Annotated in this window: 205 protein-coding genes, 1 tRNA gene and 1 pseudogene (2 of these 207 cut by a window edge); 125 read left to right on the top strand and 82 right to left on the bottom strand. The window is 69.3% G+C overall.

The genetic code is table 11. The annotated features are described in order from the left end of the window. From AC4D2O_RS13135 to AC4D2O_RS13125, 3 genes are all read left to right on the top strand, one after another. Window positions 1-286, top strand: partial view of an FBP domain-containing protein gene (locus AC4D2O_RS13135; protein ID WP_490907793.1) — the 3' portion only. The gene continues 209 nt to the left of window position 1, outside the view; 286 of the gene's 495 nt are visible here — the last part of the coding sequence; its start codon lies beyond the left edge, outside the window; the stop codon is at window positions 284-286. 60 nt (window positions 287-346) lie between these two features. After that, a complete protein-coding gene (locus tag AC4D2O_RS13130) occupies window positions 347-1486 on the top strand; it encodes a GuaB3 family IMP dehydrogenase-related protein (protein ID WP_490907792.1) in 1140 nt (379 codons plus the stop codon). Window positions 1487-1570: 84 nt separating this feature from the next. Next, window positions 1571-2062 (top strand): PTS sugar transporter subunit IIA, encoded by a 492-nt coding sequence (locus AC4D2O_RS13125; protein ID WP_490907791.1) that lies wholly within the window; start codon window positions 1571-1573, stop codon window positions 2060-2062. A gap of 17 nt (window positions 2063-2079) precedes the next feature. On the opposite strand, the gene AC4D2O_RS13120 is transcribed toward AC4D2O_RS13125, so the two are convergent. Next, window positions 2080-3825 carry an ABC transporter ATP-binding protein gene (locus AC4D2O_RS13120; RefSeq protein ID WP_490907790.1) on the bottom strand — a complete coding sequence of 582 codons (1746 nt, stop codon included), beginning with the start codon at window positions 3823-3825 and terminating at the stop codon, window positions 2080-2082. Next, window positions 3818-5539: an ABC transporter transmembrane domain-containing protein gene (locus tag AC4D2O_RS13115; RefSeq protein ID WP_490907789.1), complete on the bottom strand. Its 1722-nt coding sequence runs from the start codon at window positions 5537-5539 to the stop codon at window positions 3818-3820. The genes AC4D2O_RS13120 and AC4D2O_RS13115 overlap by 8 nt, the downstream gene beginning before the upstream one ends. Before the next feature lie 131 nt (window positions 5540-5670). Here AC4D2O_RS13115 and AC4D2O_RS13110 point away from each other — a divergent pair, with 131 nt between their 5' ends. The 4 genes from AC4D2O_RS13110 to AC4D2O_RS13095 all read left to right on the top strand — a co-directional run bounded on the left by AC4D2O_RS13110 (window position 5671) and on the right by AC4D2O_RS13095 (window position 12886). Further along, the gene (locus AC4D2O_RS13110; protein WP_490907788.1) at window positions 5671-6576 is read left to right on the top strand and encodes an SURF1 family protein; all 906 of its coding nucleotides are present in this window, start codon (window positions 5671-5673) and stop codon (window positions 6574-6576) included. After that, entirely contained in the window at window positions 6569-7054 is a 486-nt protein-coding gene (locus AC4D2O_RS13105; RefSeq protein ID WP_490907787.1) for a DUF3817 domain-containing protein, read from the top strand. The genes AC4D2O_RS13110 and AC4D2O_RS13105 overlap by 8 nt, the downstream gene beginning before the upstream one ends. 63 nt (window positions 7055-7117) lie before the next feature. Beyond that, window positions 7118-8704 carry a glutamine-hydrolyzing GMP synthase gene (gene guaA, locus AC4D2O_RS13100; protein WP_490907786.1) on the top strand — a complete coding sequence of 529 codons (1587 nt, stop codon included), beginning with the start codon at window positions 7118-7120 and terminating at the stop codon, window positions 8702-8704. Window positions 8705-8797: 93 nt separating this feature from the next. Further along, window positions 8798-12886 (top strand): DUF4011 domain-containing protein, encoded by a 4089-nt coding sequence (locus AC4D2O_RS13095; protein ID WP_490907785.1) that lies wholly within the window; start codon window positions 8798-8800, stop codon window positions 12884-12886. Window positions 12887-13010: 124 nt separating this feature from the next. On the opposite strand, the gene cpaB is transcribed toward AC4D2O_RS13095, so the two are convergent. From cpaB to AC4D2O_RS13080, 3 genes are all read right to left on the bottom strand, one after another. After that, a complete protein-coding gene (gene cpaB, locus AC4D2O_RS13090) occupies window positions 13011-13688 on the bottom strand; it encodes a Flp pilus assembly protein CpaB (RefSeq protein ID WP_490907784.1) in 678 nt (225 codons plus the stop codon). 182 nt (window positions 13689-13870) lie between these two features. Then, window positions 13871-14191 carry an FmdB family zinc ribbon protein gene (locus AC4D2O_RS13085; protein WP_490907783.1) on the bottom strand — a complete coding sequence of 107 codons (321 nt, stop codon included), beginning with the start codon at window positions 14189-14191 and terminating at the stop codon, window positions 13871-13873. An 84-nt stretch (window positions 14192-14275) separates the two neighbouring features. Then, window positions 14276-14923 carry a 5-formyltetrahydrofolate cyclo-ligase gene (locus tag AC4D2O_RS13080; RefSeq protein WP_490907782.1) on the bottom strand — a complete coding sequence of 216 codons (648 nt, stop codon included), beginning with the start codon at window positions 14921-14923 and terminating at the stop codon, window positions 14276-14278. A 56-nt stretch (window positions 14924-14979) separates the two neighbouring features. Between AC4D2O_RS13080 and galU the strand changes: the two genes are divergently transcribed. The 4 genes from galU to AC4D2O_RS13060 all read left to right on the top strand — a co-directional run bounded on the left by galU (window position 14980) and on the right by AC4D2O_RS13060 (window position 18940). Continuing rightward, window positions 14980-15882 carry a UTP--glucose-1-phosphate uridylyltransferase GalU gene (gene galU, locus AC4D2O_RS13075; RefSeq protein WP_490907781.1) on the top strand — a complete coding sequence of 301 codons (903 nt, stop codon included), beginning with the start codon at window positions 14980-14982 and terminating at the stop codon, window positions 15880-15882. Window positions 15883-15897: 15 nt separating this feature from the next. Then, complete coding sequence (locus tag AC4D2O_RS13070) at window positions 15898-16527, top strand: GNAT family N-acetyltransferase (RefSeq protein WP_490907780.1); 630 nt, start codon at window positions 15898-15900, stop codon at window positions 16525-16527. Window positions 16528-16785: 258 nt separating this feature from the next. Further along, entirely contained in the window at window positions 16786-17601 is an 816-nt protein-coding gene (locus AC4D2O_RS13065) for a hypothetical protein (RefSeq protein WP_490907779.1), read from the top strand. Between the two features lie 61 nt (window positions 17602-17662). Then, the gene (locus AC4D2O_RS13060) at window positions 17663-18940 is read left to right on the top strand and encodes a phosphotransferase (RefSeq protein WP_490907778.1); all 1278 of its coding nucleotides are present in this window, start codon (window positions 17663-17665) and stop codon (window positions 18938-18940) included. Here the strand turns inward: AC4D2O_RS13060 and AC4D2O_RS13055 are convergent. Together AC4D2O_RS13055 and AC4D2O_RS13050 are read right to left on the bottom strand one after the other, a co-directional pair. Further along, window positions 18937-19827, bottom strand: a complete 891-nt coding sequence (locus tag AC4D2O_RS13055; protein WP_490907777.1) for an alanyl-tRNA editing protein — start codon at window positions 19825-19827, stop codon at window positions 18937-18939. The two genes, AC4D2O_RS13060 and AC4D2O_RS13055, sit on opposite strands and share 4 nt — an antisense overlap. A gap of 78 nt (window positions 19828-19905) precedes the next feature. After that, window positions 19906-20388 (bottom strand): Lrp/AsnC family transcriptional regulator, encoded by a 483-nt coding sequence (locus AC4D2O_RS13050; protein ID WP_490907776.1) that lies wholly within the window; start codon window positions 20386-20388, stop codon window positions 19906-19908. 165 nt (window positions 20389-20553) lie between these two features. Between AC4D2O_RS13050 and AC4D2O_RS13045 the strand changes: the two genes are divergently transcribed. The 9 genes from AC4D2O_RS13045 (at window position 20554) to AC4D2O_RS13005 (ending at window position 29588) form a co-directional block, all read left to right on the top strand. Then, a complete protein-coding gene (locus AC4D2O_RS13045) occupies window positions 20554-21795 on the top strand; it encodes an MFS transporter (protein WP_490907775.1) in 1242 nt (413 codons plus the stop codon). 177 nt (window positions 21796-21972) lie between these two features. Next, window positions 21973-23016, top strand: a complete 1044-nt coding sequence (locus tag AC4D2O_RS13040) for an N-acetylglucosamine kinase (protein ID WP_490907774.1) — start codon at window positions 21973-21975, stop codon at window positions 23014-23016. Between the two features lie 285 nt (window positions 23017-23301). Next, entirely contained in the window at window positions 23302-24420 is a 1119-nt protein-coding gene (locus AC4D2O_RS13035) for an ABC transporter ATP-binding protein (RefSeq protein WP_490907847.1), read from the top strand. Between the two features lie 2 nt (window positions 24421-24422). Next, the gene (locus tag AC4D2O_RS13030) at window positions 24423-25130 is read left to right on the top strand and encodes an ABC transporter permease (protein ID WP_490907846.1); all 708 of its coding nucleotides are present in this window, start codon (window positions 24423-24425) and stop codon (window positions 25128-25130) included. Next, window positions 25130-25876 (top strand): ABC transporter permease, encoded by a 747-nt coding sequence (locus AC4D2O_RS13025; RefSeq protein WP_490907773.1) that lies wholly within the window; start codon window positions 25130-25132, stop codon window positions 25874-25876. The genes AC4D2O_RS13030 and AC4D2O_RS13025 overlap by 1 nt, the downstream gene beginning before the upstream one ends. Continuing rightward, window positions 25873-26841 (top strand): ABC transporter substrate-binding protein, encoded by a 969-nt coding sequence (locus tag AC4D2O_RS13020; protein WP_490907772.1) that lies wholly within the window; start codon window positions 25873-25875, stop codon window positions 26839-26841. Before AC4D2O_RS13025 ends, AC4D2O_RS13020 begins: the two co-directional genes overlap by 4 nt. Before the next feature lie 152 nt (window positions 26842-26993). After that, the gene (locus AC4D2O_RS13015; protein WP_490907771.1) at window positions 26994-28211 is read left to right on the top strand and encodes a pyridoxal phosphate-dependent aminotransferase; all 1218 of its coding nucleotides are present in this window, start codon (window positions 26994-26996) and stop codon (window positions 28209-28211) included. Window positions 28212-28309: 98 nt separating this feature from the next. Then, window positions 28310-29134 carry a PPK2 family polyphosphate kinase gene (locus AC4D2O_RS13010; protein ID WP_490907845.1) on the top strand — a complete coding sequence of 275 codons (825 nt, stop codon included), beginning with the start codon at window positions 28310-28312 and terminating at the stop codon, window positions 29132-29134. An 82-nt stretch (window positions 29135-29216) separates the two neighbouring features. Next, the gene (locus AC4D2O_RS13005; RefSeq protein ID WP_490907770.1) at window positions 29217-29588 is read left to right on the top strand and encodes a glyoxalase superfamily protein; all 372 of its coding nucleotides are present in this window, start codon (window positions 29217-29219) and stop codon (window positions 29586-29588) included. Between the two features lie 82 nt (window positions 29589-29670). Here AC4D2O_RS13005 and AC4D2O_RS13000 read toward each other — a convergent pair whose 3' ends face one another. Together AC4D2O_RS13000 and xseA are read right to left on the bottom strand one after the other, a co-directional pair. Further along, entirely contained in the window at window positions 29671-29907 is a 237-nt protein-coding gene (locus tag AC4D2O_RS13000) for an exodeoxyribonuclease VII small subunit (RefSeq protein WP_490907769.1), read from the bottom strand. Further along, window positions 29904-31226 (bottom strand): exodeoxyribonuclease VII large subunit, encoded by a 1323-nt coding sequence (gene xseA / locus AC4D2O_RS12995; protein WP_490907768.1) that lies wholly within the window; start codon window positions 31224-31226, stop codon window positions 29904-29906. The genes AC4D2O_RS13000 and xseA overlap by 4 nt, the downstream gene beginning before the upstream one ends. Window positions 31227-31424: 198 nt before the next feature. Here xseA and AC4D2O_RS12990 point away from each other — a divergent pair, with 198 nt between their 5' ends. Further along, entirely contained in the window at window positions 31425-32267 is an 843-nt protein-coding gene (locus tag AC4D2O_RS12990; RefSeq protein ID WP_490907767.1) for a hypothetical protein, read from the top strand. 61 nt (window positions 32268-32328) lie between these two features. Next, window positions 32329-33426, top strand: coding sequence for a 4-hydroxy-3-methylbut-2-enyl diphosphate reductase (locus tag AC4D2O_RS12985; protein ID WP_490907766.1), 1098 nt, complete (start codon window positions 32329-32331; stop codon window positions 33424-33426). Window positions 33427-33595: 169 nt separating this feature from the next. Here the strand turns inward: AC4D2O_RS12985 and AC4D2O_RS12980 are convergent, their stop codons facing one another. Then, window positions 33596-34927 (bottom strand): DNA recombination protein RmuC, encoded by a 1332-nt coding sequence (locus tag AC4D2O_RS12980; RefSeq protein ID WP_490907765.1) that lies wholly within the window; start codon window positions 34925-34927, stop codon window positions 33596-33598. A gap of 84 nt (window positions 34928-35011) precedes the next feature. Between AC4D2O_RS12980 and ychF the strand changes: the two genes are divergently transcribed. The 3 genes from ychF to AC4D2O_RS12965 all read left to right on the top strand — a co-directional run bounded on the left by ychF (window position 35012) and on the right by AC4D2O_RS12965 (window position 37288). Next, window positions 35012-36097, top strand: a complete 1086-nt coding sequence (gene ychF, locus AC4D2O_RS12975) for a redox-regulated ATPase YchF (protein ID WP_490907764.1) — start codon at window positions 35012-35014, stop codon at window positions 36095-36097. Window positions 36098-36299: 202 nt separating this feature from the next. Further along, window positions 36300-36728, top strand: coding sequence for an antitoxin YezG family protein (locus tag AC4D2O_RS12970; protein WP_490907763.1), 429 nt, complete (start codon window positions 36300-36302; stop codon window positions 36726-36728). Then, complete coding sequence (locus AC4D2O_RS12965; RefSeq protein ID WP_490907762.1) at window positions 36725-37288, top strand: Imm61 family immunity protein; 564 nt, start codon at window positions 36725-36727, stop codon at window positions 37286-37288. The genes AC4D2O_RS12970 and AC4D2O_RS12965 overlap by 4 nt, the downstream gene beginning before the upstream one ends. A 43-nt stretch (window positions 37289-37331) precedes the next feature. Here AC4D2O_RS12965 and AC4D2O_RS12960 read toward each other — a convergent pair whose 3' ends face one another. Further along, window positions 37332-38633 carry a Y-family DNA polymerase gene (locus AC4D2O_RS12960; RefSeq protein ID WP_490907761.1) on the bottom strand — a complete coding sequence of 434 codons (1302 nt, stop codon included), beginning with the start codon at window positions 38631-38633 and terminating at the stop codon, window positions 37332-37334. Between the two features lie 31 nt (window positions 38634-38664). After that, entirely contained in the window at window positions 38665-39057 is a 393-nt protein-coding gene (locus AC4D2O_RS12955; RefSeq protein ID WP_490907760.1) for a LexA family protein, read from the bottom strand. A gap of 294 nt (window positions 39058-39351) precedes the next feature. Here AC4D2O_RS12955 and AC4D2O_RS12950 point away from each other — a divergent pair, with 294 nt between their 5' ends. Continuing rightward, window positions 39352-40005 (top strand): hypothetical protein, encoded by a 654-nt coding sequence (locus AC4D2O_RS12950; RefSeq protein ID WP_490907759.1) that lies wholly within the window; start codon window positions 39352-39354, stop codon window positions 40003-40005. Here the strand turns inward: AC4D2O_RS12950 and AC4D2O_RS12945 are convergent. Then, window positions 39972-40154, bottom strand: a complete 183-nt coding sequence (locus tag AC4D2O_RS12945) for a hypothetical protein (protein ID WP_490907758.1) — start codon at window positions 40152-40154, stop codon at window positions 39972-39974. The genes AC4D2O_RS12950 and AC4D2O_RS12945 overlap by 34 nt on opposite strands. Here AC4D2O_RS12945 and AC4D2O_RS12940 point away from each other — a divergent pair. The 3 genes from AC4D2O_RS12940 (at window position 40153) to AC4D2O_RS12930 (ending at window position 42197) form a co-directional block, all read left to right on the top strand. Beyond that, window positions 40153-40674 carry a hypothetical protein gene (locus AC4D2O_RS12940; RefSeq protein ID WP_490907757.1) on the top strand — a complete coding sequence of 174 codons (522 nt, stop codon included), beginning with the start codon at window positions 40153-40155 and terminating at the stop codon, window positions 40672-40674. The two genes, AC4D2O_RS12945 and AC4D2O_RS12940, sit on opposite strands and share 2 nt — an antisense overlap. Before the next feature lie 66 nt (window positions 40675-40740). Continuing rightward, entirely contained in the window at window positions 40741-41271 is a 531-nt protein-coding gene (locus AC4D2O_RS12935) for a hypothetical protein (RefSeq protein ID WP_490907756.1), read from the top strand. Between the two features lie 479 nt (window positions 41272-41750). Then, window positions 41751-42197: a hypothetical protein gene (locus tag AC4D2O_RS12930; protein WP_490907755.1), complete on the top strand. Its 447-nt coding sequence runs from the start codon at window positions 41751-41753 to the stop codon at window positions 42195-42197. A gap of 147 nt (window positions 42198-42344) precedes the next feature. Here AC4D2O_RS12930 and AC4D2O_RS12925 read toward each other — a convergent pair whose 3' ends face one another. Beyond that, window positions 42345-42497, bottom strand: coding sequence for a hypothetical protein (locus AC4D2O_RS12925; protein ID WP_490907754.1), 153 nt, complete (start codon window positions 42495-42497; stop codon window positions 42345-42347). A gap of 808 nt (window positions 42498-43305) precedes the next feature. Between AC4D2O_RS12925 and AC4D2O_RS12920 the strand changes: the two genes are divergently transcribed. The 5 genes and pseudogenes from AC4D2O_RS12920 (at window position 43306) to AC4D2O_RS12900 (ending at window position 47545) form a co-directional block, all read left to right on the top strand. Beyond that, complete coding sequence (locus AC4D2O_RS12920; RefSeq protein ID WP_490907753.1) at window positions 43306-43662, top strand: hypothetical protein; 357 nt, start codon at window positions 43306-43308, stop codon at window positions 43660-43662. A 439-nt stretch (window positions 43663-44101) separates the two neighbouring features. Further along, the gene (locus AC4D2O_RS12915) at window positions 44102-44383 is read left to right on the top strand and encodes a pyrophosphorylase (protein WP_490907752.1); all 282 of its coding nucleotides are present in this window, start codon (window positions 44102-44104) and stop codon (window positions 44381-44383) included. A gap of 416 nt (window positions 44384-44799) precedes the next feature. Beyond that, window positions 44800-44982, top strand: a pseudogene (locus AC4D2O_RS12910) (transposase); the annotation flags it as partial. An 80-nt stretch (window positions 44983-45062) separates the two neighbouring features. Further along, on the top strand, window positions 45063-46985 hold the full coding sequence (locus AC4D2O_RS12905) for a hypothetical protein (RefSeq protein ID WP_490907751.1): 1923 nt from the start codon (window positions 45063-45065) through the stop codon (window positions 46983-46985). A 128-nt stretch (window positions 46986-47113) separates the two neighbouring features. Beyond that, complete coding sequence (locus AC4D2O_RS12900; protein ID WP_490907750.1) at window positions 47114-47545, top strand: hypothetical protein; 432 nt, start codon at window positions 47114-47116, stop codon at window positions 47543-47545. Between the two features lie 1123 nt (window positions 47546-48668). On the opposite strand, the gene AC4D2O_RS12895 is transcribed toward AC4D2O_RS12900, so the two are convergent. From AC4D2O_RS12895 to AC4D2O_RS12870, 6 genes are all read right to left on the bottom strand, one after another. Next, entirely contained in the window at window positions 48669-49292 is a 624-nt protein-coding gene (locus tag AC4D2O_RS12895; protein WP_490907749.1) for a phosphatase PAP2 family protein, read from the bottom strand. 27 nt (window positions 49293-49319) lie between these two features. Continuing rightward, on the bottom strand, window positions 49320-49496 hold the full coding sequence (locus AC4D2O_RS12890; RefSeq protein ID WP_490907748.1) for a hypothetical protein: 177 nt from the start codon (window positions 49494-49496) through the stop codon (window positions 49320-49322). A 37-nt stretch (window positions 49497-49533) separates the two neighbouring features. Then, window positions 49534-49731, bottom strand: a complete 198-nt coding sequence (locus tag AC4D2O_RS12885) for a hypothetical protein (RefSeq protein ID WP_490907747.1) — start codon at window positions 49729-49731, stop codon at window positions 49534-49536. A gap of 419 nt (window positions 49732-50150) precedes the next feature. Continuing rightward, window positions 50151-50735: a glycosyl-4,4'-diaponeurosporenoate acyltransferase CrtO family protein gene (locus AC4D2O_RS12880; protein ID WP_490907746.1), complete on the bottom strand. Its 585-nt coding sequence runs from the start codon at window positions 50733-50735 to the stop codon at window positions 50151-50153. A gap of 14 nt (window positions 50736-50749) precedes the next feature. Continuing rightward, window positions 50750-51163, bottom strand: coding sequence for a hypothetical protein (locus AC4D2O_RS12875; protein WP_490907745.1), 414 nt, complete (start codon window positions 51161-51163; stop codon window positions 50750-50752). Window positions 51164-51192: 29 nt separating this feature from the next. Beyond that, entirely contained in the window at window positions 51193-51474 is a 282-nt protein-coding gene (locus AC4D2O_RS12870; protein ID WP_490907744.1) for a hypothetical protein, read from the bottom strand. 1727 nt (window positions 51475-53201) lie between these two features. Here AC4D2O_RS12870 and AC4D2O_RS12865 point away from each other — a divergent pair. Both AC4D2O_RS12865 and AC4D2O_RS12860 read left to right on the top strand, forming a co-directional pair. Further along, a complete protein-coding gene (locus tag AC4D2O_RS12865) occupies window positions 53202-53399 on the top strand; it encodes a hypothetical protein (protein WP_490907743.1) in 198 nt (65 codons plus the stop codon). 132 nt (window positions 53400-53531) lie between these two features. Then, window positions 53532-54413 (top strand): DUF427 domain-containing protein, encoded by an 882-nt coding sequence (locus AC4D2O_RS12860; protein WP_490907742.1) that lies wholly within the window; start codon window positions 53532-53534, stop codon window positions 54411-54413. 164 nt (window positions 54414-54577) lie between these two features. On the opposite strand, the gene AC4D2O_RS12855 is transcribed toward AC4D2O_RS12860, so the two are convergent. From AC4D2O_RS12855 to AC4D2O_RS12845, 3 genes are all read right to left on the bottom strand, one after another. After that, complete coding sequence (locus tag AC4D2O_RS12855; protein ID WP_490907741.1) at window positions 54578-54949, bottom strand: hypothetical protein; 372 nt, start codon at window positions 54947-54949, stop codon at window positions 54578-54580. Window positions 54950-55082: 133 nt separating this feature from the next. Continuing rightward, on the bottom strand, window positions 55083-55436 hold the full coding sequence (locus AC4D2O_RS12850) for a hypothetical protein (protein WP_490907740.1): 354 nt from the start codon (window positions 55434-55436) through the stop codon (window positions 55083-55085). Between the two features lie 122 nt (window positions 55437-55558). Then, window positions 55559-55888, bottom strand: coding sequence for a DUF6578 domain-containing protein (locus tag AC4D2O_RS12845; protein ID WP_490907844.1), 330 nt, complete (start codon window positions 55886-55888; stop codon window positions 55559-55561). Between AC4D2O_RS12845 and AC4D2O_RS12840 the strand changes: the two genes are divergently transcribed. Together AC4D2O_RS12840 and AC4D2O_RS12835 are read left to right on the top strand one after the other, a co-directional pair. Next, window positions 55796-55996 (top strand): hypothetical protein, encoded by a 201-nt coding sequence (locus tag AC4D2O_RS12840; protein ID WP_490907853.1) that lies wholly within the window; start codon window positions 55796-55798, stop codon window positions 55994-55996. The genes AC4D2O_RS12845 and AC4D2O_RS12840 overlap by 93 nt on opposite strands. Window positions 55997-56284: 288 nt before the next feature. Next, window positions 56285-57450 (top strand): IS3 family transposase gene (locus AC4D2O_RS12835; RefSeq protein WP_490907739.1). Its coding sequence is split into 2 segments (ribosomal slippage): window positions 56285-56552 and window positions 56552-57450, totalling 1167 coding nucleotides; the frame shifts between segments, so codons are not numbered across the junction. A 22-nt stretch (window positions 57451-57472) separates the two neighbouring features. Here the strand turns inward: AC4D2O_RS12835 and AC4D2O_RS12830 are convergent. Next, window positions 57473-58369, bottom strand: a complete 897-nt coding sequence (locus AC4D2O_RS12830) for a LysR family transcriptional regulator (RefSeq protein ID WP_490907738.1) — start codon at window positions 58367-58369, stop codon at window positions 57473-57475. A gap of 48 nt (window positions 58370-58417) precedes the next feature. On the opposite strand from AC4D2O_RS12830, the gene AC4D2O_RS12825 reads away from it, so the two are divergent. Beyond that, entirely contained in the window at window positions 58418-59428 is a 1011-nt protein-coding gene (locus AC4D2O_RS12825) for a DMT family transporter (RefSeq protein WP_490907737.1), read from the top strand. 195 nt (window positions 59429-59623) lie between these two features. On the opposite strand, the gene AC4D2O_RS12820 is transcribed toward AC4D2O_RS12825, so the two are convergent. The 4 genes from AC4D2O_RS12820 to AC4D2O_RS12805 all read right to left on the bottom strand — a co-directional run bounded on the left by AC4D2O_RS12820 (window position 59624) and on the right by AC4D2O_RS12805 (window position 61958). Continuing rightward, window positions 59624-60031, bottom strand: a complete 408-nt coding sequence (locus tag AC4D2O_RS12820) for a RidA family protein (RefSeq protein ID WP_490907736.1) — start codon at window positions 60029-60031, stop codon at window positions 59624-59626. Window positions 60032-60185: 154 nt separating this feature from the next. Then, entirely contained in the window at window positions 60186-60791 is a 606-nt protein-coding gene (locus AC4D2O_RS12815) for a methyltransferase domain-containing protein (protein ID WP_490907735.1), read from the bottom strand. 79 nt (window positions 60792-60870) lie between these two features. Next, the gene (locus tag AC4D2O_RS12810) at window positions 60871-61167 is read right to left on the bottom strand and encodes a hypothetical protein (protein ID WP_490907734.1); all 297 of its coding nucleotides are present in this window, start codon (window positions 61165-61167) and stop codon (window positions 60871-60873) included. A 365-nt stretch (window positions 61168-61532) separates the two neighbouring features. Beyond that, a complete protein-coding gene (locus AC4D2O_RS12805; protein ID WP_490907733.1) occupies window positions 61533-61958 on the bottom strand; it encodes a VOC family protein in 426 nt (141 codons plus the stop codon). Window positions 61959-62982: 1024 nt separating this feature from the next. Between AC4D2O_RS12805 and AC4D2O_RS12800 the strand changes: the two genes are divergently transcribed. Together AC4D2O_RS12800 and AC4D2O_RS12795 are read left to right on the top strand one after the other, a co-directional pair. Next, window positions 62983-63549: a hypothetical protein gene (locus AC4D2O_RS12800; RefSeq protein WP_490907732.1), complete on the top strand. Its 567-nt coding sequence runs from the start codon at window positions 62983-62985 to the stop codon at window positions 63547-63549. 659 nt (window positions 63550-64208) lie between these two features. Further along, the gene (locus AC4D2O_RS12795; protein WP_490907731.1) at window positions 64209-64637 is read left to right on the top strand and encodes a hypothetical protein; all 429 of its coding nucleotides are present in this window, start codon (window positions 64209-64211) and stop codon (window positions 64635-64637) included. Here AC4D2O_RS12795 and AC4D2O_RS12790 read toward each other — a convergent pair. Continuing rightward, window positions 64579-65250 (bottom strand): hypothetical protein, encoded by a 672-nt coding sequence (locus tag AC4D2O_RS12790; RefSeq protein ID WP_490907730.1) that lies wholly within the window; start codon window positions 65248-65250, stop codon window positions 64579-64581. The two genes, AC4D2O_RS12795 and AC4D2O_RS12790, sit on opposite strands and share 59 nt — an antisense overlap. A gap of 627 nt (window positions 65251-65877) precedes the next feature. Here AC4D2O_RS12790 and AC4D2O_RS12785 point away from each other — a divergent pair. The 3 genes from AC4D2O_RS12785 to AC4D2O_RS12775 all read left to right on the top strand — a co-directional run bounded on the left by AC4D2O_RS12785 (window position 65878) and on the right by AC4D2O_RS12775 (window position 69989). Then, on the top strand, window positions 65878-66645 hold the full coding sequence (locus AC4D2O_RS12785) for a response regulator transcription factor (protein ID WP_490907729.1): 768 nt from the start codon (window positions 65878-65880) through the stop codon (window positions 66643-66645). 166 nt (window positions 66646-66811) lie between these two features. After that, the gene (locus tag AC4D2O_RS12780; RefSeq protein ID WP_490907728.1) at window positions 66812-68311 is read left to right on the top strand and encodes a sensor histidine kinase; all 1500 of its coding nucleotides are present in this window, start codon (window positions 66812-66814) and stop codon (window positions 68309-68311) included. A 340-nt stretch (window positions 68312-68651) separates the two neighbouring features. Further along, window positions 68652-69989, top strand: coding sequence for a heparan-alpha-glucosaminide N-acetyltransferase domain-containing protein (locus tag AC4D2O_RS12775; RefSeq protein WP_490907727.1), 1338 nt, complete (start codon window positions 68652-68654; stop codon window positions 69987-69989). A gap of 249 nt (window positions 69990-70238) precedes the next feature. Here AC4D2O_RS12775 and AC4D2O_RS12770 read toward each other — a convergent pair whose 3' ends face one another. The 3 genes from AC4D2O_RS12770 to AC4D2O_RS12760 all read right to left on the bottom strand — a co-directional run bounded on the left by AC4D2O_RS12770 (window position 70239) and on the right by AC4D2O_RS12760 (window position 71787). Then, window positions 70239-70475, bottom strand: coding sequence for an integrase core domain-containing protein (locus AC4D2O_RS12770; protein ID WP_490907843.1), 237 nt, complete (start codon window positions 70473-70475; stop codon window positions 70239-70241). 702 nt (window positions 70476-71177) lie between these two features. After that, window positions 71178-71354 (bottom strand): hypothetical protein, encoded by a 177-nt coding sequence (locus tag AC4D2O_RS12765; RefSeq protein ID WP_490907726.1) that lies wholly within the window; start codon window positions 71352-71354, stop codon window positions 71178-71180. 118 nt (window positions 71355-71472) lie between these two features. After that, complete coding sequence (locus tag AC4D2O_RS12760; RefSeq protein ID WP_104049504.1) at window positions 71473-71787, bottom strand: hypothetical protein; 315 nt, start codon at window positions 71785-71787, stop codon at window positions 71473-71475. Between the two features lie 371 nt (window positions 71788-72158). Here AC4D2O_RS12760 and AC4D2O_RS12755 point away from each other — a divergent pair, with 371 nt between their 5' ends. The 3 genes from AC4D2O_RS12755 (at window position 72159) to AC4D2O_RS12745 (ending at window position 76599) form a co-directional block, all read left to right on the top strand. Continuing rightward, window positions 72159-73922 carry an ABC transporter family substrate-binding protein gene (locus tag AC4D2O_RS12755; protein WP_490907725.1) on the top strand — a complete coding sequence of 588 codons (1764 nt, stop codon included), beginning with the start codon at window positions 72159-72161 and terminating at the stop codon, window positions 73920-73922. A 110-nt stretch (window positions 73923-74032) separates the two neighbouring features. Continuing rightward, a complete protein-coding gene (locus tag AC4D2O_RS12750) occupies window positions 74033-75574 on the top strand; it encodes an ABC transporter permease (protein ID WP_490907724.1) in 1542 nt (513 codons plus the stop codon). Next, window positions 75571-76599, top strand: a complete 1029-nt coding sequence (locus AC4D2O_RS12745; protein ID WP_490907723.1) for an ABC transporter permease — start codon at window positions 75571-75573, stop codon at window positions 76597-76599. The genes AC4D2O_RS12750 and AC4D2O_RS12745 overlap by 4 nt, the downstream gene beginning before the upstream one ends. An 8-nt stretch (window positions 76600-76607) precedes the next feature. Here the strand turns inward: AC4D2O_RS12745 and AC4D2O_RS12740 are convergent, their stop codons facing one another. Beyond that, the gene (locus AC4D2O_RS12740; protein WP_490907722.1) at window positions 76608-77228 is read right to left on the bottom strand and encodes a PH domain-containing protein; all 621 of its coding nucleotides are present in this window, start codon (window positions 77226-77228) and stop codon (window positions 76608-76610) included. Window positions 77229-77317: 89 nt separating this feature from the next. Here AC4D2O_RS12740 and AC4D2O_RS12735 point away from each other — a divergent pair, with 89 nt between their 5' ends. The 7 genes from AC4D2O_RS12735 to AC4D2O_RS12705 all read left to right on the top strand — a co-directional run bounded on the left by AC4D2O_RS12735 (window position 77318) and on the right by AC4D2O_RS12705 (window position 87760). Beyond that, entirely contained in the window at window positions 77318-79180 is a 1863-nt protein-coding gene (locus AC4D2O_RS12735) for an ABC transporter ATP-binding protein (RefSeq protein WP_490907721.1), read from the top strand. A gap of 287 nt (window positions 79181-79467) precedes the next feature. Then, window positions 79468-81114 (top strand): peptide ABC transporter substrate-binding protein, encoded by a 1647-nt coding sequence (locus AC4D2O_RS12730; RefSeq protein WP_490907720.1) that lies wholly within the window; start codon window positions 79468-79470, stop codon window positions 81112-81114. Window positions 81115-81249: 135 nt separating this feature from the next. Continuing rightward, the gene (locus AC4D2O_RS12725; protein WP_104049511.1) at window positions 81250-82176 is read left to right on the top strand and encodes an ABC transporter permease; all 927 of its coding nucleotides are present in this window, start codon (window positions 81250-81252) and stop codon (window positions 82174-82176) included. Then, the gene (locus tag AC4D2O_RS12720) at window positions 82169-83185 is read left to right on the top strand and encodes an ABC transporter permease (RefSeq protein WP_334210557.1); all 1017 of its coding nucleotides are present in this window, start codon (window positions 82169-82171) and stop codon (window positions 83183-83185) included. The genes AC4D2O_RS12725 and AC4D2O_RS12720 overlap by 8 nt, the downstream gene beginning before the upstream one ends. Next, window positions 83182-84936 carry an ABC transporter ATP-binding protein gene (locus AC4D2O_RS12715; protein ID WP_490907719.1) on the top strand — a complete coding sequence of 585 codons (1755 nt, stop codon included), beginning with the start codon at window positions 83182-83184 and terminating at the stop codon, window positions 84934-84936. The genes AC4D2O_RS12720 and AC4D2O_RS12715 overlap by 4 nt, the downstream gene beginning before the upstream one ends. Window positions 84937-85201: 265 nt before the next feature. Further along, entirely contained in the window at window positions 85202-87118 is a 1917-nt protein-coding gene (gene typA, locus AC4D2O_RS12710; protein WP_490907718.1) for a translational GTPase TypA, read from the top strand. An 18-nt stretch (window positions 87119-87136) separates the two neighbouring features. Then, a complete protein-coding gene (locus tag AC4D2O_RS12705) occupies window positions 87137-87760 on the top strand; it encodes a hypothetical protein (RefSeq protein ID WP_490907717.1) in 624 nt (207 codons plus the stop codon). A gap of 64 nt (window positions 87761-87824) precedes the next feature. On the opposite strand, the gene AC4D2O_RS12700 is transcribed toward AC4D2O_RS12705, so the two are convergent. Both AC4D2O_RS12700 and AC4D2O_RS12695 read right to left on the bottom strand, forming a co-directional pair. Next, the gene (locus AC4D2O_RS12700; RefSeq protein ID WP_490907716.1) at window positions 87825-88319 is read right to left on the bottom strand and encodes an ArsR/SmtB family transcription factor; all 495 of its coding nucleotides are present in this window, start codon (window positions 88317-88319) and stop codon (window positions 87825-87827) included. Between the two features lie 53 nt (window positions 88320-88372). After that, window positions 88373-88612 (bottom strand): putative acetyltransferase, encoded by a 240-nt coding sequence (locus AC4D2O_RS12695; RefSeq protein ID WP_490907715.1) that lies wholly within the window; start codon window positions 88610-88612, stop codon window positions 88373-88375. A 144-nt stretch (window positions 88613-88756) separates the two neighbouring features. Between AC4D2O_RS12695 and fdxA the strand changes: the two genes are divergently transcribed. The 3 genes from fdxA (at window position 88757) to AC4D2O_RS12680 (ending at window position 91690) form a co-directional block, all read left to right on the top strand. Beyond that, window positions 88757-89083, top strand: a complete 327-nt coding sequence (gene fdxA / locus AC4D2O_RS12690) for a ferredoxin (RefSeq protein ID WP_049829022.1) — start codon at window positions 88757-88759, stop codon at window positions 89081-89083. Next, on the top strand, window positions 89084-90283 hold the full coding sequence (dapC, locus tag AC4D2O_RS12685; RefSeq protein ID WP_490907714.1) for a succinyldiaminopimelate transaminase: 1200 nt from the start codon (window positions 89084-89086) through the stop codon (window positions 90281-90283). It abuts the gene before it with no gap. Window positions 90284-90406: 123 nt separating this feature from the next. After that, the gene (locus AC4D2O_RS12680) at window positions 90407-91690 is read left to right on the top strand and encodes a citrate synthase (RefSeq protein WP_490907713.1); all 1284 of its coding nucleotides are present in this window, start codon (window positions 90407-90409) and stop codon (window positions 91688-91690) included. Between the two features lie 74 nt (window positions 91691-91764). Here AC4D2O_RS12680 and galE read toward each other — a convergent pair whose 3' ends face one another. Then, window positions 91765-92784, bottom strand: coding sequence for a UDP-glucose 4-epimerase GalE (gene galE, locus AC4D2O_RS12675; RefSeq protein ID WP_490907712.1), 1020 nt, complete (start codon window positions 92782-92784; stop codon window positions 91765-91767). A gap of 135 nt (window positions 92785-92919) precedes the next feature. Here galE and AC4D2O_RS12670 point away from each other — a divergent pair, with 135 nt between their 5' ends. Continuing rightward, entirely contained in the window at window positions 92920-93531 is a 612-nt protein-coding gene (locus tag AC4D2O_RS12670) for a hypothetical protein (protein WP_490907711.1), read from the top strand. A gap of 51 nt (window positions 93532-93582) precedes the next feature. Here the strand turns inward: AC4D2O_RS12670 and AC4D2O_RS12665 are convergent, their stop codons facing one another. After that, window positions 93583-94398, bottom strand: coding sequence for a hypothetical protein (locus AC4D2O_RS12665; RefSeq protein WP_490907710.1), 816 nt, complete (start codon window positions 94396-94398; stop codon window positions 93583-93585). 66 nt (window positions 94399-94464) lie between these two features. Beyond that, window positions 94465-95436: a 2,3,4,5-tetrahydropyridine-2,6-dicarboxylate N-succinyltransferase gene (gene dapD, locus AC4D2O_RS12660; protein WP_490907709.1), complete on the bottom strand. Its 972-nt coding sequence runs from the start codon at window positions 95434-95436 to the stop codon at window positions 94465-94467. Window positions 95437-95469: 33 nt separating this feature from the next. On the opposite strand from dapD, the gene dapE reads away from it, so the two are divergent. Beyond that, window positions 95470-96561, top strand: coding sequence for a succinyl-diaminopimelate desuccinylase (gene dapE, locus AC4D2O_RS12655; protein WP_490907708.1), 1092 nt, complete (start codon window positions 95470-95472; stop codon window positions 96559-96561). Between the two features lie 75 nt (window positions 96562-96636). Here dapE and AC4D2O_RS12650 read toward each other — a convergent pair whose 3' ends face one another. The 4 genes from AC4D2O_RS12650 to AC4D2O_RS12635 all read right to left on the bottom strand — a co-directional run bounded on the left by AC4D2O_RS12650 (window position 96637) and on the right by AC4D2O_RS12635 (window position 99942). Further along, complete coding sequence (locus AC4D2O_RS12650; protein WP_490907707.1) at window positions 96637-97506, bottom strand: amino acid ABC transporter permease; 870 nt, start codon at window positions 97504-97506, stop codon at window positions 96637-96639. After that, window positions 97503-98180 (bottom strand): amino acid ABC transporter permease, encoded by a 678-nt coding sequence (locus AC4D2O_RS12645; RefSeq protein ID WP_490907706.1) that lies wholly within the window; start codon window positions 98178-98180, stop codon window positions 97503-97505. Before AC4D2O_RS12645 ends, AC4D2O_RS12650 begins: the two co-directional genes overlap by 4 nt. Before the next feature lie 77 nt (window positions 98181-98257). Then, window positions 98258-99103, bottom strand: coding sequence for a glutamate ABC transporter substrate-binding protein (locus tag AC4D2O_RS12640; protein WP_490907705.1), 846 nt, complete (start codon window positions 99101-99103; stop codon window positions 98258-98260). Window positions 99104-99165: 62 nt separating this feature from the next. Further along, window positions 99166-99942 carry an amino acid ABC transporter ATP-binding protein gene (locus tag AC4D2O_RS12635; RefSeq protein ID WP_490907704.1) on the bottom strand — a complete coding sequence of 259 codons (777 nt, stop codon included), beginning with the start codon at window positions 99940-99942 and terminating at the stop codon, window positions 99166-99168. A 116-nt stretch (window positions 99943-100058) separates the two neighbouring features. Between AC4D2O_RS12635 and AC4D2O_RS12630 the strand changes: the two genes are divergently transcribed. The 5 genes from AC4D2O_RS12630 (at window position 100059) to AC4D2O_RS12610 (ending at window position 103647) form a co-directional block, all read left to right on the top strand. Further along, complete coding sequence (locus tag AC4D2O_RS12630; protein WP_490907703.1) at window positions 100059-100937, top strand: LOG family protein; 879 nt, start codon at window positions 100059-100061, stop codon at window positions 100935-100937. A 77-nt stretch (window positions 100938-101014) separates the two neighbouring features. Next, window positions 101015-101467, top strand: a complete 453-nt coding sequence (locus AC4D2O_RS12625; protein ID WP_490907702.1) for a DivIVA domain-containing protein — start codon at window positions 101015-101017, stop codon at window positions 101465-101467. Next, window positions 101461-102081 (top strand): DNA-3-methyladenine glycosylase I, encoded by a 621-nt coding sequence (locus AC4D2O_RS12620; protein ID WP_490907701.1) that lies wholly within the window; start codon window positions 101461-101463, stop codon window positions 102079-102081. Before AC4D2O_RS12625 ends, AC4D2O_RS12620 begins: the two co-directional genes overlap by 7 nt. Next, window positions 102078-103316 (top strand): hypothetical protein, encoded by a 1239-nt coding sequence (locus AC4D2O_RS12615; protein WP_490907700.1) that lies wholly within the window; start codon window positions 102078-102080, stop codon window positions 103314-103316. Before AC4D2O_RS12620 ends, AC4D2O_RS12615 begins: the two co-directional genes overlap by 4 nt. A 163-nt stretch (window positions 103317-103479) precedes the next feature. Next, window positions 103480-103647 (top strand): DUF3117 domain-containing protein, encoded by a 168-nt coding sequence (locus AC4D2O_RS12610; protein WP_104049533.1) that lies wholly within the window; start codon window positions 103480-103482, stop codon window positions 103645-103647. 9 nt (window positions 103648-103656) lie between these two features. Here the strand turns inward: AC4D2O_RS12610 and AC4D2O_RS12605 are convergent, their stop codons facing one another. Then, window positions 103657-104295 (bottom strand): O-methyltransferase, encoded by a 639-nt coding sequence (locus AC4D2O_RS12605; protein ID WP_490907699.1) that lies wholly within the window; start codon window positions 104293-104295, stop codon window positions 103657-103659. Between the two features lie 321 nt (window positions 104296-104616). Between AC4D2O_RS12605 and sigE the strand changes: the two genes are divergently transcribed. From sigE to AC4D2O_RS12590, 3 genes are all read left to right on the top strand, one after another. Continuing rightward, window positions 104617-105267, top strand: coding sequence for an RNA polymerase sigma factor SigE (sigE, locus tag AC4D2O_RS12600; protein WP_490907698.1), 651 nt, complete (start codon window positions 104617-104619; stop codon window positions 105265-105267). A 5-nt stretch (window positions 105268-105272) separates the two neighbouring features. Further along, window positions 105273-106256 carry an anti-sigma factor family protein gene (locus AC4D2O_RS12595; RefSeq protein WP_490907697.1) on the top strand — a complete coding sequence of 328 codons (984 nt, stop codon included), beginning with the start codon at window positions 105273-105275 and terminating at the stop codon, window positions 106254-106256. 109 nt (window positions 106257-106365) lie between these two features. After that, entirely contained in the window at window positions 106366-106779 is a 414-nt protein-coding gene (locus AC4D2O_RS12590) for a twin-arginine translocase TatA/TatE family subunit (protein ID WP_490907696.1), read from the top strand. Between the two features lie 30 nt (window positions 106780-106809). Here the strand turns inward: AC4D2O_RS12590 and AC4D2O_RS12585 are convergent, their stop codons facing one another. Genes AC4D2O_RS12585 through AC4D2O_RS12575 form a run of 3 tightly spaced genes read right to left on the bottom strand, consistent with a single transcriptional unit; the run spans window position 106810 to window position 109812 of the window. Continuing rightward, window positions 106810-107940 carry an Mrp/NBP35 family ATP-binding protein gene (locus AC4D2O_RS12585; RefSeq protein ID WP_490907695.1) on the bottom strand — a complete coding sequence of 377 codons (1131 nt, stop codon included), beginning with the start codon at window positions 107938-107940 and terminating at the stop codon, window positions 106810-106812. Then, window positions 107937-108536, bottom strand: a complete 600-nt coding sequence (locus tag AC4D2O_RS12580) for a DUF1003 domain-containing protein (RefSeq protein ID WP_490907694.1) — start codon at window positions 108534-108536, stop codon at window positions 107937-107939. The genes AC4D2O_RS12585 and AC4D2O_RS12580 overlap by 4 nt, the downstream gene beginning before the upstream one ends. Beyond that, the gene (locus tag AC4D2O_RS12575) at window positions 108529-109812 is read right to left on the bottom strand and encodes a magnesium transporter MgtE N-terminal domain-containing protein (protein ID WP_490907693.1); all 1284 of its coding nucleotides are present in this window, start codon (window positions 109810-109812) and stop codon (window positions 108529-108531) included. Before AC4D2O_RS12575 ends, AC4D2O_RS12580 begins: the two co-directional genes overlap by 8 nt. A gap of 134 nt (window positions 109813-109946) precedes the next feature. Here AC4D2O_RS12575 and AC4D2O_RS12570 point away from each other — a divergent pair, with 134 nt between their 5' ends. Next, window positions 109947-110897, top strand: coding sequence for a YflT domain-containing protein (locus AC4D2O_RS12570; protein ID WP_490907692.1), 951 nt, complete (start codon window positions 109947-109949; stop codon window positions 110895-110897). Between the two features lie 92 nt (window positions 110898-110989). Here the strand turns inward: AC4D2O_RS12570 and AC4D2O_RS12565 are convergent, their stop codons facing one another. Continuing rightward, complete coding sequence (locus AC4D2O_RS12565) at window positions 110990-112570, bottom strand: aminopeptidase P family protein (RefSeq protein WP_490907691.1); 1581 nt, start codon at window positions 112568-112570, stop codon at window positions 110990-110992. 104 nt (window positions 112571-112674) lie between these two features. Between AC4D2O_RS12565 and AC4D2O_RS12560 the strand changes: the two genes are divergently transcribed. The 4 genes from AC4D2O_RS12560 to AC4D2O_RS12545 are packed head-to-tail and all read left to right on the top strand — an operon-like array spanning window position 112675 to window position 114799. Then, window positions 112675-113310 (top strand): NAD(P)-dependent oxidoreductase, encoded by a 636-nt coding sequence (locus AC4D2O_RS12560; protein WP_490907690.1) that lies wholly within the window; start codon window positions 112675-112677, stop codon window positions 113308-113310. After that, the gene (locus AC4D2O_RS12555) at window positions 113310-113759 is read left to right on the top strand and encodes a MarR family winged helix-turn-helix transcriptional regulator (RefSeq protein ID WP_490907689.1); all 450 of its coding nucleotides are present in this window, start codon (window positions 113310-113312) and stop codon (window positions 113757-113759) included. The genes AC4D2O_RS12560 and AC4D2O_RS12555 overlap by 1 nt, the downstream gene beginning before the upstream one ends. Continuing rightward, a complete protein-coding gene (locus AC4D2O_RS12550) occupies window positions 113756-113896 on the top strand; it encodes a zinc-binding dehydrogenase (protein ID WP_490907688.1) in 141 nt (46 codons plus the stop codon). Before AC4D2O_RS12555 ends, AC4D2O_RS12550 begins: the two co-directional genes overlap by 4 nt. 60 nt (window positions 113897-113956) lie before the next feature. Then, window positions 113957-114799 carry a PHP domain-containing protein gene (locus AC4D2O_RS12545; protein WP_490907687.1) on the top strand — a complete coding sequence of 281 codons (843 nt, stop codon included), beginning with the start codon at window positions 113957-113959 and terminating at the stop codon, window positions 114797-114799. 67 nt (window positions 114800-114866) lie between these two features. On the opposite strand, the gene AC4D2O_RS12540 is transcribed toward AC4D2O_RS12545, so the two are convergent. The 4 genes from AC4D2O_RS12540 to AC4D2O_RS12525 all read right to left on the bottom strand — a co-directional run bounded on the left by AC4D2O_RS12540 (window position 114867) and on the right by AC4D2O_RS12525 (window position 119854). Then, window positions 114867-115736, bottom strand: coding sequence for a DNA-methyltransferase (locus AC4D2O_RS12540; RefSeq protein ID WP_490907686.1), 870 nt, complete (start codon window positions 115734-115736; stop codon window positions 114867-114869). A gap of 6 nt (window positions 115737-115742) precedes the next feature. Beyond that, window positions 115743-117446, bottom strand: coding sequence for a DEAD/DEAH box helicase (locus tag AC4D2O_RS12535; protein WP_490907842.1), 1704 nt, complete (start codon window positions 117444-117446; stop codon window positions 115743-115745). 392 nt (window positions 117447-117838) lie between these two features. Next, window positions 117839-119344 (bottom strand): RNB domain-containing ribonuclease, encoded by a 1506-nt coding sequence (locus tag AC4D2O_RS12530; RefSeq protein ID WP_490907685.1) that lies wholly within the window; start codon window positions 119342-119344, stop codon window positions 117839-117841. A 63-nt stretch (window positions 119345-119407) separates the two neighbouring features. Beyond that, window positions 119408-119854 (bottom strand): YdeI/OmpD-associated family protein, encoded by a 447-nt coding sequence (locus tag AC4D2O_RS12525; protein WP_490907684.1) that lies wholly within the window; start codon window positions 119852-119854, stop codon window positions 119408-119410. Between the two features lie 169 nt (window positions 119855-120023). On the opposite strand from AC4D2O_RS12525, the gene AC4D2O_RS12520 reads away from it, so the two are divergent. Beyond that, window positions 120024-120758 (top strand): ferritin-like fold-containing protein, encoded by a 735-nt coding sequence (locus AC4D2O_RS12520; RefSeq protein ID WP_490907683.1) that lies wholly within the window; start codon window positions 120024-120026, stop codon window positions 120756-120758. A gap of 110 nt (window positions 120759-120868) precedes the next feature. Here the strand turns inward: AC4D2O_RS12520 and AC4D2O_RS12515 are convergent, their stop codons facing one another. Then, window positions 120869-121093 (bottom strand): DUF3107 domain-containing protein, encoded by a 225-nt coding sequence (locus AC4D2O_RS12515; protein ID WP_490907682.1) that lies wholly within the window; start codon window positions 121091-121093, stop codon window positions 120869-120871. A gap of 48 nt (window positions 121094-121141) precedes the next feature. After that, complete coding sequence (locus AC4D2O_RS12510; protein ID WP_334210519.1) at window positions 121142-121762, bottom strand: TetR/AcrR family transcriptional regulator; 621 nt, start codon at window positions 121760-121762, stop codon at window positions 121142-121144. 162 nt (window positions 121763-121924) lie between these two features. Here AC4D2O_RS12510 and moeB point away from each other — a divergent pair, with 162 nt between their 5' ends. Then, window positions 121925-123214: a molybdopterin-synthase adenylyltransferase MoeB gene (gene moeB / locus AC4D2O_RS12505; protein WP_490907681.1), complete on the top strand. Its 1290-nt coding sequence runs from the start codon at window positions 121925-121927 to the stop codon at window positions 123212-123214. Between the two features lie 19 nt (window positions 123215-123233). Here the strand turns inward: moeB and AC4D2O_RS12500 are convergent, their stop codons facing one another. Continuing rightward, window positions 123234-124622 carry a glutamyl-tRNA reductase gene (locus AC4D2O_RS12500; RefSeq protein WP_490907680.1) on the bottom strand — a complete coding sequence of 463 codons (1389 nt, stop codon included), beginning with the start codon at window positions 124620-124622 and terminating at the stop codon, window positions 123234-123236. Between the two features lie 183 nt (window positions 124623-124805). Between AC4D2O_RS12500 and hemE the strand changes: the two genes are divergently transcribed. The 8 genes from hemE (at window position 124806) to hemL (ending at window position 133629) form a co-directional block, all read left to right on the top strand. Then, window positions 124806-125867, top strand: a complete 1062-nt coding sequence (gene hemE, locus AC4D2O_RS12495; protein ID WP_490907679.1) for a uroporphyrinogen decarboxylase — start codon at window positions 124806-124808, stop codon at window positions 125865-125867. Window positions 125868-125869: 2 nt separating this feature from the next. Next, window positions 125870-127468 (top strand): protoporphyrinogen oxidase, encoded by a 1599-nt coding sequence (hemG, locus tag AC4D2O_RS12490; protein ID WP_490907678.1) that lies wholly within the window; start codon window positions 125870-125872, stop codon window positions 127466-127468. 72 nt (window positions 127469-127540) lie between these two features. Continuing rightward, window positions 127541-128257 carry a hydrogen peroxide-dependent heme synthase gene (gene hemQ, locus AC4D2O_RS12485; RefSeq protein ID WP_490907677.1) on the top strand — a complete coding sequence of 239 codons (717 nt, stop codon included), beginning with the start codon at window positions 127541-127543 and terminating at the stop codon, window positions 128255-128257. Between the two features lie 47 nt (window positions 128258-128304). Continuing rightward, the gene (locus AC4D2O_RS12480; protein ID WP_490907841.1) at window positions 128305-129459 is read left to right on the top strand and encodes a ferrochelatase; all 1155 of its coding nucleotides are present in this window, start codon (window positions 128305-128307) and stop codon (window positions 129457-129459) included. Beyond that, window positions 129459-130406 carry a hydroxymethylbilane synthase gene (gene hemC / locus AC4D2O_RS12475; RefSeq protein WP_490907676.1) on the top strand — a complete coding sequence of 316 codons (948 nt, stop codon included), beginning with the start codon at window positions 129459-129461 and terminating at the stop codon, window positions 130404-130406. Before AC4D2O_RS12480 ends, hemC begins: the two co-directional genes overlap by 1 nt. Window positions 130407-130413: 7 nt before the next feature. Beyond that, window positions 130414-131292, top strand: coding sequence for a uroporphyrinogen-III synthase (locus AC4D2O_RS12470; RefSeq protein ID WP_490907675.1), 879 nt, complete (start codon window positions 130414-130416; stop codon window positions 131290-131292). Beyond that, window positions 131289-132272, top strand: coding sequence for a porphobilinogen synthase (hemB, locus tag AC4D2O_RS12465; RefSeq protein ID WP_490907674.1), 984 nt, complete (start codon window positions 131289-131291; stop codon window positions 132270-132272). The genes AC4D2O_RS12470 and hemB overlap by 4 nt, the downstream gene beginning before the upstream one ends. Window positions 132273-132282: 10 nt before the next feature. After that, on the top strand, window positions 132283-133629 hold the full coding sequence (gene hemL, locus AC4D2O_RS12460) for a glutamate-1-semialdehyde 2,1-aminomutase (protein ID WP_490907673.1): 1347 nt from the start codon (window positions 132283-132285) through the stop codon (window positions 133627-133629). Between the two features lie 40 nt (window positions 133630-133669). Here the strand turns inward: hemL and AC4D2O_RS12455 are convergent, their stop codons facing one another. Further along, entirely contained in the window at window positions 133670-134422 is a 753-nt protein-coding gene (locus AC4D2O_RS12455; protein WP_490907672.1) for a 3'-5' exonuclease, read from the bottom strand. 82 nt (window positions 134423-134504) lie between these two features. Between AC4D2O_RS12455 and AC4D2O_RS12450 the strand changes: the two genes are divergently transcribed. The 3 genes from AC4D2O_RS12450 to AC4D2O_RS12440 all read left to right on the top strand — a co-directional run bounded on the left by AC4D2O_RS12450 (window position 134505) and on the right by AC4D2O_RS12440 (window position 141801). Beyond that, a complete protein-coding gene (locus AC4D2O_RS12450) occupies window positions 134505-134969 on the top strand; it encodes an MGMT family protein (RefSeq protein WP_490907671.1) in 465 nt (154 codons plus the stop codon). Between the two features lie 65 nt (window positions 134970-135034). Next, entirely contained in the window at window positions 135035-138358 is a 3324-nt protein-coding gene (locus AC4D2O_RS12445) for an ATP-dependent helicase (RefSeq protein ID WP_490907670.1), read from the top strand. Next, the gene (locus AC4D2O_RS12440) at window positions 138355-141801 is read left to right on the top strand and encodes an ATP-dependent helicase (RefSeq protein ID WP_490907669.1); all 3447 of its coding nucleotides are present in this window, start codon (window positions 138355-138357) and stop codon (window positions 141799-141801) included. Before AC4D2O_RS12445 ends, AC4D2O_RS12440 begins: the two co-directional genes overlap by 4 nt. Before the next feature lie 52 nt (window positions 141802-141853). On the opposite strand, the gene AC4D2O_RS12435 is transcribed toward AC4D2O_RS12440, so the two are convergent. Further along, window positions 141854-143308, bottom strand: a complete 1455-nt coding sequence (locus AC4D2O_RS12435) for a macrolide 2'-phosphotransferase (RefSeq protein WP_490907668.1) — start codon at window positions 143306-143308, stop codon at window positions 141854-141856. Between the two features lie 163 nt (window positions 143309-143471). On the opposite strand from AC4D2O_RS12435, the gene nudC reads away from it, so the two are divergent. Genes nudC through AC4D2O_RS12420 form a run of 3 tightly spaced genes read left to right on the top strand, consistent with a single transcriptional unit; the run spans window position 143472 to window position 147095 of the window. Then, the gene (gene nudC / locus AC4D2O_RS12430) at window positions 143472-144428 is read left to right on the top strand and encodes an NAD(+) diphosphatase (RefSeq protein WP_490907667.1); all 957 of its coding nucleotides are present in this window, start codon (window positions 143472-143474) and stop codon (window positions 144426-144428) included. Further along, window positions 144428-146536, top strand: coding sequence for an ATP-dependent DNA helicase UvrD2 (locus AC4D2O_RS12425; RefSeq protein WP_490907666.1), 2109 nt, complete (start codon window positions 144428-144430; stop codon window positions 146534-146536). Before nudC ends, AC4D2O_RS12425 begins: the two co-directional genes overlap by 1 nt. Then, window positions 146529-147095, top strand: coding sequence for a M48 metallopeptidase family protein (locus tag AC4D2O_RS12420; RefSeq protein ID WP_490907665.1), 567 nt, complete (start codon window positions 146529-146531; stop codon window positions 147093-147095). The genes AC4D2O_RS12425 and AC4D2O_RS12420 overlap by 8 nt, the downstream gene beginning before the upstream one ends. A gap of 57 nt (window positions 147096-147152) precedes the next feature. On the opposite strand, the gene AC4D2O_RS12415 is transcribed toward AC4D2O_RS12420, so the two are convergent. Further along, the gene (locus AC4D2O_RS12415) at window positions 147153-148595 is read right to left on the bottom strand and encodes a zinc-dependent metalloprotease (protein ID WP_490907840.1); all 1443 of its coding nucleotides are present in this window, start codon (window positions 148593-148595) and stop codon (window positions 147153-147155) included. Window positions 148596-148937: 342 nt separating this feature from the next. On the opposite strand from AC4D2O_RS12415, the gene AC4D2O_RS12410 reads away from it, so the two are divergent. The 3 genes from AC4D2O_RS12410 (at window position 148938) to AC4D2O_RS12400 (ending at window position 153491) form a co-directional block, all read left to right on the top strand. Next, on the top strand, window positions 148938-150032 hold the full coding sequence (locus AC4D2O_RS12410; RefSeq protein WP_490907664.1) for a YlbL family protein: 1095 nt from the start codon (window positions 148938-148940) through the stop codon (window positions 150030-150032). 351 nt (window positions 150033-150383) lie between these two features. After that, the gene (locus AC4D2O_RS12405) at window positions 150384-153350 is read left to right on the top strand and encodes a UPF0182 family membrane protein (protein WP_490907839.1); all 2967 of its coding nucleotides are present in this window, start codon (window positions 150384-150386) and stop codon (window positions 153348-153350) included. Between the two features lie 67 nt (window positions 153351-153417). Further along, window positions 153418-153491: transfer RNA gene (locus AC4D2O_RS12400), tRNA-Met, on the top strand. A 193-nt stretch (window positions 153492-153684) separates the two neighbouring features. On the opposite strand, the gene AC4D2O_RS12395 is transcribed toward AC4D2O_RS12400, so the two are convergent. From AC4D2O_RS12395 to AC4D2O_RS12385, 3 genes are all read right to left on the bottom strand, one after another. Then, window positions 153685-155076, bottom strand: coding sequence for a cryptochrome/photolyase family protein (locus tag AC4D2O_RS12395; protein WP_490907663.1), 1392 nt, complete (start codon window positions 155074-155076; stop codon window positions 153685-153687). Between the two features lie 139 nt (window positions 155077-155215). Next, window positions 155216-156010 carry a PspA/IM30 family protein gene (locus tag AC4D2O_RS12390; RefSeq protein ID WP_490907662.1) on the bottom strand — a complete coding sequence of 265 codons (795 nt, stop codon included), beginning with the start codon at window positions 156008-156010 and terminating at the stop codon, window positions 155216-155218. Window positions 156011-156070: 60 nt separating this feature from the next. Then, complete coding sequence (locus AC4D2O_RS12385) at window positions 156071-158209, bottom strand: TPM domain-containing protein (protein ID WP_490907661.1); 2139 nt, start codon at window positions 158207-158209, stop codon at window positions 156071-156073. A gap of 470 nt (window positions 158210-158679) precedes the next feature. On the opposite strand from AC4D2O_RS12385, the gene AC4D2O_RS12380 reads away from it, so the two are divergent. The 4 genes from AC4D2O_RS12380 to AC4D2O_RS12365 all read left to right on the top strand — a co-directional run bounded on the left by AC4D2O_RS12380 (window position 158680) and on the right by AC4D2O_RS12365 (window position 162993). Further along, complete coding sequence (locus tag AC4D2O_RS12380; protein WP_490907660.1) at window positions 158680-160260, top strand: S1C family serine protease; 1581 nt, start codon at window positions 158680-158682, stop codon at window positions 160258-160260. Between the two features lie 165 nt (window positions 160261-160425). Further along, on the top strand, window positions 160426-161250 hold the full coding sequence (locus tag AC4D2O_RS12375; RefSeq protein ID WP_490907659.1) for an electron transfer flavoprotein subunit beta/FixA family protein: 825 nt from the start codon (window positions 160426-160428) through the stop codon (window positions 161248-161250). Window positions 161251-161289: 39 nt separating this feature from the next. Next, window positions 161290-162237, top strand: a complete 948-nt coding sequence (locus AC4D2O_RS12370) for an electron transfer flavoprotein subunit alpha/FixB family protein (RefSeq protein ID WP_490907658.1) — start codon at window positions 161290-161292, stop codon at window positions 162235-162237. A 3-nt stretch (window positions 162238-162240) separates the two neighbouring features. Continuing rightward, window positions 162241-162993, top strand: coding sequence for a PIG-L deacetylase family protein (locus tag AC4D2O_RS12365; RefSeq protein ID WP_490907657.1), 753 nt, complete (start codon window positions 162241-162243; stop codon window positions 162991-162993). A gap of 112 nt (window positions 162994-163105) precedes the next feature. On the opposite strand, the gene AC4D2O_RS12360 is transcribed toward AC4D2O_RS12365, so the two are convergent. From AC4D2O_RS12360 to folP, 7 genes are all read right to left on the bottom strand, one after another. Continuing rightward, the gene (locus tag AC4D2O_RS12360; RefSeq protein WP_490907656.1) at window positions 163106-163981 is read right to left on the bottom strand and encodes an anti-sigma factor; all 876 of its coding nucleotides are present in this window, start codon (window positions 163979-163981) and stop codon (window positions 163106-163108) included. Window positions 163982-163997: 16 nt separating this feature from the next. Then, a complete protein-coding gene (sigK, locus tag AC4D2O_RS12355) occupies window positions 163998-164615 on the bottom strand; it encodes an ECF RNA polymerase sigma factor SigK (protein ID WP_490907655.1) in 618 nt (205 codons plus the stop codon). 175 nt (window positions 164616-164790) lie between these two features. Continuing rightward, complete coding sequence (locus tag AC4D2O_RS12350; protein ID WP_490907654.1) at window positions 164791-165660, bottom strand: class I SAM-dependent methyltransferase; 870 nt, start codon at window positions 165658-165660, stop codon at window positions 164791-164793. 19 nt (window positions 165661-165679) lie between these two features. Beyond that, the gene (locus AC4D2O_RS12345; RefSeq protein ID WP_104049575.1) at window positions 165680-166147 is read right to left on the bottom strand and encodes a tRNA (cytidine(34)-2'-O)-methyltransferase; all 468 of its coding nucleotides are present in this window, start codon (window positions 166145-166147) and stop codon (window positions 165680-165682) included. Between the two features lie 9 nt (window positions 166148-166156). Further along, entirely contained in the window at window positions 166157-167116 is a 960-nt protein-coding gene (locus AC4D2O_RS12340; protein ID WP_490907653.1) for a J domain-containing protein, read from the bottom strand. Between the two features lie 352 nt (window positions 167117-167468). Beyond that, the gene (locus AC4D2O_RS12335) at window positions 167469-168212 is read right to left on the bottom strand and encodes a pyrimidine reductase family protein (protein WP_490907652.1); all 744 of its coding nucleotides are present in this window, start codon (window positions 168210-168212) and stop codon (window positions 167469-167471) included. Then, window positions 168209-169153 carry a dihydropteroate synthase gene (folP, locus tag AC4D2O_RS12330; protein WP_490907651.1) on the bottom strand — a complete coding sequence of 315 codons (945 nt, stop codon included), beginning with the start codon at window positions 169151-169153 and terminating at the stop codon, window positions 168209-168211. Before folP ends, AC4D2O_RS12335 begins: the two co-directional genes overlap by 4 nt. A gap of 102 nt (window positions 169154-169255) precedes the next feature. Between folP and AC4D2O_RS12325 the strand changes: the two genes are divergently transcribed. From AC4D2O_RS12325 to AC4D2O_RS12310, 4 genes are read left to right on the top strand one after another with little or no spacing between them, the layout of a single operon-like run. Further along, window positions 169256-170479 (top strand): cysteine desulfurase family protein, encoded by a 1224-nt coding sequence (locus AC4D2O_RS12325; RefSeq protein WP_490907650.1) that lies wholly within the window; start codon window positions 169256-169258, stop codon window positions 170477-170479. After that, window positions 170476-171612 (top strand): tRNA 2-thiouridine(34) synthase MnmA, encoded by a 1137-nt coding sequence (gene mnmA, locus AC4D2O_RS12320; protein ID WP_490907649.1) that lies wholly within the window; start codon window positions 170476-170478, stop codon window positions 171610-171612. Before AC4D2O_RS12325 ends, mnmA begins: the two co-directional genes overlap by 4 nt. 43 nt (window positions 171613-171655) lie before the next feature. Next, entirely contained in the window at window positions 171656-172066 is a 411-nt protein-coding gene (locus AC4D2O_RS12315) for a chorismate mutase (RefSeq protein WP_490907648.1), read from the top strand. Next, the gene (locus AC4D2O_RS12310) at window positions 172059-173084 is read left to right on the top strand and encodes a uroporphyrinogen decarboxylase/cobalamine-independent methonine synthase family protein (RefSeq protein ID WP_490907647.1); all 1026 of its coding nucleotides are present in this window, start codon (window positions 172059-172061) and stop codon (window positions 173082-173084) included. The genes AC4D2O_RS12315 and AC4D2O_RS12310 overlap by 8 nt, the downstream gene beginning before the upstream one ends. Window positions 173085-173153: 69 nt before the next feature. Here the strand turns inward: AC4D2O_RS12310 and AC4D2O_RS12305 are convergent, their stop codons facing one another. The 7 genes from AC4D2O_RS12305 to AC4D2O_RS12275 form a co-directional block, all read right to left on the bottom strand. Beyond that, window positions 173154-173822 (bottom strand): DUF4166 domain-containing protein, encoded by a 669-nt coding sequence (locus tag AC4D2O_RS12305; RefSeq protein WP_490907646.1) that lies wholly within the window; start codon window positions 173820-173822, stop codon window positions 173154-173156. After that, window positions 173819-174730: a phosphotransferase family protein gene (locus tag AC4D2O_RS12300; RefSeq protein ID WP_490907645.1), complete on the bottom strand. Its 912-nt coding sequence runs from the start codon at window positions 174728-174730 to the stop codon at window positions 173819-173821. Before AC4D2O_RS12300 ends, AC4D2O_RS12305 begins: the two co-directional genes overlap by 4 nt. Window positions 174731-174794: 64 nt before the next feature. Further along, window positions 174795-176087 (bottom strand): DUF58 domain-containing protein, encoded by a 1293-nt coding sequence (locus tag AC4D2O_RS12295; RefSeq protein ID WP_490907644.1) that lies wholly within the window; start codon window positions 176085-176087, stop codon window positions 174795-174797. Window positions 176088-176143: 56 nt separating this feature from the next. Continuing rightward, a complete protein-coding gene (locus AC4D2O_RS12290; protein ID WP_490907643.1) occupies window positions 176144-177253 on the bottom strand; it encodes an AAA family ATPase in 1110 nt (369 codons plus the stop codon). Next, the gene (locus AC4D2O_RS12285) at window positions 177250-178515 is read right to left on the bottom strand and encodes a DUF4350 domain-containing protein (RefSeq protein WP_490907642.1); all 1266 of its coding nucleotides are present in this window, start codon (window positions 178513-178515) and stop codon (window positions 177250-177252) included. Before AC4D2O_RS12285 ends, AC4D2O_RS12290 begins: the two co-directional genes overlap by 4 nt. Continuing rightward, a complete protein-coding gene (locus tag AC4D2O_RS12280) occupies window positions 178512-179168 on the bottom strand; it encodes a DUF4129 domain-containing protein (protein ID WP_490907641.1) in 657 nt (218 codons plus the stop codon). Before AC4D2O_RS12280 ends, AC4D2O_RS12285 begins: the two co-directional genes overlap by 4 nt. Window positions 179169-179202: 34 nt before the next feature. Beyond that, entirely contained in the window at window positions 179203-180681 is a 1479-nt protein-coding gene (locus AC4D2O_RS12275; RefSeq protein WP_490907640.1) for a DUF7847 domain-containing protein, read from the bottom strand. Window positions 180682-180862: 181 nt separating this feature from the next. Between AC4D2O_RS12275 and mtrA the strand changes: the two genes are divergently transcribed. From mtrA to secA, 7 genes are all read left to right on the top strand, one after another. Next, entirely contained in the window at window positions 180863-181540 is a 678-nt protein-coding gene (mtrA, locus tag AC4D2O_RS12270; RefSeq protein WP_490907639.1) for an MtrAB system response regulator MtrA, read from the top strand. Further along, the gene (mtrB, locus tag AC4D2O_RS12265) at window positions 181512-183428 is read left to right on the top strand and encodes an MtrAB system histidine kinase MtrB (RefSeq protein ID WP_490907638.1); all 1917 of its coding nucleotides are present in this window, start codon (window positions 181512-181514) and stop codon (window positions 183426-183428) included. The genes mtrA and mtrB overlap by 29 nt, the downstream gene beginning before the upstream one ends. Beyond that, window positions 183415-185166: an LpqB family beta-propeller domain-containing protein gene (locus AC4D2O_RS12260; protein ID WP_490907637.1), complete on the top strand. Its 1752-nt coding sequence runs from the start codon at window positions 183415-183417 to the stop codon at window positions 185164-185166. Before mtrB ends, AC4D2O_RS12260 begins: the two co-directional genes overlap by 14 nt. 61 nt (window positions 185167-185227) lie before the next feature. Then, window positions 185228-186292, top strand: a complete 1065-nt coding sequence (locus AC4D2O_RS12255; RefSeq protein ID WP_490907636.1) for a ComF family protein — start codon at window positions 185228-185230, stop codon at window positions 186290-186292. Between the two features lie 126 nt (window positions 186293-186418). Further along, entirely contained in the window at window positions 186419-187153 is a 735-nt protein-coding gene (gene hpf / locus AC4D2O_RS12250) for a ribosome hibernation-promoting factor, HPF/YfiA family (RefSeq protein ID WP_490907635.1), read from the top strand. Window positions 187154-187244: 91 nt separating this feature from the next. Next, window positions 187245-188456, top strand: coding sequence for a winged helix-turn-helix domain-containing protein (locus tag AC4D2O_RS12245; RefSeq protein ID WP_490907634.1), 1212 nt, complete (start codon window positions 187245-187247; stop codon window positions 188454-188456). Window positions 188457-188575: 119 nt separating this feature from the next. Next, complete coding sequence (gene secA / locus AC4D2O_RS12240) at window positions 188576-191284, top strand: preprotein translocase subunit SecA (RefSeq protein ID WP_490907633.1); 2709 nt, start codon at window positions 188576-188578, stop codon at window positions 191282-191284. Between the two features lies 1 nt (window position 191285). Here secA and AC4D2O_RS12235 read toward each other — a convergent pair whose 3' ends face one another. After that, the gene (locus AC4D2O_RS12235) at window positions 191286-191906 is read right to left on the bottom strand and encodes an Rv3235 family protein (RefSeq protein WP_490907632.1); all 621 of its coding nucleotides are present in this window, start codon (window positions 191904-191906) and stop codon (window positions 191286-191288) included. 202 nt (window positions 191907-192108) lie between these two features. Continuing rightward, window positions 192109-193056, bottom strand: coding sequence for a LysM peptidoglycan-binding domain-containing protein (locus tag AC4D2O_RS12230; RefSeq protein ID WP_490907631.1), 948 nt, complete (start codon window positions 193054-193056; stop codon window positions 192109-192111). Between the two features lie 116 nt (window positions 193057-193172). Here AC4D2O_RS12230 and AC4D2O_RS12225 point away from each other — a divergent pair, with 116 nt between their 5' ends. Beyond that, a complete protein-coding gene (locus tag AC4D2O_RS12225) occupies window positions 193173-193739 on the top strand; it encodes a hypothetical protein (protein ID WP_490907630.1) in 567 nt (188 codons plus the stop codon). Between the two features lie 70 nt (window positions 193740-193809). Here the strand turns inward: AC4D2O_RS12225 and AC4D2O_RS12220 are convergent, their stop codons facing one another. Further along, window positions 193810-194037 carry a helix-turn-helix domain-containing protein gene (locus AC4D2O_RS12220; RefSeq protein WP_334210467.1) on the bottom strand — a complete coding sequence of 76 codons (228 nt, stop codon included), beginning with the start codon at window positions 194035-194037 and terminating at the stop codon, window positions 193810-193812. 195 nt (window positions 194038-194232) lie between these two features. On the opposite strand from AC4D2O_RS12220, the gene AC4D2O_RS12215 reads away from it, so the two are divergent. From AC4D2O_RS12215 to AC4D2O_RS12200, 4 genes are all read left to right on the top strand, one after another. Continuing rightward, entirely contained in the window at window positions 194233-194874 is a 642-nt protein-coding gene (locus AC4D2O_RS12215; protein ID WP_490907629.1) for a CpaB family protein, read from the top strand. Further along, a complete protein-coding gene (locus AC4D2O_RS12210; protein WP_490907628.1) occupies window positions 194871-196214 on the top strand; it encodes a CpaE/TadZ family protein in 1344 nt (447 codons plus the stop codon). Before AC4D2O_RS12215 ends, AC4D2O_RS12210 begins: the two co-directional genes overlap by 4 nt. A 47-nt stretch (window positions 196215-196261) precedes the next feature. Continuing rightward, on the top strand, window positions 196262-201109 hold the full coding sequence (locus AC4D2O_RS12205) for an NAD-glutamate dehydrogenase (protein WP_490907627.1): 4848 nt from the start codon (window positions 196262-196264) through the stop codon (window positions 201107-201109). Window positions 201110-201243: 134 nt separating this feature from the next. After that, window positions 201244-202722 carry a sensor histidine kinase gene (locus AC4D2O_RS12200; RefSeq protein WP_490907626.1) on the top strand — a complete coding sequence of 493 codons (1479 nt, stop codon included), beginning with the start codon at window positions 201244-201246 and terminating at the stop codon, window positions 202720-202722. 141 nt (window positions 202723-202863) lie between these two features. Here the strand turns inward: AC4D2O_RS12200 and AC4D2O_RS12195 are convergent, their stop codons facing one another. Further along, window positions 202864-203112 carry a WhiB family transcriptional regulator gene (locus tag AC4D2O_RS12195; RefSeq protein ID WP_055769355.1) on the bottom strand — a complete coding sequence of 83 codons (249 nt, stop codon included), beginning with the start codon at window positions 203110-203112 and terminating at the stop codon, window positions 202864-202866. Window positions 203113-203645: 533 nt separating this feature from the next. Continuing rightward, window positions 203646-207917, bottom strand: coding sequence for an FtsK/SpoIIIE domain-containing protein (locus tag AC4D2O_RS12190; RefSeq protein ID WP_490907625.1), 4272 nt, complete (start codon window positions 207915-207917; stop codon window positions 203646-203648). Window positions 207918-208127: 210 nt separating this feature from the next. Between AC4D2O_RS12190 and glf the strand changes: the two genes are divergently transcribed. From glf to AC4D2O_RS12140, 10 genes are all read left to right on the top strand, one after another. After that, window positions 208128-209315: a UDP-galactopyranose mutase gene (glf, locus tag AC4D2O_RS12185; protein WP_490907624.1), complete on the top strand. Its 1188-nt coding sequence runs from the start codon at window positions 208128-208130 to the stop codon at window positions 209313-209315. 11 nt (window positions 209316-209326) lie between these two features. Continuing rightward, the gene (locus tag AC4D2O_RS12180; RefSeq protein WP_490907838.1) at window positions 209327-211327 is read left to right on the top strand and encodes a glycosyltransferase; all 2001 of its coding nucleotides are present in this window, start codon (window positions 209327-209329) and stop codon (window positions 211325-211327) included. Window position 211328: 1 nt separating this feature from the next. Further along, entirely contained in the window at window positions 211329-212222 is an 894-nt protein-coding gene (locus AC4D2O_RS12175; protein WP_490907623.1) for an ABC transporter permease, read from the top strand. 2 nt (window positions 212223-212224) lie between these two features. Beyond that, window positions 212225-212956, top strand: coding sequence for an ABC transporter ATP-binding protein (locus AC4D2O_RS12170; RefSeq protein ID WP_490907622.1), 732 nt, complete (start codon window positions 212225-212227; stop codon window positions 212954-212956). A gap of 60 nt (window positions 212957-213016) precedes the next feature. Continuing rightward, the gene (locus AC4D2O_RS12165; protein ID WP_490907621.1) at window positions 213017-215026 is read left to right on the top strand and encodes a DUF6541 family protein; all 2010 of its coding nucleotides are present in this window, start codon (window positions 213017-213019) and stop codon (window positions 215024-215026) included. A 163-nt stretch (window positions 215027-215189) separates the two neighbouring features. Further along, window positions 215190-216479 (top strand): nucleotide sugar dehydrogenase, encoded by a 1290-nt coding sequence (locus AC4D2O_RS12160; protein ID WP_490907620.1) that lies wholly within the window; start codon window positions 215190-215192, stop codon window positions 216477-216479. A gap of 77 nt (window positions 216480-216556) precedes the next feature. Further along, the gene (locus AC4D2O_RS12155) at window positions 216557-217153 is read left to right on the top strand and encodes an acyltransferase (RefSeq protein WP_490907619.1); all 597 of its coding nucleotides are present in this window, start codon (window positions 216557-216559) and stop codon (window positions 217151-217153) included. Next, the gene (locus tag AC4D2O_RS12150; RefSeq protein ID WP_490907618.1) at window positions 217150-218241 is read left to right on the top strand and encodes a DegT/DnrJ/EryC1/StrS family aminotransferase; all 1092 of its coding nucleotides are present in this window, start codon (window positions 217150-217152) and stop codon (window positions 218239-218241) included. Before AC4D2O_RS12155 ends, AC4D2O_RS12150 begins: the two co-directional genes overlap by 4 nt. A gap of 3 nt (window positions 218242-218244) precedes the next feature. Next, on the top strand, window positions 218245-219243 hold the full coding sequence (locus tag AC4D2O_RS12145; protein ID WP_490907617.1) for a Gfo/Idh/MocA family oxidoreductase: 999 nt from the start codon (window positions 218245-218247) through the stop codon (window positions 219241-219243). Continuing rightward, entirely contained in the window at window positions 219234-220379 is a 1146-nt protein-coding gene (locus tag AC4D2O_RS12140) for a glycosyltransferase family 4 protein (RefSeq protein ID WP_490907616.1), read from the top strand. Before AC4D2O_RS12145 ends, AC4D2O_RS12140 begins: the two co-directional genes overlap by 10 nt. Here the strand turns inward: AC4D2O_RS12140 and wecB are convergent. After that, window positions 220354-221412 (bottom strand): non-hydrolyzing UDP-N-acetylglucosamine 2-epimerase, encoded by a 1059-nt coding sequence (gene wecB, locus AC4D2O_RS12135; protein WP_490907615.1) that lies wholly within the window; start codon window positions 221410-221412, stop codon window positions 220354-220356. The genes AC4D2O_RS12140 and wecB overlap by 26 nt on opposite strands. 222 nt (window positions 221413-221634) lie before the next feature. Between wecB and AC4D2O_RS12130 the strand changes: the two genes are divergently transcribed. Together AC4D2O_RS12130 and AC4D2O_RS12125 are read left to right on the top strand one after the other, a co-directional pair. Next, window positions 221635-222756, top strand: a complete 1122-nt coding sequence (locus AC4D2O_RS12130; protein WP_490907614.1) for a glycosyltransferase family 4 protein — start codon at window positions 221635-221637, stop codon at window positions 222754-222756. A 5-nt stretch (window positions 222757-222761) separates the two neighbouring features. Then, window positions 222762-223874, top strand: a complete 1113-nt coding sequence (locus tag AC4D2O_RS12125) for a glycosyltransferase (RefSeq protein WP_490907613.1) — start codon at window positions 222762-222764, stop codon at window positions 223872-223874. A gap of 42 nt (window positions 223875-223916) precedes the next feature. Here AC4D2O_RS12125 and AC4D2O_RS12120 read toward each other — a convergent pair whose 3' ends face one another. Beyond that, window positions 223917-225095: a glycosyltransferase family A protein gene (locus tag AC4D2O_RS12120; protein ID WP_490907612.1), complete on the bottom strand. Its 1179-nt coding sequence runs from the start codon at window positions 225093-225095 to the stop codon at window positions 223917-223919. 153 nt (window positions 225096-225248) lie between these two features. Between AC4D2O_RS12120 and AC4D2O_RS12115 the strand changes: the two genes are divergently transcribed. Next, window positions 225249-226382 (top strand): glycosyltransferase family protein, encoded by a 1134-nt coding sequence (locus AC4D2O_RS12115; protein WP_490907611.1) that lies wholly within the window; start codon window positions 225249-225251, stop codon window positions 226380-226382. Then, on the top strand, window positions 226379-227392 hold the full coding sequence (locus tag AC4D2O_RS12110) for a glycosyltransferase family protein (protein WP_490907610.1): 1014 nt from the start codon (window positions 226379-226381) through the stop codon (window positions 227390-227392). The genes AC4D2O_RS12115 and AC4D2O_RS12110 overlap by 4 nt, the downstream gene beginning before the upstream one ends. 24 nt (window positions 227393-227416) lie before the next feature. Here AC4D2O_RS12110 and AC4D2O_RS12105 read toward each other — a convergent pair whose 3' ends face one another. Continuing rightward, window positions 227417-228665, bottom strand: the 3' portion of a protein-coding gene (locus AC4D2O_RS12105) for an ABC transporter ATP-binding protein (protein WP_490907609.1). The gene runs 557 nt beyond the window's last position; the window shows 1249 of its 1806 coding nt (coding positions 558-1806); its start codon lies off the right edge, out of view — the gene reads right to left on this strand; its stop codon occupies window positions 227417-227419.

Genomic DNA, 228665 nt, shown 5'->3' with positions numbered 1-228665 from the left:
CGAGGGAGGAGCGCGCAAGAACCGGGCGGTCCTCTGCGAACTCTGCCGGGACGTGTACTCCAAGGAGGACGTCCTCCTATGGGTGGCCCGCCGCTCCGGCCAGTCCGGACGCGACGGCAACAGCGTCGGGACGCTGATCTGCGCCGACTTCGTCTGCTCGGCCAACGTGCGCCGGGAACCGCCCGCCAGTGAGATCCGCCCGGACCCGGCCGTCGTCGTGCGGCGCCAGGCAAGCGAGCTGCGCGAACGCACCGGGAAGTTCCTCGACCGCGTGGACCAGCGGTAGCCATCGCGGGCGTGCGCCGGAACGCAGGGACCGGGAGCGCCGCTGGGCTAACCTAGAGCAGTGACTTACGAGATCGAGATCGGCCGGGCCAAGCGCGGACGCAGGGCATATTCGCTGGACGACGTTGCGGTGGTGCCCTCCCGGCGCACCCGGGACCCGCTCGACGTCTCGGTGAACTGGCAGATCGACGCCTACCAGTTCGAGATGCCCGTCGTCGCCGCCCCCATGGATTCGGCCATGTCGCCCGTCACCGCCATCGCCATGGGCCGGCTCGGCGGCCTCGGCGTGCTCAACCTCGAGGGGCTGTGGACCCGTTACGAGGACCCGCAGCCGGTCCTGGACGAGATCGCCGGTCTCAGCACCGAGGCCTTCAGCCCGGCGGCCACGCGTCGGATGCAGGAGCTGTACAGTGCGCCCATCCGCGCCGAGCTCATCACGAGCCGCCTCGCCGAGATCCGCGAGGCCGGCGTGACCGTCGCGGGTTCCCTCACGCCGCAGCGCACGCAGCAGTTCTACAGGACCGTCCTCGCCGCCGGCGTCGACATCTTCGTGATCCGCGGCACCACGGTGTCCGCGGAGCACGTGTCGAAGAACGAGCAGCCCCTGGACCTGAAGAAGTTCATCTACGAGCTCGACGTCCCGGTGATCGTGGGTGGCGCCGCAGGCTACACGCCGGCCCTCCACCTCATGCGGACGGGCGCGGCCGGTGTGCTGGTCGGCTTCGGCGGCGGCGCGACGACGACGACGCGACGCGCGCTCGGCATCCACTCGCCGCTCGCCTCGGCCATCGCCGACGTGGCCGGAGCCCGCCGCGACTACATGGACGAATCCGGCGGCCGCTACGTCCACGTCATCGCCGACGGCGGCATGGGCGCCAGCGGCGACATCGTCAAGGCCATCGCGATGGGCGCCGACGCCGTCATGCTCGGCTCCGCGCTCGCCCGCGCCGAGGAGGCCCCCGGCAAGGGCTGGCACTGGGGCCAGGAGGCGCACCACCACGAACTGCCGCGCGGGGACAGGGTCAACATCGGCACCGTCGGCCCCCTGCAGGAGGTGCTCTGGGGCCCCTCCCACCACACCGACGGCACGTCCAACCTGATCGGCGCGCTCCGCCGGGCCATGGCCACCACCGGGTACTCGGACCTCAAGGAGTTCCAGCGGGTGGAAGTGGTCCTCTCTCCCTACGTCTCCACCGACTGACCGAGGACACGCGCACGCCGGCGCCCGGTGCGGCCGGGGCTAAGCTGGAAGGCCATGGCCGGCGGGAACTTCGAAAGGCACATTGTGAGCGACTTGTCCCTCGAGCTGCACGACGCCGAACTCACCACGCCCGACCTCGTGATCCTCGAGATGGAAGCGGTGTCCAAGGAGGACGCCGCAGCCCAGCTGGCCGAGCGCCTGTATGCCGCGGGGCGCATCTCGGACCTGCAGGCCTTCCTCGACCAGGTCAATTCGCGCGAACACCAGATGGCCACCGGACTGCCCGGCGGCGTCGGCCTGCCGCACGCCCGCAGTGAGTACGTGAACCAGACCTCGATCGCCGTCGGCGTCACGCGCTTCGGGCACAGCCTCGACTTCGGCGCCGTTGATGGTCCGGCCACGCTCGTCCTCCTCATGGCCACGCCCGCGCAGTCCTTCTCGGAACACCTCGAGGTCCTCGCCACGATCGCCCGCAGCCTGTTCAAGGAGAACTTCCGCGAGTCCCTGCGCAGGGCGCACGACGCCGAGGTGATCGCCGAGCTGATCAACTCCTCGCTGGTGTTCTTCGACCACTAGCGCCCTGCCTCCGGGCCCTACTCGCTCCGCCAGGAGTTCCACAGCGACGCGTACGCACCGTCCAGGGCCAGGAGCTCGTCGTGCGAGCCGAGCTCCGCGATCCGCCCCTCCTCCACCACGGCCACGCGGTCGGCGTCGTGAGCCGTGTGCAGCCGGTGGGCGATGGCGATGACGGTGCGCCCCTCGAGGACGGCGTTGAGAGACCGCTCGAGGTCCCGTGCCGCCTGCGGGTCGATCAGCGACGTCGCCTCGTCCAGGACCAGGGTGTGCGGATCGGCGAGGATCAGCCGGGCCAGCGCCAGCTCCTGCGCCTGGGCGGGCGTCAGCTCGTGCGCGCCGGAGCCCACCTCCGTGTCCATGCCCTCCGGGAGCTGCTTCACCCAGTCGAGGGCGCCGACGCTGCGCAGCGCGTCCTCGATCTCGACGTCACCCGCGTCCGCGCGACCGAGCCGCACGTTGTCCGAGACCGACCCCACGAAGACGTGGTGCTCCTGCGTCACGAGGGCCACCTCGCGGCGCAGGTCGTCCAGCGGCCGGTCGACCAGGGGTACGCCGCCCACCGTGACCGACCCCGAGGTGGGCGGGTGGATCCCCGCGATCAGCCGGCCCAGGGTGGACTTGCCGGCACCGGACGGGCCGACGACGGCGAGCCGTTCGCCGCGCACGAGCGTGAGGTCCACCCCGTGCAGCACGTTGTGGCCGGGCCGGTACGCGTAGGTCGCCGCGGACACCACGATGTCCTCGTTGGCGGGTTCCGCCGCCGTCGCCTCGCGGTCGGGCTCGACGTCCTTGATGCCGATGATGCGCGCGAGCGACGCCGCCCCGACCTGGATCTCGTCGGTCCACATGATGAGCAGGTCCACGGGGTCGATCAGCCGGACGGCGAACAGCGCCACCGCGGCCACGGCGCCGGGCGTGACGACGCCCTGGCCCACGAGCCAGCCTCCCCACAGCAGCACCGCGGCGGCGGGCAGCCAGAAGGCGATGTCCGCGGCCGGGAACAGGACCGAGCGCAGCCACAGCGTGTACCGCTCCGCCCGGAAGCTAGTGCCGAGGGCGGCGTCGAGGTCCTGGCGGCGCAGCGCGCCGAGACCGAGGGCGTCGACGGTCCGTGCGCCTTCGATCGACTCCGTGAGCGTCCCGTTCACCACGGCGTAGGTCTCGCGCTCGCGCATGTAGCCGGCCGCGCTGCGCCGCAGGTACCAGCGCGTCACGGGCCACAGCAGCGGCAGGCCCACGAGGAGGGCGAGGGACAGCACGGGCGAGGTGACGACCGCGGCGCCGAGCGTCAGGAGGATGGTCACCACGGAGACGACGACCTGCGGCACGCCGAAGCGCACAGTGTGGGACACCGCGTCGATGTCGTTCGTGGTCCGGGCGACGAGGTCACCGGTGCCCGCCTTCTCCACCGTGGACAGCGGCAGCGCCGTGACGTCCTCCATGAAGTCCTCGCGCAGCTCGGCGAACACGCGCTCGCCGAAGACCATGCCGGAGCGCACGGCGTACCGGCGCAGCACCGACTGCACCACGAGGAACCCGAGCATCCAGAGGGACACGGTCGCCACGAACGACGCCGTCGTGCCCGCGGACACGGCGTCCACGAGGATGCCGAGCAGGATCGGCCCGGCGAGGCCCGCGATGGCGGACCCCACGTAGAGGGCGATCACCGCGCCGAGGGCACGCCGGTGGTGGCGGATGAGGCGCGAGGCCTCGTCGCGGACGGATGCCGCTCCGGCGACGGGGAGTTTGGCCGTGCTACTCACTGCGGATCACCACGTTCCGATAGGTGCTGCTGCTGGTCATGAGGTCCTTGTGGCTGCCCTGCGCGCTGACCCGGCCGTCCTCGAGGAAGACCACGCGGTCCACGACCCTCAGCAGCAGCGGGCTCGCCGTGACGATGACGGTCGTCCGGCCGTCCCGCCGTCGGGCGCCGCCGAGGCGGGCCGCGATGCGCTGCTCGGTGTGGGCGTCCACGGCGCTCGTCGGCTCCACCAGGACCAGGTTCTCGGCCTCGGTCAGGTAGGCGCGCGCCAGGACCAGGCGCTGGCGCTGCCCGCCGGAGAAGCTCCGGCCGCGCTCGGTGACCTCGTGGTCGAGACCACCCTCGAGCCCGTCGAGGATGTCGAGGGCGCTCACTGCCTCGAGCGCCGCGAGGACGGCCTCGTCGTCGTGCCGGCCCTGCGGGTCGAGCTGCGCGCGGAGGGACCCGCTGAAGAGCTGCGGGGCGGCCTCGCTCACCACGATCCGCGCACGGATGTCCGCGAGCGGCACGTGCCGGAGGTCCGCGGCACCCCAGCGGACCGTGGCCTCCTCGAGCACGGCGTCCTCGAACCGGCCGAGGCGCGTCACGGCGTCCGTGGACTCGGCGGGTTCCCGCGAGACGACGGCCGTGATCAGCCCGGGCTCGACGACGACGCCCGACCGCTCGTCGACGAGGACCGCACCGGGCGGCGGGGCGTGCACCGGCGTCGTACTCTCCGCGACGGCGGCGTCGACCGACAGCACCGCGATGATCTTCCGCGCACCGACGTGGGCGCGGATGAAGCGGGCCACCGAGTCGGCGGCCGCGCGGATGGGCGTCATGAGGAAGATCGAAAAGCCGTAGAGGGCCACGAGCTCCCCGGGTGTGATCTCGCCCGCGAGGACCAGCGACGCGCCCACCCACGTGAAGACCACGCTGAAGGACCCGGCGATGAACACCTGGGACGCCTCGAGGTCCGCGAGGGAGCGGGCCACCCGGATGCCCGAATCCCGCGTCACGGCCGACTTGTCCCGGTACCGGCCCACGAAGATGTGCTCGCCGCCGATGCCGCGCAGCACCCGCAGTCCCGCGACGGTGTCCGCGCCCACGGCGGTCATCCGGCCTGACGCCTCGCGCTGCTCGCGCTGCCGCGCCTGCATGGGCCGCACCACGAAGAGCAGGAGCCCGCAGCACACGGGGACGCCGACGAGCACGACGACGCCGAGCACAGGGGAGGTCTGCCAGATGAGCACAGTGACCACGAGCCAGGCCGCCGCCGCTCCGGCGAGGCGGGTGAGCACCTCGTACACCTCGCCCAGCCGGAAGGCATCGGAGGCCGCGGTGGACACGACCTCGCCCGTGGACAGCGCGGCGGGGAGGGCGTCGCCCGTGCGGCTGATCTTGTGCCCCACCAGGCGTACGGAACGGAACGCCGCCTGCATCCAGCTGCTCACCCCGGCCCGGTGCGTCGCGGTGTCGGAGACGGCCTGGACCACCATGAGGCCGAGCAGCGCACCGGCCCAGCCGAGCAGGGCACGCGTGTCGCCGCCGATGATGCCGTCGTCGAGGGCGCGCCCGAGCACGAAGGGCATGACCGCCTGCGACGCCATCCACACGGTGCCGAGGAGCACGCCCGCCGCGAGTGTCGCCTTCTGCTGCCCGCCGAGCCACAGCAGATAGCGCGCGGGGGAGCGCAGGTCCGGCGAGCCGGTCAGGGGGTAGGGAAAGGAACGCACGAGGGTCCATCCTAGACGGCATCCGGGCATAGTGATAGGGATCTGCCAATCACTCTGTCGGTCGAGAGGGCGGCGCCGACCGGTCCCTCCGGTATTCGTTGTTCTACACGGTCACGAAGTACCGTTGAAGGGTGTTGAAAACCGCGCTCAAGCCTCGATGGATCCTCACGCTGATCCTCGCGATGGCGGCCGCCGCGGTCTTCGTCCTCCTCAGCCAGTGGCAGTTCAGTTCCTCGCGGGAGACACCGCCGCCCGCGCCCAGCACCACGGAGAACGTCCGTCCGCTCACCGACGTGCTGGAACCCCTCACGCCGCTGTACGCGTCGGGGGCCGACCAGATGGTGTCGGTCGAGGGCGCGTTCGAGCCCGGCACCCGGATGCTGGTGGAGAACCGCCTGCACGACGGCGAGGAGGGCCTCTGGGTCGTGCAGGCGTTCACCGTCGCCGCGTCCCCGGAGCCGGCCGCACCCGCCGAGGAGGCCGTCATCCCCGTCGTCCTCGGCTGGGTGGCGACCGCGGAGGACGCGGCAGCGGTCCCGGAGCAGGAAGGAGGAGCCGTCGTCGTCGGCCGCCTCCTGCCGCCCGAGGCCCCCGAGGTGCAGCGGAACGTCGACGGGCAGGTCCCCTCGCTGTCCACGGCCGAGCTCTCCAACATCTGGGACGCGACCACCTACGCCGCGTTCGTCGTGGCCTCCGATGTGACGGTCGACGGCGCGGCCGTACCTTTCACCGCCGGTCTGGAACCCGTGGTGGTGGGCCCGCAGCCGCAGGACACCCCGATCAACTGGCTGAACATCTTCTACGCCGTCGAGTGGGTCGTCTTCGCCGGCTTCGCGTTCTTCCTCTGGTGGCGCCTCGTCGCCGACGACCACCGCCGCACCCTCGAGGACGAGGCCGAGGCCGAGGAGGCCCTGCGGGAGGCCTCCGACCCCTCGCCGGGCGCGTCCCCTCCCGCAGATGCTCCTCCCGCAGATGCTCCGACTACCCCGACGCCCACCCAGACTTCCACCCAGGAAAGCGGTGCCCACCGTGACTGAGCCAGTACTCGACCCCGCCGCCGGAGCCGCACGACCGAAGGGCGGGAAGCCGAAGCGGCGGTTCGGCGGGACGCACGCGCAGATCCGGTCCGCGCTCACGTTCTACAAGGTGCTCTCCTACGCGACCGGCGTCATGCTGCTACTCGTCGTCGTGGAGATGGTGGCGAAGTACGGGTTCGACTCCGAGATCGTGGCCGGCGGGGGAGCCTTCCTCCAGGTCCTCCCCGAGGTGGTCGCCGAGACCGCCGGAGGCGTGAACCTCTCGAGGGCGGTGCTGATCGTCCACGGCTGGCTGTACGTCGTGTACCTCATCGCCGACTTCCGGCTGTGGCAGCTCATGCGCTGGCCCTTCGGCCGCTTCGTCCTGATCGCGCTCGGCGGCGTGGTGCCGCTGCTGTCCTTCTTCGTGGAGAAGCGGATCCACCGCCAGGCCGAGGAGGACCTCGCAGCTCACCCCGAGGCCGCTCCGCGGTACTGAACCGGGCGTCACGCCCCCTCGGGTGATGTGCGACGGCGGGTGCCCGCGGACTATTGTTGGTGGGTGACTACCCCCGAGAACGGCTCCGAACAACGTCCTGTCCTCGTCGTGGACTACGGCGCGCAGTACGCGCAGCTGATCGCGCGCCGCGTCCGTGAGGCGGATGTGTACTCCGAGATCGTGCCGCACACGCTCAGCACGCAGGAGATCCTCGCGAAGAACCCCTCGGCCATCATCCTCTCGGGCGGCCCCTCCAGCGTCTACGCGGAGGGCGCGCCCCGCATCGAGCGGGACCTGTTCAACGCCGGAGTGCCCATGCTGGGCATCTGCTACGGCTTCCAGGCCATGGCCAGCGCGCTCGGCGGCACGGTCGCGAAGACCGGCCTGAGGGAATACGGCTCGACCGACATCACCTCGGACGGCGCGTCCCGCTCCATCCTCGAGGGGACCCCCGAGCATCAGAACGCGTGGATGAGCCACGGTGACAGCGTGCAGGCCGCTCCGGACGGCTTCGAGGTCCTCGCCAGCACGGCCGGCGCCCCGGTCGCGGCCTTCGCCAACGAGGACAAGGCGCTCTACGGCGTGCAGTGGCACCCGGAGGTCAAGCACTCGCAGCACGGGCAGGCCGTCATCGAGAACTTCCTGTTCCGCGGCGCGCGCCTGGATCCGAACTGGACCACGCGCAACATCCTCGAGGAGCAGGTGGAGCGCATCCGCGAGCAGATCGGTGACGCGCGCGTCATCTGCGGACTTTCCGGAGGAGTCGATTCCGCCGTCGCCGCCGCGCTCGTGCAGCGTGCCGTCGGCGACCAGCTCACCTGCGTCTTCGTGGACCATGGACTGCTGCGCGAGGGCGAGGCCGAGCAGGTGGAGCGCGACTTCGTAGCCGCTACCGGCGTGAAGCTCTACGTCGCCAACGAGCAGAAGCGCTTCCTCGAGGCCCTGGCCGGAGTGTCGGACCCCGAGACGAAGCGCAAGATCATCGGCCGTGAGTTCATCCGTGCCTTCGAGGAGGCCGAGCGCGCCATCATGCGCGAGGCAGAGGCGGAGGGCGAGCCCATCCGATTCCTCGTGCAGGGCACGCTGTACCCCGACGTCGTCGAATCCGGCGGTGGCGAGGGTGCGGCCAACATCAAGAGCCACCACAATGTGGGCGGGCTGCCGGAGGACCTGCAGTTCGAGCTCGTCGAGCCGCTGCGCACGCTCTTCAAGGACGAGGTGCGCGCCGTCGGCGCGCAGCTCGGACTGCCCGCGGAGATCGTCGGACGCCAGCCGTTCCCCGGTCCCGGACTCGGGATCAGGATCGTCGGGGACGTCACGGAGGAGCGTCTCGCGCTCCTGCGCAAGGCCGATGCGATTGCCCGCGCCGAACTCACGGCCGCCGGACTCGACAGCGAGGTCTGGCAGATGCCCGTGGTGCTGCTCGCCGATGTCCGCAGTGTGGGCGTCCAGGGCGACGGCCGCACGTACGGGCACCCCATCGTGCTGCGTCCCGTGTCCAGCGAGGACGCGATGACCGCTGACTGGTCGCGCCTGCCGTACGACCTCCTCGCACGGATCTCCAACCGGATCACCAATGAGGTGGACGGCGTCAACCGCGTGGTGCTCGACGTGACGAGCAAACCGCCGGGAACCATCGAGTGGGAGTAGGCGGAACCGGGAGGGACGTCGAACCCCCTCCCATCCGCCCGGGCCGCGTTGCTATCCGCGGGGTCCGACCGCTTTTCGGATAGCTTGGAAGACATGCCAATCTGGTCGAGATCAGCACGTGACAATGCAGGGAAGAAGGCGGCCGTGCCGGAGCAGGACCAGCGGGATACGGCGGGATCCCCCGCGGAGGAGCCGCAGGGCGCGGGGTCGGGGCGGCAGCGCTCCGACGCGTCCGGCGATGCGTCGTCCGCCCAGGAGTTCCTCGTGCCCTGGCTCGAGGGCCTCGGTCCCCAGGCCACCGGGGACACGCTCCTGCACTTCCGGCCCTCGGCCGGCACGAGCATCGACCTGACCCACGCGCATCCCTCGGGGCTCGCCCAGCTCCAGGCGGGCCGACGGACGCGCCTGTCCACGCTGCTGCGCGACCCCGTCCAGTACAGCGCCGCCAAGGCCGCGGCGCGCGCCCTCCGCGCGAAGATCTTCGAGCTCGGCACCGAGCGGGGCATCGACGTCGGCTACCTCGCCGCCGGGACGGCCTCGTGGCGGTCGGTGGACGACTCGGGACGCTCCGAGACGCTGAACGCCCCCGTGCTCCTCACTGCTGTCTCCCTGACGGTGCATCCCTCGCAGGACGACTACGAGCTGCAGATCACGGAGCAGGCCCGTATGAACCCGGCACTCGTCCGGCACCTGCGGAACGAGCAGGGCCTGCGCGTCGACCCCGTCGGTATCGCGCGCCTCGCCTACGGCACGGCGCGCTTCGATCCTCATCCCGTCCTCGAGCGCATGCGGGCGCTGAGCGAGGGCGTCCGCGGCATGTCCGTCGAACACCGGATCCTGGTGTCCACCTTCGCCGACCTCGCCGGAGTCAAGGGTGATCCCGCCCTGAACCCCGACCATCCCGTCCTCGCCGCCCTGGTGGGCGCGGCAAGGGGAGACGCCGACGCGGCGTCGGCCCTCGCCGGTGCGGCCGACGGTCTGCAGTTCCCGCCCGCCGACGAGCGGGACCCCGCCGAGGAGATCCTGGTCCTCGACGCTGACAGGGCCCAGCAGGACGTCCTCGATCTCGCCTCCGCGGGCGTAAGCCTCGTGGTGGCGACACCCCCCGGGACGGGCCAGACCCAGACCGCGCTGAACGTCGCCGCCCGGGCCGCGGCCGCCGGCCGGCGGGTGGTGGTCGCGGCGGAGCGCCGCGGCACCCTCAACGAGTTCGTGCAGGACCTCGACGGGCTGAACCTGGGCTCGCTCGTGCTCCAGGTCGGCAGCCAGACCGGGCCGGCGCAGCTGCGCGAAGCCGTCATCCGTGCCCTTGTCCGCAACGAGAAGGCTGTCGAGCCGCAACTCGGGACGCTCCACTCCACGCTGACCGGGCACCGCCACCAGCTCACGGAGCACGTACGGAGCCTCCACGACATCCGCAGCCGCTGGGGATGCTCGCCCTACCAGGCCATGCAGTCGCTCGCCGGACTCACCGCCCTCGATCCGGCGCCGTCCACCACCGTGCGCCTGAAGCGGAGCGTCCTCGACTCCATCACGGACCGCGCGGAGCTCACCGAGCGCCTGCGGCGCGCCGCCGAGCTGGGCAGCTTCAGCAAGGCGTCGACGCAGAGCCCCTGGTACGGGGCCCAGCTGCTCAACCGCAAGGAGACCGAGCACGCGCACGGCCTCGCCGAGCAGCTCGCCACCGAGATCCCCGGACTCCGGAACGAGGTGCAGCGCGTCGCCGAGCACTCCCACATCACGCTGGGCGGGACCTTCCGGGAGTGGGGCGAGCAGCTCGAACTCCTCGTCGCGGTCCGCGCCAGCCTCGACAAGTTCACGCCGGACATCTTCGACCGGCCCGTCACCGACCTGATCTCCGCCACCGCGCCGTCCTCGTGGCGGAAGGAACGCGACATCGAGATGAGCTCCATGACGCGGTCCCGACTGCGGCGGGTCGCCAAGGAGTACATCCGGCCCGGAGTCCATATCTCCGACCTGCACACGTCCCTGCGCGAGGTTCAGCAGCAGCGCACGCTCTGGACGCGCTACGCCCTGACCGAACGCCACCCCTCCGTCCCCACGGGTCTCGCCGAGATCCACGCGTCGTACCGGGCCGTGGAGGCACGGCTCGAGGAACTGACCACGATCCTCCGCCCCACTTCCGGCCACCCGGACCTCGCGGCGCTGGACCTGGACGGTCTGGAGACCCTCCTCCGCGACCTCGCCCTCGACAAGGAGACCCTCGCCACGCTGCCCGAGCGCACGCTGCTGCTCGACGAGATGCGCGAGCAGGGCCTGGGTGAACTGCTCACGGACCTCGCCGACCGGGAAGTGCCTGCCGACCGCGTGAGGGACGAGCTCGAACTCGCATGGTGGCAGTCAGCCCTCGAGGCGATGATCAGCGGGGACGACTACCTCGCCATGTCCGACGGCGACAGCCTGCGCAAGCTCGAGGCGGAGTACCGCCTGGCGGACAACGCGCACATCGCGTCCGGCCCGGCCCGCATCCGGTGGACGCTCGGCGAGCGGTGGCGCGCCGCCGTCGAGAGCCACCCCGGGGACGCCGCCCGGCTGCGGCAGGAGCTCAAGGACGGGACCCTGACCCTCGAGGTCTTCGCGGGCCTCCACCCCGAGATCGTGGCCGCGCTCGTGCCCATCTGGGCCGTGAGCCCGCTGACCGTCCGGGGCGCCGTCCCCGAGGGGTACGCGTTCGACACCGCCGTGATCCTCGACGGCGAATCGATGTCGCTGCAGAGCGCGGTGCCCTGCATCGCGCGCGCCTCGCAGGTGGCCGTCTTCGGTGACGACCGCCTGGCCGGACCCACCCGCTTCAGCATCGAGGTGCAGTCCGCCGACCGGGCCTTCACCCTCGAACCCCTGCCCAGTGCCTTCGACGCGCTCCGCGAGGTGCTGCCCGTGCGTGGACTCACCGAGGTGTACCGCGGCGTCGACCGCGGCCTCGACACCTACCTGAGCGAGTCCTTCTACGACGGGAAGCTCTCCCGCCTCCCGCAGGCCTCCGAGGTCACCGGCAGCGGACGTGGCCTCGTGGTCGAGTACCTGCCGAACGGCACCGGCATGCCGAGCTCCGAGCACGACGGCGTCGAGAGCGTCGCCGTCGAGGTGAACCGCGTGGTCGAGCTGGTCTTCGAGCACATCCGCCGCCGCCCGCACGTCTCGCTCGCCGTCGTCACCGCCAGCGCCCGGCATGCAGCCCGCGTGGGCGAGGCGATCCGGCTGCAGATGACCGAGTTCCCCTGGGCCGCCGACTTCTTCACGCCCGGCAGGGAGGCCTTCCGTGTGGTGCCCGTGGAACGGGCGGGCGGTTTGGTCCGGGACGACATCATCTTCTCGCTCGGCTACGGCCGCACCCCCCACGGCCGGGCGCTTCACTCCTTCGGCCCGCTCTCGGGCCCGAACGGTCGCCGGAACTTCGTCATTGCCATGACACGTGCCCGACGGCTCCAGCACGTGCTGACCTGTTTCCAGCCCACGGACCTCGATCCGGACCGGCTCACCACCGGGGCCCTCGACTTCTTCGAACTGCTGCAGCGGGAGATGGGCAGTGGAACCGGGAACCCGCGGGCCCTGTCCGGCAGCAACGAGGACCCCTTGGTCGCGGACCTCGTGGACCGCCTGCGCCACCGGGGCGCCGAGGTGTGGGACCACTACGCCGGCGTCCTCGACATCGTCGCGGTGCGCCCGGCGGACCTTCGTCCGGACGGCAGCGCAGCCGCGGTCCAGGACGAGCGACCCGCGCCGCTGGCGATCGAGTCGGACGGGACCACCCGCTACGGGTCGATGTCCGTCCGGGAACGCAGCAGGCTCCGTCCGCAGGTCCTCGAACGCATGGGCTGGCGGTACATGCCGCTGTGGACCATCGAGGTCTTCACCGATCCGGACGGCTGCGCGGAACGTGCCTCCGCCGTCCTCGGACTGCCGCCGAGGGAGACCTCCCAACCCGCACGGACCCGGAAGGACGATGCACCGAAGGACGATGCACTGATGGCCAGCGACGAGCAGAAGACCGGAAGCGCGAGCGACGGAGACGCGAGCGACGATGGTCGTGAGGCCGCCGGAACCGATCAGGCCCCGGTCCTCCCGGCCACCGCCGCCGAGGACGACCCCCGGTCCTGGGGGGACACGGAGGAGAACCACGACGAGTGGCTTAAGGAGCAGCGGCCCCCGCACTGGGGCTGACCGCTCCGACGGCTCTGTCCGCTCCGACGGCTCTGTCCGCTCCGACGGCTCTGACCGGTCCGGCGGCTCTGCCCGGTTCGGCGGGTCCGGCTGGGTGACCATGCCCTGGTCGTGCCCTGACCGTTCACGGCTTGGTCGTCAGAACCAGGTGGACGTCCCCGGAGCTGGAGGCCCCCGCGAGGGCGGCAGCTTCGTCGGCACCCGCCGCGACGACGACGAGCCCCTCATCGCCGCCGGCCCCGGGCCAGGTGCCGGCGGTTCCTCCCGCGCCGGAGTCCGTCCACAGGACGGCGACCGAGCGGGCGAGAACAATCGATTCGGCCGGGGCTTCGTAGCCGTTGCCGGTGGTCAGGACCACGTCGACGAGCTGGCCGGGCACGAGGAGCTGGACGATCCCCGGGTCGGCCGGTCGGAGCGGGACGGCGACGGTGCCGGGAGGAGTGCCCGTCAGCATGCCGTCGCCCACGAGAGCGGTGGTCGGGATGGGCGACCCCTGGTCCAGGGGAGCAGCCAGCTGCTGGCCCACCAGGAGGTCCGGCTGCTCGAAAGCTCGGCCTGTAACCGCCGCCTCGGGCAGTCGGACGAGAGCGACGTCGGACTCCGCGAGCACCGTGCCGACAGGGAGATCGCGGGCAGCGGTGACCACCGTCGTCGTGGTGTAGTCGTCACCCACCAGCCCTTCCACCGCCACGCCCGCCGCGATGCTGAGGAGCAGGCACGCGAGGAGCCGCTTGCGGCGGTGCAGCAGCCTGCGGAGACGGTAGCGGACGGGGGCCTCCCGGGAGAAGCTGGTCGTGGTCATGCGCCGACCGTAGACCGGGTGCCCCCGGCCACCGCGGGGAGCCGCAGCTATGTGGACACCGGCCCGACGGCCGCACCACCCGTCCGATGAGAAGGTCCCGGTCCGCGGGAGGAAGCCGCCGGCCCGTTGGAGGGAGCCATGGTCCGCTGGGGGAGCAGGACGCAGTCTTCAGGTCGGCCCGGTCAGGACGCCGCGGCGCTGCCCGTCGAGGTCGAAGAGGCGGAGGACGTGGAGGATGCGGCCTTGGACCCGCCCGAGGAGTCGGATGCGGCCGTGGACGGCGCGGAGGAGGTCGACGGCGCGCCGGCGTCCGTGCTCGTCGTCGTCGACCGGGAGTCGTTCCGGTAGAACCCCGAGCCCTTGAACACCACGCCCACGCTGTTGAATTTCTTGCGCAGGGTGCCGCCGCACGCCGGGCACACGGTCAGGGAGTCCTCCGAGAACGACTGCTGCATGTCGAAGGCATGGCCGCAGTCCTTGCAGGCATAGGCGTACATGGGCATGGAAATCCTCCTGGACGAACTTCGTGGCCCCCGGACGGCTCTTCCGGCCGCTGCTCTTGGCACTCTCCGGGGTCGAGTGCCAGTCTACACCGACCCGCCGACCGCCTCGAAGCACTGGAGCCCCTCAGCGGTGAATACACCGCCCAGTGGCTGGTCGAAGGGTTCGGCCGGGACGGCGCCGGCCGGCAGGAGTTCCGACCGGTACACCACGCCCAGCCGGAGCGGCGTTCCGCGGGAGTCTGCGGGATGCTGCGCGAGGAAGCGGTCGTAGTAGCCGCCGCCCTGGCCGAGGCGCTGCCCCGACCGGTCGACGGCGAGGGCCGGCACGAGGATCAGGCCCACGGAGGGCACCTCCTCGAAGGGGCGCCGCGGGCCGACGGGCTCGTCGACCGGCGCGCGGACGGACCTCCGGAGCGCGGCGCCCGGGGCCCACATCACCCATGACAGCTGGTACGCCGGCTCGCATACGGGTACGACGACACCGAACCCGCGCGTGTGCAACTCATGCAGCAGGTGCTCGGTGCGCGGCTCGGGATCACGGCCCAGATAGGCGGCGATCGTCGGGTGATCCCCCGAACCGGTCGGGGCGAGGACGTCCATGGCATACTCCAGGACGGCGTCGGCGATCGACTGCGACTGGGCCTGCCGCTCGGCCGGGTCCAGCGCGGAGCGCGCGGCGCGCAGCGATGCGCGTAGAGAATGCTTTCCCGTATCACGTCCGGCGAGGCTCATCCCACCATTGTGATGGCAGCCCGGGGATCGGGCGCCCATTATGTAGTGTTGTGCCCATGACTCTGCGATCACGTGTGACGAAGGCCGTTATCCCCGCGGCCGGCCTGGGAACCCGGTTCCTGCCCGCCACGAAGGCCATGCCCAAGGAAATGCTCCCCGTGGTGGACAAGCCCGCCATCCAGTACGTCGTGCAGGAGGCCGTGGACGCCGGCCTGTCCGACGTCCTGATGATCACCGGTCGGAACAAGCGCGCCCTGGAGGACCACTTCGACCGCGTGCCCTTCATCGAGCAGACGCTCGAGGCCAAGGGCGACCACGACAAGCTGGCCGCGGTGCGCCGCCCCTCCGAGCTCGGCGACATCCACTACCTCCGCCAGGGCGACCCCAAGGGTCTCGGGCACGCCGTCCTCCGCGCCAAGCTGCACGTCAACAACGAGCCCTTCGCCGTACTCCTCGGCGACGACCTCATCGACGACCGCGACCCGCTGCTCGAGACCATGATCGCGGTCCAGGCCAAGACCGGCGGCTCCGTGATCGCGCTCATCGAGGTCGATCCCCAGCAGATCAGCGCCTACGGCTGCGCCGACATCACCGAGATCGACGGCGAGGACCACGTCCGCGTGAACCAGCTCGTCGAGAAGCCCTCCGTCGAGGAGGCGCCCTCCAACCTCGCCGTGATCGGCCGCTACGTCCTCCACCCCCGCGTGTTCGACGTCCTCGAGACCACCGAACCCGGCCGCGGCGGCGAGATCCAGCTGACCGACGCCCTGCAGACCCTCGCGGCCGCAGACGGCGAAGGCTCCGGTGTGTACGGCGTGGTGTTCCGCGGCCGCCGCTACGACACGGGCGACAAGCTGAGCTACCTCAAGGCCGTGGTGACGCTGGCCTCGGAGCGGGAGGACCTCGGGCCGGACCTCCGCGCCTGGATCAGGGACTTCAGCAAGAACCTCACGGACTAGCACGGAGCGTACGCCATGTGGTCGGCGACCAGCTGGCCCGTGAGCCTCAGGACGGGTTCCCTCGTCCTGAGGCCCATCCGCCACAGGGACAAGGCAGCGTGGACGGCGCTGAGGCACCGCAACGCCCGGTGGCTCGCGCCGTGGGAAGCCTCGAATCCCGACCCGGAAGGCTTCCTGCCCACCTACCACCAGATGGTGCGGTCCCTCACCTCGCAGGCCAGGGCAGGCACGGCACTGCCGTTCCTCATCACGGAGCAGCCCCCGGGCTCCCGTGACGCGCGGCTCGTGGGGCAGCTGACCGTCTCGGGGATCACCTGGGGATCCGCCCTCACGGCAACCCTCGGGTACTGGGTGGACGTCGAGCGGGCCGGCCGGGGCATCGCCCCGACGGCGGTGGCCCTGGCCACCGACTACTGCTTCGGGGACCTGGGCCTGCACCGGATGGAGATCAACATCAGGCCCGAGAACCGTGCCAGCCTCCGGGTCGTCGAGAAGCTGCAGTTCCGCGACGAGGGACTGCGGCCCCGGTACCTGCACATCGCCGGCCAGTGGGCGGACCATCGGAGTTTCGCGCTGACCGCGGAGGAGGTGCCGCGCGGCCTGCTGGCGCCCTGGCTCGAGAGCGGGCGATCCCACCATGGCTGAGCGGTCGGTCGAATGCCGCGGCAAGCATATTAGGCCCCGACACACCGAGCCCAATGCGGGGACGGGGCACGAAGTGCTCCTACGGTTCTAAGTGTGGTCCTCTCCCTGGATAGCTCGCTGGTGCTCGCCGCAATCGTCGGATTGTGGCTGGTCCGGGTGGCCCCTTCCGTGCTCAGGAGGACCCTACCGGCGACTGCCGAGAGCACATACCGATCGCCACGACGCGGGACCCGCCGTCCCGCAGGGAGCATGATGACCATGACCGCGCCACAGGACGATGCACGCACCACGGGATCCACGCCGGTCCCGCCCTCCCCACCGGATGAGCCCGCGGGCCTGCCCGCCGTGGCGCCCACCGGAACCCCGTCCTTCAGCCCGAGATGGGGGCGCATCGGAGTCGCGCTCGTAGGCCTGGTGGCCCTCCTGACCGCGCTGGTGACGCTCGTGCCGGCAGCGTTCGGCGTCGTCTCCCTCCTGCTCCCCGCGGTGTCCCTCGCTGTCGCCGTGGCCGCCGTGGCCGTCCTCAGGATGCTCACCGTCCGCGCCCGGCGTGCGCGCGTGGACCAGGCGTTCCTCCACGCGATGGCGCCCGACCGTGAGGCCGAGCCTGCCGGGCTCCCCGCCGCCCTTCCCGTAGCACCCGCAGCACCCCGACGGCCCACCAGCCTGTTCGACGCCGAAGAGACCGCCACGCGCCGCCTCACGCCGATGGAAATGCGCACCGCCGCCCTGGCTGTGGCGCACGGCTCGACCGTCGTGGACGTCCGGAGCGCCTCCGCGCAGGATACCGGCGCAGCAGCCACGGCCGGCACCGGCGACGCGGTCGAGCGGACCGCGCCGGAGTGGGCTCCCGTCGACGTCCCCCGACCCACCTACGTCGACGCTGCGAAGGCCGAACGCCAGGCTCCCGCACCACTGGATCTGCCCGAAGCCCCGAAGCCGATCTCCAGGACGCCCATCAAGGCGTCCGAGGCCGCTGCCCGCATCGCCGCGACGGACGACACCGCGCACGACGCCGCCCCCGCCACGGGACGGATCAACCTCGACGACGTGCTGCAGCGTCGGCGCGCCTGACAGGGCACCACATCGCAGGGGAGCCGGGTACCGGCCCCCGTAGGCATCTCCTGGGGGCCGCATGAGGGCGAGGCAGGCACGGATCGTCCGTGAGCAGGAGACCATGGCGCTCCTCGAGTCCGATGCGCCCGCGGACCTCCTGCGGAAGGCGCTCGCGGGGGCCGGCTGGGACCTCGGATCCTGGCAGCTCGCCTCCCTGCACCACCGGCCCGGAGCAGGCGTGACAGGTATCTTCTCCGTCCAGGTCCGCCCTGCCCGGCGCTCGCCCGGCCGCCGGTCCCGAGCGTCCCCGGCGCCGGCGTATGCCTGCATCACGTCCTGCGCCGTCCCGCATCCGACGGCCGGCGTCGTGGTCTTCCACCGTCGCGGGACGGACGCGCTCGCGGTGTGGGTGCATCCTGCCGATCCGCTCCTGCCGGGGCTCCCGCTCGCCCTCGATCAGGAGCGCGTGACGGCGCTCGCCTTCGGATCCGGCCACGAGCCGCGGGCGACGGTCCTCGGCCTGCGCAGCTACCGGCCCCTGCGCCGCGCCGTGGTGCTCGCCGACAACGGGGAGGAGCGCCGCTACCTGAAGGTCCTGCGACGCAACGGTGCCGGTCCACTCGCGGACAGGCACCGGATGCTGCGCGCGGCCGGTGTGCCGGCCCCCGTCGTCGCGGGGGAGCCGGTGCAGGACGTCGTCGCCATGCATCCCGCCCCGGGCACGCCGTTCGCCGACCTCCTCATGCGCGACGGCGCGGCCGACGTCGATCCGCACGCCCTCGTCGAGGTACTGGGGTCGTTGCCTCGCGCCGTCCTCTCCCTCCCCGTCCGCCCGCCGTGGGCTGCGCGCGTGCGTGACTACGGTGAAGGTGCGGTGGCCGCGCTGCCGGCGCAGGCGGCCCGGATCCGGCACCTCGCGGCAGGTATCGACGAGATGGTCCGCTCGAGCGACGGGGGTCCTCTCGTCCCCACCCACGGAGACTTCTACGAGGGCAACCTCCTGATCACGGGCGGCGCGGTGTCGGGGCTGCTGGACGTCGACGCGCTCGGCCCCGGACGCCTCGTGGACGACCTCGCCTGCTTCCTCGGGCACATCGCCGTCCTGCCGGGCCTGCACGCCGGCTACACGCACGTCCCGCAGGCACTGCTGCGGTTCCTACGGGCCTTCGACCGGAACGTCGACCCGGTGGCGCTCAGGAGCAGGGCCGCGGCCGTGAGCCTCACGCTCATCGCCGGGGCGCGGCGGAGCGGAACGGACGGCCGCGACGCCTCGGAGGCGGTGTCCCGCCTGGAGGTCGCCGAGCAGTTCCTCGAGGAGGCGCGATCGCTCGGCGCGGGCCGTGGCGGGGGAGCCTAAGCAGTCGTGGGCGCAGTCGTCGGCGCGGCCGGTACGGCGCGCGTCCGCATGAGCAGCACCGGCGTGCCGTCCGTGTCCGTCAGTTCCAGGTCAACGGTCACGTCGAGTCCCGCCAGCGAGGACAGGTGCGTGCCGCCGCACGGGATCTCCGCGCGCTCGCCCGGCAGGTCGCACACCCACCGGCGCCGGTCCGTGAGGCCCGGTCCGTCCGCCGCGATGGCGATCGTCGCGCCGGTGGCCGTCCAGGTCGCGAGCGTCGCGTTCACGGTCCGGGCCGTCGCGCCGGCGTCGAGGTCCTCGACGCTGAAACCCTTCCGGCGCAGGGACTTGCCCATCCGGTAGGTGTCGACCGATCCGAACTCGCCGATGACGGTCGTGTCGATCGCCAGGGCATCGAAGTTCGGCGCCCCGAGGGCGTCCGCGGCGACCTCCTTCCTCCAGCGGTCCTCCAGGGCCCGGTTGAGCGCCAGCGAGGCCAGATGGCACCCGGTGTGCCCGGCCGACACCGCCGCCCGGTACGCGGCGTCCACCCGTACGACGACGTCGTCGCCCTCCGCCGGCGCATCCCCGTCGGTCAGGTGCACGACGACGAACGCCCAGCCCTCGGCGCCCTTGCGGACGGGCGACTCCGTTCCGAGGTAGAGGGTGGTGCCGTCCGTCGCGCCGACCACGCAGTCGGTCACGGGCCAGCTGCCTCCCGCGGCCTCGAGTCCGCCGCGGTCGGCGCCCTGGTCGGGCCACGCGGAGTCCACGGGGTGGAACGCCGTGGTGTCCAGCAGCACGGCGTGCCGGCCGTCGTCACGGGCCTCGACGTGCAGCACGCGGGACACGGACTCGACGGCTCCCTGGGGGTAGGTCACGCGGGTATCGGTGGTGGGCAGGGCCATGTGGGTCTCCTGGACGGGTCGGGGGCAAGTCGGGCAGGTCGGGCAGGGCGGGCGGAAACCGTCACGGATCGGGTTCGCTCAGGCGTCGGCGGGGTGTTGCACGAGGCGCTCGAGCAGGGGCTCGGTGCGGTACGGGATGTGCTCGTGCAACGCGAGGACGGTCTCGGTGCGGATGACACCCTTGATCTTCAGGACCGACCGCAGGGCGGCCTGGAGGTGGTGGGTGTCCGTCGCGGCCACACGGCACCAGACGTCGCCGCGGCCGGAGATCTCGTGCACCTCGAGGACCTGGTTGAGCGTACGGAGTCCGGCGATCACGCCGTCGAGCTCGCGGTGAGCCACCTCGATGGTGATGAAGGCGACGACGTCGAAGCCGAGCGCCTCGAGATCGAGCTCGCGCCCGCCCACGCGGAGGACCCCCGCGCGGAGCAGCCGGCGGATCCGGGTCTGCGCCGTGTTGCGGGCCACCCCGAGCAGCTCACCGAGCTCACTCACCTGCGCCCGCGGATCCCGCACCAGCTCGAGGAGCAGGCGCAGGTCGAGTCTGTCCAGCTTGCTCATGAAGCTCACTTCCTGTCAGTCCACTGCACCTGAGTTGCGCACGACGCTCAAAATGTGAGCCTATGATGCGACAGGGAGTGCAATACGTTCCATCCTATAGAAGCCCGGATCCGATCCGCCCGGGGTAACGCCTACTGTTGGCGCGTGCGAGCAAGGAGAAGCGGGATGAGCGTCATCAACGAGCTGCGGATGCGGCCGACGGCGGCCGAGCGCCGCAGCTGGGACGCCTCCCTTGCCGTCCGTCTCGCGCTCGCAGTGACGGTGATCTCCACCCTGCTCGTCGGCGCGAATCTCGCCACGCCCCTCTATCCCCTCATCCAGGCTGATCTCGGGCTGACGCCCTTCGCCGTCACCGTCGCCTTCGCCTCCTACGTCGTCGCACTGATCGGCGGGCTCGTCCTTGCCGGCCACTGGTCCGACCACATCGGCCGGCGCGCCGCACTCGTCCTCGCCGTCGTCCTCGGACTGTTCGGAGCCGCCCTGTTCGCCGTCGCTACCTCGCTGCCCATGCTGGCGGCGGGGCGTGCGCTGCAGGGCGGCGCGGTCGCCCTGGCAACCGGTGCGAGCGCGGCCGCACTCCGTGATCTGCTGCCCACGCGCCCCGACTGGGCGTCCCGCTTCACCCTGATGGCCTCGGCCGGAGGCGTGGCCGCAGGTCCTGTGATCGGCGGGCTCCTCTCGCTGCTGCCGGTGCCCACCAGGACCCCCTTCCTCGTCTACCTCGTGGTTCTCGCGAGCCTGCTGGTGCCGCTGCTGCTGCTGCGCGCACGGCCCGCGATCAAGTCCGCGGAAGGGCAGAGCCCGCTCACCGCCCTGCGTCCGCGCCGGCCGGCCGTGTCGCGGGAGGCACGGCGGTCGTTCTGGACGGCGTCGTCCGTGGGGTTCCTGAGCTTCGCCGTGTTCGGCTTCACGCTGAGCCTCGCGCCCACCTGGTTCGCGGGGATCGCGGGTACGTCCTCGCGGCCGCTGATCGGCCTCCTCGCTGCCCTCGTGCTCGGGTCCTCGGCGGTCAGCCAGATCCTGTCGCCGCGCGGACGGTTCGTGGTGCCGCTGGGACTCGCCGGCATGGCACTCGGGGTCGGACTGCTGCCCGTCGCCGAGTCCACCGGCAGCCTGCCCCTGCTCGTCGGGGCGTGCCTCGCGGCCGGCTTCGGGCAGGGCATGGCCTTCCGGGTGGTGTTCAACGAGGTCTCCGTCAGGGTCGCGCCCGCGCTGCACGCCCAGACGGTCAGCGCCGTGTACGTCATCACCTATCTCGGCAGCGCCGTGCCCGTGCTGGGCCTCGGTGCCGCAGCGGGGATCTGGGGCCTGAACGCGTCGGTCACGGTGTTCGCGCTCGCCGTCGCCGGAGTCTGCGCCGCCCTCGCCACCGGATCCTTCGTCGTCCGGCTCCGCGGTGCCCGGTAGTACGCGCCCGGTAGCACGTCCGGCCCGCGCCGCCCGGTAGCAGGGCCCGGTAGCAAGGCCCGGTAGCAGGGCCCGGTAGCACCCGACGGGCCGGCCCCGACACCCGGCCGCCTTACGTCGCCCTGTCGGGCGGTCCGCGCTCTTCGGCCGGCGGACCGCTGTTTGTACCCTGTAGGCATGTCGAACCGCCCGTCAAACAACCCGTCGAACAGCCCGTCGAACAGCCCGTCGTCCAGTCCGGCCGCGTCCGCAGCCCCCGATGTGCCCGGGACGTCCGCGACACGGGACGACGCCCGCGGGACCGAGAGACCGGCCGCAGGGCCGGCCGCAGGACTCGTCGTCGGCCTCGACATCGGCGGTTCGAAGACGCATGGCGCGCTCTGGCGGGACGGCACGCTCGTCGCGGAGGCCCGGGCCGGAAGCGCCAACGTCCAGAACGTCACGCCGGATGCGGCGGCACGCAATCTCCGCGAGCTCTTCGGCGAGCTCCTGGCCACCGCGCCCGCCGGGCCTGCCGGAGCCGTCAGGTGCGTCGTCGCGGGATCCGGCGGGGTCGACACCGGGGCGGATGCCGACCGGCTCCGCGCCCTGATCGCACCCCACGCGCCCGGAGCCGCGATCGACGTCGTCCACGACACACGCCTCATCCTCGCTGCCGGGGAAGCGCGCGCGGGCATCGCCGTCATCGTCGGGACCGGCTCGGTGGCCTGGGGTGTCACGGAGGACGGCCGCCAGGCGCGTTCGGGGGGCTGGGGCTACCTCCTCGGGGACGAGGGCAGCGGCTACTGGGTGGCCCGCGAGGCGGTCCGACGGGCCCTGCACCGGAACGACGTCGGGCTCCCGGCCGATACCCTCGACGCCGCCGTACTGGCGCTCAACGATGTCGCCACCCCCACGGAACTGATCGGGCTGTTCCACTCCGCGGCCGGTCGGACCTATTGGGCGGCGCAGTCCCGCGCCGTGTTCGACGCGGCACGGGGCGGCCACGCCGACGCCGCCGACATCCTCGACCGCGCCGCCGTGGCCCTGGCCCGCCTCGTGCTCGACGTCGCTTCCGTGATCGGCGTGCCCGGCCCCGTGGTCCTCGGTGGCGGGCTGGCGATGCACCAGCCCGACCTGCAGGTACGCCTCCGGACGCTGCTCGCGGCCGCGGGCATCACCCGTGTGGTGTTCCTCGAGGAGGACCCGGTCATGGGGGTCCGCTTCCTGCTGGGGCAGTAGGGCCGGGCCCGCCGGGCGCATCGGCCGCGCCGGCAGGCATCATCCGGTCCGTGGAGGGAACCGGCAACGACCCCGGACCCATATGCGGTCTTGCCTGCTCCAAACTGATGGTTAGACTCAGAACCTCCGACAGCTTGAACTGACCGCTGCGCCTCCGCCCAGCGACCCACAGACGGCAAGCCGGACCCGCATCCGTGCGGCCCGCGGGCGCAGCCCGGCCGAGAAGCTCCTGCCAGGAAAGGCACAGCTGCCATGACACCCCCCGAGCAGGCCTCCAGCCGCCCCATGATCGAGTTCCGCAACGTCACCAAGACCTACGACGGCGGACGCCCCGCCGTCGAGGACCTCTCGATGGAGATCGACCGCGGGCGGATCACCGTCTTCGTGGGCCCCTCAGGCTGCGGCAAGACCACCTCCCTGCGCATGATCAACCGCATGGTGGAACCGACCTCCGGGCAGATCCTCCTCGACGGACAGGACATCGGCCGGCAGAGGGCCGCGGAGCTGCGCCGCTCCATGGGGTACGTCATGCAGTCCTCAGGGCTCCTCCCGCACCGGACCGTCCTCGACAACATCGCGACCGTCCCCCGCCTCAACGGCGTCGGGAAGGCGGAGGCACGCCGGCGTGCGCGTGAACTGCTCGACGTCGTCGGGCTCGCCCCCGACCTCGGCCGCCGGTACCCCGCGCAGCTCTCGGGCGGCCAGCAGCAGCGCGTCGGCGTGGCGCGGGCCCTCGCGGCGGACCCGCCCGTGCTCCTCATGGACGAGCCGTTCAGTGCCGTGGACCCCGTGGTCCGCGCCGAACTGCAGGAGGAACTGCTGCGCCTGCAGCGCGATCTCGCGAAGACCATCGTCTTCGTCACGCACGACATCGACGAGGCGACCATCCTCGGGGACAAGGTGGCGGTGTTCGCCGTCGGGGGGCGCCTCGCGCAGTTCGCCGCGCCCGAGGAGATCCTCCGGGCACCCGTTGACGACTTCGTCGCCGGCTTCGTCGGACGTGACCGCGGTTTCCGGCACCTCTCCTTCCAGGAGGGCGACGGCGTCACCATCCACCCCGTCGAGACCATCGACGCGGAGCACCTCGCCGATCCGACCGTCCCCGTGCACTCGCCCTGGACCCTCCTCGTCGACGCCGACGGGCGCCCGCACGGCTGGATCCCGCAGGCCACGCGCGCGAGCATCACGCGGCAGGCGGATGCCGTACCCGGCGGGTCGCTGTACACGCGGGGCGACTCGCTGCGCCGCGCGCTCGACGCCGCACTGTCCTCGCCCTCGGGCCTCGGCGTGACGATCGACGACGACGGACGCGCCGTGGGTGTCGTCCGGGCCACCGAGGTCTTCGAGCTCATCGAAGCCGCGCGGCTCGACCGGGGCCGCGCCCAGCACGATACGGCGGTGTGACCGTGGACTGGTTCCTCTCCAACCTCGACTTCATCTGGCTGCACACGCGCCTCCACCTGTTCCAGGCGATCGTGCCGCTGGTCATCGGCGTCCTCGCCGCCGTCCCGATGGCCCAGCTCGCCCGGCTTAACCCGGTGGTCGGGTCGGTGCTGCTGACCGGCTCCTCGATCCTCTACACCATCCCGTCGCTGGCCATGTTCGTGTTCCTCCCCGTGATCCTCGGGACCAAGGTGATCGATCCCGTCAACGTGATCGTCGCGCTGTCCGTCTACGCGTTCTCCCTGCTCGTCCGGTCCACGCTCGACGCCCTCGACTCGATCGACGACGGCGTCCGCCAGGCGGCGATCGCCATGGGGTACATGCCCGTGCGCCGGTTCCTGACGGTGGACCTCCCGCTGGCGCTGCCCGTGCTGTTCGCGGGCCTGCGCGTCGTCTCGGTCACCAACATCTCGCTCGTCAGCGTCGGCGCCCTCATCGGGGTACCGAGCCTCGGGACCCTGTTCACCGACGGCCTGTTCCGCTCCTTCCCGACGGAGATCGCCGTCGGGATCGCCATCATCCTCCTGCTGGCCCTCGTCCTCGACCTGGTCCTCGTGCTCACAGAGCGGCTGCTCACCCCGTGGGCGCGGAGCGCACGCGCCGGCAGGTCCCGCGGGTCGGGGGCGGCCGCAGAGGCGGTCGCGCCCGAGGCGAAGGTGGCGGGTGCCTGATGGACTACTCGAGCACCAATCTCTTCGTGCAGATGTGGGAGTGGCTCACCGCGCCCGCGAACTGGGAGGGCGACCGCGGGATCCCCACGCGCATCGTCGAGCACCTCGGCTTCACCGGGCTGACCCTGCTGATAGCTCTCGCCATCGCCGTGCCGGTCGGCCTGTACGTCGGCCATACGGGCCGCGGCCGCGTCGTCATCGTCTCCGGCGTCGGCATCCTCCGCGCCCTGCCGACACTCGGCATGGTGTTCCTGTTCACGCTGCTCGCCGGGCTCGGGCTGATGCCCCCCATCTGGGCGCTCGTGCTGCTGGCCGTCCCACCCCTGCTGAGCGGGATCTACGCGGGCATCGCGTCGGTGGACCGCACCGTGGTGGACGCCGCGCGGAGCATGGGCATGGGCGAACTGCAGATCCTTCTCCGGGTCGAGGTGCCCAACGGCCTGCAGGTGATCCTCGGAGGGGTCCGGGCCGCGGTCCTGCAGGTCATCGCGACCGCGGCCGTCGTGGCCTTCATCAACCTCGGTGGGCTCGGGGTGTACCTCGTCGAGGGCACCCAGCTCGCCGACTACGGGCGCCTCTTCGGCGGCGCCGTCGTCATCACCGTCCTCGCGATCGCCGTCGATCTGCTCCTGGGCATGGTGCAGCGACTCGCCGTTCCACCGGGCCTCCGGGCAACCGGCTCACAGAAAACCAGAGATTCCGGCCGGCAGAAGGCCGTCGCCGGAGCACAAGGAGGAACACCATGAAGAACCTGTCAGCCCGAAGCGCCACCCGGCGCGCCTTGATGGGACTGGCCGGCGGCCTGACGGCCACGCTGGCGTTGACCGCATGCGGTGCCGACAGCGACCCCCAGGGCGCCACGGAGAGCACCGCGAGCGCCGCCGGCGGGTCCGTCGTCGTCGGTTCTGCTGACTTCCCCGAGAGCCAGATCATCGCCGAGATCTACGCCGGAGCGCTCACCGCGGCCGGCGTCGAGGCGACGACGAAGCCCAACATCGGGTCGCGCGAGATCTACTACTCCGCCCTCGAGGACGGATCGATCGACATCCTGCCCGAGTACGGCGGGAACCTGCTGCTGTTCGCCGATCCCGAGGCGACGGCGGCGTCCGCCCAGGACATCCTGGCGGCCCTGCCGGACGCGCTCGCCGCGAAGTCGCCCGACGTGAAGCTCGGCGTACTCGAGCCCTCCAAGGCCGAGGACAAGGACGCACTGGTCGTCACGGCGGCGACGGCCGAGAAGTACGACCTCGAGTCCCTCGCCGACCTCGCGAAGGTCTGCGGTGAGATCACCATCGGCGCCCCGAGCACCTTCCAGGAGCGCGCATACGGCCTGCCCGGCCTGAAGGACAAGTACGGCTGCGAGCCCGGCGGCTTCGAGGCGATCAACGACGGCGGCGGGGACATCACCCTGCAGGCGCTGCTGAACGACGACGTGCAGGCGGCCGACATCTACACGACCACGCCGTCGATCGAGGACAACGACCTCGTGGTCCTCGAGGACCCGGAGGACAACTTCATCGCCCAGCAGGTGCTCCCGCTCATCAACACGGACACCGTCAGCGCGGAGGCGCAGGAGGTCCTGAACGAGGTCTCGGGACAGCTGACCACCGAGGACCTGCTCTCGCTGAACCGCGAGGTCAGCGGTTCCGAGAAGCGCAACCCGGCGGATGCGGCGGCCGACTGGCTCGCGGCGAAGGGCCTCGCGGGCTGATCCCGGTTCCCGGGTCCACCCCTCAGGGGCCCGGCACGCGGCGTCATCCCGCCGCGTGCCGGGNCCCCCCCCCCCCCCTCCCCCCCCCCCCCCCCCCCCCCCCCCCCCCCCCGGGCCCCTGCTGCGGCACCCCGATATGGCATTCTGATCCAATGGCCACCTACGCGCAGTCGGATAAGCTCCGGAACGTCCTCTACGACATCAGGGGGCCTCTGCTCGAGCACGCCATGACCATGGAGGCCCAGGGCCACCGGATCCTCAAGCTCAACATCGGCAATCCCGCACCCTTCGGCTTCGAGGCACCCGACGCGATCCTCGTGGACATGATCCGCAACCTGCCCAGGTCGCAGGGCTACAGCGACTCGCGGGGCATCTTCTCGGCGCGCACCGCCGTCGTGCAGTACTACCAGAGCCGCGGCATCACCTCGATCGACGTCGACGACGTCTACCTCGGCAACGGCGTGAGCGAGCTCATCACGCTCTCGATGCAGGCCCTGCTCAACAACGGCGACGAGATCCTCATCCCCACGCCCGACTACCCGCTCTGGACCGCGTCCGTGGCGCTCGCCGGCGGTACCCCCGTGCACTATCTGTGCGACGAGGACGACCACTGGTGGCCGGACCTCGAGGACATGGCCTCGAAGATCACCCCGAACACCCGGGGGATCGTCCTCATCAACCCGAACAACCCCACGGGATCGGTGTACCCGCGCCCCGTCCTCGAGGCGATCGTGCGGCTGGCCCGCGAGCACGGGCTCATCATCTTCGCGGACGAGATCTACGAGAAGATCCTGTACGACGACGCCGTGCACATCAATGCGGCCTCGGTCACGGGCGAGGACGTCCTCTGCCTCACCTTCAGCGGGTTGTCGAAGGCGTACCGCATCGCAGGTTTCCGCAGCGGCTGGATGGCCATCTCCGGGCCGAAGCGCGACGCCGCGAACTACATCGAGGGCATCAACCTCCTGGCGAACATGCGCCTGTGCGCCAACGTCCCCGCGCAGCACGCCATCCAGACGGCCCTCGGCGGTTACCAGAGCATCAACGACCTGATCCTGCCCGGCGGGCGCCTGCGCCAGCAGCGGGACAAGGCCGCCCAGATGCTCAACGCCATCGAGGGCGTGAGCTGCGAGGTCGCGCAGGGCGCCCTGTACCTCTTCCCGAAGCTCGACCCGGACGTCTACCCCATCAAGGACGACGAGAAGTTCGCCCTGGACCTCCTGAAGCAGCAGAAGATCCTGATCTCCCACGGCAGCGCCTTCAACTGGGTGCACACTGACCACTTCCGGATGGTCACCCTGCCGAGCGTGGAGGTCATCGAGGACGCCGTCGGGCGGCTCGCCGACTTCCTGTCCACCTACAAGCCCTGAGCAGTCCCGCCGCCCCACCCGCAGGAGCACCCATGGCACCGACCACCGGCAGCATCTCCGGCAGCATCTCCGGCAGCATCACCGGCAGCAGCACCGGCATGCGTCGTCTGCTCCTGGCGGGGCCGGACTTCTCCCTCGCGTCCGTGGACCCGCAGTCCACCCCCGGGTTCGACGGCGGCAAGGTGCAGGGCAAGGCGGCGCTCGCCGCCGGTGCGGAGGCGCTGTCCTCCCTGCAGGAGAAGCTGTTCGCCGAGAGCCGCGCGGGGAGCGAGATCGCCGTGCTGCTCGTCCTGCAGGGGATGGACACCTCGGGCAAGGGCGGGATCGTCCGCCACGTCATGGGGCTGGTGGATCCCCAGGGCGTGCAGCACCACGCGTTCAAGGCGCCCACCGACGAGGAGCGTCAGCACGACTTCCTCTGGCGCATCCGCCGTCAGCTGCCCGGGGCCGGGCTCATCGGGGTGTTCGACCGGTCCCACTACGAGGACGTCCTGATCCACCGCGTGCGCGGCCTGTCACCCGCCGCCGACGTCGAGCAGCGGTACGGGACCATCCAGCGGTTCGAGGACGAGGTCGTCGCTTCCGGGACCCGCGTGCTCAAGGTCATGCTCCACATCGGCAAGGACGAGCAGAAGATCCGGCTCACCGAACGCCTCGACCGCAAGGACAAGCACTGGAAGTACGACCCCGGCGACGTCGACGAGCGGGCCTACTGGAACCAGTACCAGGAGGCCCACCAGGCGGCCGTCGAACGGACGAGCACGCCGGACGCCCCCTGGTACGTGGTGCCCGCGAACCGCAAGTGGTACGCGAGGCTCGCCGTCCAGCACCTGCTCACGGCCACGCTGGAGGACATGCAGTTGAGCTGGCCGCGGGCCACGTTCGACGTCGAGGCAGAGAAGCGGCGGCTCGCCGCCACCTGACGCGCTGCCGCCACCGATGCGGACAGGATCCGACCGCGTGGCTTCCTAGTCTTGAGGTCCAACCACCACAACGGAGGCCCTCATGGACTGGAAGATCGAACTCATCGGCGTACCCGTCAGCGACGTGGACCGTTCCATCGCGTTCTACCGCGACCAGGCGGGGTTCGTGCTCGACCACGACCACCGCGTGAGCGAGGGCGTCCGGTTCGTGCAGTTCACGCCGCCCGGATCCGCCTGCTCCATCGCGTTCGGCGAGGGCATCAGCGACATGGCACCGGGCTCGCTGCGCGGCATCCAGGTGGTCGTGGCGGACGCGGCGCAGGCGCGGGCCGAACTCGTCGGACGCGGGATGGAGGCCACGGAGGTCGACGAACAGCCGTGGGGAAAATTCGTCTACTTCGCGGACCCGGACGGCAACGCGTGGGCGCTGCAGGAGCTGCCCCACTGGAGGTGACCTCGTGCGGGGCTACGGCTCGCCCGGTCCCTCCGGGCAGGCCGGGCGGGGCGGGGGCTGGAGAACGCCCCGCTCCGGTTCGCTACTGGCCCTCGGCCTTGTCCCGCGCCGCCGCAAGCCTGGCTTTCGCGCCCTCGAGCCACGCCTCGCAGCGGTCCGCCAGTGCCTCGCCGCGCTCCCAGAGTGCGAGCGATTCCTCGAGGCTCACACCTCCGGCCTCGAGCCGTGACACGACGGCGACGAGTTCCTCCCGGGCCCGCTCGTAGGACAGCGCCTCGATATCGGAGTGCTGTGCTGCCTCGGTGGTCTTGTCCGTCATTCCGGCTTCTTCCTGTTCTCGCGGCCCGCGGCCGTGCCTGGTTCTGTCTGGACGATGGCCGCGAACTGCCCTCCGGCGACCCGGATCCTCAGGGCGTCCCCGGAGCCGACGTCGTCGGGCTCCCGGACCACGTGCCCGTCGGGTCGCTGGACGACGGCGTAGCCACGGTCGAGGGTCTTCTGCGGGGAAAGCGACCGCACGCGCTCCCGCAGGTGGTGGACCGCGTCGGCGTCGCGCTCCACCAGGGCGGAGGTCGAACGCAGTGCACGGGAGCGGAGGCGTTCGACGTCCGCCTCGCGCACATCGATCATCCCCTCCGGCTTCGCGAGGGACGGACGGGAACGCAGGTTGGCGAGGCTCTCGCTCTCGCGGTGCACGAGGACCCGGATGGACCGCTCGAGCGCGGCGCGCGCCTGCCGGATCCGCCCGAGCTCCTCCGTGACGTCCGGCACGACGCGCTTCGCCGCGTCCGTGGGCGTCGACGCCCGGAGATCCGCCACCTCGTCGAGCAGGGGACGGTCCGCCTCGTGCCCGATGGCGCTGACCACGGGCGTGGTGGCTCTTCCGACGGCCCGTACGAGCGACTCGTCGCTGAACGGCAGGAGGTCCTCCAGGGCGCCGCCTCCGCGCGCGATGATGATGACGTCGACCTGTGGGTGGGCGTCGAGTTCGGCGAGGGCCGCGGAGACCTGGGCGACGCTGCTCACGCCCTGGACGGCCACCTCGCGCACCTCGAACTCGACGGCGGGCCAGCGCAGCGCCGCGTTCCGCATCACGTCCTTCATGGCGTCGGAGTCCCGGCCGGTGATGAGCCCGATCCGGTGGGGGAGGAGCGGCAGCGGCTTCTTGCGTGACGCCGCGAAGAGTCCCTCGGCTGCCAGCGCCTGCCGTAGGCGTTCGATCCGCGCGAGGAGGTCCCCGATGCCCACGGGCCGGATGTCGATGGTCTGCATCGACAGTCGTCCCGTCTTGACCCAGAAATCCGGCTTGAGGCGGGCGACGACGCGCGACCCGCGGTCCAGGGGGCCGGACACCCGCTCCATCACCGAGCCGTAGACCGACAGGGAGAGCGAGACCTCCGAGTCGACGTCACGCAGGGTGATGTAGCACATGCTCGCGCGCCGGTTCAGCTCGATGACCTGCCCCTCGACCCACGCGGCGGGGGCACGCTCGATGTGCGCCTTGAGCTTCTCGGACAGCAGGTGCAGCGGCCACGGCGCATCGGGGGAGGTCTCCGCCGCGGTCGCGGGGATGGTCGTTGCACTCCGGGCGGGGCCGGTGGCTCCCGCGGCCTGCGTCCGCGTTCCCTCGCTCGTCATGGGTGTCCTGTCCTCGGGGAGCTCCGTGCTCCCGTTCCTGCTCCTCGAAAGTGCACTGTCCATCTCTACCATCCCCGACCCACACCGCGTCCCGATGGGCCGCTATGTGCGGCGGGGAAGGGCCCTGGCTGCGGGGCACTGTGTCCGAGAACGACCGAACCGGCATAATCGTGCACTCGACCACCACCTAAGGATTCCATGCGGACCCTCGTCTCTGCCGTCCTGGCCCTACTCGCGCTCGTCGTCGCCGCCGGAGGCCTGGCGTCCGCCTGGATCGACGAGAACCTCGTCGAGGAATCCGGCTTCGTGGCACTCGCCGCCCCCCTGGGGAGCGACCCCGACTTCCAGGCGGCGCTCGCGGAGTCGCTCGCCCAGGAGGTCACGGCGACCAGCAGGCTGCCCGAGCAGCTGCAGTCCTTCGTCGAACCGGTCGTCCTCGACGCCGCGGGTGCCGTCACCGGATCGGCGGGCTATCCGGCGGCCTGGACGGAGACACTGCGCCTGTCCCACGCCTTCACCTTCACCGAGGCGCCCGGTCCAGGGGAGACTGCGCCGGCGGTGCTGACCCTCGACCTCCGGCCGGTGGCGGAGCTCCTTGCCGAGGACGTCGGAGGTCGGCTGGGCCTGGATGTGCCTGTGCCGGACGACACGACGATCGACGTCGGGTCCCTCGAGCGCGGCGGGATGCTGAGCGCAGTCGCCGACGCCGTCCAGGGATGGCGGCTGTACCTCGCGGGTGCGGCGGTCCTGGGGCTGCTGGCCGTCGTCGTCGCACGACGGCGCGGCACCACCCTCGCGCTCCTCGGGATCGGCCTCGTCGGGATCGGCGCGCTCGGGTTGCTGGCGGGGGACTGGGTACCAGGAGTGGCGGCCAGGGTGCCCGGGACCACCGCGATAGCGGACGTCTTCATCGGGGGCCTTGCCGGGCGGGCCGGAGCGGACATCGCGGGGTCGAGCATGCCCGTGATCGTCGCGGGCGTGATCGCACTCGTCCTCGGCATCGTCGGCCAACTCCTCCTCGGGCGGCGCCGTAGGGCTTAGCTCACAGCGGAGCGGCACCCGAACAGCCGGAGGCGCGAGGGCGAGCCGGTAGAATCGGATCATGACCAGTACCACCGTTCAGGTCCCCATGCCCACCATCCCGCGCAGGCGTCGCTCGCCCGAGGACGTGCTCGCCGCCGCGCCGGTGGCCGGGGCGAGGAAGGTACTGCTCGCGGCCCCGCGCGGCTACTGCGCCGGCGTGGACCGTGCGGTCATCGCCGTCGAGAAGGCGCTCGAGCACTACGGCCCGCCCGTGTACGTGCGCAAGCAGATCGTGCACAACCTGCACGTCGTGTCGACGCTCGAGGCGAAGGGCGCCGTCTTCGTCGACGAGACCGACGAGGTGCCCGAGGGGGCGCTCGTCGTCTTCTCCGCCCACGGTGTGTCGCCCGCCGTCGTGCAGTCCGCCGAGGACCGGGGCCTGCGCACCATCGACGCCACCTGCCCCCTCGTCACGAAGGTGCACAAGGAGGCCCAGCGCTTCGCCCGGGACGACTTCGACATCCTCCTGATCGGCCACGAGGGCCACGAGGAGGTGGAGGGCACCGCCGGGGAGGCTCCCGACCACATCCAGATCGTCAACGGTCCCGAGGACGTCGACAAGGTGCAGGTGCGTGACCCCGAGAGGCTCATCTGGCTCTCCCAGACCACCCTCAGCGTCGACGAGACGATGCTGACCGTGAACCTGCTCAAGGAACGCTTCCCCACGCTGCAGGACCCACCCAGCGACGACATCTGCTATGCCACGTCCAACCGGCAGGCGGCGATCAAGAAGATCGCACCCGGGTCCGACCTCGTCATCGTGGTGGGCTCCGCCAACTCCTCGAACTCGGTCCGCCTGGTGGAGGTCGCGCTCGAGTACGGCGCGAAGGCCGCGCACCGCGTGGACTTCGCCAACGAGGTGGACGAGTCCTGGTTCGAGGGCGTCGCCACTGTCGGCATCTCCTCCGGTGCCTCCGTCCCGGAGAACCTCGTCCAGGACGTGCTCCGGCTCCTCGCCGACTACGGGTACGGCCAGGTGGAGGAAGTGGTGACGGCGCAGGAGGACATCATCTTCTCCCTGCCCAAGGAGATCCGTGCCGCTCTGAAGGCCATGGGCGACTCCACCCCCTCTGTCGGCGGTCGGGGCCAGCGGCAGGACCGCTCGAATCTCAACTGACCGTTCGGATTGATGCGACGCGGTTCGACGCGGCGGCAGCGCGCTCACAGACCCCGCAACGACGGCGGCCCCTCCCTCAGAGGGGCCGCCGTCGTCGTCCCGGGCAGCGATTCCTGACCATAGGACGGGCCGCCGACCTCTCCAGTCGTCAGCGGGCCGAGTCCTCCAGTCAGCCGGCCGACTCCTCGAGGAGTTCATGGGCGGTCAGGGAACGGGGCGTGGCGTCGATGGTCGCCGCCGCCCGGTCGGACGATCCGGCGCTGCCTGCGCGCTGCGCGCGGGCCGTGCCGAGAAGGCTCACGTCGGCGCCTCCTGCGGCCTCGGAACTCCCGGCAGCGCCGTCCACGGCGGCCTCGACGGCGTCGAGGGACGCCGAGTCGAACGCGCCGATGCGGCGGGCCGTGGGGAGCACCCTCGTTTCGAGGGCTCCGACGAACGAGTTGTAGCGCTCCACAGACGTCTTCAGGGACGTCCCGAGGCGGGTCACATGGCCGCCCATGGTGCCGAGGCGCTCGTACAGCTGCTTGGACAGGTCGAACAGCTCGCGGGCGTTGTCGGTGAGGACGGCCTGCCGCCAGCTGAACGCGGCGCCCTTGAGGATGCCGAGGAGCGACACCGGGGAGGCGAGGGCGACATTGCGCGAGAAGGCGTAGTCGAGCAGTTCGGGGTCGGCCCGCAACGCCTCGGAGAGCACGGATTCGACCGGGATGAAGCAGATGACGAGTTCGGGGGAGTTGGTGGCGCCCTCCCAGTACTTCTTCCGGGCGAGGGCGTCCACGTGCGCCCGGAGCGCCTTCGAGTGCTGCTTCAGCAGGTCGCCGCGGCGCGCGCCGGCATCGGCGTCACCGCGCTCGTCCGATGCACCTCCCAGTTCCTGCGCCGCGAGGAAGGCGCTCAGCGGCACCTTGGCGTCGATCACGAGCTGCTTGTCCCCGGGAAGCTGAACCACCATGTCGGGCCGCGCCCGCTCCCCGTCGCCCCCCGTGAAGGACACCTGCTCGAGGAAGTCGACGCGCGACAGCATGCCTGCCGCCTCCACCACGCGCCGCAGCTGCACCTCACCCCACTGGCCGCGCGCACTGTTGCTGCGGAGGGCTCCGGCCAGGGAGGAGGTGGTCGACAGCAGCAGGGCATCCGCCTCGCGCGACTCCTCGAGCTGCCGCGCGAGCTGCCCGTACTGCTCCACCCGGTCGCGCTCGAGCAGGCCCACCTGCCGCTGGACCTGCGTCAGCTTCTCCGCCACCGGCGCCAGCGCCCGCAGGACGTCGTTGTCCGTGGACGTCTTGCCGGTCAGCTCGCGGTTGTGCTGCTGCAGGAGATCGCGCTGCGCAGCGGCGGCCGCGAGCTCCGTCGTCGTGCTCCCGAGGCGGGCCGTGGCGTCGTCGAGCTCGCTGCGCAGCTCGTCGTCGCGCAGCCGCACGGCGCGGTACACCAGGAACGCACCGAGGGCGCAGCCGATGAGGAAGGCGAGGAGGACGAGGAGGGCTGCGGTTGTACTCATGCCCACACTGTCGCAGGAACCTCCGACAATCAGGCGCGCCGACACCGCCGGGCCGTGTGCCGACGCCCGGTAGACTTGTCTCCCGTGGCTCTTACTATCGGCATCGTCGGACTGCCCAACGTCGGCAAATCAACACTCTTCAACGCGCTGACGCGCAACAACGTCCTGGCGGCGAACTACCCGTTCGCGACCATCGAGCCGAACGTCGGAGTGGTCAGCCTGCCCGACCCCCGCCTCGCGAGCCTCGCCGAGGTCTTCGGGTCGAAGCAGGTCCTGCCGGCGACCGTCTCCTTCGTGGACATCGCAGGCATCGTCAAGGGCGCGTCGGAGGGGGAGGGCCTCGGCAACCAGTTCCTCGCCAACATCCGCGAGGCCGAGGCGATCGCCCAGGTCATCCGTGTGTTCGACGACCCCGACGTCATCCACGTCGACGGCAAGGTGGACCCGCGCTCCGACATGGAGACCATCAACACCGAACTGATCCTCGCCGACCTGCAGACGCTCGAGAAGGCCATCCCGCGCGTCGAGAAGGAAGTGAAGATCAAGAAGCGCGAGGCCGCGCAGCTCACCGCCATGCAGGCCGCGCAGTCCGTCCTCGAACGCGGCGACACCATCTTCTCGTCGGTCGCCAGCGACAAGCTCGAGATGGATCACCTCCGCGAGCTCAGCCTGCTCACCGCCAAGCCGTTCATCTACGTGTTCAACGTCGACGACGCCGTCCTCGGCAGTCCCGAGCGCCAGGAGGAGCTGCGCCAGCTCGTGGCCCCGGCAGACGCCATCTTCCTCGACGCCAAGCTCGAAGCCGACCTCGTGGAGCTCGACGAGGCCGAGGCCCGCGAGATGCTCGAGATGAACGGCCAGGAGGAGTCCGGCCTCGACCAGCTGGCGCGCGTCGGCTTCCACACCCTCGGCCTGCAGACCTACCTCACGGCAGGTCCCAAGGAGACCCGTGCCTGGACGATCAAGAAGGGTGCGACGGCGCCCGAGGCCGCCGGCGTCATCCACTCGGACTTCCAGCGCGGCTTCATCAAGGCCGAGGTGGTCTCGTTCGACGACCTCATCGACGCAGGTTCGATGAGCGAGGCGAAGTCCCGCGGCAAGGTCCGCATCGAGGGCAAGGAATATGTCATGTCCGACGGCGACGTGGTCGAATTTCGATTTAATGTTTAATTCAGGCTGATACTCTCCGTTTTTAGAGGACCCCGCGAAGTAGTAATTCATATGCTCTCAAGAATTGTGCTGGTTGCCTGAGTTGCAGAGTAAGTGACCTGAAGCTCAAGAGTGCTCCGCCTGGGGAAAAGTGACGCAGCCTTGGGAGAGATTCAGAAATAGAGTGGTTGCATGATCTCGACCATGTCATTCCGAGGGATGGGTGCAGTCTGTGCAGGGTAAGCAACGCGAACTCGAAGTGGCATTGGCCCGGGCGGTCGACAGTGACATTCCGGGTGGCTGGGACCAGGTGCGCTTTGAGGCGACGCTCCTGGGCAATGTCACCTCATGCCTGAGTTACGTCTCCCGGTCCGAGAACGAAGAGCGTTCCAGCCCACCTTTCACGGTGGCTGATATCCTCGATGACCTGAAGGACGCCCTCGCCCGGCCGGGGCAGGGCACCTGGATCTCGTTGACACTGGTTTTCAATCCCGAGGGCGGGCTGGCCATCCGCTATAACTATGACCAGGAAGTGAAGTTCGGCCTCGGAGTGACGATGAACGACTTCGTTCTCGAACTCGAACTGTTTCCTCGGGACGATGCATCGGTACCGGCGTGGTGGCAAGAAGGAATTGCGCGGGGTGACGAGTGATCTCCCTTGAGGAATCACTGGATCCCGAGCTGCTGGCGGTTGTGGTCATGTGGTTCGGGGGCGTCCATCCCCTGTGGCGGGATGGCGAGTGGCTCTGCTACGACGCCGAGACGGACGGCATCGTGATCAGTGGTGAGCCGGGCGCGGTGGAAGTGTTCTTCAATATTTATCAGGACAACCGTGATGGTGGTCCCGATGTGATCTGTACGGATCTGGAAGATGCCCTGCGGTACGCGCTGTTTCACTCGGGAGTAAAGCTACGTGAGCGGTACCGGTACGGGCGATTGCTGGTTCCCTTTTCGCCGTCGCTGGCGCGTTCGGGGTTCGTAATCACCCCTGGTGAGGGGCTTGGTGCGACCCTCACGGTGGAGGACGCTGAGGGTCTCCCGACGGATCGGCGACTGGAGTTCAGTTCCGCCGGGCAGGCGACGGAGGCGACGTTCTACCTCAACGCGAGCTTCCTGGATCTTCAATACTCGATCCGTGCACCCAGTGGGGAGCCTCTGTTCGAGGATGTCCGGCAGGTCCAGGCGACCAGCGTCGAGCGTGTCCGGCCCTGATCCGGTTCTTGTCTTCAGTCCGTGGTGCTGAGGACTGGCCTTTTCACGCTTTGACGATCGGAAGATCTGCCCATTTGGTCGTGTAGTGGGGCGAGAGCATGTCGCGTTTCATCGTCCAGTCCGAGCCTGCCTTGAGACCCGCATGGCCCAGACCGATAGAGGAGCGCCCAAATTTTTGGCTGATCTCGTGGAGGAGCGGGCCAGTGTCCTTGGTGCTGATTCTCTCGCCCTCTGGGTCTGTGTCACTGCCAAGATTCAGCTCGAAGTTCAGGGGCGTGTCCTGGGTCCCAATGGGCTGGAGGTCGGTGATGATGACACCGGCGCGGATGTAGGAGACTCCTTCTTCGATCAGTGGCAGGAGTCGGTGCGCGGCCCGGGTGAGTTCGAGCGGGTTCGAGGTGTGCGCCGGGAGCGGGATACAGATGCTGGGCGAGCTCCTGGTGCCGGTGCTGAAGGGTGAGGTGCCGGCAAACGCGGTGAGTACCCGTCCCTGCAGATCTTTGCGCGCCAGGCGCGACGCAGCGCCCTGGGCGTAGACGCTCAACGCCTGCTGCATGGCATCCAAAGTGCTGACCGGATTCGCGAAGGACCGGGAGAACATGACCTGCTCGTTGCCGGTGGACTCGCTGGAAGTAATGCACGGCGTGCCCTGCAGCTCCAGAACCGTGCGCATGAGAACGACTGAGAATTTCTTCCGGATCAGTACTGGATTGGCCTCAGTCAGGTCCCACGCCGAGTCGATGCCCAGGGCATTGAGGCGAGCAGCGTTCCTGGCGCCGATGCCCCACACATCGGTGACTTTCAACCTGCGCAGGAGGGCGTGCCGCTGGCCCTCGGGGACGAGGTCCCAGTGGCAGACGCCGTCGAAGGCGGCATTGCCTTTCGCCCACCGGTTGGCGAGTTTCGCCAGGGTCTTCGTCGGTGCGATGCCCACGCACACGGGGAGTCCGGTATTGCGCCGCACGGTGGTCCTGATGGCCGTGCCCGTGGCGTGCTGTTCCGGGTGCGTTCCACCGAGGGTGAGGAACGCTTCGTCGATGCTGTAGATCTCGAGGTCGGTGGTGTGCCGGCCGAGGACCTCCATCACGCGGGCACTCATGTCCCCGTACAGCTCGTAGTTACTGGACCTGACCTGCAATCCCCATCTTTTGCCCTGCTCGGCGATCTGGAACCACGGCGCACCCATCGGGATGCCCAGACCCTTCGCCTCGGCGCTGCGGGTGATCACGCACCCGTCGTTGTTGGACAACACGACCAGCGGTTTTCCCTCGAGCGACGGGTCGAAGGCTCGCTCGGAGGAGACGTAGAAGTTATTGACGTCGACCAGGGCGGCACTCGAGCTCATGGGCGCGGAAGCCCGGATTTGTGACTCCGGCTCAGACATGGTGCAGGCACCTGGTCGCTACGCCCCAGATGACCAGGCTTTCAGGATCCGGTACCGGGATGACCGGGTAGGCGTCACTGGCCGCGATGAGCGTGACTGTGCTCGAGGCACTTGAGCCAGGGCTGCCTTCACGGCCTGTGCTGGTGACTCGTAACCGCCGGATGATGAGTTCGCCGTCGAGGACAGCAATGACCACGGATCCGTCCTTGGGCTGTAGGGCTCGGTCGACGATCAGCTCGTCGCCATCGGAGATGCCTGCACGATCCATCGCGTGCCCGGACACCCGCACGATGTAGGTGCTGGTGATGTCCTTGATGAGATGCCTGTTCAGGTCGATCCGGTCCTCGAACCAGTCCTGGGCGGGAGAAGCGAAACCCGACGGCATCAACTCTGTACGAGCAGCAGCCGGAGCCGGCCGGCCTAGTGCTGTGCCTGAGGCACCGAACTCGTCCATGTGTCCGCGCCCCTTCCTGCTCTGCCCGGGCTTACCAAGGCGTCTGGTGTTCTCTGGAGGCCGATCCCAGCCCAATCACCTGATCGTAGACGGCAGCGCTGACACGCCGAGGAGAAGGCGTGCCCGTACCTAGCGAGCGGTCATGATGGGGATCGGTATCGTGAACGGACGACGACATGGTCGAATTCCGACGCTGAAGTCAACCGAACCCGGTCAGGAGCAGCCGTGTACCCGAAGAGCTTCCCCCGGACGCTGGGGAAGGGCACCACGTTGGTGGTTGTCCTTCTGCTTGCGCTCACGGGATGTGGGGAGAGCTCTCAGGAGCGTGAGGAACGGCAGCGCGATGAAGCCGCTTTCGCTGTGGCTCAACAAGAATTTGAGGGTGTCCTTCCGCTGCTGCAGGACCCTGACCAGCAGCCGGGTCAGGCTCTCGACCAGAGCGTCGATCAGGACGCCACGTCATCTGATGCTCTGACGATGGAGTTCGGCGCCTTTCGTGAGCACACCTGTATCGGAACGAAGACGGACACCCCTCTCGAGACGGAAACGTTCTGGGGCGCCAAAATGTATGGGGACCCTTCCACCGATGCCGAAGCTCTCGCCATGGTCGCGCAGAAGGTGGACATTCTTGAGGCGGCGGGGTGGACCATCGACGAGGATGCGACCGAGCCACCACCTGTCGATGACGAGCCCTTCCGCCCTCGACGCTATGTTCACGCATCGAAGAGCGGTCTCGGGATCACCATCGAATACATCGGGTTGTCGGAGGATTCAGTGACCGTGTGGGCAAGATCGGCCTGCGTCGAGCATGGAGAGGACCACGAAATGCTCAGGTCCAGCTTCGACTACGACTTCGAGAAGCTCGGACCGATCCAGTAGCGATCAGCCTGGGCTTGCTCGAGGGTCAGATACCACCGGGTCTCGTGCGGTGGCAGCAGCCCGTACTGCTCCCTCAGGAACGCCTGCATCCTCTTGGCATCGACGCTGAACTCCCGTGACAGATCCGCCGGCGTTGTTGTGTCGTTCATGGAGCGCAGCGTAGCCCAGGCAGGCTCACCCTCAGGCCCGGTGCGCGTGGTCGGGGCAGTAGAAACGCCCCACGTCGACGGTGATGGTTCGGTACAGCGAGCCGTCCGGCAAGGGCAGCAGGTAGCGGCACGGGAAAAGGCGCGGGCGAAAGCTCAGGATCTGACCGAGCTGCACGAGCGGTTGATCGACCTGGCAGCGGAGTTCTTCGAGCAGGAGCAGCAGGCAGAGCAGATCCGCGCCGAGGCGCGGGAGCGGGCCGATGCGATCCTGGCGAAAGCCGAGCAGGACGCCGAGGCGGCCGCGAAGGAAGCCGGCGCGAAGGTGCAGCAAATGCTCGACATTGGAGAGAGCCGCGCCGCGGTCGCCGCCCGGCTCGGGCTCAGTACCGCCGAGATGAAGCGGGCCCTAGACGGTGCCAGCGCCAGCTCGCCGGCCGAAGAATCGCGGACCGAGCCGGCGCTGGCGTCGACAGCGGACGACGTCGCGGAGCAGCTTGCCGCCGAGACGAAGGCGGCATAGCCCGCGGGTGGTCAGCGTCGTGGATGCTGGCCATGGGTTGCACCTGCTTGCTCGTAGGGTGAGGGTATGATCCTGTACCCCCACATCCCGCGTTACCGCACTCCCTTCATGCCACCGATGCATGCTGACGGTACCCGCGCATCGGGTCAGTACGTGGTTTTCGAGGGCAGCCTGTTCACCGTGCAGCCTTTGAGCACCGATGGTGTCGCGTGGCTGGAGGTGTTCGCGCAGCAACACCCTGGACAGGGATGGATAGCCCGCACACAAGGAGAGGAACCCGCGGGTTGGGGTTACTACCTCAAGGGTGTCCCGTCTGAGGACCTAATCCAAGGATCGGTAAACATCAGCACCTACGGGATGTGGAACGGGTTGCGCATGTACATCTCCGGGTTCGACGCCGACGGGAACGTCAGACTCCTTGGCCCGGAACCTGGAACCCTCTATGACCGGGACCTCAACGGCGAGGAGCCTGGGGTGATCAGCGTAGGGGCGAATGGCTACTGGGACCTCGACGTGACCGTTACACGGGAAGTTGTCACCGACATCGCCTACACCTACAGCGACCTCGATCGTCTACGCCGATGGGGCCGATGGTGATGGCGTGAGCCCTTACTGCCGTCACCGCTAGGCACCCTCGACCGACCGACCGGCCGGCCCTCGTCGAGGAGCTTCGTGGTGGTGCGGCAGATGCAGCACTGTGCCAGGGCCGGAGGCGTCATCTGTAATCCTTCACATCTCAGCCTGTTTAAGCAGCGCTCCCGCAGCTACAACTGTCGCTGAAGGCCTTGGTCGGCCTGCGTGAGAGCATTCGAAACGTGTGCCTGTTCATCACCGGACGCGGCGACGAGATCCAGGCGCCACCAGACCGACCCAGGCCACCGACGGATTGAGGACTGACCATGTTTGAAACAGCAGCATCACGGGTCTTCGTAGGAGGCCGAGTTCCTGCGGTGATCCTCGCAACGGCCGTCACCATCTTACTCGCAGGATGCGCACTGGGTCCCGGGTCTACGGCTTCACCGACAGGGTTTAGCGAAACAACCACGGCTGAGACACCGACGACCGAAGGAACGACCATGCCCAGTACGGAACCAGGGGAAGCTTCCGAGAGAACATCGGACGAGATCGTCACCGAGTCGCTTGCCATCGTCCGAGACCTGATGACGCACAGCGGCGGGGAGTACACCTATTTCGACATGTCACCCTTCGATCCGGCAGACACCGCCGGCTATAACTTCGAACCATGCGACGGAGACGGGAACTTCCTGGCCCTGGATGTCGCCGGCCCCGCTTCCGACGATGTCGACGCTACTCAAGAGCAGGTAGTGGACGCATACCGGGCACGCGGGTGGGAGGTCACACTCAGAATCGACAACAAAGCTGCCGAAGGGCGTGACCTGGCTCTGACAATGGTCGACTCGACGGGAAAGCAGTTTGGCTACAACCAGAGTTTGAAGGCAACCACAATTCTTCTGCAGTCGGAGTGTTCGACGCATCCCTCGCTCAACGAGCCGAGCACCTGACCTGCAGGCACGTGCATCCATCGGGGGAGGATGGAACGATGACCAACGCACCCGACGAGGACCAGCCAGATGTGGCCGGAACCAAGCCTCTGCGGATCCCCGCCGTCGCTCAGGTACGACGCCTAGCCCAGCGCCGGCTGGTTGAGCTCAGGCCCGGCGCGCGTCCTCCGGGCAGTAGAAACGGCCGACGTCGACGGTGATCGTCCTGTACAGCCAGCCCTCGGGCAAAGGCCGGCCCTCGTCGAGAAGCTTCGTCGTTGTCCTGCAGATGCAGCATTGCGCCAGGGCAAGACCCGTCATGGTGTAGCTCCTCGTCCTTTTGCCTGTCTGGGAAGCGCTCCCACAGGGTACAACTGTGGTTGAGAGTCCTGGCCGCCTGCGTGTTTCCCCCATTCACGCAGCCCGCCGGGGCTCTCTTCTATCGTTCCCCGAAAGCTTCCGGTGGCGGAAGTGTCCTTTTGTCGCCGTAGAGCTCCTCGAGCTCGCGCTGTTTGTAGGTCCGGATGAGGTCCTGCCCTGAGTACGACCACGAAGCCTAGACCGATGCCCTCGGTCGACCCGCACTAGTCCTTCACGCAGGACGGAAGCCCCAAGCACTAGCTGCCTATTACAGAGATCTCCTCATTGATGCCAGACAGCTCATCAAATCCAACAACGCCCCTGACCTGCCAGCGTTCGAGAATAGTGAGTCTGTCGCTCTCCCGACTTATCTCCCGCGCAATCTCGAGAGGCACTTCACCCCAGATGAATACATCACCAGCGTGATCGAATCCCATGACGCTGACGAGGCTCCCTCGCTACAGCGCTGTAGTTGAGATCCTCACGTAGCGGTCGATGTCTGATGCCGCCACATCACGGCGGAAGGTCATCGCTGTGGAATACCGTCTCCGCTGCGGTTCGATCGGTTCCCAACCGGGCGACGGCGGCTGCTGAGTTGATGCCCACAGTGTGAAACCGAACACGGACCTTGTCGCCGGATATAGCTTGCCGTTCCATTCCGCCCAATGGTCTGTACCGCGAAGACCCGTCGGATGATCGAGAAATCGGGTCGCAGAAGACACAGCCGGCTCGCCCTTCAGTTCTTCAGAGTTTCTTCGAGTACTCATGCATGAAGCTTAGACACGCTAACGGGCTACTGGGGCTTGTGCAGCGGACACAGCGTGATCTGCTCGTCGCTGATGTAGCCCCAGCCCTTCGCCTTCGCGGGTATCAGGGTTCAGGGACGGACGAGGACTGCAATCCCGCTGCCGAGGAGACTGAAGGCGCGCCCACCTCGGTCGAAGTGGAGGATCAACGCAGCGACTACAACCACGCGCAGGCTTCGCGAGATGGCGGACCTTCTCGACAACATCGCGTCAACTCCATATCCGGAGACGTCGCCTTCGACTTCGACCTCGGACTGAGCGGCGCCCTACGTCGTTTCAAACTAGGTATCGCCAAATTCGTGCAGCAGACGCTGGTCTGACTGCAGCCGCCCATTGACGAGTCGATAAGATCGGCTAGCGCGAGGGGGGCCGCTCACGCCACCTCGTCCATAGGTTATTCGGCTACGGAACGTGGTCGAATTTAGATTTAATGTGTAAATTCCGTGGTTGATCTGCAGGTTCGATTTATCGGTCGGAGGGCCTGTTGATCCTCATCCATAGAATTAAGTGAGGCTTTTCTTTCCTCCCGGATGCGCGTCGTTCCGCTACTCTGCGTACGGGGTGTTTCTGCTGAGTTGAGAGCGTTCGGTTCTACACGTGGCAATCTGTCAGGAGGACGAGGATTCGTGGACCTGCCGCGTGGTCGTTCTTGCCGGTCTAGATTCACCGGGTTGGTGTTGGTAGGGTCATCAGCGTCCGCTCGCCGGTGTTTCTCTCATCCGGCATTGAAGCGGTGGTCTTTTGGGGAGGATGTTTTTCATGTCGCGTGTGCTGTCGACCGAGCAGGCGAAGGCTGCTATCGGTCAGGTCCAGTCGATCATCAATGGTGGGTTCACGGATCAGATCTCGGCGCTGGATGCGCAGGGCAAGATCCTGTCGGACCCGAATGTCTGGGACGGACCGCTGGCCACGCAGTTCCGCGGGTCCACCTGGCCGGACACGAAGGCCGCTTTGGACAAGGCCCGCCAGGAGCTCGAGGAGCTGCGCACGCAGCTGCAGAAGATCTCCCAGGACATCTTCTCCGCCGGCGGCGGCGCCTGAGCAGGAGCCTTTCGCGGTGACGTCCCGCTGACCGCGCCACGTGGTGGAGTGGCGCGGTCAGCGGGATCGTCACGGAAACAGAGGTTCCCCCGGTACTGGCTTTCCCGGACCGGGTCTTCGCTCAGCGGGTCTTTTTGCGTTGTTCTGCCGTGGGCGGGGGTGTCCTCCGCCGGTCGTGGTTCGTGCAGGTCTCTTTTCTTATAGGTTTCTTCCTGTTGTAGGTCTCTTTTCTTCGTGCTTTTCCCGAACGGGTCTTTGCCCGGCGGGTTCGATTTTTTCCTGCTGTTTTCTTGCTGTTGTGCTTTGCCTGGGGGCGTTCGTTGTGACCGAGTTCGTTGAGATGCCGTTATTGCCGGAATCGGATGCCTTCAATGGCGGGCGATTCGACTACGCGGTGGCGGGAACGGAGCGGCGGGCGGCGCTGGCGTCAGGCCTTCCTTGCCTACTTCACGACCCACCACGCGAACAACGGCGGCACAGAGGCCATCAATGGCATCAATGGCATCATCGAACTCCACCGTCACCTCGCCCGCGGCTATCGCAATCGCAGCAACTACCGGCTCCGCATGCTCCTCGCCGCCGGCGGCCTCGAACAATGACCCCTACCGGATGTCTGAAGAGCCGTATCGGGTTGGGTTTATCGTGGCGCGTGCCTGTTCGTTTGTCTGGGGGAGTTTGAATGAATTTCGATAAGGGGGTCGCCGATCGTCTGATCAGTGGGTGTCGAGATGCGGCACGTGCGTTGCAGGCTCAACGCGGCGGACGGGAGTCGGTCTCAACGGCTGCTTCTGCGGAATTCCGGGGCGTGTTCGCGGACTGTTTCCGGGAGAACGTTGCCGCTGAACGGGCGGCCCGTTCCGAATTGGTCCATATGCTGGACGATGTCGCCCGTCAGGCCCAGAGAGCGAAGAGCGCCGCGGAGGTTGAGCAGCGTCGCCGAGATGAGTTGAGGGCGTGGGCTTTTGCCGCCGGCTGGGCTAGCGCCGGTAGCGGTGTTGCAGTGGATGTGGGGCCGCGCCCGTCCATGGAGGAGACCGACCGTCCGTCGGTGAACGTGGACACTGCACGGCAGGGCCTGCGTGCCTGGGCGAGCGGAAGCACCGCTGGGGCGAGTTCCGCTGATCCTGCCACCCTGGACTCCGCGGTGTCGACCTTCAGAATCCTGGACGACACAGTCCGGGGTGCGGCTGACAGAGTCAGTGCAGCAGCGTCGGACTTCGAGCAGGAATGCTCTTGGGCGCACTCTGATCTCGATGCTGTCGGTAGCGGGCTGCGGCGGTTCCTGGAGGACAACCATCAGGACGCGACCCGGCTTTCCGACATCGCTTCGACGTTCCGTGCTGCCGGTGGCAGCGGACATGTCGGTCAGGTGACGGTATCGAACGACGTTCTTGTGCTTGCCACCGTACCGGCGTCCTTATCGGGTGCGGCCCTGCTGAGCTATCTGTCTACTGCGACGCCGGCGGATACCAAAGCGCTGGCAACATTGACCGGATGGCAGCAGACCCTTCAGCGCATGGGTCCATCGATGATCGGGGCCTGGTGGTCGGTCATGAACGCGGGGGCCGGCACCGCCGCGGGCGTGGCCGGCGCCTCGCAGCTGCAGGAGTTGCTGCTCGCTGCGGCTCCTGCGATGTTCGGCGCTTTGGACGGGATGCCCGCACTGGCCAGGGTACGGGCCAACCAGTTGAACGCGCCGAACCTGCTCCGGGCGGCGGAGAAGGATCTGGAAGCAGCCCTGAAGTCGTCGGGGACAGGGCAAGCCCGCCACGACCCGAACCGAACGAAGATGCTGCAAAATGAGGTGGCATACCTGAAGCAGGTGGAAGCCGGGGACGTGCAGCTCTACCTCTATGACCGGGATCGGTCCCGGATCGTGGAGTTGATCGGCACTCCAGACCCCGACACACGGCACGTGATCACCTACGTCCCGGGGACATTCACCGGGATGAACAGCTTCTACACAGGCGGGGTGCAGCAGGTGTCGAAATACATCAATGATGAGGTGTCGGGGACGGTGGCTTTCGTGTACAAGGATGGGCGGTTCCCCGGGGAGGAGGACACCGCCGGCGGCCCGAACATGGGGAGAATCGGCGAGGCGAACGATCAGGACCTTGCACGCATTTCCGGGCAGCAACTGGCATCCTTCGAGTCCGGGATGCGCACGGATCCCTACCTGAACGGTGCCGAACAAACCGGCATCGGGCACAGCTGGGGCCTGGCGAACATCACCAGCTCCGAAGTCGCCGGAGCCCGGTATGACAAGGTGATTTCCCTCGCCGGGGCCGGGATGCTCCCGGACTGGGAACCACAGCCGACTACGGAATACTCGAACCTGTACTACTACGATGTGCTCATCCATGGTCAGGGCATCAACAACCCCTTTACGAATAGAGGGGTTGTGTGGGATGGAAACAACCCGATTCATCGCGATGAGTTCGACCAGAACTTCTACCGCGGCCCCGACGACGACGAACTCGACGGTGCGATCAACAGCGTCGAAGAAGGGAACATCCTCATGGACAACCACAGCCTCATCGCCACCGACAGCGAAGACAACAAGAAAGCGCTCGAAAAAGTGCTGAGAACTGTCAATCGATGAGGGCGCGAAGCGGTGCCATGACGTTGTTGCTGGTGGGTCTGATAGGGCTTGCCGGTTGTGCTGGAAACCCGAACGCAGATCCGACCGAGCCACCTGCGCCAACGGCTGCTCAAACACAGGAGGAACCGATGGACGCTGAACTGACCTGGCAGGAAGCCAAAGCCCGCACCCAGGCCATGGAACGGGAGATCGCCACACTGATCCCGGAAGCCGCTGTTCTCTCGACCGATCAGAAGAAAACGGGCACGCTTCTGTCCTGCAACGAGACCCAGCACAACTGGAATGCTTCAACCACGGTCACAGTCGCCGAGGGAACCGAGATAGAGCCCATCGTGAAAACCATCGAAGCCCACTACCGGGAAATCGGAACCGAAGTATCCGTCGATAGGGACGAAGTCGATAGGAACGAAAATGAAATCTATCGGATCCAGATCGACCCGCCTGCTCCAGGGGAGAATTATCTCGTCTCCGAAGGATTCTCCCCGAACGAGATTCGTATCGCCTCGGGATCCGCGTGCTTCACCTTGCCCGAGGGCATCTACCCGGGTGGGGATTTCTAGAGGCCCAGAGAGAAACAACTTTGTCAATCGCAATGAGTTCGAACAGCACTACTAGTGGGGCCCCGGAGACGGCAAACTCAACCGTGCGATCGACGCCATTCGAAGAAGGGAGCGTGCGCATGAACAACCACAACCTCATCGCCTCCAACCGCGTGGACAACGAGTAAGCACCCAAGGAGATCCTTTTGCACTTGCTCTTCATAAGTGGAGAAGGAGGCTGGCTGCCAGCGTGGCCGGCCTCCTTTGTGTACTGTTACGCAGGCGCGATGTACCCGCGTTCGGGCCCAGTGTTTCCCGTGGGCCGTGCATCAAACGTGGACACACCGTCGCGCACATTTTGGAACTGAGTTTCCCGCATGTATCGCGCCTGTCCATGCGTCTGCCGTATGTGTTCGGATCGAGGTTTTAGGCTGATGCCCTGAGGACGTATGCGGCCTTGTAGGGCGACTCTCACCTTGTATCGACACCGACAGTTCGAGGCGGCCTCAAGGGCCGGTCCTCAGCGGCACGAACCCTTTTTTGAGCGTCAGTGCCGGTCCGTGGGTGGCCTCACTCTTCCAGCGGTTCGGACCCTACAGGTCTATCAGATTTCCGAGGGTGTAGCGCAGGTTTGAACGTGCCTGACTGGAGCAGGCGGCGCGCGATGTAGTGGGTGAGCTAGCGGAAGCTGTGGGTTCAGCCTTGGAGCCGGTTTCCGGCAGAGGATCTTCTGTAGCGGTGCTCCACTCTGAACCCGGCCACGGCGGAAGGAGCGATTTCCAGGGCCGCAACAACTTGTGGTGCACGCCGTTCAGGGGCGCTGATCGGTAAACGGGGGAGTCGACCAGCAAGGGCTGACTGGAGAGGGCATTGACCACGAAGCCGACGAACCACGGTGAGCTCAGACGTTGTTCGGCTACGGAACGTGGTCGAATCCCGATTTGATGTGTAATTCAGGCTGATTTGTAGGCTCGATCTACCGGGGCAGAGGGCCCGTTGATCCCAATTCGTAGAATTGGGCGAGGCTTATTTGCCTCCCGGATGCGCCAACGCAGGGACTTCGAGAGGCGAACCTGTGTAACTCCTCCTGCGTGGATCATCGTCAGCCACACATGCGGTATCCGGAACTCGCAGGCCAGCAGCGTCAGGGCAGAAGCAGCCGGGCGGCCGTGAACGCAAGAGCGCCAGCTACATAGCCGGCGAGGACCTGGGCCGGGGTGTGAGCCTTCAGCTTCACTCGGGACCAGCCGACGGCTGCGGCCAGGAGCAGAGCCAGCACCGGGCCGACGACCGGCACCGGAACCAGCAGCGCGAGGGCGACGTAGGCTGCGACGGCTGCATGGACGGACAGCTTCCAGACGAGATTCGCCAAAAGGCACAGCACCAAACCGAAGAAGACACCTCCGACCTCACCGAACAGTTCCGCCGGCGCGCCGAGGACCATCAGCAGCAGCGCGCCTAGGCCCAAGGACACAGCTGCAGCGATGAAGATCGGCGCCCGGTGCTCGCGGACGCTGATGTGATGATCGGTCACTGAACCACGGCGCTTGAGCACCAGGACCAGAGCAAACGGCAGGCCCACGGTGAAGACGGCTGCTGTCACAGCCTGCAGCCAAGTGACCCCGGGTGTGAGCAGCGGCTGCGCGAGGAGAAAGCCTCCAACGAGGACCGCCGGCGCGAAGACTTCGGTGATGATGTGTGCCAGGGTCGAGCCTGCCTGGCTGGTCCGACGGGCATCTGGTGCGGGGCAGTGCTGGATCTCAGGCATCAGACGATCATACGAGCCAGTTGCGAGCTAGTGACTTCCGGCTGCCTGGCGCTGCATGTACCACCTGACGATCGAGCTGGCGCAGACGACGAAGACGACCACCAGGCAGATGTAGTAGAGCAGCCCCATGCTCATGAAGAGCAGATTTACGAGGGCGACGGCAAAGGCCAGCGCGATGATGATTCGTTCGGTTCTGATCAGCATTGCTGTGTCCTTCGCACGAAGTGATGGGTGAAGCTAATCAGACCTGGCGTAGTCGTCTCGCCGCCTGCTCACGTCGGTAGTCGATGACGGAGCAGGTCAGGAATGCGGACGCAGCCAGAACCATGGTGAGGATCGACGCGGGGCCCCACCAGGCCGGCAACCGCTCGGCGAGGATCATCACGCCCACCCCGAACACGAGCGAAGCTCCAAACAGATAGCGATTCCAGAAAGTCATACCCGCAGCCTACCCATGGCGGGAATCGTCATGATTGACCAGGCACTCTACTTCTTCGCGGGCGAGACGCTCTTGATTCCAAACCAGGCAAGAGTCCCCGCGAAGAACAGGAAGCTCGCACCGGAGGCGTGCTGCCATAATTCGGCTGCGACCACGATAGACCATACGGACCAGATGGCGATAAAGGTGCTCAGGACGAGCAAGAGCCACCCGTAAACAGGGGAAGGGCTGTAATCTCGCCGTTCTGGTTGTAGCGCATGGCAACAATCTTAAACCGGCTTCTGCCCCAGACGAGAGACAGCTAGTCGACCCCCTTCGAAGTGGGCTCGGCTTAAGTGGACACGCCCTTTTATCGCGGTACCTGATGAGCAGTGACCTACAGTAGCGAACTGCAGTCAGTAGTTCACGATGAGGACCTCTTAGCAGGCGTTCTTGGCGATGCCAGCTCGACGGCGGGTGATCCTGAAGCGCACCATGCGTTGAATCATGACCGGGTACCCGTGCAGGACGAAGCCGACGAGCAGTATCTGGACGGCGCCCTGGATGTACCCGGTAGCTGCAGCGATTGCGGTCACCATGATGGTGGCGGCAGCACCAAGGAGGTGGGCGGTTTCTGACTGCTCGGCTCCGCGGAGGAAGCGGGCGAGCATCGAATCACCACTCTCGAAGTGTCGCATCCGGCCGATGATCCGGTTCCAGCCCACGACATCCAGAACGCGTCGGACGAACTCGGCACCCAGCACTGCGTAGAGCCGCGGTTCCCAGGCTCTTACCCTGTAGCGGGATCGGCCGACGTCGACCAGTGCGGAGCCCGCGAGCAGTGCCATGAACAAGAAGCCGGCCTGCACCGTGATGGCGAAGAAAGGATGGTCGGGGCCTATCGCGAGCCAGCAGGCCGCCGCCAGGCCGAAACCGATCGTGAGTCCCGTAGCGGCTGAGCGAAGCTGCTGACCGCGCTCCGGCTCCATAGGCATTGAGGTTCTCCCGCCGTCCAGGGCACCCATAGAAGCCGGGGTTGCTACGAAAGCCTGCTGGCCTCGTCGTTGGTCAGTTCGATCTCCTGGCCGTTGTCGCCCAACCAGTAGTGGGAACGCTGCCCGGCGGCCGGGCTCGAGCGCTTGACCGCCGTGTAGGTCGCGCCATTCTGGACCTTCACGTCTGCGCCGTGATGAGGGACGTCGTAGCTTCCTGAAGAGCTGGCGTAGTCGTCTCTGCGCAGCGCGATGATGGCTTTGGCGACGTACACGACAGCCATGATCGCGATGAGGCAGGAACCAACGACCATGTACCATGCGTCAACGCTCGAGAACGTCATCACGAACACCAGCGCGAGTATCGTGCCCGCGAAACCGTAGATCAGTACGTCGCGCTGTGAGCTGCGCGTTCGTGGTCGTGGTGGTGTCTGCGCTTGTTCGTTCGTCCCCATTGCCATGGTCCTGACTCTACCGATGTGTCGTGGCTTCAGCTCGTCAACGGCGTGCGCTGGGAAACCCAGATCGGGCCGACGTCGGTCATGAACTCGTCTTCGCAGGCCCGCATGAGCTGCTCGGACGGCGGCCCGTCGCCACTGTAGGAGGACACGAAGCCGATCTGATTACCGTTCTGTTCGGTGATCGGTCCGACACCGAACCCTTTGTCCTGGAGGCAGTCGCGTGACGCAGCGACTGCGTCACGATACTCGGCCTCGGTTACGACCAGGTCTTCCAGGACAGCTCGCTGGTACTGGCTGGTGGTGTCCCGCATCCCGATCTTCTCCTCCTCGGAGAACGACGGCGGGATAGAACAACCGATAAGTAGAAGAGCCGCACAGCTCACTGCGGCGTTTTTCGTCCTGTTCCCCATGTGAGCATCCTGCCTGACCATGAGGAGTCCGTCGAGGGACGACCGTGCAACGACTACCTTTCAGGGTCCTTCCGTCCGCCGCGGGGCGACCTCGAAGGTGCCACCGCTCTGGTGCTCGCCAGACGACGATCAGCAGCGTGCTAGCAGCCCCCGAAACGACGAGATGAGGGAGTAGGGGGAGCTGCAGTGCTGGTCATTGCTCCTTTTTCCTTCGGGCGGGGAACATCGGGACGCCAAAGAGCAGCTCTACGGCGCCTCAAACACGTGCTGATGGACGTGTCCACCCCGGTGGTACTCCTCAGGTGTACATTCCGGATACCGAGAATGTCGGAGAGATTGTAGCAAAATGGGAGTTGAACGAATAATCCACTGGTCCTGAAATTTTTTTATTGACTGATGGCATGCCTCGCTTCACTTTCATTCTGAGAGTTATGGGTTTGACAGACTTGGCACAGAAGTATGAGGAACTTTCCGGGAAGCTTCGAAAAGATCAGTCGCCTGAGGCTGTAGACGAGGCACGGGCTTGGGCCGCGAGCAGTTTCGGACGAGGCAGCGGCAGCCTTAGCGATCGGTCCGTTTATCGGGATGAAGTAGTTGATGAGGCCTTGAACGCCAAATTCGAAACCCTCCTTCAAAGGCCTACTGATTTCGCGAATGGTGCTCAGGCGGCCCGGCGGAGCTCGCAGTCCTGAGACGGGTTGATTTCCCGTCGCGGCACCGGGCGCCGGTTGGATGGGAAGTAATGAGCTCCGATGACCCCTTCAATTCTTGTAAGCGGGGAGGCCCGTGATTACCTTTGAAGCCTCAGCGCGGTTGGCCGTCCCGACCGGGATCTGATGAGCGCTCGCTGGAGGCTCCTTACCCGCACTCCCACCGGCGTCACCGATACGGGTAGTTCGCTTCGGGCGAGCGGTGGGCGTGCGCGGCCTCCTGGCGCTCAGGTACAGAAACGGTACTTGACCGGGATCTCACGTCGCCGGCACTGATCCTGCCGCACTCATGCCTCACGGGCACGCGAGAACTCCACCCACTGGGCGTACACCGCATCAGGAGTCCACGCCATGGCGAAGCCCTTCACGGTCTGCTTCCGGCCGTCCGGGCAATCCAACTCCATCCACAGGGCTATTCCGGCTCCGTCGCCGGCTGATCGTGTGGGGCGAGCTGCAGCGGCGGCACATGCCGGTCCGCGCTCGGCGGTATGCCATGCCAGCCGGGGCGAGGAGCGGAAGTCACCGGCACACCGTACTGGCCTCCGCCGACATCGCAGTCTGAAGACTCGTGGTCAGTCGTTGAGTGGTCAGTCGTTGAGAGGACGGCCGTACGGGTAGTCGACCTACTTACCTGGAGTGTCGTCCTCGCCAGCGACCGCATCGCCAATACGTCGTGTGGACGAGAAATCTGCCGGGCAGCGCCCGCGCATCAACGCCCGGTCGAGATCGACGTGATGCTGAACCTCGCCGTCTCGGAAACGGACGTCATACACGAGCCACGTCCATACACCTGCCTGAGGGCCCACCAGCAGCCGGTGATCGCCGCCGTGGTGACGATTCTCACCGCGGCGGCACCTCGCCCAAGTGTCACCGGCAACGAATAGCCTGTGAACGGACCCATCAGCAAGAGAAGCAGCCATGATCACTCACCCCAGCGAATACCACGATGCAAACTCGAAGACGCTCGTCCCGCAGTGCCGGCGGACCCTCGAGATCATCGAGCGGGGCCGGCTGATGCCGCCCCTGCCGATCCAGGTAGCCCTGCGTGAGCGCTGTTCCGCCCCGGTCCTGACGCTGCCCTCACTGCCGCAGGTCATCGACGTAGAGGCGGCCTAGGAGCTCGCGGTGAGCGGAGCGGGCGCAGCGCTACACATACCTGCCCTCCCACCAAGGCAGAAGGGCAGGTATCTGCTGTGACGAGTACTCGGCCTCTATCCTGACGCGGCGGCGCGGGTCTACCGTAAGTTCATGTCAAGCGCTTCAGATCACTCGCTCAACCACGAGCCTGACACGGCCGGCGTGCGCATGCGGGATGTGATGGGGCAGCTGCTTCAGAAGCTGAGATACGAGCCAACAGGAAAGCGCATCCGTGCCACCCTTGGCGGGCAGACTGTCGTCGACACTACGCAAGCGATGCTCGTGTGGGAACCACGTCGGGTCGTGCCAGGATTCGCCGTCCCCGACGAGGACATTCGTGCCGAAATCTCGCTTCGCAGTTCAGCCTCACTCGAGAATGGCCCAGTCGGATTCATGCTTCCCGACCTATCGAAGATCCCCGTGTTCGACCCGCGTATCCCGTTTGACGTCCGCATGACCCCGGGCGAGCTTCTCGAGGTGCGCGTTGCAGGAACGGGCGCCGCGGCAGCCGGATTCCGCGCCCGTGACCCCGGTCTCGCCAACTACGTGATCCTCGCCTTCGGCGACTTCGACAGCTGGTTCGAAGAAGACGACGAGATCATCAGCCATCCGCACGATCCGTACGGTCGCATCGATATTCGAAGCACCTCGCGGCATGTGCAATTGATGCTCGACGGCCACATCTTGGCCGACACCACCCGAGCTCGGATGTTGTTCGAGACGAACCTCCCTGCCCGGTACTACCTTCCGATCGAGGACGTCGTGGCGCCGCTCGAGCCCAGCTTGACGAGGTCAATGTGCTCGTACAAGGGTTATGCGACCTGGTACTCCGCGATCATCGGAGACAGGAGAATCGACGATATTGCCTGGCAGTACGAGCACCCGCTTAGTGACGCAACCGACGTGCAGGAGTATGTCGCGTTCCTCGACGAGCGACTCGACCTCGTTATCGACGGCGAGCAGCAGGAGCGCCCGGTCACTCCATGGTCGTAATGTACGTGGTCGTTCCACCGCCCGTTGTCCGTGTCGGCTTTCCGCATCGGCGGTGGCGGGATAACCGGAGCGCCAAAAACGGCAGCATCAATGCCGCCGCGAAATCGGAATCTACCTGTTAGTTGAACGTCCCGCTCGAGGTTCCACGACGGGCGGTTGGCGTTTTACTTGACGGAGGCGCCGTTCTCGTAGACCGCGGTGACCTCGTACCTCACGCCCGGATCCACGGCCATCACTTTGAAGGAGTCTTGTCCTGGCAGCAAGGGACTCGAGGAATTGACGACGGTCGTACCGTCGTCTGGACTGGGGCACGTCACCTCGTCGCCGCCCGCCACTACGAGAACGCCAGCGCTGAGGCACTTGAGGTCCAATTGGATGTGCGTGGCATCCTCTGGTGGTGCTCCCAATTCAATCGTCTGGGTACCGGTAAAGGTGCCCTCGATGGGCTCCGAAACTGCGTTGGTCGCGCTACAGCTGGCGAGGAAAAGCACGGTCAGGCCGGAAGCTGCTAAAGCGGACAAATATTGTTGCCTCATCTGCGCAGAGTAACGTCTTACCGATTGGATCGACCCTACGTGCACTGAACCGTTGCAGGACCGTTGTTCTGCTCATTGAGCCTGCGGCAACCTAGCAGTAGGAGGGCGCCCATGGTGCCGATTGACCATCGGCCTACGGGCCGAGCAGATGTTCCGGTGACGATTCCCGCTCGAGTGCGGCTGCACGACCGATGAGCCACCAGATGCTGCCACCGACCACGATCGTTCCAAGACTCAGGATGGGCCACAGGTAGTAGGCGACGGCGAAAAGGATCTCCTCGGCATCGGACCCTTCCGATGGGCCGAGACTGCTTTGGATGAACGCAAGAGCACCCCAAGCGATGATTGCCGCTCCGAGGAGCCAGACGTACTTACTCCACAGCCTCCTTGGAGACCTGCGCAGTAAGAGGATGAAGCCGACGGTGAGTACAGCGACCGGCAGCCCGACGAACCCCACGTTCAGCCCGGCGGGTTCGTTAGAGTTCATGCTTCACCCTAGCCACGCTGCGTCGCCCACTTCCGAAACGTCTACCGAGGATCCTCGGCCGGGTACTTTCGGAGTAACCCTGCTGGGAAGCGCAATGGGCGGTGTTCGTGAGCGAGAAAGGCTTACTGCCCGGAATTTTTAATTCTCACGATCCAGCCGACTAGACCCCCGAGGTGACTGCGACGCTCCCGCATGCTGGGCACGGTGTGTTGCATGGCGCTGCCGACTTCCGCCAACCCAGTTCCACGATCTGCTGGGTACCGCACAGAGACTTGATCGATTCGTGTGACACAACCTGAAAGGCGAGTCCACTCCGACGCGTCGTACCTCTCGCCTGGAGTGCCGGCATAAGTATCGCGTTGCAGGGACACTGGTCGGCGGTCCTCGAACAGGCGAGCAAGCCACTCCTGATCCATTGGTACGAGGGTCCATTCGACCTCTTCATCGAGCACGACGTCGGAGCCGTCTTCCGCCACTTGCCACTCCGTCAGCCAGACGTCAGTGTCACGTGGGCCAGCAGGAGGGGCGACGTCCTCGGCGTCGACGTCTTCGGGTTGTAGTGCTGTAAGTGGCTTGTACGAGCCGAAATAGTGGGAGTGCTCGTCGGGCGGACAGGACCTATCGCATCCCTGCCACGTACCCGCTGAGGACAACCGCGGCGCGCTCCGATCTTCCATCCAATGAGCCTAGAGCTCCTTCAGTGACTAATCGCTGTTTGCAGCGAAACTGGCCCGCTGGAGGATCGGCTATCGATACTCTTGCTTCGCCCAGTCTGGCCAAGGGGACTGCTGAGGGTTCGGTTTCCATCTAGCCTGTGAGGATTGTGTCCTCCTGGAAGGATGGCCATCATGGCAAAGCCGTATCCGGAAGAGTTCCGCCGTGACGTCGTGTCCGTCGCACGGAAACACGAAGCCCCACTGGCTCAGATCGCGAAGGATTTCGGGATCAGCGAGGGCACCCTGAATAACTGGCTGAAGCGCGCCGACGTCGAGGACGGCGTGCGACCGGGAGTGACGCAAGCCGACGCGGCAGAGCTCCGCGAGCTGAAGAAGCGTAATCGACTGCTGGAGCAGGAGAACGAGATCCTGCGTCGGGCGGCGGCGTTCTTCGCCCGTGAGCTGCCCCCAAAATGACGTACCCGCTGGTCCGTGATCTTGCCGCTGATGGTATCCCTGTCGCGGTGGCCTGCCGTGTGCTGCGTTTCTCGACCCAGGCGTTCAACAAGTGGCGGCGGACCCCGTTCTCGCAACGGGATTGGGAGGATGCGCACCTGACGAATCTCGTCCACTACATCAATCACGACGACCCGACGTTCGGGTACCGGTTCGTCGCCGACGAGATCGCCGACCACGGCGTGTCCGCGTCCGAGCGGCGGGTCTGCTCCCAGCAGCGCCTGTGGTCCCTGCACGCGAAGAAACGCGGACTCACCCGGAAAGCTGGGCCTCCCGTGCACGATGATCTCGTGTTGCGCCGGTTCCGGGCTGATCGTCCAAACCAGCTCTGGCTCACGGACATCACGGAACATCGGACCGACGCCGGCAAGATTTACCTGTGCGCGATCAAAGAGGTGCATTCGAAGAGGATCGTCGGGTACTCGATGGATGACCGGATGACTTCGGTTCTTGCCGTGTCCGCGGTGCGGAACGCGATACGGCTCCGCAGCCCGGTCGATACGATTCTGCATTCGGATCGAGGGTCGCAATTTCGATCGAAGGCCTTCGTGCAGACGCTCAGGAGCAGCGGGTTGACCGGGTCGATGGGGCGAGCTGGAGCCTGTGGCGATAACGCTGCGATGGAGTCGTTTTTCGCGCTCCTGCAGAAGAACGTCCTCGACCGGCAGAGATGGGCGACAAAGGAGGACCTGAGACTGGCCATCGTGACCTGGATCGAGCGAATCTATCACCGCAAACGCCGGCAGCGAGCACTCGGCCGGATGACCCCGGTCGAGTTCGAGATACTAGGACAAGCCGCCCCTACGGCGGCCCAAAACCAGCAACACCCAACTGGAAACTAAACCTTCAGCAGTCCCCAATCCATCAGCGTTGAGCGGTGGTTGCGTGGTGTCGGAGTGTGGCGACGACTTTCTGGACGGCGGTACGGTGGAGAGCTTCGGGTCGGCAAAGAATGTCGACATGCCTGGCCAGCGGTAGGTCATGGAGTGGTTTCAGCACGACCCCACTGCCGGAGGGTGCGGTGTGGCGGGGCATCAACGCGATGGCCGGACCGGCGGAGACGATCGCGGCGACAATGAAGAACTCGTTGATCCGGTGTGTGACGTTCAGGGGTTTGCCGCCGTGCACGGCAATGGCTTGCAGGGCTGATTCGAGCGGGAAGCCTTCCTGAACGGATACCCATTCCTCCTCACGCAGGTCCGCGACACCAACGCTCGAGGCGCTAGCGAGCCGGTGCCGTTCCGACATGGCAATGTCCAAGGGTTCACGCACCAGGGGTAGGGCGGTGATCGTGTCCGGCCAGGGGTTGCTGTGTTCGAGGCGGTGCGCGATGACCAGGTCGTAGTCGGCTGTCAGGGCAGGAAAAGCGTCCTGTCCCACATCCCGGTCGTGGAAGACCAGCCGCGGGTTCCCTGCGCTGGAGAGAGTCTGTAGGAGGGGTCCGAACCAGGTCAGACCGGCACTGGTGAACGCCGAGACGCTCACCGTCGCGGTAGGGTCCTGCACATACCGGGTGACAGCCTGCTTCGCGGAGCTCATTGCGACACTGATGTCGACCGCAGCTGACGCCAAGGCCTGACCGGCAGCGGTCAACACGAGGTTCCGGCCCCGCCGTTCGGTCAGGGGAACCTCGACCGTGCGCTGCAACGCCGTGAGCTGCTGGGACACAGCGGACGCCGACACGTGCTGAGATCGCGCCACTGCAGCGAGGCTGCCCCGCTCACCCAACTCGCGGAGCAGCAGTAATTGGTGAAGATCCATAAGTGAAATCTAAACTACCAGTTCACCGAGTGCCCTCTCGTCTTACCAGTGAATCACCCGCAGACTCGAGAAGTGCCTTCCCTTTCCTCGTCCCGAACACCGGGGGCCTCTTCCGTCCGATACCGCAGCGCCCTTGGCGGGTTTGTAACTGCGCGCAGGGTGGATCTGCTGCTGCTTCTGGTCGCGCTCGTGTGGGGCAGCAGCTACCTGGCGGCGAAGACCCTCACCGACACCGTCGGTGTCACGGTCATCCTTTCCTTGCGGTTCTTGATCACCACGGTGGCTTTGGTGGTGATCTGGTTGATCTGGAACCGTCGCCGGACCACCCGCCGTGAAACTATCGTCGGGGTTGTCCTGGGCTTTACCCAGGCCGCCGTGCTCATTCTGGAAACCCATGGGATCGCCGGTACCAGTGCCACGAACGCGGGACTCATCATCAGTCTCGTCATCGTGTTCACCCCCGTCACCGAGAGCATCGCCTTCCGCGTGCCACTACCGCGCATGGTGTTCAGCGCCGGGATCGTCGCGGTCGTCGGAGTGTGCCTCCTCGTCTCCGGGGACGGGTTCGTGGCACCGACCCTCGGGGACATGCTCGTCCTCGCCGCCGCACTGGTACGCGCCGTCCACGTCACCGCAGTCTCAGCCCTCACCCGAGGCCGCAGTTTCAGCGCGCTTACGCTGACCCTGACCCAAAGCGCGGTCTGCGCGATCATCTATACCCTCGCCGACTACCAAGGCGTACTCCGCGCCGTACAGCACTTCGATACGGGTGAATGGATCGGTGTCCTCTACCTCGGGCTCGCATGCAGCGTGTTCGCTTTCCTCGTACAGACCTGGGCCATTCAACAAACCTCAGCATCCAGGGCCAGCCTTCTCATGGGCACCGAACCCATCTGGGCGGTCCTCATCGGACTGAGCATCGGCCAGGAAGAACTCCACCTCCTCGGCATTATCGGAGCCGGCCTTATCATCACCGGCACCTACATCGGACTACGAGCCGAAACCTGCCACCGAACACCACCCACCCCAGTAACCACAGCCCCGACCCCGTCCCGCTGAGGGATCCCTCGTTCAGGGTGCGGAGGGGATCCGCCAGTGGGACAGTGCTGGATCGGCTGAACCCGCCAATCGGTCTTCGAGAAGCCCACCATGTTCACGAAAACTCACGACATTCGGCCGGCGCAGGAGGCGTTGCGTATGGGTACACCCAACCGCCACAGGGTCGCACACAGGTGGGTTGATCACTCGGTTGAACTACGAGCTTTGCTCCGGCAAACCGACGATCAGGTCGATTTCGACGGCAGCGTCGACTGCAAGTCCTGTCACCCCGACACACGTTCGAGCTGGCAGAGGGTTGGAGAACCAAGAGACGTACTCCTGATTGAATGCAGCGTAATTACCGAAATCAGTGAGATAGATCCGTACCATCAGGGCGTCGTCGAGGGTTGCGCCGCAGGCTGCTAACACTGCGCGAAGGTTCGATAGGACCTGCCGCGTTTGTTCGACGATGCCACCTGGCACAAGCTCACCAGTGTCCGGGTGTGTTGGCATCTGGCCCGTGACGAAAAGTTGGTCACCCCATCGAGTTACATGGGAGAACGGTCCTACCTGCGGAGGAACACCATCTGAGGGCCCAAAGGACAGGGCTTGTTTCTTCGACACTTTGGTACCTCCGAGATGCTAGTGATCCGGTGACCCTGACAGCGGGCACCCCCGATTGGGGGACTCACCGGGCTGAAGGGCGCTCATGGCGGAACACTACGCCGCGACACTCATTGAAACGATCCGGCCGAGGACCAGTCCCACGAGGGATGGATCACCGGACGCTTTTGCGCTGCGCGATGATCGCGGCGTGGGGCCGCTGACCGGTGGTTGTCCTCGTGTGGGTTTCAACTACGTCGAAGCCAACCGACGTCAGTTCTTCAATGAGGTCACTTATCGGCCATCGGTATGCCGGGGCCACGGCGTGAGCGAACTCCTCAATGACGGCGCTTCTGAAGAAGCCGAGAAGTAGCGCGCCGCCGGGGCGAAGCACGCGGGCGAACTCCAGAAGGGGGATCCTGATTGTGCTGGGCTTGTGGTGGATGAGCGAGTACCACGCCAGAATCCCGCTCACTGTTCTTGGTGGGATATCAAGGGTCTCGAGGCTGCCGACATCGAACGAGACGGCAGGATACGAGTTGCGGGCTCTATCGATGAATTCGGGTACCAGGTCCACGCCGGTGATGGCAGCTCCGCGCCCGTCGAGGAAGTTCGTCCAGTGCCCTGGCCCGCAACCGGCGTCAATCATCAGGCCGTCGATACCATCAGCCCAGGAGGAAACCAGCTGACGGTCGGAGGGGTGCACTGCATCCATCGAGCCGAGCAGTTCGGTGTACTCGGCTGCACGACGTGAGTACGCATTACCAACCTCATCAGGCATGTAGCCGAGTCTAGGCGCGAGCAGCATCCGCGTCCGTGCCCCTATCCCTCACTGGGCACCTGTCCGCGCAGCGCCTTCGCTAGCGGGAGCGCTCGACCTCTGCGCGTGCATCCTCGCGGTACTTGAATTCCTTCGCTGGAACGGTTCCAGCGATTGAAGCCAGACCTTCGAGGTAGTGGTCTCCAGTCCTAACGATTGTGATGCTCTGCGGAGGGTAGCCAAGAGGAGCATCGTGCCAGGTTGCATCCGGCCGGACCTCCCAAAGGTAGAGATGCCGGCGCGTTAGCTCGGCCGGAACCCCGATCCACATGGCGTCGTACTTCTTGTCTCGTTCGATAGATAACAGGACACGAGGGGCAAGGAAGGAGATGAGCATGCTCGAGGTCGAATCAAGGTAGGGTACAGGCCGACCGGGTGGAGGAGCTGGCGGCCATTCTGGCCGCGTCCTGGCGAATTCCTGCTCGAAGCCCTGGTCGGGCCGCACGCGCGCGACCTCGCGTAGACGGACGGCTGCGTACCCGTCGAAGAATCCTCCGTCCATCGTCTGTGCAAGCAGAGCTCACTTTCGACCGACAGCGACAACGAATCCGTCGACCCGCTGATCGGGACGCGATACCCGGTCGAGGCGCACCATGGCCTCTTCCTGCTGCGCGGTCAGCAATCGCGATCGGGTCTTTTCGGTAGTGGGCACATCTCATTGTGTGCGACGACGGCGTACGAGGATCGGCTAGCGCGCCCCTGCTAGGGGCCCGTGGTGGTTGCGTCAGCGAGTTCGACGGTCTGGCCCATGGGGTCCTTGACCACATAGCTCCAGTAGCCAACCCAGAATGGTTCAGGTCGCAGCGCATCCATCCCTGCGTCCTGCAGTCGCGCTACGGTGCTTAGGAACGCCTTCGATGACAGCGGGACACTCCATGAAGCGCGGGTGCTGCGCGGTCTGGGTTCGACGCCGAGCCCGAACGCCCAGCCGGGCTGGAAGGACCATTCGTCACTGATGGTTGCGGTCGAATCGTAGCTGATGGAGAACTGGATGCCGCCGTCGATCCTGTAGGCGATGTGATCAACCTCGTCCCAAATCTGGTCGAGGCCGATCAGGTCGGAGTAGAAATGGCGCGACGCCGCAATGTTGTTGCTGCCCGTATAGAGGAAGAACCTGCTGCTCGCCATTCACGGAGTCTAGGTCTCTCGGGCGATCACTCAAGGATCGGCCTGCGGGCGGAGCTTCTGATCCTGTCGGCGTACATCGTGCAGAACTATCCTGAATTCCATAGGGAATCAGAAGCTGGAAAATACTGCCGCTATCGGGTTCATTGCAACCCTGGTAGCGCTATCCGCCGCCCGGTGCGTTCGAGGACGAATAGAGGAAGGCCCCGGCAGGCTACGTGAATGGGGGAAACACGTAGGCGACCAGGGCCCTCAACCACAGTTGTACTTGATGAGAGCGCTCCCCCGACAGCGACGGGATGGACTGAGTCACCTGATGATGATTCCGGCCCTGGCGCAGTGCTGTATCTGCCGCGCGACCACGAAGCTTATCGATGAGGGCCGGCCCTTACCCGAGGGGTGGCTGTACCGGACGGCCACCGTGGACGGCGGCCGCTACTGCTGCCCCGACCACGCCCACAGAGCCCGATGTACAGGAGACGTGCGGCACGGTGACGGCAGACATCCTCGAACGGCGGGGAGCAGCAAATCATGACGGTGGTCGGCAGCAGCGGATTCTTCTCGGTCACTGCTGTCCGCACCGCAACGGGTGAGGTGCCCAACGGGTGAGGTGCCCGAGGGGGTGCGGAACCAAATGCCGGAACTCGTCGACGCGATCCTCGCTGCAGTGGGCTGACCGTCCTCTCACCTCGCTCGTGTGTCCCTCGGTTCCAGGAGTCGTTCTTGTAGGGTTCTGACGAGGAGCCGGGTGGGCTCCATCACAATGGGGGTCCACATGTCACGCGTCCTTTCCCTGTCCGCTCTCGCCGCCGGCGCCTTGCTGGCCCTGACCGCCTGTGGAGGAGGGGACGAGGCGGCCGCCCCGGCGTCGTCCTCGGCTGTCGCCTCCGAGTCATCGACCGGTACTCCGTCTGCTTCAGCGTCCGAGTCCGCGTCCGCAGCGCCCTCCGCGTCAGCCACAGCTGAGCCGTCCGCCTCCGCCTCGGGCTCCTCGGCGGCGATCAGTGGTTCTGAGGAGCTCTCTGCCGTGCTCGCCACGATCTTGATGCCGGACGGCACACCCCTCACCATCGTTCCTCCCGAGCAGCTCCCTGCGCTGTCGCAGCAGGGTCTGCAATCGATCGAGGGCGTCGTGGTGACCCCCGAGGAGTGTGGCGCGGTGTTCGAAGCGGCCGCGCAGATGCCCGAAGGCACTCGCTACGCGGTCGGCGCCGCTGTGAACCCGATCGACCAGAGCACGACCATCGTCGCCATCACAGAACTCGAGGGCGCCGAGGAGCTGATCAGATCCCAGCAGGGGGATGCGGAAGCACGCGCCGAAACCTGTTCCACCTATCAGGTAGAGCTGCAGGGCGAAACGGCAACAGGCGAATCTACGGCGGTGGAAACCACCAACGAGGGCGCAATCTCGATGGGTGCACGCGGTGTCCTGACTCTGCCGACGGGCCAGAAGCAGAACACGACGACGGTCAGCGCGGCGCGCGGCTCGATCAACGTCGCGGCCATCAGCCAGTCGGTAGACAGCCCGACTGCCGACATAACAGTTCTCGAAGACTTGGTTGATCAGGTTCTTGCCGCCGCCGATCAGGAGTAGGCGACGTACTCGAGTCGAAGACGCGACGTAGCTCCAACTGGGCCCAGTGAGTGAACGAGTATTTGAGCGACTGAGTAAGCGCCGGCACTAGCAGGCGGACCAGACACCGGATGTATGGATACACAGATCCACGGAACAACAGGCGGAGGACCGGACGCCCATCCTCACGGGAGTCCGGTCCTCTCTGGGTTTCGCGTGACGAGGGCACCTGGGCACTGTTTCCGAGGTGCGCCGGCGGCGGCCTCCGCCGCCGGTTCTCCCGGTCGCCACCGGGCACCCTGACGCAACCATCAGAACCGGTCAGGGGCTGCACCTATCGAGCAAGACCAATCGGAGCACGACACCGGGGACTGACAGGGCCGGCCCGTAGGGTGAAAACCAAACCGCCAACCAGGAAGAGGCACCTATGGAACCCACGGAGTACATTACGCAACCAGCCTCGAGTATCACCATGACGAAGCCGTTCGGCTACTACCCATACTTCATCCAGGACTCGGCAGCGCACTCTGGGAACTAGCCATCGGCACACCGTTCACCGGTGAAGATGCAGAAGCACCGGCGAAGATGCAGAAGCGGCCGTCGCCGCCGGACTGCGACGCCTGGACGCCGGTTTCTTTCCTTCCCGATGGGACCGCGCAACACCGAGGGAACGGGACTACATGAACGTGATGGCCAAGGACGGCGAACGCCCCTCCCGCACAGGCGAAATCGCTGACCGACTCGCACGCAAGGCCACCAGCCTGGGCAAGCCCGCGGCGAGCTCCGGAACCGCGGCTGAACGGGGACATCAGCCGGCACCAGAACGGCAGGGGTCTTCAAGAAAGGGAGGAGCACAAGGCCTGCACTTCAGTCCTGCGGTAACCGTCGTCGATCCCTGTGGCCCTCGGGACGCCGACCAGCACGAGCAGGGATTCGCCGGCCATGTCGATGGCGCATGTGGCGTCGCGCGAAGGCCAAAGCGGTGCTCACCCAACCCGGGCCCCTTCGACCAGTACGAAGGGTATGCCCAAATTCAGCGGCAGACAGAACCTAGCAGGACACCGCGCCGGGCCTCGCCGGTGGTGGTGTCATGGCCATCTCGTCGGTGAGCTGCTGATCTGCCGCAGCGGCCAGGTCGAAAGCCAGCCGGGCCGTTCTCTGCGCGGGAGCTTGCGCCCAGAGCGGCACTTGGTTGCCCGAGTCCAGCTGATCGAAGGCGACGGCACAGTCAAGGCCCACGGCGAAGTCATAGCGTTTCGAATCGGTTTCGATGGGCCCGGAGCCGAACAGGCACATCGACCCACCGCCGCTCGTGGAGGCCTCCAAGAACATCTCGGTCGGAATGAATGTCCAGTGTGGCGTCAGCTGCCCGGGCACTTCTTTGCCTTCGGTGATCCGCAAGCGGTGGCGCACCGAAACGTCCCAGCGTCCGTCGACATCCGGGCTGGTGTGGGGCTGTCCGGCCAGTCGGAGACGCAACTGGGTCAGGGCGTGCTGCGCCCGATGTACCCACCTCGCGGGTAGGTCCAGCGGGCCGGTCAGCTCCCAGTCGTCCACCGTCAGGTGGTGGCGGAGGCCCGAGGATCGTTGGACTGTGCCGCGCACCGGCCCGTGCAGCCGGGCGTTGAGTGACAGTCGGGGCTGGGTCCCACCCCGTTCGTGCTCATCCTGTTCCCAACCGTAGGAAACCACCGTCTCTGTGAGCTCGAAGGCGGCGCTCATGCCTGGGTCCCCACGGCACTGCGGAGGGGTGCTCCGCCACTGGGCGGGTCTGCTGGGGCTTCGTTGGTGCGGGGCCGGTCAAGGGGCCACAGTGCCGGAAGTTGATTTCCGAGGATCTTGCCGGGGCTTGTCATGGGATGCTCCTCTGTCTGGTCTACGCGTCATTCGGTCCATTTCCAGACCAACACCGCAAGCTCTGTCCCATCTTTGCCGTCACTGTGCAGAACCTGTAATCCTGTGGCCCACCTCCGACGCAGGAGCGGTCGTGAGAACTGCACAAACGCTCCCCCCGTTCATCAGCACATGTTTTCCGGAAGGGGAAGCGTCGGTGACGGAGCGATCAGGATCATCGGAGCGCCCGGTGTCCCGCAGGCCCCTGCAAGACGCCACCGAGCCGGTATTCGGTCAACTGTCCGCCGTCGAGGTCGGATTCACACTGGTCGTTGTCTACGCAGCCCTCACCGTGATCGATACGCAGAGGGGGCCACGGCAGGCCCGGCTGGGGGAGCCTTATGCCGGGCACAGAATGCACAGGCAAGGCACAGTTTCTGCTGTTGTTCCTGACAGGATGGGCGTCTGGACTGTCAGTATGATGTCGTCAGCTCGCCCGATCTCAGGAGTACCCTCGTGTCCTCATCGACCGGCTTAGGTTCGCCCACGTCTCTGGCGGCCCTGCGCGAGGTGTTGCCCAAGCTCGCCCACCCAGACGGCAGTCCCTTGTGCGCGCTCGTGGTGGACGACGAGCCGATGCTGGCGGATCTGGTCTCCATGGGCCTGGCCCTGTGCGGCTGGGAGGTGCACGTCGCGCATGCCGGACGCGCCGCTGTCGAGACCGCGCGCAACACCCACCCGGACGTGCTGGTGCTGGACTGGATGCTGCCGGAACTCGACGGGCTTCAGGTGCTGGAGCGGATCCGCGCCTTCCGCCCCCACGTGCCGGCGTTGTTCCTGACCGCTCGGGACTCGGTGGATGACCGGATCCGTGGGCTGTCCGCCGGCGGGGACGACTACGTCACGAAGCCGTTCTCGCTGGAGGAGGTGCTGATCCGCCTGCACCGGTTGGTCCAGCGTTCCGGGGTGGCCGCGCAGAATTCGGACGAACTGGTGGTGGGGGACCTGGTGCTCAATGTCCGCACCCACGAGGTCCGGCGCGAGGGTGAGCCGGTGGACCTCACGGCCACCCAGTTCAAGCTCCTGCAGTACCTCATGGAGAATCCCCGGGCCGTGTTGTCCAAGGCGCAGATCCTGGACCAAGTCTGGCAGTACGGCTTCGGCGGCCAGGTGAACATCGTCGAGCTGTACATCTCATACCTGCGCAAGAAAATCGACGCCGGGCGGGCACCGATGATCCACACGGTCCGCGGCGCCGGGTACGTCCTGCGGCCCGCGACCTGAGGCGGGGACCGTGACCTCGTCCTCCGGCCCGCCTCCCGGTTCCTTCCCGGCGTCGACCCTGTCACCGACATCCCCGGCCCCGGCCCCGGGCCGGGGGCCCGTCTCGGCCGACAGCCCCGGCCGGGAGGGTGTGACCGCCCGGCCCCGTCTGCGGATGACCCTGGCCGTGAGGACCGCGGTTGGTGTCGTGGTGCTGCTGGCCGTGGTGCTGAGCGCCTTCACCCTGACCTCCGTGGCCCTGACCGGGCGCACGCTGGACGCCCAGTTGGAGGAGAACGTGGAGCAGGCTTGGGATCGTTCCTGGTCCTACCTGTGGCGCGGCAGGCAGAACGCGCCGGACTTCGACCACGATCCTCTGAGCGCCTCGGGCCAGCCGGCAGGGATGTTGGTGCTACTCATGACCGGCGGCCAGGTAGTCCAGGCGTCGCGGTTGGATGAGGAATGGGAGACGGTGGAGCTCTCTGCCCCCGGTGTGGATAGGCTGGGCGCGCTGGCCGAGGAGACTTTGCGGGCCCAGGAAGCGCAGGACACCGAGCGGGCTGAGCTGCCGGAGGAGGAGGCAGCGGCCCTGGACGATGTCCGGTTGATCCGCGCTGTGGACCTGGATGAGGGCCAGTTCCTCGTGCACTCGGAGGTCGTCGACGATGAGGACGGCGTGGCGGTCGTTGGACTGCCCACGGCGGCGGTGGACAGGACGAAGGCCAACCTGGCGCAGGTGCAGATCCTCGGCTCGCTGGCTGCTCTGGTTCTGGCTGGGCTGCTGAGCTGGTGGTGGATCCGCCGCTCGTTGTGGCCCCTCAAGAAGGTATCCCACGCGGCGGCCCAGGTGGCCGCGGTGCCTATGGGATCCGGTGAAGTCTCCCTGACGCCGTATCGCGTACCCGTGGATCTGGCCCGCCCCGGCGACGAGGTCGGGGATGTGGGCCAGGCGCTGAACCGGCTGATCGACTCCGTGGACGGCGCGTTCGAGCAGCGCAACCAATCCGAGCAACGCCTTCGCACTTTCGTGGCGGACGCCTCCCACGAGCTACGCACCCCGCTGGCCGCCGTCCGCGGATACGCCGAGATGATCCGACTGGCCGAGCCTCTGACCGACCGTGGCAGGGAATCGGTGGCCCGGGTGCTCAACCAGGCCGACCGGATGGGCTCCCTGGTGGAGGACCTGCTGCTGCTGGCCCGTCTTGACGCCGGACTAGACGTGCCGTGCGGCGAGGTGGACTTGGGCGAGGTCGTGGTGGACGCCGTCATGGACGGCACAGCAGCCGGCCCCGGCCATAGCTGGCTGATGGACGTGCCCGAACAGCCCGTCAAGGTGCTCGGCGACCGGCGGCAACTGGCCCAGTTGGTGGCCAACCTGCTCTCCAATGCGCGCAAGCACACCCCGATCGGCACCACCGTGCTGGTGCGCCTCCAGGAGGAGACCCCGGCCGGCGTCGCGACCGTTCGCCTCACCGTGCAGGACGACGGCCCGGGGGTCGACCAGGAACTGCGGTCCGGGCTGTTCGACCGCTTCGTGCGCGGGGACACCGCCCGGACCGCGCGTGAGGGTTCCACGGGGCTGGGACTGTCGATCGTCCGCTCGGTGGCCCGCGCCCACGGAGGAGATGCCACCGTGGAATCCGAACCGGGCCGGACCCTGTTCACCGTGGAGCTGCCAGCAGCGTGACACCGCAGGGACTGCGGTGTCACGGTCACCCTCGACTCCCGGCCCGCAACCACCCTTCCTGACGGTGCCGGAATTTTCCTCACATCCCACCAACACCAGCCCCGGTACAGCTCCGATGTCCTAACGGACCGGCACCACCCACGACTGCCCCCCGGCCGGCAGGATCAGGCCACAGCGCCCGGAGTGCCGCCGGGGTGCCGCGCAGAAGCCGGACCGCCCGTGGCGAGCCGGGAACGCTGATCACAGGCTCCGCACAGCAACAGCACAAGGGGGACCTAGCCGGAGGTGTTGATCTGGTCATCGAAGCAGCCACACGAGAAACCAGACCCAGGAGCCTCCCATGACGAACGAGGACAAGGATCCGATGGGTGCAGAAATCGTCCCGCAGTACACCGCGAATCCTCCCGCGGCAGTGAAAGACCGTCCCAAGAATCGGCTGATCGGCATTGACGCCGCGCGCGGCCTGGCACTGATCGGGCTGATGGCCATCCACATCCTGCCCGACGCATACGAGGATACCGGCGAGCCGACCTTGTCATGGAGTCTGTTCTCCGGGGACTCGGCTGCGCTGTTCGCACTGCTGGCCGGGGTGGGGGTGGCCCTGTCCTCCGGCGGGTCCGCCCCGCACCAGGGCCGGCGAATGACCGGGGACCAGGTGGGTCTGGCAGCACGGGCCGTGGTGATCGGCTCCCTAGGACTGGTGATCTCGGCGATCCTGCCCTGGGATCCCCCGGCCTACAGCATCCTGCTCTACTACGCGGTGTTCTTCCTGCTGGCCATTCCCTTCCTACTCCTGCGGTCCCGGGCACTGTTCGCGTGGGCAGCGGTGTTCGGCCTCACCGCCCCGGTCCTGATACAGCAACTGGGTTCGGCGTTGCCGGAGTCCTCGGCCTGGAACCACACCGTGGTGAACCTGCTCACCGAGCCGGGCGGCTCGGCCTCGGAACTGCTGCTCACCGGCTCCTATCCGGCCCTGGTCTATATGACCTACCTGCTGGCCGGGCTGGGCCTGGGCCGGCTGGACCTGCGCCGTGTCCGGGTCCAGGGACTCATCGCCGGGGTCGGCGCGGCCCTGGCGGTCCTATCCAACGTGGTCTCCTTCCTGCTGCTGCGCGCCCGAGGTTACGAGGCGCTCTTGGCCACCCCGGGCATGACGTCGCACGATCTCGATGAGGCCTTGGTGTTCGGCTCGGAGGGTCTGCCCGACACCTCCTGGTGGTGGTTGGCCATGGCCACGCCACACACCAACACCCCGCTGGCCATCGCTTCCAGCCTCGGCACCGGGATGCTGGTGCTGGGAGTCTTCCTGCTCATCGCCCCCTGGGCCGAGCGGTTGCTGAAGCCCTTGGCGGCCATGGGCGCCATGACCCTCACCCTCTACTTCGCCCACCTGCTCGCCCTGGCCCCGGAACTGCACTACGACGACCAGGGCATGTGGTTCGTCCTGCACCTGATCGCAGCTGCCGCATTAGCTTGGTTCTGGCAGCGCAAGTTCGGTCAGGGCCCAATGGAGAGGGCGGTCACCGCGGTGACCCGGAATGCCCGACAGATCGTGGCCGACGATATCCCCGACACCACCCCCGGTGGATCCGCCACGGAAAGCCCCCGCGGAGCCACCGGCACGACCGCCGCCGGGGAGTCACCGACCGACGCGGGACAGGCCGATGACCACCGTTAGCACGTCGGTCACGTTGGTGCGCGAGGTCCTCTGCCGACAGATCTCTCATCAGCGGGCCAGCTTGCCTTGAAGCTCGCCCTCCCTACATGCGGAAAGGACGCAGCCGGTCTCCGATGGGACCACACTGCGCTGGAAGGGACACAATGGATTGCTATTCATCCGACCCAACCCCGGGAACGTCGGTAACAGCGCATATGACGTGCTTGTTCAGGGGAAGTACGAAGCACTACGGGAGCTAGGTGTACTGGGTCATGAGGTTGGTGACACTCGGTTGATGGGTGCGGTTCCGATGCCGGTGTGGATGCGTTCAGTGTTGTAGTGGGTCAGGAACTGGTCAAGGGCACGGGTGCGGGCGTCGTGGGTGGCGTAGGGCCTGCGGTAGGCCCATTCGGTTTGCAGGGTCCGGTTGAAGCGCTCGACTTTGCCGTTGTCCAGGGCCCTTGCTGGGTGCCGGCACTGGGGCGGTCGGGCCAGCGACAGGGGGATTAGCGGCTATAAGCCGAAATGGATCGGAGCGGCTGACAGGCAGACCTCCAGGCACGGAGTCCATCGTTCCACTCATTCACATGACGCGTCGGGTCTGTCGCGTGCAGGAGACGCCGGGTATCAGTAGGAGTTTGATAGCTTTCGGTCAGCAGATGCTCCCACGTCGGTCCTTCAGGCGCGAAGGGACAAAGCGGTCCTTCCCGAGTGGTGCAACAAGAGTCGTGGGATCACTGGTACGAGCCCCGCGAGTCCATGCCGCTGACTGGCTCGATGACTCGACGTACGGGCTCCACACGACCGACTGCGACACCACGTCGAGGGCCCCGGATGCCACCTGCCCAGTCACCGGAACCGGTGCCTGGATCGAGCACGGTACGGGTGATCCGATCGAGTGGCCGGCTCAGCCCTCGGGGCCCGTCGATCTCCTCCGGCTCCTCATCGACAACCCGTCAGGGTTCTTCCGTCCACCGCGGTGCGACATGGACGGAGGCGCTGGTGCCGGCGGCCTCATGAAGACGATGAGCGCGGTGGCGAGCGGCCCCAGGAACAGCGAGATGAGGAACCATGCCAGCCGGGAGCGATTCTTCTGCTCAGCGAGCCCCGCGTTGACCAGGGCCAACGCGAACCAGAAGGCACCTCCCTCCGGTGTAGGAGCATTGTTGACCGATTCGGAGTAGGTAGTGATCGTTCCCGAGTAATCGTTCATCGCGAACCGGACTGCGGATCAGGACCAGGCGTCTGTGAAGCGCTGGAGTAGTAGGACCGCATCCCGTGCTTCACGCCCAGCCGGATGATCAGATACAGCGCAAGGCCCACAGCAGCGATCACGACGAGCCATACCAGCAGGACGATGAAGATCTCCAGTCCACCAAGCGCCATTGCTACCCCCATGTTCGCTATCAGTTGTTCGGTGATCAGAGCCTAGTCCGACGCTCATGCCATGCTCGGTCGCGTCGGCCGGTTCGACCGGCCGACGCGCAGCTACGTGACTACGACGTCACCACATGCGGCTGTTCGTCTCCGACACGAAGCCGCGCCCGTCCGAGAACCAGTGGATCGTCGGGCTGTTCCGGGCAGTCGGCGTCGTGAGCTCAGAGAACAGGTCCGCGTTGAAGCGGTTGCTCAGCTCGGGGGAGCTCAGCACCGTGTCCTTGGTGATGACGAAGACCGGACCCTTGAGCCCTTTGCTCTGGATCGACAGATGGACCTCGGCGTGCTGATCGAGGCGCACCTTGAGGGCTCCGATGGCGGCCTGGACATCGGCGTCGTCGTCCCACACCGCCGCGTGCTTGTCGACGAAAAGCCAGGCCATCCCGCATCACACCTGTCTGCCTCGGATCACGCGCCCGTCCGGCACGCTACCCGCGCGGTCGTCGTCCGGCCGCTCGGGGTCGTTCAAGCAAATCACCGCCCGGAGCGCCCGATCAAGCACCTGTGCGAACCGCTTGCACGCTCACCGGGACGCCTGCCGTCCCCGCTTGAGTTGCAGCTCGATAACAACCCGCGACCGGCTCCTCCGGCCGATACCTGCCTGCAGCAATGTGCCACTATGCTTCTGCTCGCGTGAGTTGCGTCACCTTTGCGTGGCGCGTGTCGGCTGACCCGCAACACCGCGTAGGGCCGGAACCACGCTATGAAAGAGGAGGCTGTATGCGTGTCGGACGTACTTCCAGGGCTGTGGGTGTGGCTGCGGCAGCAGCACTCGTATTGAGTGCCTGCGCTGCCAACACGGGGACCGAGACACCGGAGGAGACCGCCGAGGGCGAGGCGACGGGCGGGAACATCCGGATCGCCGAGGTGAATGCCTTCAGCTCGTTCAACGCGAGCACGTCCGAGGGCAACGTGGACATCAACGGCGTGATCGCCTACTCGACCCACTCCGGCTTCAACTACATCAACAACGACCTCGAGGTCGTCCCGAATGAAGAATTCGGAACCGTGGATGTCCTTTCCGAGGACCCCCTCAGCGTCAGGTACACGGTCAATGAGGGCGTCAGCTGGTCCGACGGCGAACCGGTCGACGGCGGCGACCTGCTGCTGCAGTGGGCCATCGAGTCCGGCTACTTCAATGACTCCACCACCGATGAGGCGGGTGAAGTGGTGTCGGGCGCCACCTACTTCGACTACGCGGGTGACACGACCGGACTCGCGCTCACCGAGCTCCCGGAGATCGGCGACGACGGGCGCTCGATCACCCTGAACTACTCGGTGCCCTTCGCCGACTACGAGGTCGCCTTCGGCCTCATGAACGAAGGGGGGCTCGACACGCCGGCCCACGTCCTGGCCGAGAAGGGCGGACTCACTGACGAGGACGCGCTCATCGAGCTCATCCGGACCGAACCGGCAGGCGACCCCGAGAACCCCGTGGAGCGTCCCGAGGTGCAGGCCGTGGCGGACTTCTGGAACACCGGCTTCGACACCAAGTCCCTCCCGGACGATCCCACGCTCTTCCTGTCCAACGGTCCGTTCATCGCATCGGCCGTGACCCCGGACCAGTCCATGACGCTGACCCGCAACCCTGACTACGACTGGGGTCCGATGCCCAACGTGGACGAGATCACGGTCCGCTACATCGGAGAGGCTCCCGCCCAGGTGCAGGCCCTGCAGAACGGCGAAGTGGACATCATCGCGCCGCAGGCCTCGGCGGACACGGTCGAGCAGCTCGAAGCACTCGAGGGTGTGACGGTCGTGCGCGGGAACGAGTTGTCCTACGACCACCTCGACCTCAACTTCAGCGGCGTGTTCGCCGAGGAGAGCGTCCGCGAGGCCTTCATGAAGACGGTGCCCCGCCAGCAGCTGGTGGACTCCATCATCAAGAAGCTGAACCCGGACGCCGAGCCGGTCGACTCCCAGCTCTTCCTGCAGGACCAGGAGCCCTACGAGGAGGCCGCCTCGAACAACGGTTCAGAGGCCTATGCCGAGGTCGACATCGAGGGTGCGAAGGACCTGCTCGACGGGGCGACCCCCGAGGTGCGGATCATGTACAACCGTGACAACCCGAACCGCCTGAACTCCTACACGCTGATCGCCGAGTCCGCCTCGCAGGCCGGTTTCAAGATCGTCGACGTCGGCCTCGGCGCCTCCGACTGGAGCGCGGCCCTCGGCAACGGCACCTACGATGCAACCATCTTCGGCTGGATCAGCTCGGGTGTCGGCGTGTCCAATGTGCCCCAGATCTTCAAGAGCGGCAACGGCTCCAACTTCAACGGGTTCTCGAGCCCCGAGGCCGACGAGCTCATGGACGAGCTCGTGGTCGAGACCGACCCGGACGCGCAGAACGACCTGCAGGTCCAGATCGACAAGCTGATCTGGGACTCGAAGTACGGACTACCCCTCTACCAGGTGCCGGGCATGAATGCGCACAGCGACAACGTCAGCGGCGTCGAATACATGCCCAACCTGACCGGCGTCTGGTGGAACTTCTGGGACTGGCAGATCGCGCAGTAGGTCCAGCCGAATCACGCGCACCGGATCAAGCACGCCCGTGAGGGGAAGGCGCCGGGGACTAGCACTGGCGCCTTCCCCCACGCGGACCCGACCTCGAGGCTGGAAAACACATGGTGACCTACATCGTCCGCCGTCTGGTGACGGCCGTGCTCATCCTCCTCGGTGCGTCCTACGTGGTCTACCAGCTCACGGCCCTCTCGGGTGATCCGCTCGAGGACCTGAGGGCCAGCAATGCGCCGAACCGGGAGCAGCTGATCCAGGCCCGCACGGAGCTGCTCGACCTCAACACCCCTGCGCCGCTGCGGTACTTCGGGTGGCTCGCGGGTGCTGCCAAGTGCCTCGTGCCCTTCGCCGCGACCTGTGACCTCGGCACGAGCATCCAGGGCGAGGCGGTCACCACGTCCCTGGTCCGCGCCATGGGCAACACGATCACCCTCGTCACCACGGCCACCGTGCTCGCCATCATCATCGGTATCTCCCTGGGCATCATCACGGCGCTCCGCCAGTACAGCGGCCTGGACTACGGCGTGACCTTCATGTCCTTCCTCTTCTTCTCGCTCCCGATCTTCTGGCTCGCCGTCCTGCTCAAGGAGTTCGGGGCCATCGGCTTCAACAACTTCCTCGCGGACCCTCGGATACCGGCCTCCACGATCGTCGTCGTCGCCATCGCGAGCGGCCTCATCTGGGCACTGTTCGCCAGCGCCTCCTGGAGACGGAAGGCCATCGCCTTCGTGATCGGAGCTGCCGTCGCCGCGGCGCTCCTCACCGTCCTCCAGCTCGTCGACTGGTTCTCCGACCCGGGGCTCGGGCCGGTCGTCATCCTCGTGACGGGCGTGGGCATCGCCTTCGGGATCGTCCTCCTCACCGTGGGCCTCCGGAACCGCAAGGCGCTGTACGCGTCGCTCATCATGGTCGCGCTCGGCCTCGTCGCCTACTACGTCGTCAACCCGATCCTGAACGCCGCGACCATCTGGATGATCCTCGCCCTCGCGGTCCTGACGGTGCTCGTGGGCATCGGCGTCGGCTACGCGATGGGCGGCTACGACCGCGGCCAGAGCATGCGGGCCGCGGCGCTGACCGGCCTGCTCATGGGCCTCCTCGTCGTGGTGGACCGCTTCCTGGTCACCTGGCCCGCCTACGTCAGCAACCCGCGCGTCAGAGGCCGCCCGATCGCAACGGTGGGCGCCGAGACACCGGGACTCGAGGGGACGTTCTGGATCACCGGCCTCGACACGTTCACGCACCTGCTGCTGCCGACGATCGCCCTGCTGCTTGCGTCGCTCGCCGGCTACAGCCGGTACTCCCGGGCCTCGATGCTGGAGATCATGAACATGGACTTCATCAGGACCGCGCGGGCCAAGGGCCTCAGCGAGCGCACCGTCGTCATGCGGCACGCCTTCCGCAATGCGCTGATCCCGCTCGCCACCCTCGTGGCCTTCGACATCGGGGCGCTCATCGGCGGAGCCATCATCACGGAACAGGTCTTCGCCTTCTCCGGGATGGGGCAGTTGTTCGTCCAGGCCCTGCAGCGCACCGACCCCGACCCGATCATGGGCTTCTTCCTCGTGGCCGGCATCCTCGCGCTGGTCTTCAACCTGGTGGCCGACGTCGCGTACTCGTTCCTCGATCCTCGCGTAAGGGTGAAAGCATGAGCACTCAGACCCCCGCCGATGTGCCCGGCCAGGCCGAGTCCGTTCCCGCGACCGTGCCGCCCGCACCCGAGGCCGAGGCGCCGGGGCTGTCGCAGGGGCAGATCGTCCGCAGGAAGTTCTTCGACAACACCGCGGCCATCATCAGCCTCGTCGTGTTCGCCGTCGTCCTGGTCCTGGCCTTCACATCGGTGGGTTTCGCGGGCATCCCCGGCTGGTGGAAGTACAACCACACCGAGTTCGTGCCCCTGCTGGGTGACGGCGCCCCGACGGTCACGGGCCCGTTCAGCTGGGGGGAGCACCCGTTCGGCCAGGACTCCATCGGCCGCGACTACTTCGCGATGACCATGCGCGGGGCGCAGAACTCGCTCCTCATCATGTTCATCATCGGAGCACTCGCCGGTCTGACCGGCGTCGTCGTCGGGGCCTGCTCCGGCTACTTCCGGGGCTGGACCGAGGCGGTGCTGATGCGCTTCACCGACATCATCATCATCATCCCCGTCGTCCTCGCCGCGGCCACCCTCGGGGAGTCCGTCAACCGCTTCGTCGGCAGTGGGGCGCAGGTCTGGTTGCTCGGCGTCTTCCTCGGTCTCGTGCTCTGGACCGGCCTGGCGCGCCTCGTCCGCGGCGAGTTCCTCACGCTGCGTGAACGCGAATTCGTGGACGCGGCGAAGATCGCCGGCGCCTCCAACGCGCGCATCATCTTCAAGCACATCCTCCCGAACGCGGTGGGCGTCATCATCGTCAACACCACGCTGCTCATGTCCGCCGCCATCCTGCTCGAGACGGCGTTGAGCTACATCGGTTTCGGGGTGAAGGCCCCCGATGTGTCCCTCGGCCTGATCATCAGCCAGAACCAGGAGGCCTTCCAGACACGGCCGTGGCTCTTCTGGTTCCCGGGCCTGTTCATCGTGCTCATCTGCCTGTGCATCAACTTCATCGGTGACGGCCTGCGCGACGCCTTCGACCCGCGGCAGCGGAAGTTCAACGCCGGCCGGGCCAAGGACGCAGAGAAGCCCGCGGCGTGAGCACGTCCCTACGAGCCGAGGCCGGCCGCCGCGGCGCCTGCGGCCAGCACGACCGCGCCGGCGATCTGCGCCCGGTTCCAGGTGCGGTGTGCGCGGGCGGGGGAGTCGACGTCGATGGCACCGGATTCGACGAGGTCCTGCCAGCGCGACCTCACGAGGTAGGCGGCGTACCCCGAATCGGTGTTCTTCAGGTCCCCCGGGCGGATGGACCCGCCGGGGCCGTAGCTCGTGGACGGCAGGTCGGTCACGTGCTCGGGCTTCCCGGCGTGCGTCCCCCACACGCCGGGAGCGGGAGCCGCCCAGGCAGTGAACGCGCCCGACGGCGTCACCAGCTTCAGGGCGTACCTGGTGTCGACGTCGATCAGCGCGGACCACGGGACCCTGATGGTCGCGAGCGGGTTGCGCACCGTGACGGTGTCCTCCGCGACGACCACCACGGGGTACCAGAACAGCCACCAGCCCGCGTAGGCGACGCCGAGGAGCGGCCAGGCGCGCAGCAGCCCGGCAGGGCCCTCGGTCGCCGCGACGGAGACGAGGCCGCCCAGTGCGACGAGCACCGCCGCCCCCGTGAACCAGACGCCGGTCCGTGGTCTGAAGACGCTGACCCCGGCCACCCTCGAGCTTTCCATGGCTCCATGATCCCAGTACCGCACCCGCCCGTATCCCGTCAGGAGCGCACGCGTAGCCGCGCGGCCTCCTCCGCGAAGGAGGACCCCTCATGAGCACCCAGGTCATCGGCGGCACGGGCGGCAACGACGACGGGGACCACGGGGATCACGGGGATCACGGTGCGGGCCGCCCCGGCCACCGCGGCCCCGTGCTCGAGGTCCGCGATCTCTGCGTGGACTTCGGCGTGGACAAACGGTGGGTGCCGGCGGCCATCGACCTGACCTACGAGGTCCGGGCCGGTGAGGTGCTGGCGATCGTCGGTGAATCCGGGTCCGGCAAGAGCGCGAGCTCGATGTCGCTGCTGGGACTGCTGCCCTCGAACAGCCGCGTGACGGGCGAGGTGCTGCTCAACGGACAGAATGTCCTCACCATGCCCCCGGGCAGGCTGCGGGAGGTGCGCGGCAACGACGTCGCCGTCATCTTCCAGGAGCCCATGACGGCGCTGAACCCCGTCTACACCGTGGGCTTCCAGATCGTCGAGACGCTGCGCCTGCACAACGAGATCTCCCCGGACGAGGCCAGGCAGCGTGCCCTGCGCCTGCTGCAGATGGTCGAACTGCCGGACCCGGAGAAGGCGTTCAGGTCCTACCCGCACCAGCTCTCCGGTGGGCAGCGGCAGCGCGCGATGATCGCGCAGTCCCTGTCCTGCGACCCGAAGCTCCTGATCGCCGACGAGCCCACGACGGCCCTCGACGTCACCGTGCAGGCCGAGATCCTCGATCTGATGCGCAACCTGCGGAACCAGCTCAACAGCGCAATCGTCCTGATCACGCACGACATGGGCGTGGTGGCGGACCTGGCCGACCGCATCGCCGTCATGCGGAAGGGCCGGATCGTGGAGACCGGCACCGCTGACCAGATCTTCAACCACCCGCAGCACGAGTACACCAGGACGCTCCTGGCCGCCGTGCCGCACCTCGGGCAGGGGGACGGCAACGACGACGTCGACATCACGGCTGCCCTCGCCGCGGCGACCCACACCGAGCTGCACACCGTGGACCACGACGAACTGGAGCGCCGCGAGCGCGACGTCCTCGCGCGGCTCGCGGGGGAGGGCAGGACGGCGCCGCGCACCGGGGATCCCGTCCTGGAGCTCGTCGACGTGGCGATCGATTATCCCAAGCAGGGCCGCGTCCCGGCGTTCCGCGCCGTCGAGGGGGCGAACCTGACGGTCTACCCCGGGCAGGTCATCGGGCTCGTGGGGGAGTCCGGATCGGGGAAGACGACTATCGGCCGTGCCGCTGTCGGATTGCTGCCGGTCGCGCAGGGTTCGCTCAGGGTCGTGGGGACGGACATCTCGGGATTCCGACCCAGCTCGCGGGAGCTCGTTAAGGTACGCCGCCACATCGGCATGGTGTTCCAGGACCCGTCGTCGTCGCTGAACCCGCGGCTCCCGATCGGCGAGAGCATCGGCGAACCGATGCTCCTCGCGGGCGAGGCCAAGGGCGCCGCACTGCAGAAGCGCATCGAGACGCTGCTCGACCAGGTGGAGCTGCCCCGCTCCTACCGGAACCGCTATCCGCACGAGCTGTCGGGCGGGCAGAAGCAGCGCGTCGGGATCGCGCGCGCACTGTCCCTCAAGCCGAAGCTGATGGTCGCGGACGAGCCGACGTCGGCCCTGGACGTCTCCGTGCAGGCGAGGGTGCTCGAACTCTTCCAGCACCTGCAGCGCGACCTCGGCTTCGCCTGCCTGTTCGTCACGCATGACCTCGCCGTGGTGGACGTGCTGGCCGACTACATCTGCGTGATGAAGCGCGGGCGCATCGTGGAGCAGGGCCCCCGGGACCAGATCCTCCGGCGCCCCCAGGATCCGTACACGCAGCGCCTGCTGGCCGCCGTCCCGCTGCCGGATCCTGCCCTGCAGCGCGAGCGCCGCGAACTGAGGGCCAAACTCCTCGCCTCCACCGACTGAACGGCCCCGACCTCGCGCCCGCAGTCCGGGGCTCCTGTACAGTGCCCGAGCGCCTCCTCCGGTTTCGTTATGGAAGCGTGATGCAGCGGATCCCAGGGCGCTGGCCTGCGGAAACAGAACCGGGCGGCGCCGAAGCTGAGGGTCCGCTGGGAGTCGTTGTATACATGATGTTCAACAAAGCAACGGAACGGGCATATGATCTTCCGGTGTGAGTTGGCTCTCGCTGTCTGCGGAGCAACTATCCCGGCCACATCAGCGCCGGATCGACCCAATAACTAGGAGGCGGAATGCGTTTCACGCGCACTTCCAAGATGCTCAGCGTCGCGGCCCTCGCCGCACTGTCACTCAGCGCATGCGGTGGCGGAAGCTCTGAGTCCGGCACCACCAGCGGTACCACCGGCAGCACGGACGCGGTCATCGTCGTCGATGGCTCCGAGCCCCAGAACCCGCTGATCCCCACCAGCACCAACGAGGTGGGCGGCGGAGCGATCCTCGACCTGATCTTCGCGGGTCTGGTCAGCTACGACGCCGAGGGCAAGCCCCAGAACGAGATGGCCGAGTCCATCGAGACCGAGGACGCCCAGACCTACACGATCACGCTGAAGGAGGGCAAGACCTTCACCAACGGTGATCCCGTTACCGCGAGCTCCTTCGTGGACGCCTGGAACTACGGTGCCGCCGCGAAGAACGCCCAGCTGTCGAGCTACTTCTTCGAGAGCATCGAGGGCTACGACGAGGCCAGCGCCGAGGGCTCCACGGTGGAGACCATGAGCGGCCTCACCGTCGTCGACGACCAGACGTTCACCGTCAAGCTGTCCCAGCCGGAGTCCGACTGGCCGCTGCGCCTGGGCTACAGCGCGTTCTTCCCGCTGCCCGCCGCCGCACTCGAGGATCCCGCAGCGTTCGGCGAGAACCCGATCGGCAACGGCCCCTACAAGTTCGCCTCCGAGGGTGCCTGGCAGCACAACCAGCAGATCGAGCTCGTACCGAACGAGGAGTACGAGGGCCCCCAGGCCGCCCAGAACGCCGGTGTGACGTTCAAGATCTACCAGAACGACACCACGGCCTACCAGGACCTGATCTCGGACAACCTGGACGTCCTCAAGACGATCCCGACGAGCGACATCAAGAACTTCAAGAACGACCTCGGCGAGCGCTCGATCGAGTCGCCGTACGCGGGCAACCAGACCATCGCCATCCCGTACTACCTCCCGAACTGGGACGGCGAGGCCGGCAAGCTCCGCCGCCAGGCGCTGTCGATGGCCATCAACCGTGACGAGATCACCGAGGTCATCTTCAACAACGGCCGCACGCCTGCCAAGGACTTCACCGCCCCCGTCCTCGACGGCTACAGCGAGGACCTGCCCGGCAGCGAGAACCTCGAGTACAACCCGGACGAGGCCAAGAAGCTCTGGGCCGAGGCCGAGAAGATCGCGCCCTACGACGAGTCGGAGCCCCTGACCATCGGCTACAACGCCGACAAGGGCGACCACAAGACGTGGGTCGAGGCCGTGGTGAACAACATCAAGAACAACCTCGGTATCGAGATCTCGGGCAAGCCGTACGCCACCTTCAAGGAAGCCCGCACGGAAGCCACGGAGGAGACCCTCACGGGTGCCCTGCGCGCCGGCTGGCAGGCCGACTACCCGTCGCTGTACAACTTCCTCGGACCCATCTACGCCACCGGCGCCGGGTCCAACGATGCCCGCTACAGCAATCCCGAGTTCGACCAGCAGCTGACCGGGGGACTCGCCGCCAGCTCCGTCGAGGAGGGCAACGAGGCCATGAACCAGGCCCAGGAGCAGCTCCTCGAGGACCTCCCGGCCATCCCGCTGTGGTACCAGGTCGCCCAGGGCGGCTGGAGCAGCAACGTGGACAACGTCGAGTTCGGCTGGAACGGTGTTCCGCTCTACTACGCCATCACCGGCAAGTAACCCCTAGCGGTCTCGGGGCCCGCCCGGCACAGGGCGGGCCCCTTTTCCGTGCTCCAACGAAAAGGTTCAACACCTCATGAGCAACCCCTCACTGCGTCCCGTCCGGACGCACGCCGCACCGGGAGGTGCGCACTGATGGTCTGGTACATCGTCCGACGCTTCCTGCAGCTGATCCCCGTCTTCCTCGGCGCCACGCTGCTGGTGTACTTCCTGGTCTTCAGCCTCCCCGGCGACGCGACCGCGGCCATCTGCGGCGAGCGCGGCTGCACGCCCGCCGTCGTCGCAGGGCTCCGCGAGCAGTACAACCTGGACCAGCCCTTCTGGATCCAGTACCTGCTGTACCTCAAGGGCGTGCTGACGTTCGATCTCGGCACCAACTTCTCGGGCCGCCCGATCGCCACCATCATCGCCGAGGTCTTCCCGACCACAGCGAAGCTCGCCATCATGGCGCTGGTCATCGAAGCCGTCTTCGGCATCGTGTTCGGCCTCATCGCGGGCCTGCGCAAGGGCAGGATCTTCGACTCCTCCGTCCTCGTGCTGTCCCTGATCGTCATCGCGGTCCCCATCTTCGTGCTCGGGTTCCTGATGCAGTTCCTCATCGGCGTCAAGCTGCAGTGGACCAACCCGACGGTGAGCGGCGACGCCACCTTCACGGAGCTCCTGCTCCCGGCCGTGGTCCTCGGGCTGGTGTCCTTCGCCTACGTGCTGCGCCTGACCCGCACGAGCATCATCGAGAACGTGAACGCCGACTACGTCCGGACGGCGACGGCCAAGGGCCTCAGCCGCCGACGCGTCGTCGTCGTGCATGTCCTCCGCAACTCGCTGATCCCCGTCGTGACCTTCCTCGGTGCCGACCTCGGCGCCCTCATGGGCGGCGCGATCGTCACCGAAGGCATCTTCAACGTCAACGGGGTCGGCAACACCCTCTACCGCGCCGTGCTCAACGGTGACGGACCGATGGTCGTCTCGATCGTCACGTTCCTGATCCTCATCTTCTGCCTGGCGAACCTGCTGGTGGATCTCCTGTACGCGTGGCTGGACCCAAGGATTCGATATGCCTGAACCGACAACACCCATCGAGGCCGCCGCGACCGTGGCACCCACGCCGGCGGCACGCACCAAGCGGTCCGCCTATCCGATCGAGCACTTCGTCGCCGACCTCGACGAGACGCCGGTACGGGCCACGGACAGCGCCGTGTCCGACGCCGCCCCCCGCAGCCTCTGGGGCGAGGCATGGCGCAGCCTGCGCAAGCAGCCGCTGTTCATCATCAGCGCGATCCTGATCCTCGCGGTCATCTTCGTGGCCCTGTTCCCCGGGCTCTTCACGAACGAGCCGCCGAACGAGAACTGCCTGCTGGAGAACTCCGACGGCGGTCCCGCACCCGGGCACCCGCTCGGCTTCACCGTCCAGGGCTGCGACATCCTCTCCCGCGTGGTGCACGGCACGCAGTCCTCGCTGACCGTCGGCCTGTTCGCCACGCTCGGCGTGGTGCTGATCGGCGGCCTCATCGGTGCGCTGGCCGGTTTCTTCGGCGGCTGGATCGACGCCGTGCTCGCACGCATCGGTGACATCTTCTTCGCGCTCCCGCTGATCCTCGGCGCCATCGTCGTGGTGCAGCTGCCCGTGTTCCAGCAGAACCGGAACGTGTGGACGCTCGTCGTGATCCTCGTGGCCTTCGGCTGGCCGCAGATCGCCCGGATCACACGTGCCGCGGTGATCGAGGTCCGCAACGCGGACTTCGTGACGGCGGCGCGATCGCTCGGGGTGTCCCCGCTGGGCGCCCTCGTCAAGCACGTCATCCCGAACGCGCTCGCGCCCGTCATCGTCATCGCGACGATCTCGCTCGGCACGTTCATCGTCGCGGAGTCGACGCTGTCGTTCCTCGGCATCGGACTGCCGCCCGAGGTCATGTCGTGGGGCAACGACATCTTCTCGGCCAAGCCCTCGCTGCGCAGCAACCCCATGGCGATCTTCTGGCCGGGCCTCGCCCTGTCGATCACCGTTCTGAGCTTCATCATGCTGGGCGACGCCCTGCGTGACGCTCTCGATCCGAAGGCACGCAAACGATGAGCCACAGCACCAGCAACGCAACGGCCGGAGGGGGCGGCCGCCGCGCCGCCCGCAACGACACGGCGGCCACCGCAGCGTCGGGAGGCGTCCAGCCGCTGCTCGAGCTCCGCGACCTCGCCATCACCTTCACGACGTCGAACGGCGACGTGCCGGCGGTGCGCAACGCGCACCTGACCGTCATGCCCGGCGAGACCGTCGCGATCGTGGGGGAGTCCGGTTCGGGCAAGTCGACCACGGCGCTCGCCGCCATCGGCCTCCTGCCCGGGAACGGGCGCGTGTCCAACGGCAGCATCATCTTCGACGGCGAGGACATCACCCACGCCTCGGAGAAGCGCATCATCGAGCTCCGCGGCTCCTCGATCGGCATGGTGCCGCAGGACCCGATGTCCAACCTGAACCCGGTGTGGAAGATCGGGTTCCAGGTCAAGGAGACCCTGCGGGCCAACGGCCTGCCGAGCGGTCCGCAGGATGTCGCGAAGGTGCTCTCGGAGGCCGGACTGCCCGACGCCGCCTCGCGCGCCAACCAGTACCCGCACGAGTTCTCCGGCGGCATGCGCCAGCGCGCCCTGATCGCCATCGGCCTGTCCTGCCGCCCGCGCCTTCTCATCGCCGACGAGCCGACGTCGGCCCTGGACGTCACCGTGCAGCGGCAGATCCTCGACCACCTCGACTCGATGACCGAGGAGCTCGGCACAGCCGTGCTGCTCATCACGCACGACCTCGGCCTCGCCGCCGAGCGCGCGCACAAGGTGATCGTGATGTACAAGGGGCAGGTCGTCGAGGCCGGCCCGGCGCTCGAGCTCCTCACCAACCCGCGCCATCCCTACACGCAGAAGCTCGTGGCCTCGGCGCCGTCCATCGCGTCGCGCCGCATCGAGTCCGCGAAGAAGGCCGGCGTCGAGACCGACGACCTCCTCGCTCCGGCCGTCGCGAAGGGTCCGTCGCTGGACAAGGTGATCGAGGTCGAGGACCTGACGAAGGTCTTCAAGATCCGCGGCAGCTGGGGCAAGTCCACCGACTTCACCGCCGTGGACAAGGTCTCCTTCTCGATCGCGCGCGGCACCACCACCGCCGTCGTGGGCGAGTCCGGTTCGGGCAAATCCACCGTCGCGAAGATGGTGCTCGGGCTCGAGGGCGCGACGTCGGGCAGCATCCGGTTCGACGGCGTGGACATCACCACGCTGGGCCGGAAGCAGATGTTCGACTTCCGCCGCCGCGTCCAGCCGATCTTCCAGGACCCGTACGGCTCGCTCGACCCGATGTACAACATCTACCGCACCATCGAGGAGCCGCTCCGTGTCCACGGGATCGGCGACGCGAAGAGCCGGGAGAAGAAGGTCCGCGAACTGCTCGACCAGGTGGCCCTGCCGTCCTCGATGATGCAGCGCTTCCCGAACGAGCTCTCGGGCGGCCAACGTCAGCGCGTCGCCATCGCCCGGGCCCTGGCCCTGGATCCCGAGGTGGTCATCTGCGACGAGGCCGTCTCGGCGCTCGACGTGCTGGTGCAGGCGCAGATCCTGAACCTGCTCGCCGACCTGCAGGCGGACCTCGGCCTGAGCTACCTGTTCATCACGCACGACCTGGCGGTGGTCCGCCAGATCGCCGACCACGTGGCCGTGATGGAGAAGGGCCGGCTCGTGGAGCAGGGCACCACGGACGAGGTCTTCGACAACCCGAAGACCGCCTACACCCAGGCGCTCCTCGCCGCCATCCCGGGGGCCGGGCTCGTCCTGCCCCCCGAGGTGGCATAGCCGCGAGGACACCGGCAGCACCGGCAGCACCGGCAGCACCGACGACGGCGGCTCTCCATCCGGAGGGCCGCCGTCGTCGTCCCACCACTGCCCGTCCCACCACTGCCCGGTCCCGGTCGTCGCGGATGCGCCCACAGCGGATTCGGGCGCCCATTGACACGGAGCATTAGGTCTGTTTTTGAGGTGTCCCCTAGACTGGTAAGAGGGCGCGCAGTGCAGCCGCCGTCATTTTCCCCGCAGTAGATACCGAATTGAGTAATCACGCATGTCTGAAACCACAGGCAACACCGCTGTCCGCAGCGATCTCCGCAACGTAGCCATCGTGGCTCACGTTGACCACGGAAAAACCACCCTGGTCGATGCCATGCTGAAGCAGACCAATTCGTTCGCGGCCCACGGCGACGTGGCCGACCGCGTCATGGACTCGGGTGACCTCGAGCGCGAGAAGGGCATCACCATCCTCGCGAAGAACACCACGGTGTTCTACGACGGTCCGGCCGCCAAGGGCGAGACCATCACCATCAACGTCATCGACACCCCGGGCCACGCCGACTTCGGCGGCGAGGTGGAGCGCGGCCTGTCCATGGTCGACGGCGTCGTGCTGCTCGTCGACGCGTCCGAGGGCCCGCTGCCCCAGACCCGCTTCGTGCTGCGCAAGGCCCTCGCGGCCAAGCTCCCCGTCATCCTGCTGGTCAACAAGACGGACCGCCCCGACTCCCGCATCGAGGAGGTCGTCAGCGAGTCGATGGACCTCCTCCTCGGCCTCGCGTCGGACCTCGCCGACGAGGTCCCCGACCTCGATCTCGACCTGATCCTCAACGTCCCGGTCGTCTACGCCGCGGCCCGCGTCGGTGCGGCGTCGATCGAGCAGCCGGCCAACGGCAGCGCACCGGCCAACGACAATCTGGAGCCCCTGTTCCAGACGATCATCGACCACATCCCGGCACCCCGCTACAACCCCGACGGTGTTCTCCAGGCGCACGTCACCAACCTCGACGCCTCGCCGTTCCTCGGCCGCCTCGCGCTGCTGCGTATCTTCAACGGCACGCTGCGCAAGGGCCAGCAGGTCGCCTGGGCCCGCCAGAACGGTGAGCTGAAGACCGTCAAGATCACCGAACTGCTCGCCACCAAGGCGCTCGACCGCGTCCCGACCGATTCCGCCGGACCGGGCGAGATCGTCGCCGTCGCCGGCATCGAGGGCATCACCATCGGCGAGACCCTCACCGACGTCGACAACCCGCAGCCGCTGCCGCTCATCACGGTCGACGATCCCGCGATCTCCGTGACCATCGGTATCAACACCTCGCCTCTGGCCGGCAAGGTCAAGGGCGCCAAGGTCACCGCACGCCAGGTCAAGGACCGCCTCGACAAGGAGCTCATCGGCAACGTCTCGCTCCGCGTGCTGCCCACCGCCCGCCCCGACGCCTGGGAGGTCCAGGGCCGCGGCGAGCTCGCGCTGGCCATCCTCGTGGAGCAGATGCGCCGCGAAGGCTTCGAACTCACCGTCGGCAAGCCCCAGGTGGTCACCAAGACCATCGACGGCAAGATCCACGAGCCGATGGAGCACATGACCATCGACGTCCCCGAGGAGTACCTCGGCGGCGTCACGCAGCTCATGGCCGCCCGCAAGGGACGCATGACCAACATGGCCAACCACGGCACCGGCTGGGTCCGCATGGAGTTCATCGTGCCCGCCCGCGGCCTGATCGGCTTCCGCACCCGCTTCCTCACCGACACGCGCGGCGCCGGTATCGCAGCATCGATCTCCGAGGGCTACGAGCCGTGGGCCGGTGACATCGAGTACCGCACCAACGGATCGATGATCGCCGACCGCGCCGGTGTGGTCACGCCGTTCGCGATGATCAACCTGCAGGAGCGCGGCTCGTTCTTCGTGCAGCCCACCTCCGAGGTGTACGAGGGCATGATCGTCGGCGAGAACTCCCGCGCCGACGACATGGAGGTCAACATCACGAAGGAGAAGAAGCTCACCAACATGCGTGCCGCTTCCTCGGACACCTTCGAGAACCTGACCCCGCCGCGCAACCTCACGCTCGAGGAGTCCCTCGAGTTCGCCCGCGAGGACGAGTGCGTCGAGGTCACGCCGGAGTCCATCCGCATCCGCAAGGTCATCCTCGACGCCAACGAGCGCATGCGCGCGTCGCGTTCACGCGCCCGCGCCTGACCTGCATCGCGCAGCACCATGGCACACGACGACGCCGGCTCTTCCCCTGCAGGGGAAGGCCGGCGTCCGGCGTTCCCGGTCCCTCCGGACGCCAGGGGGCCGGCTGCCGAGGCGGCCGAGCCTGCTTCCCGCGCCGCTGCGCCGCCGGAGCCCGGCGCTCCACCGGTCACCCCTGCAGAGCAGGGCGCCCACAGGGCCGGCCCTGCCGTGCCGGCTGCCCGTAGCGCCGGCGCCGCGGTGCCTGCGGCCAGGGCGCCGGGCCGGCTGACCGCCGGGATCGTCGCGGCCGCGGCCGGGATCGTCGCGGCCGTCTTCGGCACCGTGCTGCACGGCCAGGTGGTCTACGTCGGTGCGACCGGACTCCCGGTCGGGGCGGTGGCCGCGCTCGTGCTCGCCGGCAGCCTGTTCCTGCTCTGCGGGCTCTGGGGGCGGAGCATCATCATGACGGCCGTGGCCGGCGCCGTCGCCTACGGTGCGGTGGCGCTGCTCTCGACGTCGTCGAAGACCCTGATCCTCACGGGGACCTCGGAGGTCGCCCCGGCAACGGCCCTCGCCGGGAACCTCTGGCTCTTCGGTGTGCTCGTGGTGACGCTGGCGGCCGTCGTGGCCGGCAGCGTCCTGCTGCGTCCGGCCCGACGCTAGGACCCCGCGCAGGGACCGGTCGTGCCGGGTGCATGTCGCCGGGCGCCCGGAGCACGCTTCCGGATCAGTCCGCCGTGCGGTCCAGGTGGTGCGCGAGCATGACCGACGTCGCCGTGCCGTCGGGGTCGGGGCCGCGCTGCGCGTACTCCTCGAAGACCGCGCGGATCCGGCCCATCATCTCGGCGCGGTGCTCGTCGTTCAGGCGGACACCGAGCCGCCAGACGTCGATCTCGGACGGCTGCAGGCCCTCGATCTCCTGCAGGAACGTCTCGACCAGCACGGGGGCGGAGTTCGGCATGCGCGTGTGCCAGGACAGCCCCGTGGCACGGTAGGGGATCTCCTTCGCGCCGCGGTTGCCGGTGCGGGCGTCGTCGGCGGCGAGGAAGCCGGTGGACAGCAGGGTGCGCACATGATGCAGCGAGGTGGCCGGGTTGAGCTCCAGCGTCTCCGCGATCTCCTTGTTGGTCCGCGGCTTGTGCAGGCACAGGCGCAGGATGCGGAGCCGGACAGGGGAGCTGAGCGCCCGGCCGCGCGCCTGGAGGTCCTCGTCGATGTCCATCTGCCGATCATACGGGACATCGACCGATTGATTGACGGGTCCCAATCACTGCGTCAGGAGGGCTCCACGCGCCGCGGAGCACGGCGTGGGGGCGCGGGCGGCACGGCCTTCGCCGCCGTGATGTCGGCCAGCACGACGACGTCGTCACCCCTTCGCGTCCGCACGGTACACGTGGTCGCGTCCAGCGCCACGAGGTCCCCGAGCGAGTCCGTGAACCCGTCGCCGAGGCGGCGCCGCACCACCACCCGCGTGGTCAGGGGGAGCGAGGCGAGGAAGCCGGCGGGAGTCTGCACCCGTCAAGGGTAGGCCCCCGGCCGGCCGGCCGGGCATCCCGGCGTATCCGGCACCGTGGTCCGGCCCGAGGGAGGGGTGCGTTAAGCTGGGAACCGCACCGAGGGTGCGGCAGCCGACCCCGGATTCAACGAAAGGCGTGGGACGTGACCTACGTAATCGCGCAGCCCTGCGTGGACGTCAAGGACAAGGCCTGTATCGAGGAGTGCCCTGTCGACTGCATCTACGAGGGCGAGCGGTCGCTCTACATCCACCCCGACGAGTGCGTGGACTGCGGTGCGTGCGAACCCGTCTGCCCCGTCGAGGCGATCTACTACGAGGACGACACCCCCGAGCAGTGGGCCGAGTACTACAAGGCGAACGTCGAGTTCTTCGACGACCTCGGCTCGCCCGGCGGCGCCGCCAAGGTCGGCAACACGGGCTTCGACCACCCGATCATCGCGGCCCTGCCGCCCCAGAACCAGCCCGCCTAGGTGACGGCCGGGGAGCCGAAGCCCTTCGGCCTGCAGCTGCCGGACTACCCGTGGGACGCCATGGCGCCCTACCAGGACACCGCGTCGCGGCACCCCGACGGCGTGGTGGACCTGTCCATCGGCACGCCCGTGGACCCGACGCCGGAGCTCATCCGCTCCGCACTGGCCGCGGCCTCCGATGCGCACGGCTACCCGACCACGCACGGCACCGTGGCACTCCGCGAGGCGATCAGCAGCTGGTTCGCGCGCCGCAGGGGAGTACCCGGGCTCGACCCGCTGGACATCCTGCCGACCGTCGGTTCGAAGGAACTGGTCGCGTGGCTGCCGCTGCTGCTCGGCCTGGGAGCGGGCGACGTCGTCGTGCGCCCCACGGTCGCCTACCCCACCTACGACATGGGCGCGCACCTCGCCGGTGCCACGCCGGTGCCCGTCGATTCCCTCGCCGACCTGCCGGACGACATCCGGTCCCGCGTGCGCCTCGTCTGGATCAACTCGCCGGGCAATCCCACGGGTGAGGTCCTCGACGTCGACGCCCTGCGGGCCGTCGTCGACGACGCACGGTCCCTCGGCGCCGTCGTCGCCTCCGACGAGTGCTACGGCGAGCTCGGCTGGGGTCCGTGGGATCCGGCCGAGGGCGGCGAGCCGGTGCCGAGCGTCCTGGACCCGCGGGTCTGCGGCGGGTCCCACGAGCTCCTGCTGGCCGTCTACTCGCTGAGCAAGCAGTCCAACCTCGCCGGTTACCGGGCCGCCTTCACGGCCGGCGACCCCGCGATCATCGCCAACCTCGTGAACTCCCGGAAGCATGCGGGCATGATCGTGCCGCGACCCGTCCAGGAGGCCATGCGCGTGGCCCTCGGGGACGACACGCACGTCGCGGAGCAGAAGGACCTGTACCGCCGTCGTCGCGCGCTGCTCGTCCCCGCCCTGGAGGCGGCCGGCTTCACGATCAGCGGGTCAGCCGCAGGCCTGTACCTGTGGGCGTCCGACGGCGGTCCCACGTGGGACACCATCGGCTGGCTCGCCGGGCTCGGGATCCTCGCCGGTCCCGGGACGTTCTACGGCGACGCGGGGCAGGGCTTCGTCCGTGTGGCGCTCACGGGCAGCGACGAGCGGGTCGCGGCGGCCGCGGCACGCCTGGCCGAGGCGGGACCCCGTGCGGGCGGCCCTCTTGCCCCCGGCGGGGATGGGCAGCAGGATTAGTGCTCAGGGGCCCGCTGACGGTAGCGTTTGTCGCTGAATGTGCTGTTCCTGGAGTGACGTACGTCCTCCTGCGTAGTGATGATTTGTGGCGACGACCTCGCTCCAGCTCCTGAAGGAGAACCAATGACCGAGCACAATGCTGCTTCCCTGCACTACGACGGCGGGAAGCTCAGCCTCCCGCTGGTGCCCGCCGTCGAGGGCAACAACGGCTACGACGTGTCGAAACTGCTGAAGCAGACGGGCCAGGTCACCTTCGACCCAGGCTTCATGAACACCGCGGCCACCACGTCCGCGATCACCTACATCGACGGCGACGCCGGGATCCTGCGCTACCGCGGGTACCCGATCGAGGAGCTCGCGAAGAACTCCAGCTTCCTCGAGGTCTCCTACCTCCTCATCTACGGCAACCTGCCGACCCCCGAGGAGCTGAGCGCATTCGACGGACGCATCCGCCGTCACACGCTGCTGCATGAGGAGCTCAAGGGCTTCTTCGGCGGTTTCCCGCGTGACGCGCATCCGATGCCCGTGCTGTCCTCGGCCGTCTCGGCGCTGTCCACCTTCTACCAGGACTCGCTGGACCCGTTCGACGACGAGCAGGTGGAACTCTCCACGTTCCGCCTCATGGCGAAACTGCCCGTCATCGCGGCCTACGCGCACAAGAAGTCCATCGGCCAGCCGATGCTGTACCCGGACAACTCCATGAACCTCGTGGAGAACTTCCTGCGGCTCTCCTTCGGCCTGCCCGCGGAGCCCTACGACCTGGACCCCATGATGGTCAAGGCCCTCGACCTGCTGCTCATCCTGCACGCCGACCACGAGCAGAACTGCTCGACGTCCACCGTGCGCCTCGTGGGCAGCTCGAACGCCAACATGTTCGCCTCCGTCTCGGCCGGCATCAACGCACTGTTCGGACCGCTGCACGGTGGCGCCAACGAGGCCGTGCTCAACATGCTGCGCGACATCAAGGCCAAGGGCATGCAGCCCGAGGACTTCATGGAGAAGGTCAAGAACAAGGAAGACGGCGTGAAGCTCATGGGCTTCGGGCACCGCGTCTACAAGAACTACGATCCGCGCGCGAAGATCGTCAAGGCCACAGCCCACGACATCCTCACCAAGCTCGGCGGCAACGACGAACTGCTCGACATCGCGATGCGGCTCGAGGAGAAGGCGCTCGCCGACGACTACTTCATCGAGCGGAAGCTGTACCCGAACGTGGACTTCTACACGGGCCTGATCTACAAGGCCATGGGGTTCCCCGAGAAGATGTTCACCGTGCTCTTCGCGATCGGTCGCCTGCCGGGCTGGATCGCCCAGTGGCGCGAGATGATGCAGGACCCGCAGACGAAGATCGGCCGGCCCCGCCAGCTGTACACGGGCGAGGCGGAGCGCCACTACCCCGCGAACTGATCCCCGGCACGACGGCGGCCGCCCACCTCAGGTGGGCGGCCGCCGTCGTGCGTGGGCCGGGTTCCTCGGACGGGTCAGCCGGCCTGCGCGTAGCCCTGCGGGTTGTTCTTCTGCCAGCGCCAGTGGTCCTCGCACATCTCGGCCAGCGTCCGGTTCGCGGACCAGCCGAGGTCGGCGAGAGCGGAGGAGGGGTCGGCGTAGCTCACGGCGGCGTCGCCCGGGCGGCGCGGCGCGAACTCGTAGGGGACGTCCGTGCCCACGGCCGCGGAGAACGCTGCGAGCACCTCGAGGACCGAGGAGCCGTGCCCGGTGCCGAGGTTCCAGGTGTGCACGCCGCCGTGCGCCACGAGGTAGTCCAGGGCGGCCAGGTGGCCCTCGGCGAGGTCGACGACATGGATGTAGTCACGGACGCCGGTCCCGTCCGGTGTCGGATAGTCGTTGCCGAATACGAGGACCTTCTCGCGCCGGCCCACGGCGACCTGCGCCACGAAGGGCAGGAGGTTGTTCGGGACGCCCGTGGGGTCCTCGCCGATGGTCCCCGAGGTGTGTGCGCCCACGGGGTTGAAGTAGCGCAGCAGGGCGATGTTCCAGCGCGGGTCCGCAGCCCCGAGGTCCGTCAGGATGTCCTCGATCTGCTCCTTGGTGCGCCCGTACGGGTTCACGGCGTCGAGGGGCAGCTTCTCGGTCAGGGGCACTTCCTCGGAGGCGCCGTACACGGTCGCCGACGAGCTGAAGACGAGGGTGCGCACACCGGCGTCGTCCATCACGCGCAGGAGACTCAGTGTGCCGCCGACGTTGTTCGAGTAGTAGTACAGCGGCTTCTCGACCGATTCGCCGACGGCCTTCAGCCCCGCGAAGTGGATGACGGCGTCGACCTGCTCCTCGGCGAAGATGGCCCGCAGCCGGGGCTCGTCGAGGAGGTCGGCCTGGTGGAACGTCGGGGTGCGGCCCGCGAGGGCCGCCACGCGCTCCAGCGACGTCACCGTGGAGTTGAGCAGGTTGTCGACGACGACGACGTCATGGCCGTGTTCGAGCAGGGTCAGGACGGTGTGCGAGCCGATGTAGCCGCTGCCACCGGTAACGAGGATCTTCATGCTCCCATCCTAGGTCGGCAGCGCCGGGGACCGGTCCCTGGCGCCCCGCCCGCCGTCGAGTGCCGGTCGGCCTTTGAAGCGTCCTCAGCGCCGGGTCTACTGTAGGAGCAGCCTGACCGGTCCTGAAGGAGGCCCATGTCGTACCCCGAAGACGGCCACAGCGCGTACTTCACCGTGGACACCTCGGAGGTGCTCCTCGTGGCGCTCTACCTCAGGGACCGTGCAGGCCTGCGGGATGTCGGCCTGCCGCCCCTGCCACCCGTGCGCCCCGCCGTCCGGGCCGTCGACACGGGCCGCCTGGCCCGCTCCGGGCAGGCCACGCTGCTCAGGGTCGAGTGGGAGGCGTGGTGGCACAGCCTGCTGGCGCACAGGATCAGCGCCGCCGTCCTGCCCGTCCCGCCGCTCTTCGAGGCCCTCGACGGTATGGAGGCCCTCAAGTCGCTGCTGCGGGCGCACTTCGGTGCCGCGATGGACTGGGCCGAGGAGCGGTGCGCGGAGTACGCCCTGCACGCCGGCGCGCGGGGAGCCGACAGCATGGAGGGCCTGCTGGCGCGCCTGATGCAGGAACGCGAACTCGAGCTCGGCCGCGCCGCCCACCGCTTCACCCTGCAGATCATCGAGCTGCCGCTGGGCGTCCGGCGGGCATGGTGGGTGGAGCCCGACAAGCTGCTCATGTGCCAGGACCTGTTCGACGACGAGCAGGCGTTCCGCAGCTATGTGGAGCCGGTCATCCGCATCCTGGCCTGACCCCTGTGTCCCGTGCCCGCCGGGCGGTCGGGGTGTCGGGCCCGCCGACCGTCAGGGTGTCGCGCCCGCGACGGTGACGGTGAGCGTTCCGGGGGCCGTCGTCGTCGGCGTCCACCCGCCGTCGGACCTGACCCACTCGAGCCCGGAATAGGCCACGGAGGTGACGGAGAGGGCGGAGGCGTGCGCCACGGCCCAGTGTGCGGCCGCCCAGCCGGCGGTGCCGGTGAGCTCCACGGTGAGCCGGTTCCCCTCGACCGTCCCGCCCAGCGCGCCGAAGACCTCCTCGGCGGCGGTCGCGACGGCGAGGGGATCGCCGGTGGCGTGCGGTTCGCGCAGGGTGCATTCGAGTGCGGCGGGGGAGTAGCCGGTCAGTGCCGAGGCGAACGCGCGGCCCTCGGGTTCGTGGTCCGCGTACGCGTCCGGGTAGGCGGAGCGCTGGACCGTCTGTGCGGCGACCGTAATCGGCAGCGTCTCGTACCCGGGCACCCGCACGAGGGCGTCGTAGAACGCCCCCGCGGCGTAGACGGGCGTCATGATCTGCTCCTCGGACCCCCACCCCTGCGACGGGCGCTGCTGGAACAGGCCCCGTGAGTCGGGTCCGGCGTCGTCGCCGTAGTCGATGTTCTCCAGCCTCGACTCCTGGATGGCCGTCGCGATGGCGATGGTCGCGGCGCGGGCCGGGAGGCCGCGGCCCACGGCGACGCCGGAGATCAGGGCCGCGTTCGCCGCCTGGGGAGGCGTGAGCTCGAACGTGTCCGCGCCCACGGTGGCGCTGCAGCGTTCACGGACCAGTACCTCGCTGTCGTCCAGCTGCCGGCCGGCCACGACGGCGCCTCCGACGACGACGGCCGCCAGGGCGGTGAGCATGGCGCCGGTCCTCAGCCGGCGCCTGCGCCGGAGGACGGCGGCGGACGGACCCCGCGGAACCACGCGCTAGTTGGCGTGCAGGGCGGGGTTGAGGGCGATGCCCTCCCCGGTGCGGGGCCGCGCCTCGACGGCGCCGGTGGCGGAGTTGCGCAGGAACAGGATGCCGGACTCCCCGGAGAGGTCCTTGGCCTTGACGAGGGTCCCGTCCTGCAGCGTGACCTTGGTGCCGGCGGTCAGGTAGAGCCCGGCCTCGACCACGCAGTCGTCCCCGAGCGAGATGCCCACGCCGGACTCCGCGCCGAGGAGGCACCGCTCGCCGATGGTGATCCGCTCCTTGCCGCCCCCGGAGAGGGTGCCCATGATGGAGGCGCCGCCGCCGACGTCCGAGCCGTCGCCGACGACGACGCCCGCCGAGATCCGGCCCTCGACCATGGAGTGCCCGAGGGTGCCGGCGTTGAAGTTCACGAAGCCCTCGTGCATGACCGTGGTGCCCTCGGCGAGGTGCGCGCCCAGGCGCACGCGGTCGGCGTCGGCGATCCGGACGCCCGCGGGCACGACGTAGTCCACCATGCGCGGGAACTTGTCCACCCCGTGCACCAGGACAGGGCCGCGGGCACGCAGGGCGACGCGGACGGTCTCAAAGTCCTGTACCGGCGCCGGCCCGTGGTTCGTCCACACGACGTTGGGGAGCAGCCCGAAGATGCCGTCGAGGTTGATGGTGTTGGGCTGCACCAGCCTGTGGGAGAGCAGGTGGAGCCGCAGATACGCGTCCTCGGTGCCGGCCGGTGCGGCATCCGTGTCGATGCTCACGTCGACGACCCGCTGCGTGACCCTGCGCGCGTTGTCCACCCCGGCCTCCGCGAGGGCCTCCAGCGAGTCGCGCAGGTGGGCGGACGTACCGCGGTCCTCGCCGACCCACGGCGCGGGGAACCAGGTGTCCAGCACCGTTCCGTCCGAGGCCACCGTGGCCAGACCGGTACCACCGGCCGACTGCTGCGCGGAGGAGGGCATGGACGGGCCGGGCAGGGGAGGAGTCATGGGGCCCAGTCTACCGAGGGATAGTGTTGCAGGATGATCCAGACACCCGCCGCCGAGCTCGATCTCGGCTCCGACGTGGCCCTCCTGACCGCCCGGCTCATCGATCTCGAGAGCGTCTCGGGCAACGAGGCCGGTCTCGCCGACGCCATCGAGCAGGCGCTGCGGCGCCTGCCCCATCTCGAGGTGGTGCGCGACGGCGACTGCGTCATGGCGCGCACGCGGCTAGGACGGGCGGAGCGCGTCATCCTCGCCGGTCACCTCGACACCGTCCCGCTGCCGTCGGTTCCCGGCTCCCGGGGGACGGTGCCGTCCTCCTGGGACGGCGAGGTCCTGTACGGCAGGGGAGCCACGGACATGAAGGGCGGTGTGGCGGTGCAGCTGGCGCTCGCGGCAGCGCTCACGGAGCCCACCCGGGACATCACGTTCATCTTCTACGACCATGAGGAGGTCGAGGCGTCGCTGAGCGGTCTCGGGCGTGTCGCGGCCTCCTATCCCGAGTGGCTCGTCGCGGACTTCGCCGTGCTGCTCGAACCCACGGACGGCACCGTGGAGGGCGGGTGCAACGGCACCGCGCGCTTCCACGTGAGCGTGGCGGGCAGGGCCGCGCATTCGGCACGGGCCTGGCGGGGGGTGAACGCCATCCACGGGGCGGCCGAGATCCTCGTCCGGCTCCGCGACCACGAACCCGCCACCGTCCACGTGGACGGGCTGGACTACCGGGAGAGCCTGAACGCGGTGAAGATCTCCGGCGGCACGGCAGGCAACGTCATCCCGGACAGCACCGTCGTCGAGGTGAACTACCGCTTCGCACCCGACAAGAGCCCCGAGCAGGCCGAGGCCTACGTGCGGGCGCTGCTCGAGGGGTTCACGGTGGAGCGCACCGATGCCGCCGCCGGGGCGCGGCCCGGGCTGCAGCATCCCGCGGCCGCCGCGTTCGTCGCCGCGGTGGGCGCCGAACCCAAACCCAAGTACGGCTGGACCGACGTCGCGCGGTTCAGCGCCCTGGGCGTGCCCGCCGTCAACTTCGGCCCGGGCGACGCGCTCCTGGCACACACCGACGACGAGCACGTGCACGCCGACGCCGTCCGTGCCTGCCTCGCGGCGATGGTGGCCTGGCTGTCCTGACCGGCCGGGCGAGCTCCCGACGACGCAGGGCCCGGCAGCTGCCGGGCCCTGCGTCGTTCCTGCCTCCGGTCGACCTCAGGTGGAGGCGGCGTCCATCGCGATGGCCTCCTTCGCCGCGGGCCTGCGGCCCTTCGTCCGGAAGCTCAGGAGCACGGACAGCCGGGTGGCCAGCGTGGAGAGGGCGAAGTTGATGACGATGAAGATCGCCGCGGCGACGAACAGCGACGGGATCACGTTGCCCTCGCCCACGCCGAGCCGCCGCATGTACTGCAGCAGTTCGGGATAGGTGATGATGAAGCCCAGCGCCGAGTCCTTGAGGATCACCACGAACTGGCTGATCAGGGCCGGCAGCATGGCGATGAGCGCCTGGGGGACCTCGATGTTCCGGAGCGACTGGTTCCGGGTGAGCCCGATCGCCATGCCCGCCTCGCGCTGCCCCTTGGGCAGCCCGTAGACGCCCGAGCGCACGAGTTCAGCGATCACGGAGCCGTTGTAGAGCGTGAGGGCGACGACGACGGCGATGAGCGGTGCGTCCTGGGGCTTCACGGCGCCGGAGCTGCCGAGCGCCAGCCAGAAGAAGATCATCATGAGGAGCACCGGCACCGCGCGGAGGAACTCGACGACGATGCCCGCGACCCAGCGGATCGGCGCCACGTGGGAGAGCCTGCCGACACCGAAGACCAGCCCGAAGACCACCGAGGTGACGATCGCGATCCCGGCCGCCTTCAGGGTGTTGACGAGGCCTGGCAGGATGAAGAACTCCCAGGTCCGCGCCTCGAGGAACGGCGTCCACATGCTCGCGGCGAGCTGCCCCTTGTCGGCCAGCGCGGAGACGACCCACGCGAGGATGCCGAGGACGATCAGCACACCGACGATGTTGCCGATCATGATGTTCCTGCGCGCGCGGGGTCCCGGCGCGTCGAACAGGACCTGCTGCGCGCTCATCGTGCCACCGCCAGTTTCCGTGAGGCCCAGGTGGTCAGCAGTCCGATCGGGATCACCAGGATCACGAATCCCAGGGCGAACGTGAGGAAGATCGGGATCACGAGGTCCGAGCGGAACTCGATCATGGTCTTCATGAGGCCCGAGGCCTCGGCGGCCACGGAACCGGCGGCCGCGACGGTCGAGTTCTTGATGAGCGCGATCAGCACGTTGCCGAGCGGGGCGATGGCGCCCCGGAAGGCCTGCGGCAGGATGATGAGCCGTGCCGCCGGCAGGAAGCTGAGGCCGATGGCCCGCGCGGCCTCCGCCTGACCGATGGGGACCGTGTTGACGCCGCTGCGGATCGCCTCACACACGAAGGCCGCATGGTAGAGCGCGAGGCCCACGATCGCGATCCTGAACAGGCTGACGTCGAGCTCACCGGCGAGGCTGATCTGCATGACGGAGAACAGCCCGAGGAACCCGAAGGCGAGGATGATCGTCAGCGGCGTGTTCCGGAAGATGTTGACGTAGGCCGCACCGAACCACTGAAGACTCGGGATGGGCGAGATGCGGAACAGGGCCAGCACCGTGCCGATCCCGAGGGCCCACAGGGCGGCCCAGAAGGACAGCTGGATGTTGATCCAGAATGCTGCGGGCACGTCATAGGTCTCGAACAGCGACAGGTAGTTCTCCACGGTTCACCTCTTTCCTGGTGGGGAACATGGCGTTGGTGGGGTGGTCCGCACGGACCACCCCACCAACGGGAGCAGTGCTAGGCGCAGGGCGCCGGGGTGGGCGGGTTCAGCTCTGCGTTGAAGGTGTAGTCGGCACCCTCGGTGTTGCGGGTGATGGCCTCTTCCCAGTCACCGTCGTCGATCATCTTGGTGATGGCGGCGTTGATGTCCTCGCAGCGGTCGCTGCCCTTGGTCAGGCCGACGCCGTAGTTCTCCTCGGAGAACGTGTTGCCGACGACCTTGAACTTGCCGGCGTTGGCTTCCTGCGCAGCGAGGCCGGCGAGGATGATGTCGTCGGTGGTGACCGCGTCGATCTGGCCGCCGCCCATCGCCGTGACGCACTCGGCGTAGCCCGGCTGCTCGACGAGCTGCACGCCGGGGTACTGGTCCTTGATCTTCTGCGCGGACGTGGAGCCCGTGACCGAGCAGAGGTTCTTGCCCTCGAGGTCCTCGGGGCCCGTGATGTCGCTGTCCGTGGGCACGAGGAGGTCCTGGCCGGCCACGAAGTACGGTCCGGCGAAGTCGACGGTCTCCTTGCGTGTATCGGTGATGGAGTAGGTCGCGAAGATCATGTCCACCTGCTCGTTGGACAGGAGGTTCTCGCGGTTGGCCGAGGGGGCCTCGACCCACTCGATGTTCTCCTCGCTGACGCCGAGCTCGCCCGCCACGTACTTCGCGACGTCGACGTCGAAGCCGGAGTACGAGCCGCCCTCGTCGTACCCGAGGCCGGGCTGGTCGAACTTGATGCCGATGCGGAGACTCTCGCCGCCGCCCTCCGCACTGCTACCGCTACCGCTCTCGGTGCTGTCGCCGCCGCCACAGGCGGACAGGGTCAGTGCGGCCACAGCAGCCACCGCGGCTGCTGCGTATCGGGTCTTCTGCATGGGTTCTCCTTGGTGTGCGGCCTCGCGAGGCCCTCGTGGATCGGGTGGGTGGGTGGACCTGGTCAGTGCGAGAGGATCTTGCCGAGGAAGTCCCGGGCGCGCTCGCTCTGCGGGTTCGTGAAGAACTCCTCGGGTGTGGCCTGCTCCACGATCTGGCCGTCGGCCATGAAGATGACGCGATCGGCAGCCCGGCGCGCGAAGCCCATCTCGTGGGTCACCACGATCATGGTCATGCCCTCCTTGGCGAGCGACACCATCGCGTCGAGGACCTCGTTGATCATCTCCGGATCCAGCGCGGAGGTCGGCTCGTCGAACAGCATGACCTTCGGCTGCATCGCGAGGGCCCGGGCGATCGCCACACGCTGCTGCTGGCCGCCGGACAACTGGGCCGGGAGCTTCTGTGCCTGGTTGTCGACGCCGACCCGCTTCAGCAGGGACATCGCCAGGTCCTTCGCCTCGTTGCTCCTCATACCCTTGACCTTGACGGGGCCGAGGGTCACATTCTCGAGGATGGACTTGTGCGCGAAGAGGTTGAAGGACTGGAAGACCATCCCCACGTCGGCGCGCAGCTTCGCGAGGGCCTTGCCCTCCGCGGGCAGCACCTTGCCGTCGATGGTGATCTCGCCGTCGTCGATGGTCTCGAGGCGGTTGATCGCGCGGCAGAGGGTCGACTTCCCGGACCCGGACGGCCCGATCACGACGACGACCTCGCCGCGCGCGACCTCCAGGTTGATGTCGCGCAGGACGTGCAGGTCACCGAAGTGCTTGTTGACGCGCTTGAGGGAGACGAGAGGGCCTCCGGTGGACGCGGACGGAGCCGGTCGCGGTTCACTTGTCATGGGAGAAATCTAGCGAACTATTCCTTCGCGGCAATACACCCCGGTGCAAAGGCGGCGATCGTAATTCAAGAGCAATCAAAGCGCGCACGCCACCCAGCGTTGGTTAGCCTAGGAAAATGTCTCCTTCCCAGCATCCCTCCGCCGGCGACGACGCACGGCTCCTCGCGCTGCCCGACGACGGTCAGGCCGCATCCGCTGTGCCTGGGGCGCCCGGGTCCAACGGCTCGGCCCGACCCCGCAGGGAGGCGTCGGCAGAAGGGCCAGCGACGCGGCGGAAAGGATCTGTGGAGCTGAGGCGCAGCCAGGCCACGATGCCGCAGGCCGACAAGATGCTCCTGGATGCGGACGACTCCGGCGGGTTCACGCGCACCGACCCGTGGCGCGTCCTGCGCATCCAGAGCGAGTTCGTCGAGGGGTTCGGCACGCTCGCCGACCTCGGGCCGGCCATCAGCGTCTTCGGGTCCGCACGCACGGCACGCGACTCGTCCTTCTACGCCATCGGCGAGGAGGTGGGCCGGAGGCTCGTCGACTCCGGCTTCGCCGTCATCACGGGCGGAGGCCCGGGTGCCATGGAGGCGGCCAACAAGGGCGCATGCGAGGCGGGCGGTACCTCCGTGGGCCTGGGGATCGAGCTGCCCTTCGAGCAGGGCATGAACGAGTGGGTGGACCTCGGCATCAACTTCCGGTACTTCTTCGCCCGCAAGACGATGTTCGTGAAGTACGCGAGCGGCTTCGTCGTGCTGCCGGGCGGCTTCGGCACGCTGGACGAACTGTTCGAGGCGATGACCCTCGTGCAGACGGGCAAGGTCACGTCCTTCCCGATCGTGCTCGTCGGCGTCGCATATTGGCAGCCGCTGCTCGACTGGATCCACGGCACCCTGCTGGCCGAGGGGACCATCTCCGAGAAGGACCTCTCGTTGCTGCAGCTCGTCGAGACGGCCGAGGAGGCCGTGCGGATCGTCGCCGCTTCGGCCGGCCACGACCACCCCGCCTGAGCCGTAGCGGCCCGGCCCCGGGTCAGGATCCCGTATTCCGAGGCCGACGGCCGGGGCGACTCTGGCACCATTGCGGTGTGACTATCTTCCTGGTGATCCTCGCCATCCTGCTGGTCGGCGGGACCGCCGTCCTCGCCTCGGGCCGACCGCTGCCCACCCCCCTCCGGCGACTCGCGGTGACCACGCCGGAGGGGTCCGCCGGCCGGGCCGGGCCGGCCGCCTCCGCCGGGTCGGAGGTACCCGCCGCACGCTGGGACGGGCTCGGCCTCGTGGAGCCCGTGGCCTCCCTTCCGCCCGTCCTGTTGCCGGAGAGCCCCTCGGCGCAGGACGTGGACGCGATCCGCTTCGGCCTCGGACTCCGCGGGTACCGCATGGACCAGGTGGACGAGGTCCTCGACCGGCTGGCTGTGGCGCTCGAGCAGCGGGACGCCGTGATCGCAGGGCTGCGCTCGCAGCTCTCCCGGCGGGACGCAGGGCGGGACACCGGGCAGCACGCCGGGCAGCACGCCGGGCAGGACACGGCATGGTGAGCGGAGCCGTGCCGGGCTCGGACGGCCGCCTGCGCTGCGGCTGGGCGGTCGCGAGCGCGGACTACGAGCGGTACCACGACGAGGAATGGGGCCGGCCCGTCGAGGGTGAGGCAGCGCTCTTCGAGCGGCTGAGCCTCGAGGCCTTCCAATCCGGACTGAGCTGGATCACGATCCTGCGCAAGCGGGACGCCTTCCGCCGTGCCTTCGCCGGCTTCGACCCGACGGCCGTCGCGGCGTTCGGGCCCGACGACGTCGAGCGGCTCCTGGCGGACCCGGGGATCGTCCGGAACCGGCAGAAGATCGATGCCACGATCGCCAATGCCCGGGCACTGCTCAGCCTCCCGGAGGGGACCACGCTCGCGTCCGTGCTCGAGGACCACCGTCCGCCGCCGCGCCCGGCGCCCGCCGACCTCTCGGAGGTCCCGGCCATCACGGCCGAGAGCACGGCCCTGGCCCGTGAGCTGAAGCGGCTCGGCCTCCGCTTCGTCGGGCCCACCACGGCATACGCGATGCTGCAGGCCACGGGCTACGTCGACGATCACCTCCGCGGCTGCTGGGTCCGCTCCGACCGCGACGCCGAGGCGCCTGCGATCGTCGGCGGAGGGCCCCCGTGAGCCGTACCGGCGCGACCAGGACCCACCGGACGCCGTCCCCCGCGTTCCCCTCCACCCTGGCGTCCAGGCTCTCCGCCGTGCACTGGTCCGTGCAGGTACTCGCGGTCTTCCTCGCCGGCCGCCTCGTCTCCACCGCGATCCTCCTGATCGCCGCCGCACGCCAGGGCCCGAGTCCGTGGTCCGGCGCCGCTCCCGGCTACGGCACGTTCATCAACTACTGGGACAGCGGCTGGTACGAGCGCATCTTCACGGAGGGCTACCCGTCCGAGCTACCCCGGGACGACGCGGGCGTCGTCAGCCACAACCAGTGGGCGTTCTACCCCCTCCTCCCGGGACTGGTCCGGCTCCTCGACGCCGGCACCGGCCTCGGCTGGGGGGTCCTCGCGCCCGTGGTCACGGTCTCGGCCGCGGCAGGGGCCTCGCTCGTGGTCTACCGGTTCTTCCGTCTCCGCACCGCCCACCGGACCGCGCTCGCGGGGGTCGCCGTCGTGTCCTTCGCCCCCGTGGCCGTGATCCTGCAGGTGCCGTACGCGGAGTCGCTGCACCTGCTGCTGCTCTCCTCCTCGCTCTACCTCGTGGCGACACGGCGCTACTACGCGGCGATGCCCGTCGTAGTGTTGATGTGCTCGGCACGGCCGGCGGGGGTACCGTTCGCGATCGCGGTGGGCATCCTGTTCGTCGCGGCGCTCTGGTCCGCCCGCCGTCCGGGGGCGGACCCGGCGCTCCGGCGGGCGGTGCTTCCGCTCTTCCTGCTGGGCGTGGTCTCGTCCCTCGCCGCCGTCGCATGGCCCGGGATCGCCTGGGCGGTCACGGGACAGCGCGACGCCTACGTGGCTACCGAGACGGCCTGGCGCGGTGAGCCGCTCGCCCCGTTCGTCCCGTGGTTCGACGCGCCCGCCGCGGTGCTCGGCCCCGGGGCCGCGGTGCTGGTGGTCGCGGCCCTCGTGATCGGGGTCGCCGCGCTCTTCCTGACCCCGGCGGTGCGTTCCCTCGGGCTGGTGGCCGGCGCCTGGTGCGCCGGGTACCTGCTGTACCTCGCCGCCTTCTGGGACCCGCAGTCCAGTACGTGGCGCATCCTGGGACCGCTGTTCCCGCTCGCCCTGGCGGTCGCGACCGTCGGCCGGGGCCGCATCCTCTGGGTGGTGCTGCCGGTCTCCGTGGTGCTCCAGTTCCTCTGGGTGGACCGGCTGTGGGGCTGGACGCCCACCGGCCCGGACGGGGATTATCCACCCTGAGTGTGATCCACGCCGCACCTGAATTAGCAGGAGCAGCCCTTGTGCTGAATAATGATGGTGATGACGTGCACCGCCGGACCTTTCATCAGGCGCCGGAGCGGAGCACTGTTTACTGTCGCGCTACCGCTGGTCGCGGTCGCGCCCTGTTGAAAGGGACACCCCCATGGCTGCCATGAAACCGCGAACCGGCGATGGACCGATGGAAGTCACCAAGGAAGGGCGCAGCCTCATCATGCGGGTGCCGATCGACGGCGGTGGCCGCCTCGTCGTCGAGCTGAACGCCGAAGAGGCCGGCAAGCTCAAGGACTGCCTGCTCACCGCCACGAATTAGGCAGCGCTCTCAGGCGCGCTGCTTGACCGCCAGGAGGAGTCCGGTGCCGGTCGGCAGGAGTGCCGACACGAGTGCCTCGTTCTCCCGGATCGCCTTCCCGATCTGTCGCAGCGTGTTGGTCGACTGCTCGCGCACGGCCGGTTCCGCCACGCGGTCCTGATCCAGTGCGTCGTTGACGATCAGGATGCCGCCGTCCTTCAGCAGCCGCGTGGCCTGTTCCACGTACGCCGGAAGGCCCGGCTTGTCCGCGTCGATGAACACCAGGTCGTAGGCCCGGTCCGTGAGCCGCGGCAGCACATCCGCGGCGCGCCCGGAGATGGTCCGCGTGCGGTTCGAGGGGATCCCTGCCTCCGCGTACGCCTCACGGGCTGCGCGGAGGTGGTCGACGTCGGAGTCGATGGTCGTCAGGACGGCGTTGCGGCCGAGCCCCCGCAGCAGGCACACGCCCGAGACCCCTGCTCCGGCCCCGACCTCCACGGCGGTAGTGGCCTTCGAGGCGGCCGCGAGCACCGTGAGGGCGGCGCCGACCGCGGGCGTCACGGGCGCGACGCCGAGCTCGTGGGACCTGTCACGTGCCCTGAGCAGGACGTCGTCCTCGTCCGGGAGTCCTTCGGTGTAGGACCAGCTGCTGTGTTTGTCGGCGGCCATGGGCGTCCGTTCTGTCGTTCGCGGGAAATCGTGCGGGAAATCGTGCGGGCTGTCGGGTGGCGGGAGCCCCGCGTCAACACTACTGTGCGGCGCGCCCCTCCTTCCATGCGGGCGGCCCGGCGGCAGCGCGGGAGGGTAGCGCATCCGACCGGCGGGGCGCCGCGCAACACGCGCGGTGCTGCCAGCTTGCTCCCAGCTTCGTGGGAAAGACTTTCCATTCGGGACATCCGGCATGCGTGCAGTCCCGAATCCCCCGTACCACGGCTCGTGCCCGTCAGCAGGAGCAGGGGCCGGTCCGGGATCCACGGCGAGAAGGGGTACATGATGTCCAGCGTCAAGGCGGCACGCGCCGCGATGGAGGCAGTCGCCGAAGCGGACGCGCCCATCCTCGATGAGCACGGCAATCCGTGGGTCGCGCCGTCGTGGGAGGAAGTCGTCACCACGTACTCGCCCAAGGTCTACCGTCTTGCCTACCGGCTCACGGGCAACCGGTTCGACGCCGAGGACCTCACGCAGGAGGTCTTCGTGAGGGTCTTCCGGTCCCTCGCCAACTTCAAGCCCGGCACACTGGACGGCTGGTTGCACCGCATCACCACGAACCTCTTCCTCGACCAGGCACGGCGCAAGACCCGGATCCGCTTCGACGGACTCACGGAGGAGGCGGAGAGCCGCCTGCCCAGCAAGCACCCCGGCCCCGAGCGCAGCTTCGAGTTCAACAACCTCGACGTCGACGTGCAGGCCGCCCTGGAGGAGCTGCCGCCGGACTTCCGCGCCGCCGTGGTGCTCTGCGACCTCGAGGGTCTCGCCTACGACGAGGTGGCGCAGGTGCTCGGCGTCAAGCTCGGCACCGTCCGGTCCCGCATCCACCGCGGACGCACGATGCTGCGCGAGAAGCTCGCCCACCGCGATCCGCGCAGGTCCGGCGGGAACGGCGCCGCCCTCGGAGTCCCGCGGATCGCCGGCCTGGGCTAGGACCGATGCTTCATCCCCAACGTTCGCTCCAGGACCTCGTGGACGGCGAGCTGTCCGATCGGCGCCGCATCGCCGTGGAACGGCACGTCTCCCGCTGCGCTTCGTGTGCAGCGGCGGTCGCGCGCCTCCGGAGCCTCAAGAGCGCCCTGCTGGGCCTCCGGAACCCCTCGCCGGACCCCGAGTTCCAGCAGCGACTCCTCCTGCCGGCACTCGATACCGCGGCGTCCCCCGGCGGGTCTCCCGCAGGCGGGCGCGAGGCGCGGACCGGCTCCAGCGCCGCATTCGTCCGTGCGCACCACGAGCGCACGACGCCGCGACGGCGCCACCGGACGCTCGTCCTGGCGGGCAGCTCCGCCGTCGTCGCCACCACAGTGCTCGCCGGTGCGTACGTCGTCGGCTCCGAGGCCGGTACGGCACCTGAGGGCGCTCGGGGGTCGACGGCGCTGCGCGCGGGCTGGGACTCCGTAGCGCCGCGCACACCCACCTATCTCGACACCGCCCAGCTCGAGACGCTGCGGGCCGGCGGCTGGTACTGTCCGGAGCTCGAGTCGCTCGGGTTCACGCTCCAGAGCGCCGAGGGCATCACGGTCGGCGGCAGGCCCACCCTCGAGCTGGTCCTCGAGAACGACGGCGACACGGTCACCGTCTACGAGCAGCGGAAGGTCGGAGACACCGGGAGCGGCGGCGAGCCGCCCCTGAACGCCGTCACCGGCAGCGACGTGACCACGGACGGGTTCGAGCACGTCGGCGGTGCCGACCGTGACATCTGGGTGCGCTCGGGCCGGCCGTGGCAGGTGGTCCTCGACAGCCCCACGGTCACCTACACCGTGGTCTCGGACCTGCCCGCGGCCGCGATGCCGCAGACCCTCACCCAGCTCGTGGCGACGGAGCACGCCCAGCTGTCGCTGGCACCGCAGGGCCAGGACGATTCGATGATGGAGCGGATCATCCGCGGCCTCTCCCGGATCATCCATCCCCAGGGAGACTAGGTAGCCGCCGGGCGACGCGGACGTGGACCTTCGACGGCCCCGACGTCCGGGCGTCCGAGGGGTGCCGGGGGAATGTGTTCGGCGTGAGCCGGGAAGGTAGTCTTTTCACGTGTTGGGAATCAACGGCCTCGAACTCGTGGTCCTGGCGATCATCGCCGTCGTGGTGCTCGGCCCGGAGCGACTTCCGGAGTACGCCGCGCAGCTCGCGCGGCTCGTCAGGGGACTGCGGCGCATGGCGAGCGGAGCGCGTGAGCAGCTGCGGGAGGAAGTGGGCCCGGAGCTCGACGAGGTGGACTGGCGCAAGCTCGACCCCCGCCAGTACGATCCCCGCCGCATCATCAAGGAGGCCCTCCTCGACGACATCGAGGACGTCTTCAAGCCCTTGAGCCCCAACGCCCCCAAACCCGTGGTCGCCGCTCCCGCTCCCGCAGCGGTCGCGGCCTCCCGCCCCGCCGTCCAGGTGCCGATCGGGCCCCGCCTGGAAGCCGGCGATCCCGCGCCCTACGACCGCGAAGCCACCTAGGCAGGTCCGGGCCGCCCGGTCGGAGCCGCCTCAGCGGACACGGACGGGAAGCTTCAGGCCCTCCAGGCCACGCGGACGACGCGCCAGCGCCGACGCTATCGTCGCCAGTTCCTGCCGCGCCCTCGAGTCCACGCTGCCCAGCACGAGGGGGACACCGGCGTCGCCGCCCTCCCGCAGCGACACGTCCAGCGGGATGCTGCCGAGCAGGGGGATGTCGGCGTCGAGCGTCGCCGACAGGCGCGCAGCGACGGTGCTCCCGCCGCCCGCGCCGAACAGTTCGAGCCGCCCGCCGTCGGGCAGTTCGAGCCACGACATGTTCTCGATCACCCCCGCCACCCGCTGCCCCGTCTGGGCGGCCATGGCGCCGGCCCGCTCGGCGACGTCCGCGGCGGCGCTCTGCGGCGTGGTGACCACCAGGAGTTCGGAGGCCGGCAGCAGCTGCGCCACGGAGATGGCGATGTCTCCGGTACCCGGCGGCAGGTCGAGGAACAGGACGTCCAGGTCGCCGAAGTACACGTCGGTGAGGAACTGTTCCAGTGCCCGGTGCAGCATCGGTCCGCGCCAGGAGACGGGCTGGTTGCCCTCCACGAACATGCCGATGGAGATGACCTTCACCCCGTACGCCACGGGCGGCAGGATGAGCTCGTCCACGCGTGTGGGCTGCTGCGTGATGCCCATGAGGGCGGGGACGGAGAAGCCGTAGACGTCCGCGTCCACGATCCCCACCCGCAGGCCCTGCGCGGCCATGGCGGCGGCCAGGTTCACGGTCACGCTGGACTTCCCCACGCCGCCCTTGCCGCTGGCGACGGCATACACGCGTGTGAGCGACGACGGCTCGTTGAAGGGGATGCCGCGCTGCCCGCCGGCACCCTTGAGCCGTTCCTTCAGCGCATCCCGCTGCGCCTGGTCCATCACGCCGAGCTCCACCTCCACGCGCTCCACGCCGTCGACGCGCGAGAGAGCGGCCTCGGTGTCGGCCGTGATCGAGTCGCGGAGCGGGCACCCGGCGATCGTCAGCAGCACCCGGACGCGGACCGTCCCGCCGTCGACGGTCACGGACTCGAGCATCCCGAGTTCGTCGATGGGACGGCGCAGCTCCGGGTCGATCACGGTCGAGAGGGCGGCACGGACGGCGGTCTCGGCCGGCAGATCGTGGTTCACCGGGAGGGCTTTCTCCCGGTGGACTGGACCCTCGGCAGCGACGTCGTGCCGTCGGACGGCTTGCGGGGCTTGCGTTTCTGCAGGGTGAGTTCCTGGCCGTCGGTCGTCTCGAGCAGCTCTTCGAGGATCGAACGGAGTTCCGATCGCACGTAATCCCGCGTGGCGACCTCGCGGATGGCGATGCGGAGGTCCGCGATCTCACGCGTCAGGTACTCGGTGTCGGAGAGGTTCCGCTCGGCCCGGTGGCGGTCCTCCCGCATGGAGACGCGGTCCCGGTCGTCCTGGCGGTTCTGGGCGAGCAGAAGCAGGGGCGCGGCGTAGGAGGCCTGCAGGGAGAGCATCAGGGTCAGCGCCGTGAATCCCAGTGCCGCGCTGTCGAAGCGCAGGTTCTCCGGTGCGACGGTGTTCCAGATCAGCCAGAGCGCGACGAAGACCGTCATGTAGAAGAGGAACTGCGGGGTGCCCATGAAGCGTGCAATGTTCTCCGTGCCGCTGCCGAACCGGTCCGGGTTCGGTCGCAGGCGCGGGAGGAAGCGCTTGCGCGCCTCGCGCGGCGTGTCGAGTCCGCGTGAATTGGATCGGATCCTCTCAACCACGGCGGTCACCTCGTGTCGGTACAGCTGCGTCGTCCTGTGCGCGCCAGTCGTCGGGCAGCAGATGGTCCAGGACGTCGTCGACGGTCACGGCACCGACGAGCCTGCCGTCCGTATTGACGACCGGCAGGGAGTTCAGGTTGTAGGTGGCGAGGATTCGCGACACCTCGCTGACGTTCGCCTGGTCACCGACCGCCTCGAGGTCGGTGTCGATGATGTTGCCGAGCGGTTCCGGCGGCGGGTAGCGCAGCAGTTGCTGGATGTGCACCACGCCGAGGTAGCGGCCCGTCGGTGTCTCGAGGGGCGGGCGGCACACGAAGATCGAGGAGGCGAGCGCGGGGGTCAGCTCCTCCCGCCGCACATGGGCGAGGGCCTCGGCGACCGTGGCCTCCGGGGGGAGGATCACGGGCACAGTGGTCATGAGGGAACCCGCCGTGCCCTCCTCGTACTCGAGGAGACGGCGCACGTCCTCGGCGTCGTCGGGCTCCATGAGCTGGAGCAGCTCCTCCTTCTGCGCGTCGGGCAGTTCGTTGAGGAGGTCCGCGGCGTCGTCGGGATCCATCTCCTCGAGCACGTCCGCTGCGCGTTCGCGCGTGAGCGACGTGAGGATCTGGACCTGGTCGTCGTCGGGCAGTTCCTGCAGGATGTCGGCGAGGCGGTCGTCCTGCAGTTCGCCCGCCACCTCGAGGCGCCGCTTGTCGTTCATCTCGTGCATCGCCTCGGCGAAGTCGGCGGGCTTGAGGTCGTCGTGCTGCGCGACGAACTGCGTGGCGCCCTGCGGCTCGTCGGTATTGCCGTGAAAGGCGTCGAGCCAGTCGATGATGAGGCGCTCGCCGCCGCGGCGCAGCCCGCGCAGGGGGGACACCGCGCCGCCGCGGCGCACGAACAGCTGGGAGACGTGCCAGTCGCCGGCGCGGTTGCGTTCCATCGCGATGTCCTCGACGACGGCGCTGCCGCTGCCGTCCCGGAGGGTGAGCCGGCGGTCGAAGAGCTCGGCGACGACGAGCATCTCGGCGCCGCGCTGCTCGAAGCGGCGGAGGTTCACCAGGCCGGTGCAGATGATCTGGGACGGATCCATGGACGTGATGCGTGTCATCGGCACGAAGACGCGCTTCTTGCCGGGCACCTCGACCACGAGACCCACGACCTGCGGGGCCTTGGCGGGGCCGCGGTCGAGCACGACGGCGTCCCGCAGGCGGCCCAGGCGGTCACCGAGGGGGTCGAACACATCGAGGCCCAGCAGGCGGGCCACGAAGACGCGGGTGGGGTTGGTAGTCACAGCTCTAGGCTATCGGCCCGGACGGGCTCGCACGGCATCGCGTCCAGGCCGTGCGCGGCCTCCCGGCAGCGCAATGTCCGGGGAACTCCTGCGAATCCTCCCGCGGTCGCGGGCGTTAGGCAAGAATGGACACCATGTCGACATCACCACTTGGAACCACTGCCTCCCGCGATCTGGGCCGGGTGCTGCCCACGGGCGAGACCATCGGCCGGTATACGAGCTACCTCGATGCCCAGAAAGCCGTGGACTACCTCGCGGACAACAAGTTCGCCGTCCAGCGGGTGGCGATCATCGGCAACGACCTGAAGACCGTCGAGCGAGTCACGGGGCGACTGAGCTACCCGCGGGTGGCGCTCGCGAGTGCCGCGACGGGAGCCTGGTTCGGCCTCTTCGTAGGACTGATCCTGAGCCTGTTCGCCGGCAGCGAGTCAGGAATCACCATCTCCTCCTCCATCGCGCTGGGCGCCATCTTCTGGCTGCTCTTCGGCGTCCTGACCTACACGTTCCAGCGCGGGAGGCGCGACTTCACCTCGACGAGCCAGGTCGTGGCGACGAGCTACGACGTGATCGTGGAGCCCGGTCTTGCCGCGGAAGCCCGCCGCATTCTGCAGCAGCTGCCCATGAACGGGCAGGCCCAGCACCCGGGCGGCGCTCCTGCGGCCTGGGGACAGGCTCCCGGACAGGTACCGGGCCAGGCCCCGCAGCAGCTGCCCGGGCAGGGCCAACAGCCGGCTCCCGAGCGCCCCGCGGGCTGGAACGATTCCTACGCCGGTCAGCCGGGGCAGGGGCAGCAGGGGCAGCAGGGTCCGCAGCAGCCCGGCACGGCCGAGGAGCAGACCGCGGGTCCGGGCACCACGGGCCCCCGGCGGGGCCAGTTCCCCGACCTGCCCGACGGCAGGCCGCAGTACGGTGTGCGCGTCGACGAGCCGCAGGCCGTCAACACCTCGGGCAACCCCTCGGGCGACGCCTCGGGGACTCCCGCCGGGACCGCGGCGGGGACCGGGGACACGGCTGCGGGCGCAGGCGACTCCACGGACGACCGGCCCGGTAGCCACGGCTCCTCCGCGGCGGGCGGGCCGCGCTAGCACTCTCCGGACAGGCGAAGGCCGGGACCCGATGGGTCCCGGCCTTCGCTTTCACTGCCTGCCGCTGTCGGGCGGCTGGCGCCGGGCGAGCGTTACTCGCCGGTGCTGCCCCAGATGCCCGCCATCCAGGTCTCGACGTCGTCAGGGCTGCGGGGGAGTGCTGCGCTGAGGTTCACGGGACCGTCGGCGGTCATGAGGATGTCGTCCTCGATGCGGACGCCGATGCCCCGGTACTCCTCGGGGACGGCCAGGTCCTCGGCCTTGAAGTAGAGGCCCGGCTCGATGGTGAACACCATGCCCTCGGTTAGGATGCCGTCGAGGTACAGCTCCCGCTTGGCCTGCGCGCAGTCGTGGACGTCCATGCCGAGGTGGTGGCTCGTGCCGTGCGGCATCCAGCGGCGGTGGTGCTGGCCCTCGGGCGCCAGGGCCTCCTCGAGGGAGACGGGCAGGAGCCCCCAGCTGTCGAGGTTCTCGGCGAGGACGGCGACGGCGGCCGCGTGCACGTCGCGGAACTTCCGGCCGGGCTGCGCGGCGGCGAAGCCCGCGTCGGCGGCGTCGAGCACCGCCTGGTAGATCCTGCGCTGGGTCTCCGAGTACCGACCGGTGACGGGGAGGGTCCTCGTGATGTCGGCGGTGTAGAGGCTCTCGGCCTCGACGCCGGCGTCGAGCAGGAGCAGGTCCCCGGCGCTCACCTGGCCCGTGTTGCGGATCCAGTGGAGCGTGGTGGCGTTGTTGCCCGATGCGGCGATCGTGTCGTAGCCGAGGTCGTTGCCCTCCTCGCGCGCCCGGGTGAAGAACGCCCCTTCGACGACGCGCTCGCCGCGCGGGTGCGTCAGGGCCCGGGGGAGGGCCCGGACCACTTCGTGGAAGCCGTTGACGGTGGCGGCGACGGCGGCCTCCATCTGCTCGATCTCCCAGGTGTCCTTGATGAGCCTGAGCTCGGAGAGCGCCTCGGCGAGCACGGCGTCGAGGGCGTCGGCCTGCTCGAGGTCCACGCCGGTGTTGATCCGGGAGGTGTCGACCAGCGCGTCCGCGTTGAAGTCCACCTCGCGGAGCAGGCGGATGCTGACACCGCCGACCGCGGAGACGCCGGCGTCCTTCGTGATGGCCACCTCGAGCTCGGCCAGGTCGGCGGTCTCGAGGTCGAGCTGGGCCCTGAGCTGCGCCATGGACAGGCGCTGGCCGATCCAGAACTCGCCGTAGCGGGCGTTCGCGTAGAACTCGGCACTGTCGCGCCCGGCGAGCTCGCGGAAGTACAGCGTGGCGGTGTGGTTGCCGCCGTCGTCGCCCGTTCCCGGGTCCACAGGTTCGAGGACGAGCACGGCGTCGGGCTCGTGGTCGAGGCCGACGCCGGTCAGGTGCGCAAAACCGGAGTGCGGGCGGTACCGGTAGTCGGTGTCGTTGGAGCGGACCTTGAAGGGGCCGGCGGGGATGACGATGCGCTCGCCCGGGAACCGGTCGGAGATGGCTCGGCGACGGCGGGCCGAGTGCTCCGCGACGGGTGCAGCGGGCGGGAGGTCGTCCGAGGCCGGCGCCCAGCTACCGGCCATGAACGCCTTGAAGGCCTCGGAGTCGGGCCGCTGCGAGCGGTTCTCGTTGCGGTCGGACAGCGGCTGGCCCTCCGGTGCGTCGATGGGGAAGTCGGATGCGGGGGCGGTGTCGTCGGTGCTCACCCCGCCATCGTCCCACCATCGCCGGGGGTCGTGAAAGTCCGGGCTCGGAGTTAGTTTAGGAACTAATATATTTCCACCCGCTCACGCATCAGGAAGGCGGACCCGTGGCCACGCTCGCGGTCTTCGGCGGCTCCGGCAGGACCGGGCGCCATGTCATCGAACAGGCTCTCGAGGCCGGGCACGCCGTGCGCGTCCTCGCACGATCGGCGGGCTCCATCCGGTCCTCGGGAGCACGGTTGACGATCTTCGAGGGAGACGTCCTCGATTCCGCCGCGGTCGACCGCGTGATCGCGGGGAGTGACGCCGTCATCAGCGTCATCGGGCAGGTCGCGGGATCCCCGGCGACCCTGCAGACCGACGGCATCCGGAACATCACGGAGGCCATGGGGAGGCACGGAGTCCGGCGCATCGTCTCGCTGTCCGGCGGCGGACTGCCCGACCCGGTGCACGACAGGCCGAAGGCCGCGGACCGGATCACCCGGACCCTGCTGAGGCTGCTCTCACCCAAGGTGCTCGCGGATGCCGAGGGACACCTCCGTGTCCTCAGCGACAGCGGTCTGGATTGGACCGTCGTCCGCGGTCCGCGCCTGCAGGACAAGCCGCGCACCGGTACCTACCGCGTGGGCTGGGTGGGCGTCGACTCGAGCACCACCGTCGGACGCGCGGACCTCGCCGAGTTCCTCCTGCGGCAGGTGGACGACCGCTCCTTCATCCACCTGCTCCCCATGGTCAGCTACTGATGCCCGCCGATCCCCGTCGGGACGAACTGCTCGCCCAGGCGATCGACAGCATGGCGTCGCTGACGAGGGACCTCGCGGCCGCGGGCTCGTACCCGTTCCGCGAGCGGCGCCTCGGCCGGGCCCCGATGAACGTGCTGTACCGGCTGTCGCGGACCGGCGGGGTGGGCATCGGTGCGCTCGCCGCCCTGCTCGACGTCACCAGCGGAGCGGTGAGCCAGCACGTGGACCTGCTCCGGAAGGCCGGTCTCGTGACGGTCGACGTCGACCCTGCCGACGCGCGCGCACGGATCGTGCGGCTGACCGACCAGGCGCACGCAGAGGTCGCCGAGTTCCAGCGCGGCTGGATCGAGGCCATCGCTCCCCGTTTCGACGACCTGACCACGGACGAGGTCGCGGACCTCCGACGGCTCCTCTCCCTCGTCCGTCCGGCCGGCACGACCACTCGATGAGGGCTGCGGCCTTCCACCTCACCGACGCGGGGAAGCTGCGCGTCGTCGGCGACCGGACCTCTCCGCTCGCCGAGGCGGCAGAGGCCCACCGCCGGAGCGAGTGCGGGCAGGTGTGGCGGGCAAGCTCGTCCCGGTGACCGGAGCGGCGCAGGCACCGGTAAGCGGGCCCGGGGCCCGCGGCGCGTAGATTGGATCCGGTGAGAATCGATCTGCACACCCACTCGAACGTCTCGGACGGCACCGAGGACCCCGACGTCCTGATCCGCTCCGCGGCGGCCGCCGGGCTCGACGTCGTCGCGCTCACCGACCACGACTCCACCGCCGGCTGGGACCGGGCGAGGACAGCCGCGGAGGACCTCGGCATCGGATTCGTGGCCGGTATGGAGGTCTCCTGCCGCACGGACACCGGCATCAGCGTGCACGTGCTGTCCTACCTGCACGATCCCGCCCACGCCGGGCTGGCCGAGGAGATCGCCAAGTCGCGGTCTGCACGGTTGACGCGGGCACGACGCATGGTCGAGCTGATGTCCGGCGACTTCCCGATCACCTGGGAGCTGGTGCAGCAGCACGTGACGGAGGGGGCCACGGTGGGCCGCCCGCACATCGCCGACGCGCTGATCGCCCTCGGGGTCGTGGAGACGCGCTCGGAGGCGTTCGAACGCGTCCTCACCGCACGCTCGCCGTACTGGGTGAGCCACTACGCGCCGCACCCTGCGGCCGCCGTCGCCCTCATCCGGGAGGCAGGCGGTGTGCCGGTCTTCGCGCACCCGTCGGCGTTCAACCGCGGAGCCGTGGTGGGCGGGGCTGTGATCGACGAAATGATCGACGCCGGGCTGCTGGGCCTCGAGGTGGAGCACCGCGACAATCCCGAGGAGGCGCGCGTGGAGTTGCGGAGGATCGCACGGGACCACGGGCTGCTCATCACGGGATCCAGCGACTACCACGGCAGCGGCAAGCCCAATCTGCTGGGGGAGAACCTCACGTCGGAGGAGACCCTCGAGGCCATCACGGCGCTCGCGACGGGTTCCGCTGCGGGCTAGGTCCTGCGCGGGGCGGCCAGGGGCAGCGGCCCGGCGGGGCCGGCCCCCTCCTCGCCGACGGCGGTGATCAGGTCCAGGGGGCGAGGCGCGCGTGCATGACCTCGACGGCCTGCGGGTTGCGGTCCACGCAGACGAAGCGGCGGCCGAGCTTCCCGGCCACTGCCCCGAGGGTCCCGGAGCCCGCGAAGAAGTCGAGCACCCAGTCGCCCTCACGGCTGCTGGCCGCGACGGCGCGCCGCAGCAGACCCTCGGGCTTCTGTGTGGGGTAGCCGGTCTTCTCCCGACCCGTCGGCGACACGATCGTGTGCCACCACACGTCGGTGGGCAGCTTGCCCAGGGCCGCCTTCTCGGCGGTCACGAGACCCGGCGCCATGTACGGTTCCCGGTCCACCTCGTCACTGTTGAAGTAGTAGCCCGACGGGTTCTTGACGTACACGAGGATGTTGTCGTGCTTCGCCGGCCACTTCCGCTTCGCCCTCGCACCGTAGTCGTAGGCCCAGATGATCTCGTTCAGGAAGCAGTCGCGCCCGAACAGGGCGTCGAGCATGACCTTCGCGTAGTGCACCTCGCGGTAGTCCAGGTGCAGGTACAGCGTGCCGTCGTCGGCCAGGAGCCGCCACGCCTCCGCCAGGCGGGGCCGGAGGAAGTCCCAGTAGTCCTCGAAGGCGTCGTCGTAACTTGCGAGCATCCCCTTGACCGTCGAGTAGGACAGCCCCTTGAAGCCCACACGGTCCCCTTCGCCCTGCACCGCCCGCACCATGGAGGTCTGCTGGCGGCGCTGCACACGGCCCGTGTTGAAGGGCGGGTCCACGTAGATCATCGTGAACGCCGCGTCGGGCAGGGTTGCGAGGTACTCCGCGTTGTCGGCGTGCACCACGAGATTGGCGCCGTCCGCACTCCACGGGGGAGGCGCGGACGGCGCAGGAAGCTCCGACACCGGGTGTCAGTCCTCCGTGCCGCCGGCTGGGTTCCCGACGACCTCACCGTTGCGGCGGCGGGTCCGGCTGCGGCGCGGACGGTCGCCCGACGGGGCCTCGCCCTCGCTACCGGAACGACGACGGCGTCCGCCGCCCTCGACCGTGTCGGCCGGAGCGGATGCGGCGGGGGACCCGGCGCCGCCGGAGCCGGTGCCACCCTGGCCCCGGCCGCGCGAACCCCTGGAGCCGTCGCCGGAGGCGGAGCCCGAACCGGAACCCGAACCGTCGCGGCGTGAGCCACCGCGTCCGCCGGAACGACCGCGTCCGCCGTCGTCGCCGTGCGCGCCGCCGCCGCGCTTCCCGGTCTCACCGAGGTCCTCGAGGACCTCCGCCTGGATGCCGGCGAGCTTGCGGTCCTTGCGGGGCAGGCGTCCCTTGGTGCCCTCGGGGATGTCGAGGTCCGTGAAGAGGTGCGGCGACGAGGAGTAGGTCTCGACGGGCTCCGGCGTGTCGAGTCCGAGCGCCTTGTTGATCAGGCCCCAGCGCGGGACGTCGTCCCAGTCCACGAACGTGACCGCGGTGCCCTTCTTGCCGGCGCGGCCCGTGCGGCCCACGCGGTGCAGGTAGGCCTTCTCGTCCTCGGGGCACTGGTAGTTGATGACGTGCGTGATGTCCTCGACGTCGATGCCGCGTGCAGCGACCTCGGTGGCGACGAGCACGTCGATCTTGTCACCGCGGAACGCCCGCAGCGCCTGCTCACGGGCACCCTGCCCGAGGTCGCCGTGGATGGCCCCTGCCGCGAAGCCACGGTCGATCAGTTCCTCGGAGAGCTTCGCGGCGGTGCGCTTGGTCTTGCAGAAGATGATGGCGCGGCCGCGGCCCCGCGCCTGCAGGATGCGGGCCACGACCTCGGCCTTGTCCAGGTTGTGCGCCCGGTAGATGACCTGGCGGATGTCCTTCTTGGTGATGCCCTCGTCCTCGGGATCCGCGGCCCGGATGTGCGTGGGCTGCGTCATGTACCGGCGGGCCATCGCGATGACCGGGCCGGGCATGGTCGCGGAGAACAGGAGCGTCTGGCGCACCGGCGGCGTCGCGGCGATCAGGGTCTCGACGTCGGGCAGGAAGCCGAGGTCCAGCATCTCGTCGGCCTCGTCGAGCACCACGATCTTCACGTTCTTGAGCACCAGCAGCTTCTGCCGGTACAGGTCGATCAGGCGTCCGGGAGTCCCGACCACGATCTCGACGCCCTTCTTGATGGCCTCGATCTGTGGCTCGTACGCACGGCCGCCGTAGATGGTGACGATGCGCGCGTTGCGCTTCTTCGCCGCCGTCGTGAGGTCGTTGGCCACCTGCACGGCGAGCTCGCGCGTCGGGACGACGACGAGGGCCTGCGGGGCGCCTGGCACCGGGAGCTTCTCGTAGCCGGCGTCGTCGGGACCGACGACGCGCTGGATCGCCGGGATGCCGAAACCGAGGGTCTTGCCCGTGCCGGTCTTCGCCTGGCCGATGATGTCGTGTCCGCCCAGGGCGATCGAGAGCGTCATCGCCTGGATGGGGAAGGGGTGGATGATGCCGGCGTCCGCGAGGGACTCGACGATGTCGGGCCGGACGTTGAAGTCCGCGAAGGTCTCGGGGACGACCGCGTGCGGCTCCTCGGTGGTGACCAGCGTCTCCTCGACGTCGATGGCGTCGGCCGAATTGTCGGCGACGAGGTGGTGGGCATCCGTCACCGGGGTATTGCCTGAGTTGATGTCGTGCACGTTCTACCGTTCATTCAGGCCCCGCGGCCGCTGAGGCTCGACGCCGGGATCGGTTCATCCGGGGCGGAGCGTATCGGCGGGCGCCAGGGCGTCCAGTGGAAGCCGATCGCGGGCTTGCTACTGCGTGCGGGCTGTGGAGGAAGACCTGCGCCCACGGGAACTCGGGATCGAGTAGGTACTGCGGGTTATCGGGAGAGTGATAACGACCGGGCATCCATTACTACAGCCTCAAGCCTACCCTGCCCGCTCCCCGCCGGTGTCACTGGCAGTTGCCACCGGTAGTTGCCGATGTCAATTGGTTGGGGCAGTCGGTTGGGGCAGTTGGCTGGCACAGCTGACTCGCGCAGTTGATACAGGCTGCGTCACCGCGGGCTGCGCGCAGGTGCATCCGGCGGCTTGACCTCGAAGCGCAGGCGACGGCGGGCGATATCGGCCTCCAGCAGCACCACGGTGACGCGCTCACCGGCCACCAGCTCGCCGTAGCACTTCGCCTCGAGCGGCGGTTCGGTGACCTGCACGGTCCCGGACAGGCGCGGCGCCTGCTTGCCGGGGGCGTCCTCGACGGCGGGTGGCGAGCCCTGCAGGACGACGGCGGAGAACGCCTCCCCGATGCGGTTGCTCAGCAGAGCGGCCTGCACGGCGTCCATGGCGCCCGAATCGAGGCGGGATGCCGTCTGGTTCGAGGACGTCATGAGGGCATTGAGGTCCGGGAGGGCCGAACGCACCCACCCGGGCACCTCCTCGCCCGCGCAGAGCGACGCACAGATCACGAGGACGAAACGGTCCACGAGGCGCCGGAGGGGAGCGGTGGTATGCGCGTACGGGGCCGCGATCGCGGACTGCACGACGGCGGCGGGCACCTCCCCGTCGAACGCGGTGTAGCCCGCACCCCGGAAGAGCGACGCCGCCGCATGCATCAGAGCGAGCTGCCGCGGGTCGGCGACGTCGAGCGTGCGCAGGAACGCGCCGTAGGGCATGCCCGCCGGCCAGGGGTGCTCGAGCGCCTCGGACTGGCGCCGGAACTTCGCGAGCGCGCCGTCGTCGGGCTCGGGCATGGTGCGCAGGATCCCGATGCCGCCGTCGATCATCATGCGGGCCGCGGCCATGCCGGTCATGAGGGAGATCTGGGCGTTCCAGTCCTCGCAGGGCAGGGCGGGCTCCGTGACGATCCCGTAGCTCTCGCCGTCGTGCGTGATCTCCTGGCGGGGCAGGTTGAGGCTCGCGCCGCCGCGGTCGAGCTCCTGCTGGATCCGGTGCATCCCGATCTCCCGGAGGAGGGTGAGCTGCTCGTCGGCGGTGCCGGCGTCGATCTCCGCCTGCACCTGCGCGTAGGTGAGCTGGCGCCGGCTGCGGACGACGGCACGGCCGACGCTCACCGACTGCACGACCGCCTCGCCGTCGAGACGGAAGTGCCAGACGAAGGCGGGGCGGTCGGAGTCGGGGAGGAGGCTCGCGGCGTCCTCGGAGATGACCTCCGGGTGCAGCGAGATCCGCCCGTCCGGGGCGTACAGGGTCTGCCCGCGGAGCCGCGCCTCCGCATCGACGGCGCCGCCGGGAAGGACGAACAGCGGCACGTCGGCGATCGCGTACCAGACCTGGTAACCCGCGTCCGGGGACCCCGTGACGGTCCGCTCGAGATGCACGGCCTGGTCGAGGTCGATGGAGCCCGGAGGGTCGATGGTGAGGAACGGGAGGTCCCGCAGGTCCGTCTCCGGCAGGTCCTGGGCTCCTACGGCGTCCCGAGCCTCCGCGAGGACGTCCTCGGGGAAGTCCTCGCGGACCTCGAGTTCCTGACGGAGGGCACGCAGCGACTCCGTGAGGCGCTGCTGGGACTCCCGGTCCCTGAGATCCATATGCTGTGCGGGCACACGCCTTACGGTAACGCACCTCACAGACATCGGGGATCCCCCGCGGCCGGGAGCAGGGGGTTGCTAGGACTCCCGGGCGCGGAGCGACTCGACGGCCTTCAGGACACGGCGCTCACGCGTGTCGGCGCCCTTCGCCTGCTCGATCGGCAGGACGAGCGCCTTCCGCCGGCTGACGGACAGGGCGCCGAACGCCGTGACGAGTGCGGGATCGGCCGAGAGGGCGACGGCGAGATCCTCCGGCACGTCGACCGTCCGCTCCTCACGGTCCAGGTCGAGGTCCACCGCGACCGTCTGGTTGGCGGCCAGCCCCGCGCCGTTCCGGTGCTCGGCGCTGACGGGGATCATCGCGCGCCCGTTCATCGACCCGACGGTGGTGCGGTAGGTGTAGGCGCCGAGCCTCACCGTCACTGCAGGACGCCTGCCCCCGCCGAGCGCCGTCAGCACGTCCTCGGGCACCTCGATGCCCGTGGCCGTGCGGCCCGCCAGTTCGAGGACACCCGAGAACTCCATCTGATCCTGCCTTCCGTCGGGCCGGCGGCCCGGGTCTGCGATGACCGGTCCGGCGCCCGATCCGTCCGGCCGGTGGAGACCGAGCATAGACGGGCGACGGCGGTGTGCAACAGATCCCGACGCCGTACGACCGGTTGCCGCGCCCCCCGGAGTGCGTACTCTTAGCAGAATGAACAACGGCTCCTCCGACACCACGGCCCTCTCGGCGACCGCACGGGACCGCACCGTTCCCGAGGCCCCGGAGGACCCGCTCGCGAACCCCCTGTACGCGCGCTTCGTCACCGATCTGCTCGGCATCGTCGCCTACGGTGAGCTGTCCGGATTCGAACGGCTGTCCTCCGACGCCCGGTTCTCGCCTACCCTCACGGACCGCGCGGGCCTGGGCCGGCTGGCCGTGCAGGAGTTCGAGCACTTCGAGATGGTGGCCGCGTTCCTCGCGGACCTCGGCATCACGATCGAGGACGCCATGGCACCGTTCCAGGCGTCCATCGACGCCTTCCACGAGAGGACCCGCCCCGGGGACTGGTACGAGTCCCTCATGAAGGCCTATGTCATCGACGCCTTCTCCGGCGACTTCTACCGGTCGCTCGCGGACAGCTTCGACCCGCGCACCCGTGAACTCATCAGCGCCATCGACTCAGGGGAAGGCGCGGCCCACCTGCAGCGCCGACTGAAGGAGGCACTGTCCGACGATCCGCGGCTCGCCTCACGCCTGGCGCTCTGGGGCCGGCGGCTGGTGGGGGAGGCCCTGACCCAGGCGCAGCGCGTGGGGATCGAGCGCGAGTACCTCGCAGGGCTCCTCTTCGCGAACGAGCCGGACCACACGCAGCACACCACGGCGCTCTTCGCGCAGCTCACGCGGAACCACTCGAGGCGCATGAGCGCCCTCGGGCTCACCGCCTAGACGCGTCGCCCGGAGCGAGGGCCCGGCATCTGCCCCGGAACGCAGAAGACCCGTGACCGGCGGCGCGGACCGCCGGGCACGGGTCCCGGAGCGAGGAGGAACGTCCTGGGCTAGAGCGCGCCGAACCCTACCCGTCGCGTCTCCTCGGCGCCGATCTCGACATAACCGAGCACCGACGTCGGGACGATCACCTGACGACCCTTGACATCCTTGAGGCGCAGCTCTGTGCCACCGCTCATCGCCTGGGCCACGAGGTCGGCGATCGCGTCAGCGCTCTCGGAGGATTCGAGGATGATCTCCCGGTTGACGTTCTGGATACCGATCTTGACTTCCACGGCGTTTGCCTCCTGTTGTGTGGGCGTTCTACTGCTTCGAAAACTACCCTAGATCTCCTTGGGGAAACGGCTGATTCCGCGCCAAGCTAAACGGTAGACCAGCTCGGCCGCGGCATCGATGTCGAGGCTGCCCTCGGTCTCGAGCCAATAGCGTGCACTGACCTGGGCCATGCCGGCGAGTCCACGGCCCAGCAGCGTGGCCTCCACTGTCGAGAGCTGCGTGTCGCCCGCGATCACGCCGGCGATGGCGCTCGCGAACTGGGCATTGAACTCCTCGAGCCGGCTCCGGACGTCGGGCTCGTTGCCGATGTCCGATTCGAACACGAGCCGGTGCGCCTGACTGTCCTGGGCGATGAACTGGAAATAGGCGCGCATGGTCGCATGGACCCGCAGCTTGTTGTCGTCGGTGGAGCGCAGTGCGTCGACGAGCAGCTGCGTGAGTTCGGCGAGGTGCCCGTCGAGCAGCGCGAGGTAGAGATCGCGCTTGCCGGGGAAATGCTGGTACAGCACCGGCTTGCTCACGCGCGCCGCTACGGCGATGTCGTCCATCGCTGCGCCGTGGTAGCCGTTGCTCACGAAGACTTCCTGCGCGGCCGCCAGGAGCTGGCGCCGTCGCTCGTCCCGCGGCAACCGGACGGCTTTTCCTGCGGTGGTCGGTTCAGCACTCACGGACGGTGTTCCTCGGGCTCTTCGGTCGGGGGTCCGCCCAGTTTACCCGTCGGTGGGTGGCGGCCCGCTGCCGCCGGGAGGATGATGCGTCGCGCCCCGTTCCGGGTCGCGGTCGCGCGGCGCCCGGTGGCCCGGCACCGGCGGCGGGTTCTACCCTTGGGCATGACCGCTTTCCCGTCGTCGCATGATCCCCAGTTCGCTCCTCCGACGCCACGGGCGCCCGGCGGCCTGCCGCCGCTGGTCGAGGCGACGGGGAGCCTCTCGCAGGAGGAGACGCTCCGGTATTCGCGGCACCTCATCATCCCCGGCTTCGGCACCGAGGCGCAGCTGCGCCTGAAGAACGCCCGGGTCCTCGTGATCGGCGCGGGCGGTCTGGGTTCGCCGGCGCTGCTCTACCTCGCAGCGGCGGGGGTGGGGACGCTCGGGATCGTGGACGACGACGCCGTCGAGCTCTCCAACCTGCAGCGCCAGGTCATCCACGGCATGCCCGACCTCGGCCGGTCGAAGGCGGAATCCGCCCGCGACAGCATCCTGGCGCTCAACCCGCTCGTGGACGTCGTCCTGCACGAGGAGCGGCTGGAGCGCGGGAACGCGCTGGAGCTGTTCTCCGGCTACGACCTGGTCGTCGACGGCACGGACAACTTCGCCACGCGCTACCTCGTCAACGACGCCGCGGCGATCCTCGGCAAGCCGTACGTATGGGGTTCGATCCTGCGCTTCGACGGTCAGGTGAGCGTCTTCTGGCAGGACCACGGTCCCACCTACCGCGATCTGTACCCGGAGGCGCCGCCGCCCGGCTCCGTGCCGTCCTGCGCCGAGGGTGGGGTGCTCGGCGTGCTGTGCGGGCAGATCGGCTCGGTGATGGTCAACGAGGCCGTCAAGCTCATCACCGGGGTGGGCACCACGCTGCTCGGCAGGGTGCTGGTCTTCGACGCGCTGGAGATGACCTGGCGGGAACTGCGCGTACGGCCCGATCCGGCCGCCCCTCGGATCACCGAGCTCATCGACTACGAGCAGTTCTGCGGCCTGCCGTCGCCGGCGGCCGCCCCGGTATCGGAGGACGGGTCGGAGCACACGTCGGAGGACACGTCGGAGCACAGATCGGATGACCTGGAGGGCGCTGTGCCGACCGTGTCCGTCGAGGAGCTCGCCGTGCTCCTCGCGGAGCGCTCGGCCGGCGGCGCGGACTTCGACCTGCTGGACGTGCGCACCCCGGAGGAACACGCCATCGTGAGCATCGACGGTGCCGTGCTGGTGCCGAAGAACCTGATCCTGGACGGCGACGCCTTGATCGACGGGAGCAGGACGGTGTACGTCCACTGCAAGTCCGGTGTCCGGTCGGCCGATGTCGTCCGGTTCCTCCGCGGGCAGGGGCACCGCTCCGCCGTCTCGGTGGGCGGCGGCGTCATCGAGTGGGTACGGCGGATCGAACCGGAGAAGATGACCTACTGACGCGCCCGGGCCCCGCGGGTCAGGCGCTCTGAGCGGGCCGTTCGTGGTCCACGGGGCAGACGGCGCCGTCGGGGTGTGTGTGCGGGTGGGCGACCGGCACGACATCGGCGGCGCCGGCGCGCAGGGACCGCTCCGGCGCGGGCGCCTTCTCCGCGGGTGCCACGTCGATCCCGTAGAGGGCCTCCAGCGCGGCGGTGTAGTCGTCCGACCGTCCCTCGGCAGCGAGCTCGCGGGCCCGGACGGTGGGCACATGGAGGAGCTGGCGGACCATGCGCCGCAGCGCGAACTCGACCTCCTCGGCGGCGGCCGTGCAGCCGTGCTGGGCCCGGACGCGTTCCATCTCCGAGTCCAGGACCGACTGGGTGTGCCGGCGCAGGGCCACGATCGCCGCGTTCATGGCGCGCGTGGTCTGCTGCTCCTCGAAGGACCGGGCGGCGTCGCGGACGAGGTCGCCGGCCTGGGCCAGCGCGTCTGCCTGCTCCTCGGGGGCGGCGGCGCGGACGGACTCGAGGGTGATGAGTTCGACGTCGGCGAGCGTCCCGACGGCGGGGTCGAAGTCGTGGCTGAGCGCGAGGTCGATGACGACGAGGGGCCGGTTGCTGCCCTGGCGGACCCGTTCGATGTCCGCGGCGTCGATCCGCGCGTCGCTGCCGCTGCAGCCGATGACGACGTCGGCGCGCCGCATGGCGCCCGGCAGGTCGGCGGCCGTCGCGGCGGTGCCGCCGCGCGAGGCGACGAAGGCCTCGGCGCGACCGGAGGAGGAGAAGACGGAGATGTCCGTGCAGCCCCGGTCCTTCAGGGCCGCCATGGTGGCCCCCGCATAGGCGCCGGTGCCGAACAGCACGACGCTCTTGCGGGACCAGTCGGCGTCGGCGGAGAGATCGCCGGCGAGCTCGAGGGCGACGGAGACGATGGAGCGGCCGCGGCTGCCGAGCGCGGTCTGGGCACCGACGTCCTTCGCGGTCTTCGACGCGGCCTGGAACAGCCGGACGAGTCCGCCGCTGGCGGCCCCTGAGCCCTGCGCCTCGATGAGTGCGCGGCGCACCTGCCCGGCGATCTCGCGTTCGCCGATCACGGCGGAGTCGAGTCCGGCGCCGACGGCGAAGAGATGCTCGGCGACGCCCTGGCCGGTGTGGGTCTCGAAGGAGGCGGAGACGGACCGCTCGGGGATACCGGAGTACTCGCTGATGGTCGACACGATCGCGGAGCGTGCGGCCTCGACGTCGTCCTCGGACGGTGTCTCGGCATAGATCTCGAAGCGGTTGCAGGTCGCGAGGACGACGGCCCCGGATACGGCCCGGTCCTCGGCGAGCACGGCGGAGGGGACCTGGGGTGCCCCGACGCTGAGTCGGGCAACGGTTTCCAGGTCCACGTTCGAGTGAGTCGCAACAAGTGAAAGAAGTACCACAGCCCTTCGATCATACCGAGAACGAGCGCTCTCCACTGAATAGGTGATCCTTACCGGAGCTTGCCTTCCGCGGATTCCTGCGGGATCGTGCCCTCCTGCGCCCGGGGTGATCTTGCCCACGCGCCCCCGGGCCAGGGGAACTCCGGTTAACGCTCCGGCTGGATCTTCGGCAGAATCGGCCGTATGGACCTCGCCGCATCGCACCCGCTCGTCGACGGACGCACGTCCGGCTCGGCGCTCATCTCGGCCTACCGCGGGCAGGCGCCGCACCGGCGGCCCGTGTGGTTCATGCGCCAGGCGGGCCGGTCGCTGCCCGAGTACCGGGCGCTGCGAGAGGGTACCGACATGCTCGCGTCCTGCCTCGATCCGGAGATGGCATCCGAGATCACCCTGCAGCCCGTCCGTCGGCACGACGTCGACGCCGGCATCTTCTTCTCCGACATCGTCATCCCGCTGAAGCTCGCGGGCGTCGACGTCGACATCGTGCCCGGCGTGGGGCCGGTCCTCGGCAAGCCCGTCCGGACCGCCGCCGACGTCGCCGCACTGCCCACCCTGACCGACGCGGCGCTCGATCCCATCCGGCAGGCGGTCGCCCTGACCGTGGACCAGCTGGGGAACACGCCCCTGATCGGTTTCGCCGGCGCCCCGTTCACGCTGGCCGCCTACATGGTGGAGGGGCGCCCGTCGCGCGACCACCTGGGCCCCCGCACCATGATGCACGCCGACCCGGACACGTGGCGGGCCCTGACCGACTGGGCCGCGGACGCGTCGGGGATGTTCCTGCGCGCACAGCTCGAGGCCGGAGCCAGCGCGGCGCAGCTGTTCGACTCCTGGGCCGGATCCCTCGGCCTGGCGGACTACCGCCGTCACGTGGCGCCCGCCTCGCGCCGGGCGCTGGACCACGTCCGGGGCCTCGGCGCGCCCCTGATCCACTTCGGTACGGGCACCTCGGAGCTCCTGGTGGCGATGCACGAGGTGGGCGTCGACGTCATCGGCGTCGACTACCGCCTGCCCCTCGACGAGGCCAGCAGGCGCCTCGGCGGGACGGTCCCGCTGCAGGGCAACATCGACCCGGCCCTGCTGCCTGCACCGTGGCCCGTGCTTGAGCGGCACGTCCGCGAGGTACTGGCGGCCGGCGCGTCGGCCCCCGGCCATGTGGTGAACCTCGGGCACGGCGTCCCGCCGGACACGGACCCCGACGTGCTGACGCGCGTCGTGGACCTCGTCCACTCCGTGGAGCCGTAACCGTGGCGAGGTCCGCGGGAGGCGCAGGGGACGCACGGGAGGCACGGGAGGCGCCGGACGCAGGGCGCGACGACGCCGCGGCCGGTCGCCCCACGACCGGCCTCCCCGCGGCCGAGCCGCCGCAGGAGCGCGCACGGCGCCGGACGGTCGTGGTGATCGGCGGCGGCATGGCCGGACTCGTCGCCGCGCGGGCACTGCGCCGGCGGGGGCTCCACGTCACCCTGCTCGAGCGGTCCGGACGCTTCGGCGGCACCGTGGACGGGCGCTCCCTCGGCGGCTTCCAGCTGGACAGCGGCGCCGAGTCCTTCTCGACCCGCTCCGCCACCGTGCCGGCCCTCGCCGCCGAGCTCGGACTCGCCGACCGCATCGTCACCCCCGACGCGACCGGTGCCTGGGTGCAGCTCCCGGGCAGGGACCTCCGTGCGTCGGCGCAGCCCCTGCCGAGTTCCGGCGTCCTCGGCATCCCCGCCGACCCGGCCGACCCCGCGATCACCGCCGTGATCGGCCGTACCGGGTCGCTGCGGGCCGCGCTCGACAGGGTGCTGCCCGTCGGGTCGCTCGCGACGCGCAGCAGGGTGAGCCTCGGCGAGCTCGTCCGCACGCGCATGGGGGAGGAGGTCCTCACCCGCCTGGTGGCACCCGTTGCGGGTGGCGTCTTCTCCGCCGACCCCGACGACCTCGACGTGGACTCCGTGGCACCCGGCCTCCGGGCGACCATGGCCCGCCTCGGATCCCTGGGGGCGGCCGCGGGGGCGCTGCGCACCGCGGCGCCGGCCGGCGCCGCGGTCGGCGGGCTCGTCGGCGGGATCGCCCAGCTGCGCGACGCCCTCGTCGCCGAGCTCCTCGCGGACGGCGCCGACCTCAGGACGGGGGAGCAGGTGACCGGGCTTGCCCGATCCGCCACCGGGTGGACGGTGACGACGGAACATTCCAGCCTGACGCGCCGCATCCCGGCCGACGCCGTGCTGGTCGCCACCGAGGGTCGGGCCGCCGTCGACCTCCTGGCTCCGGTGATCCCCGCCCTGGCGGTCGAGCGGCCCGACCCGGTGCCCGGCGTCGCGCTCGTCACCCTGATCGTCGACGTGCCCGAGCTCGACGCCCGCCCGCGCGGGACCGGCGTGCTCGTCGCCCGCGGCGTCGACGGCGTCGCCGCCAAGGCGCTCACCCACTCCACGGCGAAATGGGCGTGGCTGCGCGACCAGGCCGGCCCCGGCTCGCACGTGCTGCGGCTCTCGTTCGGGCGCGTCGGGGACACCCCGGCCGACGTCGGCCTCGCCACGCCCGACGAAGCCCTCTACCGTCACGCGCTGGCCGACGCCTCCACCCTCCTCGACGTCCCCATCGTCGAGGCGGACGTGCTCGACTGGGACGTGGTGCGCTGGGAGGGCGCGCTGCCCCACGCCTCCGTGGGGCACCGCGAGCGGGTCGCGCGCATCCGGGCGGTCGTCGCCGGGGAGTCCGCCTCCCTCGCCGTCACCGGCGGTTGGCTCGCCGGGACGGGTCTCGTGGCCGTGATTGACGATGCCCGTGCCCGCGCGCAGGCGCTCGCCGACGCCCTCGACGGCGCCCCTGCTGCGGACGGACCTGCCGCAGCGATGTGACGTTCGTCTCTTCTACCCACTGTAGAAGAAAAGGGTTTCGGTTCGCCTCGGGGCGAGGGGCAGACTAGTACCATGACTGAGCCAACAGGTAGCACCCCCACCCACGCTCCGCAGCAGGACGGGGGCGGCGAAGCCCCCGGCGAGCTCTTCTACACCCTCTGGACCGTCTTCTCGCGGAATGCCGCGACCTCCGGGTCCCACGCCCGGAAGCTCGAGGACGTCCTCTCCTCCTTCGAGCAGGACGGCGTGGTGCTGCGCGGCTTCTACGACGTCTCGGGCATGCGGGCCGACGCCGACGTGATGGTCTGGCTCCACGGGCCGCGCCCCGAGGACCTGCAGGCCGCCGTCCGCCGGCTGCGCCGCACCGACACGTTCGCCGGCACCGGCGTGGTGTGGTCCGCCATGGGCGTGCACCGCGACGCCGAGTTCTCCAAGTCCCACAGCCCAGCCTTCTCGCGCGGCGTGGCCCCCGCGGAGTGGGTGTGCGTGTACCCGTTCGTCCGCTCCTACGAGTGGTACATCCTGCCCCAGGACGAGCGCCGCGAGATGCTCATGGACCACGGCATGAAGGGGCGCAAGTACCCGCAGGTCATCTCCAACACGGTGTCATCCTTCGCCCTCAACGACTACGAATGGATCCTGGCACTCGAGGCCCCGGAGCTCGTGGACCTCGTGGACCTCATGCGGTACCTCCGGGAGACCGAGGCCCGCCGCCACGTGCGCGAGGAAGTGCCGTTCTACACCGGCCGGCGAATCAACCACGACGAGATTGCAGAGGTGCTCCAGTGACGACACAGGCATTCAACCCCCTCGACGGAGTCGACGAGAACGGCCGCATGGCGCCGAAGGCGTACGACGCCGTCGTGCTCGCGTCCTTCGGCGGCCCGGAGGGGCAGGACGACGTCATCCCCTTCCTGCGGAACGTCACGCGCGGCCGGGGGATCCCGGACGAGCGCCTCGAGGAGGTCTCCCACCACTACCGCGCGTTCGGCGGCGTGAGCCCCATCAACAGCCAGAACCGCGCCCTCCGGGCCGCGATGGAGGCGGAACTGCGGAGTCGCGGCATCGACCTGCCCGTCTACTGGGGCAACCGCAACTGGGAGCCGTTCATCGCCGACACCCTCCAGGAGGCCTACGACGCCGGGCACCGGAAGGTGCTCGCGGTGACCACGAGCGCGTACTCCTGCTACTCGAGCTGCCGCCAGTACCGCGAGGACCTCGGTATGGCCCTCGTGAAGACCGGCCTTGAAGGACGGCTCGAGGTCGACAAGGTGCGCCAGTACTTCGACCACCCCGGCTTCGTGGAGCCCTTCGTCGAGGGTGTGACGGGCGGCCTCGCCAAGGTGCGCGCCGGCCTCGCCGAGCAGGGCACCCCCGATGCCCCCGTCCACATCATGTTCTCCACCCACTCGATCCCGATGGGCGACGCCGAGGCGGCCGGCCCGCGCAACGGCGAGGGCGGCCCGGCCTACGAGGAGGGCGCGTACGTGGCGCAGCACCTCGCGACCGCGCAGGCCGTGCTCGACCGCATCCCCGGGGCCGAGGGCGTCGAGTGGTCGCTCGTGTACCAGTCCCGCTCCGGGGCGCCGCACATCCCGTGGCTCGAGCCCGACATCAGCGACGCTCTCCGCGACCGCTACGAGCAGGGGACGCGCGGCGTCGTGATCGTCCCGCTCGGCTTCGTGTCCGACCACATGGAGGTGGCCTGGGACCTCGACACCGAGGCGATGGAGACCTGCGGCGAGCTCGGGATCATCGCCGACCGCGTGCCGACGCCCGGCACGCACCGGAAGTTCGTGGAGGGCCTCGTGGACCTCATCCTCGAGCGGACCGTCGAGAACAACATCGCCGACCGTCCCTCGGCCACGACGCTCGGCCCCTGGTACGACGTGTGCCGGCCGAACTGCTGCGCCAACCGCCGCGGGGAGAAGCCGACCATCGCGGCCGTCGACTCCACCGTGGGGACACCGCTGCCCAACCCCGGTATGTGATGGCGACGGGAATCAGGGTCGGCACGCGGGGCAGCGCCCTCGCGATGACGCAGACCACCACGGTCGCGGAGCGCGTGGCGGACCTCGCGGGGCTTCCGTACGAACTGATCAGGGTCAAGACGGAAGGGGACGTCTCCAAGGGGTCGCTCTCCCAGATCGGCGGCACCGGCGTCTTCGTCGCGGCGCTCCGCGACGCGCTGCTCGAGGAACGGTGCGACATCGCGGTGCACTCGCTCAAGGACCTCCCCACGCTGCCCGCGCCCGGGCTCACGGTGGCCTCGGTGCCGGAGCGCGAGGACGTCCGCGACGCCCTGTGCGCCCGCGACGGCCTGACGCTCGCCACACTCCCCGACGGGGCACGCGTGGGCACCGGGTCGCCGCGCCGCGCGGCGCAGCTGCGGTCCGCGCGGCCCGGGCTGGAGGTCGTCGACATCCGCGGGAACGTGGACACCCGGCTCGGACGCGTCGCAGGCCTCGTGCCGGGCGCGCCCGGAGACCTCGACGCCGTCGTCCTCGCCGCTGCCGGCCTGCGCCGGCTGGGGCGCGACGCCGCCGTCACGGAACTGATCGACACGGACGTCATGCTGCCCGCACCCGGGCAGGGCGCCCTCGCCGTCGAGTGCCGCGAGAGCGAGGCGACGCCGCACGTCCGGGAGGCGCTGGCCTCCTACGACCACCTGCCCACCCGCCTCGCGGTGACGGCGGAGCGCGCCGTCCTGCTGCAGCTCGAAGCCGGCTGCGCCGCGCCGATCGGTGCGCTCGCGCGCCTGCAGGGGGACGAACTGGCCCTCGAAGCCGTGGTGTGCAGCCTCGACGGACGGTCGATCCTCCGGCTCACGCGCTCGGCGCCGGTCACGGACGCCGTGGGCGCCGCGCAGCTCGGACTCGAGCTCGCCGAGGACCTGCTCGCGGCCGGGGCCGCGGGCATCGCACCGCTGAACAGCTGAGGCCGGGGTGGAGCAGCAGCCGCCCTCGGCCGTCCAGCGGCCGGTGATCGTCCTGCGACATCCTGCGCGTGCCGTCCGGATCGCCGAGGCCCTCGGGGCCGCGGGCATGACGGCGTACGCACTGCCGCTCACGGACACGGAACTACCTGCCGACGCCGGCGCCGTCACGGCGGCACTCGCGGCGCTCGGCCAGGGCGGATTCGCGTGGCTCACCGTGACGAGCGGCAACACCGTCCAGGCGCTGGAGCTTCTGGCCGGCACAGGCGGGGCCACGCTCGCCGGCCTCGTCCGGACCGGTGGAGCGAGGGTCGCCGCCGTCGGGGCCGGCACCGCGCGCCTGCTCGCCGACGCGGGCATCGCCGTCGACCTGGTCCCCGCGGAGGCGTCATCGTCGGGGCTCCTCGAGGCCCTCGGGCCCGGCGCGGGCGCGGTCCTCCTGCCACAGGCCGACCTCGCCCCCGACGACCTGCGCCGCGGACTGGCCGACCTCGGCTGGTCGGTGTGCCGCGTCGAGGCGTACCGCACCGTGCCCTATCCCGCGCACCCCGCCCGCCGTATCCCCGGTGTCGAGGAGGAGGGGACGCCGCCACCCCTGCTGTCCGTCCCCGCCGTCGCCCGCCTCGCCGCGGGCCCTGTCCACCCCGCCGTCGTGTTCACGGCCCCGAGCACCGTGCTGCAGTTCCGTGAAAGGCTGGGAAGCGGGGCGCTCGCGTTCCTCCCCGTCGCGATCGGGCGCACCACGGCCGCGGCCCTGCGGTCCCAGGGCTGGGAACCCGCCGCGACGGCGGGCGAACCCACACCACCGGGGATCACGGCCGCCGTGGTGGAAGCCTTCTCGCGCGGCGCGACCACCCATCCCGCACCACAGATCGGAGATCGACCTTGAGCTTCCCCCAGCACCGGCCCCGGCGGCTGCGCTCCACGCCCGCCCTGCGGCGCATGGTGGCCGAGTACCGTGTCCACCCGTCCGAACTCATCCTGCCCGCCTTCATCCGGGAGGGACTCACCGAGCCCTCACCCATCCTGTCCATGCCGGGCGTCGTGCAGCACTCCACGGACTCCCTGAAGCGTGCCGCCGCAGAAGCGGTCGAGCGGGGCGTGGGCGGCATCATGCTGTTCGGCATCCCCGAGCACCGCGACGCGACGGGCAGCGCCGGCATCGACCCCGACGGCGTCCTCAACCGGGCCATCGCCGACGTCCGCGCCGAGGTGGGTGACGCGCTCGTGGTCATGAGCGACGTCTGCCTCGACGAGTTCACCGACCACGGCCACTGCGGCGTGCTCGCCGAGGACGGGTCGGTGGACAACGACACGACCCTGGCCCTGTACGCGCAGATGGCCGTCGAGCAGGCGAACGCAGGTGCCCACGTCCTCGGCCCGTCCGGCATGATGGACGGCCAGGTCGCCGTCATCCGCCAGGCGCTCGACGAGGCCGGACACCAGGACACCGTGGTACTCGCCTACGCCGCGAAGTACGCCTCCGCGTTCTACGGGCCGTTCCGCGAGGCCGTGGACTCCCAGCTCCAGGGCGACCGCCGGACCTACCAGATGGACGCCGCCAACCGGCGCGAGGCCCTCCTCGAGGTGGAACTCGACATCGAGGAGGGAGCCGACATGGTCATGGTCAAACCCGCCATGAGCTACCTCGACATCCTCGCGGACGTCGCCGACATGTCGCCGGTGCCCGTCGCCGCATACCAGATCTCGGGGGAGTACGCGATGATCGAGGCCGCCGCGGCGAACGGCTGGATCGACCGTCGCCGTGCCATCGAGGAGTCCGTCCTCGGCATCAAGCGCGCCGGCGCGCAGATGATCCTCACCTACTGGGCCCCCGAGCTGGCACTCTGGCTCGACGAGACGAACTAAGGAACCCTCCATGACCACCTCCCCGGCCTCCCCGACCGCGTCGGACACCCTCTACGAACGCGCCCGCGCCCTCATGCCCGGCGGGGTGAACTCCCCGGTGCGGGCCTTCGGGTCGGTCGGCGGGACGCCGCGCTTCCTCGTCGACGCGCACGGCGCCTACGTCACCGACGCCGACGGCCGGCAGTACGTGGACCTCGTCGGCTCCTGGGGTCCGGCGCTGCTCGGGCACTCCCACCCGGACGTCATCGCCGCGGTCCACCGCGCCGTCGACCACGGGCTCACGTTCGGTGCCTCGACGCCGGCGGAGGCGGACCTCGCGCAGCTCGTGAAGGACCGCGTCCCCGCCGTCGAACTGCTGCGCATGGTGTCCACCGGCACCGAGGCCACCATGACCGCGGTGCGCGTGGCGCGCGGCTTCACCTCGCGCAACTTGATCGTCAAGTTCGCCGGCTGCTACCACGGCCACGTCGACAGCCTCCTCGCCTCGGCGGGCTCCGGCGTCGCGACGCTGGCGCTGCCGGGTTCCGCGGGCGTCACGGAGGCGACGACGGCGGAGACCCTGGTGCTCCCGTACAACGACGTCGACGCGGTGGAGGAGGCCTTCCGGACCCACGGCGAGCACATCGCCGCCGTCATCACGGAGGCGGCACCGGCGAACATGGGCGTGGTGACGCCCGCGCCCGGCTTCAACGCGTTCCTGAGCCGCATCACCACCGAACACGGCGCGCTGTTCATCGTCGACGAGGTCATGACCGGTTTCCGCACGCACGCCGGCGGCTACTGGAAGCTCACCGGCGGGGCCGACGACGCCGAGCACCCCTGGACGCCGGACCTGCTGACCTTCGGCAAGGTCATCGGCGGCGGCATCCCGGCCGCCGCGCTCGGCGGACGCGCCGACGTCATGAACTACCTCGCGCCGATCGGGCCCGTGTACCAGGCGGGCACCCTCTCGGGTAACCCGATCGCCATGGCGGCCGGCGTCGCGACCCTCACCGCGGCGACCGACGACGTCTACCGGCACGTCGACGCGCGCTCCCTCGAGGTGAGCGACGCCCTCTCTGCGGAACTCTCGACGGCCGGCGTCGACCACTCGATCCAGCGCGCGGGCAATCTCTTCAGCGTCGCGTTCGGCACCTCCGAGCGCGGCGTCCGGAACTACGCCGACGCGCTGGGTCAGGAATTGTTCCGCTACGGACCGTTCTTCCGCTCCATGCTGGACTCGGGCGTCTACCTCCCGCCGTCGGTGTACGAGGCGTGGTTCCTGTCCGCGGCGCACGACGACGCGGCGATGGAACGCGTCCACGCCGCCCTCCCTGCGGCGGCCCGGGCGGCTGCGGCCGCCGCCCCGGTCGACTGACGCGCTGACGGCCCCGGAGCACTGCTTCGGGGCCGCCCCGTCAGCCCGCCGTGCTCCCCGCCGACGCGTCGGACAGCGCCGTCGGGCCGGTGAGCCGGTCCGACGCCCCGATGACGGGCCATGCCCGCTCGATCACCGCGTCGGGTTCTGTCCGCCGGAGGTACTCCTCGAAGCTGGCTGCCTGGCGATCCGCCCATACGACCAGCGAGGCGTGGAGATCGGCCGCGGGGCGCTGAAGGAACGCGTAGCGGTCGGCGAGGATGCGTCCGACCTGCAGCGTCGCGAGGACATCGGCGGCCGAGGTGTGCGCGTTCTCGAACCGGACGCCGTAGTGCTCGCACAGGGCAGTCAGCGTCCGCTTGCCCCGCCGGTACCGGTCCGCCTGCTTGTCCATCACGTAGGGGTCGATCACGGGCGAGGGCCGCGGTATCTCCACCGCGTGCCGGCGCCCCTCCTGTTCGAGCACCGTGAAGTCGTACCGTGCGTTGTAGGCCAGCACCGGGACGCCGTCGCCGAAGAGCCGTGCGAGCACCGCCGCGATGCCGTGGACCACGTGCGCGGCTGCCAGCCCGTGCGCCCGGGCATGTTCCGTCGTCACGCCGTGGATGGCAGCAGCACCGTCCGGGATCTCGACGCCCGGGTCGGCCAGCCACTCGTGGTGCTCGAGCACGTCGCCGTCGCCGTCGCCGTCGACGAGGACGATCGTCGCCGTGACGATCCGCGCGCTCATCGGGTCGCGTCCCGTCGTCTCGAGGTCGAAGGCCGCCCTCGGCCCCACGTGCCAGCTGCTCATGGATCCACCGTACTGGCGGGCTCCGACCAATTGGGCTCCGCGACGCGGGAAGGCGCGAGCGGGTGCGCATTAGGGTGGGGCCATGCGGGCTCGAGGGACGGACGGCGGGGACGGCGGTGACGGCGGTAACGGCGGGGAGATGGGGGAGTCCCTGCAGCAGGCCGTCGTCGGACGCATCGATCCCCGCGCGTACGCTGCCGCCGTGCTCACCGTCGCCGAGGCGATCCCGGCGGCCCGCGTGCTCACGTACGGCGACATCGCCGAGCTCCTCGGCTGCGGCGGTCCCCGGCAGGTCGGCAGGGCCCTGTCGCACAGCACGCGGGAGGTCCCGTGGTGGCGCGTCCTGCGTGCCGGAGGCCACCCGCCGCGCGGATTCGCCCTGCAGGCTCTGCCCCACTACGAGGACGAGGGCACGGTCCTGTCCGTCCGACCGGGCGCGGCGGCCGGGGAGTACCGGGTGGACCTCCGGGCGGCGCGCTGGTGGCCCTCCGAGGAGGAGCAGCATGGCATGGCCGAGCTCGGTGCGTCCCTCCGCCACGGCCCGTAGCGCCGCAGCGCGGCGGATACCCGCCGGCGGTCCCGATTGTCCGTGGCATGTGATGGTCTTAAGGCATGACCAGCACTCTTCACGACGCCCCGACGACCGCGGCCGGCGGCCCTCCCGCGGGCATGCCGTCGCACGCCCGGGGGTACGACGCCGTCCTCGCGTCGCTGGAGAACATCGCCGGCCAGGTCCTCGTCCTCGGCGCCCCCGGCAGCGGGAAGTCCTCCCTGCTCACGGACCTCGCCGTCCGGCGCATCGAGGCGGGGGCGGTGGTTCCCGACGGGCTGCTGCTCCTCGCGCCGACCCGTGCTGCTGCCACCCGGCTCAGGGACGACCTCACCGCCAAGCTCGACCGCAGCATCAGCACGGCGCCCGCGCGCACGTGGTCCTCCTACGCCTTCGACCTCATCCGCCGGGCCAGGGCCGAGGGACGCACGCCCCTGATCACGCGTCCGCCGAGGCTCCTCGCCGGCGCCGAGCAGGACCTCATCATCAAGGAGCTCCTCTCCGGGCACGGACGCGACGGCGCCGCGTCCCCCGAGTGGCCGTCGAGCCTCGCCCTGGCGCTGCCCACCCGCGGGTTCCGGCAGGAGATCCGCGATCTGTTCGACCGCGTGAGCGAGTACGGGGTGTCGGCCGAGGACCTCGCGGAGTGGGGGCGCCGCTTCGACCGCCCGGACTGGGTGGCGGCAGCGGCGCTGTACCGCGAGTACCGCGACGTCCTCGACCTCAGGATGCCCGAGGCCTTCGATCCGGCGGGTATCCTCACGGCTGCCCGGGAGATCCTGGAGACCGACCGGGACTTCCTCGACCAGGAACGCGAGCGGCTGCAACTCGTCCTGGTCGACGACTACCAGGAGGCGAACCCCGCCGTCCACGCACTGCTGGGACTCATCGGCACCGGCAACGACGTCGTCGTCACCTCCTGCCCCGACACCGTGGCGCAGGGTTTCCGCGGCGCACGCCCCGAGCTCACCGGACGGCTCTCCACCCTGTTCCGCCGGGGTGAGGGGCTGACCACGGTGACGCTGCCCGCCTCCCTGACCATGGGGGAGCGGCTCGCGGAGGCGTGGGGGAACGTGGCCGCGCGGATCTCCACCACCGGCGTCAGCACCGCCTACCGCGTACCCCAGGGTGCCCCCGGGCGCGGGCATGACGACGGGCAGGACGACGGCCGGGACGACGGCCGGGACGACGGGGAGCAGGTCCGGCGGCCGGTCGTGTCGGCCCACGTGCTCGACAGCGTCTTCCACGAGCAGAGGTTCATCACCCAGCGGGTGCTGGAGTCCCACCTGTTCGGCGGACGGAGCCTCGACGACATGGCGGTGATCGTGCGCAACGGGGCCCAGGTGAGTGCCGTGCAGCGCTTCCTGACCGCGCAGGGGATCGCCGTGAACGTCCCGGCCGCGGAAACCGCCATCCGCGAGGAACCCGCCGTGCGGCCCCTGCTCGACCTCTACGCCGTCGTCGTGGGCCGGGCGGAGCTCGATACGGAGCTGTGCATCTCGCTCCTCACCTCGAGGATCGGCGGAGCGGGCAGCCTGGACCTCCGCCGGCTCCGCCAGATCCTGCGCCGCACGGAGCTGCAGCAGGGCGGAGGCCGCACGAGCGACGAACTCCTCGCGGCCCTGTTCTCGGCTCCCGAGGAGATCGCCGCGCTCCCGTCGGAGGGCGCCCCCGTCCGCCGGCTGCACCGCATGCTGGAGGCCGCCCGGGCCGCGATCGCCGATCCGGGCAGGGATCCGGAGACGGTCCTCTGGGCGCTGTGGTCGGCGTCCGGGCTGGCCCAGCAGTGGTCGTCCGCGGCGGTGTCCGAGGGTCCCTCATCCGCGCGCGCGGACCGGGACCTGGACGCGATGATGGCGCTGTTCACCACGGCCGAGCGCTTCGTCGAGCAGATGCCCGGGGCCGATCCCGAGCTGTTCCTCGACTACATCCTCAGCCAGGACATCCCGATGGACACGCTGACGCAGCGCACCACGCGCCACGCCTCCGTGTCGGTGCTCACACCCGCGAGCGCCGCCGGCCGTCACTGGCCGCTCGTGATCGTCGCGGGGGTGCAGGACGGCGTCTGGCCGAACCTCCGGCTGCGCGGTGAGCTCCTCGGGTCCGGGGAGCTCCGTGCCCTGCTCGACCACGGCGAGTCCTTCCGCAGCACCCGGGACCCGGTGTCACTGCTGCAGGACATCCGCTTCGACGAGCTGCGGACCTTCTCGCTCGCAGTCTCCCGGGCCACCGAGGAGCTCGTCTGCTGCGCCGTCTCCTCGCAGGACGAACAGGCGTCCCAGTTCCTCGACGTGCTCGACCCCCTGCCCGCCGGCGTGCCGGAGCGTCCGCGCACGGAGGTCCTGCGGCCGGTGACGCTCCGCGCGCTGGTCGCCGAGCTGCGCAAGTTCGCGCAGGACCCGCAGACCAACCCGGCCCTCTCCCGCGAGGCCGTCCAGCACCTAGGCCGCATGGCCGTCCTCGAACCGCCGGTACCCGGCGCCCACCCGGCGCAGTGGTGGGGGGTGCTCTCCATGAGCAGCGAGGAACCCGTGGTGCCGCCGGACCAGCCCGTGCCCGTGTCACCCTCCAAGGTCGAGTCCGTGCTCACCTCGCCCCTGAGCTGGTTCGTCTCCGCAGCCGGAGGCGAGCGGACCACCGACTTCGCGCGGTCGCTCGGCACCCTCGTGCACCAGATCGCACAGGACCTCCCCGACGCCACCGGCAACGAGTACGTCCGCGAACTGGAGCGACGCTGGCCGCAGCTCGGGATCCGCGACACCTGGGAGGGGCGGGCCGACTTCCGGCGCGCCGAGGGCATGGTGCGCAAGCTCGCCGCGTACGTGCTGTCGATGCGGAAGGCCGGGCGGACCCTGGCTGCCACGGAAGTCGACTTCTCCGTGGACCTCGACGTCCGGCTCGGCGGGGCAGAGCGTATCGCACGGCTGCGCGGCCAGATCGACCGGCTCGAGATCGACGCGGAGGGCCGGTTCGTCGTCGTCGACCTGAAGACGGGCAAGAGCGCGCCGACCGCGCCGGAGATCGCGCGGCACCCGCAGCTCGCCGCCTACCAGGCCGCCGTGGCCGAGGGTGCCGTGCAGGACGCCGTGCAGGACGCCGCCGACGGGACCGCGACGGTCGAGGCGTCCGGGGCGCCCGGGATTCCCGGCGGGGCGTCGCTCGTCCAGCTGGGGAAGGACTCCAAGGGGGTCTCCGTCCAGGAGCAACCCCCGGTCGGCCCGGAGGACACCTGGGCGCGGACCATGATCGAGGACGCCGCGGCGCTCATCGCCGCCGCGACGTTCGACACCATCCACGATCCACGGCGATCCGGGTTCGGCGGCAGCGGCTGCCGCCTGCCCGAGATCTGCCCGCTGTGCGAAGAAGGCAAGCAGGTGACCCAGTGACAGCGGGAACGGATACCGCCCGAGAGCCCGCCCGGCACTCCGCCCGGTATTCTGCCCGCGAGCTCGCGGAGCTGCTGCACTCGGAGCCCGGCTCCCCCGTGCAGTACCCCACCGAGGACCAGGCGCGCGTGATCGAGGCACCGCTGGAACCGCTCCTCGTCATCGCCGGCGCCGGGTCCGGGAAGACCCGGACGATGGCCGACCGGGTCGTGTGGCTCGTCGCGAACGAGCTCGTGCGCCCCGAGCAGATCCTCGGCGTGACCTTCACCCGCAAGGCGGCCGGTGAGCTCGCCTCGCGCGTCCGGCAGCGCCTCGCCCAGCTCTACGCTGCGCTGGAACGGGACGCCACCCCGGCCGGTGGGGATTCCCTCGACCGGCTCGACCCGGCCATCTCCACCTACCACTCCTTCGCCAACGGCATCGTGCAGGACTACGGGCTGCGCATCGGCGTCGAACGGGACTCGGTCATGCTCGGCACAGCCCAGTCCTGGCAGCTCGCCCACACCGTGGTCGAGACTCACGACGGCGAGTGGGAACACTTCACGGCGGCGAAGAGCACGCTCGTGAAAGCCGTGCTCGACATGGCGGGGGAGTGCGCCGAGCACCTCGTCAGCCCCGCGGCCGTCCGGGACGAGCTCCGCCGCCACATCGAGTACGTGACCTCCCTGTCGTACGTCGCGGGGTCCGCGAAACCCACCACCCAGGACGCGGCCAGACTCCTCGACAAGCTGCGCACCCGCATCACCGTCACCGAGCTCGTCGAACGCTACGCCGCGGCGAAGCTCGCGCGCCGGCAGCTCGACTTCGGTGACCTCGTGTCCCTCGCGGCCAGGATCGCCCGGGACATCCCCGAAGCGGGCCGGATGGAACGCGAGAAGTACAGGGTGGTGCTGCTGGACGAGTTCCAGGACACCTCCCACGCGCAGATGGTGCTGTTCTCGCGCCTGTTCGCCGACGGGCGCTCCGTCACGGCGGTCGGTGACCCGCACCAGTCCATCTACGGCTTCCGTGGAGCGTCGGCAGGCCAGCTGGCCACCTTCCGCACGGCGTTCCCGACGGTGGGCGACACCGGTCGCGCCCCGTCGCAGGTCGCCCACCTGTCGGTCGCCTGGCGGAACGCGACCTCCATCCTCGAGGCGGCGAACACGGTGTCCGCGCCCCTGAACGTACCGGCGTCGTGGCTCCGCAACACCCCGGTCCAGCAGGTCCCCGGGCTCGTGGCGCGTCCCGGAGCACCACTCGGGACCGTGATGCTCGGGCGTTTCCTCACCGACGCACCGGTCGGCAACGCCGGCGGAGTGCACGAGGGAGCGCACGACGGAGGGCGTGAGGGAGGCCGCATCTCCGCCTTGAGCGAGGCCGAGGCGATCGCGCGGGAGATCCTCCGGCAGCGACGGCGCAGCTTCGAGGCCGACGACGCCGGTGACCCGCTGCGACCGACGATGGCCGTGCTTTGCCGGGGGCGCAAGCAGTTCGATCCGATCCGACGCGAACTGGAACGCGTGGGTGTGCCCGTGCAAATCGTCGGCCTCGGCGGGCTGCTGCGCACCCCCGAGATCGTCGACCTGCTGGCCACTCTGAGGGTGCTCGGCGACCCCGACCGTTCGGACGCGATGCTGAGGCTGCTCTCGGGTGCGCGCTGGCGCCTCGGACCGGCGGACCTCATGGCTCTCGGCGACTGGTCCCGGCAGCTCGCGCGGACGCGGGAGGCCGCGTTCCGCCGCGGCGCCCACCAGGGGGAGGAGCTCGACCACGAGCAGGCGGCCGACGCCGTCGTCGCCCCCGACCTCGCGGAGGCGGGCAGTCTGGTCGAGGCCGTCGACCACCTGCCGCCCGCGGGCTGGGTGTCCTCGTCCGGCCGGTCGCTGAGCGACGAGGCCCGGCGGCGCCTCGACGCGCTCCGACGCGAGCTGAGGAGCCTCCGCGGCTTCGTCGGCGACGATCTCGGCACCATGATCGGGGAGGTCGAGCGCACCATCCTGCTGGACATCGAGGTGGCGGCCAAGCCGGGGGTGAGCATCCACGAGGCCCGCCGGAACCTCGACGCCTTCACGGAGGCCGTCGCAGGGTTCGTGTCCACCGCCGAGCGGGTCGACCTGCCGGCGTTCCTGGCCTGGCTGGAAGCCGCGGACCAGGAGGAGGACGGGCTGCCCGTGACGCAGCTCGAGGCGAGCAGGGATGCCGTGCAGCTCCTGACGGTCCACGCCTCGAAGGGACTCGAGTGGGATGTCGTCTTCGTGCCGGGGCTCAACGAGGGGTCGTTCCCCAGCGGCAAGGACTCACGTTGGAGCAGCGGCGACGCGTCCATCCCGTGGCCCCTGCGCGGCGACGCCGCCGAGCTGCCCCAGTGGGACTGGGAGCAGCAGGACCAGAAGGAATGGCTGGCCAGCGAGAAGGAGTTCACGGGCGAGGCGAGGGCCCACGCGGAGCGCGAGGAACGGCGGCTGGCCTATGTCGCGTTCACCCGCGCCAAACATGCGCTCGTCTGCACCTCGTCGGCGTGGGGCGGAGGCCGGTCGCGGCCGTACGGCGCATCCGGCTACCTCACGGACCTGGTGCGCCTCACCGAGGCAGGTACCGACGGCTTCTCCGCGCCGCACTGGGTCCGGGAGGAGGACGAGGGGGACTCCAACCCCGCGAACGCGAGCCCCGAGCGAGCCACCTGGCCCTTCGACCCGCTGGGCCCCCGCCGCGCCTCGATGGAACGGGCGGCGCAGGCCGTCCTCGAGCAGGCGGCAGCACCCGCGGCGCAGGCCGACCCGGACGGCGGCCGCTGGGGCCGCGAGGTGCGCCTCGCACTGGCCCGACAGGCGCGCGAGCGCGAGCGGCTGCCGCTGGCGCTGCCCTCGCACATCTCGGCCTCCACGCTGGTGGAGCTGCGCGAGGACCCGGGCGCCGTGATGCAGCAGCTGCGGCGACCCCTGCCACGGCGCCCCGGCTCGGCAGCCCGCAAGGGTACCGCCTTCCACGCCTGGATCGAGGAGTTCTACGGATCCAGCGGCATGCTCGACCTCGGTGAGTACCCGGGAGGGGCGGACGCCTACGTGGACGAGACGCTCGGGCTCAAGGACATGGCGGCTATCTTCGAGCAGTCCGAGTGGGCGCTGCGCGAACCGGCGGCCATCGAGGCACCGATCGAGACGAGGATCGGCAGCATCGTGGTGCGCGGCCGGATCGACGCCGTGTTCCGGGACGCCGACGGCGGCTGGGACCTCATCGACTGGAAGACGGGCCGTCCTCCCGCTCCCGACCGGCGCGCGGCGAAGGCCGTCCAGCTCGCGGTCTACCGTCTGGCCTGGTCACGCCTGAAGGACGTCCCACTCGAGAAGGTGCGGGCCGCCTTCTTCTACGTCGCGGACAACCTCGTGGTGCGGCCCCACGATCTCGCCGACGCGGCGGAGCTCGAGGAGATCATCCGCGCAGCGGACGCCGTGGCGGGCTGAAGTCGCGGACTGAAGTCGCTGTCCCGGGCATTCCCCGGACCGTACAGGGCTGTCAGCTGCCGAACGAGACGATCGGCAGGGCCGAGGTCGCCACGTCGTCCGGCGAACCGGCCGACTGCTCGGTGGTCCGCAGCAGGGTCACCTTCGAGGAAGCCGGCGCGGATCGCTGGCGACCCGCCGTCAGGCGCGCATAGGCGAGGGACGAGCCCGAGGCGGTCCCGTGGTCGTCGTCACGCCGGGGGCCGGTCTCCGCGGCGTGGCCCGTCGGCTGCACGGGGCTGCCGTCGGGCAGGCGGTGGGACCGCTGACCGCCGGGATTGTCCGGGTCGTACGCATAGCTGCCGGTCCTCGCGGCACGGTCGTCGTCGGTCCCCGCGCCGACAGGCGTCGCGCCGTGCTCGCGCTGCGCCGCCGAAACCTGAGCGGACGTTCCAGGGGTGGGATCGGCCGGGCCTCCGACAGGACCGGGGAAGGCCTCCGAGTGCGCCCCGCCATCGTGCAGCCCGTCGACCTCGCGACCGTAGGTGTCGGTCCCCAGCTCGTCGCCCCACGCGAGGCGCTCCTCGTGGGCGAGGCGCGCACGCTCGGCGGCCTCGTGCTGTTCGCGTTCGATGGACTCCACGTCCGCCTCGAGCGTGGCGAGCATGCCTTCCGCCTCACGGATCATCCCGGCATCCTCGAGAGCCACCCCGCGCACCAGCCACTGGGCGAGGGCGAACTCGGCGGCCAGCGCTGCGCGGCGCGAGAGGTGGGGATCGACGGCGGTCGTCCGGGCGCCGGCATAGGCTTCGTGGACGGCGTCGACGAAGGCCGTGTCCTCGGCGGCGGCGAGCCAGGCGAAGTCCTCGGCCGGATCGCCGACGCACAGGTCGGTCCAGCCGGTCACAGCGGACACCCGGCCCGCGGAGACGAGCAGGTGGTCCTCATGGAGGTCGCCATGGACCACCGTCGGGCTGAACCGCCACAGCGTCACGTCCTCGAGGGCGTGCTCCCAGCGGCGCAGCAGGATCGCGGGGATCCTGCCGGTGGTGGCCGCCTGGTCCAGCTCGTTCAGCTTCCTCTGGCGGTACTCGTTGGCCTCGTAGCTGGGCAGGTCGGCGCGCTGGACCATGTCCTTCGGCAATTCGTGGATCGCGGCGAGGACGCGCCCGAGCTCACGCGCCATCGGCGGACCGCCTGCCGTCAGTGCTTCCAGGGGGCGGGTGATCCCGGTGAGGTGGGAGTACACGAACGTGCTGAGCTCCCCCTGCCGTACGCTGCCCGCCATGTGCGGGATGAGGAAGGGCAGTTCAGCCTTGACCGCGGGCGTGAAGGCGCGGAGTGCCTGCAACTCCGTCTCGAGCCGCATGCTGGCCTCGGCATGTCTCGGCGAGCGGACCCTCCACTGCTTGCCCGCATCGTCGACCAGCAGGGCGGAATCGAAATCCGCAGCGTCGTCGGGCGTACCGGCGACGCCCGTAGGGGCCAGGCCGGGTACAGCGGCGCTTGCGATGGCAGCAAGTTCCATGGGTGTCCGTTTCACAAGTTCCACCGTAGGGCGTCCCCGTTCCGACCGCCCAGTTGGAGTGCGGCGCGTCGCCAGATGGACTACTCGTCTTCGGGCCTGCACTGCTCCTCCACGGGCTCCGATCGGAATGGGTTTTGGGAGAGCGAGAACGTACCGTAGAACCATGACCGAACCCCTCCGGACCCTTGTGCTGCCTCCCCTCGGATCGCTGCCGCTCTCGCGCGCGGATTCCGACCGGGACGGCGACGCGAGGACCACTGAAAGCCTCCTCGAGGGGTTCTGGGCCTCGGACGAGACGAAGGTCCTGGTCCTGGCCCGCGGGAAGGCACCGGTGGAGGGGACGGCGCTGCGGCTCCTCGCGCCCTCCGAGCTGGAACGGCCCGAACTGCTCGTCTACCTCGGACGGGTCAACGAGGGAGCCGCCGACGCCGGCAGGACCGTGGTCCTCGCCGTCCTCGACGCGGAGGACCCCGCGGTGGCACCCCTCGACCAGTGGCTGGGCCTGCGCGATATCGCCGCGTCGCTCGACGCCCGCGACGCCGGGCTCTTCGTCGAGGCCGCCGCCATCGCGAACTGGCACGCGACGCACACCCACTGTCCCCGGTGCGGCACCCTCACCGAGGTCCGCGACGCCGGCTGGGTGCGGCAGTGCCCGGCGGACGGCTCGCAGCACTACCCGCGCACCGACGCCGCGATCATCGTCTCCGTGGTCGACGACGACGACCGCCTGCTCCTCGGCTCCGCGGCAGCGTGGCCCGAGGGCCGCTACTCCACCCTCGCCGGGTTCGTCGAGCCGGGGGAGTCGCTCGAGGCCGCGGTCATCCGCGAGGTGGCGGAGGAATCCGGCATCGAGGTCCAGTCCCCGGAGTATCTCGGGTCCCAGCCCTGGCCCTTCCCGGCGTCGCTGATGCTCGGCTTCACCGCCCGGGCCGTCAGCACCGACGCCGTACCCGACCTCGTGGAGATACGATCCGTGCGGTGGTTCACGCGCGAGCAGCTGTTCACCGAGGTGCGGGACGGGACGATCACCGTCGCGGGCGGTATCTCGATCGCGCGTGCGCTCATCGAGCGCTGGTACGGCGGACCACTGGACGAGCAGCCATCGGAGGCGCGCCCCTGATGACCGGGATTCTGCTCGAGGACAGCATCCTCGAAGGGCTCGACGACGAACAGCGCACCGTGGCGAGCACCCTCACGGGCCCGCTCTGCGTCCTCGCGGGAGCCGGGACCGGCAAGACCCGCGCGATCACCCACCGCATCGCGTACGGCGTGCACACCGGCGTCTACAAGCCGCAGCAGGTGCTCGCCGTGACCTTCACCGCCCGTGCGGCCGCGGAGATGCGCACGCGCCTCCGCGACCTCGGAGCGGGCGGGGTGCAGGCCCGGACCTTCCACGCCGCAGCGCTCCGGCAACTGCAGTACTTCTGGCCGCAGGCCGTCGGCGGGCCGCTCCCGGCGCTGGTCGACCACAAGGCCCAGCTCATCGCCGAGTCGGCGCGGCGGTTGCGGCTGACCACGGACCGCGCCGCCATCCGGGACGTCGCGGCGGAGATCGAGTGGGCGAAGGTCTCGATGCTGACGCCGGACGGATACGCCGCCGCGGCGGCAGGCCGCGCGGAGCCCGCGGGCATGGACCTCGTGTCGGTGTCCCGGATCTTCTCGGCCTACGAGGACCTCAAGATCGACCGCAACCTGATCGACTTCGAGGACGTGCTGCTGACCACGGTGGCCATCCTCGAGGAGGACGAGAAGGTGGCGGCGGCCGTGCGGGCGCAGTACCGCCACTTCGTCGTCGACGAGTACCAGGACGTCTCGCCGCTCCAGCAGCGCCTGCTCGACCTCTGGCTGGGCGAGCGCCGCGAACTGTGCGTGGTCGGGGATGCGAGCCAGACCATCTACTCGTTCACCGGCGCGACGTCGCGGCACCTGCTCGACTTCACCAAGCGCTACGAGGGCGCGCAGGTGGTGAGGCTGGTGCGCGACTACCGGTCCACGCCGCAGGTCGTCCGCGCCGCGAACACCCTCCTGGCAGCGAGGGGCGAGGACGCCGACCGGCGGGCCGTCAGCACCACGTGGTCCGCGCCGCTGGAGCTGATCGCGCAGCGCGCCGCCGGGCCCGAGCCCGTCTTCACCGAGTGCACCGACGACGAGGCCGAGGCCGCGGAATGCGCGCGGCGCATCGGCGCCCTGCTGAACCAGGGCGTCAAGGCGAGCGAGATCGCGATCCTCTACCGCACGAACGGACAGTCGGAGGCCTACGAGCAGGCCCTCGCCAGTGCCGGCATCGGCTACCAGCTCCGCGGCGGGGAGCGGTTCTTCCAGCGCCGCGAGGTCCGCGACGCGCTGCTGCAGCTCCGGGCCGCGGCGCGCACGCAGGGCGACGCCAACGTGCCCCAGCAGGTGCGCGACGTCCTCGCCTCGCTCGGCTACACCTCGGTGGCACCGCAGAACTCCGGGGCGGTCCGCGAGAAGTGGGAGTCGCTCGCGGCCCTCGTCGGGCTGGCGGACGAGCTCAACAGGGTCCGCGGCGCCGAGGCCTTCACGCTCCAGATGTTCGTCGCCGAACTCGAGGAGCGGGCCGCATCCCAGCACGCCCCGACGGTCCAGGGCGTGACCCTCGCGTCACTGCACTCGGCCAAGGGGCTCGAGTGGGACGCCGTCTTCCTCGTCGGCCTGAGCGAGGGGCTCATGCCCATCTCGTTCGCCGACACGCAGGAGGCCATCGACGAGGAACGTCGGCTGCTGTACGTCGGCATCACCCGTGCCCGGATCCACCTCTCGCTCTCCTGGTCCACCTCGCGCTCCCCGGGGGGCCGGGCGAGCAGGAAGCCCTCCCGTTTCCTCGACCCGCTGCGTCCCGCGGGGACGGGACAGGCCGCCTTCCGCCAGCCGCGCGCGAAGGCCGACCGCAAGTCGTCGGCGCCCGCCGTCTGCCGCGTGTGCAAGCGCCCGCTCCTCACCGGCTCGGAGCGCAAGATCGGACGCTGCAGCGACTGCCCCGCGAGCTACCAGGAGGAGACGTTCGAAGCGCTCCGGGAGTGGCGGCGCACGGAGGCCCGGGAGAAGGACGTGCCCGCGTTCGTCGTGTTCACGGATGCGACGCTCGTGGCGATCGCCGAGGCCAGACCTCAGACGCTCGACGAACTCGGCGGCCTCGCAGGGATCGGTTCCGCGAAGCTCGAGCGCTACGGCGAAGCGGTGCTCGGCATCCTGGCCGACAGTGCCTGAGCCGGGCCCGCCGGGCCCGGCGCGGCTGCCCGTGGAGGTGCGCCGCTCCGCGCGGCGCAAGAGGACGGTCAGCGCGGACATCAGGGACGGCGTCATCAGGATCTCCATCCCCGGCCACTTCTCGGCCGGTCAGGAACGCCACTGGGTGGAGCGGATGACGGCGCGGATGTCCGAGAAGTACCTCGAGGCGCCGGCGATCACCGACGACCAGCCCGTACCCGCGCTCCTGCAGCGGGCCGAGCGGCTGGCCCGCGAGTACCTGGGTGGCAGGGGTGTGCCCTCGACGATCGGCTGGGTCACCAACCAGAACTCCCGCTGGGCCTCCGCGACGCCGGCATACAGGTCCATCCGGCTGTCGCACCGGCTGCAGGGCATGCCCGAGTGGGTCGTCGACTACGTGATCCTGCACGAGATGGCGCACCTCATCGAGCCCTCCCACAATGCGGTGTTCTGGGCTCTGCTCGCGTCCTATCCGCGCACGGAGACGGCGAAGGCCTTCCTCGACGGCGCAGCCTTCGCCGCCCACCGCAATCTCATGGGCCACCCGGACGAGCTCTAGGCGCGCATACCGCTCCCGGGCATCGGCCCAGAAACCCGGCAGGGGCGCCCCCGCGGCTCAGCCGGCCTTGTTGCCGTCCGGGCCGGGACGGCCGGCGTCCGGATCGTCGTCGCCGGCTGCAGGAGGAGTCCCGTCATCGGCCGGGGCGTCGCCGGAGGCTGCAGGAGGAGTCCCGCCGTCGGCCGGGGCGTCATCGGCGGCAGCGTCGCCGCCCTGCTCGAAATCCCCGGCGAGGAGCCGCTGGAGGGCGGCGTCGACGTCGGCGTCGGAGGACTCGATCAGTTTCCGGCGCTCGGTGAAACCGGCGGGATCGTCGAGGTCCTCGGCGGTGGGCAGGAGATCCGGGTGCTGCCACAGGGCATCGCGCCCCTCGGCCCCCCGCTCCTCGAGCAGGAGCGCCCACAGCGCGGCCGCGTCGCGCAGCCTGCGCGGGCGCAGCTCCAGACCGACGAGCGCCGCGAACGCGTGCTCCGCGGGACCGCCGGTCGCCCGCCGTCGGCGGACCATCTCGCGCAGGGCCCCGGCCGACGGCAGGTTCGCCGCGGCCGCCGCCGTCACCTCATCCACCCAGCCCTCCACGAGGGCGAGCGTCGTCTCGAGCCGCACGAGCGCGGCGTCCTGCTCGGGCGTGCGCTCCGGCATGAACACGCCCTGCGAGAGCGCACCCTGCAGGCTCTCGGGATTGGTCGGATCGATGTCGCGCGCGGCCTCCTCGATCTTGCCCATGTCGATGTGGATGCCCCTCGCGTACCGCTCGATGCTGCCGAGCAGATGTCCGGTGAGCCACGGGATGTGGGTGAACAGGCGCACGTGGGCCGCCTCGCGCACGGCGAGGAAGAGCTGCACCTCCTGCTCGGGGACATCGAGGCCGGCGCCGAACGCCGCGACATTGGCGGGAAGCAGCGCCATCCGCCCGTCGGCGAGGGGGACACCGATGTCCGTGGACCCCACGACGTCCTTCGAGAGCGCGCCGACGGCCTGGCCCAGCTGCATGCCGAACATGGCGCCGCCGACGTTCTGGAGCATCGAGGACGGGCCGCCCATCATGCCCATCATCGACTTCATCTCCTCGGGCAGCTGCTCGGAGATGACGTCGGACAGTGCCTTGGCGATGCTCGTCGCGACCGGCTCGGTGAGGCGTCGCCACGTCGTCATGGTCGCCTCGACCCATTCGGCGCGGGACCACGCCCGACCCAGCTGCCCGGTGCTCGGGAACTCGGTCACGGGGTCGAGCCACATCTCGGCGAGCTTCAGGGACTCGTCGACGCTGCGGCGCTGCAGTGCGGTGACGGAGGGGTCGTTGTCCGATGCAGCGACGCGCCGCGCCTGCTCGTGCGCCATCTGCCAGTTCACGGGGCCTTCGCTCTGCGCGCTGAACATGGCCTGGACCTGCTGCATCATCATGGCCATGGCCGCAGGATCGGAGGGCAGGCCGGCCGCCCGGGCGATCTCCTGCGGATCGAAGCCGCCGGCCCCGCCGCCGAACATCTTCGCCAGCATCTCGGACAGCGGGTCCTGGGGTGTGTCGTCGTCGCCGTTCGACGGATTGGATGGGTTGGTCACTGATACCACCGGTCCTGGGAGTAGCTCGGGGTCCGGCAGGCGGGGCTACGCCACGCCTGCCGGCTGTGCACAACACGCTACCGGCCCGGCCTCGCCGGTGTCCCTCGCCGCGTGAGCCGTTCGCTGAGGGCAAAGAGATGCCGGAGGAGGACGCCCAGGCAGCCGGCACCCCAGCCCGGTGTCGCCGGAAGCGTCTACCCTAGGGGTGCCGGGAACGTGCCGACGCCCGCGCCGGCGCCCGCTCACAGCATGGAAGTGCGCCCTACAGAGAGAAGACCAGTGACGCCGCCTGTCCACGTCGAGACCTATGTCCCCGAGGAGCCCACGCAAGCCAGGGACCCGCGCTTCCGCGCGATGGCGGTTTCAGGAGGCCTCGCCGTCGCGCTCTGCGCCGCAGCGGTCCTGCTGCCGGCGCCCTACGTGCTCGAGACCCCCGGGCCCACCTTCAACACGATCGGCGAGGTCGACGGTCGGCCCCTCATCCAGGTGGAGGGCCGGGAGAGCTTCCCGCCCTCGGGTCAGCTGGATCTCACGACGGTGTTCGTGAGCGGTGGACCGAACGGGGCGGTGAACATCCTCGACACGTTCCGTGCCTGGGCGGACCCCAGCGCGAACGTCCTGCCCGAGCAGCTGGTGTACCCGGAGGGGACGACCTCGACCGATGTGCAGGAGCAGAACGCGGTGGCGATGACGTCCTCGCAGGAGTCCGCGATCGCTGCGGCGCTCGCGCACGAGGACATCGACTTCACCGAGGAGCTGTCCGTCGCGCGACTCGCCCCCGACGCCGCAGCGGACGGTATCCTCCGGGAGGGCGACATCCTCCGTTCCGTCGACGGGCAGGAGATCGAGAACATCACGACGCTCCGGTCGGCGCTCAACGAGGCCGAGGGCGCTCCCGCAGCCCTCTCGATCGTGCGGGACGGCGTACCGATGGACGTCTCCGTGACGCCCCGGAAGTCGTCCGAGGGCGACTACCAGCTGGGCATCATGCTCGCGCCCACGTTCGACTTCCCGTTCGACGTGACCATCCAGCTCGACAACGTCGGCGGCCCCTCGGCGGGGTCGATGTTCGCCCTGGGAATCATCGACACCCTGACGGAAGGCGATCTCACCGGGGGACGCCACTTCGCCGGGACGGGGACGATCGATTCCGTCGGCGCCGTCGGCCCCATCGGCGGGATCGCGCAGAAGCTCGTCGGGGCCCGCGCCGCGGGAGCCGAGTTCTTCCTGGCACCTGCCGCGAACTGCGACGAGGTGGCCGGCAACATCCCCGACGGGCTGACCGTGGTCCGGGTGGAGACCCTCGACGACGCCGTCGAGGCCGTCGAGACGCTCGGTGCGGGCGGGGACTCCGGGGAACTCCCCGCGTGCTGACACCGCTGGCGGTGGCCGGACGGCAGTCCGGCAGCGGGCAGGGGACAGCGGGGCAGGAGAGGCGCGAGGATCGACGGCCCGCACGACACGGTTCGGTGACGATCCCTGCCGCGCGAGGCGTGCACGGGAACCTAATTGGTCCGCCCGAGCGTGGACAAGGCAGAATGAAACCACGAAGGGCCGAACTGCGCTGTCCTCTGCCCGGGGTCCGGGCCGGGGAGAGAAGCGGACCGCCGGTCATCGTGACCCGCAGCAGCTAACGATGAGGTAGATGTGACATCCGGACCAGATCGTCCGTTCGGCAGTAGGCCGAGCCCCGCAAGTGCAGCCACAAGCCGGCGTCGCAGCCCGCTGATCCCGACCATCATCGTCGTGGCGGTGATCGTCATCGCGTTCGTCTACCTGTCCCAGGTGTACGCGGACGTGCTCTGGTACAACCAGCTCGGGTTCCTCGAGGTGTTCGTCACCGAGAACCTGGCGCGGATCGTGCTGTTCATCCTGGCGTTCCTCGTCATGGCGGGCGCCGTGTACACGAGCCTCCGGATCGCGTTCCGCAGTCGGCCGATCTACGCGCCGGACAGCGCCATCCAGGACAACCTGAACCGCTACCAGGCTCAGCTGGAACCGATCCGCCGCCTGCTCATGCTCGGCATCCCCGTGGTCTTCGGCGCCTTCGCGGGCACGGCCGCGTCGTCCCAGTGGCAGGAGGTGCTGCTCTTCCTGAACCAGGAGCCGTTCGGCAAGCCCGATCCCGAGTTCGGCATGGACTACGCGTTCTACATGTTCACGCTGCCGTTCCTGAGCTTCGTGACGGGCTTCCTCATCAGCGTCGTCATCATCAGCGCGATCGCGACGATCCTCACCCACTACCTGTACGGCGGCATCCGGCTCGAGGAGAAGGGCCTGTTCACCACGAAGGCCGCCCGCATCCAGATCGCCGTCATCGCGGCGCTCTTCCTCGTCCTGCAGGGCGTGAACTACTGGCTGGACCGCTACGACACGCTGCTGAACCAGGGCACCTGGGCCGGCGCGCTCTACACCGACGTGAACGCCGTGATCCCCACCAAGGCCATCCTGGCCGTCGCGGCGCTCATCGTGGCCGCCCTGTTCGTGGCCTCCGCCTTCCTCGGCCGGTGGCGCCTGCCGCTGATCGGCACGGCGATGCTGATCATCACCGCACTGCTCGCGGGCGGCGTCTACCCGTCCATCGTCCAGCGCTTCCAGGTGCAGCCGTCCGAGCTCGACGCCGAGCGGGAGTACATCGACCGCAACATCAACATGACGCGGGAGGCCTACGGCCTCGACCGTGTCGAGGTGGAGCCCTACACACCCACCGACGTGCCCGAGGCGGGCGCTCTCAATGACGACGGCCAGACCACCGCTAACATCCGGCTGCTGGACCCGAACATCGTGTCCGACGCCTTCAGCCAGTTGCAGCAGTTCCGCCAGTACTACCAGTTCCCCGAGACGCTCGCCGTCGACCGTTACGAGATCGACGGCGAGGTACAGGACACCGTCATCGCCGTGCGCGAGCTCGACACCAACGGCGTGCCCGCGGGCTGGGTCAACGAGCACGCCTTCTACACGCACGGGTACGGTGTGGTGGCGGCTGCCGGCTCGACCGTGCAGCCGGACGGCCGGCCGTCCTTCCTGCAGTCGGGCATCCCCTCCACGGGCGTGCTCGGCGACGACACGACCTACGAGCCCCGCATCTACTTCGGAGAGGGATCGCCCGAGTACTCGGTGGTCGGCGCACCCGAGGGCCGGCCCCCCGCCGAGATCGACAGGCCGCAGAGCGAGAACTCGGACACCGACTCCCGCACCACGTTCAGTGGGGACGGCGGACCGGACGTGGGCAACCCCTTCAACCGGCTCGTGTACGCCCTGAAGTTCCAGTCCACCGATCTCCTGCTCTCCAACCAGGTCACGAGCGAGTCGCAGATCCTCTACGACCGCGACCCCGTGGAGCGCGTGCGGAAGGTCGCCCCCTACCTCACGCTCGACGGCAACAGCTACCCCGCCATCGTCGACGGCCGCGTGAAGTGGATCATCGACGGTTACACGACCAGCGCGAACTTCCCGTACTCGACGGAGCAGGAACTCGAGTCGGCGACACAGGACTCGCAGACGGCGGAGGGTCTCGCGACCGCGCTGGCCGCGGAGCAGGTCAACTACATCCGCAACGCCGTCAAGGCCACCGTCGACGCGTACGACGGCTCGGTGGACCTGTACGCCTGGGACGACCAGGACCCCGTCCTCATGTCCTGGCAGAACGTCTACCCGTCCTCGCTCAAGCAGTACAGCGACATGTCCGCGGACCTGATGGCGCACGTGCGCTACCCGGAGGACCTGTTCAAGGTCCAGCGCGAACTGCTGGCCCGCTACCATGTCACCGACACGGACGCGTTTTTCTTCAACAGCGAGGCCTGGAACGTCCCGGCCGACCCGGGGGCCACGTCGGAGGGGGCGACGACGACGGCGGCCACCGACCGCCAGCCGCCGTTCTACCTGACCCTGCAGATGCCGAACCAGGAGACCGCGGCCTTCTCCCTCACCACGCCGTTCATCCCGTTCGTACCCGCGGGCCAGACCCCGAGGAACGTGCTCTACGGCTTCCTCGCGGCCAACGGCGACGCCGGCACCGGGGAGGACGGCGTCAAGAGCGAGGACTACGGGCGGCTGACGCTGCTCGACAGTTCCGGCCAGGACTCGGTGGTCGGGCCCGGTCAGGCCCAGAACCTGTTCAACTCCGACACCGAGGTTTCCCAGGAGCTGAACCTCCTGCGGCAGGGAGCGTCCGAGGTCATCAACGGCAACCTGCTGACCCTGCCGATCGGCGGGGGCATCGCCTACGTCCAGCCCGTCTACGTGCAGTCCTCGGGCAGCTCGTCCTTCCCCGTCCTGCGACGCGTCCTCGTGAGCTTCGGCGAGAACGTCGGCTTCGCGCCGACCCTCGCCGAAGCCCTCGACCAGGTCTTCGGCGGGCGCTCCGGCGCCACCACGGGCGACCAGGAGAACGTCGGTGAGACTCCCGAGGATCCGGCGACGCCTCCCACCGAGGGAGGAGCGACGCCGACGCCCAGTCCGACGCCGGCTCCGACCCCGTCCGAGGGCGGGACGCCCGGTGGGACGACGGGCGATCCTGCTGCCGACCTCCGCACCGCGCTGGATGATGCGAACCAGGCGATCCAGGACGGCAATGCAGCGCTCGTCGCCGGTGACTTCGCTGCGTACGGCGAAGCGCAGGACCGCCTGCAGGACGCCCTGGAGCGGGCCCTCGACGCCGAGGAACGCGTCTCGGGGACCCCCGGGGAGTAGCCGGAGGCGTTCGGGCACCTGCCCGATTTGCCTCTGGGCCCCGCGGCCGGTAACGTTGGTTACACGCCGCGGGGTGGAGCAGTTCGGTAGCTCGCTGGGCTCATAACCCAGAGGTCACAGGTTCAAATCCTGTCCCCGCAACGAAGAGAAGTCCGGTCCACCACTGGTGGGCCGGACTTCTTGCTGTCACGGGTGTCCGGCGGGAGGCGCCGACCGTTCGTCCTGGGTCACCGGGGACATCGGAAGCCGGGCGGGCCGGCCCTTCCGGGTCCGCACGCACCCGTGCCGGAGCTTCGCAGGCCGACCCAGGGGAAGTGGCCCCTCTCGGCGGACCCTAGCCCTCCGACAGGGCCTTGTAGGCGCTCAGGGCCCGCTGCCGGCTCTCCTTGAGGTCCACGACGCGCTCCGGGTAGCCGGGCGCGGCGCCCTTCCACGGTTCGTGCAGATTCTCGGCGTTCGCGAGTTCCGGCACGAACCGGACGAGGTACTTGCCCTGCGGGTCGAACTTCCTGCTCTGCAGGACGGGGTTGAAGATCCGGAAGTACGGACTGGCATCGGCGCCCGAACCCGCGACCCATTGCCAGCTCGCGGCGTTGCTCGCCGCGTCGGCGTCGACGAGGCAGTCCCAGAAGAACCGTTCGCCCACGCGCCAGTCGATCATGAGGTTCTTGATGAGGAACGACGCCGTCGCCATCCGCACGCGGTTGTGCATCCACCCGATCTCCCACATCTGGCGCATCCCGGCGTCGATCAGCGGATACCCGGTGCGGCCGCGCTGCCAGGCCTCCAGCTCCCTCTCCGTGGAGTCCTCCCAGGCGAACGCATCGAACTCGGGACGGTAGTTGACCGTGGCGAGCTGTGGATTGAAGTACAGCAGCTGCCAGCTGAATTCGCGCCAACCCAGCTCGGAGCCGAAGACACGGATGTCCTCCGCCGTCGAGCTGTCCTTGCGGTCCTGCGCCGCATGCCAGACCTCGAAGGGGCTGATCTCGCCGAACCGCAGGTGCGGTGAGAGCCTGCTCGTGCCCTGGACCGCGGGGAGGTCGCGGTTGTCCTTGTACCCGTGCGCGGCGTCCTCGAGGAAGTCGTCGAGGCGGTCGTGGGCCCCGGCCTCGCCGGGCGTCCACGTCGCGCGGAGTCCCTGCGCCCAGTCGGGGGTGGTCGGCAGCAGCCCCCACGCGTCGAGGTCGTCGGAGCCGAGCGCCGGACCGCGGAGGGCATCCGGAGCGGGCAGGGGCCTGCGCGGGGTGCGGTAGGCGAGGCACGCACGCCAGAAGGGGGTGAAGACCCGATAGGCCTCGCCCGAGCCCGAGGTGACCTCCCACGGCTCGTACATCAGGTTCGCCTGGTAGCTCGTCGCCCGGATGCCCTGCTCCGTGAAGGACTCCTTCAGGGAGGAGTCCGTGGTGCGCTCGGCGAGCCCGTACCGGCGGTTCCACACGACGGCGTGCGCAGCGGCCTCCTGCACGAGGCCCGGCAGCACCTCTGCGGCCGCACCGCGCCGCAGGACGAGGGGGATGCCCAGTTCGCCGAGCGAGGCGCCCAGCGCCGCGAGGGAGTGGTGCAGCCACCAGCGGGACGCCCCTCCCAGGGGGCGGATGCCGTCGGTCTGCTCGTCGAGTATGTAGCAGGCGACGACGTCGTCCCCGCTTTCCGCGGCGGCGGCGAGAGCCGGGTTGTCGGAGATTCGGAGATCGTCGCGGAACCACACCACTGTCACAGCCATGCCCTCAATGTACCGGCGGGCTCCGACACGGCGGTCCCGGCAACCGCAGGGGGACCGCAGCCCGGCGGCCGCGGTCCCCCTGTGCTAGGCGGGTCGGTGCGTCAGCGCATCGGTCCACCTGTGCGTCGCCGCGTCGGCGTCAGTACGCCGTCTCGCCGGTGGACGACGGCGCACCGGCCGCGGCATTCTCGCCCGCACCCTGCCCGATCGCCGACTGCGCGCCGGACCCGGACTTCAGGGCGGCGAGCCGCGCCTCGATCTCGGTCTGCTCACCCAGGTCCTCGAGGCTCTCGAACTGTGCGTCCAGGCTCGACGACGCCAGCTCCTGCTGTCCGCGGACCTTGGCCTCCTCGCGCCGGATCTTCTCCTCGAAGCGGCCCACCTCGCTCGTCGGGTCCATGAAGTCGATGCTCTTGACGGCGTCGTGCACCTGCTGCTGCGCCTGTGCAGTGCGGGCCCGGGCGGCCAGCTGGTCCCGCTTGCTCGTCAGCTCACCGAGCTTGCCCCTCATCTGGTTGAGGCCGTCCTTGAGCTTGTCGACGATCTCCGTCTGGGACGCGATGGTCGGCTCGGCGCCCTTGGCCTCGTTCTCGGCAGCCATCTGGCGCTGGATGGCCACCTTCGCGAGGCTGTCGAACTTCTGGGCGTCCACCGTGTCACCGGTCGCCCGGTACTCGTCGGCCTTGCGGGACGCGGCGAGGGCCTTGTTGCCCCAGCTGCGCGCGTTCTCGACGTCTTCGTTGTAGTCGTCCTGCATCATCCGGAGGTTGCCGATGGTCTGCGCGACGGCGCTCTCTGCCTCCGCGATGCTGTTGGTGAAGTCACGGACCATCTGGTCCAGCATCTTCTGCGGATCCTCGGCCTGATCGATCAGCGCGTTGACGTTCGCTCGGGTGAGCTGGGCGATCCTGCCGAAAATTGACTGCTTTACCATGGGTTTCCCTTTCGATTCTTCCTGAGGTTCCTGCGTCCTGCTGTCGGCGCAGGCAACGGCCTAGAAGTCGCCGCCGCCTCCGCCGAAGTCTCCGAAGCCGCCGCCGCCGCCGTCGAAGCCGCCGAAGCCGCCTCCGCCGAAGCTACCGCCGTCGCCGCCGAAGCCGCCCCCGCCGTCGCTGTATCCGCCTCCACCGAAGCCGCCACCGAAGCCGCCGCCCCCGTTCAGGATGGAACCGAGGAGGATGCCGCCGAGCAGAGCGCCGCCCATGCCGTCACCGCCTCGTCGGCCGTACCCGCCCATCCCCATGCCGCTGCGGCCGAAGCCGTCGACGTCCTGCTCCGCGAGCTGCGCGGCCTGGTCGGCCAGCATCGAGGCCTGCTGTGCGTGGGCGAGTGCGGTCACCGGGTCGGAGCGCTGCAGGTCGACGGCGAAGTCGAGGTTGCGTTCGGCCTCCGCCAGGCGGGTCCGTGCCTCGCTGCCTACCCCGCCGCGCCGCGCGCGGATGTAGTCGGCGGTGCCGGAGATGCTCGACTGCGCCGCGACAATGGCGTGCTGCAGGGAGTCCTGGGCCCGTCGGGCGTTCTCCGCCTGGTCACGGATGCCGCCCAGCGCGGCATCGAGCTGTCCGTGGGCGGCCTCGAGCCGCTGCAGGAGGGCGAGGGGATTGCTCCGCGCGCCCTGGCGCTCCTGCCGCACGGTCGCCACTGCTGCCTGCGCCGCCGCGATGGGGCCGGCGAGGTCGCGGTACTGCCCGGCGCGATCCATGGCCTGTGCCTGGGCGAGGTCCTGCTCGGCCTCGGGCAGGGCGCGTTCGAGCTCGCGCTCGGCCGCGGCGAGCTCCTCGGCGCGCTTGTCGATCGCGTCCAGCAGCACGGTGCTCTGGTGCACCGCCTCCTCGGCGGCCCGGACGGCGACGACGGCGCGGCCGGTGTCACCGGCCGCCATGCGGGACTGCGCCTCGGTGGCGGCGCTGTCGACGAAGGCGAGGCGTTCCCGGGCCTGTTCGATGTTGTCGGCGACCTGGATCGTGGCGGTCTCGAGGTAGCGGCCCTGGAGGGACCTCAGGGCCTGCTCGGCGGCGGCGAAGCGCCGCTGGGCGTCCCCGGCGGCGGACTGGGCGCGGCGCAGAGCCTCAGGGGCGTTGCGCTCGAGCTCCCGGAGCGCGTCGAAATCGGCCTTGTGCGCCTGCAGCGAGGCATTGACGTCCTCGCAGCGGCGGATGATCTCGCCGAGCCACTGACGCTGCTGCTCTTCCGTATCGGGGATGTGGTCATCGAGCTGCTGCTGCAGCTTGAAGGACTCGCTCATGTGCTGCCGGGCGGCGGCGATGTCCTGGGAGAAGGTGGCGATGGCCTCGCTGCCGTACTGGGCCTCGGCGAAGCCGAGCTCCTGCTCGCTGGACTTGATGGCGTCGTCGGCGGCGACCAGGAGGCTGCCGGCCCGCTTGCGGAGGTCCTCGACGCTGAGGGACGCCAGCGGATCGACCACTTCGCCGCTCGCGGACGGTACCGGCCCGTAGCCGTACTGCTCGCGCTTGCGCTGCGCGCTGCTGGTGCCGCGGTTCTTGAGCACCAGGTAGCCGCCGGCGCCGGCGACGGCGACGAGTCCGCCGACGAGGACGAGCCCGCCGAGTCCGCTGCCGCTCGAGGAACCGGTGGTGCCCGAGGAGGTTCCACCACCGGTGCCACCGGTGCCGCCGCCGGTGTTGCCGGCGAGGGCCTGCTCGGTGCCCTGGACGGCACCCGCGGCCGCAGCGTCGAAGTCCCCCGCCCGGAGCTCGGGGCCGATGTACTCGTCGTAGATCGCCTGGCCCTGCCCGCCGATCGCCGACCCGCTGCCGACGACGTAGGCAGCCGCCCCCTGGTCGACGGCGACGGCGAGCACGCCCTCGTTCGAGGTCTGGTCATTCAGCTGCGCGGTGGCGGTGGCCCAGGACGAGCGATCCGTGGGATCCTCGAACGCGTCCACGTACGCCACGCGGACGGTGAAGCCTTCCTGCGAGCGCAGGTCCTCGATGGCAGCCTCGAGCTCGCTCTCCTCGTCGGGGCTGAGGACACCGGCGTTGTCCACGACGTAGTCACCCGACGGGAACGTGATCGGTGCGTCGGCGAAGGCCGCTGCACTCGAGAGGAACGGGATCGCCACGACGGCGCCCAGGACAGCAGAGACGCGGGTGCGCCTGCTCAACATTCGCATTTTCGACCCTTCGGCACGGCCCCCGGACCCTACCGGTCCCAGGACTGGGGCCGGCGGACGCCGGAGGCTCCCTGTCTTTCCGATTCTATGGTTGGGCCCCGGGAGCGTCCACCACCGCCACTATGCCTCTAGCGAAAGGGTCGACGGCGTCCTGGTCCCCGGTTCCGAACGGTCGCGGCACGGCGGGGAGCGCGCCGGGGAGCACTCAGGCGAGCCGTCGGGCCTTCGCGCAGGTCCCCGGCCTGCCTACCACGCGTCCATCGTGTCGGGGCCGTGCTGCGCAGACAGGCACGGGCGGTGCGTCTCCCCGCTGCGACGGACGATACTTGGGGGAGGACCGACCACCCGCCCGTGGGGTCGCGGACTCCGGCTCGGGCTCCAGCATCCTCTCAGACACCGCTCAGCGAACGCATGCTGGATGCTCAGAGAAGGTTGCCATGATGTGGCCAACAGCAACGAAAGGACCTCCGATGAACGAGCAGCCAGGCACCCCGGGTACCCCGGACCGCCCGCTCCCTCCCCAGCCGCAGAATCCTCCGTCCTGGGGATCCGGCTGGCAGCAGCCCGGAGGAGACCGTCCTGCCGAGGGAAACGGAGCCCCGGGTGGGGAGGCCCGCCACGGCGGGGACATCGGAGGAACACCCGAGACGACGGTCCGGCCCGTCGCCGGACAGCCCACGGCCCAGCAGCCGGTGGTCCCCGCCGCGGCGCCCGAGTACGACGCGCGCCACGCCCCGTTCCGACAGGCGGACCCGGCCGCGCACCCCGCATACGCGGGTCACCAACCCTTCTACGGTGAGCAGAGCGGCTCCGACCGAACCGCGTACGCGGGAGGGCAGACCGTGACGAAGGACCGCAGGCGCGTCGGCCTCGGCACCTTCGCAGCGGGGGTCCTCGTCGCAGGACTCATCGGCGGTGGCGTCGCGACGGCCGGCTACAACGCGCTCGACGGGACCGCGTCCGCCGGGACCTCCCAGGGAGCGCCGGAGTCCGTCGTCGTGAACAACACCGAGGACGTGAACACCATCACCGGGGCGGCAGTGACCGCGTCCCCGAGCGTCGTCACCATCGCGGTCAGCGGTGGCAGCGCGAGCGGCTCCGGATCCGGCATCATCCTCGACACCGACGGCCACATCCTCACGAATACGCACGTGGTCACCCTCGGCGGTCAGGTCTCGGAGCCCACGGTCGAGGTCAAGCTCAACGACGGACGCGTGTTCGCCGCGACGGTGGTCGGTACGGATCCGCTCAGCGACCTCGCGGTCATCAAGATCGACGCCCCCGACCTCACGGCCGCCACCCTCGGGAACTCCGACGAGCTCAACGTCGGGGACACGGCGATCGCCATCGGCGCCCCGCTGGGCCTCAGCGGAACGGTCACCGACGGCATCGTCTCCACGCTCAACCGCACCATCAGCGTCGCCTCCTCGGCCGTACCGGAGGAGCAGCCGGACAGCACCGAGCCCGACGACGGCGAGGGCTTCAACTTCCTCCCCCCGGGCGGCTCCAGCGGCCAGCAGAGCGCGGCGCAGGGGTCCATCTACCTGAACGTCATCCAGACGGACGCCGCCATCAACCAGGGCAACTCCGGAGGCGCACTCGTCGACACCGACGGGAAGATCATCGGCGTCAACGTGGCCATCGCCTCGGCGGGTTCGGGGGAGTCCACCGGCAACATCGGCGTCGGCTTCTCCATCCCGATCAACTACGCCGAGCGCATCGCGCAGGAGATCATCGCCGACGGCGAGGCCACCCACGGATTCCTGGGAGTCAGCGTCACCTCGGCCTCCAGCGACGGATCCAGGAGCGAGTCCACGTTCTCGTCCGGCGCCCTCGTCCAGTCGGTCGAACCGGGTTCACCGGCCGAGGGCGCCTCGCTGGAGGTGGGCGACGTCATCACCAGGGTCGGCACCTTCTCCATCGGCGACCCGCAGTCCCTGACGGCGGCGGTGCGCATGCAGGCCGTCGGGCAGCAGGTCCCTGTGGAGATCATCCGCGGCGGGGACGCCCGCACGGTGGAGGTCACCCTCTCCCAGGCACCCGCCCAGTAGGACGGTCTGGCAGGCATCAGGCACGACCCCTTCGACGCACGAGCGGCGCTCCCGGATCCGGGAGCGCCGCTCGTGCGTTGAACGGACAGCGGACACGCGTCCGCTCCCGCCAGCCCCTATGGTTAGCTAGTCGGTGGGAAGATCCCCGATCGAGGAAGGTCATTCATGGACGAGGCCACAGCAGGAGGACTGCGCATCGCAGTCCTCGTCAAGCACGTTCCCGACGCCCAGTTCGACCGCCACATCGGCGGCGACCTGACGACGGTCCGGGCGGAGAGCATCCTGTCCGAACTGGACGAGTACGCCCTCGAAGCCGCCCTGCAACTCATCGAGGCGCACGGGGGACCGGCCGCCGGGCACCGCGTCACGGCCATCACGATGGGACCCGCCGCAGCCGTCGCCGCGGTGAAGAAGTCGCTGCAGATCGGGGCCGACGACGGCGTGCACCTCACCGACGAGGCGCTCAACGGATCCGACGCGTCGGCCACCTCCAGGGCGCTGGCCGCGCTGCTGCGGCACACCGGCCCGTTCGACCTCGTGCTGACCGGTATGGCGTCGACCGACGGCGAGACGTCGCTCGTCCCGGCGCAGCTCGCGGAACGGCTGGACCTGCCGCAGGTGACGTTCGCGGCCTCGCTCGAGCTCGCTCCCGGTGACAGCGGCTGGGCCCTCAGCGCTCGACGCGACAACGACACCTACGCGGAGACCATCGAGGCGTCCCTGCCGGCGCTCGTCTCCGTCACGGATCAGATCAACGAGCCGCGCTACCCTAACTTCAAGGGGATCATGGCGGCGAAGAAGAAGCAGATCGAGGTCCTCTCCCTGGCCGATATCGGCGTGCAGCAGGACGAGGTGGGCTTCGCCGGGTCCTGGACCCGGGTGGAGGCGGCGGCCCCGCGGCCGCCCCGCAGCCAGGGGGTCGTCATCACGGACGAAGGCGACGCCGGCGTCCGGCTCGTCGACTTCCTCGCGGGACAGAAACTCCTCTAGCCCGCTCCCGCCCGTTCCAGACCCCCAGGAGACTCCGTCATGACCACCGTCCTCGTTTTCCTCGACCACGCCGGGGCGAGCCTCGCCAAGAGCGAGCGCGAACTCCTCTCGCTCGGGGCTTCGCTCGGCGAGGTGACCGTGGCCCTCGCGGGCGACGCCGACCAGGCCTACCTCGACGGGGTGGGCTCGTACGGCGTGCAGGAGGTCCACCGGCCGGAGAACGCCGCCGTGTCCGAGGTGCTGGTCGCAGGGAAGGCCGCGTTCCTCGCGGAGACCGTCCGCCGGACCGGGGCGGGCATCGTGCTGCTCGGCAACTCCTATGAGGCGAAGGAGATCGCCGCGCGGCTCGGCGTGCGCCTCGAGGCCGGCGTCATCACCGACGTCGTCGCGCTGGCCGACGACCTGACGGCCACGAAGTCCGACTTCGCCGGCTCGTACAGCGTGGAGTGCCGCGTCACCACCGACGTCGCGATCCTCACTGTGAAGCCGAACAGCGTCGAGGCGGTCGAGGCGGGCCTGCCGTCGTCGCCACGCGAGGTGCCCGTCCCCGTGGACCTGCCGGCCGCCGCCGCGCGCGTGACGGGCAGGGTGGACAAGCCCGTGAGCGGCAGGCCGGAACTCGCCGAGGCCCGCGTGATCGTCGCGGGCGGTCGCGGGGTGAACGGCGACTTCGGGCCGCTGGAGGATCTGGCCGATGCCCTGGGAGGCGCGGTGGGCGCGTCCCGTGCGGCCACCGACGCCGGCTGGATCGAGCACTCGGCCCAGATCGGTCAGACGGGCAAGACCGTGTCACCGCAGCTGTACATCTCGGCGGGGATCTCCGGCGCGATCCAGCAGAAGGCCGGCATGCAGACCTCGAAGGTGATCGTGGCGATCAACAAGGACGCGGACTCTCCCGTCTTCGAGATCGCGGATTTCGGCATCGTGGGCGATCTCTTCACGGTGCTGCCGCAGGCCACCGAAGAGATCCGCAAGCGCGGCCTGTAGCGCATGGCTTCTGACCCGGCTCCATCCGGCCCGGAGCGCGTGCTGGTGTTCGCCGCACATCCGGACGACATCGACTTCGGAGCGTCCGCCACGATCGCCGGATGGACCGCCGCCGGAGTGTCCGTCAGCTACTGCATCCTCACCGACGGCGACGCCGGTGGTTTCTCGGCCGAGGACCGCCCCGGTGTCGCGGCTCTGCGGCGCACCGAGCAGCGCGATGCCGCCGCCCTCGTGGGCGTGACCGACGTGACCTTCCTGGGCGGCCCCGACGGCTACCTCGAGCCGACGGACTCGGTGATCCGGGAGATCGTCCGGCGGATGCGCGAGGTGCGCCCGGACATCGTGCTGTCCATGCATCCCGAGCGGAGCTGGGACCGGATCCAGAAGAGCCACCCGGACCACCTCGCCTGCGGGGAAGCGGTGACGAGGGCCGTGTACCCGGCGGTGGAGAATCCCTTCGCCTACCCCGAGCTCGAGGCCGCCGGTCTCCGGAGCTTCCGTGTCCCCTGGCTGTGGTTCTACGGCGGGCCGGCCCACCTCGAGAACCGTTTCGTGGACGTGACCGGCCTGGAGGAGCTCAAGGTCGCCGCGATCACGGCGCACCGGAGCCAGCACCCGGACATCGGACGGATGCAGTCGAGGGTGCGGGCCATCCTCCAGGAGAATGCCCGTCGGGGTGAACTGCCCGAGGGGCGCAGCGCCGAGGCCTTCCACGTGGTCGGCATCAACACCGACGAGACGATCGCGGGCTTCTAGCCGCCCGCGACGGGCGGTGCCAGGCGGTAGCCCCCTGCGACGCCGCAGGAGCAGGAATGGCCCCGCCGACGGAGGCGGGGCCGTTCCTGGAGGTGCCGGGCGAGCGGGCGGCTCAGGCTCCGAGGGGGATCTGGGCGACGATCGGCAGGGTCGGCGTCTCGGAGCCGCCCTCGGGTTCCACCGTGATGGCGACCGCCGCGAAGCCGCTGATGCCGGACAGTTCGGTCACCTTCGTTCCCGCGACGTCCTCGCCGGTCATGAGGCCCTCGGAGACCGGCGCCGTCCCGTCGGCGGGGATCCGCCACATCTGGTAGACGTATCCCTCGGCCGGGGCCGGTACGCCGGAGAGCGTGACGACCGCCGCGTCCTCCTCGCCGGAGACGGCGAGATCGGCCGTTCCGCCGGCTTCGAGGGGAAGCTGCGCCTTCCGCACGTCGGACGCCTGGAGGACCTGCTGCTCGACCGTTGTCGGCTGCAGGTTCTGCGCGATGGTCACGCCACCGACGGCGATCACGACGGCCGCGGCCGCCGCCACCACCCAGCGGGAAGCCCGTGACCTCAGGGACGACCGTGCGGCGCGTCGCTCCGCCAGCTCGTCCTGCCCTCCGGGGAGTACCTCGTCGCCGGCGGACCCGTCCTCCGGTGCGGCGGCGGAACTGCCTGCGCCGACCGACACGAGCGACGGTTCACGGACCGGTGAAGCGGTGCCTGTGTCACCCGCAGCCGGTAGCCGTCCGACGATCCGTTCGAAGAGATCGGCCGGCGGCTCGGCCTCGTCGGCAGCATAGGCCGACGTCACGGTCTCACGGCACGTGCGGACCCGGTCCGCGAAGGCTGTCCTGACCGTGGGCTCGGCGTCCTCGAGGAACGCTTCGAGACCCAGCCGTTCCTCGTCGCTGATCGCGTCCAGCGCGTACAGCTCGGCCCACTCGAGAACGTGACCTCGTGCCAGGTCCGTGTCGAGGTCGTCTGCGAATCGTCTGTTCATATCCTTGTCCTGCATCTCAGGTCACCTCCAAACAGGTCTTGAGTCGGATCAACCCGTCGCGGATCCTCGATTTGATGGTCGGTACCGCGACGCCGAGCGTCTCGGCCACCTCGCGATACGTGAGGCCCCCGTAGTAGGCGAGCTTCACCGATTCCTGCTGCGTCCCGGTCAGGGTGTCGAGACACCTGACCACGCTCTCCGCCTCGAGGCGCTGCGTTACGGTGTCGACGACGTCGTCGTGGTCGACGGTCTGCGTGGCCGCTCCGTAGCGGGCCTCCCGGTCCGTCGCGCTCTGCTCCGACCGCACCCTGTCCACGGCGCGGCGGTGCGCGAGCGTCATGAGCCACGCCATCGGGGTGCCCATGGCCGGGTTGAACCGGTCCGCGGTGTTCCAGACCTGGAGGTAGACCTCCTGGGTGGCGTCCTCGCTGAGTTCGGGGTCGATGAGCACACGTCGGGCCAGGCCGTAGACGCGCCTGGACGTCTGCTCGTAGAACATGGCGAAGGCGGTGCGGTCCTGCCTCGCGATCCGCAGCAGCAGATCGGTCAGGGTAGGACCTGCGACGGCGGTGACGTCCACCTCGTCCGCGGCGGGAGCGGGAGGGCTGACCCGGCTTGCTCGTGGCGTTTCCATAGGGCTCCAGCATAGAGCGCCGGTCGTCCCGGACCGAACACCGCGGCCTGTGCCGCGCCGCGGTCGGGGGGCACGTCCCTGGTGCACGAGCACCATGCCACCACCCCCCCCTCACCGCCGGTTTTCCCCTGACACCTCGCATTCGGTGCTGCGGCGTCGAGGGATGGCCCGACGGCTACCCGACTCCCGGGACGACACCCGGCTGTGTCCCCGCATCCACGCCGCGGGCGGGCGGGCGGGAGGCGAGTGCGATGAGCGAATCGGCGTTGAGCACGAGGCTGGTGCCGAGGCGCTCGACGAACGCCTCCCGCACGCGCTGCAGCGCCTCGGGCTCGTCGGGCAGCAGCCCGCGGTAGCCGCTGCCGAGCGCGAGGGACCAGGCGTGGTCGGCGTCGAGGGGGACGGCCAGGCCGAACCTCTCGACGGACACTTCCATGAGGCCCCGCGCCGCCAGCCAGTCCGCCAGCCGGTCGACGGAGGCGAGCCTCCTGGAGTTCTCCACGAAGACCGGGGCGGTGGGGTGTTCCGCGGCACCCACGCCGGCCGCTCCCGTGTCGCGGAGGGTCGCCAGGAGGAGGTCGCCGAGGGGTTCGAGGGCGCCGTCGTCCCACGCGCTCAGGGCGATCCGCCCGCCGGGCCGCAGCAGGCCCACGATCCGGTCCATGCCGGCGTCCATGTCGTCGAGGAGGAAGACGCCGTAGCAGCTGATGACGGCGTCGTACGGCACGTCGGTGACCCAGGCCTCGGGGTCCGTGCGGTGGAAGGACACGTTGCCGAGCCCGAGCGCCTCGGCCTTGGCCTCCGCGAGGTCCAGCATGGCGGAGGACCGGTCGACGGCGTCGACGTGCCCGTCCGGTCCTGCGAGCTGCGCGGCTGGGATGGTGCCCGTGCCGGTGCCGGCGAACACGTCGAGCACGCGTTCCCCCACGAGGACGTCGGCGGCGGCGACGACGGCGTTGCTGACGGGGTTCCAGACGGCCGGGGCGAGGCGGTCGTAGTCCTCGGCACCGCCGTCGGGCAGTGTTGCGGCGTGGCGAGCGGGCATCAGGACTCCTGGGCGGTGGTCATCGCTGGGCGCCCGCGAAGCCCTGCTGACGCCAGGCTTCGTAGAGGACGATCGACGCGGTGTTGGCGAGGTTGAGCGAACGGCGGGAGGCGAGCATGGGGACGCGCACGCGGGAGGTCACGCGTGCGTCGTGCTTGACGTCGTACGGGAGGCCGTCCGACTCCCTGCCGAACATGAGGACGTCCGAGGGGTCGTAGGCGATGTCCGTGTAGGACACGTCGCCGTCCGAGGTGTACGCGAACACCCGGCGTGGCTGCAGGGCCGTCCACGCGTCCTCGAGGCTCGCGTGGACGTGGAGCACGGTGAGGTCGTGGTAGTCGAGCCCGGCCCGCTTGAGCTTCGAATCCTCGAGGGAGAACCCGAGCGGCTCCACGAGGTGGAGCTCGGCGCCGGCGACGGCGGCAAGGCGGATCGCGGCGCCGGTGTTGCCGGGTATCTCGGGGGTGTGGAAGAGGATACGGAACACCCGTTCATCCTAGCTTCCGGCCGCTGCCAGCAGGCGCGCGAGCACCGGCAGCTGCACCACGTTGGGCGTGGGCCCCGAGGACAGGAAGGCACGCAGGGTCCGCACGGCGGTCCCCGCGTTCACGACCTGCACCAGGCCCGGCGCGCCGCGGTCGAACCCCGGGGGCACGTCGATGACAGGTGCGAAGGGATTATCCGGCGCCCCGTGGATGACGATCCATCCGGTCACGTTGCAATCGGGGAACAGGTCCTGCACGGCCCGCACCGTACGTGGCATCCGGAGGTCGACCGGCCGGCCCTGGTGACGCAGGGCCCGGCCGTCCCAGGAGAAATTGCCCGGGGGAGCCGTGAAGGAGTCGATGACGGCCATCCGGTAACCGGCGAGCAGGACGGCACCCGCGGCCGTCTTCTCCCGGTCGTCGAGGACGACACCGTTGACGAGGCGCGCGGCCGGGTAGGTGGGGAGCAGGGCGCGCTCGAGCAGGGCCGACGTCCGCAGCTCGCCGTCGACCCGTGCGCGCGCACCGGCGGACAGCCTGCCGAACATCCCGGGTTGCCGGGCGACCCCGTGGAGTTGCCGACCGGCGTCGATCAGGGGGACGACGGGAGGGGAGGACGGCGAGAACGGGGGCAGGTACTCGGGCGGGGATTTCGCGGCGTCCTCGTCCTCGACCCTGGTGCGCGTCGACGCCGGCTGCGGGGTGCCGTTGCGGCGGGCGGCCCCTTCCCGGCCCGGGGCGGCCGGGGCAGGCCGGCCCCGTCCCGTGTCGGCGTCGTACCGTTCGCGGCGCTGCGGGTCGCTCAGCGTCTCGTAGGCGACCGCGACGTCGTGGAACCGGGCGGCGGTGCCGCCGAGGTCGGGGTGTGCCGCGCGGGCAGCCCGGCGGTAGGCGTCCTTGATGTCCTTCGCGTCGGCTCCCGGGGGCACGCCGAGGATGTCGTAGTACGACTTCCGTGGTGCCTCTGGCATCGATCAGGCCTTTCGTGGGAGGTCAGCGGTCCGGACGGGCCTGCCGGGCCGGAAGGCCCCGCCGGGATACCCCGAGACTAGAGGCACCGGCGGTACGGGACAAAGGCGACCGGGCGGACGAGGGCACAGGGAACGCGAAGGGGACAGACGGGTACAGGTACAACGGCGGACACGCCGGGGAAGTTCACCCGTGGTGTCCGACCGGTTGCCCGGCCGGATGCGGGGAGTCCCGCCCCGGGCCGTCGGCCGGCACCATAGTGGACCCGGCGCCTGTCCGACCTGGCGCCTGTCCGACCTGGCGCCTGTCCGACCCGGCGCCTGTCCGACCCGGCGCCCGCATGTGCCGGGACGGTCAGGAGGCGCGCCGGTACCGGGTGTAGAGGGCGGAGTCCTCGGTCAGGAGCGACACGAGCGTGAGCGCCACGGCGTCGTCGGGGCTGTCGCCCACCGCGATGCGGGGGCCGTCGCCGCCGGCGAGCAGCGGGCTGATGGACAGGCACAGCTCGTCCACGGCGTCGGAGCGTGTGAAGTCACCGAGCACGGCCGGGCCGCCCTCGCACAGGACCCGGAGCAGGTGGCGCCGGCGCAGTTCGGCGAGGACCGCGGTGACGGCGACGGTGTCCTCCCCGCAGTCGACGACGTCGGCGACGTCCTCCAGTGCAGCGCGCCGCCCGGCGGGAGCCGACGCGCTGGTGAGGACGAGCGGGCGGACGGGGGCGCTGCCGAAGAAGCTGCCGGCCGGGTCGAGGTTCAGGCTGCCGGAGATGACCGCGACCGCGGGGTGCTCTGCGAGCCCGTGCCCCGCGCGCCAGGACCGGGCGTCGTCGTCGACGAGGCTGCCCCCGTAGCCCTCCGCGCGGATGGTCCCCGCGCCCACCAGCACCACGTCGGCGAGGCGCCGCAGGACGGCGAAGATGCGTTTGTCGCCGTCGTTCCCGAGCCCTGCGGAGAAGCCGCCGCTCGTCGCGGCGCCGTCCGCGGCCGCCACGAAGTTGAACCTGACGAAGGGCCGGTCCGAGACGGGGTAGGCGTAGAGGCGGTGCAGGCCGGCGTCGTCGACGGCGCCGGGTGACGCGGGGATGAGGGATGTGATCACGGTGCTACCGGCTCGTTGACGTCACCCATGTTGTGGCGCAGGTAGACGGGTTCTCGCCACCCGAGGACCGCCTCCGTGAGGTTGATGGCCGCCCGGGATGCCGCGACGTTGTGCATGCGGACCACGCGTGCGCCGCCGAGGATGCAGATGACGGCGGCGGCGAGCGAGCCCTCCACGCGGTCACGCTTCGGGCGGTCGAGGGTCTCGCCGATGAAGTCCTTGTTGGACACCGCGGCCAGGGTGGGGAAGCCCAGCCCGGCGATCTCGGAGAACCGGCGCGTGATCTCGAGCGAGTGCAGCGTGTTCTTGTTGAGGTCGTGGCCCGGGTCGAGGAGGATGCGGTCCTCGGGGATGCCGAGCCGGACGGCGGAGTCCACCTTGCGCAGGAGGAAATCGGCGATCTCCCCGACCACGTCGCCGTACGTGGGCCGCGGGTACACGGTGCGGGGCTCGGCGAGGCTGTGCGTGATGACCAGGTGCGCCCCTGCGTCGGCCACCACCGCCGCCAGGTCGGGATCCCGCAGGCCCGTGGTGTCGTTGACGACGTTCGCGCCGGCCGCGAGCGCCTGCCGGGCCACATCCGGCAGGAAGGTGTCGGCGGAGATGATGACGTCGGACGCCGCCCGGACCGCGGCGATGACGGGCACGATGCGCTCCGCCTCCTCCGACACCGGGATCGGTTCCCCCGGGGAGAAGGGGGCCCCGCCGATGTCCACCCAGTCGGCGCCGTCCTCGACGGCCCTCAGGGCGGCGTCGACGGCCGCCTGCAGGGCGAAGGTCGCGCCGCCGTCGTAGAAGGAGTCCGGGGTCCGGTTGACGACCGCCATGAGGGCCACCTGCCGGTCGAAGTCCACGGTGCGAGCGCCGAATGTATGCGTCGCGTGCCGGAAGCCGGGCAGGTAGGTGCCGGGCGAGGAAGGAGCCGCTGCTTGACTGTCCACCCTGTCTTTGTACCACCGGGGGCTGGGAGAACCGCCGCGGCCGCCTACGTGACGTGCTCCACAGGAATCGGCCGGGCGGCGTGGCGCCCGTAGAATCGAGGGATGCCCGTGTATGTCGATCACGCGGCGACCACGCCGATCTCGGCGCCGGCGCTCGCCGCGCTCACCCGCGAACTCAGCCGGAGCGGAAACCCGTCCTCCCTCCACGGCTCGGGCCGTCGTGCCCGGCGCGCCGTCGAGGAGGCCCGGGAGACGATCGCCGCGGCCGCCGGGGCCCACGCGTCGGAGGTCGTCTTCACCTCGGGCGGCACCGAGGCGGACAACCTCGCCGTCAAGGGCCTCTACTGGGCTCGCCGCGCCGAGGACCCGGCCCGTACCCGGATCCTCTGCAGCGCCGTGGAGCACCACGCCGTGCAGGACACCGTCGAGTGGCTCGAACGGCACGAGGGGGCCGAGGTGGTCTGGCTGCCCGTGGATGCCGCGGGCGTCGTGTCCCTCGACGCGCTGCGCGCCGCGCTCGCCGACGCACCGGACAGGACCGCGCTCGTCACCGTGATGTGGGCGAACAACGAGGTGGGGTCCGTCCAGCCGGTGCGGGCCGTGGTCGACGAGGCCGCGCGGTACGGGGTCCCGGTCCACAGCGACGCCGTGCAGGCGTTCGGGGCCCTCCCGGTGTCCTTCGCCGACTCCGGTCTCGCCACCATGGCCGTCAGCGCGCACAAGATCGGCGGCCCCGTGGGCGTAGGTGCCCTCCTCGTGGGCCGCGCCGTCACCCTCACGCCCGTGCAGCACGGCGGCGGGCAGGAACGCGACATCCGCTCGGGCACGCTCGACGGCGTGGGCATCGTCGCCTTCGCCGCCGCGGCCGACGACGCCGTCGCCCGCCTCGGAGCGGAATCGCCCCGCCTCGCAGCGCTCAGGGACCGCCTCATCGAGGGCATCCTCCTCGAGGTGCCGGACGCGGTGCTGCGCGGCGTCGCGCACCCCGCCCCCGAGGGCACACGGCTCCCCGGCAACGTCCACTTCACGTTCCCGGGCTGCGAGGGCGACTCGCTCCTGTTCCTCCTCGACCTCGCGGGGATCGAGTCCTCCACCGGCTCCGCCTGCACCGCGGGCGTGCCCCGGCCGTCGCACGTGCTGCTCGCCATGGGACTGACGGAGGACGAGGCGCGCGGCGCCCAGCGGTTCAGCCTGGGGCATACATCCACGGCCGACGACGTTGACGCCGTGGTGGGCGCCATCGGGGGAGCCTACGCCCGGGCCCGCACGGCGGGCATGGCCGGGCACGCATCATCCATCAGGACGGCAGGAACGGGTTTCTCATGAGGGTACTGGCAGCGATGAGCGGCGGCGTCGACTCCGCGGTGGCGGCGGCACGCGCCGTGGAGGCGGGGCACGACGTCGTCGGCGTGCACCTGGCCCTCTCCCGCATGCCCGGGACGCTCCGGACGGGCAGCCGCGGCTGCTGCACCATCGAGGACTCACGGGACGCCTGGCGTGCCTGCGACATCCTCGGCATCCCCTACTACGTGTGGGACTTCTCCGAGCGCTTCAAGGAGGACGTCGTCGACGACTTCGTCGCCGAGTACGCGGCGGGCCGCACCCCGAACCCCTGCATGCGCTGCAACGAGCGCATCAAGTTCGCCGCCCTGCTCGAGAAGGCCCTCGCCCTCGGGTTCGACGCCGTCTGCACCGGCCACTACGCGAAGGTCGTCGAGGACGCCGACGGCAATCCCGAACTGCACCGCGCGGCCGACTGGGCGAAGGACCAGTCCTACGTGCTCGGCGTGCTGACCCACGAGCAGCTCAAGCACTCCATGTTCCCGCTCGCCGAGACGCCGTCGAAGGCCGAGGTCCGGGCCGAGGCCGAGCGGCGTGGCCTCTCCGTCGCGAACAAGCCCGACAGCCACGACATCTGCTTCATCCCCGACGGGGACACGCGCGGCTGGCTCGAGGAGCGCATCGAGATGACCGAGGGCGACATCCTCGACGTCGACGGCGAGAGGATCGGCAGCCACCCGGGCGCCAACGCCTTCACCGTCGGCCAGCGCCGCGGCCTCAAGCTGGGCACCCCGGCCGCGGACGGCAAGCCACGCTTCGTGCTGGAGATCCGTCCCAAGCAGAACGAGGTGATCGTGGGGCCGGAGCACCTGCTCGCGATCGACCAGATGCGCGGCATCAAGGTGTCCTGGGCCGGCCTGCCCATCGACGAGGTGCGGACCGGGGAGGAGTTCGACTGCACGGCCCAGGTGCGGGCCCACGGCGATCCCGTGCCCGCGCGCGCGTCGGTCGAATGGGCCGACGGCGTGCAGCAGCTCGTGGTGCGGCTGGTCGAACCGATGCGCGGCGTGGCACCGGGCCAGACCGTGGTGCTGTACCAGGGCACGCGTGTACTCGGCCAGGCGACCATCGATTCCGCGCGTTCCGCCCTGCGACCCGAGCCGGCAGCGGCAGGGTAGTCGCAGTTCACGGAGTGCCTCCGGCGTCTGCTTGACTGGAGTCATGACGCATCCACGCAGCGGCTTCGACCCGGCAGCCAGCTCACTCACGGGAGACGTGGCCCCCGAGGTGATGGCGGAGCTGCTCTCGGTGAGGAGCTCGATCGACAACATCGACGCCACCCTCGTCTACCTCCTGGCCGAACGCTTCAAGGCGACGCAGCGGGTGGGGCACCTCAAGGCCGAGCACGACCTCCCCGCCGGTGATCCGCAGCGCGAGGCCGCACAGATCGCCCGGCTCCGCATGCTGGCCGAGGAGGCGCAGCTGGACCCCGCGTTCGCCGAGAAGTTCCTGAACTTCATCATCTCCGAGGTGATCCGCCACCACCAGGCGATCTCCGAGAACCGCAGGCCCGGCACCGAGGGCGCGGCGCCGCCCGCGTCCGGGACCCCCGTCCACGGCACCCATGCCTGAGCCGGTCCGATCCGTGGCGGCGACCGCCGCCGGGGACTGGCCCGGAACCGACCCTCTCGAGGCCAACCGTGCCGTGCGCGGCGAGCTCGGGGGAGCGAACGTGCCCTTCCTGCCGTCGCTGCCCGCGCGCGGGCCGGGGAGCGATGCCCTCGGGCGGACGCTCGGGATCCTCGTCGAGCTGCCCTTCGACCTGCAGCCGCACGGCTGGCGGCTCGTGCAGCGGCCCGGCAGGGACCAGCGCCGCGCGGAGTCGGCCCTGTCCTCCGACATCAACGCCCTCGGCGACGTCGCCGGCGCCGAGGAGCGCCCGGCGTCCCACCTGAAGCTGCACCTGCGGGGACCGCTGTCCCTCGCCGCGGGCGTCCACCTCCACAACGGTGAGCGCGTCCTGATCGACCCCGGTGCCCGCCGGGAGGTCTACGCGTCGCTCGCTGCAGGGGCCGCGGACCTCGTGCGCCGCGTGTCCGCCGTCGTGCGGGGCGCCGAGGTGCTGCTCCAGTTCGACGAGCCCGAGGCCGGGGCGATCCTCGCCGGACGCGTCCCGACGGCCAGCGGCTACCGCACGCTGCGCGCGGTCGACCGGCGTGAGGCCACGGAGGCGTGGGACCTCGTGACGGCGTCGGTCGTCGCCGCGGGGGCCGCCGGGACGGTGCTCGTGCCGGGTGGCGGGGACGTCGCCCTCGATGCAGCCCGCTCCAGCGCCGCCACGGGACTGTCCCTCGACCTGCCCGGCGTCTCCGACCGGCACTGGGAGGCACTCGCCGAGGACATCGAGGCGGGGCGCCCGCTGGAGCTCGCGATCCTCGATCCCGGGACCGCCCTTCCCCAGGTGACGGTCCTGGCGGAGACGGTGCTCACCGCGTGGCGGCGTGTCGGGCTGCCCGTGACGATGCTCGGGGCACTGACCGTGACCACCCGGCCCGGCCTCGAGGGCCGCACGCCCGCGGATGCGACCCGGGTGCTCACGCGCATGGCGCAGGTCGCCGACGCCCTGGACCAGGTGCGCGCCGAGGGCTGAGCCCCCGTCCGCCTTGTCCACGCACCCGGCCACCCGGCCACCCGGCCGGGTGGCTCGCTCCGGCCCCGGTCAGACGCGGTGCTCCCACCGCCGAGGACTGACCTCCGCGGGCAGGACGCCGTCGAACTCCTCGAGCGTGTAGTGGAAGGACCCTGCGTACACCAGCAGGGTCCCGAGCTGACGGTGCACCACCCGGGTCTTGATCCTGAAGGCACCCGCGTCGTCGTCCCACCACTGCTCCACGTAGGCGAGCGCACCCACGGCGTCGGGCAGGGGCAGGCGAAGGCCCGCGAACACCCGCGTCCGCGAGGACACCATGCGGATGCGCCCCTCGTCCGTGGCGGTGCAGGTCAGCAGGGTGGCCATCCGCCGGTGGCGGCCGACGTAGTCGGTGAGGACGCCGTCCTGCAGGGAGGTCGTGTCCTCGAAGACGCGCAGGGCGGTCCCGAAATCCAGTTCACGCCGGGCGGTGAGCGCCGGTCGGCCGAACGGGTCCGTGTGTGGGAAGTTCCTGATGGTGAAAGGGACATCGTCGCGGTACTCGGGGAAGAACGCGTTGTCGAGCGCCGTGAGCCGGAAGGCGGGGCGCGCGAACCAGGCGGGGCACCCGGCGACGTCGAACACCCCGTGCCCGTGGCCGGCGAGACCGCTGCCGGCGTGGAGACCGAAGTACTCGCGCAGTTCCGGCTGCAGTCGGCCGAAGTCGCTGCCCATCGCCTGCTGGTAGATCGAGGTCATGCCGCCCACTTCCGTCGCTCGGACAACCAGTCAATCATGATGCCGGCGGTGAACCGCCCGTGGGACCGGAGCCTGGGACTGCTCGGGACCTCGGGCGAGAGGCCGCTGACCACCATGTACGCGGCCAGCAGGGCCAGCCAGCTGTCGACGGCCTCCTCCGGGGCGTCGGCCGAGAGGGGCGACGCGCGGAGCAGGGCGTCCGCGTCGAGACCGTCGTGCCGGAGATAGGGGAGCAGCCCCACCCAGTCGGCCCACGCCGGACCCTGCGTGAGGAAGTTCCAGTCGCAGACGAATGCGCGCCCGGACGAGCGCTCGATGATGACGTTGTCGGGCCGCAGGTCGTTGTGGAGGAGCGACGACCCGCGCACCAGGGACGGGGCGCGCTCGACGAGCGACTGGAGGTCGAGCCACTGCTGTTCACCCAGGGCAGGCAGGAACGGCGGCCGATCCCCGTCGGCGCATCGGCCGAACACGCCCATCACGGACGGGTCGTCGGTGAGTCCGTCGGTGATCGACCCGCCGGCCGCGTGGGTGGGGACCGTCCGGAGTCCGCGGTCCACGTCGAGAAGCGCCGCGTGGACCGCGGCCGCCTGCTCGCCGGTCCACGGTCCGCCCGGCAGGGCACCCTCGATGTGCTCGAGGCAGAGGACGGTCCAGGTGCCGCCCGGCCCGGGGACGCGGACGGATCGCGACGCGAGGAGCCGGGGGACCGGCAGTCCGGCCGGCAGGACCCCGTGGATGGCCGCCTCGCGCAGGTACGCCGGGTAGGTGAAGGGATCGGTCTCGCACGCGGCCTTCACGAACAGGGCCGTGTCTCCGCGGACCACCGTTGCGGCGAACCCCGGGGTGAACCCGCCGCCCGCGGGGCGGACGTCGTCGGGCTGCCCACCGAGCAGCCCGCCGATCACGGCGCGTACCCTGGCCGGCAGCGCCTGGTAGGCGGGTCTGCGGGCCGTGGCGGGTCGAAGCCCCTCACAGGCGGCCTGTCGCTTTCAGCCTGATGTACGTGTCGGCGAGGAGCGGGGGGAGCTCCGCGGGCACCGCGTCCACGACCTCCGCGCCGACGAGACGGAGCTGGTCGGCCACCGCCGCCCGGTCCAGCAGGGCGCGTTCCGCCGCAGCGGCACGGAACGTCGCCGCCGCCGTCGAGCGGTCGGCCGCCATCTCCTCGAGGCGCGGATCGCGGACCGAGGCGACCACGACGACGTGGCGCTCCGTGAGGCCAGGCAGCGCCGGCAGCAGGCCCTCCTCCACAGCGCCCGAGTCCAGCGACGTCAGCAGGACCACGAGGCTGCGGTGCGGCGATACGGCCCGTACCTGGGCCGGTACGCGTGACCAGTCGGCCTCGATCAGTTCGGCCTCGAGCGGCGCCATCGCGGTCACGAGCGAAGCGAGCAGGTTGCCCTTCGCGGTCGAGTCGACGCGGGCGCGCAGACGGCGGTCGAACGCCAGGAAGTGGACCTTGTCGCCGCCGCGCTCCGCGAGCACGGACAGCAGCAGTGCCGCTTCGATCCCGGTGTCGAGGCGCGGCTCGTCGAGGACCCGCGCGGCGGACGTGCGCGAGGTGTCGAGCACGACGACGACGCGGCGGTCGCGCTCCGGCCGCCAGGTCCGCACCACGGTGTCGCGCCGTCGGGCCGTCGCCCGCCAGTCGATGGAACGGACGTCGTCACCGCGCACGTAGTCCCGCAGGGAGTCGAACTCCGTGCCCGCGCCCCGGATCTGCACGGCCGACGCGCCGTCCAGCTCGCGCAAGCGGCGCAGCTTGGAGGGCAGGTGCCGCTTCGAGGCGAAGGACGGAAGTACCCGTAGCGCCCCCGGCGCCGGCACCGTGACCTGCCGGGCGGCGATGCCGAGCGGCCCGGCGCTCCGGATGGCCACGGTCTCCACCCGGAGGATGCCACGGCGCGTGGGACGCAGGCGCACCGTCATCCGGCGCGCCTCGCCCGCGGGCACGTGAACGGCCTGCTCCGGATCGGCGGCACCGGCCGACGGCTGCCAGGCCTCCCGCACCGTGGCGCGCAGCGGGCGGTGGGTGTCGTTGCGCAGCACCAGGGCGCTACGGCACTCCTCGCCGAGCCTGACGCCCTCGGGCAGCTCGCGCACGATCCCGACCCGCCGGGGCGACGCCGCGAGGGCCAGGTCGAGTGCGGCCACTGCGGTAAGGAGCGCCGCCCACAGCAGGATCGACGTCGCCCCCGGGAACAGGACGACGGGCACGACGCCGAGCAGCGCCAGCAGGACGAGGCGGCCGGTGAGAACCACGGGAGCTCCTCTCGGGTCCGGGCGCAGCGGCGACCGGAGCGGGTGGGGGTGGGGTCCTACCGCGGGACGGGGACTGTGCCGAGGATGCCGCCGAGCACGTCGTCGACGCCCACGCCGTCCATCTGCGCCTCGGGCCGCAGTGCCACACGGTGTCGGAGCGCGGGGAGGGTGAGGGCCTTGACGTCGTCGGGGGTCACGAAGGAGCGGCCCGAGAGCCAGGCCCAGGCGCGCGAGGTGTTCAGCAGTGCGGTGGCGCCGCGGGGGGACACGCCGAGCTGGAACGACGGCGAGGACCGCGTGGCCCGCACGACGTCCACGATGTAGGCGAGGACCTCCGGTGCGACTGCGACGCGGGCCACGGCGGCACGCGCGCGGTCGATGTCCTCCGCGCCGGCGACCGCGCGGACGCCGGCGGCGCCGAGGTTGCGCGGGTCGAAGCCGACGCTGTGGCGGCGGATCACCTCGATCTCGTCGTCGCGGCCCGGGAGCGGGAGGGTGAGTTTGAGCAGGAAGCGGTCGAGCTGCGCCTCGGGCAGGGGGTAGGTGCCCTCGTACTCGACCGGGTTCTGCGTCGCGGCGACGATGAACGGACCCGGAAGGGGGCGTGAGACGCCGTCGACGGAGACCTGGCGTTCCTCCATGGCCTCGAGCAGCGAGGCCTGCGTCTTCGGCGGCGTGCGGTTGATCTCGTCCGCGAGGAGGATATTGGTGAAGACAGGCCCTTCCCGGAAGGTGAACTCGCCGGTCTTCGACTCGTAGATCAGCGAGCCCGTGATGTCGCCGGGCATGAGGTCCGGCGTGAACTGCACGCGTTTGGTGTCGAGGTCCAGGGCCGTGGCGAGGGTGCGGACGAGCAGGGTCTTCGCCACACCGGGGACGCCCTCCAGCAGGACGTGCCCGTCGGCGAGCAGGCCGATGAGGAGACCGGTCACTGCCGCGTCCTGGCCCACGATCGACTTGCCCACCTCCGTGCGGACCCGCAGCAGCGCGGCCCGGGCGGCCTCGCCGTCGTGGTCCTCCCGGCCGGGCACCTGCCGTGAGGCGTCCGGCCCGTGGTCCGACGCCTCGTCCCGTTCCCCGACGCGTGTCGCCTGGTGCGCCCCGGCGGGGGGTGTGGCGGGCGGCGCCTGCGGGGGCCCGTCCTGCCGGCCGGCGGAATCGTTCATGATCGAATCTCCTTCTCGAGGTCGAGGATCTCCTGTGCCCACAGCACGAGCTCGCGATCCGTGGTCGGTGTGTGGAGCAGCCGCTGCTCCAGGTCGAGGCGGGACCGCCCGCTGTGCCGGGCAGCGGCGTCGATGACCTCGCCCGCCGGGGCCGCGCGGTCCACGCGGAGCCGGCGGGCCATGCGCGTGAGCGCGGCCGCCCGCAGGTTGGCCGCGGCATGCGCCACCGACCGGGAGTCCTGGTAGAGCCGTGCGCGGCCCTCCGCCGTCTCGGCGGCCCGGACGACGACGGGCAGCGGCTCGACCGCCAGCGGCCCCAGGCGTCGTCCCTTCCAGGCCAGGGCGAGCGCGGCGCAGACGAGCAGCCACACGAGCAGCGGGTCCACCCACGGCGGCAGGAGCGTCCGGGGATCGATACCCTCACCGCTCGAGACGACGTCCGCGCCGGTCGGCTCGTACCAGACGAGTGTCGGGGCGGATCCGAGGGCGCGCAGGGCGAGGGCCGCGTTGCCCTCCGCGGTGATCGACTCGTTGGAGAGGATCGACGGGGCCCCGAGCACGGCGACCGCGCCGTCGGAGCTCGTGGTGTACAGGCCGCCGGTCATGGCGCCGGAGTCGCCGTCGGCACCGTCCGTCGCACCGTCGACGACGGTCGGGAAGCACTCGACGTCACCGGCGTAGACCGTCCCGGTCCCGGAGAGGGTGCCCGCCGCCGTCGCCGCGTCGTCGGAGCATTCGGCGGACGCTGCGGGCACGTCGCCGAAGTCCAGGGGAGCGGAACCGAGCTGGGTGAACTCCTGCTCGAGGGCAGTGAGCTGCCGGGCCCCCGGCGCCGCGAGCACGGCACGCACCGATGCTCCTGTCAGCTCCGCCACCTGGGTGGCGCTGAGGTACTGCCGGGCGTCGTTGAGGAAGAGCGTCGCCGGCCCGGCGTCCAGTTCCTCGAGTGCGTCGTTGTACGAGTCGACGCGCACGACGTCGACGCCCTCGCTCGCGAGGACCTCCGCCACGGCCCGCGCGCCCTGGGGCGCCGGGTTGCCCGGGGACAGCGGGCGGTCGTCCTCCTCCGCGCCGGGCAGGAGGTTGAGCAGTACGATCACCGCGAGGACCACGGCGCCGACCAGCAGGGGCAGGGAGCGACGGAGACGCCGGCGTGCGGTGGCCGCGGCACTCCCGCCGTCGCCCATGACCTCGGACCGCGGCGCCGCGCTCGGCTGCACGGTGGTTCCCCGGACGCCGGTCTCCTGCGTCCCGCGCGTCATCGCGGTGCCGCCGGCGTCGTCGTGCGCTGGTGTGCGGAGGGGCGCTCGGCGGTCAGCTGCGCGTCGAGAGCGGCGGCACGCCGGTGGTCGTCCGCTGTCGCCGTGCCGCTGCCGTAGTGGGTCTCGTTGAAGCGGTCGGCGAGCCAGGCGACGTCGGGCGCCAGGGACGGGAACATGCCGCCGAGCTGCGCGGCCGCCTCCGTCGCCGTCCTGCCGGCCTGTTCCTCCATGACCACGCGTTCCTCCGCCGAGCGGATGATCGCGCGCAGCAGCTCCGCCACGGCGCCGTTCCAGTTTTCCAGGGCGGCCAGCTCCGAGGACCGGCGGCGGTGGTGGTCGGCGGAGCGCCGTGCGCCGTCCTCGAACACCGCGGCCTCCTGTTTCCGCCCGCGCGCGTTCAGGCGCGGCCGGACGAGCACGACGGCCACGACGATGAGGGCTGCTGCGCCGATCGCGACCAGCAGTGTGCCGGGTCCCGACCCGAGGCCCTGCACGCCGTCGAGAAGCCGTCCGAGGGAGCGCAGGACGTCGGCGAGGATGCGTTCGAAGATGTTGGGCTGCGCCTCCACGTAGGCGGCCTTCGCCAGCTCGTCCTGCAGCAGCCTGCGGGCCTCGTCCGCGTCCGGCGTGAGGGTCCCCGGATCGATGGTCACGGGCGGTCCCGGCGGAAGATGGTCGGGGTGCCTCTCACGCGGGCCCTCCAGGCCGGTGCCCGAAGGAGGTGCCGGGAGGGGTGCCGCCGGGGAGGATGTCGCTCGGTCCCGTGCCGGCCCGCTCGTGCTCACGCATGAGCACGACGTCGAAGCCCTCGCGGCGGATACGGAGGTCCACGTACAGCAGGGAGGTCACGCCGGCCTGGAAGGCGTAGCCGATGGCCGAGAAGAGCGCCGTGATGGCCTGCGTCGCGAGGAGCAGGGGGATCGAGTCGAGGGCATCGGGCGTTGCGGAGGCGCTGGCACTGAAGCCGAAGACGAGCGAGACGGCGAACGTGAGGGGTGTGGAGATGACCGACGCGATGATCGACACGATGAGGCTCGTCAGCAGGACGATCCCGAACGTCCGCCACCAGTTGCCCCGGGTCAGGGACCAGGATCGCTTGACGGACGTCCAGGGGCCGGTCCCCTCGAGCATCAGGGTCGCCGGTGCGACCACGATCTTGGTGCTCACCCAGATGAGCAGGGCCACGGCGCCGAGCGCGAGCGGCACGATGACCAGGGCCGAGTACTCCTCGAGTCCCAGGACGGCCAGCACGGAGATCCCGACCACGAGGGAGAGACCCACGAGTCCAGCAGCGAAGGACAGGAGTCCGAAGCCCAGCAGCGGGAGGATACGGCCGCGGGCGATCCGCCATGCCTGGCCGAAGGAGGTCCGCTGGTTGATGACCGCCCGTGCGATCGGGATCACGAGGATGCCCTGCAGCACGAGCAGGGCCACCGCTGACACCACCCCGGTGATCGTGGCGACCACGCCGAAGCCGGCGACGGCAGCGATGATGCTGTCGGTCGTCGCATTCTCCGCCTCGAGTACCTCGAAGGACGAGACGACGTTCCCGAGCAGGAGCACCGTCACCAGCGCGACGACGGCCTGCAGCAGGATCGCGCTGCCGAACGTGGCCACCGGGTTCCTGCGGCAGGCCTGGAAGGCACCGTCGAGGATCTCCCCGAGGCCCAGCGGCCGGAGCGGGATGACGCCCGGCTTGGGCGGCGCCTGGTACATGGGCCCCTGCGGGAAGGGGCGCGCGCCGTACGGGCTCCCACCCTGTCCGGGGCCCTGTGGCGGGAAGCCGGGTCCCCAGCCCTGGCCGGGCTGCTGCGGTCCGGGGCCCTGCGGAGGGTAGCCGGGTCCCCAGCCCTGGCCGGGCTGCTGCGGTCCGGGCCCCTGCGGAGGGTAGGGGGCGCCCCAGCCCTGGCCGGGCTGCTGCGGTCCGGGCCCCTGTGGCGGGAAGCCGGGTCCCCAGCCCTGGCCGGGCTGCTGCGGTCCGGGGCCCTGCGGCGGGTAGGGGGCGCCCCAGCCCTGGCTGTCGGGGGTGGGCGTTCCGGGCGACTGCCACGGTGCCGGGGGTGCCGGGGGTGCAGGCTGGGAGGCCGGACCGTCGCCGTCGTGCCGGCCGTCCGATGTGCCGCGGGGCAGCCCGTCGTCCGGCTGACCCTCCACCTGATCACTCATGGCGTCCCCTCGCTCGGATGCTCCAGGGAGGCTCGACCGCAGCTCCCCTCCTGCATCATAGGCCGGGCCGCCGCGCCGGCCACCCAGCCGCGCGCCCGCCGGCACCGCTCCTGGAACTCCGGAACACAGCACACGGTGGGGCTGATGGGACATTGCACGTCCGATGGGACAGTATGGGGGTATGAAGGCTCGCATTCTGGTCATCGACGACGACGAGGCCCTGTCCGAGATGATCGGCATCGTCCTCCGCAACGACGGGTTCGACCCCGTCTTCTGCGCCGACGGCGCAGCGGCGCTGGGCGTGTTCCGCTCGACCCAACCGGATCTCGTGCTGCTGGACCTCATGCTGCCCGGTATGGACGGCATCGAGGTGTGCCGGCAGATCCGCAGTGAATCGGATCTCCCCATCGTGATGCTGACGGCGAAGTCGGACACGTCCGACGTCGTCCGTGGCCTCGAGTCCGGCGCCGACGACTACGTCCCCAAGCCCTTCAAGCCGGCCGAGCTCGTGGCCCGCGTGCGCGCCCGGCTCCGCCCGGCCGAGTCGAAGGCGCCGGAGACCCTCCGGATCGGTGATGTGAGCATCGACGTCGCAGGCCACGAGGTCACGCGGGCGGGCCAGCGCGTCTCGCTCACGCCGCTCGAGTTCGACCTGCTCGTGGCCCTGGCCCGGAAGCCGTGGCAGGTATTCACCCGCGAGCTGCTCCTCGAACAGGTCTGGGGCTACCGGCACGCCGCCGACACCCGGCTCGTCAATGTCCATGTGCAGCGGCTGCGCTCGAAGATCGAGCGTGATCCGGAGGCACCCGAGATCGTCCTGACGGTGCGTGGTGTCGGATACAAGGCCGGACAGGGCTGACGCGGAGGGCGCGGGCGGCAGCGCCGGCGACCCCGGCGTCCCCCATGGGTCGGGGCCATCGCCGGCGCCCGATGCCGCCGCGGCCGGTTCCGCTGTCCTGGCCCACCCGGTCGGCTCCTCTGTCGCGACCCGTTCCGCGACCCGGCTGCGAAGCGGCGTACGGCGCCTTCGTGTCCTGCTGAGTTCCATCGCGCGCAGCTGGCGCCGGTCGCTGCAGTTCCGGACCGTCGTCGCGACGATGCTCCTCACCTCGGTGTCCTTCGTGGCCGTCGGCGGCTTCCTGTCCAACCAGATCGCGAGCGCGCTCTACGAGGAGCGCTTCGACCAGTTCAGTGCCGAGGCCCGCTCCGCCCTGACCTCCACCAAGGCCGTCTTCAGGGACTCCTCCGCGACGGACCGCGACACGACGAATCGGCTGGTGCTCGACTCGGTCAATGCGCTCGTGGGCAGCAGGACGAACGCGCCCCGCCAGGCCATGCTGGTCCCGATCACCAACGGGGAGGGGCTTTTCATCCCGGCGACCGTGAGCCAGGACGGCGCGACGGCGGGCATGATTCCCGAGGACCTCCAGCAGGCGGTGACCAGCGGCCAGGACGTGTACTGGGCGCCGATCACCATCCCCGTGACGGAGAGCGGCGAGCCGGACGCGCCGGGGCTCGCCTTCGGCACGCAGGTCCAGCTGCCGCCCGAGCGCAGCCCCTACGCCCTCTACGTGTACTACGACCTCTCGTCGATGCAGGCCACGCTCGACTCCATCCACCGCGTCCTGTGGCTGGTGGGGGTCATCCTGCTGATCGTCATCGGCGGCATCACCTGGTACGTGACACGCAGCGTGGTCCTGCCGGTCGGCCACGCCGCGTCCGTGTCGGAGAAGCTCGCCTCCGGTCAGCTGCAGGAACGCATGGAGGTCACCGGCGAGGACGAGGTGGCCCGGCTCGGAGCCTCCTTCAACCGTATGGCGGCCAGCCTGCAGGACCAGATCACCCAGCTGGCCCAGCTGTCCCAGATGCAGCAGCGCTTCGTCTCCGACGTTTCGCATGAACTCAGGACGCCCCTGACCACGGTGCGGATGGCGGCGGAGGTCCTGTACGACGCGCGGAACGAGTTCAATCCCGTGAACAAGCGGTCGGCGGAGATCCTGTTCGACCAGGTGGAGCGTTTCCAGGCCCTGCTCGCCGACCTGCTCGAGATCTCCCGCTTCGACGCCGGCGCCGCGGTCCTGGAAGCCGAATCCGTGGACATGGTGCAGCTCGTCCAGCACGCCCTCGACGGCGCGCAGCCACTCGCAGAGAGGCTGGGCATCGAGCTTTCCGTCGTCTCGGGCGAGACACGGTGCATCGTGGACGCCGACTCCCGCCGTATCGACAGGATCCTGCGCAACCTGATCGTGAACGCGCTCGAACACGGGGAGGGGCGCCCGGTCGATGTCCACATAGCGTGCAACCCGGAAGCCGTCGCGGTCGCGGTCCGCGACCATGGGATCGGTATGACGCCGCTCGAGGCGTCCCGAGTGTTCGACCGGTTCTGGCGGGCCGACCCGGCGCGTGCCCGGACCACGGGCGGCAGCGGCCTCGGCCTGTCCATCGCCACCGAGGACGCGCGGCTGCACGGGGCGTGGCTGGAGGCATGGGGTCGGCCGGGCGAGGGAGCATGCTTCCGTCTGACCGTGCCGCGGCACCAGGGCGCCGTGCTGACGTCGTCGCCCGTGGCCCTGCCACCCGTGGCGGCTCGCGCCCGGGGAGCGTCCGCGGACGAGGCAGGGCATGAGGCTGGGCATGAGGCTGGGCACGAGCCAGGGCATGAGGCGGGGCACGAGCCAGGGCACGAGGACCACGGCGGCCAGGGCATGCAAGGGATCACCACGAAGGAGAGCAGTGCGAAGCAGTAGGACGACAAGTCGCGCCTGGACCGCCGACCGGGCGGCCGGCAGGACGCCAAGGGCGCTCCTCGCCTCCCTGCTGGTGGCGTGCCTCGTGGTTCTCACCGGCTGTTCGGAGATCCCCACGCGGGGACCGGTCGGAGTGATCCCGGCCGCGGAGGCAGAGGCCGACGCGGTGGCGCCCGCCTTCGATCCCGAGGGCCCGGCGCCGGGCGCGACCCCCGAGCGGATCCTGAGGGACTTCATCACCGCGGGGACGGGCGCCGGCGACGGGTACAGCGTGGCCCGCCAGTTCCTGACCCCCGAACTGGCGAAGACCTGGAAACCGGAAGAACGGATCGTCCTGTTCAGGTCTGATCCACGAGTGGAGAAGCGAGAGACCGAGGGGGTCTACCAGATCCAGCTGGAGACGACCGGGACCGTCGACTCCCGGGGACTGAGGACCAACAGCGCCGTTCCCGCTTCCGAGACGCTCGGCGTCCGCATGGTGCAGGTGGCGGGGGAATGGCGGATCGACGAGATCCCCGACGGCATCATGCTCGCCCAGAGCAGTGCCCAGGACCTCCTGATCTCGCACAACCTCTACTTCTACAGCAGCAATTTCCGCTACTGGGTACCTGATGCCCGCTGGTTCGTCCGTAGGACCGGGGTGACGGCCAGGATCGTCAGCGCCATGCTCGCGGGTCCGGCGCCCTACCTGCAGGGTTCCGTCACCAGTGCCTTCCCGGAGGGTGTGATGCTGGCCCGTGACTCGGTGCCCATCACCTCCGGTACGGCGTCCGTCGAGTTCTCCTCCGAGGTCCTCGAGGATGCCACGAGCCTCGGCCTGCAGCAGATGAACCAGCAGCTCCAGGTGAACCTCCTCGGGCTGAACGACGTCACGACTGTGGAGATGGTCAGCGGCCAGCCGATCGAACTCGGTGAGGCCGCACCCGAGCTCGTGGTGCCCGAGCTGACGCCCGACGTCGGGGGAGAGCAGGTGGCCGTCGCGGGCGGCGAGCTGGTTCGGGTGCGCGATGGCGCCACCGTCCCGATCGACGGCATGCCGAGCGTGGCAGCGCTGCAGCCACGCTCCCCGGCAGCCTCGGTGTCGGGGAGCGCCTATGCCTTCCTGAACGGGGACGGGACCACGCTGTTCGTCACCGCGCCGGGCAGTGAGGCCCGCGAGGTGGTGAAGGGCGCCGCCTTGACCCGGCCCTCCTTCGACCCGGAGAACTGGGTCTGGACCAGCAGGGCCGCAGGAGGGCGGAGCTCCATCCTCGCCGTCCCGCCGGGCGGGACGGAGGCGAACGCGACCGTCCTCGCGGCGGGCTGGCTCGGCGACCGGAGGGTCGTCGAACTGCGGGTCTCCCGCGACGGGGCACGGGCGCTGATCGTCGCGGACCGCGGCGGGACGAGCGAGCTGCTGGTCGCCGGCATCACCCGCTCTCCCGACGGGAAGCCGCAGACGCTCACCACCCCGCTGACGCTGCCCCTGCCCGGGGACATCGACACGGCCGCCTGGGCCGGCCAGAGCACCATCGTGGCGTCGTCCCTCGGTGCCGACGCGGAAGCCACGCCCGTCATCCTGCAGCTCGACGGCGAACAGGAGACCATGGCGGCCCTCGTCGGGGTCCGCGCCATCAGCGCAGGAACCGACGCGGAGGACACCCTGTACGCGCAGGCCGGTGACACGCTGTACGCGCGGATCGGCAACAGCTGGGTGGACGAGCAGCTCGATGTCCGCGACCCGGCCTTCCCCGGCTAGGGGTATCCACATAGCCGGTCGCGGCGGAGTCCGCCCGCTTCCGGCGTGATGCGCTGGAGGCATGCGTGCTCCTTTCCCAGCCCCCGCGTTCAGCACGTCCCTCGCCCGCATCCTCGACGGGATCGTCTTCGGCCGCACCTACCAGCGCGTGGCCCGCGCCCTCTGCGCCTTCGCCGCGCTCGTCCTGCCGTCGTCGTGCGTGGTGTGCGGCACCTGGGACACGTCCCTGTGTGCCCGGTGCCTCGGGGTGTTCCGGCGGGCGACCGCGCGGCCCTTCCGGGCCGAGGAGGGCGCCGAGTCACTGCCCGACGTCGAACTGCCCGTCGAACTGCCCGACGAGCCGCCCGTCAGGCCGCTGCCGCACGCGGGGGCGGCGCGCAGCCGGCACCCGCCGGACCCTGCCTCATCCGCCTTCGGTCCGTTGCCCGTCCTCGCCGCCGGCCGGTACGGCCGCGCCGTCTCGGTGGTCCTGTTGGCGTTCAAGAACCACGGGCACGTCGACCTGGTGATGCCCGTCGCAGCAGCCCTGGGCGGGGTGCTGCATGCCGCCGCCGGCACATGGGTGTCCCCGGCGTCACCGGTGTCCCCGGCCCGTCCCGTGCTGCTGGTACCCGTGCCCACGCGGGGTTCGTCGCGCCGTCGACGCGGCTACGATCCCCTGATGCTGCTCCTGTCCCGCCTCGACCGCGCGGGCGGGCTGCCCGCGGGAACGGTCCTTGCGCCGGCCATCCGGCAGATCCCGCCGGTACGGCGATTGCTGACCGCCCTGCGCCGGGGCGGAGCGCCCGCGCTCGTCCGCTCCGCATCGGCGTCGTTGCCCGGTCTGCGCGGGGGCCAGAAAGGCCTCGGCCGACGGCGACGGCGAGCCGGCGTCCTGGACTCCATGGGCGTGACCGGACGTTCCCGCCACGTCCTGGCCGGCAGGAACTGCCTCATCGTGGACGACGTCCTCACCACGGGGGCGACGATCGGCGAGGCGCACCGCGTCCTGACGGCTGCGGGTGCGCGGGTGCTCGGAGCAGTCGTCGTGGCGGCGACATCGTCACCCGCGGCGCGCGGACCCGAGCCCGGGAGCAGTGCCCTTCGGATTCCCGGCAGGCCACCGGAACTTCCTGAGCGTCGGTAGATGAATAAAGGAGGGGCGTGAACTACCGTGATGAGACGGGTACCCAGTGATGGTCCGTACCCGTCGGCGGCGGCTCTGCTCAATGCCTCGGCCGTCGTCGTGTCACCTAGCGATGTGGAGGGCACCATGGAATTTGTCATCAATGGTCGAAACCTGGCGGTATCCGACCGTTTCCGTGAGTACGCGACGGAGAGGATCGACAAGATAGAGCAGCTCGGCGACAAGGTGCAGCGCGTGGACGCGAAGATCACCAAGGAGCCCAGCGCGCGCATGGCGGACACCTCCCTCACAGTGGAGCTCACTGTCCTCTGCAGGGGTCCGGTCGTCCGGGCGGAGGCCTCCGCGGCCGACAAGTTCGCCGCGTTCGACCTCGCCTACGCGAAACTCCTCGAGCGCCTGCGCCGCGCCCGGGACCGGCGGAAGGTCCACCACGGTCGGCACACCCCGGTGGCCGTGAGGGTCGCTACGGCGGACCTCGAACCCGCCGATCCCACGCAGCCCCTCTACCTCGAGACGCCGAGCGTCGAGCCGACGGCCACCGAGCCCGTTCCGCAGCCGGAGGACACCGACGCGTACTCGTCGCCGGATGACGTGCCCGCGGGCGATTCTCCCGTGCTGATCCGCCGCAAGGTCTTCTCCGGTATCCCGATGACCCTGGACGACGCCGTCGACAACATGGAGCTCGTCGGCCACGACTTCTACCTCTTCGTCGACTCCGCGACCGGAGCGCCCTCGGTGGTGTACCGGCGTCAGGGCTGGACCTACGGCGTCATCACCCTCGATTCGAAGTGCGCCGAAGGAACCGAGGAGCCCCACGAGGAACTTCTCGCCTACCGCGCCCAGGAAGCCGCCTCCGCCTAGGCGCCACCGCCGACAGGGCGCGCCCGGCGCGTCCCTACGTCCGATCCACTGCCTCCGCGCCCCGCGCGGAGGCAGTGCCGTGCAGGAGACCATGCCGAACCTCACCACCGCGCAGGCCAGGCGCATCCTCCTCGCCGCACAGGGCCTGCACCGGCCGCGCATCGCCGCTCCGTCGTCGCGCCGTGCCGTCAATGTGACCGCCCAGCGCCTGCAGGTGCTCCAGCTGGATTCGGTCAACGTGCTCGCCCGGTCCCACTACCTTCCCCTGTTCTCGCGCCTCGGCTCCTACGCGCCGGCCGATCTCGACGCCCTGTACTCCCGGGCTCCGCGCAGACTCGTCGAGTACTGGGCACACGAGGCGAGCCTCGTCCCGCCCGAGCTGTTCCCGCACCTGCGGGTCTGGCAACGACGGACCTGGATGGACGCCACCAGCGTCCCCGCGGAGGTCCGTGGCCCTCTCGAGGCGGGCATCGGCGAGATCCTCGGCTCCGGTGGCCCGCTGACCGCCGCCGACATCCAGCGACGCCTCGGCGGGGACGCAACGAGACCGGATGAAGGCTGGGGATGGCGGTGGACCGCGGCCAAACGGGTCCTGGAAGACCTCTTCGCACGTGGCGAGATCGGATCGGCAGGTCGCACGCCCCAGTTCGAACGTCTGTACGCCCCGATCGCCGCGGTGCTGCCCGACGCCGCACTCGCTGCCGAGGAGCCGGACCGGACGGACGCCCTCACGGTCCTGGCCGGGCGCGCCGCGGGGGCGCTCGGCGTCGCACCCGCCCGCTCCGTCGCCGACTACTTCCGCACGCCCGTCCGCGAGACGCGCGCGGCCCTCGACGGTCTCGTGGGCGCCGGCGCCCTGCAGGCGGTGACCGTCGACGGCGGCACGGAGCCGTGGTACCTCGACCCTGCCGTCACCCTGCCCCGGCAGGCCAGGGGCAGGGCCCTGCTGAGCCCGTTCGACTCCCTCGTCTTCGATCGCAGCCGTCTGCAGCGGCTGTTCGGCATGCACTACCGCATCGAGATCTACACCCCGGCGGAGCGACGGGTCCACGGCTACTACGTGCTGCCCTTCCTCCTGCGGGACTCCATCGTGGCCCGCGTGGACCTGAAGGCCGACCGCGCCGCCGGCCGCCTGCTGGTGCAGGCCTGCCACGCCGAGCCGGATGCCCCTGCGGACACCGCGCCCGAGCTCGCCGACGAGCTGCGCCTCCTCGCGCAGTGGCTGGGCCTGGCTGACGTCGTCGTCTCCGACCGAGGGAACCTCGCGCCCGCACTCGCCGTGCAGGTCGGCAGGCTACTCTGAGCGGACACGTGGAGCGGCGACGCCGGTCCCCACCAGGGAACCAAAGCGGGGCTCCGGACGTCACTCACGTAGACTAGGCAGGCCATCTTTGGGCAGCATCAGATTGGGAGCAGATACCAGTGCCATCACTTCTTGAACGAGTTCTACGCACCGGCGATAAGAAGACACTGAAGCGACTCCGCAACTACGCTGACGCCATCAATGTCCTCGAGGACGAGTTCCGCGCGATGTCCGACGCAGAGCTGCGCGGGGAGACCGACCGGCTGAAGAAGCGCTACGCGGACGGCGCCACCCTGGACGAGCTGCTGCCGGAAGCGTTCGCCGCCGTGCGCGAGGCCTCGAGCCGTACCCTCGGCCTCCGCCACTTCGACGTCCAGCTGATGGGCGGCGCCGCCCTCCACCTGGGCAACATCGCCGAGATGAAGACCGGTGAGGGCAAGACCCTCGTCGCCACTGCTCCCGCCTACCTGAACGCGCTGACCGGCAAGGGCGTGCACGTCGTCACGGTCAACGACTACCTGGCCGAGTACCAGTCGGACCTGATGGGCCGCGTGTACCGGTTCCTCGGCCTGACCAGCGGCTGCATCCTCTCGAAGCAGGATCCCGCGGCGCGCCGCGAGCAGTACGCGGCGGACATCACCTACGGCACCAACAACGAGTTCGGCTTCGACTACCTGCGCGACAACATGGCATGGAGCGCCGCCGAACTCGTGCAGCGCGGCCACAACTTCGCTATCGTGGACGAGGTCGACTCGATCCTCATCGACGAGGCGCGCACGCCGCTCATCATCAGCGGCCAGGCGTCGGGCGACGTCAACCGGTGGTACAACGAGTTCGCCAAGGTGGTCCAGAAGCTGTCGGTCGACACCGACTACGAGGTCGACGAGAAGAAGCGCACCGTCGGCGTCCTCGAGGACGGAATCGAGAAGGTCGAGGACTACCTCGGTATCCACAACCTGTACGAGTCCGCGAACACACCGCTGATCGGTTTCCTGAACAACGCCATCAAGGCCAAGGAGCTGTTCAAGCGCGACAAGGACTACGTGGTCCTCAACGGCGAGGTCATGATCGTCGACGAGCACACCGGTCGCATCCTCGCCGGCCGCCGCTACAACGAGGGCATGCACCAGGCCATCGAGGCCAAGGAGGGCGTGGAGATCAAGGCGGAGAACCAGACGCTCGCCACCGTCACCCTCCAGAACTACTTCCGCCTGTACGACAAGCTCTCGGGCATGACGGGCACGGCCGAGACCGAGGCCGCCGAGTTCATGTCGACCTACAAGCTCGGTGTGGTGCCCATCCCGACGAACAAGGACATGGCCCGCCAGGACCTCTCCGACCTCATCTACAAGAACGAGGTCGCGAAGTTCGACGCCGTCGTCAAGGACATCACCGAGCGCCACGAGACCGGCCAGCCGGTCCTCGTCGGCACCACGAGCGTGGAGAAGAGCGAGTACCTCTCCAAGCAGCTCGCGAAGGCCGGGGTGCGCCACGAGGTGCTGAACGCGAAGAACCACGCACGCGAGGCCGCGATCATCGCTCAGGCCGGCCGGAAGGGCGCGGTCACCGTGGCCACCAACATGGCCGGACGCGGCACCGACATCATGCTCGGCGGCAACGCCGAGTTCAACGCCGTCGCCGCCCTCGAGAAGCTGGGGCTCGACCCGGCGGACAACCCCGAGGAGTACGAGGCCAAGTGGCCGGCCGCCCTCGAAGCCGCCAAGGATGCAGTGAAGGCTGAGCAGGACGAGGTCCGGGATCTCGGCGGCCTGTACGTGCTCGGCACGGAGCGCCACGAGTCCCGACGCATCGACAACCAGCTGCGCGGCCGGTCAGGGCGCCAGGGCGACCCCGGACGCTCCCGCTTCTACCTGTCGCTGACCGACGACCTGATGCGGCTGTTCAACTCCGGGGGTGCGGAGCGGATCATGAACAGCGCCACCATGCCCGACGACGTGGCACTCGAGTCGAAGCTCGTATCCAAGGCGATCGAGAACGCGCAGGGCCAGGTGGAGGGCCGCAATGCCGAGCAGCGCAAGAACGTCCTGAAGTACGACGACGTCCTGAACCGCCAGCGCGAGGCCATCTACGGCGACCGCCGCCGGATCCTCGAGGGCGGTGACCTCAAGGAGAAGGTGCAGTTCTTCCTCGAGGACGTCATCACGGCGATGGTCGACGAGGCCACCGAGCAGGGCCACGGCGACGACTGGGACTACGAGCTGCTGTGGACCAATCTCAGGACGCTGTACCCGATCACGCTCACCGCGGACGAGGTCATCGAGGAGGCCGGCGGGAAGTCACGCCTGACCCGCGACTTCCTGCACGGAGAGATCCTCTCCGACGCGAAGCTGGCCTACCAGGCCCGCGAGGAAGCGCTCGGGGAGCAGACCATGCGGGAGCTGGAGCGCCGCGTCGTCCTCTCGGTCATCGGTCGGAAGTGGCAGGAGCACCTCTACGAGATGGACTACCTCAAGGAGGGCATCGGTCTGCGGGCCATGGCCCAGAGGGACCCCCTCGTGGAGTACCAGCGAGAGGGCTTCATCCTGTTCCAGGCCATGATGGAATCGATCCGCGAGGAGAGCATCGGCTACCTCTTCAACCTCGAGGTCGAGAGTTCCGCACCTGCGCAGACGGGACTGCCCGGTGTGACGGACGGCCGGAACATCGTCCAGCCGCCGACCATCAAGGCCGCGGGACTGGACGCTCCCGCGAAGCCGGCCACCCTCAACTTCACCGCGCCCAACGCACAGGGTGACGCGGAGGTGCACGTGGAGCGCAACAAGCCGCAGGCCGCGCCGGCGGGTGGCAAGAAGGCCAGGCGCAAGTAGGTCAGCCGATCTCCAGGGCGGTCACCCGCCATGCCCCGCGCTGTTGCTCTATCCGCAGAGCGACGGCGCGGACGCGTTTCCGGTCGTAGGCGACCACTGACGCTTCGTAGATGCCGGGGCTGACCGGGCAGACGCGTGCCGAGCGGACGACGACGTGGCGGTTCGCACTCGACACCGCGCCGCGGTTGCGGCCGGTCGGGGCGTCGTGGATGCAGCGCACCAGATTGGCGCGCAGCTGGAGCCGCTCGTAGTTCCCGGCATCGAGCCAGCGGGCCAGCTGCTGCAGCGGACGGGTTCCGTCCAGCACCTCCAGAGCGCCCTGGGCCACCGAGCGGGCGATGTCGGAGATGCGACGGATGCCCTCGGGGTCCTCGGCTGTCTGTGTGGACGGGGGTGGGCCTGTGAGCCCGCCCGGGCCGTGCACGTCGCGCTGCAGAGGGTTCGAGGAAGGCGCGCCTCCTCTGTCCTCCCGCAGAGGGTCCGCGGGAGGACAGAGGTCGGTGACGGTGCCCGCCGCAGTGCCGCCCGGCCGAAGGGCGGTGGGCACGAGCGGGTGGGGAGCGCCGCCGGCGGCGGCCAGGGGCTCGGCTCTGGTGCGGTCGAGCCGGGTGATGGCAGGCATGCTGGTCCTCTCCGGGGGGTTCGGTCCTTCGGGGTGCCGGTGCCGGTGCCTGGAGGCACGGCGCCGACGGGTGGGCGGTACGCCGACGGCAGAGCCGTCGGGGGTGTTCCCGTGCGGCGTGATGTCCTGTCCGCCGCCGGCCCGGTCCGGTGACTGTCCCGTCCGGGTGCAACGGGCGGCGAGGAGGTGGTGGTGCAGCGGACTAGGGCGGCGCCGTCAGAACCTGGCCCGGCATCACGAGGGACGGGTCCTCCCCGATGATGGCGCGGTTCGCGTCGTACCAGGCAGGCCAGGTGTCCGCCACATCCGCTGCGGTCGCGAGCGGACCCAGGTGGGAGGCGACGATGGACCACAGCGAGTCACCGGGGGCCACGACGACCTCCGCGGACCCGACCGTCGTCCTGGTCCCGGGGCGGGCCAGAAGACTTCCGCCGGCGGGCATCGGCGTCGGTTCCCATGCCGGGGGTACTGGGGGCGCAGGGGCGGCAGGCGGACCGGACGACGCCGTCGACCCGGACGGACGGGTCCCGGGAGGCGGTACAGGATCTGCCGCCGACTGCTCCTCGGACGCCGGTCCGCCGGCTCCGGAAGTATCGGGTCCCAGCTCATCACGTCCGGGCTCGGCGGGTGTGGGGTCCCGGGGGCCGGGGTCGCCGGAGACGGTCATGGGCGACCAGTAGGGCGATCCCGAGGATGCCGCGCCCTCGCCGTCGGAAACGGTGTCCTCGGCATTGCCGGCGTCCGCCGGGCTGCCGAGCTCCGCTCCGGCCGAGCCGGCAGCGGCAGGGACTGCCACGCTGCCGTCCGGTCCGCCAGGTGCGGCCTGTGCCAGCGCGGGTATCGCAAGGAGGTTCATCCCGAGCAGGGCGGCAGCGAGTCGGCGCATGAGCGCCGGCGTGCAGCGCAGGGCGAGCGTAGCGGCGGCCGAAGGGCCGCGACGCAGGAGCAGCTCTGCCACGAAGGCCAGGACGAGCGTCAGCATCCAGAGGCCGACGACCCCGATGCCGAGCACCGACAGTGAGGCGCCGACGGCGCCATCGATATCCAGCGCTCCGCGAGATGATCCCAGCAGGACCCGCCCGGCCGCCGCCATGACCACCCCGCAGGCCAGGATCAAGCCGGCATGTACAGCATCCGCAGTCTTCATCATCGTTCCCCTCCGAAGCATCAGTTTGATGTAATTTAGTGCGGTTTGTCTATACTTACTCCTACTTGTTTCTTCTGATGCTGATTGACGACCCAATGGCTGCCCCCTACGTTGGGGGGATGCGCTGGGAAGCCCTCTTCGCCGATCTGGAGTCACAGCTCCACGCTGCGCTGGAGGCGGGTCAGGAGGGCGAGATCAGGGAGCGTACCCGGGTGGAGCAGTCGCGCCTGACGCTGGTGCAGAGGCTTCTAGGTCAGGTCGGCCTGCCGATCGGGGCCTCCACCTCCGGCGGTCGCTTCCTCTCGGGTGTCCTGACGCATGTCGGGTCCGACTGGGTCTCCCTGGTGGTGGAGGGGCGATCGGTGCTGGTGCCGCTGTCGTCCCTGCAGTCACTCAGAGGTCTGGGCCGCGGGGTGGGGCAGGCGCCGTCGGGCATCCGGGCGAGGCTCGGGCTGGGGTCGGCCCTGAGGGGCCTGTCCCGGGACCGGGTCCATGTCGCGCTATGGCTGGGAGCGGACTCGCGTCACACCGGGGTGATCGACCGCGTCGGCGCCGACTTCCTGGAGCTCGGGCTGGTGGCGACCGGCGAGGAGCGGCGCGCGGCGAACGTCCGCGACGCGCTCACGGTCCCCTTCAGGGCCATCGATTCGCTCGAATCGGCTGCACCGGACCGAGCGCCGGACTGATGGGCGACGCGGGGGACGGAACCTGCGCACGAGGCCGGAGCGTCGCGGCGGCGTACGCCGGGCCGGCACGTCAGAGGATGGGCGTGCTCTCGGCGTCGTTCCTCAGGGCGGAGGCCGTCTTCTCGTACGCCTTCGCGATGTACTCCTCGAGGACCCGGGTCTCCACGCGCCACTGGCCGCGGCCGCCCACCTGGATGGCGGGCAGCTCCCCGGACCTGACGAGGGCGTATGTCTGGGACGAACTGATGTTGAGTACCTCGGCCACATCGGCGAGGGTGAGGAAACGCCGCTCGGCCACGGGTCCGCCTTTCCTGGTACGTCGGAGGTGTCTCCAGTGTGCCACCGGCAGTGCCGATCGAGGAGCATTTCCACACGCTTTGAGTCGATTTGCCGCCGATCGGTTCCTTTCGGTCCCCTCCTGGGCCAGAATGACAGGACCGCGCCGACCGATCGGACGGCACCGGCCTGATGGGGGACGACAGTGAGCACAGGCATGCGCGCCACGCAGGTGCCGGCAGATGCCCCGCGGCTCAGGAAGCCGTCCTGGAAGGACCCGCGGCTCCTGATCGGAATGCTGCTCGTGCTCGCCTCGACGGCCGGCGTCGTCGCACTCCTCGACAGCCAGAACACCACCACCGATGTGTACTCCGCGCGCCAGGACATCGCGGTCGGCGCCGTCCTGACCGCCGAGGACCTGGTGGCCACCCCGGTCCGGCTGGGCGACTCCGCCGGAGCGTACCTCTCCGTCGAGGAGGGGATCCCCGAGGGCGCGGTCGCGACGAGGCTCGTTCCGCAGGGGGAGCTCGTCCCGTCGTCCGCGCTCGGGAGCGCCGACGACCTGGACCGGAAGCCGGTGGGACTCTCGGTCGAGGACCCGCTTCCCACGGGCACCGCCGCAGGCGACCGCGTCGATGTCTGGGTATCGCTCCGCACGGACACCAACACGTACGAGGAACCGCGTCTCCTGCTCGAGGCCGCGGAGGTGGCCGAGCTGACGGTGGGGGAGTCGGCCCTCGGCGCGAGCGCCTCGACCCTCGTGCAGGTGCTCGTCGACGACCGGGCCATGCCCGAACTGCTGGACGCCCTCGCCAACGACGCGCGCATCGCCGTGGTCCTCAACCCCGGTGCTGCGTGAGCATCCCGGTCGTCACGCTCGGGTCGGCGGCAAGCGCCTACGTCCCGGGCCTCGAACAGCTTCGCGGACCGGTGACGGTGGTGCGGCGCTGCGAGGAGCTGGCGGACCTCGTCGCCGCCTGCCAGTCCGGCCTGGCGCGGGCCGCGATCATCGCACCCGGAGCTGCGGAACTCACCGCGTCGCTCGTCGACCGGCTGCGGTTCGCAGGGGTCGCCGTCGTCGCGCTGACCGACGGCGCACCGGTTCCGGATCCCATGGAGGCAGTGGAGTACGTGAGCGCCACGGTCGAGGCGGCGGTGCTCGCCGACGCCGTCGCGCGGGCGGTCGAGAGATTCGGCGACGGCTCCGCCCGGCCGCGGGGCTCGCTCGCCTACGCAGACCCGCTGTACCAGCCGGACGCAACGGCGCCGTCGTCGCATGCCGGGTCGCACGCCGAGTCGCACGCTGATGAAGGGCCGGGGGACGGGCGGATCGTGGCGGTCTGGGGCCCGTCCGGCAGCCCCGGTCGCACCACCGTGGCGATCAACATCGCGGCGGAACTGGCGGCGTCCGGCACCTCCGTCCTGCTCGTCGATGCCGATACCTACGGCGCGAGCATCGGTGCGTCGCTCGGCCTGCTGGACGAATCGGCCGGCCTCGCCCAGGCCTGCCGGATCGCCGACCAGGGCGGCTTCACCGGATCGGTGCTCGAACGGATCGCCGTGAGCGTCGCCATCAAGGGTGCCCGCCTCCGGGTCCTGACCGGCATCACCCGTCCCGACCGCTGGCCGGAGCTGCGTCCCGCCGCCCTCGGGCAGGTGCTCGACGCCGCCCGTTCCCTCGTGGACGTCACGGTCGTGGACTGCGGCTTCTGTCTCGAGGCCGACGAGGAACTCAGTTTCGATACCCTCGCGCCCCGTCGGAACGGCGCGGCGCTGCGGTGCCTCGAGGTGGCCGATTCGGTCATCGCCGTCGGGGGCGCGGACACGGTCGGCGTCCCGCGCATGGTGAAGGCGCTCGCCGAACTCGCCGACGCGGTACCGACAGCCGCACCCCGCGTGGTGTTCAACAAGGTACGGGCAGCGGCGGTGGGACGTGCCCCGGAGACGCAGCTACGGGAGGCATGGGAGCGTTTCGGTCCCGCGACCGGGATCGCCGCCTTCCTGCCGGTGGACCACGCCGCCGCCGATCAGGCCCTGCTCGCGGGGACGGCCCTGCTGGAGACGGCGCCCGCCTCCGCGCTGAGGATCGCCATCGCGGACCTCGCCGAGGTGCCGGTCAGCGGGAGGCGGGGCCGCATGCCCGGACGGCGCCTGCGCGAGGTGAGATTTCCAGGCAACCCGGATAGGCTTCCCCGGTAAGAGGTCGCAATGAAGCGGCCTTTCATTTCGCTACGGAGGCCCTCCCCATGTCGTCTGGATCCAGGACAACGGATCAGTCAAACTCGGACACGTCGCGGGAGGATTTCGTAGAGCACTACTTCGAGCATCTCGCGCGCGAGGACGCCGTCGGGTACCAGCCCACCGACCTCCGCCAGCGGGCCTTCGCGCATCGGGACCTCGCGGAGACCCGCGAACCCGGAACAGCCGCCGTCGCGGTCACGGATCAGGGGACCTCCAGCATCGTCATGATCGTCACCGACGACATGCCCTTCCTCGTCGACTCCGTGACTGCGGAGCTCGTCCGGCAGGGCGCGGCGATCCAGCTCGTGGTCCACCCGACGTTCCTCGCTGTGCGTGAGGACGAGTCGTACGCCCTGACGGCACTCAAGCGCGTGCCTTCGACGGCCGGCGCGTCGAGCGGGGACACCGCCGCGCTGCCCGACATCGGCGAGTTCGCCGGCCTGAGCGGCCGCACCACGCACATCGAGTCCTGGATCTCGGTCGAGGTCGTGCGCCTCCCCGACGCCGCGGTGAAGTCGTCGGTCATCGACGGCCTCCACCGGGTGCTGGGCGACGTCCGCTCCGCCGTCGAGGACTGGCCCGCCATGCGCCGGACGGTCCGCTCCATCGAGGCGTCGCTCGACACGATCGCGGGTGCGGAGGAGATCCCCGACCTGCGGCAGGCGCAGGAGCTGCTGCGGTGGCTCGACGGCGGAAACTTCACCTTCCTCGGCTACAAGGAGTACGAGCTCGTGACCGACAAGGAGGGCGCCGACGCCCTCCGGGTGCGTGACGGGAGCGGGCTGGGTCTGCTGCGGCACGGCAGTGGCGGGCAGCTGCAGCAGCTCACGGCGGCGGGCCGCGCGAAGGCGCGTGAGCGCCGCGCCCTCGTGATCACGAAGGCCAACTCACGGTCGACGGTGCACCGCGCCGCCTACCTCGACTACATCGGCATCAAGAGCTTCGACGCCCAGGGCAACGTGAACGGCGAGCGGCGCTTCATCGGGCTGTTCGCGACCAGCGCCTACACCGGGTCTGTGCGCGATGTGCCCCTGGTCCGCGACAAGGTCTCCGAGGTGCTGCGCCGGTGCGGTTTCCCGTCGGACTCCCACTCCGGCAAGGATCTGCTCTCCATCCTGGAGACCTACCCGCGCGACGAGCTGTTCCAGATCGAGGTCACGGACCTCGTGTCCACCGCCCTCGGTATCCTGCGCCTGCAGGAGCGCCGCCGCACCCGGCTCTTCCTGCGCCCGGATGTCTACGGCCGCTTCATGTCGGCCCTCGTCTACCTGCCGCGCGACCGCTACACGACGAGCGTCCGCCTGCGCATCGAGCAGGAGTTGCGGACCGCGCTCGACGCCGATTCGATCGACTTCGAGGCCCGGATGAGCGAGTCCGCGCTCGCCCGCCTGTTCTTCCGCATCCGGCTGCAGCGCGGCGCGGAGATCCCCGCCGTCGATGCCGCGGACCTCGAGCAGCGCCTCGTCCGCGCAGCCCGGTCCTGGCCCGAGGGCATCGTGGAGGTGGCGCAGCAGCGGTTCGAGCAGGAGACCGCCCAGCGCCTCGCCGCGCTGTGGGCGGAATCGTTCCCGGCCGGCTACCGGGTGGACTACGAGGTCGAGGACGCCCTGGAGGACATCGCGCGGTTCGAGCAGCTCGCGGAGCCGGGCTCCGGGGCACCTCAGCTGCACGTGTACGTGCCCCGGGCCCCGGAGTCCGGCGATCCCGCGGACGCACGCCTGAAGCTCTACCTGACCGAGGCCAAGAGCCTGACCCAGATCCTCCCGTACTTCCACAACCTCGGCCTCGAGGTGCTCGACGAGCGGCCGTTCGAGATCACGCGGTCGGACGGTCGCTCCTTCTTCCTCTACGACCTCGGCCTGAGGTACCCCGCCGGCATCTCGCCGCTCGGCACGGCCGCGCTGCTGCAGGACGCCTTCAGTGCCGCCGTCACGCGCAACAGCGAGTCCGATGCCTTCGACCGCCTCGTCCTGAGCGAGGAGCTCGGCTGGCGCCAGGTGCTGATCCTCCGCGCCTACGCGAAGTACATGCGGCAGATGGGCAACACCAACTCCTACGGGTTCGTCGCCGACACACTGCGGCGCAACGGCGTGGTCAGCCGCGCGCTCGTGGCCCTGTTCAGCGCGCGCTTCGACCCCGACCTCGACGGCGACCGTGAGGTGGCCATGGAGGCGGCGCGGACGGCGCTCGACGAGGGGCTGGAGGGCGTGCCGACCCTCGACGCGGACCGGGTCCTGCGGACCTTCGCGAACCTGATCGAGGCGAGCCTCCGGACCAACTACTTCCAGGACAAGCGGCACGTCAGCATCAAGTTCGACACCTCGCGGATCGACGGGGCGCCGTTCCCGCGGCCGAAGTTCGAGATCTGGGTTTATTCTCCCCAGGTGGAGGGCGTCCATCTCCGGTTCGGCAAGGTGGCCCGCGGCGGCCTGCGCTGGTCCGACCGGCGCGAGGACTTCCGCACCGAGGTGCTCGGGCTCGTGAAGGCGCAGACCGTCAAGAACGCCGTGATCGTGCCGACAGGCGCGAAGGGCGGCTTCTTCGCCAAGCAGTTGCCGGATCCGTCGGCCGACCGGCAGGCATGGCTCGCCGAGGGCCAGGCGAGCTACCGCACATTCATCCGGGGACTGCTCGACATCACCGACAACGTGATCACCGAGGTCACCGCGGACGGGACCACCGAATCCGTGCTGCCGCCCGTCCGGGTGGTCCGGCACGACGACGACGACACCTACCTGGTGGTCGCCGCCGACAAGGGGACGGCGTCGTTCTCCGACATCGCCAACGAGCTCTCGGCCGAGTACGACTTCTGGCTCGGCGACGCCTTCGCCTCCGGCGGGTCCGTGGGCTACGACCACAAGGCCATGGGCATCACGGCGCGCGGCGCCTGGGAGTCCGTCAAGCGGCACTTCAGCGAGTTCGACGTCGACACGCAGACCGACGACTTCACCGTGGTCGGAGTGGGCGACATGAGCGGCGACGTCTTCGGCAACGGCATGCTCCTCTCCGAGCATATCCGCCTCGTCGCGGCCTTCGACCACCGTCACATCTTCCTCGATCCGAACCCCGACGCCGCAGCGTCCTTCGCGGAGCGCCGGCGGCTGTTCGACCTCCCGAGGTCGAGCTGGGAGGACTACGACAGCGCCCTCATCAGCAGGGGCGGCGGCGTGTACCCGCGGCAGGCGAAGTCCGTCCCGATCTCCCCAGAGGTGCGCGAGGCGCTGGGCCTGAACGAGCAGGTGACCAGGCTGAGCCCGCCGGAGGTGCTGAAGGCGATCCTCCGCGCCCCCGCCGACCTGCTCTACAACGGCGGGATCGGCACGTACGTCAAGGCCACGGACGAGACGAACGGCGACGTCGGCGACCGCGCGAACGACGCCATCCGCGTCAACGGCAGCGAACTGCGCGCCCGGGTGGTGGGCGAGGGCGGCAATCTCGGCATGACGCAGCGGGGCCGGATCGAGGCCGCGCTCGCGGGCGTCATCCTCAACACCGACGCCATCGACAACAGCGCCGGTGTCGACTGCTCGGACCACGAGGTCAACATCAAGATCTTCGTCGACCGGATGGTGCGGGCAGGGCGCCTGCAGCCCGAGGAACGGACCGAGTTCCTGCAGTCGATGACCGACGAGGTCGGCCGGCTCGTGCTGCAGGACAACATCGACCAGAACGTCCTCCTGCTGAACGACCGCCAGCGGGTCGTCGAGTGGAGTCCGAGCTACGAGCGGATGATGGACTGGCTGGAGAAGAAGGCCGACCTCGACCGGGCCCTCGAGGCCCTGCCGACCACGGCAGAGCTACGCCGCAGGATCGACGCGGGGCAGGGGCTCACCTCGCCGGAGCTGTCGGTCCTCGCCGCGTACGCGAAGATCGAGCTGACGAGGGTCCTGTCCGCGAGCAACCTCGCCGACGACCCCTACTTCAAGGGCACCCTCCGGCGGTACTTCCCGCAGCGGCTGGTGGAGCGCTTCGACGACCTGCTCGACACGCACCCGCTGCGCCGGGAGATCATCTCGACCGTCATCGCCAACGACATCATCAACCTCGGCGGGATCACGTTCGCGTTCCGGGTGATGGAGGAGACGTCGGTACCCGAACCCGTGGTCGCCCGCGCCTTCGTGGCCCTGCGCGAGATCTACTCGCTGGACGAGACCTTCGACGCGCTCGCGGCACTGCCCGCCGACTTCCCCACGGACCGGTGGACCACGGTGCACCTGGACCTGCGCCGGCTCCTCGACCGGGCAGTGCGCTGGTTCGTCAACCATGTTGAGCAGGGCACAGCGGTGGGCGAGGACATCGACGCGTTCAAGCCGCTCGTCGCACCGTTCCGCTCGCACCTCGCCGAGTACCTCCGGGGCTGCGACCTCGAACGCGCCCGGGAGGCGACGGCGACGGCGGCCGCGTGGGACCTGCCCGAGGAACTCGGACGGCACTGGGCGGAGCAGTTCGAGTCCTTCGCACTGCTCGACATCGCCCACAGCACCCGCCGGGTGGACGAGCCGGTCGAGAACATCGCGACGGTGTACTACGCGGTGTACGACCGCTTCGAGGTCGACAACCTGCTCGAGCGCATCACCAAGCTGCCGCGGACGGACCGCTGGCAGGCCCTGGCACGGGCGGCACTGCGTGACGACCTCTACTCCACGATCGCGGACATCACCGTGGCCGTCATGCGGGCCACCAGCGACCTGCGGGCCCGCGACGCGGGGGAGCGGCTGCTGGCCTGGCAGGAGCTGAACGCCGATCAGCTGCAGCGCGCCAGCAACATGTTCGCCGAGGTCAACATGCTCGAGAAGGACGACATCTCCTCCCTCTCGGTGGCGCTGCGCCTCCTGCGGTCGATCGTCCGGTAGGGCGAGGCCGTCCTGTCGCGGACGGCCGCGAGTGACAGACTGGACCTGCGGCACCTCGATCCGCAGGTCCGGCCGGTCCTCGCGCCGGGCACGGATCGTGCCGCCGTGTCAGGCCCGAGCAACAGAGAGATCCCATGGCAATCTTCACCGACCCCATCCGCGAGTACACAGGGTTCGAACCCGGCGACGCCGAGTGGCTCCACCTCCTCGTCGGCGACTGGCAGATGGTGGCCGACCTCGCCTTCGCCGACCTGGCCCTGTGGTTCCCCCTCGACGGCGGCGGCTACGTCGCGCTGGCCCACGCCCGGCCGTCGACGTCGCACACCGTCTTCCACAGCGACTTCGTGGGTGAGCGGATCCGTGCCGACCTGCAGCCACTCGTCGACGTCGCCTGGGAGTCGCAGAAGATCGAGCGGTCCGGCGAGACGAACTGGACCACGGAGATGGCGATGCGCGTCGAGGCCGTGCCGATGGTGCGCAACGGCCGCACGCTCGCCGTCGTGACGACCCACATGGACCTGTCGAGTTCGAGGATGCCGTCGCGGCTCGAGCTGACCTACCGGCAGTGCGCCTACGACCTCCTGCGGATGGGGACGCTGGGCCTGTGGCCCGACTTCGCGACGCCCACAGGCTCCCGCCGCGGCGCCCCCCGCGTCGGTGACGGCCTGATCAGGCTCGACGTCGACGGCATCGTGCAGTACGCGAGCCCGAACGGAGTGTCCGCCTTCCGTCGGCTCGGCGACGTCGAGACCCTCGAGGGCCGTCCGCTCGCGGAGATCACGACGGCGCTGCTGAAGGACCGACGGATGGTCGACGAGACGCTTCCCCTGGTGGTGACCGGGCGCATGCCCTGGCGCACCGAGATCGGTTCGCGCGGCGTCAGCCTGTCGCTGCGCGCCATTCCCCTGCGTGACGAGAAGGAGCGTTTCGGCGCCCTCGTGCTCTGCCGGGACGTCTCCGAACTCCGCCGCCGCGAGATGGAACTGGTCTCCAAGGACGCCACCATCCGGGAGATCCACCACCGGGTCAAGAACAACCTCCAGACCGTCGCCGCGCTCCTGCGGATGCAGTCCCGCAGGATGGTCAGTGAGGAGGGGAAGCTCGGGCTGGAGCAGGCCATGCGCCGCGTGTCCACCATCGCCCTCGTCCACGAGACGCTGTCGCAGGGCCTCGCGCAGAGCGTCGACTTCGACGAGCTCATCTCACGTCAGTTCCGGCTCTCCGCGGAGGTCGCCTCGCCGTCGCAGGCGGTCCGCACCGAGCGGAGCGGCGACTTCGGGGAGCTCCCGAGCGACCTCGCGACACCGCTGGCCCTCGTGATCAACGAACTGGTGACGAACGCCGTCGAGCACGGGCTCTCCGGCAGGGCGGGCACCGTGTGGCTCATGGCGAACCGCCGGACCGTGGTCGACGGGGAGGAAATCCTGCGCGTCACCATCGCCGACGACGGCGTCGGCCTCCCGGCCGGCGGGCATGCGGAGGGACTGGGACTGCAGATCGTGCGGACGCTCGTCACGAGCGAACTCGGCGGGACCATCGAGTGGCGCACGCGCGGCGGCGGCGGGACCTCCGTCACGATCGAGCTGCCGCTGCGCCTGAACCAGGGGGCCTGACACCCGGACACTTTCCACCGGTGACCGCACCGATGTCTGCACCGATGTCTGCACCGACGACGAAGGGCCGCCCGATGGGCGGCCCTTCTTCGGTCTTCGTTCCCGCTGTCCGCTCGACCGGGTGTCGCCACCCGGGATCGATCAGGACGCGCGGCGTGCCCGTGCGGCCCGGCGCTTCAGCGCCCGGCGCTCGTCCTCGCTCAGTCCGCCCCATACTCCGGCGTCCTGCCCGGATTCGATGGCCCACTGCAGGCAGGTGTCCTGCACCTGGCAGCGACGGCAGACACTCTTGGCCTCCTCGATCTGAAGAAGCGCCGGTCCGGTGTTGCCGACCGGGAAGAACAGTTCCGGGTCCTTGTCCAGGCAGGCTGCGCGACTACGCCAATCCATGGTGATCACATTCTCCTTCGACCGCGCTCCGTATTTGTGAAAACATTCACGAGCGGGCTCATAGTAAAGGGGGCCGACTCTGGGCCCCCGGGTATCCACTGGTTTTAAGGCTGTCACGTTACCTGCGGGTAAACAAGGGGTTTACAGGTTCGATTGGCCGTGCGGGTGAGGGGTTTATCACAGCACCTTCGTCGATCCCATCGGCTCCTGAATGCCGCCGAGGGCGTCGGGTAGGGTTCGAGGGTGGTTCCTGATCCCGCCCTGCCCCCCTCCGGTCGTCCTCCCGGCGTCGTCCTGATCGCGGTGATCCTGGTGCTCGAGGCGATCGCGTTGCTGGTGGCCGCTGCCGGGTTCGTCATGACGGCCTTCCGGGCCGATGCCCTCTCGGTCGGAGGATCCGTGTTCATGGCGGTCCTCCTGCTCCTCGTCGGTGCGGGTCTGATCGCCCTGGCGCGGCAGCTCCTCGCGGGTTTTCGCTGGCCGCGGTCGCCTTCGCTCGTCGTCCAGCTGTTCCTGGTGATCCTGGCCTTCCCCTACTTCTCCACCGGCTCACCCCTCGTCGGTCTGGGCCTTCTCGTCCCGGCCGCCGTCGTCATCGTGACGCTCTTCTCCAGGCCGGTCGTCGAGTACACCGTCCGGACGACCGGGTCCGACAAGGCGCTGTAGGGCCCGACGCGCCCGGAAGGGGCGCCGGCTTCCTCCTGGTCGTCCGACGCGCGGGCGACCTGTACCTCCACGAAGCCTGCGGGATCGCAGGCGTACCCGCGGCCGGGGATGACGGGCCCGTCGGGGTCCAGCCGCACCCCGAGGAGGTCGCCGTCGGCCGCCGTCCTCGGCGCGAGGACGAGTCCCCGGCCCGCGGCGCGGGCGTTCAGCGCGAGCGGCATGCGCGTCATGAGCGCAGGACCGGGAGCGGCGGCCAGCACGGCCGCTGCGCCCCGCGCGACGAATCCCGACAGCGTCTGCTGCACGTCGGCGGGCAGCCGGTCGGCGTCATCGACGACGAGGAGGTACCGGTCGGCCGAGTCCGGATCCGCGCGGCTTCCGACGAGGTCCCGCCAGTAGGCGAGCGCAGCGGCGCGTGAGGCGCCGATCGGCGGCGCCAGGACGGAGTACGGCGGAGCCAGGCATGCGGCCGCGTGCGCCAGTACCCTGAGGGTGTTCGAGCGGCCGGACCCCGCATGGCCCAGCACCGGGTACACCTCTCCGGGGCGCAGGGCGACGGAGAACATCCGCAGGTCGTCGCCGTGCACGCCCACCAGGAGGTCCTCCTCGCCCGGCCGGGCCCCTGCCATCCGCCCTGCCGCGACGAGATCCGACAGGAGCACCACGCGGGGGAGCGGATGCACCGGGAACGGTGGCCGTGCGGGCGGGCGCGCCGGCCCCGCGGCGGCACCGGGTTCCGTCAGCAGCTGGCAGGTGCCGTCGCCCCAGCTGCCGGTGATCCGCCCCTGGGCGAACCCCCGTCCCGGGACGGGGTCGATCGGCGGCATCCTCGGCCACGTCATCGTCGTCTCCTGATGCGCGCCGAGGGGCAGATAGATGCGATTCGGCAGCAAGGCGAAGAGCCGTGAGGTGGTCACTTCACGGTCACCGTCGATCAGGACCGTGACTCCGCTCCGGGCTCCGTCCCGGACGAGGCCGTGCAGGTCGTCCTCGGCCCGTGCGAGGCGGCCGGTGCGGAACCGGCTGCTCCATCGCGCCCAGCCCGTGACCACGAGGACGACCGGGCCGGTGTCCTCCCGGCTCCGGGGCGGCAACCCGGCCAGCCGTTCGAGGACGCGGCCCGCCCGCTTCGCCTCGTCGGGCGGCACGTACGCCCCGACGTGCGGGTCCGCGGAGCAGGCGCCGAGGGTTCCGTTCCCGTCGAGCACGTACAGGTGCAGGTCCGGCTCAGCCGCGGGCAGGGCTGCCACCACGGCGGCAAGGGCGTCCGAGGCACCGCTGCCGGGAAGTCCGACGAGGGCGAGGTGGGAGTGGCTGTGCGGATCCCACTGAAGCCGGCGCTGCACCTGTCGGTCGGGCAGGTCGATGACTCCCAGGGGCACCCCGGGAGCTTCGGCGGAGCTGTCGGCAGTGCTGTCCGGCTGATCGGCCGGTGGGAACGCGGCACAGGCTGCGAGGGTGAGACGGCCGGGAAGCGACGGCAGGACGGGGCGGGACGGACGAGGGGCAGCCACCCCGCCCGCAGCGGCCAGGAGCCCGGCGACCGCCCGTCCGAGCACGGTCGGCGCGGGGGCTGCGGAACCGCGGGCATCGGCGATGGTGCCGCCGGCGCTGCCCGTGCTGTGTGGAGTGCGGGTCTCCCGGGGTAGTCCGCCGTTCTGTGGCTCTTCGAGATAGGTCACGACGTCCTGCCACCCGGGCGTGGCGCTCGTCCTCGGGAGGTCGGACGAGGACGCGACCTGCACGGCGACGGGCGGTTCGCTCCCACGGCGCAGGAACGCCCGGCCCGGGATGTCGACGGGGATGTCCGCCGCCACTCCGGAGCCGAGGAGGTCCTGCGACTCCATCGCGGTCTGGACCCGGAAGAGGATCGACGTCGTGATGTTCGCCCGCATGTCCGGCGTCACGGCTCCCTGCGCCCTCTGCGTCGCGAGCACGAGGTGCACGCCGAGCGACCGTCCGAGCGCGGCGATCCTCATCAGGTCCGGTACCGCGGTCGGGACGTCATCGCCCAGCATCCGGAACTCGTCGATCACCACCACGAGCCGGGGCGGGCAGCCAGGCGGGATGATCCTGCGCAGCTCCTCCAGGTCCTGGGCACCGTTGTCGGCGCAGAGACGTTCGCGGCGTCGCAGTTCCGCCCGCAGCGACGTCAGGGCGCGCGCCGTCGATTCGGAGGACAGATCCGTCAGGCTTCCCACGCAGTGGGGGAGTGCCGCGAGCGCGCCGAGGCCCGAACCGCCCTTGTAGTCGATGAAGAGGAGGGACAGCTGTTCGGGGGGCTGACCGAGTGCCAGCCCGAGCACCAGGGTCCGCAGGAACTCGGACTTGCCGGAGCCCGTGGTGCCGGCGCTCAGGAGATGCGGCCCGTCCCTCACGAGATCGATCGATACGGGGCCGGTGCCGGACCGCCCGATGAGGGCCACCGGACGCCCCGCGTCGGCCGCCGACCATCGGGCGGGGATCGACGACGCCAGGGTGTCCGGTCGGAGCGACTCGGACCAGAGGGCGACGGCGGCCGGCAGTGCTCCGGCGGCACACCCCGCACCCGGGCGGCGGACGGTCACGGCGCCAGGGGCCCGTGGGGCCCCGGCGAGGGCCCGGGCGGTCCGCTCGAAGGTCCGCTCCGACACCCCGTCGGGAAGGAGGCGGTACTCACTCCCATCGATGTGTGCCCGGGCGCCGTCGGCCGTGATCACCATGCCGGCGGACGGCAGTGCGGTGCTGTTCGTCGGTGTGTCGGCGGCGCTGTCGTCCGGGAGGAAACGGACGACGGTGACGCCGGAGCGGCGAGCGAACCTCGGTGGATCCGCCCCGACCTGGAAGACGAGCAGGACGTCCGTCTGCTCGATGATGCCTGCCAGGACCCGCGGGTCCTGCGTGAGCAGGACGTTCGGGAGAAACCGTGCAGGGAGCGGGAGGTGCCGGACCGGACCCCAGCACACCACGGGTGGCGCTCCCAGGAGGGGGTGTGCGACCTGCAGCAGCAGGGCACGCAGGAGGCCCATGACGGCCGCTGCCTCGCCCGCGACCGTGAAGGGTCGTTGTCCCGCTTCGTCGGTACCCGTCCATCCGAGTGGCGGCACGCCGGCGCCACTGCGCGGATGGACGGGCAGCACCAGCGGGAGATCGGCCAGGAGCGGCGGGGTGAACGTCGCTGCCGCGTGGCCGGCGGCGAGGTTCGCCGGCTGATCGGCGGTGCCGAGCCTCAGCAGGATCGCCGGGGAGAGCGGCGGCGCGCCTGCCGCGGGCCCGGCGGGGGCGCGGAGGCGGGCACGCAGGGCATCGAGGGCCGTCTGCCCCGGGTCGGGGACCGCAGCGACCCGCCGCTGCCGGTCCCGCCCCGCCGCGTCCCGCACCGCGTCCGCGAAGACGCGCGCATCCCGCCGGTGGGTGAGCAGGGGGACCAGCCCCGTCACGGCCGACAGGGCGCTGAAGGCGAGGAAGAACCACAGCCCGGTGGTGACGGCGAGGACGACGCCGAGGACCAGCGGCAGCACCGCGGTGAGGACGAGGAGGCGGGACGGTCGTTTTGGAGGCTCCGACGCGACGGGCACGGGTTCGAGCACGTCCGCGGGAGAGACGTAGCGCCAGCCGTCGTCGTCGACCAGGTCTACGCGGCACCGGCTCCCGCCCAGAAGCAGGGTCGCCGACACCGTGATGTGCGCAGTGCTGATCCGTTCCCCGTCGACGAAGGTGCCGTTCACGGATGACAGATCCTCGAGCACGATGGTGTCCCCGGCCACGGTGAGCAGTGCATGCCGCCGGGAGAGTGCGGGATCGGAGATCACGATGTCACAGCCCGCACGCCCGATCGTGTAGCTGCCGCGTGAGAGTGGGATCACCTGGCCGGCGTCCGGGCCGGCGTGCACGACGAAGGCGAGCGGAGGGACCCGCGCCCGCACGTCCCGTGCTGCAGGCGCACCGCAGACGATCACCGCGCCGTCCGTCAGGCGGCCCTCGCCTGCGGTCATCGCCGTCAGCGACGCGCCGTCGATGGTGAGCGGCCCCTCGTACCCTGCTGCTCCGAGCCGGTCGGCGAGCGCGGAGCCCGTGGGCAGCGCCAGCGTGTCGACGACGATCTCGCGGGCGGGGAAGGCGACCGGGGGAGCGCTGGTGAGCGTGACGTGCAGATCCATGGAGGCCTCCTGGGTTGGTGACTCTGTCCGAGGCTAGGGCGGAATCGGTCCTGTGCGGGCGGCGATCGATGGGTTGTGGACTACGGCCGGCCGCACGGTGCAGCGGTGGTGGCTGCAGGGCCTGTGAGCGCGGTGATGCGGAGCGCGGCATGTCAGGTCGGGTAGCCTTAAGCGGGCATGTCCGTGGTTCGAATCAATCCAGGAGCATTTGTGAACGTTGACCTCGTTGTCGTTGGATCGGGCTTTTTCGGCCTGACCATTGCTGAACGGGCGGCCACCCAGCTCGGCCTCAAGGTGGCCGTGCTCGACCGGCGGCACCACATCGGTGGGAACGCCTACAGCGAGAACGAGGCTCGCACCGGGATCGAGGTCCATCGCTACGGCGCCCACCTGTTCCACACCTCGAACGAGCGCGTCTGGGACTACGTCCACAACTTCACGGAGTTCACGAACTACGTGCACAAGGTCTACACCCGCCACAAGGGTGAGGTGTTCCCGATGCCGATCAATCTCGGCACCATCAACCAGTTCTTCCGCACCGCTCTCGGACCCGCCGAGGCCCGCGCCCTCATTCAGGAGCAGGCCGGGGAACTCGCCGGGACGGATCCGCAGAACCTGAACGACAAGGGGATCCAGCTCATCGGCCGGCCCCTGTACGAGGCGTTCATCAAGTACTACACGGGCAAGCAGTGGCAGACCGACCCGAAGGACCTGCCGGCAGAAATCATCGCCCGGCTCCCCGTCCGCTACACCTACGACAACCGGTACTTCAACGACAAGTACGAGGGTCTGCCCGTCAACGGCTACACGGCGTGGATCGAGCGGATGGCGGACCATCCCAACATCGACGTCCACCTCAACACGGACTTCTTCGACGAGGGCCACGACTACTCGCGCTCCAGCACCCTCGGCCAGGTCCCGGTCATCTACACCGGCCCCGTGGACCGGTACTTCGACTTCGCTGAGGGTGACCTCTCCTGGCGCACCATCGACCTCGAGGAGGAGGTCCTCCCGATCGAGGACTTCCAGGGCTGTTCGGTCATGAACTACCCCGACGAGGACGCGGCACACACCCGCATCCACGAGTTCCGGCACTTCCACCCGGAGCGCGACTACACCAAGGACGCGACCGTCATCATGCGGGAGTACTCGCGCTTCGCGGAGAAGGACGACGAGCCGTACTACCCGATCAACACCGCCGATGACAGGGCGAAGCTGCTCGCATACCGCGACCTGGCGAAGGGCGAGAAGTCGGTGCTGTTCGGCGGGCGCCTCGGGACCTACAAGTACCTCGACATGCACATGGCGATCGGATCGGCCCTCAGCATGTTCGACAACAAGATTGCCCCGCACTTCACCAGCGGGCAGAAGCTCGAGAGCGGCGGAGTAGACGCGTGACACAGAAGGCAATGGATACGACGGCGGATGCCATGATGGACGGCGATCTCGAATGGCACACCCTGCAGCGGATCGTCCTGCCACAGCAGAGCCAGATGGACACTGCTGCGCTGTACATGGACACAGGCAGTGCCTTCGGAATCCAGCTGAACACCAATGACGGCACTGCCGTCGGCAATGGTCGGACGACCGCTGGACCGGCCTCGGACTCGACGACGGAGCTGCATGTCGAGGACGTGCGGTCCCGTCGATCGACGTCCGTGCGACCGGGTGAACGAGTCTCGTTCGGCTCGTACTTCAACGCATTTCCTGCAAGTTACTGGCGGCGCTGGACGCATCTGCGGGAGGTCCGTCTTCGGGTACGCACGGACGGCTCCGGAGTCGTGTCGGTCTACAAATCGAATGCGCGGGGAGCCCTGCAGCACGTGGAGACCGCAAGGGTCGAGGGGAAGACCACGACCACCTTCGATCTGTCGCTTCAGCCCTTCGGGGACGGCGGTTGGTACTGGTTCGATGTCGTGGCAGGAAATGACAGCCTCGTGCTCAAGGACGCCGACTGGCTCGCGGAGGGCGAGGCACCTGAGCGCGGAAGTATCACGCTCGAGATCACGACGCTGAACAAGCCTGATTTCTGCCTCAACAACCTCCAGATCCTCGCCGAGAACCCCAGCGCGATCGAGGACGTGCACGAGATCCTCATCGTCGACCAAGGGACGCAGAAAGTAGCGGAACAACCAGGGTTCGACGCCGTCCGTGCTCAGTTGGGCGGAAAGCTGCGGATCATCGATCAGGACAACCTCGGCGGATCCGGGGGATTTGCGCGTGGCATGTACGAAGCCGTGGAGAACGGTAGTGATTTCGCGCTCCTTCTCGATGACGACGTCGTCGTGGAGCCGGAAAGCATCCCGCGTCTCCTGTCCTTCGCAACGCACTGCAAGTCGCCGACGATCGTCGGCGGCCATATGTTCGACCTGTACAACCGGACAGTCCTGCACACCTTCGGTGAGATCGTGAACCCGTACCGGTTCCAGCCGGATCAGCCACTGCCCGAGCAGGTCCTCGGACACGACTTCGCCCGTGCCAACCTGAGACACACCCCGTGGCTGCACCGCCGGGTGGACGTCGACTACAACGGTTGGTGGATGTGCCTCATCCCCACGACGGTGATCCGGGAGATCGGCTTGTCCCTGCCGATCTTCATCAAGTGGGACGACGCCGAGTACGGACTCCGCGCGAAGAAGGCCGGCTACCCGACGGTGTCGATGCCGGGGGCGGCTGTATGGCACGTCTCGTGGATCGACAAGGACGACATGGTGGGTTGGCAAGCGTACTTCCACACCCGCAACCGGATCGTCGCTGCGCTCCTGCACAGCCCGTACGAGCACGGAGGGCGCGTTGTTCGTGAATCGGGTTACTCGGATATCAAGCACCTCGTCTCCATGCAGTACCACACGGCCCGCGGACGGGTCATGGCAATGCGCGATGTCCTCAAGGGGCCGGATCAGTTGCACGCGATCCTGAGTACGAAGCTGCCCGAGATCCGGACCATGGCGAAGGCGTATTCCGACGCCAAGATCGAATCCGACCCGGACACCTTCCCCACCCCGAAGATGGACAAGCCTCCACGGAACGGACAGGGGTTCCGAGCGCCGTCCTACACCACACTCGTCCCATGGGCGTTGAAGACGGTCGTCCGGCAACTCAGCTCGCCGGTGTCCTCCTCCAGCCAGGAGAGGCCCCAGGCGTTCATCGCCCACCAGGACAACAAGTGGTGGCGCATGTCGCAGTACGACAGTGCGGTCGTCTCGAATGCCGAAGGTACCGGTGCCTCCTGGTACCGGCGTGACCCTCGGGAGATGCGATCCCTTCTGGTTGAAGCCGCCCGCCTGAACGCCGAGATCCTCCGCCGTTGGCCCGCGCTGCGTGAGCAGTATCGCGAGGCACTGGAAGAGATCACGTCCTTCGAGTCATGGAAGAAGACCTTTGAGTCCCACTCGTCAAAGGGCAAATAGCGTGGCAGGAGCAGAACTGACGACGCCGGGATTCGGTGGCGGTCTTCGTGACGTCCTGCGCTCGCGCTACCTGCTGCGTCTGCTCGTCGCCAAGGAACTGAAGGTCCGCTACCGGGGCTCCGTTCTGGGCCTCCTCTGGTCCTACGTCAAGCCAGGTGTCCAGTTCGTCGTCTTCTGGTTCGCGCTCGGGATCTTCCTCGGAATGAACCGCAATACGGAGAACTATCCCATCTACCTGTTCTCCGGCATCGTCCTCATCAACTACTTCAACGAGGCATTGGGCAATGCGGCTCGTTCGATCGTGGGAAACGGCGGACTGATCAAGAAGATCTACCTCCCGCGCGAGCTCTTCCCCGTCGCGTCCGTGTGGGTTTCGGCTGTCCACTTCGTGCCCCAGCTGCTCGTGCTGCTGATCGCCTGCTTCATCGGTGGCTGGTCGCCGGGTCCGGTGCAAATCGCCGCAGCGTTCGCCGGGTTCGCGATCGTGACGATGCTCGCAGTGGGTCTAGGACTCTTCTTCGGTGCTGCGAACGTCTACTTCCGCGATTCGGAGAACTTCGTGGATATGCTCCTGATGATCGCCACCTGGGCCTCACCAGTGCTCTACTCCTGGACGATGGTCCGCGACGGATTGGTCGACGCCTTCGGAGTCGACGCTGGTGAGCTGCTCCACACGATCTACCAGATCAATCCGCTGACCATTGCCGTCGAGCTGTTCCATTTCGCCTTCTGGATGCCGACCACCAGTTTCCCCCGCACGGACCCGCTGCTGGCGGTTCCTCCGAACCTGCTCGACGTCTGGACGCCGATCGGGCTCGGCATCGCGCTCGTCGTGATCCTGGCGGGTCAATTCACTTTCCGGCGCCTCGAGGGCCGATTCGCTCAGGAGTTGTAACAGTGGCCATTGCAGTCGACGTGCAGTCGATCTCGAAGCAGTTCGTTCTCCGGCACACACGCTCCATCAAGGAGGCTTTCGTCTGGATCGTGAAGGGGCGGAAGGGCGATCTCTCGCAGAAGTTCCATGCGCTCGATGGCGTCTCGCTCCAGGTCGAGCAGGGTGAGTCGGTCGCGCTTCTCGGTCTCAACGGCTCGGGTAAATCGACACTGCTCAAGCACATCTCGGGCGTCATGCTGCCGGACAGCGGCACTGTGCGGACCCGGGGACGAGTCGCCGGATTGATCGAGGTCGGCGCCGGCTTCCACCCCGACCTCAGTGGGCGCGACAACGTGTACCTGAACGGCGCCATCCTCGGCATGACGGAGGAGCAGATCAACGAACGCTTCGAGAGCATCCTCGACTTCTCGGAGATCGGCCAGTTCATCGATACCGAGGTCAAGTTCTATTCCTCGGGCATGTACCTCCGCCTGGCCTTCTCCGTCGCCATCCACACCGACCCCGAGATCTTCCTCATCGACGAGATCCTGGCCGTGGGAGACGAGCCCTTCCAGAAGAAGTGCCTGGAGAAGATCAAGGAACTGGGGCAAGCGGGTAAGACACTCGTCGTCGTGAGCCATGACCTGGACCTCGTGTCGAAGGTCTGCCGCCGAGGCGTGCTCCTGGATCACGGACGCGTGGTGCTCGATGCGTCGGTGGAAGAAGCGGTAGCCGCTCTGAGGGGTCATCATTAGGTCGACGAGCGGCATGACCGGGCGTCGACCCCGATGAGCTGGGTAGAGACGATCCCTGTCATGGCCGCGATGCTGGCGACGTTCTTCGTACCCGGCTTCGTGCTGGCTCTGGTCGGACGAATGCGGGGACTGGCAGCATTTGCTGTGGCGCCCGCTCTGTCGCTCGGCCTCGGCGGTGTCGGTGCAGTCGTTTTCGGTTTCGCAGGAATTCGTTGGAGTTTGTGGACCTACCTCGGGTTCTCCGCGGTGGCGGTCCTGGCACTTGCACTGCTGGTGCGCGTTCCCGTTGCGAGGAATCGTCCACTGGCCGGCGAAGCGGCGGAGACAGCGATCGTCGCCCAGCCCCGGGAATCACGGCCCTCGCGTCGAATGCGCCGTTTCGCTCCGTTGGCGGGCGTCCTCGTCGCCGGCATCGTCAGTTTCGCTCCCCTTCGAGACGGGATGGGAAAACCCGACTACCCTGCGCTGACGTGGGATTCCGTCTTCCATCACAGTGCCATCCGGTACATCATCGACACCGGGAACGGTTCGAGTCTCAATCTCGGAGCGGTAGCGACGACCAACGGAGAACCGGGCTACTATCCGGGGGCATGGCACGATCTCGTGAGCCTGACCGTCGGCCATCTGCCCGTGACGGTCAGCCTGAACGTCGCAGCCCTCGTACTGGGATGTGTCATCTGGCCACTGTCCATCGCCTATCTCGCGCGGGTGGCCTTTCCGAAGCTCGCCTGGATGCCTCTGCTCGCTCCTGTCGTCGCGTCCGGATTCGTCGCCTTCCCGGCCCGCATGATCTCGTATGGCACGGTCTGGCCGGCGGCGATGGGGACGGCGCTGGTGCCTGCCCTTATTGCGCTGATTTTCGTGGTCACGTCGCGCAGCACGGACCCTGCAACCAGAATGCGACTGTCCGCGGTGTTGTCGATCGCTCTCGCCGGCGCGGCGCTGTGCCATCCCACCGCGCCCATCGCGGCTGTTTTCCTCTCCGCCCCCTTCCTCTTGCAGCGTTACGGAGCAATGGTGGCCAGGGCGGCAGGGCGGGGGACGAAGGTGCGGGCAGCGTTTTTGGTGGCGGTGCCCGTGGTCGGAATCGCTCTCGCGTGGATGGCCGTGATGATTGTTCCACGCCTGCGATCCGTGTTCTTCTTCGAGACGACACCAGTCGGTCCGGCAACGGACGCCATCGGTGCTGCGATCTTCGACACCATGCTCGCGCCCCTGTATCACGGGAACACCGAGCCGTTCTGGCTGGCCGGTCTGCTGGCTCTCACCGGTGTGACCATGACGCTGGTCCTGCGGGAGCATCGTTGGGTCTCTGTCAGCTGGACAATAAGCATCGTGCTTTACGTCGTCGCGGCAGGAGAGCAGACTGCGCTTCGGCCGCTGGTCGGGTTCTGGTATTCAGACCCGGTCAGGTTGGGAGGCTTGGTACCGATCTTCACGAGCCTGCTGGTTTCCTACGCCGTCCTGCGCACCATCGACGCCATGGTGTCGCTCGCGGCGCGTCGGAACGTGAAGTTACGTCGACCCGCAACAGCGACCGGGGCATCACTCGTCGTGCTCGTCGGGACTGCGGCGCTGTTGTACCCGCAGACGGCCGAGCTCAGGACCGAGGAGCGGACCGCCCGCCTCGCAGCCGATTACTCGGAACACCTCGAGTGGGATGACGGGCTTGCAAGCCTTCCGGAACTGGAACTCATCGAGCGGATGGGCGCCAGGCTGCCCGACGATGCAGTGGTACTGGGGGATCCGACATCCGGTGCGGCCCTCGTGTACTCACTGGCGGAGGTCGACACGCTCTTCAGGACAATGTCCGGGTCGTGGGACGCGAATGCCAGATACCTCGGTAAAAATTTCAACCGTATCGACACGGACCCGCGGATCTGTGAACTCCTCGATGAATATGGCGTAACCCACTTCTACGACGACGACCGCCGGTACCTGCCCGACATCGTTCATCGCCAGGATATGGAGGGCTTGACGATCATCGGAGTCGATCCCGAAGATCTCCGATTGGTCGACACCAGTGGCGATGGGGCACGGATCTACGAGATAGAGGCTTGCGGGCCGTAACCAACAAACCGGTCGGCCACCCTGTGCGAAGGGGGCAGCTGTGAGCATCCGATGGGATCAGGGCTTGCTCGATCCCGCTCAGGCGGCTGACGCCGGAGCAACTACCTATAAGCTTGTCCGGGACCAACGGGGAACCGCTGGACGCAAACATGAAAGGCCTTACGTGAAGATTGCTGTCATTGCCCTGGGTAAGATCGGACTCCCGCTGGCGGTGCAATTCGCCTCCAAGGGTCACGACGTGATCGGGGTGGATGTCAACAGGGCCACGGTGGCTGCCGTGAATGAGGGCATCGAGCCCTTCCCGGGTGAGGCGCACCTTCAGGCGATGCTGTCCGAACTCGTGCCGGCGGGAAAGCTGCGAGCGACCACGGACTACGCCGAGGCCGTCCCCGACGCGGACGCGGTCGTCCTGGTCGTACCACTGTTCGTGGACGCCGAGGCAAGACCTGATTTCGGTTGGATGGACGCGGCGACGGCGGAACTCGCCCGGCACCTCACACCCAACACCCTCGTGTCCTACGAGACGACGCTTCCGGTCGGTACGACCCGCGACCGATGGAAGCCTGCACTGGAGTCCGGCAGCGGCCTGGTCGAGGGGAAGGACTTCCATCTCGTCTTCTCCCCCGAACGAGTCCTGACCGGCCGTGTCTTCGAGGACCTGCGCAAATACCCGAAGCTCGTAGGAGGGCTTTCTCCGGCCGGGGCGCGAGCTGCCGTCGAATTCTACGAGGCCGTCCTCGACTTCGACGATCGTCCTGACCTCACGCGTGGCAACGGAGTCTGGGACCTGGGGTCCGCCGAGGCATCGGAACTGGCCAAGCTGGCCGAAACCACCTATCGCGATGTCAACATCGGATTGGCGAACCAGTTCGCGCGCTACGCCTCCACCGTCGGGATCGACATCTACCAGGTGATCGAGGCGTCCAATTCACAGCCCTACAGCCATATCCATCAGCCGGGCATCGCCGTCGGGGGGCACTGCATTCCGGTTTATCCTCGCCTGTACCTCTGGAACGACCCGTCGGCCACCGTCGTCCGGGCAGCTAGGGAAGCCAACGCGGGTATGCCGGACTACACCATCGGCCTCCTCGAGGGCGCCTACGGACCACTCGACCAGGCTCGGGTGGTCGTGCTCGGTGCCGCCTATCGAGGAGGTGTCAAGGAGACGGCTTTCTCCGGTGTCTTCGCGGCCGTCGAATCCCTCGAGTCCCGCGGCGCGCTTCCGCTGGTGCATGACCCGCTGTACTCGGACGAGGAACTCGCAAAGCTGGGATTCACGCCCTACCACCTCGGAGAACCTGCTGATGCCGCCGTCGTGCAGGCGAACCATGCCGAGTACACGGAGCTGTCGCCGGCAGACCTACCCGGCATCAAGGCGTTCATCGATGGACGCCGCGTGAGCAGCGCCGACAGGTGGGACAGTGTCACCTACCGCGTGATCGGCAAGGCCTAGAGCAGGAGCGCCCGTAGCAGGCCCGAGGAGCTGCGGACCGGTGCTTGCGAGCATCAACTACCAGGAAGGGAAACATCGTGAGCTATATAGCTGACACTGCCGATGTCTCGCCCGATGCAACCGTGGGGGAGGGGTCGAAGGTCTGGCACCTTGCCCAGGTGCGCGAGAACGTACGACTCGGCGAAAACTGCATCGTGGGCCGTGGTGCCTATGTGGGTACCGGCGTTGAGGTCGGGGCGAACTCGAAGATCCAGAACTACGCCCTGGTGTACGAGCCCGCCGTGCTGGGGGAGGGCGTCTTCATCGGCCCGGCCGTGGTCCTGACGAATGACACCTATCCCCGCTCCATCACACCCGAGGGAGACCTCAAGAGTGCTCACGACTGGGTACCGGTGGGAGTCACCGTCGAACGAGGCGCGGCGATCGGCGCACGAGCGGTATGTGTGGCTCCCGTGACCATCGGCGCCTGGGCCACGGTCGCTGCGGGGGCCGTCGTCACCAAGGACGTCCCGCCGTACGCCCTCGTTGCGGGTGTACCGGCGAAGCGGATCGGCTGGGTCGGCCGTTCCGGCCAGCCATTGCGCGCAGAAGATGGCGTGTGGGTCTGCCCGCAGACCGGAGACCGGTACGAGGAATCAAACGGATCACTGACACCAGTAGAGGTAGAAGCATGAGCAAGGGATTCATTCCAGCAGCAAAGCCGATCGTCGGCGATGACGAGCGGAAGGCCGTCGACGCGGTCCTCCTGTCGGGCATGCTCGCCCAGGGCGCCGAAGTCGCCGCGTTCGAGGAGGAGTTCTCCCAGGTTCTCCTAGACGGCCGTAGCGCCGTCGCGGTGAATTCGGGCACGGCAGGCCTCCATCTGGGGCTCCTGGCCGCGGGCATCGGTCCCGGCGACGAGGTCATCGTCCCCTCCTTCACCTTCGCTGCGACAGCCAACTCGGTGGCTCTCACGGGAGCCACGCCGGTCTTCGCCGACATCGAACTCGATCACTACGCGCTCGACGTCGAGCACGTGGCCGGCCTGATCACCGAGAAGACCAAGGGCATCATGCCGGTCCACCTGTACGGTCATCCCGCAGATGTCGTGGCGCTCGGCGCCCTCGCCGACCAGAACGGTATTTCGCTCTTCGAAGACGCCGCCCAGGCTCATGGGGCGTCGCTCGCCGGGCGCCGAGTCGGCACGTTCGGCGACTTCGCCATGTTCTCCCTCTACCCCACCAAGAACATGACCTCGGGGGAGGGTGGAATGGTGTCCACCGGCAAGCCAGAGATTGAACGGCGACTTCGACTGCTGCGCAACCAGGGCATGGAGCGCCAGTACGAGAACGAGATCGTGGGTTTCAATGCCCGTATGACCAACCTGCACGCGGCCATCGGAAGGGTCCAACTGACCAAGGTCGACGGCTGGACGGCACAGCGACAGTCCAACGCGGCTTTCCTCACGGAGAACATCGAGGGCGTCGCGACGCCGAAGGTCGCGGACGACGCGGTCCACGTGTATCACCAGTACACGGTGCGGGTGGATGGCGACCGTGACGCCTTCGCCGCTGCGCTGAAGAACGAGTACAACATCGGATCAGGCGTGTACTACCCGATCCCGAACCACCGGTTGCCCTCCTTCGCCCGCACGGAGGACCTTCCCAACACGGAGACCGCAGCCAGAGAGGTCCTTTCCCTGCCGGTCCACCCCTCCCTGGACGCGGAGGACCTGGACAGAATCGTCACAGCGGTCAATGCACTGGCGAAAGCAGGTGCATAGAGCATGGCGGATTTGAGGGTCGGTCTCATCGGGCTGGGAATGATGGGGAGACACCATGCCCGGGTCATCCGCGAGGTGGATGGACTCGAACTGGTCGCCCTGGCGGATGCCTACGGGGACCCGCACGGTGCTGCAGGTACGCTGCCGCTGTGCGGATCCGTGGACGAGCTCATCGAGCAGGGCATCGACATGGCGGTGTGTGCGGTCCCTACGGGACTTCACGAGACGGTCGGCCTGGCACTCGCTGCGGCCGGCGTCCACACGCTCGTGGAGAAGCCGATCGCGGACACTGTGGAATCGGGTCGGCGACTCGTCGAGGCCTTCGAGAAGGCCGGTCTCGTCGGTGCCGTCGGGCATATCGAGCGCTTCAACCCCGCTCTGCAGTCGCTGCGCAGCCGGATCGAGTCCGGTGACCTCGGAGACGTCTACCAGATCGCCACTCGGCGGCAGGGCCCTTTCCCTGCCCGCATCGCCGACGTCGGAGTGGTCAAGGATCTGGGTACCCACGACATCGACCTGACCGCGTGGCTCGCGCAGTCGCCATTCACTTCCGTGTCAGCCCGTACCAGCACCCGGTCCGGCCGGCCGCACGAGGACATGGTCACCGCCTCCGGCCAGCTGGAGAACGGAGTCATCACGAGCCACCTCGTGAACTGGCTGTCGCCTATGAAGGAACGGCTCACGGTGGTGACGGGAGAGAAGGGCTCCTTCGTGGCCGACACCCTCACCGCGGATCTGACGTTCTACGAGAACGGCACCTTCACCACGGAGTGGGAGGCGGTCTCCAACTTCAGGGGCGTCTCGGAGGGGAACATCACCCGTCTGGCGCTCACGAAGCGGGAGCCGTTGCGCTCCGAGCTCGAAGCGTTCCGTGATGCTGTTCTCGGTGTCGCCGACAACACCGTGACGATGCGGGAGGGCCTGGACACGCTGCGCGTTGCGGAGGCGATGATCGAGGCGGCCAACACCAACTCGACGATCGGACTGCCTGCGTGGCGCTGACAGTCGCCATAGCAACCAGACTCTATCCTCCGGAGGTCGGAGCCGCGGCCTTCCGACTCGAAGCACTCGCGCGGGGGCTGACGGAGGCGGGTGCCGACGTATCAGTACTCACCACCCGGCCACCAGGGCCTCGTGCTCCCGCGACCCCTGCGGTCAAGCGCTGGCCGGTGCTGCGCGACAACAGCGGGAACGTCCGTGGCTACGTCCAGTACCTCAGCTTCGATGTCCCGCTGTTCTTCCGGCTTCTTGCAACCCGTGCTGATGTCGTGGTGTCCGAACCGCCCCCGACGACGGGAGTCATGGTCGCCGTGTCGTCCCTGCTGCGGCGCCGAGGCTATGTCTACTACGCGGCGGACATCTGGACCGACGCGCTGGCCGCTACGGACGCGCCCGCCCCCGTGGTCAAGCTGATGGGTCTCATCGAAGGGGTCGTCCTGCGGAGGGCGCGCAAAGTGATCGCGATCTCCGACGGCGTGGCCGACCAGACCCGCCAGTTCGGCGTCGACCCTACCCGTGTGGTTGTCGTCGGCAACGGCGTCGACACCGACACCTTCTCGGTCCAGGGACCGACGGCTGCCCCCGGCTACCGCTACTTCGTGTACACGGGAACCATGTCGGAGTGGCAGGGAGCCGATGTCTTCATCGATGCGATGGCGCTCGTGCTGCAGCGGTTTCCTGACACGCGGCTCCACTTCTTCGGCCAGGGCTCAGCTGAGGCCGCCTTGCGTGCGAAGGCCCGGGAGGTCGCACCCGACCGGGTCCTCTTCAACGGTGTCGTCCCTCCGGACGAGGCTGCGCGGTGGCTTCGCGGCGCGGCCGCCTCACTGGTGAGTATCGTGCCGGATCAGGGCTACGACTTCGCGAAACCGACCAAGATCTACGCCGCAGCTGCGTGCGGAACCCCTGTCGTCTACGCAGGCGTCGGAGACGGCGCGCGCATGGTCGTCGACAACGAGCTCGGAGCGGCCTGCGGATACTCGGCGACCACCATCGCCGCGGCTATGGTGCGCTTCCTGGAGGAGCGCGACACACAGCGATCCGCGCGTTCGGCATGGGTCGAGATGAACGCCTCGTTGCGGCTGGCCGGGCGAAGGGCAGCAGCCGAAGTGGTCAGCGCCGCTTCAGGAGAGCGCTGACAACGGCGGCTGCTGCTTCTCCCGTGCCATAGGGCGTCGCCGTGGTGGGTCCGGGTTCGGGACGCTGCACCACGGAGGCGAGCGAGGCGAGATCGTCCGAGACCAGCACATTCCAGCCCAGCTCCACGGTCTCGACCCATTCCGTCTCGGGCCTGATCGTCGTGCACGGGACGCGCAGGAGGAACGCTTCCTTCTGAAGGCCCCCGGAGTCCGTGATCACACCGACACTGTTCATCACGGCGTTGATCAATTGCGGGTAGGCCAAGGGAGACGCGACCCGGATGGCGCCGATCTCCAGGTCGAGTCCGTGCCGCCGCGCCAGGTCGACCAGGCGGGGGTGCGCGAGGAGCACCACGGGCTTGTCGAGCGATGCCAGGGAGTCCAGGATCTGTTTCAGCCGGTCCGGATCATCGGTGTTGTCGGGCCGGTGGATGGTGCTGATGTAGTAGCCTCCGGCTGTCACACCCTCCGGCAGTGACTCATCCCGCGACTGGACTGCATCCCTGGTACTGAAAAGGACATCGGTCATCACATCACCGACCAGGACGCTGCGGTCGGCGAGTCCTTCGTGTGCCAGGTGCCGCATGGCGACCTCGGTGGGCGCGAGCAGGAGGTCGGAGGCGTGATCCGTGAGGACCCGGTTGTGCTCTTCGGGCATCCGGCGGTTGAAGGAGCGGAGGCCGGCCTCGAGGTGCGCCAAGGGGAGGTGGATCTTCACCGCGGCCAGAGCTGCCGCGAGGGTCGAATTCGTGTCGCCGTAGACGAGCACGCAGTCCGGCTGCACCTTCTCGAAAATCTCTTCCAGCCCGCCGAGCATCGCCCCGGTTTGCTGTCCGTGCTTGCCCGAACCGACACCGAGATTGAAATCGGGGGCCGGGATCCCGAGATCCTGGAAGAACACATCGGACATCATCGCGTCGTAGTGCTGACCTGTGTGGACGATCACGTGATCGGCTCCGCCCTGCATCGCGTGGGCGATGGGCGCGAGTTTGACGAACTGGGGGCGGGCACCGACGACGCTCAGAATACGCATTGATGCAGCCTATCGGTTGGGTCGGGGGCCCACGAACTGCCCGGAGGGCGGTAGGCAGTGTCCCGCTCCGGCTGATACGGGGTCGCAGGACGTATTCAGGGTCGGGATCGCGGCCGGGAAGCGTGCGATAACCTTATCCGGTGATCGCGCAGCCAGGACGACGACCGGTGCCGACGCCGTCGAACCATGGAGGTCCAGTGTGCTGACGAACGGTGATCTCGCGTGAAGGTACTCGCAGTATCCACCTGGTATCCGTCCTCCGACGCACCGACGGAGGCCCCGTTCAACCACGAGCACGTCAAGGCCATCCAATCGGAACATCCCATCCGCGTGGTGCACGTGCGCCTTCGGTCGTCCGAGGCCGCCGCCCGTGAGGTGTTCGAGGGCGTGAGCGTCTCGCGAGTGTCGCTCGACCTCCGGCGCCCGTGGAGCGTCCTCTCGGTGTTCGCCTGCATCCGCCGAGAGATGAAGGAGGCGGACGTCCTGCACTCCATGGCCTTCTCGACGATTCTGATGGTGCTTCCGGTATGGCTCACCGCACGTATCGCTTGGGTCCACACCGAACACTGGAACGGCGTGACCAACCCCGCAAGCGTGGGTCCCCTGTGGCAGCGCCTGGCCTGGCTCAGGCATCTCCTGCGGTTCCCGCATGTCGTTACTGGCGTCACGACGCAGTTGTCGGAACGGCTGCAGCATTTCGCCCGGCCCGCCTCGTCCATGGTGGTGCCGTGCGTCGTCGACAACAACCGTCCGATTGCGCCCTGGCCGCGGGGAGACGCCTTGAGGCTCGTCGCCGTCGGCGGGCTCGTACCACGGAAGCGGCCACTGCTCGCCGTGGACGCCGTCAGGTGGCTGACTGATCGCGGAGAGGATGTGACGCTCGAGTGGGTCGGCGCCGGAGCGCTCGAGGGCGAGGTGCAGGAGCGTTGCTCAACAGTCGGGCTCTCTGACCGGGTCCGCCTGCGGGGCGCCGTGCCACCCGACGAGATCTTCGCGCGCATCGAAGACGCGGACATCTTCTTCCTGCCTTCGGAGCAGGAGAATTTCTTCACCGCCGCTGCGGAGGCGCTGTCGTGTGGGCGACCCGTGGTCGCCGCCGTCGCCGGCGGGTACGACGACTACTGCGACGCGACGAACAGCATCCTCGTGGAGCGGCCGACGGCCGAGAACCTCGGTCGGGCGATCATGGAAGCAGCTGCCCTGCTGGATCGGCGCACTCCCGCGGACATCGCGGGTCCCATTCGGGAGCGATTCAACGCCCGAGTGGTCGGCGCCCTGTTCACGGAAGCCTATGCGGCCGCCTCGTCATCGGCGGGTCGCGCTGGCCGTGCAGGGCGGCCCTGATGGACATGGACATGGACCTCGGGTCTGCCGATCAGGAGCCGTTGGTCGACATGGTGGTTGCCGTGCACAGCGCTTCACGCCCGATCGGCGACGCCGTGCGATCGCTCGTCGAAGGCGGGCTCGACGCAGGGCGGCCCGCCGGTCTGAGGATCACGGTGGTCTGCCACAACATCCCGACAGCGACTATCGCGGCGCGAGTTCCGCAACATCATCGATCTCTCGTGCGATTCCTCGAGCTGGTCGACGGGATCGCAAGCCCCGCAGGCCCGCTGAATCACGGAATCGCCCACGCGACGGCCCGGTACGTCGGCGTCATGGGAAGCGACGACACGGTCGAGCCGGGAGCGCTGTCAGGCTGGCTGTCTGTCGCCGAGCGATATTCGTCGGATGCCGTCATCGCGCCGGAACGGCATGCGGACGGGCGGATGATCAGGACACCGGTGCTCCGTCCGAACCGCTCGCGTGACCTGCACCCGATCAAGGACCGGTTGTCATACCGCACAGCTCCCTTGGGACTGATTCGCCGGAGTGAGATCACGAGACTCGCACTGCGCTTCACCCCGGGCTTCCCCACGGGCGATGACCAGGAGTTCACGTCCAGGCTGTGGTTCGGTGGCGGCCGGATCGACTATGCGCGCGGTTCCGGACACTACGTTGTGGGAGCTGCGGCGACCGATCGGGTCACTTTCGCCCGCCGCCCCGTCGAAGCGGAGCTCGAGTTCGCCACGGCGTTGGTACAGGGTGATTGGTTCCTCGGCCGGAACGATGCCGAGAAGCGGGCCATCCTCGTGAAGCTGGTGCGCGTGCATGTCTTCGGCCTGGTCCAGACCCGCTTCGATTCGGGCGGCTGGTCCGAGAGCGACCGGTTGGAACTGGCGCGCATTCTCTCGACACTCCTTGCGCACGCCCCTGGCGCCCTCGCGCCGCTGAGCGTCGCTGACCACAGACTCGTGCGGGCCATTCTGGATCCCTCGATCGGTGGCGAGGAACTGCAGCGGCTTGCGACGGCGCGGCGCCGGTTCGGGCGCCTCGACACTCTGTTCCCACATTCGCTGAAGGCGGCGTTGAACCCGGAGTCACCCCTCCGGTTCATGCCTGCAGCGGCCCTGCTGCGGTAACGAGGGCGACGACCAGCGTGAGGTTGAGATCAGACGGCGTTCTCAGTGCGATGACTGAGGTGCATCCGGGGTAGCGAAGACCCCGGCATCCCGCCGGCGCCGTTCGTTCACGTACTGGCGGATGACGGAGTTCCTTCCCAGAGCCACGTGGGGATGCTGGGTCATCATGACATCCCGCCGACGCGAGGAATCGTAGGCCTGCGTCGCACGGGCCAGATCGGCTGCGTCATCCGTGGCGAGCGCGGCTCGAGCGAGGCGTCCATCGCGGACGCTCAGTGACCCTAATCCGTCGCCGGACAACTTCTTGACGCCCACGTAGAACGCGCGCCAGGCGGCTGCCTCCCCGGAGTCCCATACGGAGCCGCCGGCAGGCAGGCCCTGCGCATCCCCGGCGAGCGCTCGTGCGGCAATCTCACCCCGACGACGAAGGGCACCGATCCCGTGCACCCGCATGAGCTTCGTCGCGATAGCGCTACGCTCCACACGCGAAGCCTTCCGGACCCAGTCCTGCCCGGCCAGGGGGGCGAACCAGGCGAATTCCTCCTGAAGTGGCGACACAGTCGCTGTCACCCGGCCGTCGCCCGCATCATCGGTCTGGCAGTAGGCGGAGCTGCCATAGGGGTAGGTTATTCGTCCACCCGTGAAGAACAGTCGGAGAGTCGGCTCGAGGTCCTCCCCAGTTCGAAGGCCCTCCGTATACCGGAACCCGATCCTCTCGAGTTGTGCCCTACGCAACAGGCCGTGCGGAAGACTGCGGGTGGCCAGCCCGTCGCGCACCGGATGGACGATCCGGGGTTTGGAGGGGCGGATCCGGGGCGAGGTCAGGATCGCACCGTTCGTCGTACGGATGGGCGCCAGGACCGCGTCCGCCCCGGTCCGCCGCGCAGCGGACAACCAGGCGTCCAACGACCCTGGCTCCAGGTAGTCGTCCGAGTCGACGAACGTGATGTACTCCGCCTCGGACCGACCCAGGGCGTAGTTCTTCGGCCCGGCCGGCGAGTAGATGCCGTCATTCAACTCGAGCAGCGAGACGTTCGCACCCAGCGGTTCGTTGCCGAGGGCGGACCGCACCGACGCCGCAGTGATGTTGTGGCAGACGATCGAGACTTTGAGGTCTGCGCCTGACGCCGCAAGAAGGCCCTGCTGACTTACCAGTGAACGTACCGTACGTCGGATCGGGCGATCGGCGTCGTGAAGCGGGATGACCGCTTCGATCGACACCGGATCAGTCTCAGCACGGTGACTGGGGGAACTCATGAACTGGACACTCCTCAGCGAATTGGACTAGCAGACACTCTATCCGGCCGACTCTGCCGACCGGGACATGCCGACCGGCAGGCCGATGGGCCCCACCGGGGCTGACATAATAGGCCTATGTCCGCCCCGCGTCTGCTCATCATGTCCTTCTCACCACTCCGATCAGATGCGAGGATCCTCAAGCAGATCGCATTGTTCCAGGATCGCTATGACGTGGTGACCTGTGGCTACGGTGCTGCGCCGGACGGCGTGAAGAACCACATCAGCATTCCCTCGGAGCTGAAGGAATGGAAGTACAACCGGATCGCAGTGATGGGGCGCGCGTACCGGAAAGCGTACTGGGGGAATCCGGTCATCTCCTATCTCCGACCACGCCTCAGCGGCAGCGAGTTCGATGTGATCCTCGCGAACGATATCGATACCGCCGGCCTCGCCCTGTCCCTGCGCCCGGCTCATGGCGTGCACCTCGACCTGCATGAGTACTGCCCGCGGATGAAGGAGGAACTTCCCCGGTGGAAGATGTTCGTGGCGCCCTTCATGCGGTGGATGGTTCGGACTTTCGCCACGAAGGCCGATTCAGTCTCCACGGTTGCCGGACACATCGCCGATGAGTATCGGAGGGAGTTCGGACTGGCGCCCACGGTAGTGACCAACGCGGCTCCCTACTCCGACGCCGAGCCCGGTCCGGTGGGATCGCCCATCCGCCTCGTGCACTCGGGGGCGGCCCAGCAAGGGAGGTTGGAGGTGATGCTGGACGCCATGGACCTGCTCACCGTAGACGCGACGCTCGACCTCTACCTGACGCAGAATCACGGCCCCTACTTCGAATCACTGATGGCCCGCGTGTCAGCCATGCGAAACGTCACCCTGCACGACCCCGTGCCGTACACGGACCTGGCGAAAACCCTCAACGCCTATGATGTGGGCCTCTACGTCCTGCCGCCCCTCAACTTCAACTTCGCCTGGGCACTTCCCAACAAGTTCTTCGATTTCGTCCAGGCCCGTCTCGGCGTGGTGATCGGCCCTTCGCCCGAGATGGCTGCTCTGGTCCACCAGGACGGGCTGGGCAGGGTCACGGACGACTTCACGGCAGCAGCGCTGGCATCGGTCATCGACGCCCTGACGCCTGAAGAGGTTGCCCGTTACAAGCAGGCCTCCGCCGCAGCTGCATGGAAGCTCTCGGCCGAGGAGCAGGTCAAGGGGTGGGCGCGCGCCATCGAAGCCCTCGTGCCTCGCAACGACCGGGCATGACCCCGGAGAAGGTCCTCCAGTTCAACGACTGCGCGTTCGTTGCCCGATCGATGGTCGCCGCAGCGGCGCGGACGGGGCTGGAGTGGGACTACCTGCCACCGTCCCGGGTCCGGCCCATGCGGCCCGTTACTGGCGGACCGATGCGACGGAAGGCGGCTTACCTGCCGTACTGGGCTCGCCGGGTGCTTGCCGTCTCCCGGGCGCAGGTAGTGCACGTGCACTACGGAACCTCTGCTCGGCTGCTGACCGACCCGGGTGTGCCGAAGCGACCCTACGTGCTCACTCTTCACGGATCCGACATCCGTCGGCAGTGGAAAGACCCGAGATATCACAACGAGATACAGCGCGCCGTGGACGAAGCTGCCCACGTCTTCTACGCGAACAATGACACGGCGGGCAACGCACGAGCCGCGCGCTCCGATGCGGAGTTCCTTCCCGCCCTCATCGACGCAGCCACGCTGCCCGCCTGGGCTCCCGACCATGAAGAGCCGTCTGTTCTGTTCGTGTCGCGGTGGGATGACGACAAAGGGGTCGAGCGTCAGCTGGAACTCGCCGCTTCGCTGGCGCGCGCGATCGGCCCGCGGGCGCGCCTGCTCGGGCTGGACTGGGGTCCGGGTGCCGACGACGCGCGCCGGGCAGGAGTCACCCTTCTCCAGCGGATGCCGCAGGCACAGTTTCATGGGGTGATGGCGGGGGCGCATGTCGCCATCGGTCAGGCTACGGACAACTTCGCCACCAGTGAGTTCGAGGCACTCTCCATGGGACTCCCCATGGCAGCCCTGGGACGTCGCCTCGGCCGGCCCGACGACGGTACGGTGCCGCCCGTCATGGAGGGCTCGATCGATCAGGTCGTCACGCAGGTGCTGGACGCTCTGGGCGATCCACCGGCGGTTGCGCAGCGACTCGGCAGCTCGGCCTGGGCACTCCCGCGGTACGACGCGGGCTCCTACATCCCGATGCTGGAGTCCCGCTATCGGGCGGTTGCCCGGTCAGCTGCTGCCGAGGAGTGAACCGCCTCGCGCCGAAAGCTCCGGTTACGTGTTCCGGACTCGGTGCTCGCTCGGGTTGAGTCCGGCCAGCATGGCCTGCTGGGCGAAGTCCGGGTTGCCTGCGACGACTTCGTCGAACGTTCCGCGACTGACGATCGACCCGTCCTTCATGAAACACACCTGGTCGCTGTGCCGGATGGTGGAGAGACGGTGGGCAACCGAGATGACTGTGATCTCGCCATGCAGTTCTCGGATGGCGTCTGCAACGGCCGCCTCCGTGGCGGTGTCGAGGGCGCTGGTCGCCTCGTCGAGGACCAGGATGAGCGGATCGACGTAGAGAGCGCGCGCTATCCCAAGTCGCTGGCGCTGGCCCCCGGACAGTGCGAGGCCCCGTTCCCCGACTCTCCCGTCGATGCCGCCGGCCCTGGCTTCGACCGTGTCCAGGAGTTGAGCCCTGCGAAGTGCCTGGCGCACCTTCTCGGTGTCGAAATCGTCACCCCAGGTCAATGCGACATTCTGCGCAATCGAGCCGTCGAAGATAGCGACGTCCTGGGGTACGTACCCCACGCGGGACCTCCAGTCCGCGAGTACTTCGCCCAGCGGCACTCCATCGAGTTGCATCGACCCAGCGGACGGCGTCAGCAGTCCCAGCAGGATGTCGATGAGCGTCGACTTGCCTGCACCGGACTGTCCGACGATACCGAGCGAGGACCCGAGCGGAACATCGAGGTCGACATCGCGCACGGCCGGGGACGATGCGCCCGGGTAGGTGAACCCGACGCCTTCGAGAGTCAGGATGCGCGGGTCGGCGCCGATCGCCCGGTGACCGATGGTCTCGTCGTGATCGCTGTAGGAATCCATCCGCTTGATGTCCTCCATCACGATGCTGGTGTACGGCAGGGTCGACTGGGTCAGGGCCAGTTGTGACTGGACCGAGGTGAGGGAGGGAACCATCCTGAAGCCCGCGATACCGAAGATGGCGACCGCGGCAAGAGCATTCTCCAGACCGCCGATGAAGAACGAGACAGTGCCGATGAGGAGGAACCCGCCGATGAGCGCCATCTCGACCACGAACTTCGGAACTGCTGCCAGGAACCGGATATTCGAGCGGGAATGTGCCGCCCTCGAGCGACTCACGAAGACGACGTCGCCGACCTCGTCGGCCTTGTTGCGGAGGGTGATCTCCTTCAACGCCGAGATCATCTCCGAGACGAGAGTGGACATGCGCATGGCGGCATCCCTGTTGACGCGCCCGGCTTCGTAGGACTTCTTCGTCAGCCACAGGTAGAGCACG

Source organism: Arthrobacter sp. TJ-238, assembly GCF_058269215.1.
This window is presented reverse-complemented; position numbering and strand designations above follow the sequence as displayed.

What these genes read in the sequence shown, in the direction of transcription:
- AC4D2O_RS13095 (WP_490907785.1), top strand. Translation starts at nt 8,798, where the DNA reads ATGCCAATCTGGTCGAGATCAGCACGTGACAATGCAGGGAAGAAGGCG.
- cpaB (WP_490907784.1), bottom strand. Translation starts at nt 13,688, where the DNA reads ATGACCACGACCAGCTTCTCCCGGGAGGCCCCCGTCCGCTACCGTCTC.
- AC4D2O_RS13085 (WP_490907783.1), bottom strand. Translation starts at nt 14,191, where the DNA reads ATGCCCATGTACGCCTATGCCTGCAAGGACTGCGGCCATGCCTTCGAC.
- AC4D2O_RS13080 (WP_490907782.1), bottom strand. Translation starts at nt 14,923, where the DNA reads ATGAGCCTCGCCGGACGTGATACGGGAAAGCATTCTCTACGCGCATCG.
- galU (WP_490907781.1), top strand. Translation starts at nt 14,980, where the DNA reads ATGACTCTGCGATCACGTGTGACGAAGGCCGTTATCCCCGCGGCCGGC.
- AC4D2O_RS13070 (WP_490907780.1), top strand. Translation starts at nt 15,898, where the DNA reads ATGTGGTCGGCGACCAGCTGGCCCGTGAGCCTCAGGACGGGTTCCCTC.
- AC4D2O_RS13065 (WP_490907779.1), top strand. Translation starts at nt 16,786, where the DNA reads ATGACCGCGCCACAGGACGATGCACGCACCACGGGATCCACGCCGGTC.
- AC4D2O_RS13060 (WP_490907778.1), top strand. Translation starts at nt 17,663, where the DNA reads ATGAGGGCGAGGCAGGCACGGATCGTCCGTGAGCAGGAGACCATGGCG.
- AC4D2O_RS13055 (WP_490907777.1), bottom strand. Translation starts at nt 19,827, where the DNA reads ATGGCCCTGCCCACCACCGATACCCGCGTGACCTACCCCCAGGGAGCC.
- AC4D2O_RS13050 (WP_490907776.1), bottom strand. Translation starts at nt 20,388, where the DNA reads ATGAGCAAGCTGGACAGACTCGACCTGCGCCTGCTCCTCGAGCTGGTG.
- AC4D2O_RS13045 (WP_490907775.1), top strand. Translation starts at nt 20,554, where the DNA reads ATGAGCGTCATCAACGAGCTGCGGATGCGGCCGACGGCGGCCGAGCGC.
- AC4D2O_RS13040 (WP_490907774.1), top strand. Translation starts at nt 21,973, where the DNA reads ATGTCGAACCGCCCGTCAAACAACCCGTCGAACAGCCCGTCGAACAGC.
- AC4D2O_RS13035 (WP_490907847.1), top strand. Translation starts at nt 23,302, where the DNA reads ATGATCGAGTTCCGCAACGTCACCAAGACCTACGACGGCGGACGCCCC.
- AC4D2O_RS13025 (WP_490907773.1), top strand. Translation starts at nt 25,130, where the DNA reads ATGGACTACTCGAGCACCAATCTCTTCGTGCAGATGTGGGAGTGGCTC.
- AC4D2O_RS13020 (WP_490907772.1), top strand. Translation starts at nt 25,873, where the DNA reads ATGAAGAACCTGTCAGCCCGAAGCGCCACCCGGCGCGCCTTGATGGGA.
- AC4D2O_RS13015 (WP_490907771.1), top strand. Translation starts at nt 26,994, where the DNA reads ATGGCCACCTACGCGCAGTCGGATAAGCTCCGGAACGTCCTCTACGAC.
- AC4D2O_RS13010 (WP_490907845.1), top strand. Translation starts at nt 28,310, where the DNA reads ATGCGTCGTCTGCTCCTGGCGGGGCCGGACTTCTCCCTCGCGTCCGTG.
- AC4D2O_RS13005 (WP_490907770.1), top strand. Translation starts at nt 29,217, where the DNA reads ATGGACTGGAAGATCGAACTCATCGGCGTACCCGTCAGCGACGTGGAC.
- AC4D2O_RS13000 (WP_490907769.1), bottom strand. Translation starts at nt 29,907, where the DNA reads ATGACGGACAAGACCACCGAGGCAGCACAGCACTCCGATATCGAGGCG.
- xseA (WP_490907768.1), bottom strand. Translation starts at nt 31,226, where the DNA reads ATGACGAGCGAGGGAACGCGGACGCAGGCCGCGGGAGCCACCGGCCCC.
- AC4D2O_RS12990 (WP_490907767.1), top strand. Translation starts at nt 31,425, where the DNA reads ATGCGGACCCTCGTCTCTGCCGTCCTGGCCCTACTCGCGCTCGTCGTC.
- AC4D2O_RS12985 (WP_490907766.1), top strand. Translation starts at nt 32,329, where the DNA reads ATGACCAGTACCACCGTTCAGGTCCCCATGCCCACCATCCCGCGCAGG.
- AC4D2O_RS12980 (WP_490907765.1), bottom strand. Translation starts at nt 34,927, where the DNA reads ATGAGTACAACCGCAGCCCTCCTCGTCCTCCTCGCCTTCCTCATCGGC.
- AC4D2O_RS12960 (WP_490907761.1), bottom strand. Translation starts at nt 38,633, where the DNA reads ATGAGCTCGAGTGCCGCCCTGGTCGACGTCAATAACTTCTACGTCTCC.
- AC4D2O_RS12955 (WP_490907760.1), bottom strand. Translation starts at nt 39,057, where the DNA reads ATGCCGTCGGGTTTCGCTTCTCCCGCCCAGGACTGGTTCGAGGACCGG.
- AC4D2O_RS12940 (WP_490907757.1), top strand. Translation starts at nt 40,153, where the DNA reads ATGGAGCGCAGCGTAGCCCAGGCAGGCTCACCCTCAGGCCCGGTGCGC.
- AC4D2O_RS12945 (WP_490907758.1), bottom strand. Translation starts at nt 40,154, where the DNA reads ATGAACGACACAACAACGCCGGCGGATCTGTCACGGGAGTTCAGCGTC.
- AC4D2O_RS12935 (WP_490907756.1), top strand. Translation starts at nt 40,741, where the DNA reads ATGATCCTGTACCCCCACATCCCGCGTTACCGCACTCCCTTCATGCCA.
- AC4D2O_RS12930 (WP_490907755.1), top strand. Translation starts at nt 41,751, where the DNA reads ATGCCCAGTACGGAACCAGGGGAAGCTTCCGAGAGAACATCGGACGAG.
- AC4D2O_RS12925 (WP_490907754.1), bottom strand. Translation starts at nt 42,497, where the DNA reads ATGACGGGTCTTGCCCTGGCGCAATGCTGCATCTGCAGGACAACGACG.
- AC4D2O_RS12920 (WP_490907753.1), top strand. Translation starts at nt 43,306, where the DNA reads ATGAAGCTTAGACACGCTAACGGGCTACTGGGGCTTGTGCAGCGGACA.
- AC4D2O_RS12915 (WP_490907752.1), top strand. Translation starts at nt 44,102, where the DNA reads ATGTCGCGTGTGCTGTCGACCGAGCAGGCGAAGGCTGCTATCGGTCAG.
- AC4D2O_RS12905 (WP_490907751.1), top strand. Translation starts at nt 45,063, where the DNA reads ATGAATTTCGATAAGGGGGTCGCCGATCGTCTGATCAGTGGGTGTCGA.
- AC4D2O_RS12900 (WP_490907750.1), top strand. Translation starts at nt 47,114, where the DNA reads ATGGACGCTGAACTGACCTGGCAGGAAGCCAAAGCCCGCACCCAGGCC.
- AC4D2O_RS12895 (WP_490907749.1), bottom strand. Translation starts at nt 49,292, where the DNA reads ATGCCTGAGATCCAGCACTGCCCCGCACCAGATGCCCGTCGGACCAGC.
- AC4D2O_RS12890 (WP_490907748.1), bottom strand. Translation starts at nt 49,496, where the DNA reads ATGCTGATCAGAACCGAACGAATCATCATCGCGCTGGCCTTTGCCGTC.
- AC4D2O_RS12885 (WP_490907747.1), bottom strand. Translation starts at nt 49,731, where the DNA reads ATGACTTTCTGGAATCGCTATCTGTTTGGAGCTTCGCTCGTGTTCGGG.
- AC4D2O_RS12880 (WP_490907746.1), bottom strand. Translation starts at nt 50,735, where the DNA reads ATGGGTGCCCTGGACGGCGGGAGAACCTCAATGCCTATGGAGCCGGAG.
- AC4D2O_RS12875 (WP_490907745.1), bottom strand. Translation starts at nt 51,163, where the DNA reads ATGGCAATGGGGACGAACGAACAAGCGCAGACACCACCACGACCACGA.
- AC4D2O_RS12870 (WP_490907744.1), bottom strand. Translation starts at nt 51,474, where the DNA reads ATGCGGGACACCACCAGCCAGTACCAGCGAGCTGTCCTGGAAGACCTG.
- AC4D2O_RS12865 (WP_490907743.1), top strand. Translation starts at nt 53,202, where the DNA reads ATGATCACTCACCCCAGCGAATACCACGATGCAAACTCGAAGACGCTC.
- AC4D2O_RS12860 (WP_490907742.1), top strand. Translation starts at nt 53,532, where the DNA reads ATGTCAAGCGCTTCAGATCACTCGCTCAACCACGAGCCTGACACGGCC.
- AC4D2O_RS12855 (WP_490907741.1), bottom strand. Translation starts at nt 54,949, where the DNA reads ATGAGGCAACAATATTTGTCCGCTTTAGCAGCTTCCGGCCTGACCGTG.
- AC4D2O_RS12850 (WP_490907740.1), bottom strand. Translation starts at nt 55,436, where the DNA reads ATGAACTCTAACGAACCCGCCGGGCTGAACGTGGGGTTCGTCGGGCTG.
- AC4D2O_RS12830 (WP_490907738.1), bottom strand. Translation starts at nt 58,369, where the DNA reads ATGGATCTTCACCAATTACTGCTGCTCCGCGAGTTGGGTGAGCGGGGC.
- AC4D2O_RS12815 (WP_490907735.1), bottom strand. Translation starts at nt 60,791, where the DNA reads ATGCCTGATGAGGTTGGTAATGCGTACTCACGTCGTGCAGCCGAGTAC.
- AC4D2O_RS12810 (WP_490907734.1), bottom strand. Translation starts at nt 61,167, where the DNA reads ATGCTCATCTCCTTCCTTGCCCCTCGTGTCCTGTTATCTATCGAACGA.
- AC4D2O_RS12805 (WP_490907733.1), bottom strand. Translation starts at nt 61,958, where the DNA reads ATGGCGAGCAGCAGGTTCTTCCTCTATACGGGCAGCAACAACATTGCG.
- AC4D2O_RS12795 (WP_490907731.1), top strand. Translation starts at nt 64,209, where the DNA reads ATGAACGTGATGGCCAAGGACGGCGAACGCCCCTCCCGCACAGGCGAA.
- AC4D2O_RS12790 (WP_490907730.1), bottom strand. Translation starts at nt 65,250, where the DNA reads ATGAGCGCCGCCTTCGAGCTCACAGAGACGGTGGTTTCCTACGGTTGG.
- AC4D2O_RS12775 (WP_490907727.1), top strand. Translation starts at nt 68,652, where the DNA reads ATGACGAACGAGGACAAGGATCCGATGGGTGCAGAAATCGTCCCGCAG.
- AC4D2O_RS12765 (WP_490907726.1), bottom strand. Translation starts at nt 71,354, where the DNA reads ATGGCGCTTGGTGGACTGGAGATCTTCATCGTCCTGCTGGTATGGCTC.
- AC4D2O_RS12760 (WP_104049504.1), bottom strand. Translation starts at nt 71,787, where the DNA reads ATGGCCTGGCTTTTCGTCGACAAGCACGCGGCGGTGTGGGACGACGAC.
- AC4D2O_RS12750 (WP_490907724.1), top strand. Translation starts at nt 74,033, where the DNA reads ATGGTGACCTACATCGTCCGCCGTCTGGTGACGGCCGTGCTCATCCTC.
- AC4D2O_RS12745 (WP_490907723.1), top strand. Translation starts at nt 75,571, where the DNA reads ATGAGCACTCAGACCCCCGCCGATGTGCCCGGCCAGGCCGAGTCCGTT.
- AC4D2O_RS12740 (WP_490907722.1), bottom strand. Translation starts at nt 77,228, where the DNA reads ATGGAAAGCTCGAGGGTGGCCGGGGTCAGCGTCTTCAGACCACGGACC.
- AC4D2O_RS12735 (WP_490907721.1), top strand. Translation starts at nt 77,318, where the DNA reads ATGAGCACCCAGGTCATCGGCGGCACGGGCGGCAACGACGACGGGGAC.
- AC4D2O_RS12730 (WP_490907720.1), top strand. Translation starts at nt 79,468, where the DNA reads ATGCGTTTCACGCGCACTTCCAAGATGCTCAGCGTCGCGGCCCTCGCC.
- AC4D2O_RS12725 (WP_104049511.1), top strand. Translation starts at nt 81,250, where the DNA reads ATGGTCTGGTACATCGTCCGACGCTTCCTGCAGCTGATCCCCGTCTTC.
- AC4D2O_RS12720 (WP_334210557.1), top strand. Translation starts at nt 82,169, where the DNA reads ATGCCTGAACCGACAACACCCATCGAGGCCGCCGCGACCGTGGCACCC.
- AC4D2O_RS12715 (WP_490907719.1), top strand. Translation starts at nt 83,182, where the DNA reads ATGAGCCACAGCACCAGCAACGCAACGGCCGGAGGGGGCGGCCGCCGC.
- typA (WP_490907718.1), top strand. Translation starts at nt 85,202, where the DNA reads ATGTCTGAAACCACAGGCAACACCGCTGTCCGCAGCGATCTCCGCAAC.
- AC4D2O_RS12705 (WP_490907717.1), top strand. Translation starts at nt 87,137, where the DNA reads ATGGCACACGACGACGCCGGCTCTTCCCCTGCAGGGGAAGGCCGGCGT.
- AC4D2O_RS12700 (WP_490907716.1), bottom strand. Translation starts at nt 88,319, where the DNA reads ATGGACATCGACGAGGACCTCCAGGCGCGCGGCCGGGCGCTCAGCTCC.
- AC4D2O_RS12680 (WP_490907713.1), top strand. Translation starts at nt 90,407, where the DNA reads ATGACCGAGCACAATGCTGCTTCCCTGCACTACGACGGCGGGAAGCTC.
- galE (WP_490907712.1), bottom strand. Translation starts at nt 92,784, where the DNA reads ATGAAGATCCTCGTTACCGGTGGCAGCGGCTACATCGGCTCGCACACC.
- AC4D2O_RS12670 (WP_490907711.1), top strand. Translation starts at nt 92,920, where the DNA reads ATGTCGTACCCCGAAGACGGCCACAGCGCGTACTTCACCGTGGACACC.
- AC4D2O_RS12665 (WP_490907710.1), bottom strand. Translation starts at nt 94,398, where the DNA reads ATGCTCACCGCCCTGGCGGCCGTCGTCGTCGGAGGCGCCGTCGTGGCC.
- dapD (WP_490907709.1), bottom strand. Translation starts at nt 95,436, where the DNA reads ATGACTCCTCCCCTGCCCGGCCCGTCCATGCCCTCCTCCGCGCAGCAG.
- dapE (WP_490907708.1), top strand. Translation starts at nt 95,470, where the DNA reads ATGATCCAGACACCCGCCGCCGAGCTCGATCTCGGCTCCGACGTGGCC.
- AC4D2O_RS12650 (WP_490907707.1), bottom strand. Translation starts at nt 97,506, where the DNA reads ATGAGCGCGCAGCAGGTCCTGTTCGACGCGCCGGGACCCCGCGCGCGC.
- AC4D2O_RS12640 (WP_490907705.1), bottom strand. Translation starts at nt 99,103, where the DNA reads ATGCAGAAGACCCGATACGCAGCAGCCGCGGTGGCTGCTGTGGCCGCA.
- AC4D2O_RS12635 (WP_490907704.1), bottom strand. Translation starts at nt 99,942, where the DNA reads ATGACAAGTGAACCGCGACCGGCTCCGTCCGCGTCCACCGGAGGCCCT.
- AC4D2O_RS12630 (WP_490907703.1), top strand. Translation starts at nt 100,059, where the DNA reads ATGTCTCCTTCCCAGCATCCCTCCGCCGGCGACGACGCACGGCTCCTC.
- AC4D2O_RS12620 (WP_490907701.1), top strand. Translation starts at nt 101,461, where the DNA reads ATGGTGAGCGGAGCCGTGCCGGGCTCGGACGGCCGCCTGCGCTGCGGC.
- AC4D2O_RS12610 (WP_104049533.1), top strand. Translation starts at nt 103,480, where the DNA reads ATGGCTGCCATGAAACCGCGAACCGGCGATGGACCGATGGAAGTCACC.
- AC4D2O_RS12605 (WP_490907699.1), bottom strand. Translation starts at nt 104,295, where the DNA reads ATGGCCGCCGACAAACACAGCAGCTGGTCCTACACCGAAGGACTCCCG.
- sigE (WP_490907698.1), top strand. Translation starts at nt 104,617, where the DNA reads ATGATGTCCAGCGTCAAGGCGGCACGCGCCGCGATGGAGGCAGTCGCC.
- AC4D2O_RS12595 (WP_490907697.1), top strand. Translation starts at nt 105,273, where the DNA reads ATGCTTCATCCCCAACGTTCGCTCCAGGACCTCGTGGACGGCGAGCTG.
- AC4D2O_RS12570 (WP_490907692.1), top strand. Translation starts at nt 109,947, where the DNA reads ATGTCGACATCACCACTTGGAACCACTGCCTCCCGCGATCTGGGCCGG.
- AC4D2O_RS12555 (WP_490907689.1), top strand. Translation starts at nt 113,310, where the DNA reads ATGCCCGCCGATCCCCGTCGGGACGAACTGCTCGCCCAGGCGATCGAC.
- AC4D2O_RS12550 (WP_490907688.1), top strand. Translation starts at nt 113,756, where the DNA reads ATGAGGGCTGCGGCCTTCCACCTCACCGACGCGGGGAAGCTGCGCGTC.
- AC4D2O_RS12525 (WP_490907684.1), bottom strand. Translation starts at nt 119,854, where the DNA reads ATGGAGTTCTCGGGTGTCCTCGAACTGGCGGGCCGCACGGCCACGGGC.
- AC4D2O_RS12520 (WP_490907683.1), top strand. Translation starts at nt 120,024, where the DNA reads ATGAACAACGGCTCCTCCGACACCACGGCCCTCTCGGCGACCGCACGG.
- moeB (WP_490907681.1), top strand. Translation starts at nt 121,925, where the DNA reads ATGACCGCTTTCCCGTCGTCGCATGATCCCCAGTTCGCTCCTCCGACG.
- hemE (WP_490907679.1), top strand. Translation starts at nt 124,806, where the DNA reads ATGGACCTCGCCGCATCGCACCCGCTCGTCGACGGACGCACGTCCGGC.
- hemQ (WP_490907677.1), top strand. Translation starts at nt 127,541, where the DNA reads ATGACTGAGCCAACAGGTAGCACCCCCACCCACGCTCCGCAGCAGGAC.
- AC4D2O_RS12480 (WP_490907841.1), top strand. Translation starts at nt 128,305, where the DNA reads ATGGCGCCGAAGGCGTACGACGCCGTCGTGCTCGCGTCCTTCGGCGGC.
- hemC (WP_490907676.1), top strand. Translation starts at nt 129,459, where the DNA reads ATGGCGACGGGAATCAGGGTCGGCACGCGGGGCAGCGCCCTCGCGATG.
- hemL (WP_490907673.1), top strand. Translation starts at nt 132,283, where the DNA reads ATGACCACCTCCCCGGCCTCCCCGACCGCGTCGGACACCCTCTACGAA.
- AC4D2O_RS12455 (WP_490907672.1), bottom strand. Translation starts at nt 134,422, where the DNA reads ATGAGCAGCTGGCACGTGGGGCCGAGGGCGGCCTTCGACCTCGAGACG.
- AC4D2O_RS12450 (WP_490907671.1), top strand. Translation starts at nt 134,505, where the DNA reads ATGCGGGCTCGAGGGACGGACGGCGGGGACGGCGGTGACGGCGGTAAC.
- AC4D2O_RS12445 (WP_490907670.1), top strand. Translation starts at nt 135,035, where the DNA reads ATGACCAGCACTCTTCACGACGCCCCGACGACCGCGGCCGGCGGCCCT.
- AC4D2O_RS12435 (WP_490907668.1), bottom strand. Translation starts at nt 143,308, where the DNA reads ATGGAACTTGCTGCCATCGCAAGCGCCGCTGTACCCGGCCTGGCCCCT.
- nudC (WP_490907667.1), top strand. Translation starts at nt 143,472, where the DNA reads ATGACCGAACCCCTCCGGACCCTTGTGCTGCCTCCCCTCGGATCGCTG.
- AC4D2O_RS12425 (WP_490907666.1), top strand. Translation starts at nt 144,428, where the DNA reads ATGACCGGGATTCTGCTCGAGGACAGCATCCTCGAAGGGCTCGACGAC.
- AC4D2O_RS12415 (WP_490907840.1), bottom strand. Translation starts at nt 148,595, where the DNA reads ATGCTGGCGAAGATGTTCGGCGGCGGGGCCGGCGGCTTCGATCCGCAG.
- AC4D2O_RS12395 (WP_490907663.1), bottom strand. Translation starts at nt 155,076, where the DNA reads ATGGCTGTGACAGTGGTGTGGTTCCGCGACGATCTCCGAATCTCCGAC.
- AC4D2O_RS12390 (WP_490907662.1), bottom strand. Translation starts at nt 156,010, where the DNA reads ATGGTAAAGCAGTCAATTTTCGGCAGGATCGCCCAGCTCACCCGAGCG.
- AC4D2O_RS12385 (WP_490907661.1), bottom strand. Translation starts at nt 158,209, where the DNA reads ATGCGAATGTTGAGCAGGCGCACCCGCGTCTCTGCTGTCCTGGGCGCC.
- AC4D2O_RS12380 (WP_490907660.1), top strand. Translation starts at nt 158,680, where the DNA reads ATGAACGAGCAGCCAGGCACCCCGGGTACCCCGGACCGCCCGCTCCCT.
- AC4D2O_RS12375 (WP_490907659.1), top strand. Translation starts at nt 160,426, where the DNA reads ATGGACGAGGCCACAGCAGGAGGACTGCGCATCGCAGTCCTCGTCAAG.
- AC4D2O_RS12370 (WP_490907658.1), top strand. Translation starts at nt 161,290, where the DNA reads ATGACCACCGTCCTCGTTTTCCTCGACCACGCCGGGGCGAGCCTCGCC.
- AC4D2O_RS12365 (WP_490907657.1), top strand. Translation starts at nt 162,241, where the DNA reads ATGGCTTCTGACCCGGCTCCATCCGGCCCGGAGCGCGTGCTGGTGTTC.
- AC4D2O_RS12360 (WP_490907656.1), bottom strand. Translation starts at nt 163,981, where the DNA reads ATGAACAGACGATTCGCAGACGACCTCGACACGGACCTGGCACGAGGT.
- sigK (WP_490907655.1), bottom strand. Translation starts at nt 164,615, where the DNA reads ATGGAAACGCCACGAGCAAGCCGGGTCAGCCCTCCCGCTCCCGCCGCG.
- AC4D2O_RS12350 (WP_490907654.1), bottom strand. Translation starts at nt 165,660, where the DNA reads ATGCCCGCTCGCCACGCCGCAACACTGCCCGACGGCGGTGCCGAGGAC.
- AC4D2O_RS12340 (WP_490907653.1), bottom strand. Translation starts at nt 167,116, where the DNA reads ATGCCAGAGGCACCACGGAAGTCGTACTACGACATCCTCGGCGTGCCC.
- AC4D2O_RS12325 (WP_490907650.1), top strand. Translation starts at nt 169,256, where the DNA reads ATGCCCGTGTATGTCGATCACGCGGCGACCACGCCGATCTCGGCGCCG.
- mnmA (WP_490907649.1), top strand. Translation starts at nt 170,476, where the DNA reads ATGAGGGTACTGGCAGCGATGAGCGGCGGCGTCGACTCCGCGGTGGCG.
- AC4D2O_RS12315 (WP_490907648.1), top strand. Translation starts at nt 171,656, where the DNA reads ATGACGCATCCACGCAGCGGCTTCGACCCGGCAGCCAGCTCACTCACG.
- AC4D2O_RS12310 (WP_490907647.1), top strand. Translation starts at nt 172,059, where the DNA reads ATGCCTGAGCCGGTCCGATCCGTGGCGGCGACCGCCGCCGGGGACTGG.
- AC4D2O_RS12305 (WP_490907646.1), bottom strand. Translation starts at nt 173,822, where the DNA reads ATGACCTCGATCTACCAGCAGGCGATGGGCAGCGACTTCGGCCGACTG.
- AC4D2O_RS12290 (WP_490907643.1), bottom strand. Translation starts at nt 177,253, where the DNA reads ATGAACGATTCCGCCGGCCGGCAGGACGGGCCCCCGCAGGCGCCGCCC.
- AC4D2O_RS12285 (WP_490907642.1), bottom strand. Translation starts at nt 178,515, where the DNA reads ATGACGCGCGGGACGCAGGAGACCGGCGTCCGGGGAACCACCGTGCAG.
- AC4D2O_RS12275 (WP_490907640.1), bottom strand. Translation starts at nt 180,681, where the DNA reads ATGAGTGATCAGGTGGAGGGTCAGCCGGACGACGGGCTGCCCCGCGGC.
- mtrA (WP_490907639.1), top strand. Translation starts at nt 180,863, where the DNA reads ATGAAGGCTCGCATTCTGGTCATCGACGACGACGAGGCCCTGTCCGAG.
- AC4D2O_RS12255 (WP_490907636.1), top strand. Translation starts at nt 185,228, where the DNA reads ATGCGTGCTCCTTTCCCAGCCCCCGCGTTCAGCACGTCCCTCGCCCGC.
- hpf (WP_490907635.1), top strand. Translation starts at nt 186,419, where the DNA reads ATGGAATTTGTCATCAATGGTCGAAACCTGGCGGTATCCGACCGTTTC.
- AC4D2O_RS12245 (WP_490907634.1), top strand. Translation starts at nt 187,245, where the DNA reads ATGCCGAACCTCACCACCGCGCAGGCCAGGCGCATCCTCCTCGCCGCA.
- AC4D2O_RS12235 (WP_490907632.1), bottom strand. Translation starts at nt 191,906, where the DNA reads ATGCCTGCCATCACCCGGCTCGACCGCACCAGAGCCGAGCCCCTGGCC.
- AC4D2O_RS12230 (WP_490907631.1), bottom strand. Translation starts at nt 193,056, where the DNA reads ATGATGAAGACTGCGGATGCTGTACATGCCGGCTTGATCCTGGCCTGC.
- AC4D2O_RS12225 (WP_490907630.1), top strand. Translation starts at nt 193,173, where the DNA reads ATGCGCTGGGAAGCCCTCTTCGCCGATCTGGAGTCACAGCTCCACGCT.
- AC4D2O_RS12215 (WP_490907629.1), top strand. Translation starts at nt 194,233, where the DNA reads ATGCGCGCCACGCAGGTGCCGGCAGATGCCCCGCGGCTCAGGAAGCCG.
- AC4D2O_RS12205 (WP_490907627.1), top strand. Translation starts at nt 196,262, where the DNA reads ATGTCGTCTGGATCCAGGACAACGGATCAGTCAAACTCGGACACGTCG.
- AC4D2O_RS12200 (WP_490907626.1), top strand. Translation starts at nt 201,244, where the DNA reads ATGGCAATCTTCACCGACCCCATCCGCGAGTACACAGGGTTCGAACCC.
- AC4D2O_RS12195 (WP_055769355.1), bottom strand. Translation starts at nt 203,112, where the DNA reads ATGGATTGGCGTAGTCGCGCAGCCTGCCTGGACAAGGACCCGGAACTG.
- AC4D2O_RS12190 (WP_490907625.1), bottom strand. Translation starts at nt 207,917, where the DNA reads ATGGATCTGCACGTCACGCTCACCAGCGCTCCCCCGGTCGCCTTCCCC.
- AC4D2O_RS12180 (WP_490907838.1), top strand. Translation starts at nt 209,327, where the DNA reads ATGGATACGACGGCGGATGCCATGATGGACGGCGATCTCGAATGGCAC.
- AC4D2O_RS12165 (WP_490907621.1), top strand. Translation starts at nt 213,017, where the DNA reads ATGGCCGCGATGCTGGCGACGTTCTTCGTACCCGGCTTCGTGCTGGCT.
- AC4D2O_RS12150 (WP_490907618.1), top strand. Translation starts at nt 217,150, where the DNA reads ATGAGCAAGGGATTCATTCCAGCAGCAAAGCCGATCGTCGGCGATGAC.
- AC4D2O_RS12145 (WP_490907617.1), top strand. Translation starts at nt 218,245, where the DNA reads ATGGCGGATTTGAGGGTCGGTCTCATCGGGCTGGGAATGATGGGGAGA.
- wecB (WP_490907615.1), bottom strand. Translation starts at nt 221,412, where the DNA reads ATGCGTATTCTGAGCGTCGTCGGTGCCCGCCCCCAGTTCGTCAAACTC.
- AC4D2O_RS12125 (WP_490907613.1), top strand. Translation starts at nt 222,762, where the DNA reads ATGGACATGGACCTCGGGTCTGCCGATCAGGAGCCGTTGGTCGACATG.
- AC4D2O_RS12115 (WP_490907611.1), top strand. Translation starts at nt 225,249, where the DNA reads ATGTCCGCCCCGCGTCTGCTCATCATGTCCTTCTCACCACTCCGATCA.
- AC4D2O_RS12110 (WP_490907610.1), top strand. Translation starts at nt 226,379, where the DNA reads ATGACCCCGGAGAAGGTCCTCCAGTTCAACGACTGCGCGTTCGTTGCC.